Here is a 227,007-nt window from a genome sequence, read left to right as displayed (position 1 = left end):
GCTGGCGTCGGTGACCGAGGTGGCGGTGCTGGCCACCCTGGTCTGGGCGGCGGTGCCCGTCATCAGCACCCCGGTGCTGCCGCTGACCGTTACCACCGTCGGCCCGGAAAGTGGGCCCACCGAGGACGTACGCGGGCACGTGGTCACCACCGACGACGTCAACATGGTGATCCTTCAGGAACGGGGTGGCGTCCGGTACGTCCCGGTCGGTCTGGTCCGCGCTCAGGTGCTCTGCCCGAGTGAGGAGGAGCTGCCCCGCCACCAACTGCGCATTCACGACTTCCACGTCGAGGATTCCCTGTTGGAGGGCATGGGTCGTCGGGTCCGCCCGGTCCACCGCATCGACGCCGCCTGCCGCACCCCGGCCTGAGTGCAGGCGGCGTGGCCCGCGCGTGATCGACTCGGGTTTCAGGAAGTTGCGGGGTCGCTGGCCCTTGGACCCCCCGGATTCAAGAAAACCGAGTCGATCTTGCGGCAGGCTGGCGGGTAGGCCGGCCTCAGTAGGACTTGTCCTGGCCCAGGACGTGTTGGGCCACGAAGTTGAGGATCATCTCGCGGCTGACCGGGGCGATCCGGCCGGCCCGGACCGCGCCGAGCAGGGTCGCCACCCCGTACTCGGTGGTCATGCCGGCCCCGCCGAGCACCTGGACGGCGGTGTCCACGGCCAGCGCGGCGGCCTCCCCGGCCGCGTACTTGGCCATGTTGCCGGCCACCCCGGCCTCCAGGTCGCGGCCGGCGTCGTACAGGGTGGCCGCCTTCTGGATCATGAGGCGGGCCAGCTCCACCTGCACCGCCGCGTGTGCCAGCGGATGCGAGACCCCCTGATGCGATCCGATGCTCCGGCCACCCCAGACCTTGCGGGTGGCGGTGTACTCGCTGGCCCGCTCGATGGCGTACCGGCCGGTGCCGGCGCCCATCGCGGCCACCGTGATCCGCTCCGGGTTGAGCCCGGCGAACAGCGCCGGCAGCCCGGCGTCCAGCGACTCACCGAGCAGCGCGTCGGCGGGCACCCGCACGTCGTCCAGGTAGAGCAGGAACTGGTTCTCCGGAGACACGATCTCCATGTCCAGCTTGGACCGGGTCAGCCCGGCCGCGTCGGTCGGCACCAGGAACAGCGCCGGCTTCAGCCTCTGCGGAGACGTCTCCGCTGAGCCGGCAGCGCCGTCGTCGACGGCGACGCGGGCCACCACCAGCACGTGACCGGCCTCGTCGACTCCGGAGATGTAGCACTTGCGGCCGTTCAGCAGCCAGCCGTCGCCGTCGCGGCGAGCCACAGTGCCGAGCCGGTGGAAGTTGGAACCGGCCTCCGGCTCGGTGATCGCGAAGACGATCTTCTGGGAGCCGTCGGCGAGGCCCGGCAGGTGCCGCTTGCGCTGCTCCTCGGTGCCGTGCCGGCTGAGGACGGTCGCCGCGATGGCGGGGGAGACCACCAGCAGCAGCAACGGGCAACCCGCCGCCGCCAGTTCCTCGCAGACGATGGCCAGCTCGGTGATGCCGCCGCCCCCGCCGCCGTACTCGGTGGGGATGTTGACCCCCAGGTAGCCGAGCCGCCCGGCCTCCGCCCAGAGTTCGGTGGTGTGTTCGCCGGCCCTCGCCTTCTCGACGAAGTAACCGTGGCCGTAGCGGCGACCCAACGCCCGCACGGCGTCGCGCAGTTGGTCCTGCTCGGGGGTGAGGTCGAAGGTCATCGGGCGTCCTCCTCTTCGATAACTGCCAGGACGGCGCCCGTCTGCACCTGACCGCCGGTCGGCACCGGCAGCTCGGCGACCACGCCGTCGATCGGGGCGAGCACGGGATGTTCCAGCTTCATCGCTTCCAGGGTGAGCAGCGGATCGCCGGCGGTGACCCGCTGGCCGACCTGGACGTGTACCCGGGTCACCGCGCCGGGCAGCGGCGCGAGCAGCGACCCGGCCGCCACCGCCGCGGTGGGCAGCGGGAGACGCGGCAGCTCGGCCAGGCTCACCGCCCCGTCCGGGCCGTCCACGAAGACAGCCGACCCCACCCGGTGTACGCGGTACCCGCGGCGAACCCCGTCGACGTCGAGCACCACCAGGTCCGGGGTGGCCTCGACCAGCGCCACGGTGGGCGCTGTCGGCCGCTCGGCGGAGCCGTCGGCGGCTGACGTGCTGGACCAGTCGGCGAGCCGGCCGGTCCGGTCCAGCCGGTAGCGGATCTCGATCTCGTCGTCGTCCGGCCCGGTGAACCGGCTGACCTGCGGGACTGCTGGAACGTTGCGCCAACCGGAGGGGAGCCCGCCCAGCACCGATGCTGTCGCCCGGCGGTGCGCGGCGCCCGCCAGCGCGGCGGCGAGGGCGGTGAGTGGGACCTGGTCGGCGGGGAGGAGCGGTGCGAAGACCTCCGGGTGCCTGTCCAGGAAACCGGTGTCGATCTGCGCCGCCGCGAACTCCGGGCTGCGCAGCACCCGGACCAGCAGATCGCGGTTGGTGGCCACCCCGTGCAACTCGGCCCGAGCCAGGGCACCCGCCAGGGCCCGGGCTGCCTCGGTCCGGGTCGGTGCCACGGCGATCAGCTTGGCGAGCAGTGAGTCGTAGTGCACCCCCACCACCGAGCCCGCCACCACGCCGGAGTCGAGCCGCAGGCCCGCCCGTTGGATCCAGCCGAACTCGCGATCCACCCCCGGCACGTCAAAGCGGTGCAGGGTGCCCGTGGCGGGCCGCCAGCCCTGCGCCGGCTCCTCGGCGCACAGCCGTACCTCGATCGCGTAGCCGCGCTTGGCCGGGAAGTGGTGATGTGCGGGCAGCGGTGCGCCCTCGGCCACCAGCAGCTGCATCCGGACCAGGTCCAGCCCCGCCGGAGTGACCAACTCGGTGACGGGGTGCTCCACCTGGAGCCGGGTGTTCATCTCCAGAAAGAAGAACTCGCCGGTCGGTGCCAGCAGGAACTCGACAGTGCCGGCCCCCACGTAGTCGACCGCCCGCCCGGCAGCCATGGCCGTCTCGTGCAGCCGATCATGCAGCCCCGGCGGGAGATCACCCGGTGCCTCCTCGATGATTTTCTGGTGTCGGCGCTGGATCGAGCACTCCCGGACGCCGAGCACCTGCACGGTGCCGTGGGTATCACCGAAGATCTGCACCTCGACGTGCCGGCCGCGCTCGACGTACCGCTCGATGAAGACCGTGCCGTCGCCGAACGCGGCAGCCGCCTCGCGGCGCGCGGAGGCGACCGCCTCGGCCAGGTCGTCGGCGGTCCGGACGATCCGCATGCCCCGGCCACCGCCGCCGGCGGACGCCTTCACCAGCACCGGAAAGTCGGTGACGCCGTCGGTGTCGGTCCAGCTCGGCAGCATGGGCACACCCGCCTCGGCGAGCAGTGCCTTCGCCGCCAGTTTGTCGCCCATGGCGGCGATCACCTTGGCCGGCGGCCCGACCCAGGTCAGGCCGGCGTCGGTCACCGCCGCCGCGAACTCGGCGTTCTCGGCGAGGAACCCGTAGCCGGGGTGGACGGCGTCCGCGCCGCTGCGGCGGGCCGCGTCCAGGATCAGGTCGACCCGCAGGTACGTCTCGGCCGGCGTCGCACCGGGCAACCGGACCGCCTGGTCGGCCTCGGCCACGAACGGCGCGTCGGCGTCAGCGTCGGAGTGCACGGCGACGGTCTCCACGCCCATGGCGCGGCAGGTGGCAAAGACCCGGCGGGCGATCTCGCCCCGGTTGGCCACCAGCAGTCGATTGATCATGTCAGCCCCTCAGTGCCGGAAGACGCCGAAACCGTCGGCGCCCTTCACCGGTCCGTTGTGGATCGCCGAGAGGCAGAGCCCGAGGACGGTCCGAGTGTCCCGAGGGTCGATCACCCCGTCGTCGTAGAGCCGGCCGGAGAGGAAGAGCGCCCCGGACTGCGACTCGATCTGCTGCTCGACCATCATCCGCATCGCCGCGTCGGAGTCCTCGTCGTAGTCGCGCCCCCGGGCGGCAGCCGCCTGCCGGGCCACTATCGACAGCACCCCCGCCAGCTGCGCCGGGCCCATCACCGCCGACTTCGCGTTCGGCCAGGTGAACAGGAACCTCGGCTCGTACGCCCGCCCGCACATGCCGTAGTTGCCGGCCCCGTACGAGGCGCCCAGGTTCACCGTCAGGTGCGGCACCGTCGAGTTCGACACCGCATTGATCATGAGGGCGCCGTGCTTGATGATGCCGCGCTGCTCGTACTCGGTGCCGACCATGTAGCCGGTGGTGTTCTGCAAGAAGATCAACGGGGTGTCCGAGGCGTTCGCGAGCTGGATGAACTGGGCCGCCTTCTGCGCCTCCGCGCTGAACAGCACCCCTCGGGCGTTGGCCAGCACCCCCACCGGATACCCGTGCAGCTCACCCCAACCGGTGACCAGCGCGTCCCCGTACGCCGGCTTGAACTCGTCGAAGTCGCTGCCGTCGAGGATCCGGGCCAACACCTCCCGGGGGTCGAACGGCACCTTCAGGTCGGCGCTGGTGATGCCGAGCAGCTCCTCCGGGTCGTACTTCGGAGGCTGCGGCACCGCCGACCGCGGCGACGGGCCCTGCTTGCGCCAGTTCAACCGGCGGATGCACTGCCGGGCCAGCCGAATGCCGTCCCGCTCGTCGGCAGCCAGGTAGTCGGCCAGCCCGGACGTGCCGGCGTGCATCGTCGCGCCACCCAGCGACTCGTCGTCGGTGACCTCACCGGTCGCCATCTTCACCAGCGGCGGACCGGCCACATAGACCTGCGACCGGTCCCGAATCATGATCACGTGGTCCGACATCCCCGGCACGTACGCGCCACCGGCCGTGGCGTTGCCGAAGACCACGCTGACAGTGGGGATGCCGGCCGCCGAGAGCCGGGTGAGGTCACGGAACACCCGACCACCGGGGATGAAGATCTCCGCCTGGGTGGGCAGGTCCGCCCCGGCCGACTCGACCAGGTTGACCATGGGCAGCCGGTTGGCCAGGGCGATCTCGCCGGCCCGCCGGGTCTTCGCCAGCGACCACGGGTTGACCGCGCCGCCGCGTACCGTCGGGTCGTTGGCGACGATCAGGCACTCCACGCCCTCGACCACCCCGATACCGGTGACCACGCTGGCCCCGACCGGGAAGTCCGAGCCGTACGCGGCGACCGGCGACAACTCCAGGAAGGGGCTGTCGGCGTCCACCAGCAGCTCGATCCGCTCCCGGGGGAGCAGCTTGCCGCGGGCGTGATGCCGGGTCACGTACTTCTCGCCGCCACCCGCCCGCGCCTGATCCAGCGCGGCGTCCAACTCGCCCAGCCGCTCCAGCAACGCCGCCCGGTTCGCCAGGTACGCGGGCGCGGACGGGTCGACCGAGCTGTCCAGGGTGGTCACCGTGCCTCCTTCGTTCGCGACTGCGGGGCTCGCAAACCCGGCTCACTCCTCGCGCTCACAGACCCATGCCTTTCGCGATGATCTCGTTCATGATCTCGGTGGTGCCGCCGCCGATGCCGAGGATCCGCGCGTCGCGGTAGTGCCGCTCCACCTCGGCGTCGCGCAGGTAGCCGAAACCGCCGTGCAGCTGCAACGCCTGGTCGACGACGTGGTCGCAGGCGGCCACCGCCACGTTCTTCGCCATCGCCACCTCGGTCACCACCGGCTAGCCGGCCGCGACCCGAGCCGCCACCCCGTGCACGTACGACCGGGCCGCCTCGGCCCGCGTGTGCATCTCGGCCAACCGGTGTCGGACCAGCTGCCGGCTGGCCAGCGGACGCCCGAAGGTCTCCCGGTCCCGGCACCAGCGCACCGCCAGCTCGACACAGCGCTGCGCTGTCGCGTACGCCTGGGTCGCCAGCGAGAGGCGTTCCGCCGCGAAGTGCTGCATGATCGCCAGAAAGCCGGTGTTCTCCGCGCCGATCCGGTTGGCGACCGGCACCCGTACGTCAGCGAAGGACAGTTCGGCGGTGTCCGAGCAGTGCCAGCCCAACTTCTCCAACCGGCGGCCCACTGTGAACCCGGGCGACCCCTTGTCGATGACCAGCAGGGTGAGCTCACCGCTGCCGGGAAAGTCGGTACACACAGCGGTGGTCACGAAGTCGGCCCGGTGGCCGCTGGTGATGTAGGTCTTCGACCCGTTCACCACGTAGTGGTCGCCGTCGCGGCGGGCGGTGGTGCGGATGCCGGCCACGTCCGAACCGCCGTCCGGCTCGGTGATGGCCAGCGCGCCGATCATCGTGCCGGCCAGGGTGGGCCGGACGTACCGCTCGATCAGGCTGTCGTCGGCCGGGGACGCGCTGCCGCCGAGTCGACCGCCCAACGAGCCACCGGTGCGTGCACCGGCCGCCGCGACCATGTGCGGCAACGCGATCCCGTGCGTGAACAGGGCCGCCACCAGCCCGGACGAGCCACCGGCGCGGATCAGCTCCTCGGTCACGATGATCGAATCGAGCAGATCACCGCCGCTGCCACCGACCGACTCCGGGAAGCCGATGCCGAGCAGGCCGAGCTTCGCGGCGGTGCCGTGCAACGCCCTGGGCACCTCGCCGGCCCGCTCCCAGTCGTCCAGGTGTGGCAACACCTCCCGGGTCACGAACGAACGGGTCAGCTCGCGCAGTTGCCGCCGCTCCGGCGTGTCCACGATGCTCACGACGCCTCCGTCGACAGGTCGGCCGGCAGGTCGACGATCCGGGCGCGCAGCAGCTCGCCGAGGGCCTTGGCCTGCGGGTCGAACCGGGTGGACGCGGCCACCCCGGCGCCGAGCAGGCCCTCGATCACGAAGTTGACCGCACACAGGTTCGGCAACTCGTAACGCCGCACGGTCAGCGGCGCGGTCTCCGGCAGCAGCTCGGCCAGGCGCTCGACTGTCAGCCAGGTCCGCAGCCACGCGTACCCGGCGTCGGTTCGCGCCCAGACGCCGAGGTTGGCGTCGCCGCCCTTGTCCCCGGAGCGCGCGCCGACCACCTCGCCGAGGGCCCCGCGCCGGGTCGGCCCGGCGGCCGCCGGGCCGCCACCAGGGGTGGTCTCGTCCGGCGAGGTGGAGGCGGTGCGGATCGGCGGGGCGATCGGCACCCGCTCGCCACCGGGCAGCACCGCGACGTGCGCCACCGCGTCCTGCGGCACCGCGTCGGCGGTGAAGACGCCGTACGGCGTCGCGTCGCCGGGCAGTGTGGTCACCGTGCAGCCCGGGTACGAGGCCAGGGCCAACTCCACGGCAGCGGCCGAGAAGGCCCGGCCGGCCCGCGCCTTGTCGCCGTCACGCAGGTGTACGTGCAGCAGGGCGCTGGCCGCCTCGGTGTCGGCGGCGTCCTCGTGGTCGGTCCGAGCCAGCACGAACTCCAGCCCGTCCTTGCCGACCGCCTCCTCGATCTGCCCACGGACCAACGTCGCCTTCGCCTCGATGTGCAGACCGCAGAGGACGAACGTCATCGAGTTGCGGAAGCCGCCGAGGTTGTTGACGCCCACCTTGAGCGTCGCCGGCGGCGGTGTGCCCCGGACGCCGGAGACCCGGACCTGGTCCGGCCCGTCGGGGCGCAGCGTCACCGTGTCCAGCCGGGTGACCACGTCCGGCCCGAGGTACGCGGGCCCGCCGATCTCGTAGAGCAGTTGGGCGGTGACCGTCTCCACGGTGACCGCGCCGCCGGTGCCCGGATGCTTGGTGAGCACCGATGAGCCGTCGGGGTACACCTCGGCGATCGGGAATCCGGGCCGGTGCCCGCCGTCGGGCAGTTCGGTGAAGAAGCTGAAGTTGCCGCCGGTGACCTGGGCGCCGCACTCGACGAGGTGCCCCGCCACAGTGGCCCCGGCCAGCTCGTCGAGGTCGTCGCGGCCCCACCCGTACCGGGCGATGGCCGGGCCGACCACCAGCGACGCGTCGGTGACCCGGCCAGTGACCACCACGTCCGCGCCGCCGTCGAGGCACGCGGCGATCCCGAACGCGCCGAGGTAGGCGTTAGCGCTCAACGCGTCCGGCCGCTGGATCGCGTCGCCCTCGACGTACCCGATTCGGGCCGGCAGGCCGAGCCGGGTGGCGAGCTTCTCGATGGCGGTGGCCAGGCCGGCCGGGTTCAACCCGCCGGCGTTGGTCACGATCCGCACCCCTCGGTCGAGGGCGGTGCCGAGGCAGGTCTCCAGTTGCCGCAGGAACGTCTTCGCGTAGCCCAGGTCGGGGTCGCGGAGGCGGTCCCGGGCCAGGATCAGCATGGTCAACTCGGCCAGATAGTCGCCGGTCAGCACGTCCAGCTCACCGCCGTCGAGCATCTCCCGCCAGGCGGTGAACCGGTCGCCGTAGAAGCCGGAGGCGTTGCCGATGCGGATCATGCCGGTATCCCGTCCCGACCGGCCGGCTGCCGGCCGTCACCCGGCGGCCCGGCGAAGGCCTGCGCCACGTCGAGCCACTCGTCGGCGACCGGCCCGGTGGCGACCAGAGCGAGGTCCGCGCGGTGCCGGCGCTGGGTGACCAGCTGGCAGAAGTCCCGGGCCGGGCCGGTGACCCGGTCGGTGGCATCCGCCGGGCCCCAGCTCCACGTGTCGCCGCCCGGCCCGACCAGCTCGACCCGGACCGGCGCCGTCGGTGCCTCCCGGCCGTGCGCGGCGAAGCCGTGCCCGAGGGTACGCACGCCCAGGTGCGCCACGTGCCGAAGCCGGTCGCTGTCGGGGCGGACCACGCCGAGGGCGTCGGCCACGTCCGCGCCGTGCGCCCAGGTCTCCATGATCCGGGCGGTGGCCATCGACGTGGCCGACATCCGGGTGCCGTACCAGGGCAGTTTGCCGCCGGCCGGAACGGCGGCCAGTGCGTCGACGAGCGCGGTTCGCCCGGCTCGCCAACGGGCCAGCAGTTCGGCCGGCGGGGCGAGGAACTCCTCTGCACCCGCGTCCACCATCCGCGTCACGTCCGGCGCGCCGGTCACCGTCGCGTAGAACGCCTCGGGATCGGTCGCGGCCAACAGCGCGACGTGGTCGGTCCAGGCGAGGTGGGCGATCTGATGTCCGACGCTCCAGCCCGGCGCGGGGGTCGGCTTCGCCCAGTCGGCGGCGGGCAGTGGCGCCACCAGGGCGTCCAACTGGGCGGACTCGTCGGCCAGGTCGGTGAGCAGGTCGCTGAGGTCGACCATGGTGCCTCCGGTCGGTGGGGGCCGATGCGGCCGGCGGTCAGGGCGTGAGCAGGGTGGCGAGCTGGCGCTTCCAGGTGGTCAACAGGGCGGTACGGCGGGCGGAGTCGTCGCTGAGCAGGTTGGCCACCCCGAGCCCACGGAGCAGATCGAGCGTGGCCTGCACCGCCTCGCGGACACCGGATCGACGCTCGTCGACACCGAGCAGGGCCACGGTGAGCCGGTGCATCTCCCGGCCGACCGTCGCCTCCAGCGGCACCAGGGCGTCCCGGAGCTCCCGATCGGTGCGGGCGGCAACCCAGAGCTCGAGTGCGGCCACGAACAGCGGTCCGGTGAACGCCAGGGCGAGCAGGTCGACGACCCGGTCCAACCGCTGTGGACCAGCCGGCAGCGCCTCGGCCTCGGTGCGCAGCTCGTCGGCCCGCCGCTCGGCCAGATGGGCCACGGCGGCCGTCACCAGAGCGGCCTTCGTCGGGTAGTGGTGCAGCTGAGCCCCACGGGACACGCCGGCCCGGGCCGCGACGACAGTGGTGGTGGTGCCGGACCAGCCGTGCTCGATCAGGCAGTCGACGGTCGCCTCCAGCAGGCGGGTCTGGGTGGCGCGGCTGCGCTCCTGCTGGGGGACACGCGTCGATGCGGGGGGCACGGGGACAGCCTGCGGCCTACGAAACAAACAGTCAAGACTGACTTTTTTGGGCCGGTGCCGGCCTCAGCGGCCGTCGCGGGGGCCGAAGGCGGTCAACGCGTCGACGTCGCTGTGCTGGGAGCGTAGGTACTCGTCGGCCCAGGCGGCGGCGTCGGGGAAGGTCGACTCCGCGGCCACCCGGGCGCAGGCCGCGTCCACGTCGAAGGCGGTGCGGCGCAGCTGGACACCCGGCCCGAGTAGCGCCCACCACGCTCCCGCGCCCCCGTACGGCATGCCGATGCTGCCCGGATTGACCACCAGACGCCTGTCGACCAGCCGGGTGAAGGGCATGTGCGTGTGGCCGCAGACCACCGTGGCGACCTCGGTGGGAAGACCGTCGAACACCTCCGCCCAGCGCGTCAGCCGGGAGTCGACGAGCACGACCTCCTCGTCATCGCGGGGGGTCGCGTGGCAGAACAGTGTCCGGCCGAGACCGTCGATCTCCAACGTCGCCGTCGCCGGCAAGGCGGCGAGCCGGGCCACCTGGTCGTCGCGCAGCTGCCCGGCGGCCCAGTTCGAGACCTCGATCGACGCCGGCCTGCCGGCCCGGGCCTCGACCAGCTCGCGGTCGGCATTGCCGCCGACCCAGCACACCCGGTCGCCCAGGCTGGCGAGCACGTCCAGCACCTCGACCGGCTGCGGGCCCGCGGCGATGTCACCGGTGAGCACGATCAGATCGGCGGCGGCGACATCCGGTTCAGCCAGTACGGCCTCCAGCGCCGGCAGGACGCCATGGATGTCGGACAGCACTGCAACACCGTTCACCATGGCCCCACCCTCACCGCCGGCACCGCCGGAAGGCCAGCGATTGTGCGCCAGGCAGATGACAACGTCCCCGCCTACCGTCGGTGACGGCAGGCGGGGACGTCGGGTGCTGCTCAGACGCGGGCGCGGCGGGCCAGGCGCTCCGGGTCCAGGATGATGATGCTCTTGCCGTCAAGCCTCAGCCAGCCGCGCGAGGCGAAGTCGGCCAGCGCCTTGTTGACGGTCTCCCGGGAGGCGCCGACGAGCTGGGCGATCTCCTCCTGGGTGAGGTCGTGCGTCACCCGCAGAACCCCGCCGTCGCGGGTGCCGAAGCGGCCCGCCATCTGGAGCAGGTTCTTGGCGACCCGACCCGGCACGTCCGTGAAGATCAGGTCGGCCAGCGAGTCGTTGGTCCGACGCAGTCGCCGGGCGAGCACCCGGAGCAACTGCTCGGCGATCTCCGGGCGGTTGTTGAGCCACGGCCGCAGCGCCTGCTTACGCAGCCGCACCAGCCGGGTGTCGGTCACCGCGGTGGCGGTCGCCGTACGCGGACCCGGGTCGAAGAGCGACAGCTCACCGACCATGTCCGACGGCCCCATCACCGCGATCAGGTTCTGTCGGCCGTCCGCGGCGCGGCGACCAACCTTGATCTTCCCGGACAGCAGGATGTAGAGGCTGTCACCGGGCTCGCCCTCATTGAAGACGATCTCGCCCTTGCGGACCTCGATCGTCTCCATCTCCTTGGCGAGCGCCTCGGCAGCTTCCGGGTCAACACCCTGGAAGATCCCGCTGCGGGCCAGTACCTCGTCCATTGCGCACCTCCGGTTGCGCGTGCCGTCCGTCGGCCGGGGCCGCCGTCCGCTGATCCCCTCGCGCGCCGCCAAGTCTAGGCGCACGTGAGCACGAATCAGAGGTCGCCCCTGGAATCTTGATCGGTGGGCGTAACCTGCCCGACGTGCTGAGCGACCCGACTCTGACCAGCCGCGCCGAGGACGGGCGGAACGTACCGCTGCTCGTCTGGCGCGCGGACGTGCCCCTGCGGGCGATCAGCAGTGGCCCGATGGGCGGTGGCATCGGGCTTCGGCAGTGGGTGCTGAACGCGACCGTACCGATGTCGTACGACCGGGAGGATCCGGCGGCGCACCTGGCCTCGCTCGCCGCCGAGCTGGCCCTCGACGGGCCCGGGATCGGCCTGCTGACCGGCGTCGATGTGACAGACGTGGTGGCGCGGACCGACACCGGAGTGCGGGCCTGGGCGACGGTCGGGCTCGGCACGCCGGTGCCCGCGGCCGCGCCGACGCCGACCGCGCTCGCCCACCGCGTCGGCACTGTCAACATCGTGGTGTACGTGCCGGCCCGGCTCGCCGACTCGGCACTTGTCAACGCGGTGGCCACCGCTACCGAGGCGAAGACCCAGGCGATCACCGAGCTGGGAGTGCCGGGGACCGGCACGCCCACCGACGCGGTCACAGTGCTCTGCCCGGTGGACGGGCCGGAGGCCGCCTACGGTGGACCGCGCTCCACCTGGGGCGCCCCGCTCGCCCGAGCGGTGCACGCGGCGGTCCTCGCCGGTGGCGCCCGACCGGTCGTGCCGTGGTCTGAGCAGCTCAGGAGCGCAAATTCCAACCGATCGGCTATCGTCGGCGGATTTAACGGCCGGTAGGGTCTCGGGCGATGTATGCTCCCGCCCCCCTCGCGTCCCGCCCGCGTCGCCGCGTCGCCCTTGGCCTCGCGGCGCTGCTGGCCGCCCTCCTCGTGGCCGGCTGCGCCGACTCCGCTGGCGAGGCACCCGTCTGGCAGCCCGGCGCGGGAGGTGGTGGCACCGGCGCACCGGTCTCCACGGCCGGCCCGAAGGCCACCGGGCCAGCATCCTCCGGTCAGGGCGGCGCGATCTCGCTCTCCGCCACCGGCGACATCATCATGGGCAACGCCCCCAATCGGCTGCCCGCCGCCGGTGGCAAGGGCTTCTTCAACTCGGTCACCCAGGCACTCAAAGCCGACCTGGTGATGGGCAACCTGGAGGAGCCGCTGACTGTCGACACCGGCACCGGCAAGTGCGGGGCCAACTCCACCCGCTGCTTCCAGTTCCGCGCCCCGCCGGAGTACGCCGCGCACCTGCGCGACGCCGGCTTCGACGTGCTCAACCAGGCGAACAACCACGGGTACGACTACGGGCCCAAGGGCTACGAGAACACCCAGAAGGCACTGAAGAAGTACGACCTGGAGCACACCGGCGCACCGAACGAGATCACCGTGGTCGAGGTCAAGGGCGTCAAGGTCGCCGTCGCCGGCTTCTCGTCGTACGTCTGGTCCAACAGCCTCGTCGACATCGCCAAGGCGAAGGCGGTGGTCGCCAAGGCCGCCACCATGGCCGACCTGGTCGTGGTGCAGGTGCACATGGGTGGCGAGGGTGTCGACAAGACCCGGGTGAAGCCGGGCACCGAGATGTTCCTCGGCGAAAACCGGGGCGACCCGGTGAAGTTCTCGCACGCCATGATCGACGCCGGCGCCGACCTGATCGTCGGGCACGGCCCGCACGTGCTGCGCGGGATGGAGTTCTACCAGGGGCGTCTGATCGCGTACAGCCTTGGCAACTTCGCCGGCGGCGGCAACTCGCTGAGCAACGACGGTCGACTCGGCTGGGGCGGGGTGCTGAAGGTGTCGCTCAAGCCGGACGGCGGGTGGGCCGGCGGCTCGTTCACCTCCACCTACATGAACTCCGCCGGCAAGCCGACGCTGGACCCGGACGACCGGGGCCTTGGCCTGGTCACCGAGTTGAGCCGCGCCGACTTCCCGAAGGGTGGCGCTCGGCTCGACGGGCAGGGGAAGATCTCGCCGCCGACCGCCGGCTGACCCGCGCAGGACCGTCCGGGGTGCGACGTAGGCTGACCGTCGTGACCAGTAGCCCTCCCGGTGCCAGCGAGACCGATCTCGGGCGCAAACGCCGTGCCCGCAAGATCGGCCGGGTGCTGGCCGAGACGCATCCCGACGCGCACTGTGAGCTGGACCATTCCAACGCTCTGGAGCTGGCCGTCGCCACGATCCTCTCCGCCCAGTGCACGGACAAGAAGGTCAACGAGGTCACCCCGAAGCTCTTCGCCCGTTACCCGAGCGCAGCCGCGTACGCCGGCGCCGACCGGGGCGAGATGGAGGAGCTGATCCGGCCGACCGGCTTCTACCGCAACAAGACCGACTCGCTGCTCAAGCTCGGTCAGGCCCTCCTCGACCGCTATGACGGCACGGTCCCGGGCCGGCTCATCGACCTGGTGACGCTCCCCGGCATCGGCCGCAAGACCGCGAACGTGATCCTCGGCAACGCCTTCGACGTCCCGGGCATCACCGTCGACACGCACTTCCAGCGGCTGGTCCACAGGTGGCGGCTGACCACCGAGACCGACCCCGTCAAGATCGAGCACACGATCGGCGCGCTGTACGAGAAGCGCGACTGGACGATGCTGTCGCACCGGATCATCTTCCACGGGCGACGGGTCTGCCACGCCCGCAAGCCGGCCTGCGGCGCGTGCACCCTCGCGAAGCTCTGCCCTTCGTACGGCACCGGCCCGACCGAGCCGGCGGCCGCCGCCAAGCTGCTCAAGGGCCCCCGGGCGCGCGACCTCGCGGTTGCCGCCGGGGTCGACCCGGAGCTGGTGCCGGCGCAGGCGATCACGGCGGAGGTGCCGTGAACCGCCGCCTCGCCCTCGCCGTCCTGCCGCTGCTGCTGGCCGTCACCGGTTGCACCAGCGGCGCGGCCGACGACGAGCCAGCGCCCCGGCGGGCCGCAGCTGAACGTCCGTCCCCGTTCCGGGACTGCACCGCACTGAGCGCGGCGCCCACGGCGGCGTCCCCCGGCTCCGGCGCGGCTACCCCGGTGTCGCCGGGCTCGGCGACTCCTGCGTCGCCCGGCTCCGGCACGGCGACCCCCGGCACGTCCGGCCCGACGCGGCCCGCTGGCAAGTCGGCGTTGCCGGAGCTGACGCTCTCCTGCTTCACAGGTGGCGCCCCCGTCGTCATGCGGGAGGTGGCCGGGCCGGCGGTGATCAACGTGTGGGCTTCCTGGTGCCCGCCGTGCCGCAAGGAGTTGCCCGCCTTCCAACGCCTCAGCGAGCGGGCCGCCGGTCAGCTCCAGGTGATCGGCGTCAACAGCCGGGACAGCCGCAGCGGTGCCCAGTCCATCGGTGAGGACTTCGGCGTCCGGTTCCCGATGCTCGTGGACCAGGGCGAGGCGCTGCAGCGCGAGTTGAAGCGCAACGCCATTCCGCTGACCCTCTTCGTCGCCGCCGACGGTCAGGTCCGGCACATCGACGCCAGCGGGGCTCTCGACGACGACAAGCTCGCCAAGCTGGTCCGCCAGCACCTCGGCCTGGCGGTGCCGGCGTGACCCGTCGGCCACCCGAGTGGATCGAGCCGTTGCTGACCCGGCTGGGCACCGCCCGCGCCGAGGACTTCACCCGGCTGACCACCCCGGCCGAGGGCGGTCGGGAGAGCGCCGTGCTGGTGCTGCTCGGCGAGCAGCCCGGCGCGGGTCCCGACGTGCTGGTCCTGCAACGTGCCGCCACCCTGCGCAACCACGCCGGTCAGCCGGCCTTTCCCGGGGGCGCGGCCGACCCGGAGGACGCCGACGTCCGCGCCACCGCCCTGCGCGAGGCGAACGAGGAGGTGGGCCTCGACCCGGCCAGCGCGACAGTGCTGGCCGAGCTGCCGAAACTGTGGATCCCGGTCAGCGACTTCGTGGTCACGCCGGTGCTCGCGTGGTGGCACGACCCGCACCCGGTGCACCCCCGGGAGCCGGCCGAGGTGGCACACGTCGCCCGCCTGCCGGTCAGCGAGCTGGTCGACCCGGCCAACCGGCTGCGGGTCCGCCACCCGAGCGGCTGGATCGGGCCGGCGTTCTCCGCGCGCGGGATGCTCGTCTGGGGCTTCACCGCCGGGGTGCTCGCCACCCTGCTCGAGATGGGCGGCTGGGCCCGTCCGTGGTCGCCCGGCCGGGTGATGGAGCTCCCGCCGACCGGGGCGACACCGGCCCCGTCGGCCGGCACCGACGAGGCTGACGAGAACGCCCTGCGCTGACCGCACGGTCACCATCCGCAAGCGATGGTCATCGGGTGGGCACACTGCCCGTACGCTTGACCCGTGTCCGTCGTGGATCTCGTCCTGCTGCTGCTCATGCTCGTGTTCGCGATCAGCGGATACCGCCAGGGTTTCGTCATCGGCGTCACGTCGTTGTCCGGCTTCTTCCTGGGTCTGCTGCTGGGTCTCCAGCTCGGGCCGCTGTTCGCCAGGCAGTTCGTGGACGCCGGCACCCGTGTGCTGATCTCGCTGGTGGCCATCTTCGGGCTGGCCGTGGTCGGGCAGGCACTCGCCGGTTGGCTCGGCTCGCACCTGCGCAAGACGATCACCAGCGACGTGGGCAAACGGGTCGACGACGTCGGTGGGGCGTTCGTGTCGCTGTTCGCGGTGCTCCTGCTCGCCTGGCTGGTCGCCGTGCCGCTCGGCTCGTCCTCGGTGCCGTGGCTCGCCGCATCGGTCCGCAACAGCGCATTGATCACGGTGGTCAACCAGGTCCTGCCGGAGCGCGCCCACCAGTTGTCCACGGCGTTGGAGGACACCGTCGACACCGACGGGTTCCCGGACGTCTTCGGTGACCTCGCTCCCACCCGGGCCCGGCAGGTCGAGCCGCCGGACCCGGCTCTGGCCGGCTCGCAGGTGGTGGTCAACGGGCGGCAGTCGGTCGTCAAGGTGCTCGGCTCCGCGCCCAGTTGCTCACGCCGCATCGAGGGTTCCGGGTTCGTGTACGCCGACGACCGGGTGATGACCAACGCGCACGTGGTGGCCGGCACCCGCTCGGTCGCCGTGGAGTTGGGCGGTGAGCGGTACGACGGCAAGGTGGTGGTCTACGACCCGAAACGGGACCTGGCGGTGCTGCTCGTGCCCGGGCTGCCCGGCCCGTCCCTGCGGTTCGCCGCCGGCAACGCGGGCAGCGGCTCCGACGCCATCGTGCTCGGCTTCCCACTCGACGGCCCCTACAACGCGCAGTCGGCGCGGGTCCGCGACGTCGACCGGATCAACGGTCCGGACATCTACGCTTCCGCGAAGGTGACCCGGGAGGTCTACACGATCCGGGCGTTGGTCCGCAGCGGCAACTCTGGAGGTCCGCTGCTCTCCGCAAACGGCCTGGTGCTCGGCGTGATCTTCGCGGCGGCGTCCGATGACCCGAACACCGGCTTCGCCGTGACGGCGGCCGAGGCCCGCCCGGTGGCGTTGGCCGGGGCCGAACGTAACCGGCAGGTCGACACCGGCGAGTGCACCTGAGCGTCGCCGCGGGGTCAGCTCAGGTCTGAGCCGGCAGAGCGCGACGCCGGGTGGTCGGCAACTTCGCCCGGCCCCACCGCAGCCCCCGGTCCAGCATGGCACGGGCCATGATCGCGACGCACGTGCCGCCGTTGACGAAGGACGCCACCACGTCGCTCGGGTGGTGCATCCCCCGGTACATCCGGGTCAGCGCCACGCCCAGCGGCACCATCAGCAGCAGCGTCCACCAGGCGACCTTCGCCCCGGTGCTCCGTGCGCGCAGCGCCATCAGCACGGCGATGCCGACGTAGAGCGCCACCGCCGCCGAGGTGTGCCCGGACGGAAAGCTCGACGTCGGTGGCGAGACGTCCATGTGTTCCACAGCCGGCCGCCGCCGGTCGATCGCAAGCGTGGTCAGCAGGAACACCAGCGCCTGGGCGGTCACCGCAGCGCACAGGAACAGCGGCTCGCGCCAGCGCTTCAGCCAGAGCCGCAGCGCCAACGCCACCAGCACGGTGACCACGACGATCATCTGGGTGCTGGCCAGCGTGCTGAACACCAGCGAGACGTTGTTCCAGTCACCGGTGCGGTCGGCGGCCAGTTCCCGGTTCACCGCGTCCTCCACGGTGAATGGCCAGCTTCGGGCGAACACCCGGGTGACCAGCACCCCGAGCAGCACCATGAGCCCGAGCAGGAGGGACACCGGCAGCAGCACCCGCCGGACGATCTGGACCACGGTGTCGGACATGGGTGGGCCAGTACCCGGCCGGCCTCGTCGTCACTCCTCAGGCAGCCCCCGGGTGCCGCTCGACTTCGGGAGCGACGCCGTCGCGGGTCGGCCGGACCGGCCGCAGACCGGTGTGTGCCCGCCAACTGGTGAACGCGGCGGTGGTGGCCGCGACCACCGCCACACCGAGCAGCCATCCGCCCACCACGTCGCTGGTGAAGTGCACGCCGAGCGCCACCCTGCTCAGCCCGGTCACCACGGTGAGCAGCACCGCCGCGACCCAGAGCGCGGCTCGGGCCGCCCCCCGCCCGGCGTACGGAAGGAGCACCAACAGCAGCACCCCGGCGGCCAGGGTGGCGTTCAGGGCGTGCCCGGAGGGGAACGAGTAGCCGGCGGCCCTTGCCACCGGGTCCAGCAACTCCGGCCGGTCCCGGCCGACCAGCAACTTGAGCAGCGGACCGATCAACCCGCCGACGACAATTGTGGTGGCCGCCCAGAGGGCCAGGCGGCGGGCGCCCCGGCGCAGCAGCCAGACCACCAGGAGCAGGGCGACCGCGCGCAGCGGCATCGGTGCGAACACCTCGGTCCAGACCCGCATCAGCGCGACCCAGGCCGGGTGGTCCTGCGCGTAGCCGTGCAGCGCGTCGGTGACCGTCGTGTCCAGCCGGTGCAGCGGGGCCCAGGCACCGAGCACCAGCAGGGTGAGCAGCGCGAACGGCACCAGCACCAGGAACGCCGCCGCCGCGGCCAGAGTGAGTCGCAGCCCCAGCGCGTGGTCCGGGTCGAATCTGCGTCGCCGCCAGGACGGCTGGCCGGTGCGGGTGAGGGTGGGCGGCCGGTGCGTACTCATGGGTCCGTTCTACCCGGCCGGGCGGTCGGTCAGGCCTGCCGGGCGGTCGCGATCAACGGTTCCGCTGGCGCAGCCGGCGGACCACCAGGGCCGCACCGCCGACCAGCGCGACGAGAAGTACGACAGTGGTCCACACCTGCTCCGGCGCGGACGTGTCCTGGCCGCCGGCCGCCCGAGCCGTCCACCGGCTGTGCTGACCGGATGCGGCGAAACCGAGTGGATCGCTACCGGCACCGGCCACCGGACCGTCGTCGACCGAGCCGGGCGCCGGACCGAAACCGGTGACGCCCGGCGACGTCTGGTCGTCCAGCGGATTGGTGGTCACCGGCGGGACCTGAGCGGTCAACGCGGCCACCGGGTCGACCACCCCGTACCCGAAGCGGTCGTCCCGCCCGGTCGGGCCCAGGTCCCGGGCGGTGGCCAACAACCGGTTGACCACCTCACCCGCTGGCATCTGCGGATAGCGGGACCGGACCAGCGCGGCGGTCGCGGCCACCAGTGGCGCGGCGAAGCTGGTGCCCTGCACCCGCCAGTACCCACCCGGAGGCTTGGCGCCGACCAGCCCGCTGGCGGGAGCGGTGAGGACCGTCGCCCGGCCGGTGATCGAGCCGGACCACAGGTTGTCGCTGCCGCGTTCGAGACCGGACACCGCGATCACACCCGGCTCACGAGCCGGATACCAGACCTTGGTGCTGGTGGAGGTGGCCAGGTTGCCGGTGCAGGCCACCACCACCACGTCCCGGACGAACGCGTAGTCCAGGGCGGCGGCCAGGGCCGGGCTGTCACCGCTGCCGCCCAGCGACAGGTTGATCACGCGGGCGCCGTTGTCGACAGCCCAACGGACCCCCTGGGCGACGATCAGCGCGTCGTCGTAACGGTTCTCCTCGTCCAGCACGCGGACCGGCAGGATCCGAGCGTCCGGTGCCAGGCCGACCACGCCCCGCTTGTCGTCGCTGCGTCCGGCGATCAGGCCGGCGACAGTGGTGCCGTGACCCACCGGATCCGGGCCCGGCGCACCGCCGGGGCCGACCAGGTCCTTGCCGGGCAGCACCTGCCCGACCAGGTCGGGATGGTTGCCGTCCACTCCGGAGTCGACCACCGCCACTGTCACGCCCCGGCCGGTCGAACTGCGCCACGCCGTCTCGGCCTGCAACTCGTCGAGCTGCCACTGCTCGTCGCGGACCTGGTCGGTGCGGGCGATGGCGTCACCGGGGGCGAACGCCATCGGCGCGCCGGCGAGCTGTCCACCGTGTGTGGGCGCGGCGACGGGCACGGCCGCCGCCGCCGGGGCCACGACGGCAAGCGCCGCGGCCACGCCGAGCAGCGCCCGGCCGGTCGCTCGTCGGGCCGCTGACGGACCGCTGTACCGCACCCCAGTCACATCCCCAGCCATTCATCCCGACGGAACCATGACGATCGGAGATTACCGGTTTCCCTACCCGTCACGGGAAGAACCGGCGAGTCAGGTCATTGCGGCGGCAGTTGCGCCAACTGAACAAGGCGTACGCCCTCCCGTCGGGTGACCAACCGGCCACGCCCCGGCGGCAGCGGTCCGGGCCGCACCGGCCCGACGAGTGCGCCCTCCTCGGGGCTGCCCGCCATCACCAGACCGGCGGTGGACAGCTCCCGCAGGCGCTGCACGATCGGCTCGTACTGTGCGCGGCTCGCCCCACCGGACCGGCGGGCCAACACCAGGTGCAACCCGATGTCCCGGGCGTGCGGCAGATGTTCCTCCAGTGCACGCAACGGGTTCGCCGGCCCCGCCGCCACCAGGTCGTAGTCGTCCACAAGCACGAACAGCTCCGGCCCGGACCACCAGGACCGGTCCCGCAGTTGCTGCGGGGTGACCTCCGGCCCGGGGGCTCGCCGCTCCAGGTAACCGGCGGCCGACTCGATCAGGTCGGCGGTGTGTGCCGCCGCGGTGCCGTACCCGATCAGGTGTGGCGTCTCGATGGCGCCGAGCAGGCTGCGCCGGTAGTCGACGAGGATCACCCGGGCCTGCTCCGGAGTGAACCGGGTGATGATCGACGTGGCCAGCGCGCGCAGGAACGACGACTTGCCGCACTCCGAATCCCCGAAGACCACGAAGTGTGGCTCGGTGGCGAAGTCGAGCAGCACCGGGCGCAGGTCCGCCTCCGCGATCCCGATCGGCAGCCGCAGCCCGGTCGTCGAGGTGAGGTCCAGATCGGCGTACGGCAGCACCGGCGGGAGCAGCCGCACCCGCGGCGCCGGAGCACCCGCCCACCCGTCGGTGGCCCTCTTGACCAGGTCGGCGGTGTCCCCGGTGGCGCTACCGAGCTCGGGCAGCGCGGTGAGGAAGTGCAGGCCCTCCGCGGTCACCCCTCGGCCGGAGCGCTCCGGCACGTTCGCGGCCGCACGCCGGGCCACCAGCGAGTCGGCCGGGTCACCGAGGCGCAACTCCAGCCGGGAACCGAACAGGTCCCGGATCGCCGGGCGGAAATCCAGCCAGCGCAGCGCGGTGGCGACCACGTGCAGCCCGTACGACAGACCCCGGGTGGCCAGGTCGGTGACGAGTGGCTCCAGGTCGTCGTACTCGCCGCGGATGGTGCTCCACCCGTCGATCACCAGGAACACGTCGCCGTACGGGTCGGCGCCCGGCTGACCAACCGTCCTCGCTGCCGCTCGGCGCTGCCGGTACGCGGCCATCGACTCCACGCCCAACTCGGCGAAGCGGCGCTCCCGGTCGACCAGCAGGGTGGTCATCTCGCCGACGGTGCGTCGTACGGCCGTCGGGTCGGCTCGGCCGGTCACCCCGCCCACGTGCGGAAGGTCGCGCAGCGCGGCCAGCCCGCCGCCGCCGAAGTCGAGGCAGTAGACCTGCACCTCGGCCGGTGTGTGGGTGAGCGCCAGCGCGCAGATCAGCGTGCGCAGGGCGGTGGACTTGCCGCTCTGCGGCGCACCGACCACCGCGACGTGCCCGGCAGCGCCGTCCAGGGTCAGCCAGAGCAGGTCCCGGCGCTGCTCCAACGGTTTGTCCACCACCGCCACCGGTACTCCGAGCGCGCCGTGCAGCTCCGGGTTGCCCACTGTGAGCCCGCGATTCGGGTGCACCTCGACCGGGCCGAGCAGCTCGTCCAGGGCCGGCGGCTGACCGAGCGGCGGAAGCCAGACCTGGTGCGCCGGCGGGCCCTGCCCGACGAGCCGGTCCACCAGCAGGTCGAGCAGCGTCCTGCTGCCCTCATCCTCCGCCACGACAGGCGCGACCGGGGCTGCCGGCTCGGGCACCGGTACGACGTGGGTGGTGAAGGTGAGCAGCCGCGCGCCCCCCTCGGCGGCGCCGCCGCCCGGCGTGGCCCGACGGCGGACGGCACCGGAGACGTACGCCGCCTTGAACCGGGCCAGTGGGTCGGTGCCGGCGCGCAGGTAGCCGTGGCCCGGCGAGCGGGGCAGCTCGTGCGCGTCCGCCACGCCGAGCACCGTCCGGGACTCCAGGGCCGAGAAGGTGCGCAACCCGATCCGGTACGAGAGGTGGGTGTCCAACCCGCGGAGCCGACCCTCCTCTAGGCGCTGGCTGGCGAGCAACAGGTGCACACCGAGCGACCGGCCCAACCGGCCGATCTGCACGAACAGGTCGATGAAGTCGGGCTTTGCGGAGAGCAGTTCCGAGAATTCGTCGCAGATCAGCAGCAACGACGGCAGCGGAGCCAACGGGCTGCCGGCCGCCCGGGCCCGCTCGTAGTCGCGCACGCTTGCGAAGTTGCCGGCGCGCCGCAGCAACTCCTGCCGGCGGACCAGCTCCCCGTTGATCGCGTCCACCATCCGGTCGACCAGCGGCAACGCGTCGGCCAGGTTGGTGATCACGGCCGCGGTGTGCGGCAGCCGGTCGAAGGAGGCGAAGGTGGCGCCACCCTTGAAGTCGACGAGCACGAAGTTGAGCTGCTCGGAGCTGTGCGTGGCGGCGAGCCCCAGCACCAGCGTGCGCAGCAGCTCGGACTTGCCGGAGCCGGTCGCCCCGATGAGCAGGCCGTGCGGGCCCATGCCGTCCTGGGCGGATTCCTTGAGGTCCAGCTCGATGGCGCCGCCGTCCGCGCCCACCCCGATCGGCACCCGCAACCGGTCCCGTGCCGAGCGCGGCAGCCAGCCCTGTTCCGCGGTGAAGCTCTCCGGGTCACCGAGACCGAGCAGCTCGGGCAGGCCCAGGTCGGCCTGGAGCGGGGCGTCCGGCCCGCGGGCCGCGCCGGCCAGGCGCAGCGGCGCCAACCGTCGGGCGACCGCCTCGGCGTCGGCAAGGTCCAACTGGTCGGCGGTGCCCACCTCGGCGTGCCCGTCGGACGACCAGGAGTGCAGCCGCCGGCCGTGCAGCTCCAGCAGCAGCGCGTACCGGTCCAGCAGTCGGGGCGGCGGGGTGTCCAGGTCCAGCACGGTGACGGCGTCGATGCCGCCGTCGCCGGTCAGGTCACTGGCACCGGTCAGGTCGCCGCCGTCGAGGACCACCACCACGTGTGGACCGTCGGTGGCCGGGCCGGCCGGGCTGAACCGGGACCGGGTGGCCAGCACGTCGGCCAGCAGCGACTCCAACTCGGCGGCGGAGCTGGTGACCAGCCGTACCGGACCGAGCGCGTCGGTGCGGCTGGGATGGTGGGCGTGTGGGAGCCACTTCACCCACTCCCAGCAGGCACGGCGCTCCGGCCCGGCGCAGACCGCGACGAGCAACTCGTCGGGGGCGTGGAAGACCGCCAACTGGGTCAGGACGGCCCGGACCAGCGCCTGCGCCGCCGGGTCGCCGGTGGGTGGCCCGCCGGTGGTCGGGGTGGCCGTCCGGCCGCGACCGGCGGGTCGCACGTGCACCCGGGCGAAGCTGCGCAGCGACAGCGCCACCGGCAGGTCCGGCACCACGGAGTACGCGTCCAGGAAGCGGCGTAGCGCGCCGGCGGTCATCGGCTCAAGCTCTTCGAGTGGCCGGGTGACCGGTGGGACGAGGGGGGTGGCCAGGGTCTGCGGCCCGACGGCGACCCGCACCACAGCGAAATCCGGGTCGGCGGGGCGCCGCTCCCAGACCCGATGGCTGTCCACTGTCGACCACAGTCGGCCCGGATCCGGGTGCCGGTAGAAGAGCCCGGCCCGCTGCTGCCCGGCGGTGCGTCGGACCCGCCGCCGCAGCGTGGCCAGATGGCGCAGGTACTCCCTGCGGGCGGCCATCATCTCGGACTTCTTCGGGGTGCCGGAGGCGCTGCCCCAGGACGTCACCAGCATCGCCAACGAGGAGAGCCCGAACATGCCGCCCACCACGTACGAGTAGGCGCCACCGCCCCGGCCGAACATCATCGCCATCGCTACCGTGCCGCCGAGCATGGGCAGCAGCATGAGCATCTGTTGCCACCGTCCGCCGGTCACCGCTGGGATCTCCGGCGGTGCCTCGACCGACAGCTCACCGGCGGGAATCTCCGGTGCTGGTCGGCGCGGTGGGCGCTTGATGACGACGGTGGACACTCGGCCTCCTGACAGCGCTGGGTAACCCGAGCCTGGCTCATGGTAGGTAAAGTCCTGTCGTCCGCGCAGCCTCCGATCCCCCTCGATATGGAGACCAGTCGATGACTACCGGGCTGGCACGCGTCACCATCAGCGCGCCGCAACGACGGGTGGACGTCGCCCTGCCGGAGCAGGTGCCCCTGGCCGAGCTGCTGCCCGACGTGCTCCGGCACGCCGGTGTCGGGCTGGCCGACGACGGCGAGCAGCACGGCGGTTGGGTGCTCCGCCGCACCGACGGGGCGTTGCTGGTGACCGCACAGGCGCTGCTGCCGCAGGGGGTCCGCGACGGTGAGGTGCTGCACCTCGTGCCGGCCCGCGCGCACTGGCCCGAGTTGGAGTACGACGACGTCATCGAGGCGATCGCCGACGGTGCCCGCCGCCGGGGCGGCGCCTGGTCGCCCACCGCCACCCGGGCAGCCGGGCTTGCCGGTGCCGCCGTACCGCTCGCTGTCGGACTGCTCGCGCTGCTCGCCGGCGGCCCGACGCACCGGGCCGGTTGGCTGGCGGCCGTCGCTGTGGCGCTGGTGCTCACCGTGGCTGGCACGGTGGCCTCCCGCGCCAACGGCGACGGCACCGCCGGGGCGACGCTCGGTGGCTACGCGCTGCCCTACGCGTTCACCGCCGGCGCCCTGGCCGTCGGCTCCGGCGACCCGGTCGGGCCGGTCGGGCCGGCGCGCTGGGTGGGCGCCCCCGAACTGCTGGCCGGCTCGGTCGCGCTGCTGCTGGTGGCGTTGATCGGTTTCCTGGGGGTGGCCAGCCGGCTGCGGGTCTTCGTGGCCGGTGTCACTGTCGGTCTGATCGGCGCGGGGGCCGCGCTCGGTGGGCTGCTGATGACCACTGCCGGTACGGCGGCGGTGCTGCTCAGCGCACTGGTCTTCGCGGTCGGCGTGATCCCGCTGCTGGCCATCCGGCTCGGCAAGCTGCCCCTGGCGCCGATCACCCTGCCGGCCTCGACCCCGGCGGCGGAGCCCGAGCGGGTCCGTGACCTGCCGGACCGCGGCCGGGTGCACACCGCGGTGATCCGCACCGAGGAGATGCTCACCGGGATGCTGATCGGCCACGCCCTGCTGGTGGTGGCCACCGCGGTCGTCCTCGTGGTCGCCGGTGGCACGGCCGGTCGGGTGCTGGTGGCGGTCACCTCGGCGGTGCTGCTGCTGCGGTCCCGGCTGTTCGTGGCGCTGCGACACCGGGTGCCGACGGTGCTCGCCGGGCTGGCCGGCTACGCGGTGCTGGGCGCGGTACTGGTCGGTCGGGCCGACGGGACCGGGCGGTTGGTGCTGGTCCTCGGCGGGGCGGCGCTGGCCCTGGTGGCGGTCGCCAGCGGCACCGGGTACGCACGCCGGCCGGTCTCGCCGTACCTCGGGAGGATCGCGGACCTCACCGATACGGCCCTGGTGGTCGCCGTGGTGCCGATCGCCTGCGCGGTGCTCGACCTGTACGACCGGGCCCGAGGGTTGCTCGGTTGAGCGACCCTCGGGCCCGGTGCGTCAGCTGTCGTCAGTGGGCGGATTCGCCGCGCGCCTCGGCGTCCCTGGCCCGCTGGTAGGAGGCGTGGATCTCGGCCTCGGCCTCGGTGCGGCCGACCCAGGTCGCGCCCTCCACCGACTTGCCGGGCTCCAGGTCCTTGTAAACCTCGAAGAAGTGCTGGATCTCCAGGCGGTCGAACTCGCCCAGGTGGTGGATGTCGCGCAGGTGCTCCTGGCGGGGGTCCTCGTAGGGCACGCAGAGGACCTTGTCGTCCCCGCCCTTCTCGTCGGTCATCCGGAACATGCCGATGGTGCGGCAGCGGATCAGGCAGCCCGGGAAGGTCGGCTCGGGGACCAGCACGAGGGCGTCCAGCGGGTCGCCGTCCTCGCCCAGGGTGCCCTCGATGAACCCGTAGTCGGCCGGGTACTGGGTGGAGGTGAAGAGGGTGCGGTCCAACCGGATCCGGCCGGTCTTGTGGTCCACCTCGTACTTGTTCCGGTGACCTTTGGGGATCTCAACCGTCACGTCGAAATCCATCTGCACGCTCCCTCGTCTGCCCACGCTGGCTAACGGAACCAATGGCGGCCCTCCGGACAGGTGAATCCCCACCCGCCGACTCCGGCCGCCGCATAGTCTTCGGACCGAAGTAGTGTCACCCAAGCCGTTTTTCGCTGGGGGAGGAGGGGGTCGTGGGGAGGGAAGATTCACACTACCGCCCGGACGGGGGCTCCGCGCACGGTACCGGACGATCCGGCTCCGGCAGTGCCAAGGGGCGGGTCCCGGTGCCGGAGGCGCACCTTCCACGGGCTCCCGAACCAGCGCCCGCGACACCGGAGACGGTGCCTGAGCGGCCCCCGCCGCTGCCCTGGCGCCCGCCGGCCGGGTCGGCGTCGCCCACTCCGAACACCGGTCACTTCCCGGTAGCCGGCGGCGAGCGGCCGGTGAGTGGCCCGCCGCGCGGCAGCGCCAGCGTCCCGGTCAGCCCCGCGCCGGTCAGCCCGTCGTTCGGTCCCGGGTCGGGGGCCCCCGGCCCCGGCGAGGCCCCCCCGTTGGGTCCGCCGATCTCCGCGTTGCCGGCGCCCGCCGGCGCCGCACCGGCACCCGCACCCGCACCTGCGCCGCCGCGCCGCCGGAGGGGGCTGCCGGTGCTGCTGGCCGCCGTGCTCGTGCTGGTGCTGGCCACTGTGGGAGTCGTGATCACCCGTCCCGGCCCGGTCGCCGGGTGGCTGGGCGACGAGGCCGGGTCCGGGCCGAACGCGGCAGGCGCGACTGCGGAACCCGCCCCGTCGGAGGTGCTGGCCGGCCCGGATTCGAACGCCCCGGTGCCCACCCCGGACGGGGTCCGCGCCGTGCTCGATCCACTGGTCGGCGTCGCCGCCCTGGGCGACCGGGTGAACGTCTCGGTCGCCGACGTGATCACCGGTCAGACGCTGTTCGCCAAGGGGGCGGACGACGGCACCGTCCCGGCCTCGGTGACCAAGCTGGCGACCGCGGTGACCGTGCTGGCCGCCCGAGGGCCCGGCTACCGGATTCCCACCCGTGCGGTGGCCGGCGCGAAGGCCGGCGAGGTGGTGATCGTCGGTGGCGGCGACCCGACCCTCGCGATCGACAAGAAGGGTTACTACCCGGGTGCGGCGCGCCTCGACGAACTGGCCGCCCAGGTGCGTACCGCGCTCGGCGGCACGACCCCGACAAGTGTCACGGTCGACGGCTCGGTCTACTCCGGCCCGGTCTACGGCCCCGGCTGGGACGACGACATCCCCACCGGTGGGTCGGGCGGCGCGGTGACCGCGTTGATGACCGACGGGGCGCGTACGGACCCGGGCGTCGCACACGGCTCCGCCCCGCGGTTCGCCGAGCCGGACCTGGCCGCCGGCAAGGCGTTCGCCCGGTTGCTCGGGGTGCCGGGTGAGGCCGTGAAGCGGGGCACGGCCCCACCCCAGTCGGCGGCCGGTGCCAGCCCGGCGCCGGGTACCGAGCTGGGTGTGGTGCAGTCTCCGCCGCTGATCCGGCTCGTCGACGTCATGATCAGCGAGAGCGACAACCTGGTGGCTGAGGCGCTCGCTCGGCAGGTCGCGTTGGCCCGCAATGAGCCTGCCTCGTTCGACGGGGGCGCTGCCGCCATGGACGCCGAGGTGACCGAGTTGGGACTGCCCGCCGACGAGATCAGCGTCTCCGACGGCAGTGGCCTGTCCCGTCGTAACCGGATCAGCCCGTCGCTGCTGACCGATCTGATCCGGTTGGCCGCCAGCCCGGACCATCCGGAGTTGGCCGGTGTCTTCGGTGGTCTGCCGGTGGGCGGGTGGTCCGGGACGCTGAACGAGCGCTACCGCAACACCGCGGGCACCGCCGCGGGCGCGGGCAGCGTCCGGGCCAAGACCGGCACCCTGACCGGCGTGCACTCCATCGCGGGCCTGGTCACCACCGCCGATGGTCGGCTGTTGACCTTCGCGGTGCTCACCGACAAGGTGCCGGGTGACCGGGAGACCGCCCAGCCGGCGCTGGACCGGATCACCGCCGCGCTGGCCGGCTGCGGCTGCGGCTGACCGTCGCCGGTCCGGGGTCGCACGGTCGCCATCGGTGTCGATCGAGGGCGCGAGCCCGGGCCGGGGTGTCGCGGCGCGGGTACGGTGGGTCCATGGCGCAGTTCGTGGACTGGGATCTGGCCGCCGCCACGGCGGGGGCGTTGAGCAAGTCTGGCCCCCGCGTGTCGTACGCCGAAGCCACCGACGTGGTCGGCGACCTGCGTCGGCTGACCGAGGAGGCGGCCGGGCACGTGGCCGACTACACGGGGTTGCGGGCGCAGGTGTCGCATCCGCCGGTCCGGGTGGTGGATCGCCGCGACTGGGCCGCGACAAACATCGCCGGGCTCCGCGAGGTGATCACTCCGCTGGTGAGTCGGCTCTCCGGCGACAAGCAGCCGGGCGCGTTGACCGAGGCGATCGGGTCCCGGCTGACCGGGGTGCAGGCCGGCACGGTGTTGGCCTACCTCTCCGGCCGGGTGCTCGGCCAGTACGAGGTCTTCTCGGCCGACCCGGGTCAGCTGCTGCTGGTCGCACCGAACATCGTCGAGGTGGAGCGGAAGCTCGGCGCCGACCCCCGGGATTTCCGGCTCTGGGTGTGCCTGCACGAGGTCACCCACCGCACCCAGTTCACGGCCGTGCCGTGGATGCGGGCCTACTTCCTCAGCGAGGTGCAGGCGTTCGTCGACGCCTCGTCCAGCGGGAGTGAGCACCTGGTCGAGCGGTTGCGGCGTGGAGTGGCCACGTTGTCCGACGCGGTCCGCGACCCGGAGAGTCGCACCAGCGTGCTGGACATCGTGCAGACTCCGGCGCAGCGGGCCGTACTCGACCGGCTCACCGCGTTGATGACCCTGCTGGAGGGGCACGCCGAGTTCGTGATGGACGGCGTCGGCCCGCAGGTGATCCCGAGCGTGGAGCGGATCCGGGCGTCCTTCAATCGACGCCGGGAGGCGGGCAACCCGCTGGAGAAGGCGATCCGCCGGCTGCTCGGGGTGGACGTCAAGATGCGCCAGTACGCCGAGGGGCGCAAGTTCGTGCACGGCGTGGTGGAACGCGTCGGCATGGAGGGCTTCAACTCGATCTTCAACTCGCCGCTGACCCTGCCTCGACTGTCGGAGTTGGGCGACCCGGACGCCTGGGTCGCCCGGGTGCACGGCCCGGCCGGCACCATCCCGGCCGCTGGCTGACCACCCGCCGGTGGCCGCGCTCGCTCCGCCGGTGGCCGTGATCCGGGTGGCGGTCCGCCGCGCCCTGACCGGTCTGTCGTCCGGCGGGCCGGTGCTGGTCGCCTGCTCCGGTGGTGCCGACTCGCTCGCGCTCGCGGCGGCCACCGTCTTCGTGGCACCTCGGCTGGGTCGCGCCGCGCTGCTCGTCACCGTCGATCACGGCTTGCAGGACGGTTCTGCGCAGCGGGCGGAGGCGGTGGCCGCCTGGGGGCGGGAGGTCGGGTTCGGCTCGGCGACTGTGGTCCGGGTGCAGGTCGCAGGGCGTCCCGGCGGGCCTGAGGCGGCCGCCCGCGAGGCCCGCTACCAGGCGCTGACCGAGGCGGCCCGGCAGCAGAACGCGGTCGCGGTGCTCACCGGGCACACCCGCGACGACCAGGCGGAGACGGTGCTGCTCGCGCTCGCCCGGGGCTCCGGCCCGCGAGGGCTGGCCGGGATGCCGGCCCGGCGGGATCTGGGCGGGGTGCCGCTGCTGCGCCCGCTGCTGGAGATCGGTCGGGAGCAGACGCGCGCCGCCTGCGCGGTGCTCGGGCTGAGCCCCTGGCAGGACCCGCACAACACCGACCCGTCGTACGCCCGGTCGAGAGTGCGGGCCGACCTGCTGCCGGCCCTGGTGCGGGCGCTCGGGCCCGGCGTGGTGGACAACCTCGCTCGTACCGCCCGGCTGGTGGCGGCCGACAACGCCGCGCTCGACGAGTTGGCGGGGACGGCGCTGGAGGCGGCCCGGTGTCCCGACGGGGGGTTGTCCGTACCGGCGCTGCTCGGCCTGGTCCCCGCCGTACGCGGCCGGGTGCTGCACTCCTGGGCCCGCGAGCTGGGCGCGCTGCCCGGCGCCCTGTCCCACCGGCACGTCGCCGCTCTGGACGCCCTGGTCACCGATTGGCACGGTCAGGGCCCGGCCGACCTGCCCGGCGGGGTCCGGGTGCTCCGCCGTGACGGTCGGCTGGCACCTGGCTGAAACTCTGGTCAGCCGCTGTGCGCCCGGTCCCGGAAGGTGGTCCGGTAGCTGTGCGGGGTGGCGCCGACCCGGCGGCTGAAGTGGTGGCGCAGCGCGGCGGCGTCGCCGAAGCCGGACTGGTCGGCGACCGCCTCCACGCTCAACGGGGTTTCCTCCAGCAGCCGTCGGGCGAGCAGCACCCGCTGGTTGGTGAGCCAGTCGTGCGGGGTGGTGCCGGTCTCGGCGCGGAACCGGCGGGCGAACGTGCGGGGCGCCATGCCGGCGCGGGCGGCCAACTCCTCCACGGTGATCGTCCGATCCAGGTGACCCATCAGCCACTCCAGCACCGGTTCGAGGGTGGGTGCCTCGGGCGCCTTCGGGATGGGCGCCTCGACGTACTGGGACTGGCCGCCGTCGCGGTGCGGCGGGACCACCATCCGCCGGGCCAGCCGGGTCGCGGTGGCCGAGCCGTGCTCCTGACGGATCAGGTGCAGGCAGGCGTCGATGCCGGCCGCCGTGCCGGCGCTGGTGAGCAGCCGGCCGTCCTGGACGTAGAGCGAGTTGCAGCGCACCCGGGCGCGTGGGTGACGGCGTTGCAGCTCGTCCACGTAGCGCCAGTGGGTCGTGCACTCGCGGTCGTCGAGCAGCCCGGCCTCACCGAGCAGGAAGGCCCCGGAGCAGACGCTGAACAGGTGCGCTCCACGGGCGTCGGCCCGGCGGAGCGCGTCGAGCACCGGGCCGGGGACGGTGGTGCCCTGGCTGTGCGCGGGGATGGCCACCAGGTCGGCCTCGTCGACCGGGCCGAGGTCGGCGTGAGGAGTCAGGTGGAAGCCGGACGAGGTACGCACCGGAGCGCCGTCCGGGCTGCACACCTGGAAGCGGTACGCGGGAAAACCGTCGGCCGTCCGGTCGGTGCCGAACACCTCGGCGAGTACGCCGAGCTCGAAGGGAGCGACCTGGTCGAGGGCGAGGACGGCAACTGACCGCAGCATGTGACGAGGGTAACCCGACAGGTGGCAGTAAATCGATGACCAATGGCATTCCTGCCACTGTCTGGTCGGTTCGAGTGGGCGCAGACTGGTCTCAGTCCGGTGCGCACCGGCGGCGAAACCGACAGCAATCATGCGAAAGCGAGCGCCGCCATGGAGTTCCTGGTCTTCCTCCTGTTCCTCGTCCTGCTCGTCGCCGCCTCGGCGACTGGCCTCACCGTCGACAGCCACGATTCGGCCGACTGGAAGCCCAGCGACGACGGCCGCCGCTGGCGGTCACGCACCAACTGATGTGATTGGCGTTATTTGTGCAGAAAATCCTTGGCGGGACCGCGCCAAAAGGTGCGGCCCCGCCGACGGAGGCCATCCGACGTACGGCAGGCTAGGAGTCATGGCTGACGGCTCCTGGTACGACGCCGACATCGACCACGTGATCATCTCCGAGGCGCAGATCCGCGAGAAGACGGCGGAGCTGGCCAAGCAGGTCTCCGCCGACTACGCCCACGTGGGCGACGGGCTGCTGCTGGTGTGCGTACTCAAGGGCGCGGTGATGTTCATGGCGGACTTCGCCCGGGCGCTGGGCCGCAACGGCCCGCCGGCGGAGCTCGACTTCATGGCGATCTCGTCCTACGGCCAGGGCACCACCTCCTCCGGGGTCGTCCGCATCCTCAAGGACCTGGACCGGGACATCGCCGGTCGGCACGTGGTCGTCGTCGAGGACATCGTCGACTCCGGGCTCACGCTCTCCTGGCTGCTGCGCTACCTCGAGTCGCGTTCGGCGGCGAGCGTCGAGGTGGTCGCCCTGTTCCGCAAGCCGGACGCGGTGAAGGTGCCGGTCCCGGTGAAGTACGTCGGCTTCGACATCCCCACCGAGTTCGTGGTCGGGTACGGCCTCGACTTCGGCGAGCGCTACCGGGAGCTGCCCTATGTCGGGGTGCTCAAGCCCGAGGTCTACGCCCGCTCCTGACGCCGGGCCCGACCCGTCGCGGGGGCCCGCTGGCCGGCATGAGCCCGACTCGCATCGGTATCCATCAAGCCGACGTTCAGCGCGCTCTCAGCTGATGCGGTTACCGTGTAACCCGGTGGCCCGGAGGTAACTCCGCGCTCGACCCCCTCGATCGCGTGACCGGGCGCTCGGGTGGCCGAGCCGGACTCCCCGCCACGCCGGCTTCCACCCGGACTCGCCGTACGTTGGTTGCGGGGCTGGTGGGCCTGCCCACGATGCGTGTCGTCGATGTCGAAGGCGCGCCGAGTGCGGGGGCTCGCAGGCTCACTGCTGGCGTACTCGGTCTTTTGATGGTGCACGACTGCGGGGCTCGCAAGCTCACTCCTCGCGCACACGGTGTACCGTCGAATGACCGCGGCGCGGCAGTTTTCGCGCCCCGGGGTCGAGGCCGGCCCGCACGGCGGCTCCGGCCGCCGCTCAGCGCGGCGACACCATCAGACGGTCAGGACGTCGATCAGGAGGATGCGGGCGCTCCGGCGCTCGACAACAGTATGGAACGTACGCGTTTCTTCCGCCGACCGGTGGTCTGGATCATCCTGGTCATCCTCGGCGCCGTTGTGCTCAGTCAGCTGTTCACCAGTGGTCCCAGCTACCACCGCGTGGACACTTCCGTTGCGCTCGACCAGCTGCACACCGCCAAGATCAACAAGGTGGTCTTCCAGGACAAGGAGCAGACGCTCCAGCTGGACCTGGCCCAGAAGACCAAGTTCGGCAAGACCGAGACCAACAAGATCGAGGCCCAGTTCCCGTACCAGGCTGGCGACCAGATCTGGAACGAGGTGCTGGACGCCAAGGCGGCCAACCGGGTCACCGGCCCGGCCGACGCCAAGGTCTCCTCGGACAGCATCTGGGTGAGCCTGCTGGTCAACCTGCTGCCGATCGCGCTGCTCGTCCTCCTGCTGCTGTTCTTCATGTCGCAGATGCAGGGCGGCGGCTCCCGGGTGCTCAACTTCGGCAAGTCCAAGGCCAAGATGATCACCAAGGACACTCCGAAGACGACCTTCGCGGACGTCGCGGGTGCCGAGGAGGCCGTCGAGGAGCTGTACGAGATCAAGGACTTTCTGCAGAACCCGGCGAAGTACCAGGCCCTGGGCGCCAAGATCCCGAAGGGCGTGCTGCTGTTCGGCCCGCCCGGCACCGGCAAGACCCTGCTGGCCCGCGCGGTCGCCGGCGAGGCCGGCGTGCCCTTCTACTCCATCTCCGGTTCCGACTTCGTGGAGATGTTCGTCGGTGTCGGCGCCAGCCGGGTCCGTGACCTGTTCGAACAGGCCAAGACGAACGCTCCGGCGATCGTCTTCGTCGACGAGATCGACGCCGTCGGCCGGCACCGTGGCGCCGGCATGGGTGGCGGTCACGACGAACGCGAGCAGACGCTCAACCAGCTCCTCGTCGAGATGGACGGCTTCGACACCAAGGGCGGGGTCATCCTGATCGCCGCCACCAACCGGCCGGACATCCTCGACCCGGCGCTGCTGCGCCCGGGCCGGTTCGACAGGCAGATCCCGGTGGACGCCCCCGACATGGAAGGCCGCAAGGCCATCCTGCGGGTGCACGCCAAGGGCAAGCCGTTCACCCCCGACGTCGACCTCGACGCGGTGGCGCGACGCACCCCGGGCTTCAGTGGCGCCGACCTGGCCAACGTGATCAACGAGTCGGCCCTGCTCACCGCCCGCAAGGAGCAGCGTGCGATTTCCAACGACTCGCTGGAAGAGTCGATCGACCGGGTGGTCGCTGGTCCGCAGCGACGCACCCGAGTGATGAGCGACAACGAAAAGAAGATCACCGCGTACCACGAGGGTGGCCACGCGTTGGTCGCCTGGGCGCTGCCGCACGCCGCGCCGGTGCACAAGGTGACGATCCTGTCCCGTGGCCGCTCGCTGGGCCACACCCTGGTGCTCCCGACCGAAGACAAGTACACCCAGACGCGCGCCGAGATGATCGACACCCTGGCGTACGCGCTGGGCGGTCGCGCCGCCGAGGAACTTGTCTTCCACGAGCCCACCACCGGTGCTGGCAACGACATCGAGAAGGCCACCCAACTGGCCCGCGCGATGATCACCCAGTACGGCATGAGCTCGAAGCTCGGCGCGATCAAGTACGGCACCAGCGGGGACGAGCCGTTCCTCGGCCGCAACATGGGCCACGAGCGGGACTACTCGGACTCGGTGGCCGCCGAGATCGACGGCGAGATGCGGGCACTTGTCGAGCTGGCGCACGACGAGGCCTGGGAGATCCTGGTGGAATACCGGGACGTCCTGGACAACATCGTGCTCGAGCTGATGGAGAAGGAAACCCTCTCCACCGCCGACATGGCACGGATCTGCTCCCGGGTGGTCAAGCGCCCGCCGCTGGCGCCGTACAACGGCTTCGGCAAGCGGCAGCCCTCCACCGAGCCGCCCGTGCTCACCCCCGCGGAGAAGGACAAGCTCAAGGCGCAGGCCGAGGCTGACGGCGCGCAGGCGTCGGTCGGCGGCGGCGCGCCGTCGAACAACTCGGACGGCACGCACTGAGCAACGACCCGACGGCCAGCTCCCCACACCGGGAGCTGGCCGTCTCCGCGACCGAACCCGACGGCGACGACGAGCTGGACTATGTGGCCGCGCGGCTGATCAGCGGCAAGCTGACCGGCCGCCCCGTCGAGGATGCGGTGGACCTCGGCCGGATCGAGAAGGCCGTCCGCGAGATCCTGATCGCGGTCGGCGAGGACCCGGACCGCGACGGGCTCCAGCAGACCCCGGCCCGGGTCGCCCGCGCGTACGCCGAACTCTTCGCCGGCCTGCGGGTCGACCCGGGCCAGGTGCTCAGCACCACCTTCGAGGCCAACCACGAAGAGCTGGTCATCGTCCGGGACATCGACGTGATGAGCCTCTGTGAGCACCACCTGCTGCCCTTCCGGGGCAGCGCGCACATCGGCTACATCCCGGGCCCCGACGGGCGGATCACCGGCCTGTCCAAGCTGGCCCGACTCGTCGAGGTCTTCGCCCGTCGGCCGCAGGTGCAGGAACGGCTCACCTCGCAGGTCGCCGACCTGCTGATGAGCAAGCTCGCACCACGCGGCGTCGTGGTCGTGCTCGAATGCGAGCACATGTGCATGGCGATGCGCGGCATCCAGAAATCCGGCGCCAAGACCATCACCTCTGCCGTACGCGGCATCCTGCAGACCGACTCCAAGTCGCGGGCCGAGGCGATGGCGCTGATCATCCCCCGCTGACACCCCGACACATCACGGCCGGCCGACCGCTCCGGGGACGGCCGGCCGTTGCGTTTCCGCAGGTTGTCTGTCAGCCAGCGAGCAGGGCCAACAGCAGGCCGGCCGTGGCCAGCACCGCCGGCACCAGGCACACCAACGCGCCGAAACGCACCGTACGGTCCAGCCTCTCGGTGGGGCTGACCCGGAACAACCGCCCGATGCCGATCCAGCCGGCGACGAACGCGACCGCCGGCATCGGCAGCCCGCAGATCAACGCCGCCACGGTGGCCGGTCCCACCCCCGTCGCCAGCAGAACCGCAACCTGGATCAGTGGCACCAGCAGCGCCAACGGGCCGTACACCAGGAGGTTGCGCGCCCGCGCCGGCCACGACCCGGGCCGGATCCGGCGGCGCGCCGCCAGCGCCGCGTCCGCCGCCTCGGCCCAACCACGCGCGGCCAGCAGCGCCGCCAGCACCGCCGCCGGGCCACCCGCCATCGACCGGGCCGCCTCGGTCAGCTCCGGCGGTGACGGCACCAGGGAGATCGCCGGTACGCCCAACTCACGCAGCCGCTCCTGCTGACTCGCCAGCCCGGTACGGACCACGGTCAACTCCTCCCGGGCGGCCTCCGCCGACCGGGCCTGCTCACCGGCGGCGGCAGCCGCACTACGACGTACCCCATCCAACTGGCGGGCGACCGCAAGGTACTCCACCCAGGCCGTGCCGGGCTCGACCGCCGGCGGCGTGGCCGCCCCGGTCCCCACGGCAGCCCGCTGCCGTCCCGGCCCGGTCACCGTCGCGCTCGGACTCACCTCGACACCCTTCACGCTCGCCACCCGATCAGCCGGCCTCGTCGGCGAACGGGACCAGGACGGTGCCCCGCTCGTCCGGGCCGTCCCAGAGCACCGCCCGGTCGGGGCGCGTCTGCCACTCGACCGGTCGACCGAAAACCGCTGTGAGCTGCGCGACCGGCACGTCCAGCACGGCCACCGCCGCAAGCTTGTCGACGTCGCCCGCCGGCTCGAACAACGCGGCGAACGGCGGCACGGCACGCCACCAGCCCAGCAGATGTCTCCCCGCTGGAGGCCCGTCCCGCAGGAGCGACCGCAACCGGTCCACCGGCAGCTCCCGAGGACCCGGCCGGTCCAGCCCGAAGACCACCAGGTACGTCGGCAGTTCGTCGGCCGTGTCCGCGAGCAGCGTCGGCAGATCCACCAACTCGGCCGGATGCCGGGTCGCCAACTCGGCCGTCAACGCCTCCGCCAGCGCCCGGGAACCCGGGTCCGGTGCCGCCACCAGGAAGCGGGCGCTGCCCGGCGCGTGGTGAGCCGACGTGCTCCGGGCGGCCGTCGCCAACAACCCGCCCGCCGCGGCGTCCGAGCCCAACACCGCGAGGTTGCGCCCGGCCGCCGGCCCCAACGGCACGGCGACCGTCGAACGGGCCACGTCCACCGCACGGCCCAGCAGGGCGGCCGGCCCGTGCGCCTGCCCCGCCAGGGCCGCCCGGTGGCGCGGATCATTGCCCAGCAGCGGCCGGGCGTAACCCGCGAAGACCACCGGCGGCACCGACCCGGCCGGCCGGGCCGCCCACAACTCGTGCCGCAGCCGCTCCACGACCTCCGGATGATCCAGCGGATCCGGGTGACGGATCAACCGTTCATGACCCCGGATCGCACCCCGAGGGCCGCCGAGCCCCCCGGCCGTGTTCACCACCGCGTTGCCCACCGGCAGACCGGCCGCCGAATCGTTCGTCGGCTCCAACACCGGACTGCCACCCGGCAGCGCCACGCGCACCGGAAACTGCCCGAGCACCGAGTCGCGATGACCAGCATCCGCACGGGTGCTCAGCCCCAACTCGCCCGCGCCCGCCAAAACCAGGTGCACGCCGTACGCCCGACCGGCCCGGGCCAGCCCGTCCAGCTGGGCGGCCACCTCGGCGGCCAGCCGGTCCCGCTCGGCGAAGAGCAGCGGCACATTGTCCAACACACAGACGATCCGCGGCAGCGGCTGGTGCTGACGCAACTCAGCGAAGCGCTGCCCCCCGGCCCGGGCACCCGCCTCCGTTCGGCGCTGAACCTCGGCGGTCAACTGGTCCAACAGATCCCGGACGTACTCCCGGTCGGCGGCCATCGCGGCCGCGCGCACCTGCGGAACCCACGACCGGTCCCGTTCGGTCTGCAAAAACTCCACGAAGGACTCGCCGTCGCCGAGATCCGCCAGGTAGAACGCCAGGTCATCCGGGCCGTACCGGGCCGCCAGACCGAGCAGCGCGGTGGTCAGGAACGCCGCGCGGCCAGCTGCGGACCGGCCATTCACCAGCCAGTGCGGGGTCAACTCGGTGAAACCCAGCGGCACCGGCCGGCCTCCGGCATCGCCGACGGTCGTGGTCAACCCGTCGGCGGAATCCGACTCCCACAGTCGCTCGCCCGTCGGCGGCAGCAGAGCACCCAACGCCAACCGGGAACCCGCCTCCACCTGCTCGGCGAGCCGCCGACACACCGCGTCGACCAGCTCGGCCGGTGGATCCGACTCGACGAAGACCGGCGAGTTCAAACCGCCCGGCGGATCGGCGCCCGGCCCGGCGAACGACGCCCCCGGCGGGTCACCCAGCAGCGCGTACGCATTACGCAGCGCCAACGGCGTGGCGTGCGGCAGCGGCGCCCGGGCCGAATACGGGCCGGCGGGAGGCCAACCCGCCACCACCAGGTGCAGCCCAGCGGCCGGCCCCTGCTCGGCCAACGTCTCGATGCGGGCCAGACCGCTCGGACCCGTCGACTCCGGTAGCGCGGCCACCACCAGCAACAACGTCCGATCGTGACGGCGCCGCCCGCTCGCCCCCGGCGCGACCCACTGCTCCGCCTCGGTCAGCACCGCCCGCAGACCCGCCACGTCCACCGCCGGCGGCGGCAACAGACCAGCATCAGCGAGCGCCCCGAACGGCGTCAGCACCGCACCGGTGGCATCCACCGCGCGAACCAACAGGGCACCCGCCGGTGCCGCACCCAACAACCGCAGGAGTACGGCCCGGAGCAACCCGGCCACCCGCGGCTCCCGCGCGTCAGCGTCCACACTGAGGTGACCGGTGCCGACAAGTGGCACCAACGCGGGGAAACGAGCATCGTCCAACGGTGCCGCGGTGCCGACCCGAACGAACTGCGGCGGGCCATCACCCGCCGGCGAGTCCACGGTGAGTGAGTCCAATGCCGCGCCGGCCCAACCCGGAGCCAGTACGGCCGCAGCCGTCCGCAACCGGTCGGCCACCTCGTACTGACGGCGCTGATCGGCCGGAGCCGGCCGCGTCTCGTCCAGGATCCCGGCAGCAGCGGTCGCGACCGCCGCCGCCCGACGATGCAGGGCTGCGGCGCGGTTCGTACGAGCCTTCGGACCGGCCACCGCGTCCACCCCCTCTACCCGAGGTTGGCAACCCCTCCCCAAGCAGAGACGGTATCCCAGCCGAGGGCGCACCTCCGGGAGGTGCCTCGGCGCTGCGCCGGTGTTGTCGTGGATCTCACCGGTGGGGAGGGGTCCGTCACGATCCGCTTGATCTGAGGCATTGGCTCCGGAGCGTCCAGCCGATAACTTCAGGAGGTGGAATCAGTGCAGCCCCCCGCCGGTTCCCAGGTCTCCCGCGTACCGGCCCAGCGGACACCGTCCGAGCAGCTGCCGCCCGCCCCGGCGCCGCCGACACCGCAGCCGCCACGCCGCCGGATGCGGACGGTGCTGACTGTCGTCGCTGGCGTACTCGCCCTGCTCCTCCTCGGCGGGGTCGCAACGGCCTATGTGTGGTACACCCGCGCCTCAACCCCGGACCGCAGCACACCAGACGTCGCGGTGATCAATTACCTTCAGGCGACGCTCGTTTCCCGCGAACCGAACCGAGCGAAGTTGTTTACCTGCGATGGTGCTGTCCCCTCGGTCGATGGGTTTGCTGCGGACGTTGCCGGACGGGAGCAGGAGCTGGGCGTCTCTTTCTCGATCAACATCGAAGACGTCGTCGTTACAGAGACTGTCGGTACCGATGCCACTGTGATCGCTGTCATTCGGCAGAGCGCCGCAATTGACGGCGTTCATCAGAGCTTGGCAGACACGTGGCAGTTCGATTTGAACAACCGGGACGGTTGGCGTGTATGTGCTGGCGCCAGAATTAGTTGACTCTCACTCAATCCACAACAGATGGACTGGCACTTCCAGGGTGGTGGGTGACTGGCCGCGCCAGGCCCAGCGGTACCACTCCACCTCGGGTGTGATTCGCACGCAGATGTCCCCTTCGGCGCCCGAGTAGGTTTCCGTGACGGCTCGAAGGTCACGGTGCTCCAGGCCGCCCTCGACGTGGACCACTCGCCGGCCGGTGACCGCGTCCGCTTCGAAGACCGGTGTGGGGGGCCGGTGTGCCGGGCCGTCCAGCGAGACCAACCGGATGCCGGTGTCCCGGGTGCCGTCCATCCCCGGTCGGCTGCCGACGGTCTCCACCCAGACCCGCTCGACCGGCACCAACGGCGCGAACACCTCGACCTGGTCAGCTTCGGCCCGGTACCACTCGTGCTCGGGGATCACCGGCACGTAGGTCCGGGCGCTCTGCATCACCCGGTCGTCCGCGCGCAGGTCGCCGCGCCAACCCATCCCGGGCAGGCCGACCAGCACCCGTCGCCCGCGTAGCTCGACCCGCTCGGTCGCGGGGACGATTGCCAGCGGTCTCGGTGGTTGCGGTGCCCAGTCGGGCTGGTCGGCGAACGGGTCAGGTAATGGTCCGGTCATACCCGTGGTGGCCTCACTCAGCGGCGCGCAGCGGAGCACCCCGCTCGCGCATGAACGGGACCGGGTTCACCGCGCCGGACGCGTTGCGGTTGTTTTGCAGGTGCACCTCGAAATGCAGATGCGGACCGGAGGAGTTGCCACTGCTGCCGACCTTGCCGATCACCTGACCGGCCGTCACGGTCTGATCCTTCTTGACGAAGGGCTGGACCACCATGTGGCAGTACCGGGTGATGTAGCCACCGGCGTGCAGCAGGTCGACGAACCAGCCGCAGCCCCCCTTGCCCGGGAACCCGTCCACGTTGCAGTCCTGTCGGCCACGGTGGTCCTCGTCGCAGGTCGAAACCAACACCCGACCGGTCGCTGCCGCGCGGATCTCGGTGCCCTTGGCCGCGCCTATGTCGACTCCGTCGTGGCCGGGTCGGCTGGTGGTGCGGAAACCGGAGCCGACTCTGCCGGGGATCGGCGCGGTCCAGCCGGAGGCGGCGATCTGGCCGCGCTCGGCCGCGTTGCACACCGCCTTGCCGTTGATCTCGACGGTGCGGGCCGCGCCCCCGGCCAGCGCGTCCACGATCCGGCTGGCTACCTCTTCGTGTTTGGCGTACGCGTCCGGGTATGCGCTGACCTGCACCCGCTGCGCGACCACTGTCAGCGGTCGGCGTTGCCAGCTCCCAACCTTGACGAGCTTCTCGTAGAACTTGCGCGCCGCGTACGCGGGGTTCAGCCGCTCGGCGACAGTGCCCCACCCCGGCCGCTGCTGGAACAGGCCGAGCGAGTCGTGGTCCGCGCCGACGCCCTCGTGCGGCAGGGCCAGGGACTCGGGTACGCCGCTGTTCGCCAGGTTGCGTAGGGCGGACTCCTGCATCGCGGTGGCGAGGGCGACCACCCAGCCGCGGGAGGGCACGCCCATGTCCTGACCGACCTTGATGATGATCGCGGCATTGCGGATCTGGGTGTCGCCGTACTCGGTGAACCGCGGCAGCTTGCCCGCGATGTTCACCGCGCGGACCGGCCCGCACTCCCTGCCTGCCAAAACATCGCCGTTCTCGGCGTCGCCGCCGAGCCCGGTGAGGAAGAACGCCGCGGTGCCGCCGGTACAGCAGAGCAGGAGCAGCATTCCGGTGAGCACCGCGGCGACCACACCGAGCCGGAGGGGCCCGCGGCGGGTCTTGGCGCCATCAACGTCGTTCATGGCCGCTCCCAGTCCAGAACGTCGACCAGCCAACCATCGTCGGAGGTGACCAGCTCCAACCGGAGCCCGCCAGTATCAAGGGGGAGTAGCAGTTCGACGAACGTCTCGGTCCGCTCTCGCATCGTTGGCGGACCGGTGACCTTCTCGGCGGGCACGCTCTCGGGCTCGGCGCCGGCCAACTTCTCTGTCAGCGCCGGTGTTGAGAGTGGCCGTAGGCCAGCCTGCCACTCTTCGCTGGTCATTCCGGGACGGCCCAGCCAGGCCTTGGCGAAGCGGTCGGCGGTCTGCTCGGGCGTGCGGGCGCCGGGCGACGTGACGGGTGCCGGCGGGGCCGAGCTGTTGAGTAGACCGTCGTTGCCGGCCGTCGGGTCCACTGTGATGATCGGCCCATCCGGGCGGCTACTCAAACCATCCGCTGAATCGGTCGGCGTGGAGATCAGTCGGGCCGCGCCGAGCACGCCGACGACCACCACCCCGATCACCAGCGCAACGCCCAGCCGGGACCGCAGCGCCCGGGTGAAAAGAAATTCCAGCGCCCGTCGCATGACCGTCACCTCGCCTCTGAGCGCACCCGAGGTCCGGTGCGATCCGGTGCCCGCTCCGTGGAGCCCGGGCGGTAGACCACGAACGACGGGTTCTCAGCCGGTACATCCGGCTCGGTCCAGGTCGCCGGCTGTCGGCGTCGGGGCTGCGGGGCGACCGGGCGACTCCGACCTTTGCCCTCCTCCGCCGGCGTCTCGTCGGGCCGTTCTCGACCGTCCGGGCGCGCGGCGTCGGCGCGTCGACCCTCGGCCCCAGCGGTCGGCACCGGGTCCTCGCGCCGCGCCTCCGGACGTAGCCGGGTCTGCGTTGCGTCGGGCGACAGTCGGCGTCCGCCCACCGGCTCGGCGGTGCCGCCTGGCTCGGCCACGTCCAGCCGAGCGGCGGTCCGCATGTCGCGGAAGAACCGGCGGTGCCAGGATCCGGCCGAACTGACCGCTTCGCTGCTGTCCTTGCCGCCGAGTTGGGTGATCCGCCGGTACGGCCGCAGCAGCAGCCATCCGACGACCCCGCAGAGCCAGACCAGCACCACCTGGAGCCAACCCGGCATGGTTGAGGTATTCATGATCAGGTCGACGGCGAACAGGTAGATGGCGGCCCCGGTGCCGAAGATGGCGATGTTGAACAGCGCGGCGACCACCGCGTTCGCCAGCCGCCGCAGACCTGCGCTGGCCGGCCGCAGTAGACCGATGGTGCCCAGGATGGGTGCCGCGATCACCGCCCACCGAAAGATCAGGAAACCCAGCAGGACCAGTAGCGACGCGGTCAGGTCGAACATCGCAAACAGTAGGGCCGCGAGCACGGCGATGAACCCTGCGCCGATCCGGTCCATATCGCGTACACCTTGAAGGTATTCGTACGCCTCTGGATCTTCGGTCTTGATCTGCTGCGCCACCCGGGCCCACTGCTGCTGCTTGGCCTTGATCGTCGCGTCTCGGGCCGCCGAGCTGGCGCGCATCGACTTGGCCTCACCCCACGTCAGAGATTTTGCATCGTAAAGTGCGGGGCCGTATTTGAGCGCGGTCTCGCTCTCTGCTGAACCTAGTACGCCCCGGAGCCAGTTCCGGTAGAGCATTGTCTCGGTAGCGGTGTCGCTGGCTCGGACGGCAGGGGCTCGCAGGTCCTTGCATCGGGCAGGATCGATGCAACGCCCCGGGTCCGGTTCCTTCGCCTGCGGCCCGACGGCGTCATGCACCACTCCGAGGCTGGTGACAAGTGCACCGTCGGCGATGTTCGCTGACTTGACCGGCCAAGCGGCCAGTGCCGTGACCGCGACCATCACCAGCAGTGCCCAGCCCGCGGTGGTCATCGCGTTGCTCATGTCTGACTGGCGGGACCGCCAAAGTAGGTAAAGTCCCACCACGCACAGGGTGACGATGCCGAAGACACTGAACACCTTCTGGTACACGGCCTTGGTCGCCTGCTCGACAAGCGGGTCAGCCCAACCCCACATCGAACCGGGGTCCCAGGCGCGCTCTCTGAGCGCATTTGATGCGCCGATGATCGCCGTGGCGGCCATGAACTCGCCATTGGCGATCGTCGTGGTGAACTTGTAGTCCGGATGGAGCACACTCGAGGCGCAACCACCGACGTCGTAGGTGATGTAGCTATAACCCCCGTAGCCATAAAGGCTGTACCGACCAGTTACTCCATTCGCTGCCTCGGTTGGAGGCGCGGCGGCGAACCAGCCGGCGAGCCCGGAGTCCGGCGTACTCGGTGTCGGTGCGTTGCGGCAACTGACCTGGTCGTCGGCGACCGCTTCCAGCTTCCCCACGCAGGCGCGAAAGTCGGCCTGCCATTCGGGGGTCGTGCAAAGGTCGGCGCGGGCCTGGGCGGGGGCGGGCGGTGCGGCGGCTGCGGCCTCGGCGCCGATCAGCGGCCAGGTGAGGGTGGCCCCGGCCAGTACGCCAAGGGCGAGCAGGAACGACACGGTCCTGGCCCGGACCGCAGGGACTGGGTCACGGGACTCTGCCTCGGCTCGACCGAGAACCCTGACCCAGGCCCTAGCCATGTCACGCCTCCAGATCCGGCAGGGGGATGCTCGGCAGGACTCCGGCCGCTGCGGCGATCGCGGCGGGCGTCGTGTCGAGGTGGTCCAGCAGTCCTTCGACGTACGACACGTCGACGCGGACCTTCTGCACGCGGCCGTCGACGTCGCGCATCACGAACTCGCGGAAGCCGAGGCGGGAGGCCGAGTTGGTGTCGGCGGCGGAGAGCGAGGCGAGTGTGGCCTCGTACCCGTCGTTCACCGGCACTCGCAGCAGCCGCAGGGCTTCGGAGGCGATCTCGGCGTCCTCGGCGATGCGGCCGACGAAGACGGTGGAGACGAGATTCTGCACGTCGAGGCCGAGGATGTCGCGGGGGTTCTGGGAGGCGACCAGCGCGGCCAGGTTCCACTTGCGGGAGTCGCGGGCGAGCCGGACCAGGAATGACCGTCCGGACCGCCAGCCCTCCATGAAGTGCGCCTCGTCGAGGCCGACGAGCTTGCGGGACGACATCGAGCCGCCGTAGCAGCGCCGCACTGCGAGCCGGTGCGCGGTGTGCAGCATCGGCAGGGCGAGCGCCTCCTCGGCCGACCAGTACTCCCGTTCGATCTTGAGGTCGGGCAGCCGTAGCCCGGCCATGGTGATCACGGTGAGTGCCGCGTCGGCGCCGAGCAGACCTTCCGGTGGTCGGCCGAAGAAGAGCATGGCCAGTGGCATCTCGGCGGTGTCCAGCAGGAGGTTGGCCAACTCCTTGCCTGCGTCGTCGTCGAGCCGCCCGAGGCAGCTCACCACGTCGTCCAGGGTGGAGGTCTCCTCGGCGGGAACCTGGCGGACGGCGTGCCGGAAGAGGGTGGCGGTCGACGCCTCCCTGGCCACCTGCGGCGGGACGAGCATCATGCAGATGTCCTGGACCAGCATCCGCCGCTCGGCTCGTGCGTTGGAGACCGCGATCTCGAACTCCCGGTCGCCGGCGGCTCCGGTGCCGAACTCGCTGCGCAGCGGCGTCGGGATGAGCGAGTAGGGCGCCAGGGTGCCGTGCTCCGAGCCGGTCAGGTTCAACACCCGGGAGTACGGCCGCAGTTCGGGCATCGCGCAGAGGCGGGCCAGCGGCCCGGACGGGTCGAGCAGGGTCACCTGGACACCTCGGCGGGCAGCCAGGTAGCCGAGGGCGCCGAGCAGGGTCGACTTGCCACCGCCCGGTTCGGCGACGAAGACCGCGAGCCCGGAGCGTTCCCGGACCTCCATGGGGAAGTGCAGGTCGAGGAAGACCGGGCGGCGGCAGGTGCCGGCGGTCCGGCCGATCAGGTCGCCCCGCCGGTCGCCCACGTTCGAGGCGGCCTGGGGGAGCGCGGCGGCCAGCAGCGGCACCGGCATGCGCCGGACGTAGCCGGTGTTGGCGATCGGCTCGCCCGGGATGAACTCGCGGGCCAGCCAGTCCTGGTTCTTCGGGTGCTGCAGCGAGATGCGCAGCTCCCGGGAATAGAGCTGGATGAGCCGGCGGGCCCGCTCCAGGCATTCCTCTCTGGTCCGTCCGCCGACCGCGATCCGGTGCCAGCCGTGCGCACGGGCCGAGTCGACGGGCAGTCCGGTGGTCATCTCGTCGCCGATCACCAGGGCGCGCTTGGCGAGTCGTTCCAGCTCCGGGGGCGCGTCGATGCCGTGCTCGGCGTAGTCGAGTTGTTGCGAGCGGATCATCCGCAGGCGGTGTTCGAGATTGCGGAAGGAGTCGCCGGAGCCGAGGATGTCGACGCGGGTGGAGATTTCCATCGGCCAGGGCAGCCGCTCGTGGAAGTGCAGCCACGGCTCGTGCCGTTCCGGGATCTCCAGCGGCTCCATCCGGCCGACGGCGAGCACGGCCACGTGCCGTTCCTCGCCGGTCATCCGGTTGACCAGCTTGACCGTCGAGCCGTACGGGGTGCGGTAGCGCTCGACCTGCTCGGTCATGGCGAGCAGGTCGCCGCGCTCCCAACGCCCGTCGGTGACCGGGGAGAGGGTGCTCGGCGGCGACATGCACAGCGCCACCGAGCGGTAGAGCAGCCACTCCAGCTCCTGGGCGGTGACCCGCCGGCCGCGCATGCCGAACGCGCCGAGCACCTCGTCGAACTGCTCCACGGTGCGGCCCAGCTTGCGGCGTTCGCCATCGGCGGTGCCCCGGCCGAAGGTGCGCAGCAGCCGCTCGGTGAGCGAGTCGCCGAGGGAACGGCGGGCGAAGGTGACACCCAGGTAGGTCTGCCCCTCCGCGTGGTTGACCGCCATCAGGTGCCGTTGGGCGGCGACCAGGTGATCGGCCCAGCCGGTGGTGCCGGGTACGTCGGGCAGCGGCGCCGAGGTGTGCGTGTCGATCGTGCGCGCCCACTCGTCGGCGGGGAACGGCCGGGTGGTGCGGCGCAGGTGCAGTCGGAAGCCGGCCAGGCCGGCGTACTGCTCGGAGATCGCCGACAGCAGCGCCTCGCGTTCGGCGTCCGGCCGGAACGCCCAGCGGACCTCGGGCAGCCAGTACCAGGCGGTGACGGTGTTCGGTGTGAAGGTCAGGTGACCGGCGATCTCGGTGATGGCCAACTCGACGGACGGATCCCGATCCCCGAATTTGATCTTCGGAGCGCGAACCCGGGTCGGCTTGACCGGTCGGTCTGATCGGCTCGCGGCGCGCTGGCGGGACGGGGCGATTTCCCTGCCGGTGGGCTCGGTGCCGGTGCCCCTGGGCCGGTCCGGGTCGGTGGCCCGGCGCGCCGTGCGCTCCAGAGCTGGCCGGTCCGCGGCGGTGATGCCGGCCGGCTGCTCGATCGGTGCCGTGGGCCGGGCCGGTTGGGCCGCTGGTGCTGCAGTTGGTCGGCTGCTCGGCAGGGTGCCGGCTGCCCGGCCGGCGGGGCCGGTGGTCGCCGCCGGGCCACGGCCGGTGGACGCCTCGGGCTCGTCCGGCGGACGCAGCATCGGTCGTCGGTCGCCGGCCTGATGCGGCACCCGGGACTCGCTGGTCGGGTGGCCACCGCCGTGCCGCGGCTCGACGGGTCGGCCACCTCTGCCCGGCTGGTCGGCGGGCGTCCACGGGGGCTCCAGTTCGGGAACCGCGCGGGCTGGTGCCGGGCTGGCGGTGGGGGGCGGCTGATGCGGGATCGCCGGCTGCTCGCGGGTGCTCGGGCCGGCCGTGACGGCTCGTGCCGTGCCGGGCCGCCCACTGCCGCCGAAGAGGTCCAGGAAGGGGGAGTCGATGTCGGCGTTCTCGCCGGCCGACACGGCGGTGGGCTCGGCGGGCGGCGTCCGGCGGGGGACCGGTCGGGGCGCCTGGAACACACCGACGGCACCGTGGCCGGGCGACGTCACAAGGGCAGGGTCGAGGGCGACCTCGTCCTCGTCCTCGGTGTAGTCGAATGAGTGCGCACGGTGACCGGTCGGCGCGCCTGGGCGGCCGGCCGGGGAACCCGGCGTGGAAGAGCGGCTCATGCGACCGCCTCAGCGACCGTCGGCAGGCCCCTGCCCGCGTCCTGCGACGGACCGTTCGACGTACGTCCGGTCATGCCAGCTCCTCCCGAATCCTGATCCGGCTGCCGACCAGGCGCGGATCGCGCTGCTCGACCGCCGGCTCCCGGGTACGCCGCCAGTCGGTGAGCGCGGTGCGGATGACCACCCGCGCCGGCCGATCGGGGTCGACGTGCCGGAAGATGAACGACGTGGTCACGATGGCGAGCGCGATCTCCCAGGCTGGGAAGAGCTCGACCGTCAACGTGAACAGCCAGTGGATGAACATGTAGAGGGGGACCAGCAGCATGAAGAGCCCGTACTGGGCGTAGGGCAGGTGGACCGGAAGGGTGTAGCCGGGCGGCCCGAGGTAGACCAGGCGGGCCCGGTAGATGTCGTCGTCGGTGCGCAGCCGCATCTGGTGAACGCGCCTATTCGAAGATCAGGTCGATCAGGTAATCACCGACGAAGAAGAGTGTTGCCGCGCCGGCGATGAAGGCGAGCCCGACGATGGCGATCGCAGAACTGGTCAGCACCTTGGAGATCTCGCCCCGGCTGGCACGGCCGATGAAGATGACGCCCAGGACGGCGAGCAGGATCGGCGCGATCTTGCTGGCGAAGAAGGTGACGACACTGTTGGTGTCGATCCCCTTCGGGGCCGGCTCCGCGAGCGGAGTCGACGCCAGGGTGGAGAGCGCGTGGGCGACGCCTGACGACGCCGTCTCCATGAGCTCGAAGGCGATCACTGGAACCTCCCCATAGCGCGGCCGGCGGTGCCGCGGCGGTGCAATAGGCAAGCCTGGCGGGAAAAGTGCTCCACAGGGCATGGCGTTCTTGACCCTGTGTTCGTTACTCACCACGGAGGGTGGCGAGGTTTGGGCGGTTTTCCCCCGCTTCGGCCCTCCCTCCAAGCTTCGCCATCTCGATGCTGGCCAATTCCAAAGCGTACGGGCCGCCCCGGATTGCGACAAGCCGCGAAGGGGCTGCCCGTTACTGCCCGGATGACCGATCGTACACCTGTTCTAACCGGCACGTCAGGGGCGGTGGTGCGGGGCCGACCCGGGTTGCTGGGGGCCGCTGCCGCGACCGGTACCGTCTAGTCGTGACCGATCTGGTGCGGGCTTCGGGCCCGGTGGTGATGGGCGTCCTCAACGTCACACCGGATTCCTTCTCCGACGGCGGACGGTACGCCGACCTGGACGCGGCCGTCGGACACGGCGTCCGTCTGCGCGACGCCGGTGCGCACCTGGTCGACATCGGCGGCGAGTCGACCCGTCCAGGCGCCGAGCGGATCGACGCCGCGACCGAGGCGGAGCGGGTGTTGCCGGTCATCCGCGAGCTCACCGCCGCCGGCGTGACGGTCAGCATCGACACCAGCCGTGCCCGGGTGGCGGAGGCCGCTCTGGCCGCCGGCGCGGCGGTGGTCAACGACGTCTCCGGTGGCCTGGCCGACGCGGACATGGCCCGCGTGGTCCGCGACGCGCACTGCCCGTGGGTGCTGATGCACTGGCGCGGGCACTCCCGGGCGATGCGCGAGCTGGCCACCTACACCGACGTGGTGGCCGAGGTCCGGGCCGAGTTGGCCCAACGGATCGACGCGGCGCTGGCCACCGGGGTGGCCGCCGACCGCCTCATCGTCGACCCCGGGCTCGGCTTCGCCAAGACGGCCGCGCACAACTGGGAGCTCAGCGCCCGCCTGCCGGAGCTGCTGGATCTCGGCTACCCACTGCTGTTCGGGGCCAGCCGCAAGTCGTACCTCGGCGGGTTGCTCGCCGGTCTGGACGGCACGCCGCGACCGACCGCCCAGCGGGAGGCGGCCACCGTGGCCACCAGCGTGCTGGCGGTCGCCGCCGGCGCCTGGGGCGTACGCGTGCACGACGTGCAGGCCACCGCCGACGCGCTCGCCGTCTGGGCCGCGACCGGCAGCCCGCGCCTGGCCGTGCCGCAGGACAGAAATCGAGCGCACCACGATCACGAGCATGAGGTACGGCGATGACGACGGACCGGATCCAGCTGACCGGCCTGCGGGCGCGCGGTCGACACGGGGTGTACGACTTCGAACGCGTACAGGGGCAGGACTTCGTTGTCGACGCCGTCCTGGAGTTGGATCTCGGCCCGGCCGCCGCCAGCGACGACGTCGCCGCCACGGTGCACTACGGCGAACTGGCCGAACGCCTGGTCGCTGTGGTGACCGGCGAGCCGGTCAACCTGATCGAGACCCTCGCCGACCGGCTCCTCGCGGTCTGCCTGGCCGACGAACGGGTCGACGCCGCGACGATCACCGTGCACAAACCGGAGGCTCCGGTGCCGCACACCTTCACCGACGTGGCAGTCACCATGACCCGGACGCGTACGCGGTGACCCGGGCCGTCCTCTCGCTCGGCAGCAACCTGGGCGACCGCCTGGCGCACCTGCGCACGGCCGTCGCCACCCTCGGCGACGCGGTGCTCGTGCTCTCCGGGGTGTACGAGACTCCACCGTGGGGCGACACCGACCAGCCGGCGTACCTCAACGCGGTGGTGCTCGCCCAGGACGAGAGCGCGACCCCGCGCGACTGGCTGGAGCGGGCCCGCGACGCGGAGCGCGCGGCCGGCCGGGTCCGTGACCCGCAGCGGCGGTTCGGGCCGCGCACCCTCGACGTGGACGTGATCGCCGTCTGGGGCGACGACGACGAGCCGGTGCTCAGCGACGACCCGGAGTTGACCCTGCCGCACCCCCGGGCGCACCTACGCGCCTTCGTGCTGCGTCCGTGGATCGACATCCAGCCGTACGGTCGGCTGCCCGGTCACGGCTGGCTGACCGACCTGCTGACCAGCGGCCCCGCGGCGGACGAGGCGTTGGAACTGCGTCCCCGGCCGGAGTTGGCGTTAGAGTCGACGGCATGACCGAGCGGAACCAGCCGGCATGACGCAGGCGAAGCCCCCACCCCGCGGGTCGGGCCCGGACGGGTCCCGGATGGGCCCCACCCGGATCTCGACGCTGGTCGTGGCCGGGCTGGCCGCGGCGGCGGTGTCCTGGCTGCTGATCAGCACCCTCTACTACAGCGGCATCCCCCGTCTTCCCTGGCTGCCGGTGGTGACGCTGGCCGGGCTCGCCGTGCTGGAGGCGTACGCCGCGATCAACACCCGGGGTCGGATCGAGCGCAAGCCCGGCCGGGACCCGGTCAACCCGCTGATGGTTGCCCGCTTCGTGGCGCTGGCCAAGGCGTCGGCCCTGGCCGCGGCGATCTTCGCGGGCTTCTACGCGGGGCTCACCGGCTGGCTCTTCGTGGAGACCACCCGCGCCGCCCTGGACGATCGACCCGCCGCCGGTGGTGGCCTGCTCGCCGCACTGGCGCTGGTCGGTGCCGCGCTCTGGCTGGAGCGCTCCTGCCGGGTGCCGGAACGCCCGGACGACGAGCGCGAGCAGGACCCACGGGAGAGCCGCCCCGGCCAGCGCTGAGCAGGGGGTTACGCCCGGCTGCGGGCGCGGGTACGGTGCCTGCGATCGGAGAGCAAGGGCCGCCCGGGGTCCGTCCGCGCGCCGGACTGGGACGGTCGGGCACTGGGGAGGCGGCGTCATGGGGTACGAAGAAGCGGACCGGGACCGGTCGGCCGAACCCTCGTCGGGGGTGCCGGCCGCCGTACTGCAGAACGTCTTCGACGACCCCACCCAGGGCGAGCCCGGCCGGGACCGGATCGGCGTGCACCTGGGGTGGGAGCTGCTGCTGCTGGCCGGGCTGGCTGTCGTGAGCTGGCTGCTCTGGCAGGAGGATCCGGGTGCCGTGCGCGACGACAACCTGCGCACGCTGCTGATCGACGCGGTCGGGTTGGGGTTGCTCGCCCTGGCCGCCGGGCTGAGCCTGCGTGCGGCAGCACCGAACCTGGCCGTCGGGCCGATCGCGGTCGCGGCCGCCCTGCACTACGCCGAGCAGGGTGATCGGGGCCTGCCGGCGTCGATCGGCCCGGCCGTGGCGGTCGCCGCGGTGGGCGGGCTCGTGCTGGCGCTGGCCGTGGTGGCGCTGCACGTGCCGGGCTGGGCCGCCAGCCTGGCCGGCGCCGCCGCGGTGGTGGTGTACATCGAACGTCGTTCGGCCCCGGTGCTGGTGCAGGGCGACTACGACCCCACCAGCAGCGCCGGTTACCTCTTCGCCGGCTTCGCGGCGGTGGCCGTCCTCGGCGGGCTGTTCGGCGCGGTCCGGGCGATCCGCCGGCTCGTCGGCCGGTACCGACCGATCGCCGATCCGGCCCGTCGGCGGGGCGCGGTGGCCGGCGCGGTGACCGCCGTCGCGCTCGTCGTCTCCACGGTGCTGGCCGCTCTCGCCGGCGTGCTGCTCGCCGCCAACGATCCTGGGCCGGTGGCGCCCACCTCGGGGCTGGACTGGACGGTGCTGGCGATCGGCGTGGCCCTGCTCGCCGGCACCAGCGCGTACGGTCGCCGGGGCGGCGTGTTCGGCACGTTGCTGGCGGTCGGCCTGGTCACCGTCTTCCAGGTGTACGCGCCGGAGCGCGGGTGGACGCTGAGCAACTGGGTTGTCGGCGGGGCGGCGCTCGGCGTCGGGCTGCTGGCCACCCGGCTGGTCGAGACGCTCGGGCGGCCCCGGCCGGGCAGCTCCGAGCGGCCCGAGCCGGTCAGCGACGGCACGATCAGCTCGGGCTGGACGATGCCGCAGCCGCAGTCCGTCGACAACTGGCCTCCCACGCTGCCGACCCAGGCCGCGCCCCAACCTGTCGACCCGTGGCGGGATCCGCGGTGGGAGGACAGCCCGCGGCGGTGGGACACCGACCAGCGGTGAGCCGCGTCGCGTCCGCCGAGCCGGAGCTGATCTCGACCGTTAGGCTCGGCGACATGACCGACACACCTGCCGCCACCCCGGGCGGAACCTCGTTCGAGGAGCTTGACGCGCTGTCCACCGAGGAGCTGCGGGAGCGGGCGTTCGCCCGGGCCCGGGAGCGTCGGGACGTGGGCTTCTACTGGTCGGTGCTGCGCCACCTGCCGAACGCGGACGAGGCCACGGTGCTGGACGGCGCACCCAACTCGATCGGCCCGACGATCGACGAGGCCAACGCGCTGTGGCGGGAGTTGACCGGTCACGGCTACGAGGAGGCGGCGCCGCTGCTGCGGGCCGCCTTCATCGACTACCTGATGAAGCACTGAGCCGCTCGGGGCGGCCCAGGTCGGCCCGAGCCACCGGTTCGGGGCCTGGGCCTGGGCGGATCGCGTCGCTCATCCACCGCTCCGGCCCGGTCAGCCGTTACGGCACGGCCGCCGGCACCGGCGCGCTCGCCGTGTTGCTGCTGGTCGGCATCTGCGGCAGCCCGGCGTACACCCGCTGGGCCGGCACCCTGAACGACCCGGAGTCGGCCGGCGCCTTCTACGGCCGCCTGCTCGCCTGGCCGGCCTGGCGGCTGGACGCGGACGGGCAGGCCGGGGGGTTGTTCGCCGCCGACCTGCGGGCCGTGCTACTGGTGGTTCTCGCGGTGGCCCTGCTCTACCTGCTGCCCGCCGCCCAGGTCGCCCGGGTGCCCGGCCCGGTCAGCCAGTTCTTCTCCGGCTGGGCCGCTTACGTGCTGGCCGGCGGGTTGGCCGCCGTGCTGGCGGCGCTGCTCGGCCCGGCACCGTCGCTGCTGGGGGCCCTGCAGGACGCCAGCACCGGTGCCGGTTACGGCTTCCTCACCGGGTGGATCATCGGCATCGCCAGCCTCGGCGGTCGCGCCTGACCCGCCCGGGGCGGGGCCGGGCGTGGCGGTCGCGCCTGACTCGACCGGGCCTGGTCAGCTGGCCGGGCGGCCGAGGTCGAGGAGTCGCTGTCGGGTCAGCGCGCCCACCGGCCGGCCGGCGTCGGTCACCAGGAGCCGGTCCCGGCCCGAGGTGAGCAGGACCGCCAACGCGTCGTACGCGGAGCCGTCCACGGCGACGGTGGGCAGGTCCGGTGCGGCGTTCTCGGGCACCGGCTCCAGCGCCTCCCGGTCGATCGGGGTGACCGCCAGCCGGCGGATGCCCCGGTCGGCGCCGACGAACTCGCGTACGAACGGAGTGGCGGGTGCGCCGAGCAGTGCGGCCGGCGTGTCGTACTGCTCCAGGTGCCCGCCTGCGGAGAGCACCGCGATCCGGTCACCGAGCCGGACCGCCTCGTCGAGGTCGTGGGTGACCAGCACGATCGTCTTGCGCACCTCGGCCTGCAGGCGCAGGAACTCCTCCTGGAGGCGGGCCCGGACGATCGGGTCGACGGCCGAGAACGGCTCGTCCATCAGCAGCACCACCGGGTCGGCGGCGAGCGCGCGGGCCACCCCGACCCGCTGCCGCTGGCCTCCCGACAGCTCGTGCGGGTAGCGACCGCCGAACTCGGCCGGGTCCAGCCCGACCAGGTCGAGCAGCTCGTCGACCCGGGCCCGGGTCTGGCCCTTGGGCCAGCGGAGCAGGCCCGGCACTGTGGCCACGTTGGTCCGCACCGTCTGGTGTGGAAAGAGGCCGACGTTCTGGATCACGTAGCCGATTCGACGGCGTAGTCGTACCGGGTCGGCGTCGGTGACGTCCTCGTCGCCGAGCGTGATGCGGCCGGCGGTCGGTTCGATCAGGCGGTTGATCATCCGCAGCACTGTCGACTTGCCGCAGCCGGACGGGCCGATCAGCACCACCAGCTCGCCGGCCCGGACCTCCAGGCTGAGGTCCCGGACCGCCTCGGTGCCGTTCGGGTAGCGCTTCTGGATGCCCTGCAGGGAGATCGACGCCGCGCGAGGGGATTGGGCCACGCTGGCAGCCTCCGGGGTAACGTCCACGTATGTCCTTCCGCCTGAGCTACCGGGCCGACCCGGGTAACCCCTGGTTCTCCTGGCAGTACGTGCGGGACAACTCTGACACGATCCTCGCCGCGGTGCGCGAACACGCCTCCCTCACCGGGCGAGCGGTGTTGATCGCGGTGCTGATCGCCCTGCCGTTGTCCGTGCTGGCGTACTGGGTCCGTCCGCTCGCCGGTCCGATCCTCGCCGTCAGCGGGGTGGTCTACACCATCCCGTCGTTGGCGCTCTTCGCGTTCATCGCCCCCTACCTGGGCACCGGGGCGACCACCGTGCTGGTCGGGCTGGTCCTCTACGCGCTGCTGCTGATCGTGCGCAACGTGGTGGCCGGCCTCAACCAGGTTCCCCCGGAGGTTCGCGAGGCCGCCGAGGGCATGGGTTACGGCCGGTGGAGGCGCCTGTTCCGGATCGACCTGCCGCTGGCGCTGCCGGGCATCGTGACCGGCGTACGGCTGGCGACCGTCTCGACGGTGGCGTTGGTCACTGTCGGGGTGCTGGTCGGGCACGGCGGGCTCGGGCAATTGATCTTCGCGGGCTTCCAGAACAACCTCTACAAGGCCGAGATCATGACCGCCGCGCTGCTCTGCGTGGCACTCGCGGTCGTGCTCGACCTGCTGCTCATCCTGGTCGCCCGACTGGTGACCCCCTGGTCCGGTCGGAGGGCACGGTGACCGTCGCGGCGAACCCGGTCGGCCAGGCGATCACCTGGATCAACGACCCACTGAACTGGACCAACCCGGGCGGCATGCTGGACCGGCTCGGTGAGCACCTGACGATCTCGGCCCTGGCGGTGGCGCTCGGCTGCCTGGTGGCCTGGCCGCTCGGGCTCTGGCTGGGGCACCTCGGCCGAGGCGGCGGCCTCGTCGTGCTGATCTCCAACGCCACCCTCGCCATCCCCACCCTGGCGCTGCTGACCATCCTGCCGGTGGTCTTCGCCAGCGGCTTCGGGAAGACGCCAGTGGTGGTGGCTCTGGCCGTCTTCGCCGTGCCGCCGCTGCTGGCCAACGCGTACACCGGTGTGCGGCAGGTGGACCCGGAGGCCCGCGACGCGGCGCGCGGAATGGGTCTGTCCGGCGGGCAACTGCTGCGTCGGGTGGAGCTGCCGCTCGCGGTGCCCTATCTGGCGGCCGGCTTTCGCACCGCGGCGGTTCAGGTGATCGCGACCGCGGCGCTGGCGTCCTTCGTCAACGGCGGCGGCCTCGGCCAGATCATCCGGACCGGCTTCGGTATCGGTATCGCGGCTGGCGGCGGCCAGATCGTCGCCGGCGGTGTGCTGGTGGCCGGGCTCGCGCTGCTGGCCGAGGTGGTCCTCGGCGGCGTCGAAAGGCTTGTCACCCCCAAACCGCTGCGGCGCGGACAGCAGCGCCTGGGCCGGCCCCGGGCCGCCGACGCCACCGGCAGCGCCTGACCCGTCCGGGTGAGTCCGGGTCGACCTGGCGACCCGCTCCCGTCCAATCGGTGACGATGGGGTGACGAAGTCCATCCCAAGTTGTCGGTCGGGTGCGGAGCATGTTGGGTGGACATTCGCGGGCGACCGACAGTCAGGATCGCCCGTCGGACACGCGGCCGGCCCGGGACGGGCCGCGCCGGGACACGGAAGGCGGGCACATGCGCGCACGTACACGTCTGGCGATCGGGGCCGTCAGCGCCGTCGCCGGGGCAGCGCTCCTCACCGGCTGCGGTGACGCCGGCTCGTCCGGCACCGACGCACCCGCAACCAGCGCCTCCGGCGCCGGCTGCGCCCCGGTGGCCGGGCAGCAGCTCATCGCTCTGCAGGACGACAAGAAGCTGCAGAACTCCGACAACGTCATTCCGGCGGTCAACAGCAAGGCGGCCAATCCTCAGCTGATCGCCGCACTGGACAAGGTCTCCGCCACGCTCGACACCCCGAAGTTGATCCAGCTCAACAAGGCGGTGAACGAGGACCGCAAGACCCCCAAGGTCGCGGCCGAGGAGTTCGCCAGTGCGAACAACCTCACCGCGGGCATCGCCAAGGGCCCTGGTGGCAACATCACAGTTGGTGCCGGCAACTTCGCCGAGAGTCAGATTCTGGGCGAGCTGTACCGGATCGTGCTGACCTCGGCCGGCTACCAGGTCAAGGTGCAGCAGATCGGCAACCGGGAGCTCTACGCGCCGGCCCTGGAAAAGGGCGAGATCCAGGTCGTCCCGGAGTACGCGGCGACCATGGCCGAGTTCCTCAACACCAAGGCCAACGGCCAGAACGCGCAGCCGGTCTCCTCGCCGGACATCAACACGACGGTGACCGCGCTCAAGGCCGAGGGCGACAAGGTCGGCCTCACCTTCGGCACCCCGGCCGCCGCGCAGGACCAGAACGCCTTCGCGGTGACCAAGGCCTTCGCCGACAAGTACGGCGTGCGGACCCTCTCCGAGTTGGCGGCGAAGTGCTCCGGCAGCGCCACTGTGCTGGGTGGCCCGCCGGAGTGCGAGCAGCGTCCGTTCTGCAAGCCGGGCCTGGAGAAGACGTACGGGCTGTCGGTCGGCAAGTTCTCCTCGCTGGACCAGGGCGGGCCGCTGACCAAGAGCGGGCTGCGCGACGGTTCGATCAGTGTGGGCCTGATCTTCTCCTCGGATGGCGCCTTCGCCACCAGCTGAGCCCTTTTTGCACGAGCTGAGGACGCCCCCGACCCCACCAGGCGGGGGCGTCCGCGCGTCCCGGGGACCCCGTTCCCTCCGATGGTTATCGTGGGTAGGCTGCACATCCATGCCAGCCCCGGCCACCTCTGACGCCCGGCGTCAACCATCGCTGCTGACCATGCTCTTCTGGGCGGGCGTCGCTCTCGCGCCGGTGGCGGCGCTGATCCTGCTGGTGGCCGACGGCAACGGGCCGCTGCGCTTCGCCGCGGTGCTCGCCATTCTCGCGGTGGTGCTGATCGGCCTCTCCATCGCGCTGCGCCCCGACGGCGAGGGCGACGCGGTGCGCACCGACGAGCTGCAGGACGAGATCGAGGAGCTGCGCCGGGAGCTGCGTAGCGAGATTGTGGCCGCCGCCCAGCGCGGTAACCAGGCTCTCGACCAGGCGCAACGGGCCCAGGAGGGGATCGCCGCGGTACGCCGCCGCCTCGACGCCAGCGGTGCCGCCCTCGCCGGCGTCGCCCCCGCTGTCGAGCCGGCGGGCGCCGGGCGGGCACGGGTGGCGGCTCCCGTCGAGCCGCCGGTGGACGACGCGCCGGTGGCCCGTAGCCGGGTCCAGGGTGACGCGCCGCCCGGCCGTGCCCGGGTGTCCGGCCCCGACGACGCGCCCCGGTGGGGGCGCACCGAGCACCCGGACGACGACGAACCGGCGTACGCGCGGGAGGCCCCCGAGCCGCCGGCCGCCGGGATGTACGGCGGGGAACGGCCGGCCGCCACCGCGTACGGCTCAGCCCGCCCCCGGGAACACGACCGCCCCGAGTCGGCGCACCGTCCGGGTGGCGTGGTCCGACACACCGAGACCGTGCACGTCACCACCCGACACACAGTGGTGGACGGCGGCCCGGCCGAGCCCGCCGGGCGCTACGGCGGCGGGTACGCCGGTCAGTGGACCCCACCCGCGCAGGAGTGGACCCGGGGCGGCGACGCGAACGAGCGCCCCCGCGCGGCCGGGCGAGCGAGGAGCGAGCCGGAGGAGCGCCCCGGAGCCGGGTACGGCGACGAGCCGGGTTGGACGGGCCGCCGCGACGGGTACGCCCAGCCCGACGAGCCTGCCCCGGCGGCCCGGTCGCACCGCATCCCGGAGCGGCCGGCGGCGGAGTCCTGGGACAGCCCGGACGATCGGGGCTGGTCGGAGCAGCGCGACCGGACGGGCGCCGCCGCACCGCAGCCCGGGCCGCCGCTGCGGGCCGACGACACCGGCGAGTACTGGTCGCAGCTGCGGGCCGGTGACCGGTGGGCCGCCGTCCGCGACGACGAGAACGGCCGCGAGCTGCGGGTGGGCGAACGCCGGGCCGAGGTGCACGCCGACGCCACCGGCACCGAGTACCGGATGGCCGACCGCTGGGCCGCCGTCCGCCACGAGGAGCCGCGCCGCCACGAGGACGCCAGCCGCTACGAGGACACCGGCCGGTACGAGGACGCCGGCCGCTACGAGGAGCGGGAGTCGTACCCCCGGGACGAGCCGGCGCGCCGCCACGACCGCGACGGTGGCCGGCGGGCCGAGCCGGGACGGCCCGCGCTGCCGGTGGGCGGCGTGCCGGTGCCGGACGAGTGGCGCCCGCCGCGCCAACGCGGCCACCAGGCGGAACCCGCGCCGGAGCGGACCGGCCGGCGGCGGGTCGACGAGCGCTACGGATACCCGCCCCAGGACGACGTGCCGCGTGCCGGCGGCACGCCACCCGCTGACCGCTGGCGGTGACCGGTCAGGCGGCTCGGCTCATTTGTCGATGTCGCCGACCACGAAGAACATCGAGCCGAGGATCGCGATCAGATCCGGGACCAGGCAGCCGGGGAGCAGGGTGGCCAACGCCTGCACGTTCGCGTACGAGGCGGTGCGCAGCTTCAACCGCCACGGCGTCTTCTCGCCCCGGGACACCAGGTAGTAGCCGTTGATGCCGAGCGGGTTCTCCGTCCAGGCGTACGTGTGCCCCTCCGGCGCCTTGAGCACCTTCGGTAGCCGCGTGTTGATCGGCCCGGTCAGCTGGTCCACCCGGTCGAGGCACTGCTCGGCGAGGTCCAGCGACGCGTACACCTGGTCGAGCAGCACCTCGAAACGGGCGTGGCAGTCGCCGGCGGTCTTGGTCACCACCGGCACGTCCAGCTCGTCGTAGGCCAGGTAGGGGTCGTCGCGGCGCAGGTCCAGGTCGAGCCCGGAGGCCCGGGCCACCGGCCCGGACGCGCCGAACGCGGCGGCGTCCGCGGCGGACAGCACGCCCACGCCGACGGTGCGGGCCAGGAAGATCTCGTTACGCCGGATCAGGTGGTCAAGGTCGGGCATGCGGCGGCGTACCTCACCGATCGCCGCGCGGGCCCGCCCGGTCCACCCGTACGGCACCTCCTCCTTGAGGCCACCCACCCGGTTGAACATGTAGTGGATCCGGCCGCCGGAGACCTCCTCCATCACCGCCTGGATGGTCTCGCGTTCCCGGAAGGCGTAGAAGATCGGCGTGATCGCCCCGATCTCCAACGGGTACGAGCCGAGGAACATCAGGTGGTTGAGCACCCGGTTCAGCTCCGCGAGGGCCATCCGCAGCCAGGTGGCCCGCTCCGGCACCTCCATGCCCATCAGGCGTTCCACAGCGAGCACCACACCCAGCTCGTTGGAGAACGCGGAGAGCCAGTCGTGCCGGTTCGCCAGCACGATGATCTGCCGGTAGTCGCGTACCTCGAAGAGCTTCTCCGCGCCCCGGTGCATGTAACCGACGATCGGTTCGCAGGCGACCACCCGCTCGCCGTCGAGCACCAGCTTCAACCGCAGCACACCGTGGGTGGAGGGGTGCTGCGGGCCGATGTTCAGCACCATGTCGGTGCCGAGCTGCTGATCCCCGGTGCCGGCGATCAGCCCGGCCCCGGTGCCGACGGTCAGTTCACGGAGGGCCCCGGCGTCGGTGGTCATGCCCGTCATCGTGCCACGGCCGGCCCGAGCGGGATGCCGACCGGCTGGCGCAACCACAAGTGCCCGCCGAGCCCGGCCGGGTCGGTCAGCTCGGCCACCGCCGACGCGGCGGCCAGCGCCCGCACGTAGCCGACCGGGTCGGTGCCGGCCAGGCTGAGCGGCGGTCGCCCGCCGTCGGCCCCGAGCGCCCGCAGCGCCTCCCGCTGCAGGACCAGTGAGTACGCGCACCGGGCGACCGCCGCGCCGGCGGAGGCGACCGAGTCCATGGCCACGTGGGCGGTCACGTCACTCGACCCGTCCGGCACCGGAGGCACCTGCCGCCCACCCCGATACCCGGTCAACGTCCCGTCGACCGGCCGACTCTCTCTCAGGTGCCCGTAGTCGACGGCGACCGCGAGCCCTCGGCTGATCTGTCGGACCGCGTTCGCCCAGGCTTCGTCTCTCGTCCGTCCGATTTCTGCCCGGAAACCCGACTCGCTTCCGCTTGTCGCGTCGGTGGAGGTTGAACCACCAGTCAGGTCGCTGTCCACGCTGGCCGGGCTCGCGGGACTGGGCCACCACGTCGTCAGCCAGTCGAGGTCGGCGGGGGTGACCGGCCCGCCAATCGTCTCCACACCGCTGTCGGGGTCGACCAGCACATATCGCCAGCCGTCGCCGGTGTGCACCGTCACGTCGAGTGGGACGTTGTCCAACCATTCGGTAGCGATCAACAGTCCGTTGATCTCGTCGGGGCTTTCGGCCGTCCAGTTGATCTCTTCCGGCAGGTTCTCAGGACGGTCGGCGTACTCGACAGCTGTGAAGCGGACCCGTTCCGCGAGCGACAGACGATCGGCGACCAACGACGGCTCGTCCGGCGACCGACGGTCGGAGGCCGTGGAAGTCAGGGTTTCCGGGGAGCCCGACCACGAAGGGTTCCGGCCTGACCGCCCGGAGTGGGCGGGCTCCCCGGAAACCCCGACCGCGCCCCCGACGGCGGGTGCCGCATCGACGAGCCTGAGCAGGCTGTGCAGGAGCTCCCCTCGCCCCGCCCCGACATCGACCACGTCGAGCCGTGGCGGATGGCCGAGGGCCGAGTCCACTTCCGCGACAAGGCGCAGCAGTGCGCCGGCGAACGCGGGGGAGGCGTGCACGCTGGTCCGGAAGTGGGCGGCCGGCCCGCTGCCGGTCACGAAGAAGCCGTCCGGCCCGTAGAGGGCCTGGCTCATCGCGTCTCGCCACGGGATCGACATCAGCCCACTCCGGGTGCAGGAGGTGTCACCGTGTCGACCCTACGGCCACCCGATGGTGCGACGACTTCCATCCCCACCGGGTCGGCCTCGTGGTTCAGGCCGAGAAGTAGTGCCCTTCGTGCAGGTCGGCGATCAGGCCGGGGTGGGTCGGGGTCCAGCCCAGCAGTTCGCGGGTGATGGCGGACGAGGTCGGGTTGTCCAACTGCACGAACGACCCGAGGAAGCCGAAGTGGTCGTTGGCCTCGGCAGGGCTGATGCTCCGGACCGGGATGCCGAGGTTGTCGCCGATGGCAGCCGCGATCTGCTGGAAGGGGACGCCTTCGTCGGCGGCGCCGTGCAGGCGCGTGCCGGCCGGGGCCTTTTCGAGGGCGAGTCGGTAGAGCACGGCCGCGTCGAGTGTGTGGACGGCCGGCCACCGGTTGGCGCCGTCGCCGACGTAGGCGGAGTACCCCTTGCGCCGGGCCGCGGCGATGATGGCGCTGATGAAGCCGTAGCGGTCGAGGGAACTGTGCACCGTCGGCGCGAGCCGGACGATGGAGGAGCGCACGCCGCGGGTGGCGAGGTCGGCGACGAAGTTCTCCGCGTCGATCCGGTAGCCACCGCTCGGGAAGGTGTCGCGTTCGGTGCCGGGGCGGCCGACGATGCCGCCCATCACGAGCATTGCCGTCCCGCCGGTGCCGACCAGGGGCTTGCCGGAGCCGGCCAGGCCGTCGGCGAGTGCCGTGAGGGCGTCCAGGTCAGTCTTGGCGGCGCCGGCCAGGTCGCCGTTGACCATGAGGTCGTGGCGGAACGCCAGGTGGATCACTCCTTCGGCGGCGGCCGCCTCGTCCCGAAGCAGGTCGAGGTCGGACAGGTCGCCCCGGTGTGCCTGAGCGCCGAGCTTCTCGATGGCGGCGGCGGACGTGTCGGAGCGGGCGAGGCCGACGACCTCGTGCCCGGCGGAGAGCAGTTCCGGGACGACTGCGGAGCCGAGATGGCCGGAGGCGCCTGTGACGAATACGCGCATTGGGGTTCCTTCGTGAGTGCCGATGTCACCTTGCGACATGACCGTACCTCGCGTGATGTCACACCGCGACATGCGCACGGATTTAATGTCGCAATGTGACGTCGGATACCATCGCCGCATGGCCCGCTGGCAACCGGACGCACGCGGCCGCCTGGAGGCGGCCGCCTTCGAGTTGTTCCGCGAGCGCGGCTTCGAACAGACCACTGTCGCCGACATCGCCGCCCGTGCCGGCCTCGACAAACGCACCTTCTACCGGCTCTTCGGCGACAAACGCGAGGCGCTCTTCAGCGGCAGCGGGCACCTGGAGGAGGTCCTGGTCCGGGAGGTGACCGAGACCGACGCTGGCCCCTTCGAGGCGGTCGTCGCCGCCTTCCGCCGGGTGGCGGAAGAGATCTTCGCGGACCGTCTCGAACTGGTCCGAGCGCGGCAGACAGTCATCGACAGCAGCCCGGAGCTGCAGGAGCGTGAACTGCGCAAGACGGGCTCACTGGTGGCCGCGGTCACCGCCGCCCTGCGTGCCAGGGGCCTCGACGAGACCACGGCCACCCTGGCCACCGAGTCGGGTGCCACTGTCTTCCGGGTCGCGTACGCCCGCTGGGTCGCGCCCGACAGCGACGCCTCGCTCAGCGACCTGATCGCCGAGGTGGCCGCCGAGCTACGCGCCATCACGTCGGCCCTGCCTGAAACGCCCTGACGAGCCTTCTCGTCGGTGGTGAAGGTTTTCACACATGCTTGTCCCGGTTCGGCAGGCCGGGCGCATACTTGCGATCGACCGGTACCCCTTCTCGAGGACTGGATCGTCGTCATGAGCGCACCGTTGCGCCCGCGTCCGGCCGCCCCGCACGGGCCCGCCGCCTCGTGGGATCGCGCCGTTCCCGGCGCCCGCGCCACCTCCCGTCTGCTCACCGTCGGTGTCGTTGGCGCCGGTCGGGTCGGCGCCGTGCTGGGTGCCGCGCTCGCCGCCGCCGGGCACCGGGTGACCGCCGTCTCCGGCAGCTCCGGAGCCAGCCGCGCCCGCCTCGCCCTGCTGCTGCCCGAGGTGCCCCGCCGCCCGGTCGCCGCCGTGGCCCACGCCGCCGCTGACCTGCTGCTGATCGCGGTACCGGACGACCGGCTGGCCGCTGTGGTGACCGACCTCGCGCAGCGGGGCGCGCTGCATCCGGGCCAGATCGTCGCCCACACCTCCGGAGCCCACGGCCTGGCCGTACTGGCGCCGGCCGTCGCGGCCGGCGCCCGGGCGCTCGCCCTGCACCCCGCGATGACCTTCACCGGTACGCCAGACGACCTGGCCCGGCTGGACGGCATCTCGTACGGGGTGACCGCCCCGGCGGAGTTGCGCCCGCTGGCTGCCCGGCTGGTCGCCGACCTCGGTGGCGTGCCCGAGTGGGTCGCCGAGTCGGATCGCCCGCTCTACCACGCCGCGCTGGCCCACGGCGCGAACCACCTGGTGACACTTGTCAACGAGGCCACCGACCGGTTGCGGGACGCCGGGGTCTCCCGGCCGGAGAAGGTGCTCGCCCCGCTGCTGCGGGCCGCCCTGGAGAATGCGCTGCGGCTCGGCGACGACGCGTTGACCGGCCCCGTCTCCCGTGGCGACGCGGGCACCGTGCAGCGACACCTGGCCCGGTTGGCGGCCACCGCGCCGGAGTCCGTCCCCGCGTACCTGGCGCTGGCCCGTCGTACCGCCGACCGGGCGATCGCTGCCGGCCGGCTGCGGCCGGTGGACGCACAGTCGCTGCTCGGCGTACTGGCCGACAGCGGTCGGGAGGTGGCCGCATGACCCGGTTGGTGCACACGCGCGCCGAGTTGGCCGAGGCCCGGGCCGGGCTGAAGGGCACCGTCGGGGTGGTGATGACCATGGGCGCGCTGCACTCCGGGCACGAGACGTTGCTGCGCGCGGCCCGGGAACAGGCCGACCACGTGCTGGTGACGATCTTCGTGAACCCGCTGCAGTTCGGGCCGAACGAGGACTTCGACCGCTACCCGCGCACCCTCGACGCCGACCTGGAGGTGTGCCGGCGGGCCGGCGCCGATCTGGTCTTCGCCCCGTCGGTGGCGGACATGTACCCGGACGGGCAGCCCCGCGTACGCCTGGACCCGGGCCCGCTCGGCGCCGAGCTGGAGGGGGCGAGCCGCCCCGGCTTCTTCCACGGCGTACTCACAGTGGTGTTGAAGCTGCTCCAGCTCACCCGGCCGGACCTGGCGTTCTTCGGCGAGAAGGACTACCAGCAGCTCACCCTGGTCCGGCGGATGGCACGTGACCTGGACGTGCCGGTCGAGGTGGTCGGCGTGCCGACCGTCCGGGAGCCGGACGGGCTGGCGCTGTCCAGCCGCAACCGTTACCTGAGCGAGCCGGAACGGGCCGCCGCGCTGAGTCTGTCCGCCGCACTGCGGGCCGGGGCGCGGGCCGCCGACGACGGCCTGGACGCGGGGGCGGTGCTGACCGCCGCGCACGCCGCGTTCGGCGCCGGTACGCCCGGTGCCCGCCTCGACTACCTGGTGCTCACCGATCCCGAGTTGGAACCGGGGCCGGTGTCCGGGCCGGCCCGGCTGGTCATCGCCGCCTGGGTGGGCGCCACCCGGTTGATCGACAACGCGGCGATCCACCTCGCCCCGCGCCCCTGATCCGGCCGCACCTCCCTCCACCAATCCCGCGAAAGGCCACCCCGATGTTGCGGACCATGCTCAAGTCGAAGATCCACCGGGCCACTGTTACCCAGGCCGACCTGCACTACGTCGGTTCGGTGACGGTGGACGAGGATCTGCTCGACGCCGCCGACCTGCTCCCCGGCGAGCAGGTGGCGATCGTGGACATCACCAATGGCGCCCGGCTGGAGACGTACGTGATCCCGGGCGAGCGGGGCAGCGGCGTGATCGGCATCAACGGCGCCGCCGCGCACCTGGTGCACCCCGGTGACCTGGTCATCCTGATCTCGTACGGGCAGATGGACGACGCGGAGGCCCGGTCCTACCGGCCACGGGTGGTGCACGTCGACGCCGACAACCGGGTGATCGAGTTGGGTGCCGACCCGGCTGCGGCGGCGCCCGGCACGGCCGGGAACCCGGTGCCCAGCCCGCTGGCCGTGTCCGGAGTCTGATCCCGCGCACCACGATTCCGGTCTGTCACCAGAAGGTCATATCCAGTTACCCTGAGCGCGCTGGCGGAAGCCGGTCGGTGGCTGGGGGAGGCCGCGATGAGCCGTGCCATGACGACCCTGTTCGCCGCTGCCGTGACGGCGGTGCTGCTGGTGGGCTGTGCCGGGTCCGGCGGCCTGGACGGTGATCTGACCGACGACTGGGCCGCGCTGCCGGCACCGTCGGCGTTCACCCCGGCCGCCGGTGTGTGTCACGCCGCCGACTTCACCGATCTGGTCAGCCTGGCCAGCTACGAGCCGGTGGACTGCGCCGGGCCGCACCGACTGGAAACGGTGCACGTCGGGGCGTTCCCGGCCGAGCGGACGACCGCTCCGGCGGGCGGTTCGCCGGAGCTGCGGGGCGCGTTCGCCGAGTGCGACACCCGGGCGACCGGCTACGTGGGTGACGACTGGCGGGCGGGCCGGCTGCGGCTGTCCGTGGCGCTGCCCACCGTGCCGGGCTGGGCGGCTGGTTCCCGGTGGTTCCGCTGTGACCTCACCGAGTTGACCACGGTCGAGGCGGCGGCCATCGTGGTGGTCCGGTCAGGCAGCCTGCGGGACGCGTTGAAGGGGTCCACCGGGCTGCGCCTCGGTTGCCAGCAGACCCGCGGTGGCGCCGGCCGGGGCGTGCAGACGCTGACCCCGGTGGAGTGCGGCAGACAGCACGACGCCGAGTTCGTCGGGGTGTGGCGCGCACCGGACCGGGCGTACCCGACCCGGGATGCCGACTGGGTGCCGCTCTACACGGGTTGTCGCAGTGTCCTCGCCCGGTACGTGGGCGTTCCGGACGACGCCGAGCTGCGCGTCCGCAGCGGGGTGGTGGTCCGACCGCCGGGGGCGGGGCGCTGGAAGGTCGGTGATCGGGGCGTCCGCTGCTATCTGTGGCTCAGCCACCGTACGGTGGCCGCCTCGCTGAAGGGCGCGGGCCCGGCTGGCCTGCCGGTCCGGACGAAGTGACCACCGCCTGACGGTCGGCGCGGCGCGGCGGGCGCCGGACGGGGTCGCCCAAAACACTCGTCCCGCCCCCGCCGCCCCGGGCGAGGATGGTTCGGGTTGACTGGAGGGATGGACCTCCCGACCGTCGACCTGCCTGCCCTGCCCGCGCTGCTGGCCGCGCCCGCGCCCGGCTGGGTGGAGACCACCGATGTGATCGTGGTGGGTTCCGGCGTGGCCGGGTTGACCGCAGCGCTGCACCTGCGGGAGGCGGGTCTGCACGTCACGGTGGTTACCAAGGTCAACATTGACGACGGCTCGACCCGGTGGGCACAGGGCGGTATCGCCGCCGTCCTCGACCCGGCCGACACCCCGGCGGCGCATGCCCGGGACACCGAGGTCGCCGGGGTGGGGCTGTGCGACCCGGCGGCGGTCCGGGTGCTGGTCGAGGAGGGCCCGACCCGACTCCGTGAGCTGATCCGGATCGGCGCCGAGTTCGATCGTCACGCGGACGGCTCGCTGATGCTCACCCGCGAGGGCGGGCACCGAGCGGACCGGATCGTGCACGCCGGCGGGGACGCCACAGGTGCCGAGGTGCAGCGGGCCCTGCACGCCGCTGTGCAACGCGACCCGTGGATCCGGCTGGTCGAGCACGCCCTCGTGCTGGATCTGCTGCGCGCCCCCGGTGACGGCCCGGACGGGCTCGGCCCGGCCTGCGGGATCACCCTGCACGTGCTGGGTGAGGGCAGCGAGGACGGCGTCGGCGCGCTGCTGGCCCGTGCGGTGGTGCTCGCCACCGGCGGCATGGGGCAGGTCTTCTCGGCCACCACCAACCCTGCGGTCTCCACCGGGGACGGGGTGGCGCTGGCGTTGCGGGCCGGCGCGGCGGTGACCGACGTGGAGTTCGTCCAGTTCCACCCGACCGCCCTGATCACCCCGCCCGGCGCGGGGGTGCCCGGTGCCGGGCACGCGCAGCAGCCGCTGGTCTCGGAGGCGCTGCGCGGCGAGGGCGCGTACCTGGTGGACGCGGACGGTAAACGGTTCATGGTGGGCCAGCACGAGTTGGCCGAGCTGGCACCCCGGGACGTGGTGGCCAAGGGCATCCACCGGGTGCTGCTGGCCACCGGCGCGGACCACGTCTTCCTCGACGCACGGCACCTGGGCGGTGACTTCCTGGCCGGTCGGTTCCCCACCATCGTGGCGTCCTGCCTGGCGATCGGCGTGGACCCGGCGACCGACCTGATCCCGGTGGCGCCGGCCGCCCACTACGCCTCCGGCGGGGTCCGGACCGATCTGCGCGGCCGAACCTCCATCCCCGGCCTCTACGCCTGCGGCGAGGTGGCCTGCACGGGCGTGCACGGCGCGAACCGGCTGGCCAGCAATTCACTGCTGGAGGGTCTGGTCTTCTCCCGGCGGATCGCCGAGGACATCGCGGCCGGCCTGCCCGAGCAGGCCCAGCCGGCGGACACCGGCGCCTGGCGTGGCGGTACGGGCTGGGTGCTGCCGGCCGAGGTGACGCCGACCCTGCAACGGGCGATGACCAGGGGGGCCGGGGTGCTCCGGTCCGCGGCGACGCTGGCCGGGACGGGCGGGACGTTGACCGAGCTGGGCGCGGCCCGGGGCCGACCGCGGACCGCCGACTGGGAGGCGACGAACCTGCTCACCGTGGCGTCGACGCTGGTTGCCGCCGCGTACGCCCGCGGTGAGACCCGGGGTTGCCACTGGCGGGAGGACTTCCCGACGGCCGACGAACGGTGGCTGGGCCATCTGGTCGGGTCGATCGGGGTGCAGGGCCGGGTGACGCAGCAATGGGAGGACAAGTCATGATCGAGTCGACGCGGGCGGCGTTGCGGGCGGCCGGGCTGGATCCGGCGTTGGTGCAGCAGGTGATCGAGGGCGCGCTGGTCGAGGATCTGGGCCCGGACTTCCTGGACGTCACAAGCGTGGCCACCATTCCGGCAAAGCAGACCGACACCGCCGACCTGGTGGCCCGCGCGGACGGGGTGTTGGCCGGGATGGCGGTGGCCGCCGCGGTGTTCGAGCTGGTGGGCGAGGTGACGGGCTTCGGTCGTACCGTCGAGGTGTCGGTGCTGGCCCGCGACGGCGAGCGGGTGGCCCGCGGTGACGTGCTGGCGACGGTGACCGGCCCGACCCGGCTGCTGCTGACGGCCGAGCGGACGGCGCTCAACCTGCTCTGCCGGATGTCCGGGGTGGCCACCCACACCCGCGCCTGGGCGGACGCGCTGGCCGGCACGAAGGCGACGGTGCTGGACACCCGCAAGACGACGCCGGGCCTGCGGGGGCTGGAGAAGTACGCGGTGCGGGCCGGCGGTGGCACCAACAAGCGGATGGGCCTCTACGACGTCGCCATGATCAAGGACAACCACAAGCTGGCGGCCGGGGGCATCACGGCGGCCTACCGGCGGGTCCGGGAGGCGTTCCCGGAGGTGCCGGTGCAGGTGGAGGTGACCACCGTCGACGAGGCGGTGGAGGCGGTGGAGGCCGGGGCGGACTTCCTGCTCTGCGACAACATGACGCCGGAGGTGCTGGCCGAGGCGGTGGCCGCGGTGGGGGACCGGGCGGAGCTGGAGGCCACCGGTGGGCTGACCCTCGAGGTGGCCGGACGGTACGCGGCGACCGGCGTGGACTTCCTCTCGGTGGGCGCGTTGACCCACTCGTCGCCGATCCTGGACATCGCGCTGGACCTGCGCACCGAGTAGTTGTCTAGGCTGCGTGCGTGCTGCTCTGCATCGACATCGGAAACACCAACACCGTGCTGGCGACCTTCGACGGCGACAAGCTGGTGCACTCCTGGCGGATCAAGACCGATGCCCGGTCGACGGCGGACGAGCTGGGCCTGATGTTCCGGGGTCTGCTCGCCGCGGACAACGTCGAGATCACCGGTGTGGCCGCCTGCTCGACGGTGCCGGCCGCGCTGCGGTCGCTGCGCACCATGCTCAGTCGTTACTACGCCGACCTGCCGAGCGTCGTGGTCGAGCCGGGGGTGCGGACCGGGGTGCAGTTGGCGATCGACAACCCGAAGGAGGTCGGCGCCGACCGGGTGGTGAACACGCTGGCCGCGTACACCCTCTACGGCGGCCCGTCGATCGTGGTGGATTTCGGCACCACCACCAACTTCGACGTGATCAGCGAGCGCGGTGAGTTCCTCGGCGGCGCGTTCGCCCCGGGCATCGAGATCTCCTTCGACGCGCTGGCCGCACGGGCCGCGCAGCTGCGCAAGGTCGAGGCCACCAAGCCCCGCTCGGTGATCGGCAAGAACACCGTGGAGTGTCTCCAGGCCGGCCTGTACTTCGGCTTCGCCGGGCAGGTGGACCGGATCGTCGAGCGGATGACCGAGGAGTTGGGCGAGGTGCGGGCGGTGATCGCCACCGGTGGCCTCGCCTCCCTGGTGATCAACGAGTGTCGCAGCATCACCCACCACGAGCCGATGATCACGCTGATCGGCCTGCGGATGGTCTACGAACGCAACCTGTGAGACCCCGGCGGCGTCAGCGCCGCCGGGCGCGCAGCACAAGCGTCCGGTACGGCAGCTCGACGGTGTCCCGGCCGGCCAGCGCGGGGTGGGTGGTCAGGAGTCCGGTCAGCTCCCGCTCGACCCGCTGCTGATCCTCGTTGGCGGCGGTGAGCCAGTACGAGCGGGTGCGGACCATGCCGAGCAGCTCCTCCGGCGTGAGCCTGGTGCGGTGCGTGAACTCGCGCTGCTCGATGGTGTCGAACGCGGGGCCGAAGTCGGGGTACTCGCCGACGACCAGGCGGGCCGACTTGTCCCCGAAGTGGGCGATGCGACCCAGCTCGGCCACCCAGTCGACGCTGTCGTCCCGGATGTTCCAGATCGGGGCGAAGGTGCCCCCGGGGCGGAGCACCCGGGCGATCTCGGCGTGCGCGGGCTCCCGGTCGAACCAGTGGTACGCCGTCCCGACCAGCACCGCGTCCACCGTCGAGTCGGGCAGGGGCAGGGCTTCGGCGCTGCCCGCCAGCGCCGTCGTGCCCGGGGTGCTGGCGGCGAGCTGCGTCCGCATCCCCGGATCGGGCTCGACAGGTACGACCTCGTGATCCAGGGCCAGCACAGCTCGGGTCAGGATGCCGGTGCCCGCCGCGAGATCGACCACCCGGGCCTCGCTGAGCCCGTCGAGTGCCCAGCGGACCGCAGCCTCGGGATAACGTGGTCGAAACCGGTCGTAGTCACTCGCCGCGGCACCGAACGACAGGGCATGAGTGTGATCGACCATGACGGGCAGGTTATCCCGTAACAGCCTCCGGACCGCTTGAGTACGCTCGGGCCTGACCCCCTGTATCTCCGTGACGAGGAAGCGTGCCGTGAGCGAGCAGAACCCCGTGCCAGTGGACCCCGCCGACGACCTTCCCGAGCAGATGAAGGTCCGCCGGGAGAAGCGGGACCGGATGCTCGCCGAGGGCGTCGAGCCCTACCCGGTCGGCTTCCCCCGCACCACCACCCTGGCGCAGGTCCGGGCGGCCTACGCCGACCTGCCGACCGACACCGCGACCGGCGACCAGGTCGCTGTCACCGGCCGGGTGATCTTCGTACGCAACACGGGCAAGCTCTGCTTCGCGACCTTGCGGGACGGCGACGGCACCGAGTTGCAGGCGATGCTCTCCCTGGACCGGGTCGGGCCGGAGCGACTGGAGGCGTGGAAGCGCCTCGTCGATCTCGGCGACCACGTCGGCGTCACCGGTGAGGTGATCACCAGCCGTCGGGGTGAGCTGTCGGTGTTGGCCCAGCAGTGGGAGATGACCGCCAAGGCGCTGCGGCCGTTGCCAGTGGCCCACAAGCCCCTCTCCGAGGAGGCGCGTGTCCGGCAGCGTTACGTGGACCTGATTGTCCGGCCCCAGGCGCGGGAGATGGTGCGCACCCGTGCCGCCGCCGTACGCAGTCTGCGCGATTCACTGCACGGGCAGGGCTTCATCGAGGTGGAAACGCCGATGTTGCAACTGCTGCATGGTGGCGCGGCGGCTCGACCGTTCGTGACCCACAGCAATGCGTTGAACACCGATCTGTATCTGCGAATCGCTCCGGAACTGTTTCTCAAGCGCGCTGTGGTCGGCGGCGTCGACCGTGTCTTCGAGATCAACCGTAACTTCCGTAATGAGGGTGTCGACTCTTCGCACTCGCCGGAGTTCGCGATGCTGGAGACGTACCAGGCGTACGGCGACTACGACACGATGGCCGAGTTGACCCGCAATCTCGTGCAACAGGCGGCGATCGCGGTGAGCGGCTCGACTGTGGTGACCCACGCCGACGGGCGCGAGTTCGACCTGGGCGGTGAGTGGCGGTCCGTGACGTTGTTCGGTGTGCTTTCCGAAGCGCTGGGCGAGGAGGTCACGGTCCGCACCGAACGGGCCCGCCTGGTGGAGTACGCGGACAAGGTGGGATTGGCTGTGGACCCGAAGTGGGGCCCGGGCAAGCTGGCTGAGGAGTTGTTCGAGGAACTGGTCGTTCCCGGCCTGGAGGCGCCCACCTTCGTACGGGACTACCCGGAGGAGACGAGCCCGCTCACCCGGGCCCACCGCAGCGAGCCGGGGCTGGCCGAGAAGTGGGACCTCTACGTCCTCGGCTTCGAGCTGGGCACCGCGTACTCCGAGCTGGTCGACCCGATCGTGCAGCGGGAGCGGCTGGTCGCCCAGGCGCAGTTGGCCGCCCGAGGTGACGACGAGGCGATGCGTCTCGACGAGGACTTTCTTCGGGCGATGGAGTATGGAATGCCGCCGGCCGGCGGTATGGGAATGGGAATCGACCGGCTGTTGATGGCCCTGACCGGCCTCGGAATTCGGGAAACGATCCTCTTCCCGTTGGTCCGCCAGGAGTAGTCCCGCCCGGCTCACGCCGAGCCGTAACCGGGTCCTATTGACGCGACGAGCGGCGCGCGGGTTATTGTGCTCTCGTTAGCAGGAGCACCCTGCTCGAAAGGAATGTGGGACGTGGCCAAGCAGATCATTCACAAGCTGGTCGATGACCTGGACGGCGGGGACGCGGACGAGACCGTCAAGTTCGCCCTCGACGGCGTTCAGTACGAGATCGACCTCTCGAGCGCCAACGCCGCTAAATTGCGCGATGCATTTGCCTCGTACGTGGGTGCCGGCACCAAGGTCGGCCGGGGCGGCGTGGTGATCGGTGGGCGGGCTGCCCGCGGTCGGGGTGGCGCGACCGCCGATCGGGAACAGAACAAGGCGATCCGGGAGTGGGCCAAGAAGGCCGGCAAGGACATCTCGGACCGGGGTCGTATCCCGCAGGAGATCGTGGACGAGTTCCACGCGAAGCGCTGATCCGTCAGCAACCTGGTGGCCAGCCGCCACCGCAGGCGACACCGACGCCGGGCCGGAGGAGTTCTCCGGGCCGGCGTCGCCGTATCCGCTGCGGGCAGGCCCCGCCGTTGCGGCCAGCGCCTTTATGTCCGTTCCGGAGCGTTGTGCCCGTTTCGGCTCGGCTTCGTGCCTCCGTTCTGCCGGCGTCGTCGTGCCCGTTCCAGGCCGGGAAGCATTCCGGGCAGACCGACGTTGTCCACAACCAGTGGACCAGCTGTCCACAGCCTGTGGACAACCTCCCCCAGGGGCGGGCGCGGCGCTCGTAGCGAACGCCGGTCCACCCCTCCGGAGCCTCCGGGAAGCCTTCCGGACCCCGGATCGGGCTTCGGTGGAGCCAGTCGGATTTCGCTCTGCGCGTAGCGACAGGGCTACCGGAACACCTCCTGAGCGCGGACGGTTGTCCAAAACGACGTGGAACCGACCCAGACCAGAGACACACGACCTCAGCTGAGTCGGTCAGCGACGATAGAGTAAGGAGGCACGGACGCCCGTCCTGGACGTTCGTGCACCGGCCCCGCCAAGATCTTGACCATCAAGGCGCACGGCACGTGAGGAGCACGAGGGCATGTTCGAGCGGTTCACCGACCGAGCGCGACGGGTTGTCGTCCTGGCCCAAGAAGAGGCCCGGATGCTCAACCACAACTACATCGGTACGGAACACATCCTGCTGGGCCTGATCCACGAAGGTGAAGGCGTCGCGGCAAAGGCCCTGGAGAGCCTCGGCATCTCCCTGGAGGGCGTCCGTCAGCAGGTCGAGGAGATCATCGGCCAGGGCCAGCAGGCGCCGAGCGGGCACATTCCGTTCACGCCGCGGGCCAAGAAGGTGCTGGAGCTGTCGCTGCGCGAGGCGCTGCAGCTCGGCCACAACTACATCGGCACTGAGCACATCCTGCTCGGGCTGATCCGTGAGGGCGAGGGCGTTGCCGCCCAGGTGCTGGTCAAGCTCGGCGCCGACCTCAACCGGGTCCGCCAGCAGGTGATCCAGCTGCTTTCCGGCTACCAGGGCAAGGAGCCTGCCGCGGCGGGCGCCGCGCCGGGTGAGGCCGCGCCGTCGACCAGCCTGGTGCTGGACCAGTTCGGCCGCAACCTGACTCAGGCCGCTCGTGAGGGCAAGCTCGACCCGGTCATCGGGCGCGAGAAGGAAATCGAGCGGGTCATGCAGGTGCTCTCCCGCCGTACCAAGAACAACCCGGTCCTGATCGGTGAGCCCGGCGTCGGTAAGACCGCCGTGGTGGAGGGCCTGTCCCAAAAGATCATCAAGGGCGAGGTGCCCGAGACTCTGAAGGACAAGCAGCTCTACACGCTCGACCTGGGCGCGCTCGTCGCCGGTTCCCGCTACCGCGGTGACTTCGAGGAGCGCCTCAAGAAGGTCCTCAAGGAGATCCGCACCCGCGGCGACATCATCCTGTTCATCGACGAGATCCACACCCTGGTGGGTGCGGGTGCCGCCGAGGGCGCGATCGACGCCGCGAGCATCCTCAAGCCGATGCTGGCCCGTGGTGAGCTGCAGACCATCGGTGCCACCACGCTCGACGAATACCGCAAGCACCTGGAGAAGGACGCCGCTCTCGAGCGCCGCTTCCAGCCGATCCAGGTGGGTGAGCCGTCGCTGGCCCACACCATCGAGATCCTCAAGGGCCTGCGTGACCGCTACGAGGCTCACCACCGCGTCTCGATCACGGATGCCGCTCTCGTGGCCGCCGCGACCCTGGCCGACCGGTACATCTCCGACCGCTTCCTGCCGGACAAGGCGATCGACCTGATCGACGAGGCCGGTGCGCGAATGCGGATCCGTCGGATGACCGCGCCGCCAGACCTGCGTGACTTCGACGAGCGCATCGCCCAGGTGCGTCGTGACAAGGAGTCGGCGATCGATGCGCAGGACTTCGAGCGCGCCGCGCAGCTGCGCGACAAGGAGAAGCAGCTCCTCGGGCAGAAGGCTCAGCGGGAGAAGGAGTGGAAGGCCGGTGACCTGGACGTCGTCAGCGAGGTTGACGACGAGCAGATCGCCGAGGTGCTCGGCAACTGGACCGGCATCCCGGTCTACAAGCTGACCGAGGAGGAGACCTCGCGCCTGCTGCGCATGGAGGACGAGCTGCACAAGCGCGTCATCGGCCAGGAGGACGCGGTCAAGGCGGTCTCGAAGGCGATCCGGCGTACCCGGGCCGGCCTGAAGGACCCGAAGCGCCCGTCGGGCTCGTTCATCTTCGCCGGCCCGTCCGGTGTCGGTAAGACCGAGCTGTCCAAGGCGCTCGCCGAGTTCCTCTTCGGCAGCGAGGACGCCCTCATCCAGCTGGACATGTCCGAGTTCCACGACCGTTACACGGTGTCGCGGCTCGTGGGTGCCCCTCCCGGCTACGTCGGCTACGACGAGGGCGGGCAGCTGACCGAGAAGGTGCGGCGTCGGCCGTTCTCGGTGGTCCTCTTCGACGAGATCGAGAAGGCTCACCCGGACGTGTTCAACACGCTCCTGCAGATCCTCGAAGACGGTCGGCTCACCGACGGTCAGGGTCGGATCGTGGACTTCAAGAACACGGTCATCATCCTGACCACCAACCTGGGCACCCGTGACGTCGCCAAGGCGGTGTCGCTGGGCTTCCAGCAGTCGGAGGACTCCGAGTCCAACTACGACCGGATGAAGCAGAAGGTCAACGACGAGCTCAAGCAGCACTTCCGGCCTGAGTTCCTCAACCGGATCGACGACACCATCGTCTTCCACCAGCTGCGCCAGACCGAGATCCTCTCGATCGTGGACATCATGATCCAGCGGATCGAGGGCCAGCTGCGTAACAAGGACATGGGTCTGGAGCTGACCGACAACGCCAAGAAGTACCTGGCCGCGAAGGGCTTCGACCCGGTGCTCGGTGCCCGTCCGCTTCGTCGCACGATTCAGCGCGACATCGAGGACAACCTCTCCGAGCGGATCCTGTTCAACGAGCTGACCCCGGGTCAGATCGTCGTGGTCGACTGCGAAGGCGACCCGGACGACATCGACAAGTCCAAGCTCGTCTTCCGGGGCTCGGACAAGCCGGTTGAAGTTCCGGACGCCGTCCCGGCCGACCTCGGTGGCACCGCCGCTGGCACCGCCGCCGCAGGCGTGGACGAGTAAACAGAACCAGCAAGGGGCGGGGCCCCGGTGGCGCAAGCCACCGGGGCCCCGCCTTTCTGCGTCACCCGAACAGCAGCACCCGCCGCGCACCCGGGCCGCAAGATCGCGCAACATCCTGGATGTAGTGGCATCCGGGGCGGCCGACACCACTACATCCAGGATCGAGCACGATCTTGCGGTGGGGACCGGCCGATGCTCGAATGGGCGGTGGTCAGGTGGTGAGGTCGGCGGTTGGGCGGGACGGCCCGTCACCCACCAGGCGGAAGAAGTCAGCGCCGGCCGATTCGACCAGCCCGTCCTGCACCAGGCCGGCGAGGGCGCGGGCGCGTTGCACGTCGTCGGCCCAGACCTGGTCCAGCCGCTGGTGCGGGACCGGCCCGGTGCTGTCCCGGAGCACTCCGAGCAACAGGCCGCGTACCTGCCGGTCGGTGCCCGCGTACCGCTGCGGTCGGCGGGTCGGCCCCGCCGGCGCCTCCTGGCCAGACGTCCGCCATGCGCAGACCGACTCGACGGGGCAGGCGGTGCAGCGCGGTGACCGGGCTGTGCAGATCACCGCGCCCAGTTCCATGAACGCGGCGCTGGCCAACGCCGCTGCGGCCGGTTCCAGTGGAAGCAGCTCCTCGGTGGCGACCAGGTCGGCTGGTCGGGTGACCGGACCGGCGTCCGGTTCGCCGGCCACCGCCCGGCACACCACCCGGCGTACGTTCGTGTCGACCACCGGGTGCCGCTGCCCGTACGCGAAGGCGGCCACCGCCCGTGCCGTGTAGGTGCCGACTCCGGGCAACGCCAGCAGTTGCTCCAGCCGGTCCGGCACCTGGCCGCCGTGCCGGTCGACGATCGCGACCGCGCACTCGCGCAACCGGACCGCCCGACGGGGGTAGCCGAGGCGTCCCCACATCCGGATCGCCTCGGCTGGGGTGTCCGCCGCCAACGCGGCCGGCTCCGGCCAGCGGGCCAGCCAGGCATGCCAGGCCGGCACCACCCGGACCACAGGTGTCTGCTGGAGCATGACCTCGCTGACCAGGATGGCCCACGGGGTGACGCCGGGCTCGCGCCACGGCAGGTCACGGGCGTGTTGCTGGAACCAGCGGCTGACCACTGTGGCGAAGTCGGGTTGAGTCATGGCGTCGTCGATGATGCCACGCCCGGCGTTCCCGTTTGATGGGCGGCTCGGGCGGGGTGCCACCTCGTCGTTCGGCGGACGGGGGAGAATGCCCGGATGAACGAGCTCGCGATCACCGTCATCGGTCGGGACCGGCCGGGCATCGTGGCCGACGTCGCGGAGGTGCTGGCCCGGCTGGGCGCGAACCTCACCGACAGCACGATGACGCGGCTGCGGGGGCATTTCGCGATGACCCTCATCTGCACCGGCCCGGCCGCCGCCGAGGTCGAGGCCGCACTGGCGTCGCTGGCCGCCGAGGGTCAGCTGCTGGCCACGGTACGCGCGGTCACCCCCGACGGCGATGTGCCTCCGGCGGGTGAGCCGTACGTGATGGCGGTGCACGGTTCCGACCGGATGGGGATCGTCGCGGCGATGACGCGGGTGCTTGTGGATGCCGGCGGGAACGTCACCGACCTGAGTACCCGGTTGACAGGTGCGCTCTACGTGGTCCTGGCGGAGGTCGAGTTGCCGGCCGGTGTGGCGGACACTCTGATCGACCGGCTGCACCGGACGGCTGCCGAGCTGGGCGTGGAGGTCACCCTCCGGCCGGCGGACCCGGATTTGTTGTGACCGGCGAGGAGCGCGGGCCGGAGCTCGGCCTGGGGGGCTGGACACCGGAGTCGCTGGACGTGCCGGGCGAGGTGCGGGCGGTGGTGTCCGCCCCGCATCCGGTGTTGAGTCGGGCGGCGGACGAGGTCGATCCCACCGCCGACGAGACGGTCCAGTTGGCGGCCGACCTGGTGGCCACGATGAAGGTCTCGCCGGGCTGTGTCGGGCTGGCCGCACCGCAGGTCGGGGTGGGCGCTCGGGTCTTCGCCGTGGACGTGACCGGGCACCCGAAGGCGGTGACCGTGCACGGCACGTTCGTGTTGTGCAACGCGCGGGTGGTGGAGGCGACGCGGTGGAAGCCGGGCCGGGAGGGCTGCATGTCGGTGCCGGACCTGACCGGGGACGTGAAGCGGGCCAGCCGGCTGGTGGTGGAGGGTGACCTGCCGGGCAGCGGCGAGCCGGTCCGACTGGTGACCGACGGCTTCGAGGCTCGGGCGTTGCAGCACGAGATCGACCACTGCGCGGGGCTACTCTTCCTGGACCGGGTGGCCGGTGCGCATGCGGTCTACCAGCGCAAGGTCTACCTGTGACCGGCGCGCCGTTTGTCCTCAGTGGAGGATTGGGCGTACCCCTCGAATCGGTTTCGGCGCGTCGCGGCGCACTGCCGGGTACGGCGCGGCTACGGTGGAGGGCATCATGCGTCTGACGGTCGGCCCCCTGCCACCCGCCGTGTACTGGCGGCGTCGCGCCGTCGTACTCGGAGCGGGGTTTCTGTTCCTGATGGTCCTGCTCTACTCCTGCACCGGTTCGGATCGTTCCGGCGGCCAGAAGCCGACGGCGGGAGGTTCCCCGTCGGCGACGTCCGCCGCGACGTCTGGTCCCGGCGGGCCGGTGCTGACACCGCAGACCGGTGCCCCGTCATCGTCGGCGTCCGCTGATTCGGGTGCGACGAATCCGAGCCCGGCGATCACCAGCAACACACCGCCACTGGGCGCGGCGGCCGGTTCGGAGGACGACGGCACCTGCACCGACGACGAGATCAGCGTGGTCTCGTCGGCGAGCCCGACCTCGGTGCAGCGAGGTGCTGTGGTCGAGCTGCAACTGAAGATCAAGAACACGTCGAACCGGACGTGCAGTCGCAACGTCGGCGCCGACCTCCAGGAGATCTTCATCAAGTCCGGCGCCGAGAAGGTCTGGTCGTCGGACACCTGCGGCAAGGTCCAGGGCTCGGACCCGCAGTCCTTCACGCCGGGCTTCGTGCGCTCCTACCAGGTGCCGTGGAACGGGCGGGACACCAGCCGCTGCGACGGTGCGCTGGCCGCCGGGCCGTTCGCGCCGGCCGGGTCGTACCAGGTGTTCGCCCGGGTCGGCACGAAGCTCAGCGACCCGGTGAAGCTCACCGTCACCGGCTGAGCCGGGTCAGACGTAGCGCTCCAGGATGGACGCCTCGGCGAGCCGGGACAGCCCTTCACGGACGCCACGGGCCCGAGCGTCACCGACCCCTTCGACGGCTTGCAGGTCCTCCACTGTTGCCCCGAGCAGCCGCTGGAGGCTGCCGAAGTGCAGCACCAGGCGGTCGACCACCGCCACCGGCAGTCGGGGCACCTTGGCCAGCAGCCGGAAGCCGCGCGGGCTGACCGCGGCGTCGAGCGCGTCGGACGCGGCCGGGTAGCCGATCGCCTTGGCCACCGACACCAGGTCGATCAGCTCGGTGGCACCGAGCAGGTCCAGCTCGACGAGAGCCTCGTCCAGGGTGCGTGACTTGCGGCCGACGGGGAGGTAGTCCCGGATGACCAGGGTGCGGTCGGCGTCCACGCCAGCCATCAGCTCGTCGAGTTGCAGGGCGAGCAGGCGACCGTCGGTGCCCAGCTCCACCACGTAGCCGGCGATCTCGTCGGCAATCCGGCGAACCATCTCCAGCCGCTGCACCACGGCCACCGCGTCCCGCACGGTGACCAGATCCTCGATCTCCAGGGCGGAGAGCGTGCCGGAGACCTCGTCCAGCCGGAGCTTGTAGCGCTCCAGGGTGGCGAGCGCCTGGTTGGCCCGGGAGAGGATGGCCGCCGAGTCGTCGAGCACGTGCCGTTGGCCGTTGACGTAGAGGCTGATGATCCGCATGGACTGGCTGACCGAGATGACCGGATAGCCGGTCTGCCGGGCCACCCGCTCGGCGGTGCGGTGCCGTGTGCCGGACTCTTCCGTCGGGATGGACGGGTCGGGCATCAGGTGCACGGCCGCCCGGACGATCCTGGTGCCGTCGCTGGAGAGCACGACGGCGCCGTCCATCTTGCACAGCTCGCGCACCCGGGTCGCGGAGAACTCCACGTCCAGCGGGAAGCCGCCGGTGCACAGGCCTTCGACGACCTTGTCGTAGCCGAGCACGATGAGCGCGCCCGTGCGGCCGCGCAGGATGCGCTCCAGACCATCGCGCAAGGCGGTGCCCGGGGCCATCAGGGCGAGGTTGGCCCGCAGCGGATCCCCGGCGCTCCCGGCGGCTCCCGCCGTCACGCTCACGCTGATCGGGCGGGCGGGCGAGCCCACGGCGCCGGTGCGGGCCTGGGGCGGCGCGCCGGCTGGCTTGGTGGTATCGCGGTCGATCGGCACGGGCACAGTCTACGGACTGCCGTGCGGTGGGTGCTGTCGTGGTTACTGTGATGTGTCACGATGCCGCCCTTGTCCACGTTTCCCGCTTGCACCGTGCTGTCCGGTTTCGCCGCCCTCGTCGGCACGGTGGGTCACTCGGCGGACGCACGGGCCGCATGGTGCAGGGCCGAACGGACGTCGGTGACCTCGGTCACCCGCATCTGCTCGGGACCGGCGCCGGTGCTGGCCGGGCCGCAGCCGGGCGGCACCAGGGCCACCTTGAACCCCAGCCGGGCCGCCTCGGCCAGCCGGCGCGGCACCGCCCCGACCCGACGCACCTCACCGGTCAGCCCCACCTCGCCGATCGCCACCAGGTGTGGCGCGATCGCCAGGTTGAGCCCGCCGGACGCGACCGCCAGCGCCACCGCCAGGTCGGCTGCCGGCTCCACCACCCGGATCCCGCCGACGGTGGCCGCGAAGACCTCCCGATCGTGCAGGGTCAGCCGCTCGGTGCGCCGTTGCAGCACCGCGAGCACCATCGCCAGTCGCGCCGAGTCGAGACCGGAGACGGTGCGTCGGGGAGAGCCCGCCACTGTCGCGCCGATCAGCGCCTGCACCTCGGTGACCAGAGCCCGCCGCCCCTCCATCGCCACCGTCACGCAGGTGCCCGGGACCGGCTCCGCGTAGCGGGTCAGGAACAACCCGGACGGGTCGGCCAGGCTGCTGATGCCGCCCTCGTGCATCTCGAAGCAGCCCACCTCGTCGGCAGCGCCGAACCTGTTCTTCACACCGCGCACCAGGCGCAGCGACGAGTGCTTGTCGCCCTCGAAGTGCAGCACCACGTCGACCAGGTGCTCCAGCACCCGAGGCCCGGCCACCTGGCCGTCCTTGGTGACGTGCCCGACCAGCACTGTGGCGATGCCCCGCTCCTTGGCGACCGAGACCAGCGCTGCGGTGACCGCGCGGACCTGGGTCACCCCGCCGGGCACCCCCTCGGTGCCGGTGGTCGAGATGGTCTGCACCGAGTCGAGCACCAACAGGCCCGGCTTGACCGCGTCGAGGTGACCGAGCACCGAGGCCAGGTCGCTCTCCGCAGCGAGGTAGAGCTGCTCGTGCAGGGTGCCCATCCGCTCGGCGCGCAGGCGCACCTGACTGACCGACTCTTCGCCACTGACCACCAGCGAAGGGCTCCCGGCGCCGACCGCCCACTGCTGCGCCACATCGAGCAGGAGGGTCGACTTGCCCACGCCGGGCTCGCCGGCGAGCAACACCACGGCACCCGGGACCAGGCCGCCGCCGAGCACCCGGTCGAGCTCGCTCACCCCGGTGGGACGGGCGCGGGCCGGAGCGGCGCTGATGGTGGCGATCGGTCGGGCCGGCTCGGACGGCATCCGGGAGCTGACCACCCGACCGGAGACGGTCGGGCCGGTCACCGTGTTCTCGACCACCGCCCCCCACTCGCCGCACTCCGGGCAGCGCCCCACCCACTTGGGTGGCTGGTGCCCGCAGGCGTCGCACTGGTAGGCCGGACGCGGATCGCGGGCGGCGGACCGACCACGGGGGGCACCGGCCGTGCCGCCACGCGGAGGAGTCGATCGGGAGGTTGTCACATCAGGACGCTAGCCGCCGCGTACGACGAAAACACCCCGGCGTGGTGGTCACCACGCCGGGGCGTTTGTCGATGTGCGGGTCGGGTCACTCGTGGGTCGTGCCGCCCTCGTTGCCCTCGTAGCCGCCCTCGCGCTCGATGATCGGCGACGGAGGGGCCGCCGGGGTGAGCGGCACCGCTACCGGCGCCTGGCCGGTGACCGTGTTGCCGTTGCCGAAGTCGAAGGTCACGACGACGTTCTGGCCGGAGCGCAGCGCCTCGGTCAGGCCGATCAGCCGGAGCTGGGTGGTGGCCTCGGAGTTGAACTGGACGTAGCTCAACGGCGCCAGCTCGATCCGGGCCGGCTGGCCGGGAGCAGAGGGGCTGGCCGAACCGGACGCCCGCGCCGACTCCGGGGCGGACGGGGTGGCCGAGGACGACCCGGTCTCGGACGGCGTCACCGACGGGCTCGGCGATTCGGAGGTCGAGTTGGACGGGCTGGCCGAACCGGACGGCGACGGGCTCAGGGAGGCGGACTCCGAGGCGGACGGCGACGGGCTCGCCGAGCCGCCGCTGATCACCACCTCGCGGGCGCTCTCCGTGGTGACGGTGACCGTCACCGTCTCCTTGGAGTCGTTGTAGATCACCGCGCCGAGCCCCGCGTCCTGCCCGGCCTTGTAACCCTCGGTGCCCGGGAAGTCCACCAGCAGGCCGCGCACGGAGAAGGAACCGTTGCTGGTCGTGAGGCTGACGCCCTGGACCGACGCCTCCTTGGTGGCGGTCTCGGCGATCTGACCGGTGCCGCATCCGGAAGCCAGCAGACTGGCCGCCGCAATCCCGGACAGCAACAGGGCCGCCCGCCGGGATCCCCTGATCGAGCGCGTCACGTCGGTCCTCCTCGTCACAATCCCCACCCGGGCCGTACGCCGGGCACGGTGGCCATACCCGCGCAGACCGCGCTCCAGGGTAGTTGGGGCTGATCGAGGCCCGCACGCGGACCCGGCAATGCCACCTGCCCGGGTGGGCGTTCACACCACCCGACCGCTCGCCACCAGCAGAACCACGTCGATGAGGGCCACCAGCATCACCGCCCGGAAGGCCGCCACCGGCCGCCGGCCGGCCCGGCTCGCCGAGCGCCCGGCGTACCAGCTCAGTGGCGGCACCACGGCGGCAGTGCCGACCGCCGCCCAGCCGATCGCCGACGGCGGCCCGGGTGGTCCGAGGACCAGGGTCGCGGTCGCCGCGAGGAGGAGACCCGCGGCGGCCACCCGGCTGCCGGCGGCACCCAGCCGGTGGGGCAGGCCGCGCACGCCGGTGCGGGCGTCGTCGGCCAGGTCGGGTAGCACGTTGGCGAAGTGCGCGCCGGCGCCCAGGCAGGCCGCGGCCGTCACCAGCCAGACCGGCGGGGTCGGCTGGCCGGGCAGCGCCAGCACCACGAAGGCCGGCAGCGCGCCGAACGACACTGCGTAGGGCAGCACCGAAAAGGCGGTGGCCTTGAGCGGCCAGTCGTAGAGCAGGGCGGAGACCAGGGCGAGCGTCAACCAGAACGCCGCAGTCGGGTTCGTGGTCAGCGCCAGCAGCGGGCAGGCCACCGCGGCCACTGCGGCGGCCCAGGCCGTGACGCGTCGACCGACCGCCCCACTGGCGACCGGTTTGTCGGTACGCCCCACAGTGGCGTCCCGCTCGGCGTCCAGCGCGTCGTTGGTCCAGCCGACGGCGAGCTGGCTGGCCAGCACGGCGAGCACCACCGAGACGATTCCGGTCGGCCGGTGGCCCACCCCCCAGGCCAGCAGACCGGCCACCGTGGTCACCGCCGCGGCCGGTTCCGGATGGCTCGCTCTGACCAGCCCTAACACCCTCGACGACATAAGGGAAGTCTGGTCGTTACCGAGCAGTCGTGCCACGCTCGGTTCCATGCGAGACGTGGCTGCGGCCGGGGCGTCCACCGGCCCGAGGGTGCTGCCGCGAAACGATCCGCGTCAGTACGACGATCTGGCCGGTGAGTGGTGGCGGCCGGATGGCGCGTTCGCGATGCTGCACTGGCTGGCGGAGGCGCGTGCCGCGCTGGTGCCGCCGGCCACCCGTCCGGACGCGTTGCTCGTCGACCTGGGCTGCGGCGCCGGCCTGCTCGCGCCGCACCTGGCCGGCAAGGGCTACCGCCACGTCGGGGTGGATCTGACCCGCTCAGCGCTCGTCCAGGCGGCCGAGCACGGGGTGCGGGTGGTCCAGGGTGACGCGACCGCGGTCCCGCTGCCCGACGGCTGCGCCGACGTGGTCTCGGCGGGCGAGTTGTTGGAGCACGTGCCGGCCTGGCCGCGCGCGGTGGCCGAGGCGTGTCGGCTGCTGCGCCCCGGTGGCGTGCTGGTGCTGGACACCCTCAACGACACGGCGCTGGCCCGGCTCGTCGCGGTCCGGATCGCCGAGCGGCTGCCGACGGTGCCGCGCGGCATCCACGATCCACTGTTGTTCGTGGACGCGCGGGCGCTGGTGGCCGAGTGCGCCCGACACGGTGTCGACCTGCGGCTGCGGGGCATCCGTCCGCAGGTCGGCGGGGTGCTCGCCTGGCTGCTGCGCCGCGCCCGCGCGGGCCGGACGCCCGGCGCGGTGCCCGCCGGCCGTGCGCCGCGCATCGTGCCGACCCGGTCCACCGCCGTGCTCTACCAGGGCCGGGGGGTCCGCAAAGGATAGTCGGGCCGCGGCGGGGTATGGAACGCCAAGGAGGGGACGAGATGACGGTGCACGCGCTTGAGGCAGCACGCCGGTTGGCACCTCGGTTCGCCGCGCGGGCGGCCGAACACGACCGGGACGGTTCCTTCCCCGTGGACGACTTCGCCGACCTGCGCGAGGCCGGCCTGTTCGGGCTGATGGTGCCCCGGGCGCTCGGCGGCCTGGGCGCCACCTTCGCCGAGTACGCCGCGGTGGCCACTGAGCTTGCCCGGGGCAACGGCGCGACCGCTCTGGTGTTCAACATGCACGCCTCGGTGACCGGGGCGCTGGGCGCGGTCACCGAGGAGTTGGCCGAGGCGCTGGGCGTACCGGACGAGGCGCTGGCTGCCCGGGACCGGCTGCTCACCGCGGCGGCGCAGGGCTCCTGGTACGCGGTCGCGATGAGCGAGCGAGGCGCGGGCGCGCGGCTGTCCCAGCTGACCACCTCGTACGCGCCGATCGACGGCGGCTGGCAGCTCAAGGGCAGCAAGACCTTCTGCTCCGGTGCCGGGCACGCGGACGGCTACCTGGTGGCGGCGCGCAGCGCGGCCGACCAGTCGGTGGTCTCCCAGTTCCTGGTGCCGGCCGGCGACGGGCTGACCGTGGAGCCGACCTGGGATTCGCTCGGCATGCGCGCCACCTCCTCCCACGATCTGCACCTGGACGTCAGCGTGCCCGCCGACCGGCTGCTCGGTGGGGTGGAGGGGCTGGCGCTGGTGGTGGCCCAACTGATGCCGCACTGGCTGGTGGCCAGCTACGCGGCCGTCTACGTGGGGGTGGCCCGCGCGGCGATCGACGCGGCGGCCGAGCACCTCAACGCCCGCAACCTGGCCGGTCTGCCGGCGGTGCGGGCCCGGCTGGGTCGGGCGGACGCGGCGACGGCCGCCGCGCAGCTGGTGGTGGCGGAGGCGGCCCGCCGGGTGGACGAGGCGCCCGGTGACGAGGAGACCAACCGCTGGGTGTGGCGGGCGAAGCTGTTGGCCGGCACCACGGCCGCCGAGGTGGCGGCGTCGGTGCTGGAGGCGGCGGGCACCTCGGCCACCCGCCGTGGTCATCCGTTGGAGCGGCTCTACCGCGACGCCCGCTGCGGCTCACTGCACCCGGCGACGTCGGATGTCTGCGCCGACTGGCTCGGCATCGCCGCGCTGGGCGGCGACCCGGACCGTGACGGATCGGCACCACGTTGGTGAGCCCGCCGCGTCGGGCTTGCACGCAAGAACGACCAGCCGAGGTGGCTGGTGGGACGGCCAGGGGGAGGACAGCATCTGACGAGAGGTGGGGATCGTGTCCGTACCAGTGATCGCGGGGCTCGGGACAGCACAGCCGCCGTCTGCTTCGCAGGACGATTTGTGGGAGGGCTTCTTCTCCCGGCACTTCTCCGGCACCACCCGGTCGTTGGCCCAGCGAATCTTCGCCAACTCCGGGGTGACCCGGCGGCAGGCTGCGGTCAACCCGCTGCTGGAGGACGTCTCGGACTGGCCGACCGAGCGCCGGATGCGCCGCTATCAGGTGGAGGCGCTGCCGCTGGGCAAGGAGGCGGTGGGTCGCGCGTTGACCGCGGCCGGGCTGAGCGCCAGTGACATCGGGCTGTTCATCGTCTGCTCCTGCACCGGGTACGCCACCCCGGGGCTGGACATCCTGCTCGCCCGGGACCTGGGCATGGCCGCTGACACCCAGCGGATGTTCATCGGTCACATGGGTTGTTACGCGGCACTGCCGGGGCTCGGCGCGGCGAGTGACTTCGTCGCCGCCCGGGGGCGTCCGGCGTTGCTGCTCTGCGCGGAGCTGACCAGCCTGCACATCCAGCCGTCCAGCGCCCGGGTGGACACCCAGCAGATCGTCTCCCATGCGCTCTTCTCGGACGCCGCGGTCGCCGCCGTGGTCGTGCCGGGGGGTCGGGGGTACGCGCTACGGGAGGTCACGGCCGTCACCGACACCTCGACCGCCGACCACATGACCTGGGACGTCACCGACGCGGGGTTCCGGATGGGGTTGTCGCCGAAGGTGCCGCAGGTGCTGTCGCGGCACGTCCGCGGGCTTGTCGACGAGCTGTTGGCCCGGCACGGCCTCGCCCGCTCCGAGGTGGACGGTTGGGCTGTGCACCCGGGCGGGCCGCGGATCCTCAACGTGGTCGAGCGGGAGTTGGAGTTGCCCCCGCTGGGGCTGGCGGCGTCCCGGGCGACGCTGGACGAGCACGGCAACTGCTCGTCGCCGACCGTCCTGCTGATCCTGGACCGGTTGGGCCGGGCGACCCCGACGGCTCGGCGCATCGTCATGCTGGCCTTCGGCCCCGGCCTCACCCTGTACGCCGCTCTGCTGGATCGACAGGACTGAGCCTCCGGCCGGTACGCTCACGGGGTGGACGTGACATCGGACGACCGGCTGCGCTCGGTGGTCCTGTTCGGCGCGGCGGTGGCCGTCCTGGTCGTCGGTGCCTGGTGGTGGCGTGCCGCCGCGCCCGCGTCGACGGCCGGGACGGCTGGTCCTTCGGCGGTGGTGCCATCGGCCGGGCCGAGTGTCAGCACCCCGATTGAACGTTTCATCTTGCCGGAGGAGCCTGACGAGCGGGTGACGATACGGATGGACCCCAACACCGGCGAGGTCCTCCGGGTGCGTAGCGGCTCGCGGGTGGTGCTCGACCCGGCGACGGGCTCGATCACCGACATCGAGGGCGATCCCGCGGTGCTCTTTCCCGCGGGTGACCTGCCCTCGTTCCAGGAGACGATCTGGCGGGAGGAGCGGGAGCTCGCTCCCGGTCAGGGGCTGACCCGCCAGGCCGGCGACGACGGCGGCGGCCGCTACCTGCTCCAGTACCGGTGCACCCGGCCCGGTACGATGGCGGTGACGAGCACCGGGGCCGAGATCGTCGGCCAGCCGCGCATCGACTGCGACGGCACTGTCGCCAATGCCGAGGTGCTGCCCGGTGGCGGGCCGTTCCGGGTGTCCCTGTCGGCCGTCGACCGGCCCATCGACATCCAGGCGCAGCTCGTCGCGCTGCCCCGCTAGGGCGTGTGTCAGGCGGCCAGGGCGCTGAGATCGTTCCGGTAGGACTCGATCGTGCCCAGGTCGGGCAGCACCCGGGTCACAGTGCCGGCCCGGTCGACCAGCAGGGCGGTCGCGGCGCCGGGGCGGGCCGGCTGGCCCAGGAACGAACGCAGACCTCCGGCGGGGTCGGCCAGGGCGCGAGCCTGCCGCTCGATGGTGGGCCTGGCCGGTGCCGTCCGCCCGCCGGTGACGGTGACCACGGAGACGCCGGCGGGGGCGGCCTCCAGGGCGTCGGTGACCCGGTCCGGGCAGGGGCAGCCGTCCAACAAAATGATCATGGCGGGTAGCAGGCCGCGCAATGGCACTGGTGTGTCGTCCGCGTCGACCAGGTCCAGTGCGGGCAGCGCCCGACCAGTGAGGGCAGCGGGTGGCGAGTAGGGGGCCGGGGTCGGCCGGTCGGCGCCGCGGTTGGCGCGCGGCCAGGTGACCGCCAGCAGGCCGGCCAGCGTGGTGAGGACCGCCACCAGCAGGACCACCAGCGGTAGGCCCAGGGCCCGGTAGCCGCCCGGGAGGCCACTGGACCGGCGCAGCTCACGGCGGACCTGAGCGGCCTCGGCGGCCAGCGCGGAGGCGTCGTCGGGAACCACCACGCGGCCCCATTCGGGCGGTAGGCCGGGCAGGCCGTCGGCTGGCCCGTGACCCTCTGCGTCCGGCTTGCCCATCGGACCTCCTGGAAGCGTCTCGAGAGCGGAGTGCGGCTCGGTCTCCAGGGTCGCGCACCAGGGGCTCCTCCCGCTACATCTGGGCGCGGTCCTGCTGGCCGGGCTACCATGGAGGAGCGCATAGCCCTTGATCTCGACGTTCTGTTCACCCGTACCGGGCAGTCATTTGTCCGTTACGGAGCGTGTTCGAACCATCGGTTTGACCGCCTGTCAAGCTGAAGCAAGACCTCTCACAGGGCCCCTGAGCTGCGCCAACGGTCAGGACATCGGAGAGACATCAGTGCCTGACCGTGTTACCCTAGACACAGCGAAAGGGGTTTCGAACCTATGGTTTTCAGTGTCGGCGAGACCGTTGTTTACCCCCACCACGGGGCCGCACTCATCGAGGCAATCGAGACTCGGGTCATCAAGGGCGAGCCTAAGAAATACCTCGTCCTGAGGGTCGCGCAGGGTGACCTGACGGTCCGGGTGCCCGCCGAGAATGCCGAGATCGTGGGCGTGCGTGAGGTGGTCGGCGAAGAGGGCCTCGGTAAGGTCTTCGACGTTCTCCGGGCTCCGCACACCGAGGAGCCGACCAACTGGTCGCGGCGTTACAAGGCCAATCTGGAAAAGCTGGCTTCCGGCAACCCGCTGAAGGTCGCCGAGGTCGTGCGTGACCTGTGGCGCCGGGAGCGGGAGCGGGGCCTCTCTGCAGGCGAGAAGCGGATGCTCGCCAAGGCCCGCGACATTCTCGTCGGCGAGGTCGCGCTGGCCGAGAAGAGCACCAAGGACGAGGCGGAGACGCTGCTCGACAAGGTCCTCACCGAGGCCTAGTCCGCACAGCATCGTCGTACCCACTTCGTAGTGAAGAAACCACCGAGGACCGCGACGTGACCGCGCAGCTCAATCCGCGCGGTGACGTCGCGGTCCTCGTGCCTGCGGCGGGTGCCGGCGTCCGGCTCGGCCCCGGCCGACCCAAGGCGCTGCGCCTGCTCGCCGGTGAGCCGCTGTTGGTGCACGCCGTGCGTCGACTGGCCGCCGCGCCGTCGGTGCACACCATCGTGGTGGCCGCGCCGGTCGCCGAGGTGCAGGCAGTCCGCGAGCTGTTGGCCCCGGTCGCACCGGTGATCGTGGTGCCCGGCGGTGCGGAACGACAGGCGTCGGTGGCCGCCGCGCTGGCCGCGGTGCCCGCCGGCCCGACGATCGTGCTGGTGCACGATGCCGCTCGGGCGCTCACCCCGCCGGAGCTTGTCGAATCCGTCGCGGCGGCGGTCCGTGGCGGATGTGACGCGGTGATTCCGGTCCTGCCGGTCGTCGACACAATCAAGGAAGTCGGCGCCGACGAGGTGGTGCTCGGCACCGTCGACCGGTCCGCCCTGCGCGCGGTGCAGACCCCGCAGGGTTTCCGTCGGGCCGTGCTCAGCGCCGCGCACGCCGCCGCCGGTGACCCCCTCACCGACGACGCCGGGCTGGTTGAGAAGCAGGGCGTCAGGGTGACCTGCGTGCCCGGCTCGGAGTACGCAGTGAAAATCACCCGGCCGTTCGACCTGGCTCTGGCCGAGCATCTGCTTACGGCCGGCGGCTGACGCGTACCCTCTGATCATGATCGTTCCCCGGGTGGCCATCGGCACCGACGTGCACGCGTTCGAGCCGGGCCGGCCCTGCTGGGTGGCCGGGCTGTTCTGGCCCGACCAGGACGGTCTCGCCGGGCACTCGGACGCCGACGTGGCCGCGCACGCCGCCTGCAACGCGCTGCTCTCCGCAGCCGGTCTCGGTGATCTCGGTTCCGCCTTCGGGGTGGGCCAGCCGGAGTGGGCCGGCGCGTCCGGGGTGGCGCTGCTGACCGAGACGGCCCGTCGGGTGCGGGCCGCCGGCCTGGAGATCGGCAACGTGTCCGTGCAGGTCATCGGCAACCGTCCCAAGATCGGCCGGCGTCGTGCGGAGGCGCAGGAGGTCCTCTCCGCTGCGGTCGGCGCCCCGGTCACCCTCTCGGCGGCGACCACCGACGGGCTCGGCTTCGCCGGCCGTGAGGAAGGGTTGGCCGGGGTCGCTGTGGCCCTGGTGTACGACGCGCCGGCCGCCTAAGCTCGCCGCGATGTCCAGCGACCCCGCCCCCGACCAGTCCGCCGCCGACGGCTACGTCCAGCGGGCCCAACTCCTCGCCGAACTCGGCCGCTACGACGAGGCGGCCGGGGAGCTGGCCTACGGGTTGGCCCTCCAACCGGATGACGTCGACGCGCTCACCATGCTGGCCCGGGTGCACCTGGCCGCCGACCGCCCGGCCGAGGCACTCACCGCCGCCGACACGGCCGTGGCCGCCGCACCGGAGGCCCTGCCCCCGCTGGTGGCCAGGGGCATGGCCCTGGCCGACCTGGAGCGCTACAGCGAGTCGGCGGCCACCGCCGACCGGATCCTCGCCCTCGGCCCGACCGACGCGTACGCCCAGCGGAGCGCGGCGGCGATCCTGGCCGGCGCCCGCAACGGTCAGCCGGCGCTGAACGCGGCCTGGCGCGGTGTCGAGTTGGCCCCACAGGAGCCGCAGGCGCACCTGGTGCTCAGCCTGGTCGCCGCCCGCCTGGACCTGTTCGACCTGGCCGAGCGGGCCTACCGGGAGGCCCTGCGGCTCGACCCGCGGATCGCCGAGGCCGGCCACGACACGGGTGTCATGCGGCTGGAGCAGCGCCGTTGGTCGGAGGCGTTGGAACACGTCGCGGAGGCGGTGACGGTCAGCCCGAGCCGGATCGACTCGCCACGGACCCTCGCCTACGGGCTGCACCGTCTGGTGCTCTACGGCGCGGGCTGGTCGCTGGTGGCGGCGGTGCTGGTCGCGTTCGCGGCGTCGGCGAACGACGGGTTCTCCCGCATCGTGGCGGTGCTCGCCGCGCTCACCGGCGGGGTCGTCGTCTGGCAGCTCGCGGCCCGGCTGCCGGGGCTGACCCGGACGGTCCTGCCCGCCCTGCTGCACTCGGACCGCGCGATGGCCCTGGCCATCTACGCGGTGGCCGCCGCGCCACTGCTGTTGCTGATGTACGCAGTGGTCGGCTCCCCGTGGCCCCTGGTGCTGGCCATCGCCGTCACTGCGGTAGCCGAGTTCGCCATCTTCACCAGAACCGCCATCCGCTAGGGCGCGTTTCATAAGGGCGGGCCGCCGCGGGCCGGCCATTTCTTATGAAACAGGCGCTAGCCGCGACGCGCCCACGTCCAGGCGTACCCCTCGTCTTCGCAGGCGCTGGCGGCATCGCAGAGATCCAGTGGACGGAAGGTGTCGACCATGACGGCCAGTTCGTCGAAGTAGTCCGCGCCGATGGAACGCTCGGCGGCACCCGGCTGGGGGCCGTGGGTGAAACCGGACGGGTGCAGCGAGATCGAGCCCTGCTCGATGCCGGAGCCGCGGCGCGCCTCGTAGTTGCCCCCGGTGTAGAAGAGCATCTCGTCGGAGTCGACGTTGTGGTGGTTGTACGGCACCGGAATCGACTGCGGGTGGTAGTCGACCTTGCGGGGCACGAACGAGCAGATGACGAAGTTGGGCCCTTGGAAGGTCTGGTGCACCGGCGGGGGCTGGTGGATGCGGCCGGTGATCGGCTCGAAGTCGTGGATGGAGAACGCCCACGGGTAGAGGTGCCCGTCCCAGCCGACCACGTCGAACGGGTGCTGGGCGTAGACGTAGCGGGTCCAACCGCGCCGGTGCCGGACCAGCACCTCGACCTCCTCGCCGTCGACGAGCAGCGGGGCGTCGGGGCCGCGGACGTCCCGTTCGCAGTACGGCGAGTGCTCCAGGAACTGGCCGCGTACGGAGAGGTAGCGCTTGGGTGGGCCGATGTGCCCGGAGGCCTCGACGGCGAGCAGCCGGACGGGCTGGTCGCCGGTGGGCACCAGCCGGTGGATGGTCGAGGTGGGGATGACGATGTAGTCGCCGGCGACCGCGTCCAGCACCCCGAACGGGGACTCGACCCGCAGGTTGCCCGACTCGACGTAGAGGCAGTGGTCGCCGGTGGCGTCGCGGAACAGTGGCGAGGGCCGGTCGGCGAGGACGTAGCCGATCCGTACGTCGTCGTTGGCGAGCAGGTACTGCCGGCCGAGGATGGGGTCGGAGCCGCCGGTGTCCAGTTTGTGGGTGCGCAGGTGCCGGGGCTTGAGCGGCAGGTTCGGTGCCCGGGTGAACGTGGGCGGGGCGAACTCGTCGGCGGCCAGGATCGCGGTGGGCGCGTGCCGGTGGTAGAGCAGGGACGAGTCGGAGGAGAAGCCCTCCTGGCCCATCAGCTCCTCGGCGTAGAGGCTGCCGTCGGGCTGCCGGAACTGGGTGTGGCGCTTGCGCGGCACCTCGCCGACGCTGCGGTAATACGGCATCTCGCCTCCCGATATGTCCCGTTCACCGGCCGAAGGCGTCCGATAATCGGACGCTGTTGTCCGTTCCTCGTAGCGTCCCGTACATTCTTGTTCCGTGTCAACGCAGGTGCCCGCACTCCTCAACGGCCTGGTGGACGACGCCGCCGTCTTCCCGCCAGGCAGCGCCGCGCTGCCCGACGCCCTCGCCGCCCACCGCCAGCACCGCGCCGCCTGGTACGCCGACCTGGTCGGCCCACTGCTGATCCCCGCCTCGGCGGTGGTCGCCGGTGAGCTGAGCGGCCTCGTCGACCCGGGCGAAGGCCTGGTGGTCGGCGTGATCGGTGACAACGGGATCGGGAACCTGCCGTCCGTGCTGTCGTTCCTCACCCCGTACGGCGTCACCGCGCGCCAGGTCGAGGTGGCTGTCGCCAAGCGCGGCGAGGACCCGCTGCCCGGCATCGCCGAGTTGCTGCGGTTGACCGACGCGCTACCGGGCGTGGAGGGCGTCTACGCCGAGCTGCCACTGACCTTCGGGCTGATGGGCGCGCTGGACGCGCTCGTCGCCGCGCGGGCCGACGGGGTGCCGATCGCGGCCAAGTTCCGCACCGGCGGCCTGGCCGCCGAACTCTTCCCCACCCCGACCGAGTTGGCCACGGTGATCTGCGCCTGCCGGGACCGGGGCCTGCCGTTCAAGCTCACCGCCGGGCTGCACCAGGCGATCCGACACCTCGACCCGGAGACCGGGTTCACCCACCATGGCTACGCCAACGTGCTGGCCGCCACCCTGGCCGCCGCCGACGGTGACGGGGTGCGCTCGGTCGCCGAGCTGCTGACCATGGTCGACCCGCGCCCCCTGGTGGAGCGCGCGACGGCACGGCTGGACGCGCCGCGCCCCCTGTGGGTGGGTTTCGGCTCGTGCAGCATCCTGGAACCACTTACCGATCTGATCCGGCTTGGGCTGGTGAACGGGGGCTACGACGCATGACCTGGGTGACCGGCGCCGACGGTTCGCCGTACGGGGTGACGAACCTGCCGTACGGGGTGTTCCGGCAAAACGAGGGTCCGTCGCGGATCGGCGTACGGATCGGATCCTGGGTCCTCGACCTCGCGGCCGCGGAGGCGGCCGAGCTGGTGCTGGCCGCCGGCACGCTGTGCCGGCCGGTGCTCAACGACTTCATGGCGCTGGGTCGTCCGCAGTGGACGACGGTGCGCCAGCGGATCGTCGAGCTGCTGACCGACCCGGCGCACCGGCCGGCGGTCGAACCGCTCCTGGTGCCCCTGGCCGACGTGGAGCTGCTGCTTCCGTTCGAGGTGGCCGACTACGTCGACTTCTACTCCTCGGAGCACCACGCCTCGAACGTCGGGCAGATCTTCCGCCCCGGTCAGCCGCCACTGCTGCCCAACTGGAAGCACCTGCCGATCGGCTACCACGGCCGGGCCGGCACCGTCGTCGTCTCCGGCACGCCGGTGACCCGGCCGACCGGGCAGCGAGCCTCCGCCGAGGGCCCGGTCACCGGCCCGTCGGTACGCCTCGACATCGAGGCCGAGGTCGGGTTCGTGGTGGGAGTACCCAGCGCGCTGGGTGACCGGGTCCCGGTGGACGACTTCGCCGAGCACGTCTTCGGGGTGGTGCTGGTCAACGACTGGTCGGCCCGGGACATCCAGGCCTGGGAGTACCAGCCGCTCGGCCCGTTCCTGGGCAAGTCGTTCGCCACCTCGGTCTCGGCCTGGGTGACGCCGCTGGACGCGCTCGCCGACGCATTCGTGCCGGCCCCCGACCAGGACCCGCCGGTGGTCGACTACCTGCGGGACGTGCCGCACCTGGGCCTGGACCTCCGCCTGGCGGTCGAGTGGAACGGCGACCAGGTCAGCGAGCCCCCGTTCGCCACCATGTACTGGACTCCCGCGCAGCAGTTGGCGCACCTCACCGTCAACGGCGCTTCGCTGCGTACCGGCGACCTGTACGCCTCCGGCACCGTCTCCGGCACGGACCGAGGACAGGTCGGGTCCTTCCTGGAACTGACCTGGGGCGGGGCCGAGCCGGTCAAGGTGGGCAACGAGAGCCGCACCTTCCTCGACGACGGCGACACGGTGACCATCACCGCCACCGCGCCCGGCCCGGACGGCACCACCATCGCCCTCGGTGAGGTATCCGGCACGGTTCGTCCGGCCCGCTGAGCGGGCACCCGCCATCCGTCTCGTGCACGGGACCCCTGATCGCACCGGCTGTGCGATCACCGGCCCTGGTTGATCCGTTGATCGTCCGGATTCCGTTGCTACACCGCGCAATCCGAGCCGGGCTCTGCCCGGGAACAGCGGTGAGGCATCCCGACGCACACGGAGGTAACGACGATGCACGATCTTGCGGGCGCGGTCTGGCGTACCAGCAGCCGCTCAAACGACCAGGGGCTCTGCGTGGAGGTGGCGGACAACCTGGTCGATGTCCATGGTCTGGTCGGAGTCCGCGACTCCAAGGACCAGGCCGGTCCCACACTCGCGGTCAGCCCGCCGGGGTGGACAGCGTTCATCGGCGCGATCCGGGCCGGTCGCTTCGATCGCTGACCGGCGCTTCGGCACCGGTCGACGACGACCGGTGCCGAGGCGACCGACCGATCGGACAGCGTGGCCTCCGGGAGGTGGAAATTCCGTCCCGGGGGCCCCGTCCGGCCCTCACTCCGCGTACCGTCGGGGACACGGGAGGGTGGAATGTCGACGGTGGCGATTACCGGAATCATCGAGGCGCACGCTGTCGACGTCTGGCGTCTGCTGACCGACCTGCCCGGCCGCGCGGCCCGGCTGACCGCAGCCGGCCCGATCGAAGTGCTCACGCCCGGTCAGTTCGGGCCGGGCACCTCCTGGCGCGAGGAGCGGGTCCAGCCCGGCGGCGGCACGCTGACCGAGGAGTTCCTCGTGGTGGAGGCGCTCGCGCCGCAGCGACTGGTGCTGTGTTCCTCAGGTGCCGGTGCCGACTACCGCATCACCTGGAGTCTGCGACCGGTCCGCCGCCGCCGTAAGGGATGCACGGCGATCACCGTCACGCAGGAGGCGGTGCCGACCGCTCCGTACGGCCGGGTGGTGGCGCTGCTGCTCGGCGGGCTGGCCGCGCGGGCGGTCGAGGCGGCGCTCTGGCGTGATCTCGCTGATCTGGCCGTCGCGGCCGGTGCCCCCGGCTCCGTCGAAGCCGCCTGAGCACCAGCCGGTCCCCCCTTGCCGTGACCTGACCGGGGTCCGAACCTCTCCGCTGGGTAGGGTGCCGGGCGGAGGTGCGGCATGAGGTTCCCGAGAGGCCGGCGACTGCTGGTGATCGCGGTCGCGGCGCTGCTCGCGACGGCGGCCGTCGCGGTCATCGTCCACCGGGTCCTCGCGCCGGCAGAGGTCAGCACTGTGGCGCGGGGCGACTATCCGCCCCCGGCCCAACCGGCTGCCGGAGTGATCGGTCGGTTGCCGGTCGCCCCGTTGATCGTCGACGGCAGACTGCGGGTGTACGCCGCACACCGCCAGGTCTACGCCGACCGGCCGGTCAACGGGCGGTACCGGACCAGCCCGTACTGGTCGTACCGGCGGTGGCCGGCGGAGCTGACCGGGGTGGTGGCCAGCGGCAGCACTGTGGTCAGCCGCTGGTCGGACGGGCAACTTGTCGCACTCGACGCCCGGACCGGCGGGGTGCTCTGGCGAACCGACGGCCCGAAGCCCGCCGAGAGCACGCCGTTGGTGCGGCGCACCGGGGCGGCGACCGTCTGGGACGCGCCCGGGATCCAACTCACCGACCTCCCGGACGGGCGGGTCGTGCTGGTGGTGACCGGGGACGCCCAGGCGCGTGGGGTCGAGCTGGGCGGCGGTCGGGAGCTGTGGCGGGTCGAGCTGCCGGGCAGGTGCCGCAGCGATGTCGGCACCACTGCCGCCGGGCAGTTGATCGGTCTGGACACCTGCGCCGGGGCGGCCACTGTCGAGTTCCGGGACGCGGCGACGGGCGTGGTACGGGAGCGTTGGCGACCGCCGGGCGGCCCGGACGCGTTTGTGGTGACGCCGCTCGGCTGTCGTACCGGCCGGTCGGACTGTCTGGGGTTGCGGACCGCCGGGCCGGGCGACGAGGGCGGTCGGGGTTGGCTGTTGGGTGCCGGACCGCCGGTCGCCGCCCCGGCGCTGGACCTGGCCGGCGCCGTGCTGGTCGGTGAGCAGTCCGTTGCCGTGCTCGACGGGGTCGTGGTGGGTCGATCGGCGCGTACGGGCACCGAGCTGTGGCGGTCTGCGGGCCTGGGCGCGGCCCGGGTGCTGGCCGCGCAGCCTGGCCGGGTGCACCTGTTGACCGAGGCGAACGATCTGGTGACGCTGGATCCGGTGACCGGAAGGCAGTTGTCCCGCTTCGCGCTCAATGTTGGCTCGGACGGGACCGGCTGGGCGCCCGGGGCGGTGACCGCCGAGGACGGGTTCGTCGCGGTCGAGCGGCTCCGCAAGCCGGTCGACCCGACCGGCGATGATCGGCGCTATTACTACACCGGCGAGGCAGTGATTCTGGCCGCCACCTGATCGTGGCGTCTTCGACCCCGGAACACCGAACCGCGCATTCACCTTTGTCGTAAAAGGGTGCGTTTTTCACGGTTCAGGTTTCCGGTGGAAGGGGTCGGCGCATGGCCAGGACAGCAGCCAACTACCTCGTGGGTGGCGCGCTCGCCGCCACCGCGAGCCTGGCGTTGGCGGTGTCGCCGGTGCTGGCCGCCGACCCCGCCGCGGCGCGTGGGTTCAGCGCCGCCCGGGCCGAACCGTCGTTTGTGCCCCACCTTCCGAAGTAACCGGTTGTCGGACAAACCGCCCACTGTTCACTGTTGAGGTGATGGCCGCCTGGTCCGGGGCGGCGCCGATGGCCTGGCGCTCAGGCCAGGGCGGCCTCGGCCGAAGCCAGGAACGCGTCGTTCTCGGCCGGGGTGCCGATGGTGACCCGAACCCCGTCGCCAGCGAAGGGCCGCACGATCACACCGCGCGCCTCGCACGCCTTGCCGAACGCCACAGCCCGCTCGCCCAGCGGCAGCCAGACGAAGTTGGCCTGGCTCGTCGGCACCTCGGGCACGAACTTACGCAGCGCCTCGGTGACCCGGTCCCGCTCGGCGACGACCAGAGCGCAGCGGCGCTCCATCTCCGTCACCTGGGTCAGCGCGGCGAGCGCCCCGGCCTGGGCCGCCGTACTGCTGGAGAACGGGGTCGCCACCTTACGGATGGCAGCGGCCACCACCGGCTGGGCAACCAACCAGCCCATTCGCAGCCCGGCGAGGCCCCACGCCTTCGACAGCGTGCGCAGCACCGCCACATTGGGCCGGTCCAGGTAGTCGAGACCGTCCGGCACCTCCGGGTCGGTGACGAACTCCCGGTACGCCTCGTCGATCACCACCAGCACGTCGTCCGGCACCGCGTCGAGGAACCGGTCCAACTCGGCCCGGCGCACCGCCGTACCCGTGGGGTTGTTCGGGTTGCAGACGAAGATTACCCGGGTCCGGTCGGTCACCGCCGCGGCCATCGCCGCCAGGTCGTGCCCGTGCCCGGCGTCGTTGGGCACTCGCACGCTTGTCGCGCCGCTGGTCGCCACGATGATCGGGTACGCCTCGAACGACCGCCACGCGTAGAGCACCTCGTCACCGGGCAAGCAGGTCGCCCGCACCAGGTGTTCGGCGAGCGCCACCGAACCGCAGCCGGTGGCGATCCGGTCCGCGTCCACCCCGTACCGCTGGGCCAGCGCGTCCCGCAGCGCGACCACGCCCATGTCCGGGTAGCGGTGCGAGGTGGTGATCGCCTCGGTGACCGCCTCCACCACGCCGGGCAGCGGCCCGTACGGCACCTCGTTGCTGGCCAACTTGATGGCCTCCGGCAGGCCCAGCTCGCGGGCCAGGTCGGCGGGGCTGCGCCCCGGCACGTAGCTGGGCAGCGCGTCCAGGTCGACGCGAGTCAGCCGCAGCGCCGGTTGGTGACGTCCGGAGTCGGTCATGGGGTGTCTCCCGGGGGCTGGTTGCGGTCGTTCGAGGGTGCGGAATCGGTGCGGTAGGGGACCTCGACGACCACCGTCTGCGCGCGCTTGTCGTGCAGCGCCTGACGCAGTGGGTGGTCGAAGAGGGGAGAGAGAGCATCGACCAGTTGCAGCACCAGGCCGAGCCCGACGCAGTACCAGAGCAGAGTTGGCAGGCCCAGCGTGCTCCACCGGCTCAGCGCCCGGCGGACGCCCAGCGGTTGGTCGGCGGCCATCGGCACCGCGCGGATCCGCATCAACCGCTTGCCGATGGTCTGCCCACCGGAGGCCATTGTCGGCACCTCGTACGCCAGCCAGAGCGCGGTGGCGATCAGCAGGATCGCCACCAGCAGAGACCCGGCCTGCTCGCCGGGCATCGGCAGGCCCTCGGCGGAGGTGTCGCCGCGGGCCGCGCGGCGGAAGACCTCCTCCCAGTACGGTGCCCACTCCTGCGCCCAGCGCCAGACGAACCAGCCGTTGACGACCACGTTCAGTGCGAAGACGAGACCGAAGTCGATCAGCCGGGCGACGAACCTCCGGCCGTAGCCGGCCAGCCTGAGGCCGTGCGGTCGCGGCTCGGGCGGTCGTCCTGGCCAGCCGGGGTGACCAGCCGGAGGCGCCCAGCCGGGAGGGCTGCCCGGAGGCGCCCAACCGGGCGGGCCGCCCTGCGGACCCCACCCGGGCGCTCCGGTCTGCGGTCCCCAACCCGGGCCGTGGCCCGGTTGCGGGCCGTACCCGGGGGGTGAGCCCTGCTGTGGCGACCAGCCCGGCGCGCCGGTCGCCGAGTCGGGGGTCGTCGACGCCGCGGGCGCGGCGGGGGTGACCGGCGCGGGCGGCGGCTCGGCCGGCGGCGGGCCGTCCGGCGGGGTGGCGTCGACGGGAATGGGCGCACCGAGCCAGCCCTCGCCGTCCCAGTAACGCCGGGTCTCGGTGTCGGCGGGGTCGACGTACCAGCCAGGTTGAACGCTCACGCCGTCGCTCCGCTTCGCTCACTCACGGGGACACCTTAACGACGACTGTTCCCGAGAACCCGGCATGGCGGCACTGCGGGGCGTACCGGTGGGGGTGTGGGCCGGGTTGCGGCGCGACGCCGCCGGTGGTGGGTCGGGGCCCACCCACCGGCGGCGTCGGGTACGACGAAGGTTGCGTCACGCTCGCAAGTGTTACAGGTTGCCGCGGGCTTCCTGCTCCCGCTCGATCGCCTGGAAGAGCGCCTTGAAGTTGCCCTTGCCGAAGCCCAGCGAGCCGTGCCGCTCGATCAGCTCGAAGAAGACCGTGGGGCGGTCCTGCACCGGCTTGGTGAAGATCTGGAGCAGGTAGCCGTCCTCGTCCCGGTCGACCAGGATCTTGCGGGCCTTCAGCTCCTCGATCGGCACCCGCACGTTGCCGATGCGGGCGCGCAGCTCCGGGTCCTCGTAGTACGAGTCCGGGGTGTCCAGGAACTCCACACCGGCCGCGCGCATCGCGTCCACGCTGGCCAGGATGTCGTTGGTGGCGACGGCGATGTGCTGGGCGCCCGGGCCCTGGTAGAACTCCAGGTACTCGTCGATCTGGGACTTCTTGCGGGCAATCGCCGGCTCGTTGAGCGGGAACTTCACCTTGCGGGTGCCGTTCGCCACGACCTTGCTCATCAGCGCCGAGTAGTCGGTGGCGATGTCGTCGCCGATGAACTCCGCCATGTTGGAGAAGCCCATGACCCGCTTGTAGAACTCGACCCACTCGTCCATCCGGCCCAGCTCCACGTTGCCGACCACGTGGTCGACGGCCTGGAAGAAGCGCTTCGGCTGGATGCCGGCGTCGATCATCGGCTGCCGGTCCACGATCGCGCCGCGGGCTACGAAGCCGGGCAGGAACGGGCCGGTGTAGCGGGACCGGTCGACCAGGGTGTGCCGGGTGTCGCCGTACGCGGCGATGGCGGCCATCCGGACGGTGCCGTGCTCGTCGGTCACCTCGTGCGGCTCGACGACGCTGGCGGCGCCCTGCGCGATGGCGTGCGCGTACGCGGCGTCCACGTCCGGGACCTCCAGCGCGATGTCGCTGATCCCGTCGCTGTGCCGGGCCACGTGCTCGGCGCCCTCGGCGTCCGGGCGCACCGCGCCGGTCAGCACGAACCGGGCCGAGCCGCTGGTCAGCACGTACTGGGCGTGGTCCCGGTAGCCCTGCTCGGGGCCGCGGTACGCCACGCAGGTCATGCCGAAGGCGGTGGAGTAGTAGTGGGCGGCCTGCTTGGCGTTGCCGACCAGGAAGTGCACGTGGTCGAGGCCCCGGACCGGGAACGGGTCGTGGCTGATGTCGTGGTCGACAGCGCCGACGAGCCGGTCGACGTCGACGTCCTCGGTCGACTGGGGTCGGTCGATCGCCTGGGTCATGGTGGGCTCCCTCGCGTACCGGCCGGCCTTGTGGGCCGCCGTGGTCGGTTCTTGTGGCGAGGATCGCTGCCCCGGCGTGGAGTGGGCAACTGTTGCCAGAAATGCTGGTCAGGTTGCGCATTCGGTATGGTCATCACTCATGAATGGTGAGCAGAATGTACAGCTCGACGTGCTCGACGTGCGCTTGATCGAACTGCTCGCCGAGGAGCCGCGGATCGGGGTGTTGGAGTGCTCCCGGCGGCTCGGGGTGGCTCGGGGCACCGTGCAGGCGAGGCTGGACAAGCTCGTCGAGCGGCGGGTCATCAAGGGCTTCGGCCCCGAGATCGCGCCGGCCGCCATCGGGTTCGGGGTGACCAGCTTCGTCACCCTGGAGATCAGTCAGCGGCACGGCCACGACCCGGTCACCGCTCACCTCGCCGCCATCCCCGAGGTGCTGGAGGCGCACACCATCACCGGCTCCAGCGACCTGCTCTGCCGGATCGTGGCCCGCTCCAACACCGACCTGCAACGGGTCATCGACCAGATCGTCTCGTCCGCCGGCATCACCCGGGCCTCGACGATCATCGCGCTGGCCGAGCAGATCCCCTACCGCACGCTGCCGTTGGTGCGCAGCGCTGTCCGGGCCGAGGGAAGGGCGCTGTAACACCTCCGAGCCCAGAAAGCGCGGCGACACGGCGGCGCGAGCGTACGGAAGATCCGTGATCGTGGCTACGGTGTGCGGGTGGCGAAGGGGAGCGTGCGCGGTGGGCTGCTGCTCGGCCTCGCCGTGGTCGTCGCGCTCGCCGCGACCGGCGTGTGGAACCCGTTCCCCGGCCTCTGGGACTGGGTGGACCGCAGCGAACCCATCTCCGAGCCGGACGTGGTCTGGCAGCAACGGGTCGGCGGCACCCCGCGCAGCGTGACCATCGCCGGCGACGCCGTCGTGGTCGAGCAGCGCACCCGGGTCGAGGCCCGCAGCCTGGCCACCGGCGCCCAGCTCTGGGAGCGCAAGGCGGACTGGGCGGCGGTCGCCGGCGGCGACCGCGACCCGGTCGTGGCCGTGGGCAAGCTCCTGGTCAAGGGGTACGAGCTGCTCGACCCGACGACCGGCGTGACCCGGCGACGTGACGATGACGCGGTGGCCGTCTGGACGTACCGCAACCTGCTCCTCGACGCCCGGTGCACGGACGCCACCGACTGCACCCTGAGCGCCTGGGACCCGCGCGGCACCGCGCCGCTCTGGACGGCCTTCCTGCCCGGGGTGCACAGCGGACTGCTCGCCGACAACCCCGGTCTGCGGGGCACCCGCCGGCTCACCGCCACCCGGATCGACGACGGCGTCGCCGGGGCGGAGGCCGCGCCACCGCTGCTGGGCTTCCCGGTCGACGGTCGGGTCCACGTGGTCGACACCGCCACCGGGCGGGTGTTGCAGAACGTCGAGCCCGGCCGGGACGAGCGGCTCTCCGTTGTGGGCGGTCGGCTGCTGCGGATCACCGCCCGATCCCAGGACGGCACCTGTTACTTCGCCATCTCCGCCCGGGACTCGGCGACCGGGCAGGAGGCGTGGCAGCGGGCCGGCATCAACCTGCGCACCGCGGACTCCGCCGGCTGCGTGCAACGCGAGGACCCGCAGGGCGCGCGGAACGTCATTATCGGCGTCGCCCCGGACGGCCGCGAGGCGGTCATCGACGGGTACGACGGACGGCTGCTCTGGGTCGGTGAGTCGGGCACCAAGCTGATCGCTGTGGACGACCGTTCGGCGGTGTTCCGGGCCGCCGACAAGCGCTCGGTCATCGCCCGTGAGCTGGGCACCGAGAAGGTGCTCTGGACGCGACAGGCCAGCGGCAAGGCCGGGGCCGCGCTCACCCCGTACGCGGTGGTGGTGGCCGACGAGAAGCCTTCCCGGCTGGCGGCACTGGACCCGCGTACCGGTCGGGAGCTGGCCGTCCTGCGCACCTCGGCGAACGCCCTCGCGGTCGGGTCGCAAGGCATGATCATCGGCGAGGGGCGAGAGATCGGGTACGTCCGCTTCGGCGCGTCCGGGAACTCGCCCGCCCGACCGCCCGGCGACGGTGGGAACCCCGGGCCGGGCAGCACCGGCCCCGGCGGGCCGAACAACGGCGACTGCGGGCCGAAGGGCGAACTCTGCCCCGACCCGGGCGGCGGTAAGGACGGCTGAGCGGGCGGTGCACCTGATGTTCGGGCCCGGCACGCCCGGTGGATGAGAGCGGCGTCCCAGCACCCGCCCGGCGGGTGGGAGTGATCGACCGGTCTGCCCTAGGCTTGCCGCTCATGAGCAGTGCCGCCGCATTCTCGTACGCCCCTCTGCTGCCGACCGGCCCGGACCAGACGGACTACCGCCTGGTCACCGACGAGGGCGTGGACGTCGTACACGGCCCGGGAGGCCGCCGGTTCCTCACCGTGGAGCCGTCCGCGCTCACCGCGCTGACCGCCGAGGCGATGCACGACATCGCGCACTTCCTGCGCCCCGCGCACCTGGCGCAGCTCCGGGCGATCATCGACGACCCGGCCGCCTCGCCGAACGACAGGTTCGTCGCGCTGGACCTGCTGCGCAACGCCAACATCGCCGCCGGCGGTGTCCTGCCCATGTGCCAGGACACCGGCACCGCCATCGTGATGGGCAAACGCGGCCGGCACGTGCTGACCGACGGTGCCGACGCGGAGGCCATCTCCCGGGGCGTCTACCAGGCGTACACCAAGCTGAACCTGCGCTACTCCCAGCTCGCCCCGCTGACCATGTGGGACGAGCGGAACACCGGCAGCAACCTGCCCGCCCAGGTGGACCTGTACGCCGAGGACCCGGACGGGCACCCCGACGCGTACAAGTTCCTGTTCATGGCCAAGGGTGGTGGCTCGGCCAACAAGTCGTACCTCTACCAGGAGACGAAGGCGCTGCTCAACCCCACCCGGATGATGCAGTTCCTGGAGGAGAAGCTGCGGCTGATCGGCACCGCCGCCTGCCCGCCGTACCACCTGGCCGTCGTCATCGGCGGCACCTCCGCCGAGTACGCGCTGAAGACCGCGAAGTACGCCAGCGCCAAGTACCTCGACGCGCTGCCCACCTCGGGTTCGATGAGCGCGCACGGCTTCCGGGACCTGGAGCTGGAGGCGGAGGTGCTGGAGCTGACCCGCAACTTCGGCATCGGCGCGCAGTTCGGTGGACGGTACTTCTGCCACGACGTGCGGGTGGTCCGGTTGCCCCGGCACGGCGCGTCCTGCCCGGTGGCGATCGCCGTCTCCTGCTCGGCGGACCGCCAGGCCGTCGCCAAGATCACCCCGTCGGGCGTGTGGCTGGAGCGCCTCGAAACCGACCCGGCGCGGTTCCTGCCCGACGTCACCGACGAATCGCTCGACGCCGAGCTGGTCGTCCGGGTCGACCTGAACCGGCCGATGGACGAGATCCGCGCCGAGCTGTCGAAGTACCCGGTGAAGACGCGCCTCTCGCTCTCCGGGCCGCTGGTGGTCGCCCGGGACATCGCACACGCCAAGATCGCCGAGCGGTTGGACGCCGGTGAGCCGATGCCGCAGTACCTGCGTGACCACGCGGTCTACTACGCCGGCCCGGCGAAGACCCCCGAGGGGTACGCGTCCGGCTCGTTCGGCCCGACCACGGCCGGGCGGATGGACGCGTACGTGGAGAAGTTCCAGGCCGCCGGCGGCTCGCAGGTGATGCTGGCCAAGGGCAACCGGTCGGGTCAGGTGACCCGCTCCTGCCAGCAGCACGGTGGCTTCTACCTCGGCTCGATCGGCGGCCCGGCAGCCCGCCTCGCACAGGACTGCATCAAGCACGTCGAGGTGCTCGAATACGCGGAGCTGGGCATGGAGGCGGTCTGGAAGATCGAGGTGGAGGACTTCCCCGCCTTCATCGTGGTCGACGACAAGGGCAACGACTTCTTCGCCGAGGTCACCAAGCCGGTGCTCACCGTCGGCCGCCGCTGACCCGACAGGCACGCGAACGGGCGCCGGGCGAATCCGCCCGGCGCCCGTCCTGTCGTCCGTGCTCTGCCGACATCGGTACGCCCGCCCCGCTGGGGTGGGACGGGCGCACCGCCCCCGTCGGATGCCGTCACCGACAACCCGGATTGAGTCTGCTGCGCACCGCTGTCGATCCGCTCTCAGATCACTATCGCCTGACCGAGGCGATCTGTTACCGCCGGACTACTCTGCTGGAAGTTGCACCACTGAAGCGGGAGAGTAGATGCGGTTCGGGATCCTGGGGCCCCTGCGGGTGGGCGGTGGCGAGTCCACTGTCACCGCGGGACGCGACCGGATCGTGCTCGCCATGCTGCTGTTGCGCTTCGGCCGTCTGGTGACGGTCGAGGAGCTGATCGACGCGGTATGGGAGGAAGATCCGCCAGCCACCGCCCGCGCCCAGCTGCAGACCTGCGTGTCGCGGTTGCGCCGCCGGTTCACCGAACTCGGGCTGGCGCCGGAGCTCATCGTCACCGATCCGGCGGGGTACGGCGTGCGTACCGGCCCAGACGACCTGGACGCCGAGGTCTTTGCCCGGCGTGTGGAGGCGGCCCGAGCCGCCGCCACAGCGGGTCGGCTGGTCGACGCCCGGGCCGAATTCCGCGCCGCCTTGGCGTTGTGGCGCGGGCCGGCGCTCGGCGGAATCCCGAGCCGGAGTGTCCGCCGGCGTGCGCAGGCACTCGACGAGCAGCGCCTCACCGCGCTGGAGGAGTGCGTCGACGTCGAACTGCGCCTTGGTCGGGCAGCCGAGCTGATCGAGGAACTGGCGGAGAGCGTCGACCGGCATCCGTTGCGGGAGCGCCTGCGAGGTCAACTCATGCTGGCGCTGTCCTCGGTCGGTCGCCAGGCCGACGCGCTCGCGGTCTACCGGGAGGGTCGGCGGTTCTACGCCGACGAGCTGGGCATCGAACCGGGCGCCGAGTTGCAGGAGCTGCACCAGCGGGTGCTCGCCGGTGATCTGGCCCTGGCCGGCCGGAAAGCGCTGTCGATCGCTCCGGTGCGCTCGTTGCCCCGGGCGATCGGTGACTTCACGGGCCGGCAGCAGACACTGGCCCGCCTGGTCAAGGAGGTGGCAGCCGGTGCCCGGATCCAGCTCATCGACGGCATGGCGGGCAGCGGCAAGACCACCCTCGCTGTGCATCTCGCCACCGCTCTGGCAGACGACTACCCGGACGCTCAGCTCTACATCGACCTGCACGGGCACAGCGAGCGCACTCCGTTGACACCGGCTGCGGCGGTGGCCACGCTGCTGCGGCAACTCGGTGTGCCCGACGAGCGCGTACCCGGAAACCAGGACGACCGGCTGGCGCTCTGGCGCACCGAGCTGTCCGGCCGGCGGGCCCTGCTGGTGTTGGACAACGCGGCAACAGCCGACCAGGTGACACCACTGCTGCCCAACGGCTCGCAGTGCCTGATCCTGATCACCAGCCGCCGCCGGCTGGTGGGGGTGGACGAGGGTCGGCCGTCGTCGCTTCCCGTGCTCGACACCGACGAGGGCGTCGAGCTGCTGGGGAGGGTGGTCGGCATGAACCGGGTGGCGGCCGAGCCGGAGGCAGCGATCGAGGTGGTCCGACGCTGCGGTCACCTGCCGCTGGCCATCCGGCTGGCCGGTGCCCGACTGGCGCACCGACCCCGCTGGCGGATCGCCGACTTGGCCGAGCGGCTGAGCACCCGACCGGATCCGTTGGCCGAGTTCGAAGCGGGCGATCGGTCCGTCGGTCGCGCCTTCAACCTGTCGTACGCCCAGGTGTCGCCGTTGGCGCAGCGCGCGTTCCGGCTGCTGGGTCTGCACCCGGGCGTACGGTTCGACAATCTGGTCGCCGCCGTACTGGCCGAACTGCCGCTGCCCGAGACCCAGGACCTGCTGGACGAGTTGGTCGACGCGCACCTGGTGGAGGAGACGGAGCCGGGCCGGTACCGGTTGCACGACCTGGTCCGGGAGTACGCGCGGACGTTGGTCGCCGAGCCGGAACGGGCCAGCGAGCGTCGCGACGCCATCGAGCGTCTGCTCGATCATCACCTGCACGTCGCCGTGGCGATCGCCCGCAAGAGGGAGCTTTCCTCAATCCACTCGCTGTTCGTGGTGACGGCGCCGATCCGGGCAGACCTGGTCACGATCGTCGCCGAGCAGAGTCGAGCCTGGCTCGACGAGAACCTTGCCCTGTGGCCCGCCCTGGTCCGGTCGGCGGAGACCGAGGGGTTTCTCCAGCACTGCTGGCAGCTGGCGAGGGCCGGCTGGCACGCCCAGTTCGAGAGCGGCCGGCTGGACGAGTTGATCGAGACGCACTCCGCAGGACTGCGCGCCGCCGAGGAGTTGGGCGACGACCGTGCGGTGGCGACCATCCTCAACTATCTCGCCTCGGCCCACTACCGGTTGGGTGACTTTCCCGAGTCGGTTCGGTTGATGGAGAGGTCGCTGAAGCTCTTCCGCCCCCTCGGTCTGCGCCGCGAGTTCCGCAACACCCTCGGCAACCTGGGCACCTCGTACGCCGCCAACTACCAGTTCCGCCAGGCCCGGGAGAGCTACGACGCCGCACGGGCGTTGGCGACACGGATGCGCGACACGGCAGGGCTGGCGAACGAACTCAACAACCTGACGATGACCCTGCTGCTCTGGGGGCGGCACGACGAGGCGCTGCGCACCGCCCGACTGCATCTGGGCATCGCCCGCGAGGTCGGCGATCCGCGCCGGATCGGCAACGCCCTCGGGCACCTCGGAATGATCCGGCATCGGATGGGTGACATCGTGCCGGCGGAGCGGTTGCTGCGGGTGGCGTTGCGCATCAAGCGAGAGGTCGGAGCCCGGTTTGGCGAGGGTGAGGTGTTGAACGAGATCGGGATGATGGAACGTGAGGCCGGCCGTCCTCAACGGGCCGCCGACCTGCACCGCGCCGCACTGGTCGCGATGACCGAGGCGGGGGACCGCATCGCCCAGTGCGGCTCGCGTAACCTGCTGGCCCGAGCCATCCTGGATCAAGGGGACGCGACAAGTGCACTCGACCTGCATCGTCGGGTGCTCGTCGACGCCACCGGGCTGAGTTCCCCACACGAGCAGGGCCGGGCGCTGGAGGGCATCGCCCGCTGTTTGCTGTCGATCGACCCGGCGGCGGCGCGGGCGCACCTGACCCGGGCGCTGGCGCTGTTCCGGCAGATCGATTCGCCGGAGCAGCACGAGGTGGAACGGCTGCTCGCCGAGTTGGGCTGACGGATCATCTGCGAGTCGGCCACGGGCGCGGCAGGATGGTACGCGTGACGACTCCAGAGGCGACCGGTTACCGCATCGAACGCGACTCGATGGGCGAGGTGGAGGTGCCCGCCGAGGCGCTGTGGCGGGCGCAGACCCAGCGCGCGGTGCAGAATTTCCCGATCTCCGGCCGAGGTCTCGAACCGGCTCAGATCAAGGCCCTCGCCCAGATCAAGGGCGCGGCGGCCGAGGTCAACGGCGAGTTGGGTGTCATCGACGCCAACGTGGCCGCCGCCATCACAGCCGCCGCCGCGCACGTGGCCGACGGTGGCTACGACGACCAGTTCCCGGTGGACGTGTTCCAGACCGGCTCGGGCACGTCGTCGAACATGAACACCAACGAGGTGATCGCCACCCTGGCGAGCCGTGAGCTGGGCTCACCGGTACACCCGAACGATCACGTCAACGCCTCCCAGTCGAGCAACGACGTCTTCCCGTCCTCGATCCACCTGGCGGCCACCCAGTTCATCGTGGAGGATCTGCTGCCGTCGCTGGCGCACCTGGCGGCCGCCTTGGAGGCCAAGGCGGCGGAGTTCGAGACGGTGGTCAAGGCCGGTCGTACGCACCTGATGGACGCCACTCCGGTCACCCTCGGTCAGGAGTTCGGCGGGTACGCCACCCAGGTCCGCTACGGGATCGAACGGCTGGAGGGCGCGCTGCCCCGACTGGCCGAGCTGCCGTTGGGCGGCACCGCCGTGGGCACCGGGATCAACACCCCGCTCGGCTTCGCCGCCGCCGTGATCGACAAGCTGCGCGAGTCGACCGGGTTGCCGCTGAGCGAGGCGCGTAACCACTTCGAGGCGCAGGGCGCCCGGGACGCGTTGGTGGAGACCTCGGGGCAGCTGCGTACCGTGGCGATCGGCCTGTACAAGATCGCCAACGACATCCGCTGGATGGGTTCCGGCCCCCGCGCCGGCCTGCGTGAGCTGCGCATCCCCGACCTCCAGCCCGGCTCCTCGATCATGCCGGGCAAGGTCAACCCGGTGGTCGCCGAGGCGATGCGACAGGTCTGCGCCCAGGTGATCGGCAACGACGCGGCGGTCGGGTTCGCCGGCTCGCAGGGCGACTTCGAGCTGAACGTGATGCTCCCCGTGATGGGCCGCAACCTGTTGGAGTCGATCCGGCTGCTCTCCGCGGTCAGCCGGCTCTTCGCCGACCGGCTGGTGGCCGGCCTGGTCGCGGACGCCGAGGTCTGCCTGGCGTACGCCGAGGGCTCACCGTCGATCGTCACGCCACTCAACCGCTACCTGGGGTACGACGAGGCCGCGTCCATCGCCAAGGAGGCGCTGGCCAAGCAGACCTCGATCCGCGAGGTGGTGATCTCCCGGGGTCACGTCGACTCCGGCAAGCTCACCGAGACCCAACTCGACGAGACGTTGGACCTGCTCCGGATGACCCACCCCTGATCCGGACCGCCCCGCTCAGCGCAGGTGTCGCGGTCTCGCCCAGCCGAGGAAGCGGGTGAAGAGCGCCGCGGGGTCCGGGCCGTCGTGCGGGTTGAGCCGATACAGGTCGGCGGCCGCCTCGTGCAGGACCGTGCACAGGTAGACGCTCAACCCGATCCGATCGTTCGCGTACTCCTGACGGAGAGTGAGTCGGGCGACTGGACATGGCCAGGGCGCGGCACAGACCCGGCAGAGCCAGAGCGGGCGCAGCGGCAGGTGCGGTCGTCGGGGTGTGGTCGCGCGGTCGGGCAGGGTGGTCCTGGACATGGCGTTGCGGTCCTTTCGAGCTGACTCGCTTGTGGCATCACCCCGCGCCCTCCGCACCTTCTGCGTCTCCGCGCCCCGTGCCCCCGCGCCCCGTGCCCCCGCGCCGCCCCCGCGCGCCGTGCCCCCGCGTTCTCGCTTCCTGCGTCGCGCGCGCCCCGGAGGCGGCACTCCGGCGGCGACGGCGCGTCAAGATCGTGCTCGATCCTGGATGTAGTGGTTTCCGCACGTCAGGACCCCACTACTTCCACGATCGAGCACGATCTTGGGCGGTCGGTCGGGTTGGGTGGGGGTGGGACCGCCCGGCACGGGGGAGCGGGCGGTCCCGTGCGGCGCCGCCGGGCCCGGGGGACGGGGAGCGGTGCCGCGCTTCACAGTCTGGTGATCGGACGACTACGGTCGGAAGGGTTCGGCCCACCTGTCGTAGCTGCCCTGTTCCGGGCCGCGCCGGCTCTGTTGGTCGGCTGGAGTTGATCGTCGGCGGGTTGGAGAGTGGCTGGGCATGGCCGATGGACAGATGACGGCGGCGGCGTTCCTGATCGCGGAGCTGCGCCGGGCGCGGGTCCGGCGCGGCTGGAGTCAGGACGAGCTGGCCAAGGCGGTGAACTACTCGGCGTCGATGGTCAGCGCCGTCGAGCTGGGCCAGCAGGTGCCCACCACCAAGTACCTGGAACTCGTCGACCGCGCCCTGGACACCGGCGGCCTCTTCGGCCGGATGTCCACCGAACTGGTCAGCCTGGACCGGGCCCAGCCCTGGCTACGCGGCTGGCAGGCGATCTTCGAGCAGGCGCGCACGGTCCGGTGGTACGAGCCTCGCTACGTGCCAGGGCTGTTCCAGACCGAGGACTACGCCCGTGCGGTCTTCGAGGCGGGCGGCCTGCTCGCTACCGAGGAGGTCGACCGGCGACTGACCGACCGGATGAGCCGCCAAGAGGTTCTGCACAGCGAGCGGTCGCCACACGTCGTTGCGGTACTGGACGAGGCGGTGCTGCGACGGCGGGTGGGCGGGCGGAAGGTGATGCGCGACCAGACGCTGCACCTGGTACGCATCGCCACCGAGCACCCTCGGGTCCGGCTGCATGTGGTGCCGCGATCCGCCGAGGAGTATCCGGGTCTCGGCGGGCAGTTCGCGCTCGCCGCCCTGCCCGACGGCACGGAGGTGGCCTACCTGGACTGTCAGGTTCGCGGCCAGGAGTTGGACCAGCCGAAGGATCTGTTGCGGTTGCAGCGGGTCTGGGAAGCTACCTTGGGTGAGGCCCTGCCCCCGCAGGCGTCCATCGAGTTGATGAACGAGGTGGCCGAGTCGTGGAGCTGAGCGGAGCTGAGTGGCGCAAGAGCAGCCGCAGCAACCAGGACGCCAACTGCGTCGAGGTGGCTACGAATCTGGGGAGCGTGGTCGGGGTGCGAGACAGCAAGGACTCGGACGGTCCCGTGCTCGTTGTCGACGCGTACTCCTGGCGGCTCTTCGTGGCCGCGCCTCCGCGCTGACGCGACCGCCTCGCCCGCGACGGCGGTCGGGTTTTCCCCGCAGATCTGGGGCGGCCCGGGTAAACGGCTCGACGGGGTGGCGGGGCAGCGGGATGATCCGGCTGTGGGTGACGATGCGGCGGGTGTGCCGGCGGGGACCGAGCGGTTGCGGTTGCGGCGGCTGACCACGGCCGACGTGGACGCGCTGGTCGAGCTGGACAGCGACCCCGAGGTGATGCGTTTCCTCACCGGTGGCGTCGCGACCCCGCTGGCCGCCGTGCGTGACGAGCACTTGCCGAGGCTGCTGGCCCAGTACGACAGGCATCCCGGGTTGGGTCGGTGGGCGGCGCACGATCGGGAGTCCGGCGAGTTCGTGGGCTGGTTCGCGCTGGACCCGTCGGAGGACGGCACCGAGGCCGAGTTGGGCTACCGGCTGCGCCGCTCGACGTGGGGGCGAGGGCTGGCCACCGAGGGATCGCGGGCGCTGGTCCGGTACGCCTTCGACACCCTCGGGGTGCGTCGGGTCTGGGCCGAGACGATGGCTGTCAACGAACGCTCCCGGCGGGTGATGGTGAAGGCCGGGCTGCACTACGTGCGGACCTTCCACCTCCAGTGGGACGACCCCATCCCGGGTACCGAGCAGGGCGAGGTGGAGTACGAGGTGCGGGCCGAGGAGTGGGCGACAGTCGGTCAGGAACGGCCGGCGGCCCGGCGGGCGCGGTAGGCGGTCACCGCCGCGCGGTTGCCGCAGCCGGCCTCGCAGAACCGCCGGGACCGGTTGCGGGACAGGTCGACGACCACGTTGTCGCAGTCCGGGTATTCGCAGATCCGCAGCCGGCTCAGTTCGCCGGTACGGACCAGGTCGGCCATCGCCATGGCGGCCTCCACCGCGATCCGGGTGGCCAGCGGCGCGTCGCGGGGCACGGCGTGCAGGTGGTACGGCTCGTCGTCGTGCTCGATGAGCTGGGGCAGCGCCCTGTGTTCCAGCAGCAGGCCGTTGACCACCGCGACGATCTCAGGTGGCTCGGCGTACCAGATGCGGCGCAGTTGGGGCCGCAGGTCTCGAACCGCCCGCAGTTCGGCGTCGGTGTGCTCGTGCCGGCCGCTGTAGGAGTAGCGGACGAAGAACGCGTCCAGCGCCGCGACGTCGGGCAGTAACTCGCCGTCCCGGCCCGCGGTGTTGACCAGCGCCGCGGCGGCGATCAGCGAACACTCGGTGTCATGAGCGAATAGCAACTTGACTCCTGTCATGGCTTCCGCCTAGCGTCATCAGCACAAGGATAGTTTGCTCATGACACGGTGCCCATCCCGAGGAGCGCGACATGCACTCACGACCTGCTGCCGGCGTCGGGTTGGCGCTGCTCTCCGCAGTCACCTTCGCCACCTCCGGAACCTTCGCGCGGTCGCTCATCGAGGCCGGCTGGTCGGCCGAGTCCGCGGTGATCGCCCGCGTCGGCGTGGCCGCCCTGGTGCTGGCGATCCCCGCCCTGCTGTCGCTGCGGGGCAAATGGGACGTGCTGCGGAGCAACGCCACCGCCATCGGGCTGTTCGGGCTCCTCGGAGTGGCGCTGGCCCAGGTGTGCTTCTTCAACGCCGTGCGCTACCTGCCGGTCGGTGTCGCGCTGCTGCTGGAATACCTGGGCATCATCCTCGTCGTGGTCTGGATGTGGCTGCGGCACGGGCAGCCGCCCCGCCGACTCACCGTCGCCGGGTCGGTGGCCGCGCTGGCCGGGCTGGCGTTCGTACTCGACCTCGCCGGCACCGCCGACTTCCACCCGGTAGGCGTGCTCTGGGGGCTGGGCGCGGCGTTCGGCCTGGCCGGGTACTTCGTGCTCGCCGGCCGGGTCGACCCCCGACTACCCTCGGTCGCCATGGCCAGCGGCGGAATGGCGGTCGGCGCCGCCGTGCTGCTCCTCATCGGGCTGACCGGCCTGCTGCCACTGCACGCCACCTTCGGCGAGGTCACCTTCGCCGGGCAGCCCACCAGCTGGTTGGTGCCCATCGCCGGGCTCTCGCTGGTGGCCGCCGTCATCGCCTACCTCGCCGGTATCGCCGGCACCCGGATCCTCGGCCCCCGCCTGTCGTCGTTCGTCGGACTGACCGAGGTGCTCTTCGCGGTGCTGATCGCCTGGATCTTCCTGAACGAGCTGCCCACCGGCTGGCAGTTGTTCGGCGGCGTGCTGATCGTCGCCGGCGTCTCCCTGGTACGCCTCGACGAGCTGCGAGCGACGCCCGCGCCGGTCACGCCGGTCACGCCCGAGCCCGAACTGGCACTCGACGGTCGGTGAGGGTGTGGCGGTCGGTGTACTGCCTGATGGTCGGCGCTAGTCAGCGGGCGGTGGCTTCGGCGGGCGGTGGGTTTCGTGGGCGGTGAGAGAGTGGCGTTGTGCTGACCACTGTGGTGTTCGATGCTGACGAGACCCTGTTGGACCTGCGTCCCGCAGTGACTGGCGGGCTGGTGGCTGTCCTCGACGAGATGCGGCGGCGCACCCCGGTGGCGGCCGGGGTGACGCTCGCCGAGCTGGAGTCGGACTGGGACGTCGTCTTCGGCGAGCTGACGGCCGCCCCGGTGATGGAGATCCGGCGCGCCGCGCTGGCCCGGTCGCTGAGCCGCGCCGCGCTGGCCGACCACCTGGACGAGATCGCGGACCTCTTCTTCGCCCGCCGGTTCGCCCTCACCCGACCGTTCCCGGACGTACCGCCAGCGCTGGCCACGCTGCGCGGCCAGTACACGCTGGGCTTCGCCACCAACGGCAACAGCCGCGCCGAACGATGCGGGCTCACCGGCGAGTTCGCCTTCGAGCTGTACGCGCACGAGAACGGCCTGCCCAAGAAGCCGGCCCCAGAGTTCTACGCAGCCGTGGTCGAGGCGGCCGGCGTGCCAGCCCGGCAGATCGTGTACGTCGGTGACTCCTGGGAGCACGACGTGGTGGCACCTCAGCGGGCCGGCCTGCGATCGGTGTGGCTGAACCGGCTCGGCCTGCCGCGCCCACCCGGCTGCACGCCCGACGCCGAAGTCTCCAGCATGGCCGATCTGCCGGCCGCGCTGGCGGGATTCACGGCCATAACGGGCGCTCAACTGGCGTAATCCCGAATGGTGTTGTGTGATGGCTGCCACGTCCCTCAACGAGAGGATCCGATGTGGTGAGCAAGCGCTTCACCGCCCGTACGGTCGCGACCGCGGCAGTGCTGGCACTTACGGCTACGGGGTTGGGTGTGCCGGCCAACGCCGCGCCGAGCGACTCCCGCACCTTCACCGTCGTCGCCGAGGATGGCGTCGCCGCCGACACGGCCGTCGCCGCGATCCAGGCAGCTGGCGGCACTGTGGTGTCGCGGTCCGACGAGGTCGGCATGTTCCAGGTCAGCAGCGACCGGGCCGACTTCGCAGCCAGGGCGACCGCCGCGCCGACGCTGATCGGCGCCGCCGAGCAGAAGGCCATTGGCCGCAAGCCGAAGCTGGACCGGGTTGAGCAGGAGACCCTGACGGCGGCGTCGGCGGGGGCCGCAGCCCGACGCGGTGCCAAGATGGACCCGCTCGACGAAAAGCTGTGGGGCTTGGAGATGATCCAGGCCGACAAGGCCCGCAAGATCGAGCCGGGCGACCGCCGGGTGACCGTCGGCGTGCTGGACACCGGCGTCGACGCCAGCAACCCGGACATCGCGCCAAACTTCAACTGGTCGCTGTCGCGCAACTTCGCGCCCGACCTGACCGACGTGGACGGCCCCTGCGAGGTGTCGAGCTGCCTCGACCCCGTCGGTACCGACGACGGCGGGCACGGCACCCACGTGGCCGGCACCATCGGCGCCGCAGCCAACGGCTTCGGCCTCTCCGGCGTCGCCCCGAACGTATCGCTGGTCGAACTCAAGGGTGGCCAGGACTCCGGCTACTTCTTCCTCGACCCGGTGGTCAACGCCCTGGTCTACGCCGGCCGGTCCGGAATCGACGTGGTCAACATGTCGTTCTACGTCGACCCGTGGCTCTACAACTGCTCCGCCAACCCGGCCGACTCGCCCGAGGACCAGGCCGAGCAGCGGGCCATCATCAAAGCGATGAAGCGGGCGCTGATCTTCGCGCACAACAAGGGCGTCACCCTCGTCGGTGCGCTCGGCAACAACAACGAGGACCTGGGCGCACCGCGTACCGACGTCACGAGCCCCGACTACGGCGCCGCCCCGTACCCCCGCCCGATCGACAACGAGAGCTGCTGGGACCTGCCCACCGAGGGCCCGCACGTGATCGGCGTGTCGTCGGTCGGCCCGTCCGGCAAGAAGTCGGACTTCTCCAACTACGGCACCGAGCAGATTTCGGTCGCCGCGCCCGGTGGATTCGCGCGGGACGGCTTCGGGACCCCGACGTACAACACCCCTGGTAACCGGATCCTCTCCAGCTACCCGCTGAAGGTGCTCCAGGAGGAGCCCATCTCCGTCACCATCCCGGACCCCAAGGTGGACGCGGACGGCAACATCGATCCGCGCGTCGCCACGAGCGTGTTCAAGCAGTGCAAGGCCAACGGCGAGTGCGGGTACTACACGTACCTGCAGGGCACCTCGATGGCGTCCCCGCACGCCGCCGGTGTCGCCGCGCTGATCGTCAGCCGGTACGGCAAGCCGCAGGGCCGGGGTGGCTTCGGCATGTCGCCGGACCTGGTCGAGCAGCACCTTTACCGCACGGCGGCCGAGCACGCGTGCCCGGAGCCGCGCCTCCAGCAGTACCGCAACGAGGGCCGGGACGAGACCTACGACGCGTACTGCGCCGGTGGGGTCAACTTCAACGGCTTCTACGGCTACGGGATCGTCGACGCCTACGCGGCGGTGAAGACCCCGCTCAAGCCGAACGCCCGCCCGTAGCGCACATCGCACTGCGGTGGCCCAACCGCCACCGTCCCCGGGGCCCGGTCGACACTTCGTCGACCGGGCCTTGCGGTTGTCCGGGCCTTGCGGTTGTGCGGGCCTTGCGGTTGTGCGGGCCTGCGGTTGTGCGGGCCTGCGGTCACTCGGCCCTGCGGTCGCTCGGGCCTGCCGTCACTCGGCCCTGCGGTTGCTCAGCCCTGCCGTCACCCGGGCCTGTTGTCACCGGCCGTCGCCCGGCGCCGGTCATGATCGACTCGGTTTCCTTGAAGGCGCGGCGTTGGTGGCTGAAGGATGGCGCGGTTTCCAGGAACCCGAGTTGATCCTGGTCATGTTGATCCTGGTCATCAGGACGATCCCTGTCGCCAGCCGCGGCTGACCAGGGCGCCGCGCACCTCTCTCAGCACCGCCGGGAACTCGCCGTGCAGCCGTCGACTGGTCACGTGCAGGACCAACCAACCCGCGGCGACCAGCTGATTCAGCCGACGGCGGTCGCGGTGCAGCTGCTCTGCGTCGGAGTGCCACTTCCCGTCGTACTCGACCGCCACCCGATATTGCGGCCAGGCCAGATCAGGGTGCAGAACAATGCCGGTGGGCAGGCGTACCGGATGTTGAACCGCTGGGCGCGGCATCCCGCCCAGCACCAACCGCACGCGTAGATGGGACTCCGGCGGAGACTCGGCTCCGCCGTCGGCCAGGTCGAAGACCCAGCGCGCTCGTCGCCCACCGGGTCGGTCAGCATTGCGGGCAGCCAATGCTGTCAGGGTGTCGCGTTCGGCCAGCCCCTGCCCGAGCAGCGAGTCGACGATCGCGACCGCCCGGACCGGGTCGAGCCACACAGCCGTCTCCCAGGCGGCCCGCCCCGGGTCGGACCGCGGGATCGGGAGGTCCCGCTCCCTGGACCTGTTCGGGCTGGCCGCCGCCCACCCATCGCCCCGACCCGCCACCACCAAGCCCCGTGCTCCGACGGGCACGGCGGTCGGGCGCGACAGTTGCCGTGTTGGGCGTGGTGACATTCCGGCGGCAGGTGGGCGGTTCACTCCCGTAGGTCGCGCTGCATCACGTGGACGTCCAGCGCTCGACGGTCGCCCTGCGGCTGGCGGCCGGTCTGCGTCTGGCATTCGCCCTGCGGCGGGCGATCGTCCCGCGTCGGGCAATCGCCCTGCGGCGGGCGGTTGGCCTGCGTCCGGCATTCGCCCTGCGGCTGGCGATCGGTCTGCGTCTGGCATTCGTCCCGCCCCGGGCGGTCGTTCTGCCCCGGGCGGTTGGCCTGCGTCCGGCATTCGCCCTGCGGCTGGCGATCGGTCTGCGTCTGGCATTCGTCCCGCCCCGGGCGGTCGTTCTCCCCCGGGCGGTCGTCCTGCGTCTGGAGGTCGGATTGCGGCCGATTGATGTCCTGAGGTCGGCGGACGGCTCGCGTCCGGTGGCCGGCGCGCGTCCGATGGTGGTCTTGTGCCTGCCGGTCGTCGTGTGGTTGGCGCGGCCAGCTCAGACGTCTCGCTCGCCGGGAGCGGGGTGATGGCGTTGACGTGCACGCGGAGGCCGCGCTGTGGGCCGATCCGCAGCGGTCGAGGCACGAGGACGTGCACATCGTCGGTGAAGCTCGCGGCATGTTGGACGCCGTGCAGGTAGGCGGCCGACGGGCCGCCGACCACCACTCCGGGCGGTAGCCGGAGGAGTGCGGCGCGACACGCGAGGGCATGGTCTCGGTCCAGCCGCGAATCGGCGTAGATGTCGTGGCGCAACCGCACCCAGGCGGAGTTGCGCAGCTGATGTTCGGTGAGCAGGCCGTCCCGGACAGCGTCGGAGCCGCGGAAGACCTGCCAGGCCAGGGCATCGGGGCGATGCGGACGTAGGGGCATGCCGAGCAGCCTGCCGACCACCGATCGGCCATCGAAACCCCTGTGGACAACCCGGCCCGCGCGTGCCGCCGGACCTGTGGACAACCACGAATCCGCCTGCCGATCGTGCTATGGCACTGGCCGGGACGGCCGGCCAATCAGGCATCGGGACCGCTGGTGGGCGGTGATCGACTCGCGTTCCCGGAAGTCGGGCGGTCACCGGCTTCGGGACACCGCGACTTCCGTGAACCCGAGTTGATCAAGCCGCAGAGGCCGGGCACGTGCGGCGGTGAGGGGGCGGGGTCAGCTGAGGGCGGTGCTGATGGCTCGGGCGGCGGCCAGCACCTGGGGGCCGATGGTGTCGACTTGCAGTGGGGCGAGCGCGACCACGCCGACGCTGGCCTCCAAGCCGGGTACGCCGAGCACCGGTGCGGCCACCCCGTACGCCCCGGCCTGCAACTCTCCACTGCTACTCACCGGCTCTGCCACCCCGGCTCGGCCGGCCAGGATCGCCCGGCCTGCCGCTCCCCGGTCCAGTGGATGCCGTGCCCCGGCGCGGTACGCGACGTGGAACGACGTCCAGCTCGGCTCCACCACGGCCAGGGCGACGCCCTCTCCACCTTCGACGACTGTCAGATGCGCGGTCGCGCCGGCCTGTTCGGCGAGGCGACGTAGCGCGGGCAGCGCGCCCTCGGCGAGCAGCGGCTGGGCGCGTCGGGCCAGGTGCAGCAACCCGGCTCCGAGGCGCAGCCGACCGTCTCCGTCGCGGCGCAGCATGCCGTGGCCGGTCAGCGCGCTGACCAGCCGGTAGACGGCGGCCCGGCCGACGCCGAGTCGATTCGCGGCCTCCGTGACGGTCAGACCGCCGGGGGCGTCGGCGACCAGGTGCAGCAGCCGCAACCCCCGGTCCAGCGTCTGCGAGGTCTCCCCGCTCCGCCCAGCAACCGCGTCGGCCGGTCTCATGCCAGCGTCGGCCGGTGTGAAGGCCGCGTCATCCGGCCCGGAGGCCGGTGCGAAGGCCGCGTCGCCCGGCCCGGAGGCCGCGTCGTCCGGTCCGGAGGCCCGCCCGGAGGCGCGTCCGAAGGCCGCGTCGCCCGGCCCGGAGGCCCGCCCGGAGGCGCGCCCAAAGTCCGCGTCGCCTGGCCCGGAGGCCCGCCCGGAGGCCGTGTCGTGCGGCCCGGAGGCCCGCCCAAATTCCGGGTCGGGCAGTCCGAAGGTCGGGCCGGTGGGGCTGGTTGGCGGGTCACCGGAGCCACCGGATCGTGCGGTCGCATCCACGCCTGGCAGCGTACGACCCGGCACCGGCGGACCCGGACAGGCACGGACAGCTACCCTTGTACGGTGACGCTACGCCTGTATGACACCGCCACCCGATCGGTGCGGGACTTCGTCCCGCGGGAAGCCGGCAAGGTGGGGGTCTACCTGTGTGGTCTCACCCTCCAGGCCCCGCCGCACATCGGCCATCTTCGCTCCGGCGTCAACTATGACGTCCTGCGCCGCTGGCTGTTGGCCGCCGGCTACGAGGTCACCTTCATTCGCAATCTGACCGACATCGACGACAAGATCCTGGTTAAGGCGGGCGAGCAGGGTCGACCGTTCTGGTCGATCGCGTACGCCAACGAGTTGCTGCTCGCCGAGTCGTACCGGTCGTTGAACGTGCTGGCGCCCACCTATGAGCCGCGCGCCACGGGGCACATCCCCGAGATGCATGAGCTGATCACGAAGTTGATCGCCGACGGCCACGCGTACCCGGCGAGTGACGGTTCCGGCGACGTCTACTTCGACGTGGCGTCCTGGCCGGCGTACGGGTCGCTGTCGGGTCAGTCTCCGGACGCCATGCAGTCGGCCGGGGACGCCCCGGATCGGGGTAAGCGGGACCCGCGCGACTTCGCGCTGTGGAAGGGTGCCAAACCGGACGAGCCGGCGGACGCCTACTGGCCCTCGCCGTGGGGGCTGGGCCGTCCGGGCTGGCACATCGAGTGCTCGGCGATGTGCTGGCGTTATCTCGGGCCGGAGTTCGACATTCACGGCGGTGGCCTGGATCTGACGTTCCCGCACCACGAGAACGAGATCGCCCAGTCCCAGGCGGCCGGGTTGCCGTTCGCCCGCTACTGGGTGCACCACGGTCTGCTGAGCATCGGCGGGGCCAAGATGGGCAAGTCCGCCGGTAACGCGCTGGGCCTGGCGTACGTGGACTCGCTCGGGGTGCGGCCGGTGGAGTTGCGCTACTACTACGCTGCCGCGCACTACCGCTCGGTGATCGACTACTCGGAGGATTCGCTGCGGGACGCGTCCACCGCGTACCGGCGGATCGAAGGGTTCGTGCAGCGGGCCGCCGAGCGGGTCGGTGCTGGGCAGCTCGGCGAGTTGCCCGCCGGTTTCGTCGCGGCGATGGACGACGACCTCAACACGTCCGCCGCGTTGGCCGTGCTGCAACAGCACATTCGGGACGGCAACACCGCGCTGAGCGTCGGCGACGATGTGACCGTCCGCACCACGCTGGCCGTGGTGCGGGCAATGCTGGATATTCTCGGGATCGACCCCCTCGACCCGGCCTGGACCGGTGGCGGCCCATCGGACGATCTTCGTGCGGTGGTGGACTCCCTGATCGCGCTGGCCCTGGAGCAGCGTGCGCAGGCGCGGGGCCGCAAGGACTGGGCCGCCGCGGATGCGGTGCGTGACCAGCTCAAGCTGGCCGGCGTGGTGGTCGAGGACACCCCCCAGGGCCCCCGTTGGACTATTGGAGAGCAGGACTGATGGCCGGCAACTCGCAGCGCCGTGGCCGGCGACTGACGTCGAAGGCAGGCGCCCCCAAGGGCACCGGCGGCAAGAACAAGGACTCGTTGGCCGGGCGGGGTCGCACCCTGCCCGCGGACGAGCGGCCCTGGCACAAGGGCTACTCGGGCACCGAGAAGCTGCCCCAGCGCACCGCCTGGAAGCAGGACAAGGAGCGCCGCGCGGCGGCCGAGGAGGGGCGCGCCCCCAAGATCGGTCAGCCTGGCAGCAAGGACACCACCTGGGGCCGGGGCGGCGGTCGGGGCGTACCTGTCGGTCGGGGTGCCAGCGGCGGGCGGGGCGGCAAGCCCACCGGGCGGTCCGGCCCCCGGGTCACGCCGGGGCGCAAGTCCAACCCGTCCAAGGACACGCCGGAGCTGCTGGTCGGGCGTAACCCGGTGCTGGAGGCGTTGCGCGCCAACGTGCCGGCGACGGCGCTCTACACCGCGCAGGGCATCGACATGGACGACCGGGTCAACGAGATCATCCGGACCGCCGCCGACCGGGGCATCGCCAACCTGGAGATCAGCCGCGCCGAGCTGGACCGGATGACCGGCGGGGTGCTGCACCAGGGCGTGGGCCTGCAGGTGCCCCCCTTCGCGTACCAGCCGTTCGAGGACATGGTCGCCGCTGCCCTGGAGCAGCAGGCTCCGCTGCTGGTCGCGCTGGACGGTGTCACCGACCCGCGCAACCTGGGCGCCGTGATCCGGTCGGCTGCCGCGTTCGGCGCGCAGGGTGTCTTCGTACCCGAGCGTCGTGCCGCCGGGATCACCGCGACCGCCTGGCGGACCAGCGCCGGCGCGGCCGCGCGGGTGCCCGTGGCGCAGGTGACGAACCTGACCCGGTCGCTGAAGGCGTGCCGCGACGCCGGCTTCATGGTCGTCGGCCTGGATGCCGACGGCGACACCGACCTCTACAACCTGGAGGCCGCTGTCGGTCCGCTGGTGGTGGTGGTCGGTTCCGAGGGGCGTGGTCTTTCCCGCCTGGTCGGGGAGACCTGCGACCTGACGGTCAGCATCCCGATGATCTCCGAGGTCGAGTCGCTCAACGCCAGCGTGGCCGCGGCGGTCGCCCTGGCCGAGGTCGCCCGTCGGCGCTCCGTCGAGCTGTAACGCACGTCCACGAAGGCCCTCTCCCGCCGAGCGCGGGAGGGGGCCTTCGTGGTCAGATCTGACGGGTCCACGCGACGAAGAGCAACGCCCCGGCAACCGCCATCAGCAGCACGGTCGGAAGCAACCAGAGCGAGCCCCGCTCGCCGTCCAGGCGTCGGGTCAGCCGCTGGTGCACGGCGGCGATGCCGATCAGGGCGGCCAGCCCGGCGGCGGCCATCGGCAGGCCGACCAGGAAGTGCGCCAGCCACGCGCCGGCCCGGGTCGGGCCACCCCAGGAATTGTCGTACGGCCCCGGGTCCACCACCCCGTAGAGCACGCCGCGCAGCACCATCAGCAGTTGAACGCCGAGTGGCAGCAGGGCCACGGCACCCACGAGCAGGCTGAGCAGCGCGTGGCCGAGCACCGCGACCGTGCCGGGCCGTCGGCCGGGCACCGCGGTCGGTGGCATTCCGAGCAATCCGGTACGCAGGGCACGCCAGCGTGCGACGGCGGCACCGGCCCCGCCCAGCGGGGCGGTCACCAGCGCGAGTACGGCGACCGGGACCAGCGTCGCGCAGTAGGCGAGGCTGCGGCCGGCCAGGCGGGCGATCCGGTGCGTCCGACGACGGGCGGTCGGGTGGGCGGTGACGATGGCGGACACGGCGTCTCCTCGGGTTCGGAATGCCGTGACGGTACGAACGTCATCGCCCGTGCCGAATCACCCCACAGAGCCATCCCCGCGCTGGCTCCACAGGGTGACAACCCCCGCCGGTACGACGAAGGGGCGGCCCGCCGAAGCGGACCACCCCTGTCGGTTGCGTTACGTCAGATCCGGCTGCCCGTGGAGGCGTGGAAGACGTGGCTGCGACCGGCGACCGGCTTGACGAACACGGTGTCACCCATGTTCGGCATGTTGCGCCGGTCGGTGCGGACGACGAAGCGCTCCGAGTTGCCACCCAGCGCGGCGTGGCCGTAGACGTTGGCGTCCGAGCCGAGGTCCTCGACCAGCTCGACCACGACCGGCATGCCGCCCTCGGTCGGGCTGACCAGCTCGCAGTCCTCCGGACGGAAGCCCACGGTGACCTTGCCGTCGCCACCCTCTGCGCGGGCCGCCTCGACCTGCTCGCGGGTCAGCGGGATCTGCAGCTCGGCGAACTCGGCGCCCCGCTCGTTCAGCGGAACGGTCTTGATGTTCATGGCGGGAGAGCCCATGAAGCCGGCGACGAACACGTTGGCGGGGGTGTCGTATAGCGCCCGCGGGGTGTCCACCTGCTGCAGGACACCGTCGAGCAGCACCGCGACCCGGTGACCCATGGTCATGGCCTCGACCTGATCGTGCGTGACGTAGACAGTGGTGACGCCCAGCTTGGCCTGCAGCGACGCGATCTGGGTACGGGTCTGCACGCGGAGCTTGGCGTCGAGGTTCGACAGCGGCTCGTCCATGAGGAAGACCTGCGGCTCGCGGACGATCGCCCGGCCCATCGCGACACGCTGACGCTGACCACCGGAGAGCGCCTTCGGCTTACGGCTGAGGTATTCCTCCAGCTGGAGCAGCCCGGCCGCCTCCTTGACCCGCCGGTCGATCTCCGACTTGGAGGTCTTGCGCAGCTTCAGGGCGAACGCCATGTTCTCGTACACCGTCATGTGCGGGTAGAGGGCGTAGTTCTGGAAGACCATCGCGATGTCACGGGCCTTCGGGGGAAGGTGGGTGACGTCACGCTGGTCGATGTAGATCGAACCGGCGTCCACGTCCTCCAGGCCGGCGAGCATCCGCAGGCTGGTGGACTTACCGCAACCGGAGGGGCCGACCAGGACGAGGAACTCGCCGTCGCCGATCTCGAGGTCCAGCTCGTTGACGGCGGGACGCTCTTGGCCCGGGTAGACCCGGGACGCCTTGGAATAGGTGACCGTAGCCATGGTGAAGCGCTTCCTTTCACCGGCAGGAACGTGCCGGACGATCCGAGTGAAGGAGCAACCGGCACGTGTCCGTGCCGGTCAGCGGACGGCGGCCCGGTCGCGGGGGGCGCCAGGTCGTCGTCCGTGTCAGTGAACCGTAAACGCGTTTACCCGTGCTGCCAAGGCGGGGGGCCGTCGAACCCACCAGGCGGGCTACGCATTCCGGTCACTCGGGCACGGTCATACATCAATCGACGCAGTGTGAAACGCGTCTGCGTCGGGATGTTGACGATTCCCGTGGTCGGGAGGCCTCGCGATCGGGATTACCGGACGTCAGTCGCTATGCTGACCTCGACGCACGCGCCCCTGTAGCTCAGCTGGCCAGAGCACTCGCCTTGTAAGCGAGATGTCGCCGGTTCGATCCCGGCCGGGGGCTCCAATTTCACAAGGCGCACGGCTTGACGGATGGCATGTAGGGAAAAGCGCTCAACGAGACTCAGGACGCAGGGGTCAGCTGAGGCCGTCGGATGAACTGTCGATCGCGGGCGGCGACCGAAGCCGTTGGGCTGGCCGCTCGGAGGATGACGTCGAGGACCAGGTCCGGATCCGCTACGTAGGCGCCGCTGGCCCATGCGGCGTTTGCCTCGATCACGGCCCAGGAGCCGTCGACAAGTCCTACGTCCACGACGATGGCGGAGGGCAGCGTGTGCCCGTAGCCGGCGACGAGGTCGGTGCCGAAGGCCGAGCCCACGCGCGCCGAGAAACCGGTCCAGGCCACCACCGCCGTGCCGTCGCCGACGCCCGACGTCCGCGCCGAGTTGGTCGCGGGACTCCAGCGGTCGCAGGGGGTTGCGCACCGGTACGCGGTGCGCGGCGGCCTGCCCGAAGGGCAGAAGGTCGCCGGCACGGGCGCCTTCGACCCGAAGAAGCGCCGTTTCCAGAGCACGGTCTCGGTCACCGGCGGGAAAGACCCGTCGGCGGGAAGCCGGATCGTGATCGGCACAGACAGTTACGTACGGCCGTCGGACGAGAAGGACTGGGTGCACGTCGATCTGAAGCGAGTGAAGCCCGACAATATCTTCCTGCGCTTCGACTGGGCCGACCCGACCGGTCTGAAGGCGTTCACCTCGTCGATCGTCTCGGTGGACCGCGTCGACCCGCACACCTACACCGGCCGTTTCGACCCGAACGGCAAGGACGCCACTGCGTTCCTTCCCGTGGGTGCGCCGAGCATCGTCTCGATCGGCACACGCCTGTCGCCGTTCACGATCACCACCGACGACCAGGGCTGGGTCACCTCGATCAAGGTGGAGCTGAGCCCCAGCAAGGGCCCGAAACTGACGATGACCACCACCATGAACGATCACGGGAAGCCCTTGAAGATCAACGCGCCGAAAGGTGCTGGTGAGGCCGCCGACTTCTATTACTGCAAGTGACAGTCCAGCCGTACCCGATCGGTGTCACTCCTGGCGCACGGTGCCCCACAGCCGTGGGTGGCGGTGGTGGTCGCGGGATGCCCCGAGCCGAGCGGCGGGTTGGTCGACCGGGCGACGGAGTTCCTGGCGGTAGCCTGGGGCCGGGCGGTGAGCGGAGCGAGACCGGGGGGTCGATGAGTCGCGCTGTGGAGGAGTCGAACCGGGCGATGCTGCGCGCCCGGGACGCGATGGACCGGGCGTACGCCGAGCCGCTGGACATTCCCGCGTTGGCCCGGATCGCGCACGTCTCGGAGGCGCACTTCATCCGTACCTTCCGGGCCACCTTCGGTGAGACCCCGCACCGCTACCTGCAACGTCGCCGGGTGGAGCGGGCGATGGCGTTGTTGGTGGAGACCGAACGGGACGTAACGGATATTTGCTACGCCGTCGGCTTCGGCAGCCTGGGTACGTTCAGCCGGACGTTCCGGCAGATCGTCGGGGAGTCGCCCTCGGATTTCCGGCGGCAACGCGTTGCGCCGGCCAACGTGCCGTCGTGCTTCACCAAAGCCTGGACCCGACCCAGCAGTTTTGGATAAGCAGCAGGTCACGGCCTACCTCTAGCGTCATGGGCATGACAATGAACGCGATCAGCCGCTCCCAGATATACGTCCTCGACCAGGACGCCGCGCTTGACTTCTACGTCAACAAGCTCGGCATGGAGGTCAACACGGACCAGGACCTCGGCTTCATGCGGTGGTTGACGGTCAACCTGCCCGGTGACCCGGAGCGGGAGATCCTGTTGGAGAAGCCGGGCCCGCCCGCGCTGGACCCGGCCACCGCCGAGCAGGTCCGGGAGCTGCTCACCAAGGGTGCCCTCGGTGGGTACCTCTTCATGACCACCGACGACGCCCGCAAGACGCACGAGGATCTTGTGGCGAAGGGCGTCGAGATCACCGACGAGCCGACCGAGCGCCCGTACGGGATCGACTTCGGCATCCGTGACCCGTTCGGCAACCGGATCCGCATCGGCCAGATGTTCCACCGGGCGTAGGCGGCGGGCGACGAGCCAGGCCGCGGCGTCTCCGGTGGTACGACCGGCCGCTGTTGGTCGGGAGCGTCTGCTGCTGATCGGCGGGGTGCTCGCCGGCCCGATCTTCGTCGCCTCGGCGATCGTGCAGGCGGCGACGCGGGACGTTCGGCCTGGCGGTGACGGCCAGCTGGCTGTGGGTGTCGGTCACCTTCGCGCGGGCGGCGTCCGCTCGGGCCGACTGAGCCGACGGCCGCAGGACAGCACCGGGAGGTGCGGGTGGAACCCGTACCTCCCGGTGTGTTGGGGTGGGGCCATGGCGACCCGATTGCTGTACCTGACCCGCCACGCCGAGCAGGATCTGTCCGAGCTGAGTGGGCCAGATGCCGGCGAACCGGATACCGGCCTGTCGGAGCGCGGCCGGCGGCAGGCCACCCTGCTGGGCGAACGACTGCGAGCCCGCCGGTTCGCCGCCCTTCATCACGGGCCGCTGCGCCGGGCCGCGCAGACCGCCGAGCTGATCGCCAAGTCGCTGCCCGAGGTTCCGGTGTACGAGACGGAGTTGGCCGGCGACCACCTCCCACACGACACGGACCCGGCTGGCCTGCCGCCCGCGTACGCCGAATTTCTGACCCAGTTCTCGGCGGCCGAGCGGGTCGACGGGCCGCGAGTGACGGCGGACGCGGTACGGCGGTTCGCCGGCCCGGTCGGCGAGGGGCCTGCCGGCGGTGAGCCGGTCCGCGAACTGGTCGTGACGCACAGCTACCTGATCGCCTGGCTGGTGCGGCATGCCCTCGACGCGCCGGAGTGGCGGTGGCTGGGCTTGAACTCGCACAACGCCGGGCTGACCGTGATCCGGTACAGCGCGGCCGGCCCGCCGAGTCTGATCGCCGTCAACGATGTGGCGCACCTGCCGCCGGAGCTGCGGGGCACCGGCCTGCCCCCCGACTATCTGACGTAGGTCTCGGTGGCCCGCAGCAGCAGCTTGACCACCGACTGGGTGGCCGGCGGCGGGGTCCCGTCGTCCGGGCAGGTGGTGTATCCGGTGTCGTTGCTGGCCACGGTGAGGCGGTAGTGCATCACGTCCGAGCAGCGGGTCGCGGTGGTCGGCTGTCGCGCCTCGGTGGCGAGCCGGGGGTCGGCGGCCAACCCCGCGAGGGTGCCCTGGTCGGCAGGGGTGAGCCGGCCGTTGCGCCGACTGCCGGCCCGATCCGTCACGGTCCACTGGCCGTCCGGCTCGACGACGATGGACTCACCGCGCCCGGCGAAGCCACCGGAGATTCGCAACGTCACTCGGGGGGCCACACCGTTGGCCCCGGCGCTGACGGTGGGTGCGGTGGTCGGCTGCGAGGTGCCGGTGGCCGGGGCAGTCGGGCCGGCAGCGGTGCTCGCCGAGGGCTGGGTCGAGGTGGTGGTGGGGGCTCGGTCGACGCTGGTGCAACTGGTCAGCAGCGCGGCCAGGAGCGCGACAGTGACGACGGTCGTCGATGCGGGTCTCATCCCCGTCGGACGTACGACCCCGACCATCGGTTCCCCCGGCACGAACCACACCCGACCGCCCACGCCATCTGATCCAGGCTGTTTCCAGCGGTGCGCGTACGCCGGGCGGAGTCGGCAGAGGCGGCCGGCGGGCCGCGCCGCGACGACATCTCCTGGGCTGCCCGGCAATCCTCGGGCGCGCGCCGTTATGGGCGCCGCACCGGTGTGCCGCCGATCGGCCATTGGCGGCGACCGCACGAGCGGCGCGGGAAGGGAGCGGATGTGTCCGACGCGGAGTTGACAGTCGAGGTGACCGGGCCGGTCGTCACCGTTGTCATCAGCAACCCGGCCCGGCGCAACGCGATGACCGCAGCCATGTGGCGTCAGCTTCCCGAACTGCTCGACCGGCTGGAGCCCGACCCGGCCGTACGGGCGTTGGTGCTCACCGGGGCGGGCGACGCGTTCTGCGCGGGCGCCGACCTCGGTGACCTGGCCGAGCTGCTCGACGCCGGTGACGCCAGCATCGCGGTGGCCGCCGAGGAACGGCTGGCCCGGTTCGCCAAGCCGACAATCGCCGCCATCCGAGGCGCCTGCGTCGGGGGTGGGGCTCAGCTCGCGGTCGCCTGCGACCTGCGAATCGCCACGGACGACGCCCGTTTCGGCGTACCGCCGGCCCGGCTCGGGCTGGTCTATCCGGCACCGACGACGCGCCGGCTGGCCCGACTGGTCGGCCCGTCCGCCGCCAAGCATCTGCTGTTCACTGCCGAGCTGATCGACGCCGAGCGGGCCCTGCGGATCGGCCTGGTCGACGAGGTGCTGCCGGCCGACCGGCTCGCCGCACGGGTGGACGAACTGACCGCGACGATCGCCCAGCGGTCGCCGCTGAGCATCGCCGCCGCCAAGGAGATCATCGACGATCGGGCCGAGCCGGCACGGATCGCCTGGTGGCACCGGAAGGTGGTGACCACCGGCGAGGCCCGGGAAGGGGTCGCGGCGATCACCGAACGGCGTACGCCCCGCTTCGCCTGGCGACCACCGACCGACGACTGACCTCAAACGCTGCTGCGCGATCATTCGGAGCTGACCGGCTGGCGTCGCACCCATTGCGATATTTCGATCCCGGGTACCCGGTTCTCACGCCGGTACGGCAGGCTGTCCGTCGTGCAGCGTGATCAGTTGCTTGCGGGCCGCTACCGGCTCCTGGAACGCCTCGGCAGTGGCGGCATGTCGGCGGTGCACCGGGCGTACGACGAGGTGCTCGAACGGGACGTGGCGGTGAAGGTGCTGGTCGCCTCGGACACCAACGCCCGACAGCGGATCCGGGGCGAGGCCAAGGCCGCCGCCCGACTGTCGCATCCGCACGTCACTGGCGTCTACGACTACGGCGAGTCGACATTGGACGGCGCCCAGGTCCCGTTCGTGGTGATGGAGTTGCTCGGCGGGCACACCCTCGAACATCGGTTGGTGGTCGGGCCGTTGCCGCCACGCGCCGGTCTGCGGGTGTGCGCCGAGGTGGCCTCGGCGCTCGCCGCCGCGCACGACCAGGGGTTGGTGCACCGCGACATCAAGCCGGGCAACGTGATGCTCACGCCTACCGGCGCGAAGGTGCTCGACTTCGGCATCGCGGCAGCCGCCGGCGCCCCGGAGATCGACTTCGAGGGGCGGCTGCTGGGCACACCGGCGTACCTGGCGCCGGAGCGGTTGCAGGCCGGCGAGGTGCTGCCGGCCAGCGACGTCTACGCCCTCGGCCTGCTGCTCTATCGGGTGCTCACCGGCCGGCTGCCCTGGCCCGCCGAGGCGCAGACCGCGATGCTCCGCGCGCACACCCACGTCGAGCCGGACCAACTGCCCCAGATCGATGGCGTGCCGCCCGAGGTGCACCGGCTCTACGGCTGGTGCCTGGCCGGCGACCCGGCCGACCGGCCGCCGGCCGCCGACGCGGCCCGCATCCTGCTCGCCGCCGCCAGCGGAGCCACGCCCGAGGGCGCCGCCGTCGCCGCCGAACCGGCGACAAACGTCGCCGAGCCGACCAGCACCGAGCCGACCGGCAAGGGCCCGACCGGCACCGGGCCGACCGGCAAGGGCCCGACCGGCACCGGGCCGACTGGCAAGGGCCCGACCGGCACCGGGCCGACTGGCAAGGGCCCGACCGGCACCGGGCCAATCGGCAAGGGCTCGACCGGCGTCAGGCCGGCCGGCGGTTCGGCGGCGCCGATGACGCGCGGGCCGTGGCGTCGGGGGCGGGCCATTCTGACGGTCGGCGGTGCAGTGATCGCTGCGGTGGCGTTGGCCGGGTCGCTCGGCGACTTCGGCAATCGTCGTCCGGGGCAGAGCGCCGCGCCGACCGGCAGTGGTCCGGGCACCACCACGGTGGGGATGCCCCGCGCCGAGGAGCCGACCGACGGGCTCGGCGCCGAACCGTCCGCCGTGTCGCCGACCAGGAACACCGCGCCCGCTACCCGGAGCGGCCCCGCGACCGGTCCGGGCGGGACAGCGGCCCCGGGCCCAACGCCCACCACCGTGGGCCCGACCCCGACCTGGGCCACGCCGACCCCCACCAGCGGCGCCGGCGTACCCGTTGACGCGCGCGGCGGAACGGTCACCGTTCGCTGCGTGGGGAATTCGGTCGAGGTGGTCGAGGTGGTGCTCGCGCCCGATTTTCGGGTCGAGGCGTACGACCCGGGGCCGGCGAGGCAGATCGTTGTCGAGTTGACCTCCACGGCGTACCGCAGCGAGATCCGGGTGCAGTGCCCCAATGGCCAACTGAAGTCGAAGGTCAAGGAAGGCACCGCCTGATCGGGGGCCGGCGGGTGCCGCGCCCGGGACGTACCCGGGACGCGGCCCCCCGTTCCCGCCGGCCGGTCCGTCACCGCCCGGCCAGCGCACCCCAGCCCGGGTTCACCGGCTCCCGGCGTAGCGGCATGCCCGCCTCCGCTGGCGTCCGGTCACCCTTGCGCTGGTTGCAGGCGTAGCAGGCGGCGGTGGTGTTCCGCCAGGTGTTCCGGCCGCCGCGCGAGCGGGGCAGGATGTGGTCGATGGTGGAGGCCGGGCCCCCGCAGTACGCGCAGCACCTGTCGTCGCGGCGCAGCACACCGGCGCGCGACCAGGCCGGCCCGGAGTTGAACCTCCACCGGGTGACCACGAAGCGGACCAGCCGCACCACCCGGGGCATCGGGAAGACCCCGATCACCCGGTCTGGCTCGGCCTCGTGGATCTCGGCGACCCGACGGCAGAGCATGCGGACGGCGTGTTGGACGGTGACCCGGTGCAGCGGGCCGAGGTCGGCGTTGATGACGAGAACGGCGTCCACCGGAATCTCCTTCCGTGCTGATGACGAACAAGGCGACGACGAACAAGGCGAACGATGGACGGACAGCAAGAAGCCGCCCGGTCCGGCTGTCGGACGGGGCGGCTCAGCGCGTACGGCTACGCGTCAGTCGGGCCAGCCCGCCCGGGGACCTTCCGCTCGGTAACCGTCACCGAGCAGCGTCGACGGCACGGTGGTGACGTGCGACATCGTCATGAGCTGCTCCCGCGGTGGTGGTTGACCTTGCGCGCTCACGGTAGGTCGACGCGGGAGGTACCGGCAACGTATTTCGATCGGCCCGTCTCCTCGGGACGCCGCTGGCGGCGGGTGCGGGGTGTTGCTTTCGCGGCGGCCTGGGCGGTGGTCAGCGGCCGGTTCAGCCGCAGGGCCATCCGGGCCGTGAGTTCGCTGTCCAACAGGGGACGGTTGACCTCACCGGCGACCGCCAGCGCGGGCCCGGAGACCGACCGCCAGATCGCGGCCAGTCCGGCGCCGAGACCCACCAGGGCGACTGTGGCCCGAGTGGTCGGTGAGCCGGCGGCCGCGGCGGCACTCACCCCGACCACAGCGAAGAGCACCAACAGCAGGGGTACGAGCACCGGCCAGAAGATGCCTCGCGCCGCCTGCGCCACCAGCCGCCGGTCCCGGATGATCAGATTCCTGGCGATCACCGCGTAGTCCTCCTCGTCGAGCAGGTCACGCGGGTGCAGACCGCCGGTGAGCACGTCGCGCCAGAGGTCACCCTGGCCGCGCAGCGCCCGGCTCAGGGCGGCGGGCGTCGGCTCGGTCGGGTCCCCGTGGCCGGCCCGGTCGACAGCGCTCGCCCAGGTGGCCAGTGACCGGCGCACCACCGCGGCCGAGTAGGGCGGCAGCACGCTGGCCAGTTCGTCCAACCACCTGCTGATCTGGACCTGCCGGCCGCCGAACTGGCGCAGCAACTGTGTGACGTCGCCGGCTCGGACGGTGTCGGCCACTGATCGGCCCAGCCGGTAGGCGAGCCCGACCCGGTGGTTGGCGGCCATCGCCCAGCGCAGCACCTCCACGTTGAGGTCGTCGAGGGCGAGCAGCAGCGGCACCGGGTCGGCGGGGTCGGGCTGACCCAGGTCGGGCAGCAGGGCACGGGCCGCCGACGTGTCGGGCACCGGCCCGGTGTGCCGGGTGAGGTCGGCGATCTGGGCCAGGGCGACGTCCACCCCGTCGAGGTACATCCGCATCCGCCGGTGGGCGGACATCTCGGTGAGGTTGGAGAGTTTGGCCGGCGGTACGGCCGGGCGGGCCTCGACGAAGGCGCGCGGCTCCGCGTGCTGCCCGTGGTGGTAGGCGTCCGCCATCCACCAACCCAGCCGGAGCGCGGTGACGATGCAGGCGCGCTCGTCGCGGGTCAGCGGGTACGCGTCGTCGCGGCCGATCTCGTCGATCGACGAGCCGTCCTCGGCTCCGGCGTGGTGCAGTGGTGACATCTCCCGCTGCCCTCCCGCCCGGCCGATCGACGGTTGATCATTCGAGCGTACGGCAGCGAATCGGGGCTTATGTGGTGTTTTGTCGATTCAGCCTGCCGGCCAGCAGCCCGCGCGGTCGGATCGAGCGCACCGGCTCTGCCGCGCCACCCTCGGCGCGCAGGATGTGGTTCGCGGCGATGATCCCGGTCGCGGCCGAGCGTTCCATCAACGCGCTCGGGAAGTCCGTGGCGATGCCGTCGCCGGCCAGGTAGAGGCCGTCCGCGTCGGTGCGTACCCCCGGTCGCCAGGCGTGGCTGCCCGGCGTGAACGCCGGCGCCTGCGCCTCCACCCGGGCCCGCAGCTCGCGGACCCGCAGGTCGCCGGCCTCCGGCCAGAGCGCGACAAGCTCGCGGCGCATCCGCTCGGCCAGTTCCTCGGCCGGCACGCCGGGTTCGCAGGCGTACGCGTGCAGCTCGATGACCGACCCGCCGGTCTGCTGCGCCCAGCGCCGCGGCTCGTCCTCCAAGCGGTGGTAGAGCGTCACCGAGTCCAGAGTGGGCTGGCGGGAGACGCCGCTGAACACCGCCCGTTCGGCGGCCACGTCCCCGTCACACCAGTAGCGCGCCACCGCGTACGGCGGGCCGGGGGTGCCGAAGGCAGGCATCCGTGCGGCCAGCTCGGGGGCCTGCTCGGCCAGGTCCGGGGAGGCGGCGACCAGCGCCGCGAGCGCCGGCGGGTCGACGGCGAGCACGACGTGGCCCGCCGGGTGGCTGCCGCCGTCGGTGGTCGTCACCAGCCAACCCTCGGCGTCGCGGTGCACCCCGGTGGCGGCGCAACCGGTCAGGACCCGGCCGCCGTGCTTCTCCACGTGCCGGGTCAGCGGCTCCCAGATCGCCGTGGCGTAGTCCTCGTCCGGGCAGTCGAAGGCCAACCCCTCCGGGTTGCCGAGCAGGTAGAAGTGGAACTGGGCGACCATCTCGGCCGCCGACATCTCCGCCTCGTGGTTGAAGAACGAGTGCGAGAAGACTTCGAACAGCATCGCCCGCGCCCGGTCCGGCAGCCGCAGCGACGCCAGCAGCTCGTCGGCTGTGGCGTCGTCCAGTTCGGCGTAGGTGCGCACCGGGTCGTAGCTGAGCAGCGGCAGCGCCGCGTCCCGGTCCATCAGTCGCAGGTCGGCCAGGCGCAGGCTGGGGCTGCGCAGCAGCAGCGCGAGCAGGTTCGCCGGCGGCGCGGGCGGCAACTTGCCGAACTCCTCGGTCGGCCACTGCTCGCTGAGAATCGGGTAGCCCGGAATGGGCTTGAGGAAGCCCAGGTCACTGTCGATCCGGCGGAGGATGGAACGCCAGTTGTAGTACTGCCGGAAGAACGCGTGGAAGCCGTGCTCGTTCTGCTGGCTGCCGTCGGCGAGGGCCTCCGGCCAGGCGCCCAGTCGACCGCCGAGCGTCGGTGCCGCCTCCAGCACCGTGACCGCCACACCCCGTTCGGCAAGCACCACCGCCGCCGACATGCCGGCGATGCCGCCACCAACCACCAGCGCCGTGGTCGATCGCGGCACCCGGTCGGCGCCACCACCGCCCGGGTCCACCTGATGCTGCCGTACGCCGATCAGCCGACCTACCACTTGGGACAGCGCCATGGGCCCAGTCTGCCCCACCTGCGGCTTAGCCGTCCGGTAAGCAACGGCGGGGGCGGTCGGAGCCGGGCCAGACGTACTCCAGATCCGCTGGCACGTCGTCGCCGAACAGCGGGCGGTAGTGCGCCGGGTCCTTACGCAGCAGCGACGAACGGTGGCTCAGGTGCAGGTCGTCGCGGCCCAGCCACGGTGGCAGCTCACCGGCTCGGGCCAACTCGTCCTGGGTCCGTATCACGCCGGCCCCGCAGGCGGCGGCGAGGTCGACGGTCATCGTGGTGGCGCAGGTGTCGGCCCGCCCCGGCTCGGTCCAGACCGCACACATGTCCAGCCCGTAGCGGACGAGCGCCTCCTCGTACCCGGCCCACATCTTCACGGCCGGGTGGTTGCGCCAGCCGTACCCGGGTCGGGTGAGCCCGCGCAGCACCTGGATGGCCTCCACCCGCTGCTTGCCCAGCCGCTTCTGGTCCAGCGCGCGGGCGCTGGCCAGAAAGCCCGGGTACGGGAGGAACGTCTGCATGTCGGTGCTCTACCCGTCGCCGGAGCGGACATACCTGGTCACGGGATGATCCGGACGGGGTCGCCCACCATGGCCGTGCTGATTACGATCCGGGCATGGCGGAGCCGTGGCGGGACCGGGCGCGACGGGCGGTCGAGTGGAACTGGCGGCTGCGATCCGTCGGTGACCCGCGCCCGCACTACGTGATCTGCGGAAAGGACGCGCTCGCCTACTACGTGGCCCGGGCGATGCTCGAATCCGAACTGCCGGCGGGTGGAGCCCGGGTGACAGTAGTGGTGCCCGAGCGTTACCGCAGCAACGGGCCGGACGTGGCCGGGCTGCGCGGGGTCCGGGTGGTCCGCTCGGACCGGCTGGACGTGGCCACCTTCGAAGCCGCCGGCCTGGCCGGCGCGACCGGGCTGGCCCTGCTGCACCAGGACGACGTCGGCAACCTGCACGCCGCGCTCTGCGCCCAGGCTGTCGACCAGCGGGTCCGCCAGGTGCTGCGGATGTTCAACGGCACCCTCGCCGACGGCGTACGCAAGCTGCTTAAGGCCCCGGTCGAGGTGCTCTCCGACGCCGAGATGGCCGCGCCGGCCTTCGTGGCCGCCGCGCTCAACGAGGTCGACCCCAGTTCCTTCCAACATCGGGACAAGACACTGCGGGTGGCACGGCGGGCCGACGTACGTCCGCAGGACGTGGTGTGCGCGTTGGCGCACCTCAGCGAGGCGCAGGGGGTGGAGTTGCTGCCCGCCGATCAGGCCGGCGCCGACCTGGTGCTCGCCGAGGCGACCGGCCAGCCACCGGGCACCGAGGTCGCCGCCCGCCGGCTGGTCCGCGCGCGTCGGCGGCGCCGCCCGGTCGCGGTGGTGATGGGCGCGGTCCGCGGCTTCGCCACCCGCAAGATCGGCATCGCGGTGATGGTGGTGCTCGCGCTGATCGCGGTGCTGGGGGCGCTGATCTCCCGCGCCGAGGACGTCTCTCCGCTGGAGGCGCTGTACCTGACGCTCGTAACCACGCTCAGCGGCGCCGACCCGGACACCACAAAGGCGGCGGACGCGCAGATCATGCAGGTGGTGCTCAACCTGGCCGGGTTGGCGCTGATCCCACTGATCACCGCAGTGGTGGTGGACGGCATCGTCAACGCCCGGCTGGCCCTGCACACCGGCCGCCTGCAACCCGCGCGCGTCGGGCACGTCGTGGTGATCGGCCTGGGCAACGTCGGCACGCGGGTGATGGCGCAGCTGCGCGAGTACGACGTCGAGGTGGTGGCCATCGACAAGACCGCGGAGCCGCGCGGCGCGGCCCTGGCCCGCCAACTGGAGGTGCCGCTGATCGTCGGCGACGCCGCGTTGCCGGAGACGCTTGTCGCCGCCTCGGTGGCCGACTGCCAGGCGCTGGTGGTGGCGTCCACCGACGACGTGGCCAACCTGGAGGCGGCGCTCGCCGCCCGCGATCTCCGTGCCGACCTGCGCGTGGTGCTTCGCCTCTTCGACGGTGACTTCGCCGAACGGGTGGAGGAGACCTTCGCGCTCGGGGTGTCCCGGTCGGTCTCCTACCTGGCCGCCCCGGCATTCATCGGGGCGCTCACCGAACGTGCCGTGATCAGCACCATCCCGGTCGACAGGCACGCGCTGCCGGTCGCCGAGGTGCCGGTCGCCCCCGGCTCCGAGCTGGACGGTCGACCGCTGGACGTGGTCAACCGGGACGGGCAGGTCCGGTTGATCGCGCGTACCCCGGCCGGCGGCGCCAGGACGATCTGGTGGAAGGACCTCGACCCCCGGCAGGTGATCTTCGCCGGTGACCGGTTGACAGTTGTCGCCCGGCGGCGCGGATTGGACTGGCTGACCCGGCAGTGCGCCCCGCCGGCCCACCAGGCCCCGGTCCCTCGGCCGGCCGGGTCGGTCCACGGTGGGGTGCACGCCCCGGCGGCCGCAGCTCCCTCGGTGCCGGGCCAGACAGGCTCACTGAGCGGCGTGGCACCCCCCGGCGGGGAAGCGCCCTCGACAACCAACGGCGGCCCGGTTGACGAACGTGAGCTGACCCGCCGGCATGACGGGACCGGCGAGGTGAGCTGACGGCAACCGGCGCGGCCGGAATCGGTAGGCGTTGAGCGACAATCCATGGCATGCGTTTCCGCATCCTGGGGCCGACCCAGGTGGTGCTGGCCGACGGGCGAGAGGTCCCCGTGGGCGGTCCGCGGCTGCGCGCGTTGCTGGCGCTCCTCCTGCTCGACGCGGGCCGGGTGGTCTCCGCCGAGCGCCTGATCGACGGCCTGTACGGGGAGCATCCGCCCCGGGGCGCGGCCAACGCGCTCCAGTCCCAGGTGTCGCGGCTGCGCCAGGCATTGCCGGTCGGGCACGACCCGGTCGAGTTCCACCCGGCCGGCTACCGCCTCGCCGTGGATCCCGAGGATGTCGACGCGTACCGGTTCGAGCGGCTCGCCGAGGCGGGTCGCCGCGCGCTCGTCGACGGCGACTGGCCCCGGGCGTCGGCGGTATTGCGCGAGGCGCTGGAGCTGTGGCGTGGTTCCGCTCTGGCCGATGCCATCGGCCCTGCCGGCGCTCCCGTGCAGGCGGCCCGGTTGGACGAGCTGCGGCTGGCCGCGATCGAGGATCGGGTCGAGGCCGATCTGGCGTTGGGCGCGTCCGTGGCGCTGGTCGCGGAGCTGCGGGAACTGGTCGTCGCGCATCCGTTGCGGGAGCGCCCGCGGGGCCAGCTCCTGCGCGCCCTGGCCGCGCTGGGTCGGCCGGCGGAGGCGCTGGCCGAGTTCGAGGACGCCCGGCGCACCCTGGCCGAGCAGTTGGGCGCCGACCCTTCGGCGGAGCTGGCCGCGATCCACCTGGCGGTGCTGCGTGGTGAGGAACGCCTGTCGGCCGAGCCGGCGCTGCCGAGCCAGCTCACCACGTTCGTCGGGCGGGAGGACGAGCTCAAGCGTGTCGGTGACCTGCTCGGCGAGCGTCGGCTCGTCACCCTCACCGGCCCCGGGGGAGCGGGCAAGACGCGCCTGGCGATCGAGGCTGCGGGCCGGGTCGACGGGGAGGTCCGTTTCGTCGAGCTGGCCGGGTTGGCCGACGGTTCGGACGTACCGCAGGCGGTGCTGAGCGCGCTCGGCCTGCGTGACGCGGGCCTGCGCGCCCCGGCCGAGCCCGGTTGGCAGACTACCGATCGGCTGGTCGAGGCGCTGGCCGAGCGGCGGCTGCTGCTGGTGCTCGACAACTGCGAGCACGTCCTCGTCGACGCGGCCCGACTGGCGTCCCGGTTGTTGAGCGCGTGCCCGGCGATGCGCGTCCTGGCCACCAGTCGGGAGCCGCTCGGGCTGGCCGGCGAGGCGCTGTGCCTGCTGTCCGGGCTCACCCTGCCACCGCTCGGCGCGTCCGCGCTGGACGCCGACGAGTACCCGGCGGTCGGCCTCTTCGTCCAGCGGGCCGTCGACGTCGCGCCCGACTTCAGCGTCACGCCGGTCAACGTCGAGATGGTGTTGCGGATCTGCCGCAGCCTGGACGGCCTGCCGTTGGCGATCGAGTTGGCCGCCGCGCGACTGCGGGCGCTGTCCGTCGCCGAGGTGGCCGCCCGTCTCGACGACCGGTTCCGGCTGCTGTCGACGGGTAACCGGGCCGTGTCGCCGCGACACCGCACCCTCCGGGCCGTGGTCGAGTGGAGCTGGGATCTGCTCGACGACGCCGAACGGGATGTGGCCCGACGGCTGACCGTCTTCGCTGGTGGGGCCACGCTGGAGGCGGCCGGGCGGGTCTGCGGCCTGCCCACCGCCGAGTTCGTCGACGCGCTCACCGGTCTGGTCGACAAGTCCTTCGTGGAGATGACCGGCGGCCGGTACCGGATGCTCGAAACGGTGCGGGCCTTCTGCGCCGAGCGTCTCGCCGAGGCCGGTGAGGTCGACCAGCTTCGCCGCGCGCACACGGCGTACTTCCTGGAGTTCGCCTGGACCGCAAGCGACCACCTCCGGTGCGCGGAGCAGCTGCACTGGTTGCGACGGCTCGACGCGGAGCGGGACAACCTGCACGCGGCGTTGCGCCGGGCCACCGCGGCCGGTGACGCCTCCGATGCGGCGGCGATGGTCGCGGCCCTGTCGTTCTACTGGTGGCTGCGCGGCATGCGCGGGGAAGGGGCGCGGCTCGCCGCGGACGTCCTTGAGCTGCTCGGCACCGAGGCGCCGCCGGGGCTGGCTGAGGAGTTCGCCCTCTGCGTCTACAACGCCTCGCTCGCGGGCTCGGGCTACCTGCCGTCTGTCGGGACGCAGTCGTCGGTGATCCGCAGTCTCGACCGGCCGCCGCGACAGCCGTTCCTGCTGTACCTGTCGGGGATCTCGACCGGGCCGCCGTCCGGTGGTGCCGAGGATGTCGACGAGCTGATGGGGGAGCTGCGACGGCTGGTCGGCCCGGACGTGTGGATCAACGCGCTCGGCGCGATGGGCAGCGGCTCGGCGCTGATGTGGAGCGGCCAGTGGGACCGGGCCAGGACCGCGCTGGCCACCGCGCTCGACGGCTTCCGTAGCACCGGGGACCGGTGGGGCGCCATGATCACCCTCGGTGCGCTCGGGGAACTGGCTGCCTGGCAGGGTGATCCGGAGGCGGCGGGCGCCCACATGGATGAGGCCATGGGACTGGTCGAGGCGCTCGGCTCGGCCGTCGACCAGTCCGACATGCTGCGTACCCGGGGTGAGATAAGGCTGCGCGCCGGTGACCTCGCGGCGGCGCACGACGACTTCGCCGGTGCGCTGCTCCTCGCGCAGCGCAGCGGCGCGCCCGAGTTCGTGGCCAGCGCCCGACTCGGCCTCGCCCAGGTGGCCCGACTGCGCGGTGAGCTGGCCGAGGCGAGGCGGTTCTGCGAGGAGGCGCTGGCCGGTGGGCTCACCGGCTGGTACGTCGGCGAGGCCGCCCGCGCCGAGATCCTCCTCGCCCTTGCCGAGATCACCGAGGCGGAGCAGGCCGGTGCGTCGCCGTCAGCGGACGGTGCGTGATCCGTCAGCGCCCGACCGCACCGTGGGGGCATGACGACATTCGAGGTGGTCGCCGAGGGTCTGGGCAAGCGGTACGGCCCGACCCGCGCGCTCGACACGTTCGACCTGACAGTGCCGGCCGGCACGGTCCACGGACTGCTGGGACCGAACGGCGCGGGCAAGACGACTGCCGTACGGATCCTCACCACGCTGCTGCGCTTCGACACGGGACAGGCCACAGTGGCCGGGTACGACGTGCTGCGCCAGCCGGACGAGGTGCGCGCCCGGATCGGGCTGACCGGGCAGTACGCCGCGGTCGACGAGATCCTCAGCGGTCGACAGAACCTGGAGCTGTTCGGCCGGCTGTTCCGGCTCGACCGACGGGAGGCCCGCCGTCGCGCCGGTGAACTGCTCGAACGGTTCGGGCTCGACGAGGCGGCGAGCCGGTCCGCCGGTGAGTACTCGGGTGGGATGCGCCGCCGACTGGACCTCGCCGCCAGCCTGATCCGCACGCCGCGTGTGCTCTTCCTGGACGAGCCGACGACCGGCCTGGACCCGCGCAGTCGCAACCAGGTGTGGGACCTGGTCCGTGGTCTCGTCGCGGAGGGGACGACTGTGCTGCTCACCACGCAGTACCTGGAGGAGGCCGATCAGCTGGCCGACCGGATCTCGGTGATCGACTCCGGTCGGGTGGTGGCCGAGGGTTCGCCGGACCAGTTGAAGGCGATGACCGGTGGTGACCGGATCGAGGTGGTGGTCCGCGACGCGGCCGAGTTGAGCCACGCTGGCCGCGTCGTCGCGGCGATCTGCGGCGCGGAGCCCGAACTCGACCCGGAGGTCCGCCGGCTCAGCGTGCCGGTGGTCGATCGCGTCGCCGGCCTGGTCGACGTGGTCCGCGGCCTGGACGACGCCGGGATCGCCGTCGAGGACGTCGGCCTGCGGCGCGCGACGTTGGACGAGGCGTTTCTCCACCTGACCGGGCACCGGCCGGATGAGGCCCGGGAACCAGTGGCCGCCGGACGGAAGGCGGACGTGGCATGACCACTGTGATCGCCGACGGTTGGACGATGACCAGGCGGAACATGATCCACGTGGTCCGCGCGCCGGAGGAGCTGATCCTCTACTTCTCGCTGCCGATCATGTTCGTGCTGGTCTTCGGGTACGTGTTCGGAAGCGGCATGCAGGTGTCCGGTGGTGGCAACTACCGCGAGTTCCTGCTGCCGGGGGTCTTCGTGATGACGATGCTGTACGGGCTGGGGGCGACCGCGACCGGCGTGGCGCTGGACCTCAGCCGGGGTGTGGTCGACCGGTTCCGGTCGATGCCGATGGCCCGGTCCGCCCTGATGACCGGTCGCAGCGCCGCCGACCTGCTGCGCGCCCTGCTGGAGATGTCCACCCTGCTGATCTGTGGGCTGCTCGTCGGGTGGCAGTGGCGGCAGGGCGTCGGTAAGGCGCTGCTCGCCGTCGGGCTCCTCCTGCTGCTGCGAATCGCCATCACCTGGGTCGGCATATACCTGGCGCTGCTGGTCCGCAACCCGGAGACGGTCGGCGTGATCGTCTTTCCGGCGGCGTTTCCGTTCACCGCGATCTCCAACGTGTTCGTGTCTCCCGAGCTGATGCCGTCGGTCATCGGGACGATCTCGGAGTGGAATCCGTTGTCGGCGACCGTCGCGGCGATCCGCGAACTGTTCGGCAACCCGGGGCTGGGTGGCGACTCCTGGCCGGCGGAGCACGCGATGCTGTTGGCGGTGCTGTGGCCGGTGCTGCTGATCGCGACGTTTGCTCCGCTCGCGGTGCGCCGCTACCAGCGGTTGAGTCGCTGACTCCGGCCGGCTGCCCGGGTCAGCGGCGGGCCCGCAGGGCGTAGAAGGCGGCGCCGACGGCGAGGACACCGAAGCCGGCGAGAACGCTGCCCAGCGGCAGGTTGACCGCCAGCAGCAGACAACCGGCCAGCCCCAGACCGGCGAGCACCCGGACCGGCAAGCGCCGGTCCGGGTCCCGGCCCAGGGTGAGCGCCGCCGCGTTGGTGATCGCGTAGTAGACGAGCACCGTGCAGCTCGAGAAACCGATGGCGTGGCGTACGTCGCCGAGCAGCACCACCACGATCACCACGGCGGCGACCGCCAACTCGGCCCGGTGCGGCACCTGGTGCACCGGGTGCACCGCGGCCAGCGCGCCGGGCAGGTCACGGCGGCGGGCCATCGCGAGGGTGGTCCGGCCGACGCCGGCGACCAGGGACAGCAGCACCCCGACGACGGCGATTGTGGCACCGGCGCGGACCACCCACGCCAGGCCGGGCAGCCCGGCGGCGGTCACCACGTCGACAAGGGGCGCGTCGGAAGCGGCCAGCCGGTCGCCGCCGAGCACGCCGAGGGCGACCACGGCCAGCACCAGGTAGATCGCGAGCACCACGCCGAGCGCCAGCGGCACCGCACGCGGGATGGTCCGCTGCGGATCGCGGACCTCCTCGCCGAGCGTGGCGATCCGGGCGTACCCGGCGAAGGCGAAGAACAGCAACCCGGCAGCGGTGAGCACACCCCGTGCCGAGCCGCCGGGCTCGCCGAGCCGGTCCAGGTGCACCGGCCCGCCCAGCAGGCCGACGACAGTGACGAGGGCCAGCACCGCGAGCACCAGCGCGACCAACGCCCTGGTCACCGTGGCGGTCTTGCCGATGCCGCGCAGGTTCACAGCGGTCACCGCGAGCACGGCGGCGACGGCGACCAGCCGGCTCTGGCCCGGCCAGAGGTACGCCCCGATCGTCAACGCCATCGCCGCGCAGCTCGCCGTCTTGCCGACCACGAAGCCCCAGCCGGCCAGGAAACCGGCGAACGGCCCGAGGCGCTCCCGGCCGTAGACGTAGGTGCCGCCGGACTCCGGGTAACGGGCCGCGAGCCGCGCCGAACTGGTCGCGTTGCAGAAGGCGACGAAGCCGGCCAGCACCAGCGCGGGCAGCAGGCCGGCGCCGCCGGCCGCCGCCACCGCCGGGCCGAAGACCACGAAGACGCCCGCGCCGAGCATCGAGCCCAACCCGATGACAACCGCATCGGGTACGCCCAGTCGCCGCGCCAGTTGGTTCACGAACCGAAACTCTAGGGGTACGAGGTGAACGGCCGGTCCCATTCCCGTAGCCGGCCGGGGAGCGGCAGATCGTCCCAGGGCACCCGGTGCAGCAGCCGGTCCAGGAACAGCCCCAGCAACAGCCCGGCCACCGAGTCGGTCAGCCAGTGCCAGCCGAGGTAGGTGGTGGTGGTGAGGACGACCAGCGGCGGCACGACGCGGATCACGGTGACGAGCCGGGCCGGTAAGTGCCGGCCGAAGCTGCGGGCCAGCGGGGCGAGCAGCAATGCGATGACGCCGTACCAGACGATGGCGTTGGCGACGTGCCCCGACGGGTAGGACTGGGCGAACCGGACCGGCAGGTCGTCGTGGAAGAGCGGCAGGGTCTGCTCGGGCGACAGGAACGGCTCCTTGACGCTGGCGCTCGGCGCCGCCCGCGCGGTCCAGACCTTGAGCGGACCGATCGTCAAGTAGGTCAGCACGAAGCCGACCACCGGCGGCAGGATCGGCCGCACCGACCGCAGCCGGACGGCCAGCAGCACGCCCAACCCGGCGGCGATCAAGGTCAGTGGGGTGCCCTGGCCGAGCAGGTTGAGCACCCGGGCCACCCAGTAGGCGACCGTCGGCCGGTGCCCGTCGGCCCAGTCGGCGACCGCCCGGTCCAGCCCGAAGAGCTGATCGGCGGCGAGCGCGACCGTCAACCCGACCAGACCGACCAGTAGAAGCGCGTCGAACCACCAGCCGGCCGGGCGGACGGGCCGTAGCCGCAGGTCACGTCGTACCGCTGTGGGTTTGAGCACGCGACCACGCTACCGGCCCGGCGCGAGGCCCGGGTGTGCGGCGCTGTGGGCCCAACCACGATCAGGGGCGGATGCGGGGGCGACCAGTCATGCTTGTGCCCGTGCGGATCACGTCTGCCCTCGTGGACCCGGCGCTGCTCGACCTGCCGTGGTCGACACCGCTGGAGGAGTGGCCTGCCCAACACCTGGTCGCGCTGCCGCAGGGCATCTCCCGGCACATCGTCCGGTTCGTCCGGTTGGGCGACTACGTGTACGCCTTCAAGGAGACCCGCGAGCGGATCGCCGAGCGGGAGTACGACCTGCTCCGGGCCCTGGAGCGGATCGACTTTCCGTCGGTCGAGGCGGTGGCGGTGGTCGCCGACCGGCAGACCGAGGACGGGGAGCCGCTCGAATCGGTGCTGATCACCCGGCACCTGCAGTTCTCGCTGCCGTACCGGGCGCTCTTCTCGCACACCCTTCGGCCGGAGACGATGAGCCGGCTGCTCGACGCGCTCGCCGCCCTGATCGTGCGGATGCACCTGACCGGTTTCTTCTGGGGTGACTGCTCGCTGTCGAACACGCTGTTCCGGCGGGACGCGGGCGCCTTCGCCGCCTACCTGGTGGACGCGGAGACGGGTGCCCTGCACAACTCGCTCTCCAACGGTCAGCGCGGCGAGGACCTGGAGATCGCCCGGGTGAACATCTTCGGTGAGGCGCTGGACCTGCAGGCCGCCGGCCTGCTGCACGAGTCCATCGACCCGGAGGTGGTCTGCGAGGAGGTCGTGCAGCGCTACGAGCGGCTCTGGCACGAGATCACCTATGAGCAGGCGATCGAGCGGGAAGCCCGGCACGACATCGAGGGCCGCATCCGCCGCCTCAACGAGCTGGGCTTCGACGTCGCCGAGGTGGCCATGTCGTCCATCGACGGTGGGCGTTTCCTGGTCCGGCCGAAGGTCGTCGACGCCGGCTACCACACCCGGCGGCTGCTGCGGCTGACCGGGCTGGACGCCGAGGAGAACCAGGCGCGCAAGCTGCTCAACGACCTGGACGCCTATCGCGCGGAGAGCGACCTGATCGACGAGCAGCAGGCCGCCCACCGCTGGCTCACCGAGGTCTTCGAGCCGGTGGTTCGGGCCGTCCCCACGCATCTGCGCCGCAAGCTGGAGCCGCAGGAGCTCTTCGCCCAGATCATCGAGCACAAGTGGTTGCTCTCCGAGCAGGCCGGCCGGGACGTCGGGATGCGCCACGCGGTTCAGTCGTATCTGTCCGATGTGCTGGTGCACCGCCCCGACGAGCAGGCCGTCCTCGGCGTGGAAGTCGACAGCCTGAGCTAGGGCCCAGCCTGGTTTCTGGGCGTCACTCCACCCAGGAGCCTCCGCGCAGCACCCGCACCACGTTGAGGTCGTCGTCCAACACCACCAGGTCGGCGCGCAGACCCACCTGGAGGGCCCCGACCCGGTCGCCCAGGCCGATGGCCCGCGCCGGGGTGGTGGCGACCATCCGGGCGGCGTCGGCGATCGGGATTCCAGCGTTCACGGCGTGCCGCAGCGCGGCGTCCATGGTGAGCGTGCTGCCGGCGATCGCGCCGTCGCGGGCGAGCCGGGCCACCCCGCCGGCGACTGTGACGGCCTGGCCGCCCAGCTCGTACTCGCCGTCTGGCATTCCGGCGGCGGCCATCGCGTCGGTGATGAGCGCGGCGCGGTCCGGGCCGGCGGTCGCCGTGACGAAGGTCAGCATGCCGTCGTGCAGGTGCACCCCGTCGGCGACCAGCTCGCAGATCACTGTGGGCGCGTCGAGCAGGGCCACCACCGGCCCGGGCTCGCGGTGATGCACCGGCCGCATCCCGTTGAACAGGTGGGTGCCGACACTGGCGCCGGCGGCGACCGCCGCGCGGGTCTGCTCGTACGTGGCGTCGGTGTGGCCCACCGCCGCCACCACCCGCTGCGCGGTGAGCAGCTTGATCGCCTCCAGTGCGCCGTCGCGCTCCGGGGCGAGGGTGACCATCCGGACGGCGCCCCGGCCCAGCTCGATCAGCTCGGCCAGCTCGTCGGTCGACGGGTCACGCAGGTACTCCGGGTTCTGCGCGCCGCAGCGGGCGGTCGACAGGTACGGCCCCTCGAAGTGGACCCCCGCCAACACACCCTCGTCGACCAACGGGGCGAACGCCTCGGTGGCCGAACGCATCAGCGAAAAGGGTGCGCTGACCAGGCTGGCCAGCAGGGTCGTGGTGCCGTGCGAGAGGTGGAAGTCGGCCGCCGCGCGGGCCTCGTCGGCGTCACCTGTGGTGAAGGTGTGGCCGCCACCGCCGTGGGTGTGCATGTCGACGAAGCCGGGCAGGATCCAGTGCCCGTCGCGCACCGACGGGTACTCGGCCACCGCGGTGATCCGGTCGCCGTCCCACTCGACGCAGCCCTGTCGGACGACTCCGGTCGGGGTCACCACTCGGCCGTTCACCCGTACGGTCATCGCTTCTCCTGAAGGTCACGGACACCCACGGCGTCCAGGGCGAGCAGGGCGGCACCGAGGCAACCAGCCTCGTCGCCCAGGGCTGCCGCGACCAGCTGCGGCTCCCGGTGGAAGGTCATTCTTTCGTGCAGCGCCGCCCGCAGCGGGGTCAGCAGCCGGTCCCCGGCCTGGGCCAGGCCGCCGCCGAGCACGATCGTCGCCACGTCGAACAGCGCCTGCCCGCTGGCGAGGCCATCAGCGAGCGCCTCGATCGCCTCCTGCCAGACCTTGCCGGCGAGCGGTTCGCCGGCCGCGGCCCGTTCGGCCACCTCGGCCGCGGTCACCGGGGCGTCGGCGGTCTCGCCGGCGAGTTCGGCGTAGCGGCGGCCGATCGCGGCGGCTGACGCCACCGCCTCCAGACAGCCGGGACGGCCGCAGCCGCAGCGCGGGCCGTCGGGCCGGACCAGGATGTGGCCGATCTCCCCGGCGGCGCCGTGGGCCCCCACCGCGGCCGTGCCGTCGACGACGTGCGCGGCGGCGATGCCGGTGCCGATCGCCACGAACAGCACGTGTCCGGTGCCGCGTCCGGCGCCGAGCCGGGCCTCGGCGAGACCACCGACACGCACGTCGTGGCCGAGCGCCGCAGGCAGGCCGAGCCGCGTCACCGTCAGGTCCCGCAGGGGTACGTTACGGAAGCCCACGTTCGCCGACCAGACCGCTACTCCGCGCGCCTCGTCCACCACCCCGGGCACGGCGATGCCGACCGCGATCGGGGTGAGCCCGTCGGCGCGGGCCTTGTCGGCCAGCCCGTCGGCCACGTCCAGGATGGTGCCGACCACGGCGGCCGGGCCGCGCGCGGCGTCGGTGGCGTGCCGCTCGGTGCGCACCACGACGCCGTCCGGTCGGACCAGGGCGCACTTCATGCCGGTGCCGCCGACATCCAACGCAACGACCACCCGGTCATCGGTCATGGCGCGAGAACCACGGACCGGGTCAGGTGTCGGGGCGCGTCCGGGTCGAGTTCCCGGCTGGTGGCCAGCGCGACCGCGAAGCGCTGCGCCAGGATCAGGTCGGCCATCGGGTCGACCGGGGTACGGCCGGCGGACCAGCTGCCCAGCACCGTGCGCCAACCGTGCGTGCGGCTGTGCACGAAGGCCGCGCCGGTGGCGGCCACGTCCTCGGGCAGCCCGTCGGGCAGCTCACCGAACGCCCAGACCAGACGCCCCGGCGCGGCGACCGAGATGGGGCCGTGCCGGTAGTCCATCGCCGGGTACGCCTCGGCCCAGAAGGTGGCCGCCTCGCGGCACTTCAGCGCCGCTTCCTGGGCCAGCCCGATCGTCCACCCCCGACCGAGGAAGGTGGCCTGCTCGATGGTGGTCGGGTCGATCGGCAGCGGGGACCGCACCGCCACCTCGGCGTCGGCGGCGAGCGCGGTCACCGGGTCGCCGAGCTGGGCCCGGAGCAGGGCCAACGCGGTGGTCGCGAATCGGGTCTGCACCACCGACCGTTCGTCGGCGAAGGGCATGGCCACGGTGGCGGCGGCCAGCTCGACCGCTGGTGACGTGGGGTCACCGACGATGACTGTGGTGGGTGTCTGCCCGCGCAGCGCGGCGAGCAGTTCCAGCACCTCGGTGGTGGTGCCGGAACGGGTGATCGCGATCAGCCGGTCGTAGCGGCGGCCGGCGGGGAACTCGGACGCCTGGAACGCGTCGGTCTCACCCTGGCCGGCCTGCTCGCGGCGGGCCGCGTACGCCATCGCCATGAACCACGACGTGCCGCAACCGACGACGGCGACCCGCTCCCCGGGGCGCGGCAGGTCACCGCGGACCACCTCGGCCAGCCTGGCCGCCTCCCGCCAGCAGTCGGGTTGGCTCGCGATCTCCGCGTCCACGTACGCCATGGGAAACTCCTCGCAGGGCCGATCGGTGCGCAATACGGCTCGTTAGACCCGCATTTCGCGCGTTATTCTGCGCGAACGCGGGTGACCATGGCAACCGACCAGTCGATCGCGCAGGTCAGTCTTTTGCGCCAGCCTAGTTTCGCGCACTAGTGTGCACGCAATCAATCACCGTCCGTGCAGTTGCTGGGAGGGCCCCCGCAGTGGACCGGTACGCCAGATGGAACGCCCTGCTCGAAATGCTGACCGACAACGGCCGGGTCAGCGTGGAGGCGGCAGCCGAGCGGCTGGACGTCTCCCAGGCCACCATCCGGCGTGACTTCGACCAGCTCGCGCAACAGCAGATGATCACGCGGACCCGGGGCGGCGCGGTCGCCAACGGCGTGTCGTACGACCTGCCACTGCGCTACAAGACGGCCAAGCACTCGGCCGAGAAGCAGCGGATCGGGGCGGCCGCCGCAGCGCTCGTCACGCCCGGCACCGTGGTCGGCCTGAACGGCGGCACCACGAGCACCGAGGTCGCGCGGGCTCTCGCCGTGCGGCCGGATCTGAACACCAGCGCCGAGGGCGCCCAGCTCACAGTGGTGACCAACGCGCTGAACATCGCCAACGAGCTGCTGGTCCGATCCCGGATGAAGGTGGTGGTGGCCGGCGGCGTGGTGCGCCCGAAGTCGTTCGAGCTGGTCGGCCCGCTGGGCGGGGCGTTGCTGCGCGAGGTCACCCTTGACGTCGCCCTGCTCGGGGTGGACGCGATCGACCCGCAGCTCGGCGCTGCCGCCCACCACGAGGGGGAGGCGGCGATGAACAACCTGATGGTGGCCCGCGCCAAGCGCGTGGTGATCATTGCGGACTCGTCCAAGTTGGGGGCTCACGCCTTCGCCCGGATCTGCCCTGTCGAGCGGGTGGAGACGCTGGTGACCGACTCCGGTGCCGCGCCGGAGGTGGTGGACGCGTTCCGCGCCGCTGGCGTACAGGTCGTCTGCGCCTGAGCGGTCACGCTCTGTCGATGAATTAGCCCGATCGGCGCGTCGATGCATACCGCGTATTGCGCGCGCCTGCATACCGCGTATGGTGTCGGCTGTCACGCCCACCCATCGGGGGAGGTGCAGCTTGCCAGCTGTCCTGGAGATCGAAGGTCTACGTAAGACGTACAAGAGTCGTCGACGCGGCACCCGCAACGCGCTCGACGGCTTCGACATGCGGGTCGACGCGGGGCAGGTGCACGGCTTCCTCGGTCCCAACGGGTCCGGCAAGACCACCACGCTGCGTACCCTGCTCGGCCTGATCCGACCCGACGGCGGCCGGATGGCGCTGCTCGGGCACGAGGTCCCCGACGCGCTGCCCGCTGTCGCCGGCCAGGTCGGCGCGATCGTGGAGAGCCCGCAGTTCTTCCCGCACTTCACGGCCCGGGACACGCTGTCCCTGCTGGCCGGGGCGGGCGAGGTGCCCGCCGTCCGGGTCGACGAGGTGTTGGAACTCGTCGGGCTGCGCGACCGGGCAGGCGAGCGGGTCAAGACGTACTCGCTGGGAATGAAGCAGCGGCTCGCCGTGGCCTCGGCCCTGCTGAAGAACCCGAAGCTGCTCATCCTCGACGAGCCGGCCAACGGCCTCGACCCGGGTGGCATCCGGGAGATGCGCACGCTGATGCGTACCCTCGCCGAGTCCGGAATGACAGTGGTGCTGTCCAGCCACATCCTCGGTGAGATCCAGCTGATCTGCGACTCGGTCACCATCATCTCGCTGGGCCGGCGGGTCGCCTTCGGCCCCGTCGACGAGGTCCTCGCGCAGCACTCGTCCGGTGCGGTCCGGATCCGGCTGGAGGCGGTCAGCGACCTGCCGGTGGCCACCGAGGTGCTCACCGAGGCGGGCATCCGGGTGACAGCTCAGCCCGACCACCTGATGTTGGCCGGCGTCGACAAGCCGGCGGCGGTGACGCGGCTGCTCGCCGAAAAGAACCTCTACGTCAGCGAGTTGGCGCCGATCGCCGTCGATCTGGAGAGCGTCTTCCTCGAACTGACCGCCACCGCGCCGGTCCCCGGTCAGCACCGGCAGGTAGACGAGTCCATGAAGGTTGGCGGGACGGGTCAGCCCGGCCCCGCCGGGGGAGGGTGGGGCGCGTGAGCCTCTTTCGTACGGAGCTGCGCCGGCTTGCCAAGCGGCGCTTCACCCGCTACTCGACGCTGCTCGGCCTGCTGGTGCTGGTCGCGGTGGTGGTCGGGGTGTTCTTCACCAATCAGAAGATCGACGCCGGTCAGCTCGCCCAGGCGGAGCGTCAGGCCGACCAGCAGTACCAGGAGCAGGTGCGCTGGAGCGAGCAGGAGCGCACGGCGTGCGAGCAGGCCAAGACGGCCGGCACGGCGACCGACGGCCGCTACCCGGACGACTGCTCGGTGATTACCGCCCCGTCCCGGGACCAGATCGAGGCGAGTTGGTTCCTGCCCTCGACGTTCGACTTCAAGGAGACGTTCGACGAGACGCTGATCCCGTTCGCGGCGATCCTCGCCCTGGTCGGGTTCGTCGTCGGCGCGTCCTTCGTCGGTGCCGAGTGGAGCACCGGCGGGATGATGAACCTGCTGCTCTGGCGGCCGAAGCGGCTCACCGTGCTGCTCACCAAGCTGGCCGCGCTGCTCACCGGCATCCTGGCGGTGACGCTTCCGGCCGCGGTGCTGTGGTTCGCCGGGTTCTGGGGTGTCGCCACATTCCGGGGCAGCACCGAGAAAATGACCTCCGGGGTCTGGCAGTCGTTCCTGCTGACAGGTGTGCGGGGAGTGGTGCTGGTGTTGGTGCTCACCACCATCGGCTTCGCCCTCGCCTCCTTGGGTCGGCACACAGCGATGGCCCTCGGTGGCGTGGTGGCGGTGATGGTGGTCGGCCAGTTCGGCCTGGGCATCCTGCTGGAGATGGCAAGCGTGCGGTTCGCCGAGGCATGGCTGCTGCCCACGTACATCCTGGCCTGGATGACGAAGACGGTCACCCTCCAGGACTGGAACTCGTGCAACGCGACCTACTACGGAGAGTGCGAGCCGGCGAAGATGGACATCACCTGGCAGCAGTCCTCCGTCCTGCTCTCGGTCTCGGTGGTGGTGATCCTCGGGGCGGCGCTCTGGACGATGCGTCGCCGCGACATCACCTGACCTGACCGAAGTGACGCGGCGCGGCTGGCCCGGCCGTCGGGGTTCCCGGCGGTACGGACCGGCCGCGCCGCTTGCTGCGTCCCTGGTCGCCGCTGGCTAGGCTGAGCGACATGTCCGCCGACACCACCCCGGCCGCCCCCGAGCCGTCCATCGACGCTCGTCCGGGTGAGGCCGCGGGTGCTGCCGGGCCGACCGTCCCGAATCCCCGACCGGCGCCGCCCATCGAGACCGACGAGTCGACGTCGCCGGCGGACGAGGCGGCGCAGCCCGCCGATCCCGCGCCGGGGCTGACCGAGCGGGAGCGGGCCATCCTCGCCTTCGAGCAGCAGTGGTGGCGGCACGCCGGCGCCAAGGAGCAGGCCGTCCGGGACACCTTCGGGATCTCGTCGACCCGGTACTACCAACTGCTCAACGGTCTGCTCGACAATCCGGCCGCCCTCGCCGCCGACCCCGTGCTGATCAGCCGCCTCCGCCGGTTGCGCTCGTCGCGCGCCCGTAACCGCCGCCGCTGACCTGGATTCCGCGATCTCGCACTTTCTGTAGCTGTCTCGTGGCTTTCGCACGTCTTTGTCGGGACACAAAGTGCGAGACCGCCGCGTCGGGCGTCGGCCAGCCGGCCCAGCCGCATGGCGGCTGACCAGGCGGGTAGGCGGGAGGCGTTCCGGGGTCGCACGCGACCTCGGACCCAGGAAGGGAGCGGGGTATGACGGCAACGAACCAGAGCGGCACAGGACAGCAGGCCCGCCAGGAGGCTTCGCGAGTCGGCCAGCAGGCCACGCAGGCCGGGGGTCAGGTCGCCCACGCCGCCGCTGAGCAGGGCGGGCAGGTGGCCGCAGAGGCGCGGCGACAGGCCCAGCAGTTGACCGGCCAGGCCACTGGGCAGCTTCGAGAGCAGGCTCAGTCGCAGCAGCGGCGGGCCGCCGAGGGCCTGCGCGACCTGGGTCAGAACCTCAGTTCGATGGCCGAACGGGACGGCGATTCCGGGCTGGCCGGTCAAGTGGTACGCAAGGCGGCCGACGCCGCCCAGCAGGCCGCCGGTTGGCTCGACGAGCGAGAACCCGGCCAGGTGCTCGACGAGGTACGCACGTACGCGCGGCACCATCCGGCGACGTTCCTCGCGGGCGCGACGGTGGCCGGGCTGCTCGTCGGGCGGCTCACCCGTGGTCTGACCGCGCCGGCCTCCGGCAACGGTCACGGTGGCAGAGCGTCAGGTGCTCCGTCACCCGCACAGGGCGCACCGGCGGACGCCGGTGAGCAACCGTACACGGGGACGGCACGGGCGCAGAACGTCTCGCCCACCGGTGAACCGGCGCGGGACCTGCCCGGCGGGGTGGCACCGTGAGCGCCCCGGAGAAGGAACGAACCCAGGCCTCGGTAGGCGAGCTGCTGGGCGACGTGACCCGGGACATGTCCACCCTGGTGCGCAAGGAGATCGAGCTGGCCAAGGCCGAGCTCCGCGAGGAGGCCAGTCAGGCGGGCAAGGCCGGCGGTATGTTCGGCGGCGCCGGGCTGGCCGGGTTCCTGGCGGTGCTCTTCGTGTCGTACGCCCTCTGGTGGGGGTTGTCGAACACGATGGACCAGGGGTGGGCGGCGCTGATCGTCGCGATCCTCTGGGCTGCCGTGGCCGGGGGTCTCTTCATCAACGCCCGGACCCAGCTGAAGCGGGCACGTGCGGTTCTGCCCCGGACGAAACAGACTGCCCGGGAGTTTCCGGACGCCCTGCGGGGTCGGTGAACGAGTCGGGAGGGAACAGGTCATGTCCAGTAATCCGGACCAGATCCGGCGGGAGATCGAAACCACCCGCAACGAGTTGAGCAATGACGTCGATGCGCTGACCGACAAGGTCAACCCGCGTCGGATCGCCGGTGACCGCGTCGGGCAGGCCCGCGGCGCGTTCACCCGAGCGAAGGAGAAGGTGATGGGCAGTTCGAGTCACATGGGGCAAGAGGCTGGCCAGCGGATGTCGCACATGGCCGGCTCGGTGCGCGACGAGACCCGTTCGCTCGGGCACCAGTCTCGGGAGGCAATGGGCTCACTCGGGCACCAGTCTCGGGAGGCAATGGGCTCGGTGCGGGACGAGGCGCGCTCACTCGGGCAGCACTCGCGCGAGCAGGCTCAGGGCAATCCGATGGCCGCCGGCCTGGTCGCCTTCGGCGTCGGTCTGCTGGCCGCCTCGCTGATCCCGCCGAGCGGGCGTGAGCGGCAACTCGCCGGCCGAGCGCGGGGCATGGTGACTGAGCACTCTGGTCAGCTGCGTGAGCAGGCGAGCCAGGTTGGCCACCAGATGCAGGACAACCTGCGGGAGCCTGCGCAGCAGGCGGCGCAATCGGTCCGGTCCACCGCCCAGCAGGGCGTGTCGGCGGTACGCGACCAGGGCCGTTCGGCCGCCGGTCAGGTGCAGGGAGAGACGCATGCGGCCGTCGACGACCTTCGACAGCGCTGACCCGATCGGTGCGCCGGGGCCGGTGCCGGTGATGCGGGTACGCTCCGCGTCCGCGCCGGCCCCGGGCCGGCCGGTCAACGAGGACCTGGTCTTCCGGTTCGGCCCGCTGGTAGGTGTCCTGGACGGCGCGACGGTTCCGGACGGCTTCGACACCGGCTGCGTGCACGGACCCGAGTGGTACGTCCGGCACCTGGCCGCCCGGATCGGCGTCGCCGAGGCGGTACGCCCGGCCGCCCGGCTGACCAGCAACCTGGCCGCGGCTATCCTCGCCGTACGCGCCGACCACGGCGGCCAGTGCGACCTCGACCATCCGGGTACCCCGTCCAGCACTGTCTGCCTGCTGCGGGACTGCGGCGACCAGGTGGACTACCTGGTGCTCTGCGACAGCCCTCTGGTCCTCGACACCGGGGGGCAGGTCAGCGTAGTCACCGACAACCGGCTGGACGCGGCGATGGCGGAGCTGCGGGAGACAGTGGCCATCGTGCCGGGCGGCGCGGCGGACCCGGTTACCCGGTTCCGGCACGCCGTGAGCGTCCAGCGGGAGCGGATGAACCGCACCCACGGCTACTGGGTGGCGGCCTCCGACCCGGACGCGGCGTTCCACGCGGTCACCGGGACCGCGCCCCGGCGCGGTCCGGGGGCGCTACGACGGGCGGCGCTGCTCAGCGACGGCGCGTCCAGCGCGGTGGAGCAGTTCGGGCTGACCGACTGGGCCGGTCTGCTGGACCTGCTGAGCGCCGACGGTCCGGGCGCGTTGCTCGACCGGGTGCGGGACGCCGAGCGCGACCATCCCGATCGGCTGCGTCGGCACAAGTCCACCGACGACGCGTCGGTGGTGTTCTGCGAGTTCGAGTCGACCGTTTGAGCGTTCGCCACCCGTCCGGGTGACGACAGAGCGTGATGTGAAACACCCGAGCCGCCCGACCGGCCGGTACCGCTGACCGGACCGCCAGTGGATGGCCAATGGGGTGGACTTCGGCCGATGAGGGCGGCAGACTGCGGCACGTGGCGGGTGCGGTCCGGCTGGAGCCGGTGGACGAACGGAACTTGGAGCCGTTGCTCTCCGTAGCGGCGGCGGAGGCGGAACCCGGAGATGTCATGCCTCCGGTCGAGGCGCCCGCCGGCTGGTCACTCGCCCGCCGAGAGGCATTCCGAGAGTTCCACCGGGCGAGCTTCGGTGGGCTGGACGGCCCGACCCGTTCCCAGATGTACGCCATCCTCGTCGGTGGCGAGGTGATGGGCATGGTGCGGATGACGCGCTGTGACGAGCCCGGCACTGTGGAGGCCGGGATGTGGCTCGGCCGTTCGGCACGGGGGCAGGGGATCGGCGCGGCCGCCCTGCGGGAGCTGCTGAACGCCGCCGCTCGGGCGGGCATGCGGGCGGTGGTCGCCGAGACGACCCCGGACAACATCGGTGCGGTCTCGGTCCTGCAGAAGTGCGGCGCGAAACTGCGCGAGGACGGCGGCAAGGTGCGTGCCGAAATCTGCCTGGATTCGACTCCACCCGCTCTTTGAGGGCGGCTCTTACATTTCGGCTTCTCTGGCGTTATCCCTGCTCGTGACCGAACTGAAGTCCGTTTTGGGGGCTTCGGTGTCGCCTTTCCCAATGCATTCCTCCCAGCGTCGACGGACATTGTCGTAGCGGTTTCGGAGTAATGCCGACGGGTACTGCCCGCCGGGTCCGCAAATACGGACGTCAGATCGAGGGCACGGTTCGCGCTGTTCCCGGTGGCCCTTCTTTGGCCCTCTCGGCAGACGTCCGGACCACCGGGGAGCAAGGGAGACCTGATGAAGACCGGAACACGAATCGGGCTGGCGGTGGGCTTCGGCTATCTGCTTGGCCGCCGCCGCAAGCTGCGTACCGCGCTCACCCTGGCTGCGGCGGTCGCCGCCGGCCGGGCCAGCCGGGACCCCGGCGGTCTGCTGAAGCGGGGCACCGACGCGCTGCACTCCTCCCCCCAAATGAGCAACCTGGGCCGGCTCGGCGGCCCGCTGATCAACGCCGGCCGCGCAGCCGCGACCGCTGCGGCCGGCAGCAGTGTCGACGCGCTCACCGGGCGACTGCGCGGCTCCGCCGACGCGCTGCGCCGCCGTTCCGGCAACGACAGCGACGCGGGCAGCCAGGGCGGATCGGGGAACCAGAGCACTGGCAGCCAGAACGGCACCGACGACAACGGCCCTCGCGGCGACGGTGACCGCGGCGCGACCAACGACCGCGGCGATGCGGCGGCCCAGCAGCGGCGGGGGCGGTAAGCATGGCGGCGAACACCAACCCGGCAGGGCTCGGCGACAAGCTGCGCGGCCAGTTGGCCGACGAGGTGCGCAACCTGGCCGGGGCGATCGGTGATCGCGCGATGAGCGTGGTGACCGAGCGGATCACCGGTGCGACCGGCCGGCTCAGCGAGTACGCGCGTCAGGGTGGCGGACCCGGTCTGATCGCCGCCGCCACGGGTGCGCAGAAGTTGGTCGAGGGCGGCTCACCGGTGAAGGCGATGGTTCATGCCGGTGTGGCCGGCGGTAAGGAGAAGGTGATGTCTGCTCTCGGCCGTGCGAGCGGAAAGGGCGGCAAGGGCGGCGGGAAGAAGAAGGTCACCAACATCGTCGAGACGATCGAGGTCGGTGTGCCGGTACGGGCCGCGTACAACCAGTGGACTCAATTCGGCGACTTCCCCAGCTTCATGAAGAAGGTCGAGAACGTCGACACCGACTCGGACGAGAAGTTGACCTGGAAGGCACAGGTCCTCTGGTCGCACCGGACGTGGGAGTCGACCATCATCCGCCAAGTGCCGGACAAGCTCATCCACTGGCGGTCCAAGGCCGAGAAGGGCTCGGTCGACGGCACCGTCAGCTTCCACGAGATCACCCCCGACCTGACCCGCATCCTCGTGGTGCTGGAGTACCACCCGCAGGGCCTCTTCGAGCACACCGGCAACCTGTGGCGCGCTCAAGGTCGCCGGGTGCGGCTGGAGTTGAAGCACTTCGTCCGGCACGTGATGACCGAGGTGGCGCTCGATCCGGACCAGGTCGAGGGCTGGCGCGGCGAGATCCGCGATTCCCAGGTGGTCAAGGACCACGAAACCGGCCTGCGGGAGGAACAGGAGCAGCGCGAGCGAGGTGGTGGCGAGGAGCAGCGCGGTGGAGCACCGGCCGGGCCCGAGGACCAGGAGTACGACGAGGAGGAGCCGCGCCGCCGGCCGGGTGGGCGACTGCGCCAGCGACCGCCCCGGCGCCCGGTCGAACCCGAGTACGACGATGAGTACGAGGCCGACGAGGACGGCTACGACGAGGGCTACGCGGACGAGCCCGACGAGGAGCCGCCGCCACCCCGCCGCCGCGTACCCGAGCGGGCCCGGCGAGCCCAGCCCCGCGAGGAGCCGCAACGGCCTCGGCCGCCCGTCCGACGTGGACCGGAGCCACCGCGCCGACCAGTGGTGCGCCGTCGCCGGAAGGAGGACGAGTGACGCTGGTACCCGGCGATGACGCCGTCGGCGGCGCCCTGGAACGGGTGGGTTCCGCCGGCGGGCTGGCCGACGTCGTGGAGACCGTGCTCGACAAGGGCGTGGTGATCGACGCGCAGGTGGCTGTCGGAGTCGTCGGCATCCCCCTGGTGGAGATCAATGCCCGGGTGGTGGTGGCGAGCATCGAGACCTACCTACGGTTCGCCGAGGCGGTCGACCGGCTGGGCATCGCACCGGACGAGGGTGAAGGGCTGTCCGGTCTCCTCGGTGGTGTCACCGGCGCCGTCCGGGATGTCACCGACTCGGTCGGTGGTGTCGCCGGCAGTGCGCGCGACCTGGGGAGGAGCTGAGATGGGCGACGAGACCGGACTGTTCGTCTACGGGTTGGTGCCCGCCGACGTGGAGGCGACGCCCGACGCCGCCGGTGTCGGCGACTCCTCCGGCGAGGTGACGGTGATCCGGCACGGGGACGTCGGTGCCCTGGTCAGCCCGGTGCCGCTGGACGCGCCGCTCGGCCGGTCGACGGACCTGCGGGCGTACCAGGACCTGCTGGACGGCACGGCGGCGGTGGCGCCGGTGCTGCCGGTGCGGTTCGGCACAGTGGTCACCGGCCCGGACGCGGTGCTCGACCTGCTCCGACCGCACCACGACCGTTTCGCCGCCGCGCTGGCCGAGTTCGAGGGCAGGGTGCAGTACGTCGTACACGGGCGCTTCGACGAGCGGACGTTGCTGCGCGGCATCCTCGACGAGAACCCGACGGCCGCCAGGCTCGCCGAGCAGATACGTGGTCGGCCCGAGGCGGCGAGCCGTGAGCCGCGCATCCGGCTCGGCGAGGTCATCAGCCAGGCGGTGGAGCTGCGCCGCGAGGCGGAGAACCGGCGGATGCTCGACGCCATCGCCGAGTTCGTGGTCTCCACCCAACTGCGCCCGCCCAGCCACGAGATGGATGCGACCCATGCGGCCCTGCTGGTGCAGAGCGACCACGAAGACGCCCTGGTGAACGCCCTGGAGGAGTACGCGCAGGATCGCCGGGGCCTGCTGCGGTTGCGGCTGCTCGGACCCCTGGCCCCGTACGACTTCGTCGGCGCCCACCAGTTGGCGGGCTGACCCGTGGACCTGCTCTGGGCGCTGCTGACCCTGCCGTACGCGCCGGTGCGGGGTCTGACGGCGGTGGTCGGGGTGGTCGCCCGCGAAGCCGAGTCGCGGCAGCGCAACCCGGTCAACGTCCGGCGCGAGCTGGAGGAGTTGGACGCCGCGGTGGCGGCCGGCGAGCTCAGCGCCGAGGAACGCGACCACGCTGAGCAGCGGGTGCTGGACCGACTCACCGGGGGCGCGGACCGGACCGGCGAGCGACCTCGCCCGGCGCGGCGCCCCGGCACCCGAGGAAGGAGTGCGCCATGACCGACGCCGCCCCGGCGCGACGGCGTGACCCGGCCGCCGAGGGTTACCCCGACGACGAGTACGTGGAGCCGGTGTCGGCGGCCGAGGCGGCCCGGGCCGGGCTGCGGCAACTGGTCGAGCTGACCGGCCGCGAGCCGTCCGTCACCACCTCCCTGGAGGCCACCCAGGACGGCTGGCTCGTCGGGGTGGAGGTCGTGGAGACCCGCCGCATCCCCAGCTCGACCGACCTGCTCGGTCTGTACGAGGTGGAGTTGGACATCGAGGGGAGCCTGCTCGGCTATCGCCGGGTGCGGCGCTACCAGCGCGGAAAGGATGAGGTGGGCTGAGATGACAGCTGCGCAGCCGCCGGTGGTGCAGAACTCCGGCCAGGTCCTGCCCGCCGGCCACGAGCCTGCCAACCTGGGCGACATCCTGGAACGGGTGCTCGACCGGGGCATCGTCATCGCCGGCGACATCCGGGTCAGCCTGCTCGACATCGAACTGCTGACGCTGAAGCTGCGGCTGGTCATCGCGTCGGTCGACACCGCACGCCAGATCGGCATCGACTGGTGGGAGCACGACCCGTGGCTCAGCTCGCGTGCCCGCCCCCCGGTGGAGCCGGGGCCGCGTGACCCGGAGGAGGTCGAGGCGGAGCGGCGGCCCCGAGTGGAGGCCCGGGCACGACGCCGCGACGCCGAACTGGAGGAGTGGGATGGTTGAGGTGACCGTCGACCTGCCCACCGGGGCCGCCGGTGCATGGCTGCACGGTGTGGTGCAGGACGCCGACCCGGCGACGCTGGCGACGATCGTCGGCATGGACGGCGGCCCGGTCCGTGCGGTGTCCGCCGCCGGACTTGTCGCCGTGGTCAGCGCCGCACCGCTGGACGAGTACGGCGAGGAACCACTCCGCCGCAACCTGGAGGACCTGGTCTGGCTGGAGCGGGTCGCCCGAGCGCACCACGCGGTGGTCGAGGCGCTGGCGCGGCGCGGGCCGGTGGTGCCGGCCCGGCTCGCCACCGTGCACACGGACGACGGGCGGGTGGCCGGCTCTCTCGCCGCCAGCCGTGCCGAACTCGTCGCCGCTCTGGACCGGCTGACCGGGCGGGGTGAGTGGGGCGTCAAGGGCTTCCTGGTGCCGGGAGCGGCCACGGTCGCCGCCGGGACGGCCGGGGCCGGCGGGGTGGGGACGGCGTACCTGCGGCGTCGCCGTGCCCAGTTGACGGCCCGGGAGGAACGTCAACAGGTGGCGAGCGCCGCCGCGGACGCGGTGCACAGCGCCCTGTGCGAGCTGGCCGTGGCAGGTCGACGGCACGCTCCGCAGGACCGGCGACTCTCCGGGGTGACCGCCCCGATGGTGCTCAACGGGGCGTACCTGGTCGACGTCGCGGCGCTGCCCCGCTTCAGCGAGCTGGTCGGCACGTTGGGCCGTCGGCATCCGGGACTCCACCTGGAGCTGACCGGCCCGTGGCCGGCCTACTCCTTCGTCGCGGACCGGCCGGAGCCCGCGCTCACCGCACGGGATGCGGGGTGACCACCGCGCTCGCGCCGAACAGCGCCGACGACCCGTTCGCCTACCGGCCGGTCGCCCTGGTGGACCTGCTCGACCGGGTCCTCGCCACCGGCGTGGTGATCAGCGGGGACATCACACTGGCCATCGCCGACGTGGACCTGGTCCGGATCTCGCTGCGTGCGCTTGTCGCGTCGGTCGGCGCGCTGACCCATGCGGAGGACGGCGGATGACCGGGCGGGACGAGGCGACGGAGTTGGCCGCCGCGCTGGGCTCGGAGTTGTGGCAGCCGCCACGGGTCACTCCACTGGACCGCCGGATCGCCGTGGACCGGGACTCGGTCGAGCGTGGGCTGGCGAGCCTGGTGCTGACCGTCGTGGAGCTGCTGCGGCAGCTGATGGAGCGGCAGGCACTGCGCCGGGTGGACCTTGGTGACCTCACCGAGGAGCAGGTGGAGCGCATCGGGGTGACGCTGATGGCCCTGGAGGAGCAGATGGTCGGCCTGCGCGAACACTTCGGGCTGGCCCCGGAGGACCTGAACCTGGACCTCGGGCCGCTCGGTCCGCTTCTCCCCACTGACTGACCCGAGCCGGCCGGCGGCGACCCGGGAGGGGCCGCCGCAGACCGCCTGGATCAGGCCGGCAACCGGACGATGTCGTAGTCGGTGCTCGGCGTCGACTCCACGTCGAACCGGCCGTTCACCACGTACAACGCCGAGCCGAGCAGGTCGCCGGTGGCCGGCGAACGCAGCTGCGGGCCGGTGATCTCCCGCTGCACCACCCCGGCGGTGTACCCGGCGTTCATCCGGACCACCGCGACGACGTTGGTCAGGTTCCGGATCACGTAGAGGATGTGTCCGCGCAGCACCAGCCCGTCGGCGCGTTCCACCGAGTAGCCGCCGAGGTCGACGAGCCGGCTGCCGCCGGTACGCGGGTCGACGCGCACGAGCTGGCCGGTCAGCATCTGCGCGACCAGCAGATCACCGTCCGGCAGTGCCACGATCCCGTTGTGGTAGACGTCCGGAGTGGCGGCCGGACCGCTGAGCTGCAGCACCCGGAAGGCGGTTGGGGCCGGAAGGCGACCACCCGGGCCCAGGGGCACCACGTACAGCACCTGCCGCCCGGAGTCGGTGAAGTAGACCGCTCGCTGGGTGATCACCAGGTCGTTGACGTAGCTGCCCGGGACGTCGGTGAACTGGTAGTGGGCCAGCTTGCTGCCGGTGTCGGCGTCGTACACGCTCGCGCCGCCGCCGGAGAAGTCGGCGGTCCAGAGCCGGCCCTGCGGGTCGAGCTTGAGGCCCGCCTTGTCGGTGCCGGGTGTGCCCGGGATCAGCACCGAGCCACGGCCGCTACGTAAGTCACCCCGCCAGACAGCACCATCCAAGATGGACCCGACAAACACTGTGGTGCCCCGGCCGATCGTCAACCCTTCCGGGGTGAACCCGTTCGGCAGCGCGATCCGGGCGGGGAACGGCCTGGCCGAGTGAGCCGTCGCCGGTGCGCCGACCGAGACCAGGGTCGCCGCCGCCACGAGCGGAACGAGGAGAAGGGAAAGCAGCTTGCGCAAGGAAACACCACCTGACGTCGCAGTGGATGACTCCACTGAGGAATGTGACGTACTAGGAACGTCCCGGGCGCGGCGAAAGGTTGTCCTGGTCTGATCACTCCCGGCCGGCGGCGTACGCGGACAGCCAGGCGACCTGGGCCGGGTCCAGCGACGGGCGTACCCGGGCCCGTGCCGTCGACACGTGCTCGGCGGTGACAGTGGCGGCGGCTAGCGACTCCCGCATCGCGGCCAACGCCGCCTCACGGACCAGCGCCGCGCAGTCCGCGGCGGAGAAGCCGGTCAGCTCGTCGCCGAGAGCGGACAGGTCGACGTCCGGCGCCAACGGCACCTGCCGGGACGCGGCCCGCAGGATCTCCGCACGGGCTGGCCCGTCCGGCGGCGGCACGTAGACCAGCCGCTCCAGCCGGCCCGGCCGCAGCAGCGCCGGGTCGACGAGGTCCGGGCGGTTCGTCGCGCCGACCACCACCACGTTGCGCAGCGTCTCGATTCCGTCCAGCTCGGTGAGCAGGGCGGCTACCACCCGGTCGGTGGTGCCACCGTCGGTGGCCTGGCCACGGACCGGCGCCAGCGCGTCCACCTCGTCCAGGAAGATCAGGGTGGGGGCCGCCTCCCGGGCCCGACGGAACAGCTCGCGGACCGCGCGTTCGCTCTCACCCACCCACTTGGAGAGCAGTTCCGCGCCCTTCACCGACAGCACGTTGGCCCGTCCCGACCCGGCCAGCGCGGTGACCAGGTAGGTCTTGCCGCAGCCCGGTGGCCCGTAGAGCAGCACGCCGCGCGGCGGCTGCACGCCGAGCCGGGCGAAGGTGTCCGGGTAGGTCAGCGGCCACAGCACCGACTCGGTAAGCGTCTGCTTGACCTCGTCCAGGCCACCCACGTCGTCCAGGGTCACCGAGGCCAGATCCAGCGTGGACGCCGCCATCGTGGTGGGCCGGACCACCTCCCGGGCGGCGGTGAAGTCGGCCATCGACACCGTCGGCGTCTCGGCGGACTTCTGTCGCAGCGCGGCGCGTACCCCGGCCTCCCGGACCAGCGCGGCCAGGTCCGCCGCGACGAACCCGGGGGTACGCGCGGCCACGTCGTCCAGCCGGACGTCGTCGGCCAACGGCACCTGCCGGGTCAGCACAGTGAGCTGTTCGCGGCGCAACGCCTGATCCGGGAGCGGGACGCTGATCCGCAGCGACAGCAGGTCGGGGGCGCGCAGCGTGGGGTCGACCGCCTCCGGTCGGCCGGTGGTGCAGACAACGGCGACGCCGGCGCGGATGCTCTCCACGAGGACCTGACGGAACACCGTCGCCACCGGGCCGGCGTCGTCCGCGGGAGCGAGCGCCTCGACGTCGGTGACAAGCAGTACCGCCGGCGCGCCGGCTCGGGCCGCCGTCGCCGCGGCGCGCAACCGCTCGGCGGCGGCCTGACTGGCCAGCGCGGTCACCTCCGGCGCCCAGAGCGGGTGAACGCGGGCACCTACCCGGGCGGCCACGGCCCGGACCAGCGCCGCCTTCCCGGAGCCCGCCGGGCCGACGAGCAACACCCCCAACGAGATGGTGGTGCCGAGCCGGCCCAGCACCTCCCGGTGGTGGAAGCCGAGGTCCAGCAACTCGGTCAGCTCCTCGGCCTGGGCCCGCAGCCCGGGCAGCTCGTCCACGTCGGGCGCGTCCTCGACCGGAACCGCGTCGGCGTTCGTACCCGGCCAGGCCGGCGCGGTGCCGACCGGGGCGGGCCCGCCGTGGGTGCTCGCGCCATGCTCCCAGGCGACCGACGTGCCCATGGTGACCAGCGCGCCGGCCGCCGGCTCGACGGTGACCACGCTGAGCAGGGTGCTGGTCCAGGCGAAGCCGACGGTGTTGGCGAGGCTGCTTCGCGCCGCCTCGACCAGGCTGCGGACCGAGGCGTCCGGCAGCACGTCCTGCGGCAGCAGCGACACGTCATCCCCGGCGGTGAGCACCTTGCCCAGCAGGGCGAGCCGGAGCATCTCCGGGCTGACCGCCGCGACGACGCCCACCGGCCCGGCCAGGACCACCCGGCTCGCCGGGACCAACGGCACCGGGCTCACCCGCACCTGACCGCCGTCGTGCAGACCGAGGTTGCCCAACGTCAGGTCGTCGGCGTACAGCAGGGCGCTGCTCGCGCCCGGCCCGGCCGCCGCCGCGATTCCGGCCGTCTCCCGGCGGCCGGCGAGGCGGACCGGGTCGCCGGGGCGCAGCCCCAGCGCGGTCAGCGCCTCCGGGTGCAGGCGCACGACGCCCCGCCGGGCGTCCAGCGCCGCCGGCCGCAGGCTCGCCGTCAAGGTCAGGTCGGGTTGCGCCACTGCCCGACCGTAGCCGCCGACGGCCAGCCCTGCCGGTCAGCGCCGCGGATCCAGCTCATCCAACAACGTCGGGTCGCTTCGGATCAGCTCGGCCAACCGGGCCGCCGGGTCCGGGGTCAAACCGTCCGGACCGGGCGCCCAGGCCGGCACCGTCCGGCCGGAGAGCGGCCAGGCCGGCGGGGGTTCCACCGGGGTCGGCGGGGGCACCGGTCCGACCGTGACGGCCGGCCCGTCCCAGGAGACCCGCATCGGGTACGTCCGCCCGGCGTGCTCCACCTGCACGGTCACCGCCAGCCCGGGGTAGGCCCCGACGACCTGGCGGACCGCCTCGGCCACCTCCTCGACCGGGCCCCATCCGGCCACGTCGCTCGCCGTCTCCACCCCCGCGTGTCGCGGGTCGTGCCGGCCCGAGCGGGCGTTGCGGGTGTCGCCACCGAGGCCGGACCGGCTCGACGGTGCGGTGGCGTCGTCGCGGTCGGCGGCCCGACGGCGCGACGCCTCCTCACGTCGGGCCAGCCGTGCCAGCGTCTCGTCCAGGTCGCCCCTCACCAGATCACCTCTTCCCGCCACGGCCGGAGCTGGTCGGCTCAGGCCCTCCTGTCCCGGGTAGCCCGGTCCAGCGCGCGGTCCAGGACGACCAGTAGGGCGTCCCGCACCGAGAGCCGGTCGCGGGCATCGAATTGCACCAGGGGTACATGATCGCCGATCGCGAGCGCCCAGCGGATCTCGCCAAGCTCCAGGGCCAGCCGCCCGTCGAAGGCGTTGACCCCGACGACGAACGGCAGCCCGGCCCGCTCGAAGAAGTCGATGGCCGGGAAACAGTCGTCCAGCCGTGCGCTGTCCACCACCACCAGGGCGCCGAGCGCTCCCCGGGCCAGGTCGTCCCACATGAAGCCGAACCGGGTCTGCCCCGGCGTGCCGAACAGGTAGAGCTTCAGGCTGCGGTCGATTGTCACGCAACCGAAATCCATCGCCACAGTGGTGGTGGTCTTGGCGGATCGGGCACCCGGGTCGTCCACGCCGATCCCGGCGGTGGTCATCTCGGCCTCGGTGGTCAGGGGCGCGATCTCGGAGATCGCACCCACTGTGGTGGTCTTGCCCACCCCGAACCCACCGGCCACCAGGATCTTGACCGGAATCGGCGGTGCGGACGGCTTACCGGCCGGAGGAGGCACCGACGCTGTGCCGGACGAGGGCCGGTACGGCGGCGGTGCGGACGGCGGTGCGGACGGCGGTGCGGACGGTGGTGGCCCGGCCCGCCCGACTATCGGCCCGGTGCCCGAGGACATGCCGTAACGGGCGGCGGCGCTGTTCGCGGCGACCCCGCCGAGCGGGGCGACCGGCCATTCAGGAGATCGCACGGAGTCCATCAATCACTCGCAGGATGAGATCGGGGTCGACAGCGTCGTCGGTGTCGGTGACGTGCACGTCCAGGTGCCCGGCGGCGCGTAGATCGCCGACCAGGACCCGGGTCACGCCGAAGTGCAGTCGGGCGCGGGCCGAGATCTCGGCCACCGAGATCGGCTCCGCACAGAGCGCGATGATCGTCTGGAGTTCCGGTGCCAGCAGGGCGCCGGGTGAGGCGGCCCACCAGCCGCTGTCCATGCGAGCGGTCACCTGGGTCTCCAGCCCGATCGCCGGGTCGGCGCCCGCCACCCGCCCGGCCGTGAGCACGAACGGACGGGGACCTGCCGGCTGGCCCCCGTCCGGCTCCGGCTCCGGCAGGGCCGGTGTCGCCGCCGCGCCGTCCCCGGTCGGGGGAGGCGTGCGCAGGTACGGGCGGATCCGAACCCTCGGTTCCGGATCCGGATCCTCGCCGGCGACGTCGGGGGTCACTGCTGAACGGCGTTCTTCAATTCGACGATCAGTCGCGGGGTCAGGGCGCCACCGGCCCGCCCGGCGAAGAGCGTCATCTCGTACGCGACGGTGCCCAGGTTCGCCGAACGGTCGGCGACCACACCGAGCACGGAACCGCTGCTGATCGCGCTGATCAGCAGGTAGCCGTCGGCCATGTCGACGATCACCCGGTTCAGGCCGCCGAGCGCGTACCAACTGGCGGCCCCACCGGCGAGGCTTGTCATTCCGGAGACGACGGCGGCCAACCGCTCCGCGTTGGACCGGTCCTTGATCGCCGACATGGCCATCAGCAGCCCGTCCGAGGAGACCGCGATCGCCTCCAGGACCCCGGCCGTGCTGGAGGTGAAGGAGTCCAGCAACCAGTTGAACGTACGGGCCTCCGGGCTGAGGTCCCCATTGGCGGTGGGCTGACTCTGGTCGACGTTTTCGTGCAGGAAGGGGCTGGTCACCGTGATGATCCTTCTTCGTTCCGGTGGTCGGGGCTGACTTCGCGGAGAGCGCGGGCGACGCCCGCCTCGAACTCGCTGACGAGGTCGCGGACCTCGGCCGGGTCACCGAGGTGGGTGCTCGGCGGTTGGCAGGCCGGGGTGGCGGTGAGGTTCGCCCCCGGTACCCGTCGGCTCAGCCGGGGCCGCTCCGGTGCGGCATCGGTCGAGCCGCCGCCATGCGGCACCGTGGGTCCGGCGCCTCCCGGTGTGCTGGGCAGGTCGACTGTCGTGTCCGGGTCCACCACGGCCGTGCCGGCGCTGGCCGACGGGTCGCTGGCCGCCCGCGTCGAGGCGGCGTCGAGGCCCGGTGCCACCTGCAACTCGGCGCGGCGTACCCCGGCCTGGAAGGCCTCGACAAGTGCGCGGGCGGCGGCGGGGTCCGCGCCGGTGGCGTCCACCGGTCGGGTCGTCGCGGCGGTGGCGTGCAGAGTGGCCCCGGGCACCCGCTGCCGCACCCGTGGCCCGGCCGGCTTGCCCGCCGGTTCCGGGCTCGGGGGTTCGGGTGCGGCCGGCTCCGGCTGGCCTTGACCGAACGCGTTCCAGGACGGGCCGGCGTCGAGGCTGCGGGTGGCCCGGCTGAGGAGGTCCGAGTCGAAGCGGGCCGGCACGGTGACGGCCACCGCACGGGGCTGCACGTCCTGCTCGGGGTCGAGCGTCGGCGTACGCCGATCCCGGGCGGGCACCGCGGCGCGGGCCACGGCGGCCCCGGCACGGTCGGCGCGGCGCAGCACCAGCGACGCCGACGGGATCTCCAGCTGTGCGGTCACCCCGCCGCCGCCGGTGGCGGCCAGGGCAACCTGCCAGCCGTGCCGACGGGCCAACCGGCCCACCACGAAGAGACCGAGCACCTCGGTCGGGGCCAGGTCGAGCCGTTCCCGGCGGGTGAACCGTGCGTTCTCCTCGGCCAGCCGTTGCTCGCTCATGCCGATGCCGTGGTCCACCACTGTGATCCGCGCGCCGAGGCCCGACGTCTCGGCGGCCACCAGCACCCGGGTGTGCGGCGGCGAGAAGACTGTGGCGTTCTCCATCAGCTCGGCCAGCGCCAGGACGAGGTCACCGACGACCGCCGGCGCGGCCGAGACGCCCGCCGGCACCTGCACCTCCACCCGGGTGTAGTCCTCGATCTCGCCGAGCGCCAACCGGACCACGTCGGCCAGCGGCACCGGCGCGGTGTGCGCGTCGGCCCCGGCCGAACCGGAGAGCACCACGAGGCTGCCGGCGTTGCGTCGCAACCGGCTGGAGATGTGGTCGAGGCGGTACAGGTGCTCCAGCCGTCCGGGGTCGGCCTCCTGCTGCTCCAGCCGGTCGATCAGCGCGATCTGTCGACCCACCAGGTTCTGGGTACGCCGTCCGACGTGGCCGAACATCTGCGCCACGTTGCGCCGGCCGGCCACCTGCCGCTCGACCAGCTGCGCCGCCGTGTTCTGCACCCGGTCGAAGGCCCGCGCCAGGTCGCCGATCTCGTCTTTGGCGCGGATGTCCACCGGCTCCAGCCGGACCGCTTGAGGTTTCTCCGACTCGTCGTCGGTGACGCGGACCAGCTCCGCCTCGGCGACCCGGGCGACCCGGTCGGCCGAACGGGTGAGTCGGGTCAGCGGCCGGGCCACCGTCCGCGCCACCGCCACGCTGAGCAGCACCACAAGCGTCAGGATCAACACCGCCACGGCGCCGACCAGGTACGCGGCAGTCAGCGCGCGGCGCTGCTCGGCCGTCACCTCGGCGAGCACGTCGGCGACGAGCTTCTTCTCGACGAACTGACCGAGCCGGATCATTGTGCGAACGGCCGGGAAGAGCGCCTCCAGCGGCACGTCGCGGACCGCGGCGGCCGGATCCCGGGCGCTTCTGACCAGGAAGTCGGGGCTGGTACGCGCGGCCACGGCGGCGTCGTTGAGCTGGGCCACCGTGAGCTGCTCGGGCGTGATCAGGCTGCGGAAGCGCGAGTTGTCGACCATGAGGGCGGCGATGCACGCCACGTACCCGGCGGTGGTGTCCGGGGTGCCGATCGCCTTGACCAGCAGGCTCAGGGTGGCGCAGGCGCCCAGACCCTCGTCGGCGCGGAGCAGCCCGTCGAGGGCGAGCACCTGCCGGCCCGGCAACGTGTCGGTGTCCACCCCGACCACCAGCCGCAGTGACTCGATGATCCCCTTGTTGACCGGGCCGAACGCGTCCATCACCTGACCCGGGTTGGCGGCCTTTGCCAGCACTGCCGTCCGCAGGTCGATGAGGCTGGACACGCCGTCGAGGGCGCGGTCGACCTGGTCGGTCAGCGCGTCGCTCCGCGCCGCCCGGAGGTCGGCCACCCGGTCGTCCACGTCGGCGGACTTGCGGACCAGCTCACTGCGTTCGACCCGGCCGAGCAGGAAGCCGACGGAGAGGATGCGTTCCTGTTGGAGGTCCTGGACCAGGCTGCCGACCCGGCTGGCGAGCCGGACCCGTTCGGCGGTGTCGCCGGCCCGCTGTGCTGCGGCGACCCGGTCGAGCATCACCGGCACGGCCAGGCCGATCATGCTGAGCAGCGGAATCACCACGAGCAGCGCGAGCTTGCCGCGGATCCGGAGCCTACCGAGCAGCATCAAATGCCCCCCACTGTGCGGTCTCCGGGTCACGGGCCGAACCGGCCGGTTGCAACGCGCGTGGCTCGTCGGCCGGTTGCCAGGGGTCGCGGTGCGGTGGGGTGTCCGGGCCCTCCGCGTGGGTGGCGGCCAGGGCGGCCCGACGCCGTGCCCGGTGACCGGCGGCAACCAGCAACGCGGCGAGCCAGCTCAGCAACAGACCGGCGGCGAGCGCCGCCCCGACTGTCAGCCAGCGGTCCCGGTTGAGCCGGTCGATGCGCTCGACCAGCAGCCCGTCCAGCTCGTTGAGGATGACCGGTTGAAGTTGGCGGGCCGAGCGGTGCGAGTTGAGCGCGGCGGCACTCAACTGGCCCGGGTTGACCACGCCGGTGTCCTTGCCCGGCAGGGAGTACGCGGCAAGTGCCTCCACCGAACGCTGGTAGGTGTCCAACGGGGTCAGCACGTTTGCGCCGAGGTCGGTGCTCTCCGAACCGTCCACGGCCGAGCGCAGGTTGTCGACGAGGTCGGCGGCGGGTGTCAGGGCGGACACCCGCAGGCCGGTCAGCTCCATCAGGCCGCGCGGTTGGTCGGCGGCCGGCCGGCGGGCGACAAGCGCGCCCAGGTCGGCGACCCGGCCGGCGGCGACCACCGCTTCGGGCAGTTCCTGGCCGACGCTGTCCTGCAGGAAGAACGAGTCGGCCTCGGGGTCGCGGACCAGCCCGGAGCTCTCCCGGACCTTCCGGTGCAGGGCCAGCAGCAGGTCGGAGGCCTCGCTGTAGGCGGTGTAGGCGGCCTCGGGGTCGGCGGCGCTCGGGCCGCGCAGCGCCTCCAGCTTGGCTCGTACGCCGGCCCAGCGTTCCTGGCTGAGCAGTTCCCCGCCGATGCGGGCGTCGACCGCGGCGGCGTTCTCGACAGCCCTGTTCAACGCCTCCCGGGCGACGGGGCGGCCGTTGACCGCGTTGGACTGGGCCTCCACGAGGGCGTCGGTGACCGCCGCCAGAGCGGTGAGGTACTGCACGCCGAGCCGTTCCCGGGCGGCAAGGTCCCGGTCGGCGGTGATCTGCCGCCAGTTCGACGTGACGAGCAGGCCCAACGGTGCCAACAGTGCTCCGATGAGCAGCAGGGGCAGCAGTCGGCCCAGCGTGGACGGCCGTCGACGGGCCCGCGGCGCGGGGACTGTCATGTATGTCTCCTCCGGCGTGGGGCGCGGATGGGGCGGCGTCGAGCTAGCCGACAAGTCCCGTCCACCGGACCGGAAAACTAATCGAACCCCCGACTGGTCAGACCTCACTCAGCGAGTCAGGTTCGCGTCACTTCGAGCCATGTCACCATTTGTCCGCGTTGCCGGCACGCTCTGTGTCAGCTGTGGGCGTGACATGGAGGGATCGAGGTGGATATCCGCGAAAGATCGGAATTCACGGAATCCGAAGTCAACTCACTGGGCCGCGCTGGACGTTGCGCGCTCGCACCCCTCCCGACACCGATCGGGGCAACCGGACGGACGTACGGCGGATCTCAGCCAACGCTCAGGCTGCGAGCCGTACCGTGTGCCGCATGACATCGCCGTCGCCGGCCGCGTGGTTCCGGCGTGCCCTGCCCACCCGCCGCCGCGCGATCGCCGCCGCGGTGGTCGTCGTGCTGTTGGCCGCCGCCGTGACCTGGGCGGTGTGGCCGCAGGGATCGGGCGTACGCACCGAGAGCGCGATGCTCACCGTCCGCTCCGGACCGTCCGGCGACCAACCGGTGAACCTGGACACCACCTTCTACCTGCCGGACGACGCCTCGTCCGGTCGGAAGGTGCCGGCGGTGCTGTTGGCGCACGGGTTCGGCGGCACGAAGGAGTCGGTGCGTTCCGACGCGGAGGAGTTCGCCGGGCGCGGCTACGCGGTGCTCACCTGGACCGCGCGGGGTTTCGGCCGCAGCGGCGGTGAGATCCACCTGGACAACCCGGACTACGAGGTGCGCGACGCCCAGCGGCTGCTGGACTGGCTGGCCGCCCGGCCGGAGGTGCGCACCAACGCCGCCGGTGATCCGCAGGTCGGTGTGGTCGGCGGCTCGTACGGCGGTGGGTTGGCGTTGCTGCTGGCGGCCCAGGACAGGCGGGTCGACGCGATCGTGCCCATGATCACCTGGAACGACCTGTCCCGCGCGTTCCTGCCGGAGAGCACCGGCGGAGCGCCGACCGAGGGCGTGTTCAAGAAGGGTTGGGCCGGCCTCTTCTTCGGCGGTGGCGGCAACGTGGGCTCCGGCCCGGCCGGGCTGTCCGGCGGGACCGCCGCCCAGCCGCAGGGCGCACCGGCGTTGGCCGGCCCGCCCAGCCCCGGGCCGGGCGCCGGCCCGGGCACCGGCCCCGGGGGTGCCCCGGCCGGTGCCGCCGACCCGTCCTGTGGCCGGTTCGCCGCCGATGTGTGCGCCGCGTACCTGCGGATCGCCACCACCGGCCAGGCCGACCAGGCCGCCGTGGACCTGCTGCGCCGCTCCAGCCCGGCGGGGGTGCTGGACCGGATCAAGGCCCCCACCCTGCTGGTGCAGGGCGAGGCGGACACCCTGTTTCCGCTCGGCGAGGCGGACGCGAACGCGCGCGGCATCGCCGCCGCCGGCACCCCGGTTCGGGTCGCCTGGTTCACCGGCGGGCACGACGGTGGCAGCGGACCTCGCTCGGACTCCGACCGGGTGAAGTTCCTTACCGTCCAGTGGCTCGACCACTACGTCAAGGGCGAGGGCGACGCGCCCGGCGACGACTTCACCTGGTCGCGGATCGCCGGGTTCGACGCGCTCGACCGGGGTCTCGTCGCCACCGGCTTCCGCCGCGCCGACTACCCGGGCCTGACCGGCAACGCCCGCCGGGAGGTGACGGTCACCGGTCCGGCGCAGCCCATCGCCAACCCGCCGAACGGCAACCCCGCCGCGATCTCCTCGATCCCGTTCGCGGGCGGGCTCGCCTCGCTGTTGGACGGGGTGGCCGGCGATGTGCCCGGCCAGCACGCCCGGTTCGAGTCGGCCCCGCTCACCGAGGCGGTCGACGTGGCCGGTGCGCCCACAGTCACAGTGCGGGCCGCGTCACCGACCGGCGAGGCGGTGCTCTTCGTCAAGCTCTACGACGTCGACAAGGACGGCGCGGCCACCCTGCCGAACGGCCTGGTCGCCCCGATCCGGCTCACCGGCCTGCCGCAGCAGGTGCAGGACGCCCGTCCGGTCACCGTGACGCTGCCCGGGATCGTCCGCCGGGTCGAGGCCGGGCACCGGCTGCGACTGGTGGTGGCCACCTCCGACCAGGCGTACACCACGCCCGCCGAGCCGACCGTCTACACGGTGGCCGCGGACGGCGCGGTCAGCCTGCCCACTGTCGACGGCGAGCCGATCCCCACCGCGGCGACCATCTGGCGCTGGGTGCTCGCCGGCCTGCTCGCCGCCATCGTGATCGGGCTCGTCGTGGTCGTCGCCGTGGTCCGCCGCCGGCACCGCCGCCAGGACCGGTCGGTGCATCCGGAGTACGCGGACACCCCGCTGGCCGTGCGCTCGCTGCGCAAGGAGTACGCGGACGGCTTCGTCGCGGTGTCGAACGTGGACTTCGAGGTGCACCCCGGTCAGGTGGTGGGCCTGCTCGGGCCCAACGGTGCCGGCAAGACCACCACCCTGCGGGTGCTGATGGGGCTGACCCAGCCGACCGCCGGGGAGATCTACGTCTTCGGCCGTCGGCTGGTGCCCGGCTCGCCGGTGCTGTCCCGGATCGGGGCGCTGGTGGAGGGGCCGGGCTTCCTGCCGCACCTGTCGGGTCTGGACAACCTGAAGGCGTACTGGCGGGCGACCGGACGGCCGTGGGAGGACGCGCAGTTCGACGCGGCGTTGGAGATCGCCGGGCTGGGTGACTCCGTGCACCGGAGGATCAAGAACTACAGCCACGGGATGCGCCAACGTCTGGCGATCGCCCAGGCCATGCTCGGCCTCCCCGAACTGCTGGTGTTGGACGAGCCGACCGACGGGCTCGACCCGCCGCAGATCGCCGAGATGCGTCGGGTGCTCCAGCGGTACGCCACGGACGGCCGGGCGGTGCTGGTCTCCAGCCACCTGCTGGCTGAGGTGGAGCAGACCTGCACGCACGCGGTGGTGGTGAACAAGGGCCGGATCGTGGCGGCCGGGCCGGTGGAGGAGATCGTGGGCGAGTCGCCGAGCGTGCTCTTCGACGTCACCGACCCGGTGGCCGCGCGAGCGGTGCTGGACCGGCTGCACGGGGTCACTGTGCTGCCGGAAAGCGACGGCCAACTGGTGGTCGACACCAACGGCACGGCGCGGAGCGAGGTGGTGGCGGAGCTGGTGCGCGCCGGCATCGGGGTGGACCGGGTGGTGCCTCGGCGGCGCCTGGAGGACGCGTTCCTCGCCCTGGTGGGCGAGAACTCTCGGGGAAGCGGTGACCGGTGATGGCTGGATCTTCCGTCGAGGCGCCGTTGGGCGTCACCGACCCGGCCGGTGCGGCCCGGGGCTACCGACCCTCGGCCACCATGCCGTTCGGGGCGGAGTTCCGTCGGCAGGCGTCCCGGCGGCGGACCCAGTTGGCGCTCGGGTTCATGGTGTTGCTGCCGCTGATCATCCTGATCGCGTTCCAGTTCAACTCCGGTGGCGACGACGACAACGGCAACAACGAGTTCGCCAGCCTGGTCGACCTGGCCACCTCCGGTGGGCTCAACTTCACCCTGTTCTCGATCTTCGTGTCGGCGTCGTTCCTGCTGGTGGTGGTCGTCGCGCTGTTCTGCGGCGACACGGTGGCCAGCGAGGCGAGCTGGGGCAGCCTGCGGTATCTGCTGGCGATCCCGGTGCCCCGGGCGCGATTGCTGACGGTGAAACTGGTGGTCGCGCTCGCGTACTCGGGACTGGCCCTGCTGCTGTTGGCCGGCACCGCGTTGCTGGCCGGCACCCTGCGCTACGGCTGGTCGCCGCTGCGCAGCACTGTCGCCGCCGAGCTGGAACCCACCGAGGGGCTGCTCCGGTTGCTGGCCGTGCTGGGCTACCTGGCGGTGGTGCTGCTGGCGGTGGCCGGCCTGGCGTTCCTGCTGTCGGTGATCACGGATGCCGCGCTGGGCGCTGTCGGTGGCGCGGTGCTGCTGTGGATCCTGTCCAGCATCCTGGACCAGATCACCGCCCTGGGCGCGCTGCGCGACTTCCTGCCCACCCACTTCAGCACCGCCTGGTTGGGTCTGCTGTCGACTCCGGTGCAGACCGACGACGTGGTGCGCGGCTGCATCTCGGCGATCAGCTACGCGACGCTGTTCTGGGGGTTGGCGTTCTGGCGCTTCACCCGCAAGGACATCACGTCGTAGCGGATCGGGTCAGAGCCGGCCGTCGGGTGGGCCCACCGACGACGGCACCGCGCTCGGCGCCGGCGGCGGGGCCGGCCGGGACGGGACCGGCGTGGACGGGTCGGCCTTCTTCCAGGCGCTGACACCGATCCGGCCGGTGTTGCCGAGATCGATCGGCCCGTCCGGGTCGACCTCTTCGGCCGGCTGCCCGGCGGCCGGCGCCACAGTCAGGAACTCGCCGTTGGTGGCCACCACTGTCGAGTCGGTGACCAGGTTGCGCCAGAGCACCACGGCGGTGGCCCGCTCCCCGGCGGCGAGGGTGACCTGCCGGGGTGGTTGGTCGAAGCCGGAGGTGATCTCCTTGGCGCCGTTGACCACCCGCAGCATGACCGGCTCGCGCTGCTCGTCGAACACGTGCAGCACGGGGTACCCGTTGAGCTGGTAGGGGCGCTCGCCACAGTTGACCAGCTCCAGGCCGAGGGCGCGCAGGCCCATCGCGGCGTCCCCGCCGGTCGACCGGATCCGTACGCCGGTGGCTGGGCATTCCGCAGGCGGCTGGGTGCTCGTGGTCGGGCCCGCCTCCGCCCTCGCCGCAGGGGGCGGCTGGCTCGGGTCTCCGGACTGGCCTCGATGGTCACGATCGCAGCCGCCAAGCACGAGAGCCATCGCGACCGTCGCGCTGATGCGTCGGCGTGCTGCCGTGTCGCGGGAGATCATCCGTTGATCCTCGCCCACCTGGGCAGCACACCGCCGCCCGGCCCCGGCCTCGCCGGTTCGCACCGCGCTGCCACCCGGACGGGCGCGGGTGGGGCGGGGTCAGGCCGGCGGGCGCTGGGTGAGGACCGCGTCCAGGAGGCCGGGGTAGAGCTCGTTCAACTCGTCGCGGCGGAGCCGGACCAGTCGGCTGGTCCCGGCGGCGCGGGTCCGGGTCAGGCCCGCCTCGCGCAGCACCTTGAGGTGGTGGCTGCGGGTCGCCTTGGAGACGCCGAAGTCGAAGCTGCCGCAGGCGGCCTCGCCGCCCTCGGCGAGCGCCCGGACGATCTGTAGCCGCACGTCGTCGGCGAGTGCGGCCAGCACGCTGGTGACCGGTACGGCGGTCAGGTCGGGTTCGTGCGGCTCCATGTGACCAGTGTAACCCTTGTTCGACAATAATCGAACAACACCCTATGGTCGATGTCGTTGGTTCGACGATACTCGAACATTGGAGTTGCCGATGCGATCCCGCGCCACCGCGTACCCACTGATCGCCGCGCTGGGCTGGGGCGTGATGTTCCCGATCCTGGCCAGCGCGCTCAACCGGGTCGACCCGCTCAACCTGACCACCGCGCGCTACCTGCTGGCCGCCGTCGTCCTGGTCGCCATCCTGCTGCTCCGCGAAGGTGCCGGCGCGCTGCGGCACGGTGGCCGGGCGCTGGAGGTGGTGGTGCTCGGCGTGGTCGGCTTCGCGGGCTTCAACCTGCTCACCAACCTGGCGCTCGAACACGCCGCCCCGCAGCAGATCGCCCTCTTCGTGGCCACCACTCCGGTGATCACCCAGCTCGTTCGGTGGGCCCGCGACGGCGTACGCCCGAAGCCGCTCCTGCTGGCCCTGTCCCTGGTGGCGCTCCTCGGCGTCGGCCTGGTGATCACGCGCGGGAGCCTGGCCGGGCTCGGCCAGTTCGGCCTCGGCGGGCTGATGATGATCGGCGCGGTGCTGGGCTGGGGCATCTACACCCACGGTGCCAGCCGGTTCGGCGAGTGGTCCCCGCTGCGCTTCACCACGCTGACCGCGCTCGCCGGCACGGCCGCCATGCTCGCCCTGAGCATCGGCGCCGACGCCGTCGGCTGGCAGCACGCGCCGTCCGCCGCCGACCTCGTCGCGGTCGCGCCGCAGCTGGCGTACGCCGTCCTGGTGGGTGCCGTGATCGCGGTCCTGGCCTGGAACACCGGCGTGCAGCGACTCGGCGCCGCCAACGCCGCACTGTTCATGAACCTGGTCCCGGTGACCACCTTCGCGGTGCAGATCGCCCGCGGCTACCGGCCGGAGCCCGTCGAACTGGTCGGGGCCGCCATCACGATCGCCGCCCTGATCGCCGCGAACCTCGCCGCCCGGCCCCGGACCGCGTCGCTGCCCAGGCCGAGCGCGGTGACGGACCCGGTCGCGGTGACCGACCCGGCGGCGGTGACCGCCCGCTGACCCATTCCCTGGGATTGGCAGTGGAGGCTGCGGCCGGCTTTGCCTAGACTCGACGGCACAACTGAATACCTCATCCAGAGGGGCTGAGGGATACGGCCCGACGACGCCCCGGCAACCACCCCGCGCGCTCACCGCTGAGCGACCCGCGGGGCAGGTGCCAATTCCGTCCCCGCCGCACCGTGCGATGCGGGGAAAGATGAGAGGAATCTCGACATGACGTCGACGCTCGTCACCTCCGGCATTGACACCTCTGCCAGCCCCGCCCGCGCCCTGGTCTGCCGTGCCTGCTCGGCCCGCTACCCGCTCGCCGCGCAGCACGCCTGTTACGAGTGTTTCGGCCCGCTGGAAGTCGACTACGACACCGCCGCGCTGGCCACCGTCACCCGCGAGCAGATCGAGGCCGGCCCGAACAACATCTGGCGGTACGCAGCCCTGCTCCCCGCCGGTCAGGACCCGGCCAGCCGGGTCACCCTCGACCCGGGGCTGACCCCACTGGTGGCGGCACCGCACCTCGCCGCCGAGCTGGGCATCACCGCGCCGCTCTGGGTCAAGGACGACAGCGCCAACCCCACCCACTCGTTCAAGGACCGGGTCGTCTCGGTGGCGCTCACCGCCGCCAAGGCGCTCGGCTTCACCCGGTTCGCCTGCGCGTCGACCGGCAACCTGGCCAACTCGGTGGCCGCCCACGCCGCCCGAGCCGGGGTGCCCTCGGTGGTCTTCATCCCCAGCGACCTGGAGCAGGGCAAGGTCATCACCACTGCCGTCTACGGCGGCGAGCTGGTCGCCATCGACGGCTCGTACGACGACGTCAACCGGCTCTGCGGCGAGCTGGTGGAGACCGACGAATTCGAGGACACCGCGTTCGTCAACGTGAACGTCCGGCCGTACTACGCGGAGGGCTCCAAGACCCTCGGCTACGAGGTGGCCGAGCAGCTCGGTTGGCGGATCCCGGCGCAGGTGGTCATTCCGATGGCCAGCGGCGAGCTGCTCACCAAGATTGACAAGGCGTTCTCCGAGCTGGTGGAGATCGGCCTGGTCGAGGCGCCGGCCGGCGGCTGGAAGGTCTTCGGCGCGCAGTCCGCCGGCTGCAACCCGATCGCCACCGCGTTGCACGCCGAGACCGACACGATCATCCCGGTCAAGCCGACGGGCATCGCCAAGTCGCTGAACATCGGCGACCCGGCGGCCGGCCTCTACGCCCTGGAGGCGGTCCGCCGCACCGGCGGCTGGATGGAGTACGTCGACGACGACGAGATCCGTGCGGGCATCCGCGACCTGGCCCGTACCACAGGGGTCTTCGCCGAAACCGCGGGTGGGGTGACAGTGGCCGTGCTGCGCAAGCTGGTCGAGTCCGGTCGGCTCGACCCGACCGCCGAGACCGTCGTGTTCAACACCGGCGAGGGCCTGAAGACCATCGACGCGGTGGCCGGTCAGGTCGGTCCGACCCACCACATCAAGCCCTCGCTGCGCGCCGCCCGCGACGCCGGCCTCCTCGGCTGACCTCGGAGGCCGAGTGGATCAGCCAGTAACTGGGTTTTCGCTGTGAGTGTGGAAAACCCGCCGCTACGGACTTGACGGCAGGAACCGGACGGCGCAAGATGCTCCGTGCGGGAGGGCATTTCGCCGAAGACTTTTGAAGTTCTTGCGACCCAACGCCGGAGGCGTTGTGCGAGTGTCCCTCCCGACCACGTTCGATCGGGCCAGCGATTAATTCGCTGGCCCGATCGCTTTTCCGGGGGCACCCTCAGCGGCATGAGCATCACGATCTCGTCGTTCGACGGCGCCGACCGCACGTCGGTCGACGAGGCGTACCGGATCGGGGCGGCCGCCAACGACGCCGATCTGCCGGACTTCCCGCCCTCCTGCCGGCGCCGCTTCGACGCGCTGTTCCACACCCCGATGCCGGGCACCCGGTCGCTCTGGGCGCTGGCCCGACTCGACGGCGTGCCAGCCGGCTACCTCCAACTGGACCTGCCGCAGCTCGACAACACCGACAACGCCACCGCCGAGGTGCTGGTGCATCCCGAGCTGCGGCGCCGGGGAGTCGGCCGGGCCCTGCACGAGTACGGGGTACGCCTGCTCCGCGAGCACGGCCGCAAGCGGGTCGTGGCGATGGCCGTCTCCGCGCTGCCCGGCGGGCCGGCCCGAAGCGTGGCGGGCGACGCGTTCGCCGCCGCGACCGGAGCCCAGCCCGCCCTCGCCGAGGTGCGTCGCCGGCTCCACGTCGGCGAGATCGACCGGGTAGCGCTGCGGGTGGCGCTCGCCGAGGCCCGACCGCGAGCCGAGGGCTATCAGTCGGTCTGCTGGCAGGGGGCGACCCCACCGGAGTACGTCGCCGACATCGCCTACCTCGACGGCCGGCTGCTGATGGACGCGCCCATGGGCGACGTGCAGTGGGAGCCGGAGCAGGTGGACGCCGAACGCATCCGCGGCAACGAACGGGCGCTGGACGCCCGGGGCCGGCGGCGTTACCACCTCGGGATGCGGCACGAGGCGTCCGGCCGGCTGGTCGCCTGGACGCTGCTGGACGTGGGCGCCTCCGCCGACTGGCACGCGTACCAGCAGATCACCATCGTCGACCCGGCCCACCGTGGGCACCGGCTCGGCCTCATCGCCAAGGCGGAGAACCTGCACCACCTGCTCAGCCACGAACCGGCGGTACAGGTGATCGACACCTGGAACGCGGCGAGCAACACCTACATGGTGGCGATCAACGAACAGCTCGGCTTCCGCCCGGTGGACTCCTGGACCGACTGGCAGCTCACCCTCTGACCCGGCCGTTCACCAGTCCGTCCGTTCCAAGCGCCCGACCAGCTCACGGACTGCGGCGTGGAAGTCGTCGTCCGGAGTGAACCCGTGGCCCTGCACCGGTGGGGGCACGGTGTCGGTCGGTGGGATGAGCAGTCCCTCCGGATCCCGTACCCGACGGTCGACCCGGGCGGCCGGGTCGTCGGGTCCGTCGACGAACGGGACGAACACCGGTCCGCCCACCGCGTCGGTGTACCGCCACAGGTTGATCCACCGCCAGGCCAACCGGCTGCCGACCTCGCGCAACATCTCGTCGCTGACGTACGCCGGGAAGATCCGCCGGTAGCGGTTTCCGAGCGGGGAGCCGTAGGTGAGCAGGGCTACCCGCCGGCGGCAGTGGTCGGGGAGTTGAAGGACCGTCGCCGCCGCGAGCACGCTGCCGTGACTCTGCCCGGACAGCACCACAGCGTTCCCGTCGGCGGTGAGCTGCCCGATCCGACGGGTCAGCTCGGGGACCGCCCGCTCGACGTAGCACGGCGGGGCGAGCGGATGCGCGGCACGCGGCCAGAAGGTGGCCAGCTCCCAGAGCACCCCGACCAGCCGGATTGCGCCGGATCGGTAGGCGACCAGCCCCAGCACGGCGAGGACCGTGGCGAACAGTCCGATCAGCAGGGCACCCAGGTCGGTCACGAAGATCACCGGACGGGCCAGTGGTTCGCCGCCGAGTCGCAGCGCGAGCGCACCCGGGCCGGGACCGATCACCGAGAGCCCGGCCGCCGCCAGGGTGAGCAGCGCCAACACCACGTACGCGGTGGCCAGCAGCGGCCCGAGTCGATTCGTGAGTCCGGCACGCATGATCGCGTCGCGGACGGCCCGGACCCGTTCCGGGGCCGCCCGGGAGGCCTCCGGATAGTCCCGCCGGACCAGTTCCTCGGCCTCCCGGCGGCGACGACCCCGGCCGATCCGCGGCCCGAGCACTGCCGTCACGACCACCAGGAGCACGGCGAGGGAGAAGCCGAGGGTGGCCCAGCGGAAGGCGATCGGCGGCGACAGGGGTGGCGCACCAGGCGGCAGCGGCCGTGCCGGCGTCGGGCTGGAACCACGGTCCAGATACTCGGCGAGCCCGTAGGTCAGGCCCGAGTCGTAGGCGACGCCCAACCCGATCGCGACGGTTATCAGCACCGGCGCGCCCAGCCCGGCCAGCAGGAAGAGGGGCCGGGGGAGAGAGCGGCGCTGCACGACGACCACCAGGCCGAGCATCGCGAGCAGGACCACCTGCCCGGCAAACAGCCCGGCGACCGTCATCCCGTAACCCGGCAACGTTCCCTCGGCCGTCCACGGCGGCCGGGGCAGCAACGCGTACCCCAGGGTCAGCGCGGTGAGCGCGACGGCCACCCAGCGGATCGTCCGCGAACTCCACTGGTCCTGCTGTCCGCGCCGCTCAATCGCCGGCCGGCAGAGCAGCACCACCGCGCCGGCGAGCAGCACCACGACCGCGGCCAGCAGCAGCCAGCCGGGCACTGTGGCGTCGTGCGGCGTCAGAGGAAGCAGCAGACTGAGGTCGAGCGTGCCCAGCGCCACCGCGACGTGGACCGACCGCAAGCGGCGCAGCAGCGAGCGGGTGTCCCAGAAGGCGGGCGCGTCGAGCCGGTCCGCACCCACCCCGGGAGCGCTGTCGCTGTCCTCGGGGAGCTGCCAGGTCCGGGCACCGAGCCGCCAGATCAGGACGATCGCGATGATCGGCAGTGCGGCCAGCAGCGCGAGCCGCTGACCTGGCGGGACGCCGCCCAGCCAGGAGATCTCCCGACGCCCCTCCAGACACCTCGGGTAGGCCGCACACTGCCAGGCGATCAGGTCGAGGGACACCCCGACGGCGGAGAGCACGTACATCGCGGTCATCGTCGCGGCCAGCAGTCGGCACAGCGCCCGCGCGGCACGGCCGCCGCCACCGGTGACCGGCAGCGTCCAGACCGCGATGTTGCTGAGCATGAACGGCAGGAGCAGGACCAGGGAGAACGTCCGGGTGGCGGTGCCGCCGGTCAGCCGGCTCCAGCGGTACGCCTCAAGCGTCACCCCGTCGCGGTCCGCGGGGGCACCGTAGCCGGGCCGCGGCCGGTAGAAGCCGGCGTTGTCGTCTCCGGCGACCCGCGCGACGATCGGTCGGTCGAGGATCGCCTCGGGCCCCTTGTCGGCGACCCCGTGCACCCGGATCTCGGTGATCCTCACCCGCCGCCCTCCTCTGGCCGGCTTCCCTGGCCGAGGCCCGCGGTTACCCGCTGCCGCAGCGCGCAACCCCGCGGCCATCGGCGCTTCTGCTCCCGAACCCGACTGCGGCATGATTGCGGGCATGACGGAGACCCCGCATCCCCTGTACGACAGGCACGCCGACACCCTCAACCGTGCGCTGACCGCGATCACGGAGCGGGGCTACTGGTCCGCCTATCCCGAATCCCCCAGCCCCCGGGTGTACGGCGAAACCGCCGCCGCCGACGGTAAGGCCGCCTTCGAGGCGTACCTCGGTGGTGACTTTCCGCTCGACCAGCCCGGAAGCGGCGAACGGGTCGCCACCGAGACGAGCCCGTTCGGGGTGGAGTTGGCGGTGCGCTACCCGCACGCCGGCCCCGGCGAGCTGGTCAGCGCCGCCTCCGCCGCGCTGCCGGCGTGGCGCGACGCCGGCCCGCAGGCCCGGGTTGGCGTCTGCCTGGAGATCCTCGACCGGCTGCACAAGCACATCTTCGAGCTGGCCAACGCCGTGCAGTTCACCAGCGGGCAGGCGTTCGTGATGGCCTTCCAGGCCGGTGGCGCGCACGCGCTGGACCGGGCGCTGGAAGCGCTGGCGTACGCGTACGCCGAGATGACCCGACACCCGGGCACGGCGGGCTGGGAGAAGGCCGCCGGCAAGGGTGACCCGCTGCGGATGACCAAGACGTTCCACGTGGTGCCGCGTGGGGTGGCGCTGGTGATCGGCTGCAACACCTTCCCGACCTGGAACTCGTACCCCGGGCTGTTCGCCTCGCTGGTCACCGGCAACCCGGTGATCGTCAAGCCGCACCCGCGCGCGGTGCTGCCGCTGGCCATCACCGTGAAGTACGCCCGGGAGGTGCTCGCCGAGGCTGGGTTCGACCCGAACCTGATCATGCTGGCGGCCGAGGCGCCCGGTGAGAAACTCGCCAGCGACCTGGCCCTGCACCGCTCCGTCAAGATCGTCGACTTCACCGGCTCCACCGAGTACGGCGACTGGCTGGAGACGCACGCCCGGCAGGCATCGGTCTACACCGAGAAGGCCGGCCTCAACACCGTCGTCATCGACTCCACCGACGACTTCGCCGGCATGTGCCGCAACCTCGGTTTCACGCTGACCCTCTACAGCGGGCAGATGTGCACCACCTCGCAGAACATCCTCATCCCGGCCGGAGGCATCGAGACCGACCAGGGGCACAAGAGCTTCGACGAGGTGGCCGGCGGGATCGCCGCCGCCGTTGGCAAGCTCACCGCCGACCCGGCCCGGGGCGTGGAACTGACCGGCGCCATCGTCAACGACGGCGTGCTGGAGCGGCTGGCCGAGGTGACAAAGGTCGGCGAGCCGGTGCTGGAGTCGCGGGCCGTGGCCCACCCGGCGTACGCCGACGCGGTGGTGCGTACCCCGACGATCGTCAAGTTGGGCGCGGACGACGCGGAGACGTACGGCCGGGAGTGGTTCGGGCCGATCTCGTTCGCCATCGCGACCCACTCCACAGCGCACAGCCTGGAGCTGCTGCGCCGGACGGTCGGCGAGAAGGGTGCGCTCACGGCCGGGGTCTACTCCACCGACGAGGCGGTGCTGGACGCCACCGAGGCGATCGCTGTCGAGGTCGGGGTGCACCTGTCCTGCAACCTCACCGGCGGTGTCTTCGTCAACCAGTCGGCTGCGTTCTCCGACTTCCACGGCAGCGGCGCCAACGCGGCGGCCAACTCGGCCCTGACGGACGGGGCGTACGTGGCCAACCGGTTCCGGATCGTGCAGTCGCGGCGGCACGTCTGAGTGTGGTTGCGGCCGGGGGTTTCCGGGGCTGTCCCGGCCCTTGCGGTTGGGGTTTCCGGGGCAGCCCGCCCCGCTCCGGGCGGTCAGGCTTGATCCCTGCGCGGGTCGGGCTGCCCCGGAAACCCCTGCGTGGGCACGGGTGTCGCCTACGCGTCCGGCTTTAGAGGCATCTCCGTGGTCTTGCCCTGGGAAGGGTTCTTCTTATGCGGGTCGGCGCATTTGCAGCTCGGTGAGGGCTGGGATGGTGGGGTGGGGGACCCGTACGCCGGTGTCCTTGAAGCCCAGGCGCTGGTAGGCGCGGTAGGCGCGGTCGTTGCCGACCACCACTTCCAGCAGCAACTCCGGTCGGCCACAGGCTCGGGACCAGGCGGCCACCCCGTCGATCAGCTCGCCGAGCAGTCCACTGCCGCGCCAGGTCGGTGTGACGTACACGGCGTAGATCACGGTCAGCCCGGCTTCGTTCGGGGCGGTGGTGCCACCGGCGTGCCCGACCAGCCGGCCGCCCGGGTCGGCGATGAACTGCGCGTTGCTGGAACCGGCCGAGGTGTACGCGACTCGGGCCGCGTACTCGTTGTGCGGTCGGGCCGCCGCGTCCGCCAGGGTCTCCAGGAAGGCCAACGGCGCGTCGGCCAGCATCTCCAGGCGCAGCGCCCGCATCCGCGCGGCGTCCTCCGGTCGGACCCGGCGGATCTCCGCGAGCCGCGGGGCCGGCGAGCCCATGTCGGTGGTCATGTCCGCATGCCTACCACAGCTGATTTTCGCGAGCTGTGCCCGATCGCCGTCACGGCTGGGGCACCTCGCGGCCCCTCGCCCATTCGTAATGACGGACGCGAATCCGGTGGAGCGGCGACCCGGGCCGATCAGTGCGGTCGGGACGCCCCGAAGTGTGTCCGATTTGCGGCCGTGCGTGGCCGTCACTGCTCGTGTAACGTGCGATTTCGATCACCTGTTCAATGGCGGTCATCGATCGCTGAGTCGGTGGTCGGGGCGCCCGGCCGCGCCGTGCGCCGGGTCAGGCAAGACCGCGCAGAGTGAGGGAAGTGCACCGTGGCACAGGGCACCGTGAAGTGGTTCAACGCCGAGAAGGGCTACGGCTTCATCGCCGTCGACGGCGGTCAGGACGTGTTCGTCCACTTCTCCGCCATCGAAATGGACGGTTACAAGGCGTTGGACGACGGTCAGCGGGTCGAGTTCGAGGTCGCCCAGGGCCAAAAGGGCCCACAGGCGGAGCACGTACGCGTCATCGGCTGAGCTTCCTGGCCGATCGGCCCGTGAGTCGGGGCTGCGGCAGGGGCGCCCAGCCGGGAAGATCGTGAACCGTTCCAGCCGATGCCGAGGAGCGTTCATGACCGACCAGCCGCCCCCGCCCACTCCGTCCCCCGGGTCGGGGGAGCCGGACCCATCCTCGCCCGCCGGCAGCCCCGGCCAGTTCGGTCCGCCGCCCGGCTGGGGGCCAGGCGCACCCCCGGCTGGCCAGGCTGGTCCGCCGCCTGGCTGGGGGTCGGGCGCGCCCCCGGCTGGCCAGGCTGGTCCGCCGCCCGGTTGGGATGCCGCGCAGGGTGCCTGGGGTGCGGCCCCGCCGCCGCAGGGCTGGGTGTTTCCGCCCACCGGGGGTTACCCGCCCGGGTCGGGTCCCTACGGCGGGCAGCCGTGGTATCCGGGACCGCCGGTTGGCTGGTACCCGCCGGGTTACGGGTTCGACCCGAACGACGCCCTGGTCACGCCGCCCGGTGCGGGCATCGGCGGCTGGTTCAACAGGTGCGGGGGAGCGCTGCGTCGGGGCTGGCGGCAGTTGGTGCCGATCATGCTGCTCACCCAGGTGCTGCCGGCGGCGGTGCTCTCGGTGATCGCTCTCGGGGTGGACCCGTCGGCGAAGTGGGCCGCCCAGGCCGAGAGCGCTCCTGCCGCACTGCCGGACAACTTCGCCGCCGAGTTGGGGAGCCTCCTTCTCGTGCTGATCGGCGGCAGCCTGTTGGTGGGCGTGGTGCAGGCCGTCGGGTGGGCCTCGGGCAGCTGGGTGATCACCCGGCAGGCCGCCGGCCAACCGGCCAGCCTTGAGGCGGCGCTGCGCTACGGCCTTCGTCGGGCGCTCGGGCTGTGGGGCTGGACACTGTTGGTCAGTCTGCTCATCGGCGTCGGTGTCTGTTTCTGCGTGCTGCCGGGTGTCTACCTGGCCTTCGCGCTGAGCATGGCCGGCCCGGTATATCTCTTCGAACGCCACAACCCGATCGGTCGTTCGTTCCGGATGTTCCACGACCGGCTCGGTCTGCTGCTCGGTCGGGTGGCCCTGGTCGCCCTGGCGGTGATCGTCGTGAGTGTGGTCTCCAGCTCCCTGGAGGGGGTGGGCACCTCCGCGTTCGGTACGGATCCGTTCGCGTCGCCGGGTACCGCGGCCGGGGCGGTGGTGGTGATCGGGATCACCGCCGTGCTGGCCCTGCCGGCCCACCTCGCCCAGATGATCGGTCTGCTGGTGACGTACGCCGAGCAGCGCGCCCATGAGGCGCCGGTGAACACCGCTGGACTGGCCGCGGAACTCGGCTGAGCGGCGGCATCGTGCTTGCACTCGGCAGGGGAGAGTGCTAAACAAGTCATTGGCACTCGCATACCGTGAGTGCCAATGGTCGGGACGGTGGGGCCAGGTTGCACCGGCGTGGAGACGCCGGGGCGGCACATGGCCGGTCGTCGCGGGCTATCCGGCCCGGCCGAAGGACGTCGTCGTCGCCAGGTGGCGACGTCCCAAGGTGCGTACACCAGGCGGCCCATCCGGGGCACACATCTCGGGTGGCCCGTGAGTGTCCAGGAGGACAACGCCGTATGGCCAAGATGATCGCGTTCGACGAAGAGGCGCGCCGCGGCCTCGAGCGGGGCATGAACCAGCTCGCCGACGCCGTAAAGGTGACCCTCGGCCCCAAGGGCCGCAACGTCGTGCTCGAGAAGAAGTGGGGTGCCCCCACCATCACCAACGATGGTGTGAGCATCGCCAAGGAGATCGAGCTCGAGGACCCGTACGAGAAGATCGGCGCTGAGCTGGTCAAGGAGGTCGCCAAGAAGACCGACGACGTTGCCGGTGACGGCACGACGACGGCGACCGTCCTGGCCCAGGCCCTGGTTCGCGAGGGCCTGCGCAACGTGGCCGCTGGCGCCAACCCGATGGCCCTGAAGCGGGGCATCGAGGCTGCGGTCGCGAGCGTCTCGGAGGAGCTGTCCAAGCTCGCCAAGGACGTCGAGACCAAGGAGCAGATCGCCTCCACCGCCTCCATCTCCGCTGGCGACAGCACCGTCGGCGAGATCATCGCCGAGGCGATGGACAAGGTCGGCAAGGAAGGCGTCATCACCGTCGAGGAGAGCAACACCTTCGGGCTGGAGCTGGAGCTCACCGAGGGTATGCGCTTCGACAAGGGCTACATCTCGGCCTACTTCATGACCGACCCGGAGCGTATGGAGGCCGTCTTCGACGACCCGTACATCCTGATCGCCAACAGCAAGATCTCGTCGGTGAAGGACCTGCTCCCGATCCTGGAGAAGGTCATGCAGTCGGGCAAGCCGCTGCTGATCATCGCCGAGGACCTGGAGGGCGAGGCCCTCGCCACCCTGGTGGTCAACAAGGTCCGTGGCACCTTCAAGTCGGTCGCCGTCAAGGCGCCGGGCTTCGGTGACCGCCGCAAGGCCATGCTGACCGACATCGCCATCCTCGCCGGTGGCCAGGTCATCAGCGAGGAGGTCGGCCTCAAGCTCGACGCCGCCAGCCTCGACATGCTGGGCCGCGCCCGCAAGGTCGTGGTGACCAAGGACGAGACCACCATCGTCGACGGTGCCGGTGACGCCGAGCAGATCCAGGGCCGGGTCAACCAGATCCGGGCCGAGATCGACAAGAGCGACTCCGACTACGACCGGGAGAAGCTGCAGGAGCGGCTGGCCAAGCTGGCCGGCGGCGTTGCGGTCATCAAGGTCGGCGCGGCCACCGAGGTCGAGCTCAAGGAGCGCAAGCACCGCATCGAGGACGCCGTTCGCAACGCGAAGGCCGCCGTCGAGGAGGGCATCGTCCCGGGTGGTGGCGTCGCGCTGGTGCAGGCCGGCAAGACCGCCTTCGACAAGCTCGACCTGGTCGGCGACGAGGCGACCGGTGCGAACATCGTCAAGGTCGCGCTGGACGCCCCGCTGCGGCAGATCGCCGTCAACGCCGGCCTTGAGGGCGGCGTCGTGGTGGAGAAGGTCCGTAACCTCGAAGCGGGTCACGGTCTCAACGCCGCCAACGGCGAGTACGTCGACCTGCTGGCCGCGGGCATCATCGACCCGGCCAAGGTGACGCGCTCGGCGCTGCAGAACGCCGCCTCCATCGCGGCGCTCTTCCTCACCACCGAGGCTGTTGTCGCGGACAAGCCGGAGAAGACCCCGGCTGCCCCGGCTGGCCCGGGTGGCGGGGACATGGACTTCTGAGTCCAGTTCTTACCCCGAACGGGGCGGACCGCGTCAGCGGTCCGCCCCGTTCGTCGTCAGGTCGGTAGTGAGCGCTGGTTGCGCCGTTTCTGTGCCCGGTTGTACGGCGGAAGCAGTTGGATCGGAGCGTCCACCATCTCCTGCGGCTCTTCGGTCGCCGACGACTCGCCGTCGGTGGTCATCTCGGCCAGTTGTTCGGCGTCGCCGTAGTCGAGCCGGTCGAACGGCAGTTGGCCGGGGAGTTCACCCACCGGCTTCCAGGTGATCGGCGGGCCGTCCTCGGTCTGGTTGTCATCCGCGGTCATGGCTGCCTCCTCTACGGAAACGGTAGGGGGCGACGATGGCCGATGCGGGCGAATGGATCTATGTCCTGTTTGCCCCGGTTATGCCGTCGGTAGGGTTCGCCGGTACAGGAAGAAGACCCGCTCGATCCGCGCGCCCGAGCTGCCCGAATAGAACGGCACCGGCCCCACCCAGCCGATCTGGGCCTGGTCCAGCCCCGCGACCCGCTGGTCGCGCAGGCAGCGCCGCAGCAGCACCCCGCCGATGCCCGAACCCTCCGCGGCCGGCGCGGTCCCCATCGGCCCGAACCAACTCGGTCGGGACGACCCGTACGCGGCGAAGCCGAGCACCTCGCCGTCCCGCTCCGCCAGGTGGCACCCGGCGTCGGCCCGCCCCACCGACCCGGCCAACTCGCCGTCCCAGGTGCCGCCGAAGGTGGACCTGGCGAACGCCGTCAGCGCCGGCAGATCCGCCGGCTCCGCCCGGCGTACGGTGACGCCCTGGTCGGCCAGCCGCCGCTCCGCTGCCTCGGTTGACCGCAGTGCCGGCGACCCGTCGTAGGACAGGTCCGCTGTCATGTTCCAGGCGGTCCGGTCCTGCTGGTAGCCGAGCGCGAGGGCGGCGCAGACCGCCGGCGTGTAGCGGACGTCGATGCCCGGCCATGCGTAGTACGGCGGGTGTCCGGCCAGCAGCACCTCGGTCGCCCCGTGCTCGGCGAGCACCCGCTCGGCGCGCTGGAGCAGTGCCCGGCCGACGCCCCGACGCCGCTGATCGGTCAGGACCGCGACCAGGTCCACGTGCCCGATCCGCGGCTCGGTCGACGACACCGAGCAGATCAGCACCCCGACCAGGTCCGCACCCCGGTACGCGCCCAGCCCGACCACCCGCCGGTCGGCGGTGGCCCGGGGCCAGAGCACGTCCACGACGGAAGCCGCCTCGGCGGCGTCCTCGGGCAGGTCGAGAGCCTGCTGGCAGAGCTGTACGACGCTGGGGACCAGGTCGGTGGTCAGCTCGGTGACGGTGATCTCGGCGTCCATGGTCGCCGACCCTAGATCACCCGGGTGGAGAGGCGCACCTCCGGCTCAGCGTTTCAGGAAGGAAACCTGCTTATTGTTGGGCGACGCGAACGGCGGCGAAGGCGTCGACCTGGCCGGCGCCCGTGACGTTCGACGGAGCACCACAGGCGTCGGAGGGGCTGTCGGAGCGGTAGGTGGGCGTCGCCGCCGTGGCGGTGTCCCGGAGGATCTGCCGGGTCCGGTTCACGTCGCCGACCAGCGCCGGGTTGGCCGACCACATCAGCGCGACCACCCCGGCCACCTGCGGGGTCGCCATCGACGTGCCGTCCAGCGCGGCGTACGTGCCGCCCGGCATGGCCGACACCACGCCCACCCCCGGTGCCAGCACGTCCGGCTTGACCGAGCTTCCCGGCACCGGGCCGCGCGAGGAGAACTCGGCGACCCGCCGCTGGGCGTCCACAGCGCCCACTGTCAGCACGTCCGCGTACGGGGCCGGCGGGTCGTCGATCGACGCGCACCACGGGCCGGTGTTGCCGGCCGCAGCGACCACGAAGATCCCGGCGGCGTCCAGGGCTGCTGTGGCCGGCCGCAGGACCCGCTGGTCACAACCCTCGATGGGCGGGCAGCCCCACGAGTTGGTCAGCACCTGCGGGGCGCGCTCCGGCCGGCCGTCGGTGAACGGGTCGCCGCCGGTCGGAAAGGGCGCCAACATGAACTGGAGACAGTCCAGGTAGTGCCCGGGGCTGCCGAGGTTGCGGTCCAGGTTGACGCAGCCCACCCACTGCGCGTCCGGTGCCACCCCGATGCCGTCCCGCCCGACCGCGCTGCCCACCGTGTGAGTGCCGTGCCCGCCCTGGTCGGTCGGGTTCCGGGTGTCGTCCCACGGGTCGTACCAGGAGTCGTCGCCGCCACGGAACCCGCCTCGTAGTGCCGGATGGGTGCCGTCCACCCCCGAGTCGGAGCTGCCGATCACGATGCCCGCGCCGGTGACCCGGAGTTGGGACCACACCCGGTCGGCGCCGATCTGGCGGATGTTCCACTCCGGGCCGGTGGGCCTGGGCGCGCTGCCCCGGTTCTGCCCGGCCGGGGCCGGCAGCGGGCGTAGGCGCTGGCTGACCAGCACCCGGGCCACCTCCGGTCGGCTGGCGAGCCAGGCCCGCACCGCCGGGCCGCCGTCCACCTGGACCGCGTTGACCAGGTAGTACGACACCGGGTCGAGGCGCAACCGGGTCAACCCCCGCAGCAGGTCGCGCTGGCTCTGCTCGGCGGTCGTCACCAGCCGCCGGTAGACCTCCGCCGCGCGGGCGTCCCGCCCGGTCTGACCCGGCGCGCCGGCCGGGAGATCAGTCAGGTCGGCCTGCGCGCGCAGCACCACGAACAGCCGCTCGCCGTACAGGCCCGGCTGGCCGGGGCCGAGGTCGACCACGCCGAACGCCACCAGCAGGACCACGGCCGCCACCGCGGCGACCCGCCTGCTCGGGGTGCGTGCCGTCGGCCGGGCGAACAGCACCGCGTACCCGATGGCGACCAGGACCGCGACGGCGAGCCCGACGCCGGCGGCGGCCGCCACCCAGAACGGGACGTCCCGGGTGCCGACCAGCAGCAGGGTGATCTCTTCCGGGTCGGTGAAGGCCAGCGGGCCGAGCGCGGCCAGGCCCACGAGCCAGCCGGTCGCGGTTCGGCCGGCCCGGGCGGCCTCGGCCGGGTCGGCGCTGGGCCGCCAGGTCGCGGCCCAGAGCGCGGCCAGCGCGAAACCCACCGGGGGCAGGGTCAGCAGCGCGGGCAGTTGCGTGCCGGGCTGGCCGGCCCCGGCCGCGAGCAGCAGCAGCGTCACCCCGGCGACCAGGCCGCCGACCAGCACCAGTCGAGCCGGCCGGGGCGGTCGCCCGAGCGCGAACGAGGACCAGAAGGAGGCACCCAGCAGAGTCGCGGCCAGCACCCCGAGCGCGGCGGCCGCCAGCAGCGCGAGCGCGGTCTCCAGGAGGCCGCCGAGCGCGCCCAACCACGCCCACGGCAACAGCAGCGCCACCCCGGCGGCGACCGCGAGCAGCGGCACCGGGCCGGGCAACCCCCGCCGCCGCCCGACCAGCTGCGGACCCTCGCCGGCCGTCGCAGCGGCGCCGACGTTCGACCCCGGGCTGGCGACGGCGCCGGCTTGGGCGGCGTCACCGCTCGACCCCGGGCTGGCGACGGCGCCGGCTTGGGCGGCGTCACCGCTCGACCAGAAGTTGCCGACGGCCTCGGCTCGGGCGGCGTCGGCGTTCAGGGCCGCACCACCGGTGCCGTCGGCGGCCGTCGACGCGGTGGCGTCGGGCGCGGTGCCGACATTCGAACGGGACGATCGTCGCGTCGACCAGCGCACGGCGAGCGCGCTGAGCAGCGCCGCGGCGGCCAGCGCGGCGAGGTACGCCTCGTGGTGCACCGGCGGCACGAGCCGGAGCAGGGTGAGCAACCCGAGGGCCAGTGCCCCGATCAGCCAGGCCCGCCCGGTGGCCCGGACCGCGGCCGACCGGGGTAGCACGGCCAGCAGAAGGGCGGGTGTGCCCACCAGCACGACGGTGGCCAGGCCGAGCAGCGGCCAGAGCCACCCGATCCGGTCCCGCCCGAAGCCCAGCAGCACCTGATCGGTGAGCCAGCCACCGGTCTGGGTGCCAACGGTGACCGCGACCGTCCAGCAGCCGACCAGCACGGCAGCGACGATCGGCCATGGGGAATTGTGGGTGCTGACTCCGGGGTGCCCAGGCTGACCTTGCATTCCGAGAACCTTACGACCATGGTGAACGGTTTCGAACCGACTGCCTCATCGAAGAGCCGAGGAGATCTTGGACAGTTTCCGTTAGTGGGGCGGAACTCGAAACGGACGTTTGCCGGCCGTTGATCAGATCGAGCGGCTCGCGTCGACGGCAACGAGACGTCATCGTCGGCGAGACGTGAAGGTCGCCCCGGGGCGGGCGGCGAATGTCGACGCGGTGGCACGGCGGTTACGGTGGACGGGTGCGCGACCCCAATATCTCCCGATCCGTCGCCGGTCAGCTCTCACCGGTCCGCCGTGCCTCCGACCTGCGTCGACTGCGTGCTGAGCGCTTCGACGTGCTGGTCATCGGCGGTGGGGTGACCGGCGCCGGTGCCGCCCTGGACGCGGCGTCCCGGGGCCTGAAGGTGGCGCTGGTCGAGGCGCGCGACCTTGCCGCCGGCACCTCCAGCCGGTCCAGCAAACTCATCCACGGTGGCCTGCGCTACCTGGAGCAGTTGGAGTTCCACCTGGTCCACGAGGCGCTCACCGAGCGCGGCCTGCTGGCCACCCGGCTCGCGCCGCACCTGGTACGCCCGGTGCCGATCATGGTGCCGCTGCCGGCCGGACGCGGCCTGCGGGACCTCCCGGCCCGGGTCTTCCGCCGCTCGTACTACGGCGCCGGGGTGGCCGCCTACGACGCCTTCGCCGGGGTCTTCGGCGGTGGCCGCGGCATGCCCCTGCACCGGCACCTGACCCGGGAAGGCGCCCGGCGGATCTTCCCTAGTCTGCGGGCCGACGCGCTCGCCGGTGCGATCCGCTACTACGACGGGCAGGTCGACGACGCCCGGCTGGTGGTCACCCTGGCCCGCACCGCGGCCAGCCTCGGCGCCACCGTGGTGAGCAGTGCCCGCGCCGTCGGGCTGATCCGGCAGGCGCGCGAGGTGACCGGCGTCCGCGTCCGGGACCTGGAGGCTCCGCCGGGTTCGCCGGACGCGGAGTTCGAGGTGCAGGCCCGCACCGTCATCGCCGCCACCGGCGTGTGGAGCGACGACATGTCCCGAATGCTCAACGACGTGGGCCTGCGGCCCGGCATCCGGGTGCGCGCCTCCAAGGGTGTGCACCTGGTGGTGCCCCGCTCGGCGATCACCGGCGAGACGGGGCTCATCCTGCGTACGGCGAGTTCGGTGCTCTTCGTCATCCCGTGGGGTGGGCACTGGATCATCGGCACCACTGACACCGACTGGCGGCTGGACCGTTCCCACCCGGCCGCCTCGGCCCGCGACATCGACTACCTCCTCCAACAGGTCAACACCGTGCTGGACCGGCCGCTGACCACCGCCGACATCGAGGGGGTGTACGCCGGGCTGCGGCCGCTGCTGGCCGGCGAGGCCGACTCCACCTCGAAGCTCTCCCGTGAGCACGCGGTCTTCGAGCCGATGCTCGGGCTGCTGCTGGTCGCCGGCGGCAAATACACGACGTACCGGGTGATGGCGTCCGACGTGGTCGACCGGGCCGCTCGCCGGCTCGGTGGCGCCCGCTCGTCGCGCACCGCCGACCTGCCGCTGCTCGGCGCCGACGGGTACCCGGCGATGTGGCGGGACCGGGCCGACCTGGCTCGCCGGCACGGCGTGCCGGTGGGCGTGGTGGAACACCTGCTGGAGCGGTACGGCACCCTCACCCTGGACCTGCTGGCGCTTGTCGACGCCGATCCACTGCTGGCGTCCCCGCTGGCCGGTGCCCCGGAGTATCTGGCGGCGGAGGTCGCCTACGCGGCGCGGGCCGAGGGCGCGCTGCACCTGGAGGACGTGCTGACCCGGCGGACCCGGATCTCGTTCGAGACCAGCCACCGGGGGTTGGAGTCGGCGGAGCACACCGCCGAGCTGATGGGCGCGGTGCTCGGTTGGGACGCGGCCACCCGGGTTCGCGAGGTCGAGCACTACCGCGCCCGGGTGGAGGCGGAGCGGCAGTCCCAGTTGATGCCGGACGACGCGGCGGCGGACGCGGCCCGGCTCGGCGCTCCGGACGTCCGGGGTTACGCGGCCGACCGGGGTGGCGACGACGATCAGGCGAAGCTGCGCCCGTCCGCTCGATGACGAATTGCGACGTTACCGATGGGTAACCATCGATACCGGCCCGGATGGTGGTTTCGGACGCTACCTACGGTGGGGTAGGTTTCCGCGCGTGCTACCCCGCGCGCGCCCTCGCCTGCTCGTACCCCTGCTCGCCGTCGCGCTCGCCGGCGGCCTGACCGGCTGCTCGCTCTTCGACGGGGACAAGCCGAGCACCCCGGTGGCGCAACCGACAGCCGGCACGGCGGGAGGCGGGTCGGCGCCGGAGATCCCCACCACGGTCGCCGCCGGTCAGGTCAGCCTGCTCCAGCGGCTCGGCGAGGACGGGCCGATGCGCACCCTGAGCGTCGAGCGGAACGGCGCGTGGCAGTGCGTCGACTGCGCCGGTGACGGCGTGACCTCCCGGGGCACCCTCGCCCCGGAGTTGACCGAACGCCTCCAGGTGCTGCTCGCCAACCCGGCGCTGGCCGACGAGACCGATCAGGCCCGGCGGTACCGGACCACCTGCATCGACGCGCTGACGTCCAGCCTCATCACCTCGGCCGGGCTGATCACCTCACAGGACTGCCCAGGTGAGGAGCTCACCCCGGTCGCCGGGGAGATCCTGCTGCTGCTCACCCAGGCGACCCCTGCCGAGGTCAAGGGCTGACCGCAGCCGGTCAGAGCACCTTGCCCGGGTTGAGCAGGCCGGCCGGGTCGAGCGCCGACTTGATCGCCAGATGCACCCGGACACCGACCGGCCCGATCTCCCGGGCCAGCCAGTCCCGCTTGAGCAGCCCCACCCCGTGCTCGCCCGTGCAGGTGCCGCCCAGGTCCAGGCCGAGCCGCATGATCTCGTCGAAAGCCCGCCGGCCCCGCTCCACGCTCGCCGGGTCGGCCCGGTCGACCACGATGTTCGGGTGCATGTTGCCGTCCCCGGCGTGCCCCACCACGCCGATCGGCACCGCGCACTCGGCCGCGATCCGGGCCACCCCGTCCAGGAGCGCGGCCAGCGAGCCGCGCGGCACCGCCACATCGTCGATCACCAGCCCGCCGTTGCCGCCCGGGTAGGCGTCCGCAGCGAACTTCTCCATCGCCGGGTGGGCCAGCCGGCGAGCCTGTAGCAGCGCCGCCGCCTCCACCGCGTCGGTGGCCGCGTAGACCTCGTCGGCGCCGACGGCCTCGCACACCTCGGCCAGCATCGCCAGGTCGTCCGCCGCCCGGGCGCCGGTGTCCGCGGCGGCCAGCAACAGGGCCTGCGCGTCGGTCCGCAACCCCATCGGCTGGTACGCCTCGATCGCCCGCAGGTGCGTCTGGTCCAGCAACTCCAGCAGGCTGGGGGTGAGCCCGCGCGCCGCGATCTCGGCCACCGCCGCGCCGGCCGCGGCGGTGGAGGGAAAGACCGCCACCAGGGTCAGCGACTCGGCCGGTGCGGGCCGCAGCGCCACGGTCACCTCGGTGATCACGCCGAGGGTGCCCTCCGAACCCACGAACAGCCGGGTCAGGTCATAGCCGGCCACCCCCTTGGCCGTACGCCGCCCGGTGCGCAGCACCTCGCCGGAGGCGAGCACCACCTCCAGGCCGAGCACGTACTCGGTGGTCACGCCGTACTTCACGCAGCACATGCCGCCCGCGTTGGTGGCCACGTTGCCGCCGATGGTGGACGACTCCCAGGAGCCGGGGTCCGGGGGGTACCAGAGGCCGTGCGCGGCCACCGCCTTGGCCAGCGCCGCGTTGACCACCCCCGGTTGGACCACAGCGATCCGGCTCACCGGGTCGATCTCCCGGATCTCGTTCATCGCGACCGTGCTGAGCACCACCGCGCCGTCCACCGCGTTCGCCGCGCCGGCCAGCCCGGTCCGCGCGCCCTGCGGCACCACTGGTACGCCGTACCGCGCCGCCGCCTGGACCACGGCGACCACCTGCTCGGTGTCGCGCGGGCGGGTCACCACAAGCGGCACGCCGGCGGCGCACAGGTCGGCCTCGTCCCGCTGGTGCATGCGCAGCAGGTCCGGGTCGGTGAGCACGGCGTCGTCACCGAGCGCGGCGCGCAGGTCGTCGAGGAGCGCGGTGGGGGCCATGCAGCCGAGGCTAGGTCGCCGACCGGCGATCATCAACATGATCGACTGCGCGGGATAACTTGGGCACCATGCTCTACCTGGACCGGCCGGCCTGGCCGTGGCGCGGTCGGCTCTGGTCGCACCTGATCAGTGACGTCTCGTACGCCGAGCTGCACGCCTTCGCCGAGGCGCTCGGCGCGCCCCGGCGTGGCTTCGACAGGGACCACTACGACATTCCGGCCGACCGGTTCGCGGCGGCGGTGTGGCTCGGTGCCCAGGTGGTGCCGAGCCGGGAGCTGGTCCGGTTGCTCCGCGCCGCCGGCCTGCGTCGCCCGAAGCACCTGGTCAGCCCGCGTCCTCCGGTGCCCCGGTGAGGGCGGCCAGTTCGCGGCGGACATTGTCCCGGGCGGGCTCTTCCCATCGACTCGCCAGCGGTGGCGAGCGGAACAGCGCGGGCAGCGCCAGCAGGCCGGTCAACACGGCGGCCCGCCCGGCCCGGAAGGCCGGCTCCGGCACATGGGCGTACTCCCGGCGGATCGCCGCCGCGTAACGCTCGTAGCGGGCCGGCGGCGCGGCCAGCACGGCCAGGTCCGCGTCGCAGAGCAGCGCGCCGTCCCGGTCTCCCGATGCCACGGCGTGCCCGGCGGTGAGCAGCACCAGCCGACGCACCTCGGCCACCATGGGCGCCGGCACCCCGAGCCCGGTGAGCACGCCCTCGGCCAGTGCGGCGCTGTCCCGCTCGTTGGCGTCGCCACCGGCCCGAGGGTCGTAGACCGCGTCGTGGAACCAGGCCGCCAGCCGCACCAGATCGGCCCGCCCGGCCAGCTCGGCGTGCTGGTCCACCAGATCGAGCACCGCCGTCAGGTGGGCCAACGTGTGGTAGTGCCGGTGCGGCTCCCGCCACCGGACGACCAACTCCTCACCGGCCCGGGTCGTGTCCGGATCGGGCCTCGCGCCAGCATCCCGGGCCGCGGCCCGCCACCGGTCCAGCAGATCAACCACCGCCCGAGTCTGCCGCATTCGGCCGCGACGCGCGGGACGAGAGGATTCAGCGAGCCCGCCACGGGTAGTCGCGCCCATGGCCGTGGCCCGGGACAAGCGACCTCCGGTGGTGCGACGCACCGCGCTGCGCGAAGGGTTGGTGGACATCGACGGCGCGCGGATCGCCGAGGCCACGGAGCAGCTGCGCCATCGCAGCCGGGCCACCCTGCACGACCGGCTGCACCGGGTACGGATGGCCGGCGGGCTCGCCGTGCAGGCCGGGCTGGCGGCCGGGCTGGCGTACTTCGTCTCGCACCGGCTGCTCGGCAACCCACAACCGGTCTTCGCGCCGATCTCCGCTGTCGGCACCCTGGCCGCGTCTGTCGGCCAGCGGTTCCGCCGGACCATCGAGTTGATCGTCGGGGTGGGGGTCGGGGTGGCCGTCGGCGACCTCCTGATCTACCTGCTCGGCACCGGGGCGTGGCAGCTCGGCCTGGTGGTCACTGTGGCGATCCTGCTCACCATCTTCGCCGGGGCGAGCGTGGCCATCGTCATCCAGGCGGCGGCCACCGCGGTGCTGATCGTGACCCTGAGCCCGTCGACCCAGAATCTGGAGATCCCGCGCTTCGTCGACGCGTTCCTCGGCGGTGGGATCGCGCTGCTGGTCACGGCGGTGCTGCTGCCACTGAACCCGCTGCGAGTGATCAACCGGGCCGCCCGACCCGCCCTGGACCTGCTCGCCGCCCAGCTCGACGCCACAGCTGACGGGCTGCGCAAGCGGGACCGCGCCACCATCCAGGGCGCCCTGGAGAAGCTGCGCAACAACAAGGAGGAACTGGCCACGCTGGCCGAGGCGATCGAGGGGGCGAAGGAGACCGCCACCCTCTCCCCGGCCCGCTGGCACCGCCGCGACGAACTGACCCACTACGCGGAGGCGGCCGACCCGATCGACCGGGCGATGCGCAACAGCGGCACGCTGATCCGCCGGTCCGTCACGCTTGTCGAGGACGAGGAACCGGTGCCCGATCCGATGCCGGACGCGATCGGCCACCTCGCCGAGTCGGTCCGGCTGCTCAAGCACGAGTTCGCCGCCGGTGAGGAGCCGGAGAAGGCCCGGGAACGGTCACTGCGGGCGGTCAGCGAGGCCGGCCGGGCGTACGGCGACGGGGTCGGTTTCTCCGGCAGCGTGGTGATCGCCCAGGTCCGCACCACCGCGAGCGACCTGCTGGTCGCCTCGGGGATCGAGCAGGAGGAGGCGAACCGGTGGATCCGCACCGCCTTCGGCGAGCAGGAGCGCCCGGTCGGTGAGCCCGCCGAGCCCGGCGAGACACCGAAGCCACCCACCGCCCCGCCGGTCGGCTGAGCGCCGGCCACCCTCGGCCCTCAGCCCAACTCGGCCAGCGCCGCGAGCAGCCGGTCCACCTGGGCGGCCGTGCTGCCCAGGCCGATGCTGGCGCGCAACGCGGTGGGCGGCAGGTCCCGCCGGCCGGTACGCCCCGCCGCCTCGCTGAGCAGACGCCGGGCCAGCGGGTGGGCACAGAACAACCCGTCCCGTACGCCGATGTGGTGCTCGGCGGCCAGCCGCGCGGCCACGTCGGCGGAGTCCCGACCGGCGACCACGAACGAGACGATGCCGACCCGGGGCGCGTCCGGGCCGAAGGTGCGCAGCTCGACGACGTGCGGCAGGGCGGCGAGGCCGGTGCGCAGCCGGGCCAGCAGGGCCTGCTCGTGGTCGGCCAGCGCAACCTGGTCCGCCTCGTCGAGCGCCGCGCACACCGCCGCCAGCGCAACAGCGCCGAGCAGGTTCGGGGTGCCGCCCTCGTGTCGGGCCGGACCGGTCGCCCAGGTCACGTCGTGGGTGGCCGGCCCGACGTGGCTGGTGGCCCCACCGCCGGCCAGGTACGGCGGGGCGGCGTCGAGCCAGTCCGCCCGGCCGATCAGCACGCCCGCGCCGAACGGCGCGTACAGCTTGTGGCCGGACACGGCCAGATAGTCGACGTCGAGCGCGAGCAGGTCGACAGGGGCGTGCGGGGCGAGCTGCGCGGCGTCGAGAACGATCCGGGCACCGTGTCGATGGGCCACCCGTGCCAGTTCGGCGACTGGCCACCGCTCGCCTGTCACGTTGCTCGCGCCGGTCACCGCTACCAGCACCGGCAGCGCCGGGCTGCTGCCCCGGCGCAGCTCGACGAGGGCGGCGGCGAGATCGCGTACCGCCCCGTCGGGGTCGGCGGGCACCGGCAGTCGCACCGACCCGCGCGGCCAGGGCAGCAGGTTGGCATGGTGCTCGGAGGCGAACGTGACAACCGTCGTGCCTGCCGGCACGGCCCGCGCCAGCAGGTTGAGCGCGTCAGTCGTGTTGCGGGTGAAGATCACGTGATCGTCGGCGCGGGCGCCGAAGAAGTCGCCGATCGTCTGCCGGGCCTGCTCGTACGCGAGGGTGCACCGCCGCGACAGCGCTCCCGCTCCGCGATGCACGCTCGCGTACCAGGGCAGCAGCTCGGCCACGGCGTCGGCTGCGGCCCGCGCGCACGGCGCACTGGCCGCGTAGTCCAGGTTGATCTCCCCTGGCACGCCGAGGACGTCGAGCGGCCCGGACGGCGCCGACGGCACTGTGGGCAGCGAGGGGACGAGAGTGACGGACACGCCGGAACCTCCGGGGTCAGGGACCCCGGGTGCGGCATCGGGACGGGGTCCGCGCTTGCCCAGCACACCGATCGGGCTGGGCCCGGTCATCACCCGGGGCACCCCACCGCGAACTCGACGAGGGTTGCCGGCCAGCAAGCCGGGGCTTGACGCTGGCGCTCGTGACCTGCAGGCAGCATAGCGGCTGCCGATGCGGCCGAACCAGCCGGCGGCGGATGGCTACGCTGACCGCATGGCCGACACCCCGCCCGGTTCACCGCTGCCGCCGTCGCCCGCCGTCCCGGCCGCGCCCGCCGCCCCGCCCGTGGGTGAGACGCCCCGGATGCCGCTGCGCCGGCTGGGCTGGCGGCGGTTCCTGGCGCTGGCCGGGGTGGTGCTGTTCATCGCGGCGTGCGCGGTGTTCATGGTCTTCACGCTCGGCCAGTCGCTCGGTGCGCAGGCCCTGCTGATCGGGGTGGTCGCGGCCATCCTGCCGGTGCCGGTGCTGGTCGCCTGCTTCCTCTGGCTGGACCGGTACGAGCCCGAGCCGCTGAAGTATCTGATCTTCTGCTTCGCCTGGGGGGCGTTCGTCTCGACCGCCGCCTCGCTCACGGTGAACGACTTCGCGGCGAACCGCTTCGCCGACTGGGGCCTGCCGTCCGCGCTCACCGGGGTGCTGGTGGCGCCGTTCATCGAAGAGCTGACCAAGGCGCTGGGCCCGATTTTGCTGCTGGTGTTCCGGCGCCGCGAGTGGTCCGGGATCACCGACGGCCTGGTCTACTGCGGGCTCGCCGCGGTCGGCTTCGCGATGGTGGAGAACATCCTCTACCTGGGCGGGTTGGGGTACGCCTCCGGCGCCGACCGCTACGGCCCGGCCACCGGCATCCAGCAGGTCATCGCGATCTTCATCCTGCGGATCCTGCTGTTCGGGTTCGCCCATCCCCTTTTCACCTCGATGACGGGCGTGGGACTGGGAATCGCCTCCCGGACGGCCGACCGGCGCATCCGGGTGCTCGCCCCGATCGCCGGTCTGCTGCTGGCGATGATGCTGCACGGCACGTGGAACCTGCTGCCCACGCTTACCCAGGCCACCGGCGAGGCCGTGATCATGCTGTACGGCTTCCTGGGCCTCATGGTGCCGGTCTTCTTCGGCACCGTCGGGCTGGCGCTGTGGCTGCGCGCCTGGGAGGGGAGGCTCACCGAGCGGGTGCTGCCCGACTACGTTCGCGCCGGCTGGCTCAGCCCGCCCGAGGTGGCGGCGCTGAGCAGTCTCGGCCGGCGGCACGCCGCCCGCAGTTGGGCGCGGCGGGTGGCCGGCGACGCCGGGGTGCGGGCGATGCGGGGTTACCAGTCCGCTGCCACCCGGCTGGCCCTGCTGCGCGACGGGGCGCTGCGCGGCTTGGACCGCAAGCCCGCCGACCAGGAGCGGACCGTCCGCGAGGAGCGGGAGCTGCTGGACGCGATCACCGCGTACCGGTCGTTCTTCGTGGGTCGGGACCCGCAGGCCCCGGCGGGGGTCTGGGACGGCAGCCGCTACCACCTGCGCTTCCCGGACGGTACGCAGCGCCCGGTGGACGCGCCGGACGAGCCGGTGGTGCCGATCCCGGTGGTGCTTGCTCCCGCTCCGGCCCCGGTGGGGTACGCCCCGCCCGGCTGGCCCGGCCCGCGATCGGCGCCGCACTGGCCGCCGACGCACCCCTGACGGCCGCACCCCTGACGGCTGCGGGCTGACGGGCTGACGGGCAGGTCAGCAGAGCGGCTCAGGTCATCAGCGAGGTGAGGAAGTCACCGAGGCCCTGGAACATCGCGATCAGCCCGGCTCCGATCGCCCGGAACATCTGCGCGGCGCCGTCCGGCCGAAAGGCCATGAAGTAGATCAGGAACGCGACACTGCCCCAGGTCAACAGCTTCTTCACGAATACCGGCATCGTCCCTCCCCAGGGCCACGGTCGCCGGATGGCTTCCCGTCGTGCGGCCGGGCAAACGGTGCGCGACGGGGCCTGGTGGCCGGGGGAGGTGCGTCAGAGGTAGAGGCCGGTCGAGTCGTTCTCGATCCGCTCGGCGGCCACGGCGTGCACGTCCCGCTCCCGGAGCAGCACGTAACCGCGGCCGTGCAGCTCGACCTCGGAGCGGTCGTCCGGGTCGAAGAGCACCCGGTCGCCGGAGACGATGGCGCGGACGTTCGGCCCCACCCCGACCGCTGTGGCCCAGGCGAGGCGCTTGCCGACAGCGGCGGTCGCCGGAATGACGATGCCAGCGGTGGAGCGGCGTTCGCCCTCGCTGCCCTCCATCCGCACCAGCACGCGGTCGTGCAGCAGGCGGATCGGCAGGCCGGCGTCGAGATCGTTGTCGGCGGTCACGCCGCAGACGCTACCGTGTGGCCCGACGGCGGCCGGCCGGTGGTTACGCCGGAGATGGTCGGGGCATTGTGTGGCGGAACCGCCCTACGGTGTGGGGAACGGACGTATGCTGTCCGACCTGTCGCCGTGGGCGGGCCGGGTTTTCTGCCAGGAGGTGCGCTTGAGCCGCTTCGAGCGGGTACGCGGGCGGCTTCGCCGCGCCTACCAGTCACGACAGGAGTCGGCGCGCGCCGACGAGGGTGCCTCGAGTGACGCGCTGGACGACGCGTCGGAGGCGGCCCGGGTGGCGTCGCCGGCCGTGCCGGGGCCGACCGCGCCGCCCAGCGCCGCTGTCTATGGCGCGGAACCTCCGGCGGACCTGCACAGCTCCACCTCCAGTCGGGACGACGCCGACGTTCCGCACGGGCTGCGGATCGCCGCCGCGTGGTGTTGGCGACTGATCGTGATCGGCGTGGTGGCCTGGGCCCTGCTGCGGATCGTCGGCACGGTCAAGATCGTGATCATTCCGCTGGCCATCGCGCTGCTGCTGTCCGCGCTGCTCGCCCCGGCGGTGGGCTGGCTGCTGCGGGCCCGGTTCCCCCGGTCGCTGGCGACGGCGGTTGTCCTGGTCGGCGGCCTGGCCGCGGTGATCGGCACGCTGACGCTTGTGGTCAACGAGTTCATCCGCGGTGTGCCCGAGCTGAGCGAGAAGTCGTCCGAGGGCGTCCGGCAGATCCAGAACTGGCTGAAGACGGGCCCGCTGCACCTCTCCGACACCCAGCTCGATCGCTACATCGACGAGGCGCAGGCCTGGATCAACAACAACACCTCAAGGTTCACCAGCGGTGCGTTGAGCACCGCCGCGACGCTGGCCGAGGTGCTGACCGGCACGTTGCTGGTCCTGTTCGCGACGTTCTTCTTCCTGCGTGACGGCAACCGGATCTGGCGTTTCCTGGTCCGGCTGCTGCCGGTGGCCGCCCGGTGGAAGGTCGACGACGCGGGCCGCGCCTCCTGGCAGACGCTTGTCGCCTACGTCCGGGCGACCGTGCTGGTCGCCTTCATCGACGCGGTCGGCATCGGCATCTTCCTGGTCGTCTTCGACATCCCGTTCGCCTTCCCGCTGGCCGCGCTGGTCTTCCTCGGCGCGTTCATCCCGATCGTCGGTGCGGCGCTCTCCGGTGGCGTGGCGGTGCTGGTGGCCCTCGTCGACAGCGGCCCGGTCACCGCGTTGATCATCCTCGGCGCGGTGATCGGCGTGCAGCAGATCGAGGGGCACGTGCTGCAACCGCTGATCATGGGCCGGGCGGTCGCCCTCCACCCGCTCGCGGTGATCATCGGTATCGCCGCCGGTGTCGTACTCGCCGGCATCACCGGCGCGCTGGTCTCCGTGCCGCTCATCGCGGTGCTGAACACCGCGGTCCGCCGGCTTGCCGCCCGCAGGGTCCCGGACACCCCACCCGACGCCGTGGTGGTCGCCGCCCAAGCCCCCTAGACCCTCGCGCGCCCGGCGCCTGGGCCACGCGTCCCACCGCCCGCTAGATCACGCACGATCCTGGAAAGAGTGGCCTCCCGCCAGCGGGAGACCACTCTTTCCTTGTTGTAGCGCGATCTTGACCGGCCCACTGCGGCACGGCGCGGGTCAGGACTTGGCCAGGCGTTCCAGGGCGCCCCGGGCCACCTCGGGACGGGTCGTGTACCAGAACGGGGGCAGCGAGCGGCGCAGGAACGGCCCGTAGCCACGGGCCGTTTCCAGCCGCGAGTCGAGCACCGCGACCACGCCCTTGTCGCCGGTCGCCCGGATCAGCCGGCCCACGCCCTGCGCCAGCCTCACCGCCGCGATCGGCACGCTCACCGCCGCGAAGCCGGAGCCGCCGCCTGCGTCCACGGCAGCCGCGCGGGCAGCCGCCAGCGGCTCGTCCGGGCGAGGGAACGGCAGCCGGTCGATGACGACGAGTTGGCAGGCGTCACCCGGCACATCCACCCCCTGCCAGAGCGACATCACCCCGAACAGGCAGCTGGCGCGCTCCTCGCGGAAGCGACGCACCAGCAACGGCAGCGCCTCCTCACCCTGGAGCAACACCGGCAGGTCGGTCCGCGCGCGCAGCAGCTCCGCCGCCTGCTGCGCGGCCCGCCGGGAGGAAAAAAGCCCCAGGGTACGACCACCGAGCGCCTCGACCAGCCCGAGCAGTTCCTCTCCGGCAGCCTCGGGCAGCCCGGACACGCTGGGGCGGGGGAGGTGCGCGGCGACGTACAGGATGCCCTGCCGGGCGTAGTCGAACGGCGAACCGACGTCGAGTGACCGCCACCCGGGGCCCTCGGTGGCCGGTACGACGGCGTTCGGGGTGACGTCGCCAGCGAGGCGACGGCCTGGCGTCTCGGCGGCCGGCCGGCCCGGGCCGGTGCGGGCCGCCAGCGCGGCGGCGGCGGGGGTCGGCGGGGCGGGCGGTGGCGCGTCCAGCCCGAGGGCGCGGGCGACAGTGTCGAACCGGCCGCCCAACGCCAGGGTCGCCGAGGTGGCCACGACGGTGCGTTCGTCGTACAGGTGGGTGGCGAGGGTGCCGGCCACCGACAGTGGCGCGACCACAAGCGCCCGGCGGCTGCCGCTGTCGTTCTTCTCCACCCAGGCCACGTCGTGGTCGCCCTCCTCCAGGAGCCGCTGCGCGGTGGTGGAGAGCTCGTCCAGGGCGGCCTTGGCCTGCTGCTTGCGGACCGGGTCGGGGTCGTCGGACTTGATGTCGCCGATCGCGTCCAGGGCGGAACGGGTCGCCGCGTCGAGCAGCGTGCACGCCTCCCGCAGTGGCGTCGGCAACCCCGAGGTGATCCGCCCGGCCGGAGCCTCGGCCAGGCCGACCGCCAGGGCGTCACCGGCGGCGGTGAGCGCCTCGGCGGTCTCCGGGCGCAGCAGCGTACGGGCTCGCCGGGTGGTCCGGTCGATCAGCTCCGGCACCAGCTCCGCCTGCGCCGCGGAGGAGACCCGGTCGGCCAGCTCGTGCGCCTCGTCGACGATGAGCAGCTTGTGTGGCGGCACGATGTGTCGGTCGGCGAGCATGTCGACAGCGAGCAGGCTGTGGTTGGTCACCACGATGTCGGCCTCCCGGGCGCGGGCCCGCGACGCCTCGGCGAAGCACTCCTGCCCGAACGGGCAACGGGTCGCGCCGACGCACTCGCGGGCCGGCATCGACACCAGCCGCCAGGCCTGGTCGTCGACGCCCGGGTCCAGCTCGTCCCGGTCGCCGGTGGCGGTCTTCTCGGCCCAGTCACGCAGCCGCTCGACCTGCTTGCCCAACCGGCCCGCCTCACCGAGCCACTTCGTCCCGCCGCCGGGCCGTGCCGCGGGGGCGTCGAAGAGGGTGTCCTCCGGCTCCTCCTCGGTGGAGTTGTCCAGCCGGGCCAGGCAGAGATAGTGGTGGCGGCCCTTGAGCACGGCGAAGGTGGGCCGACGGCCGAGCACCGGCTCGACCGCGTCGGCGAGCCGGGGCAGGTCGTGGTCGACCAGCTGGGACTGCAACGCCAGGGTGGCCGTGGAGACCACCACCGGGCCGTCCACAGTGAGCGCCGGCGCGAGGTAGGCCAGCGACTTGCCGGTGCCGGTGCCCGCCTGCACGAGCAGATGCTCGCCGTCGGCCACGCATTCCTCGATCGCCGTGGTCATCTGCAACTGGCCGGGGCGTTCCGCCCCGCCGGGCACCGCGCCGACCGCCGCCGCCAGCAGCTCGGTGCCACTGGGCCGGGCACCCCGCCGCCGGCCCTTGGCACGGGCCGACGGGGTGGCGGAACCGGTGGCGGTGCGGGGCGGAGTCACCGTGCGACGGTACCCGGCGCCGCCGACACCGGCCGCGCCCATCCGCCGCGTGGCGCGACGCCGACCGGGCCGGGTGTTGCGGGCGACGCCATCCGGTTACGGCCGCGCTACGACGCGTGGGCAGTATCGGTTAGGGTGCGAATCATGCCGAGCGACATGGTCCGCGTGATCTACCGCAAGTACGACGGCAGCGCCCACCGCGACTACCCGGCCCGCCGGCTCACCGAGGACGATCTCGGCATCTGGCTCGGCGTGCCCGAGGGCACCGAGTCCGTCTACCACGGCCGGCCCTCGGTGGAGAAGATCCCGTTCGTGCTGCTGGTGCCACATCGCGCCTGGTGGACGGCCATGTTCAACCCCCCGCCCCGCACCAGCGAGGTCTACTGCGACATCGCCACCCCCGCCCGCTGGGAGTCCGACGACATCGTCCACCTGATCGACCTGGATCTGGACGTCGTCCGGCGTCGGGCCACCGGCCTGGTGGAGCTGCTCGACGAGGATGAGTTCGCCGAGCACCGGGCCCGGTTCGGCTACCCGGACGACGTGGTGGCCGAGGCCGAGGCCGCCGCTCAGCGGCTGTTCGGGGCGCTGGGCGACGGCACCGAGCCGTTCGCCACCGCGTACCGCAAGTGGTTGGCCCTGGTGGTCTGAGCCCGGTCGGGCCGGCTCACCAGCGTGGTGGCCAGCCGTCATCGGCGTCCAGCGGCGGCAGGTCGGTCAACTTCTCCGGGTTGAGCTGGTTGTAGACGGCGGTGATCCGGCCCTGGTTTACCGCGAACGCGGTGACCAGGCGGATCGGCCGTCCGTCGCTGTGTGTCGTCTCCAGTTGGAGGCCGAGCGCGCCGTCGACGAGCACGGGCCGGGCCAGCACCCGGTCGGCGTACCGGCCGGTCCGGCCGAACAGGCCGAGCGTGAGGCGAGCCACGGCGTCCGCGCCGAGCACCGGCCGACGGGCTGCCGGGAAGTGGCCGCCCGAGTCGCCGACGAAGACCACGTCCGGCGCGAGCACCTTCAGGAGCTGGTCCAGCTCGCCGGACTCGGTGGCGGCGACGAACGCCTTGAGCACCCGACGCTGCTCGGCGGGGTCGGCGGTGTGCCGGGGCACGTCCGGCGCGGTGATCGCCCGTCGGGCCCGGGTGGCGAGCTGTCGGGCGGCCACCTCGGTGGTGCCGAGCACCCCCGCGACCCGGGCGAACGGCAGCGCGAACACGTCGTGCAGCACCAGGGCCACCCGTTGCTCCGGCGTGAGCCGCTCCAGCACCACCAGCAGCGCCGTGCCGACCTGGTCGGTGCGGACCGCCCGCTCCGCCGGGTCGGGCGCGTAGCCGTCGGCCGGCGGTCGGCCGCCCAGCTGGCTCACCACCGGCTCCGGCAGCCACTGCCCGGGGTACGCCTCCCGGCGGACCCGTGCCGAGCGGAGCACGTCGAGGCAGATCCGGGCGCAGGTCGTGGTCAGCCACGCGGACAGGTCACGGATCTCGGCGCGGGCCGCGGGGTCGGCCAGCGCCCCGGCGTAGCGCAGCCAGGTCTCCTGCACCGCGTCCTCCGCCTCGCTGCGGCTGCCCAGCATCCGGTGGGCCACCGCGAGCAGTCGGCCCCGCTCGGCCTCGAACTCCGTCGCCAGTTCCCGCACGACCCACCACCCCTTCCGGTCGGCGTCCCCGGCCTACATCCTCCCGCCAGGCGGTTCCGCCGGCAGCCCCGTCACGGCCGTGGGGGCCTGGTGCCTCTGGCGGAGGGAGGTCGGGGCAGGCACCCCGCGGGCCAGGTCGGGGGCGGCTCTCGGCGGGCGGAATGGCGGTGGGTGGGTGATGATCCGTGCATGAGCGAACCCCAGCAAGGGCGGATCGTGGCACCGGACGGCGGCTCCGTGCGGGACCTGCTGCGGGTCACCGCGCCGGTGGATCTCAGCGCGATCGACCCTCGGTCCATGCCCGGTCTGCCAGAGCTCGCGGGCCGTGGCGAGCACCGCAAGACCTGGGCTCGGGAGCAGGTGGAGCTGGTCGGCGAGGAGCTGGGCCGGCAGCAGGAGATGCTCTTCGCGATGGCCAAGACCGGGTCGGAGCGGCCGGCGCGCCGGGTGCTGTTGGTGCTCCAGGCCATGGACTGCGGCGGTAAGGACGGCACGATCAAGCGGGTGGCCGGCGCGATGAACCCGCTGGGCCTGCACATCCGCTCGTTCGGGCCGCCGACCCGCCAGGAACTGCGGCACGACTTCCTCTGGCGGATTCGCCGGGAGCTGCCACCGCCGGGGTACGTGGGGATGTTCAACCGTTCGCACTACGAGGACGTGTTGATCGCGCGGGTCGGCTCGCTGGTGCCGGAGACCACCTGGCGAGCCCGCTATGACGAGATCAACTCGTTCGAGCGGGAGTTGACCGAGGGCGACGTCACCCTGATCAAGGTGATGCTGCACATCTCGTACGACGAGCAGGGCAAGCGCCTGCTGGACCGGCTCACCGACCCGCGCAAGCACTGGAAGTACAACCCCTCCGACATCGAGTCGCGGGGGCACTGGGACGACTACCAGGCCGCGTACGCCGAGGCCCTGAGCCGGTGCGGCACGGACGCCGCGCCCTGGTTCGTGGTGCCGGCGGACCGCAAGTGGTACCGGGACTGGGCAGTGGCCCACCTGCTACGTGAGACGTTCGACACGCTCGATCTGGGGTATCCGGCTGCCGATTTCGACGTGGCGCGGGAGCGGGAGCGCCTGTTGGCTGGGGGAGCGGGTGCGGGTGGGGCAGCCGAGATGAACGGCAGGTGAACGAGCGGTGAATGGTGCCTGGCCAGGGGTGGGCCGGCGAATTCCCGGTTCTGCCGTTTCCTAGCATTCACCGAGCGGGCGCTCTCGGGCGCCGCCACCCTTCCACCGACGCGACGAGGTCTGTGCTGTGAAGTTTTCCTTCCGCCCCACCGAGGGCGCCTTCTACGAGCTCTTCACCAGGGCCGCGCAGAACCTGGTCCGGGGCACCGCGCTGCTCAACGAGCTGGCCCTGCCCGGCGTGGACGTGCAGTCCGTCAGCGAGCGGCTGACCGAGGTCGAGCACGACAGCGACCAGATCACCCACGACCTGTACAAGAAGATCAACTCAACCTTCATCACCCCGTTCGACCGGGAGGACATCTACCGGCTCGGCTCGCTGCTGGACGACGTGATGGACCACCTGGAAGCCGTCGGCGACCTGCTCTACCTGTACGGGCTGACCGAGCTTCCGGCGCTGCCCCGTGAGCTGCACGAGATGGTCAACGTGCTCGACCAGCAGGCCAAGCTGACCGCCGACGCGATGCCCCGGCTGAAGTCGATGAAGGATCTCGAGGACTACTGGATCGAGTGCAACCGGCTGGAGAACGAGGGCGACCGGATCAACCGGCAGCTGCTCGTCCGGCTCTTCTCCGGTGAGTACGACGCGTTGACGGTGCTGAAGATGAAGGAGGTCGCCGACGAGCTGGAGGCCGCCTGCGACGCCTTCGAGCACGTGGCCAACACCGTCGAGACCATCGCCGTCAAGGAGTCCTGAGCCGGTGTCCCCTGAACTCATCGCCGTGTTGGCGGTGATCGCGGTGGCCCTGGCGTTCGACTACACCAACGGCTTCCACGACGCCGCCAACGCGATCGCAACAAGCGTCTCCACCCGGGCGCTGACACCCCGGATCGCCCTCGGGCTCGCCGCGGTCGGCAACTTCGTCGGCGCCCACTTCGGCGCCGGCGTGGCCAAGACCGTCGGCGACGGTCTGGTCACCCTCCCCACCGGGGTGAACAGCCTCGGCGTGGTCTTCGCCGGGGTGCTCGGGGCGATCGCCTGGAACCTGATCACCTGGTACTTCGGTCTGCCCTCGTCGTCCTCGCACGCGCTCTTCGGCGGTCTGGTCGGCGCGACGCTGCTCTCCACCGGCGGCATCGTGCAGTGGGGCAACATCGGCGAGAAGGTGCTGCTGCCGATGGTGCTGTCGCCGATCGTCGGCCTCACCCTTGGCTACCTGTTGATGCTGGCCATCCTCTGGCTGTTCCGGAAGGGGCAGCCGGGCAAGCTCAACCGGGGCTTCCGCTGGGCGCAGACCGCCTCGGCGGCTGCCATGTCGGTCGGTCACGGCATGCAGGACGCTGCCAAGACCATGGGCATCGTGGTGCTGGCGCTCTACACGGGTGGTTTCCAGGAGAGCAAGACGCACATCCCCGGCTGGGTGTTCTGGACCTCGGCGACGATGCTGGCCCTCGGCACGTACGCCGGTGGCTGGCGGATCATCCGCACCCTCGGTCGCAAGATCATCGACCTGGGGCCGCCGGAGGGCTTCGCCGCCGAGACCGTCGCCAGCGCGGTGCTCTACTTCAACGCCCTGGTGCTCAAGGCGCCGATCTCCACCACCCACACCATCACCTCGGCGATCATGGGTGTGGGCGCGACCAAGCGACTGTCCGCGGTTCGCTGGAACGTGGCCGGCAACATCGTGCTCGCCTGGATCATCACGTTCCCGGCCGCCGCACTGATCGCGTGCGTCACGTACCTGCTGGTCCGGCCCCTCTTCGGCTGAGTTCCCGGAAGGGCCCCCGGTCACCGTCTCGCGGTGGCCGGGGGCCCTTCCGCCGTTCAGACGTAGCGCACGCCGATCTGCTCGCGGACCGTGTCCAGCAAGGTCATCACCTCAAGCGTCGTGGCATGCGGCACCACAGGGCTCTCGGTCAGCCCGGCGGCGAGGCAGCGCTGCACCTCGATCGCCTCGTACTGGTAGCCGTTGCCGGCCCCGTCGGCGACGATCGTCTCCGGCTCCGCGCCGGCCCGGTGCACCGTCACCGAACCCGGCCGGAAGAACGGCTCCGGCAGGTCGATCCGACCCGTGGTGCCCGTTATCGAGGCCGTCTGCCCGCTCAACCCGACCATGCCGCAGCTCAGAGTTGCCAGGGCTCCGGTGTCATAGCCGAACAGCATGCCGGTGTTCTCGTCCGTCCCCTCTGGGCCGAGCTGCGCCCAGGACCGGATGTGCTGCGGCACCCCGAGCAGCAGGTGGGCCAGGCTGATCGGGTAGATCCCCAGGTCGAGCAGGGCGCCCCCGCCCAGCGCCGCGTTGCGCATCCGGTGCTCCGGCGGGAACGGCCCGGCCACCGCGAAATCAGCCCGGACACCCGTCACCGTGCCGATCGCCCCGTCCTCGATCAGCTCGACCACCCGCAGGATCATCGGATTCAGCCGCATCCACATCGCCTCCATCAGGAAGACCCCGGCGGCGCGGGCGGTGTCCACCAACTCGGTGCTGGTGGCCAGGTCGAGGGTGAACGGCTTCTCCAACAGCACCGCGCGCCCAGCGGTGAGGCAGGTCATCGCCGCCTCGTAGTGCGCCGAGTGCGGGGTCGCCACATAGATCGCGTCCACCTCCGGGTCGGCGGCCAGCTCCACCCAGGAGCCGTAGGCGCGCTTCGCGCCGTACGTGTCGGCGAAGCGCTGCGCGCTCTCCGCGGCGCGGGAACCGACCGCAACCAACTCGGCGTCCGGCACCAGCCGGAGATCTTCGGCGAAACGGCTGGCGATGTGGCCGGTGGCCAGGATGCCCCAACGAGTCATGCCGGAACGCTAGCCGAGCCAAGTGAACCGCCCGCTGCCCGGCCTGCTGCTGCCTGCCGCGCACTGCCCCGGCTGGCGTTGTCCGGCTGGCGTTGCCCGGCCGTGTGCCTGTGCCCTGCGCCCGCGCCCGACCGGCACCCGCGCATCGGGCCGTTCACCCCGACGAGCGGTATACCTCTGAGGCATATTTATGTTCTGGAGGTATACCGCTGAAGACGTCGACAGGTCCCGACCGAGTCGGCCGCTTCGTGGCTTGGCGCGCGGCCGGCAATCGCGCTGGCGGGAACTAGGCTCGCGGCATGACGATCGACAGTGACGGCTTCGCCGCCCCGGCCGCCCTGGTCGAGCACGCCCGCCGGTTCCAGGCCGAGGGTGGCACCCCGGCGACGCCGCGGGTCGCGGCCACCGTGTTGCTGCTGCGTCCGACCGACGCCGACTTCGAGGTGTACGTCATCCGCCGGGTCGCCGCGATGACCTTCGGCGGGATGTACGCCTTCCCCGGAGGCGGGGTGGACCGTTCCGACTCGGAGACGCACCTGGACTGGGCCGGCCCGACGCCGGACGAGTGGGCGGACCGGCTCGGAGTGGCTCCTGAGGCCGCGCAGGCGGTGGTCTGCGCCGCCGCGCGCGAGGTCTTCGAGGAGGCCGGCGTGCTGCTCGCCGGCCCGAACCGGGAGACAGTGGTGGGTGACGTCAGCAGCGACGACTGGGAGGCGGCCCGGCAGGACCTGGAGGGGCGCCGGCTGGGCTTCGCGGCGCTGCTCGCCGACCGTCAGCTCACCCTTCGGTCGGACCTGCTGCTGCCCTGGAGCCGGTGGATCACGCCCGAGTTCGAGCCGCGCCGCTTCGACACGTACTTCTTCATCGCCCTTCTGCCCGAGGGGCAGCGGACCCGCGACGTCTCCGGCGAGGCCGACCACACCCTGTGGATCCGGCCGGCGGACGCGCTGGCCCGCGCACGGGCCGGCGAGCTGCGCATGCTGCCACCGACCCTGGTCACGTTGGCCCAGGTGGCGGCGGCCGGCGACCTGGCCGGGGTGGCGCGCGCGGCGGCCGACCGGGACGCCGCCAGCCCGGTCACCCCGCGGCTGGACCTGCCCCCGGTTGGCGAACCCCGCTTCGTCCTGGGCTGACCCCCCCACAAGGCATCCACCACCACCGCAAGATCGTGCTCGATCCAGGAAGTAGTGGTGTGGTCGCGCGGAGGAGGCCACTGCTTCCATGTTCCAGCGCGATCTTGAGGGGGACGGGCGGCGAACCACGTTCGGGCCCGCAAAAGGGACGCCGGTCAGGTCGACCGACGCCCCTGGCGGACCGGGAAGCCAGCGGCTCAGCCGAAGCGGCCGGTGATGTAGTCCTCGGTCTTCTTCACGCTCGGGTTGCTGAAGATCTTCTGGGTGTTGTCGTACTCGATCAGCCGGCCCGGGTCGCCGGTCTTCTCGATCGAGAAGAAGGCGGTCCGGTCCGACACCCGCGCGGCCTGCTGCATGTTGTGCGTCACGATGATGATCGTGAACTTGTCCTTGAGCTGGAACATCAGGTCCTCGATCGCCAGCGTGGAGATCGGGTCCAGGGCGGAGCACGGCTCGTCCATCAGGACGACCTGCGGCTCGACCGCGATGGTCCGGGCGATGCAGAGTCGCTGCTGCTGACCGCCGGAGAGGCCCGCGCCGGGCTTGCCCAGCCGGTCCTTGACCTCGCCCCACAGGTTCGCGGCGCGCAGGGCCTTCTCGGCCGCGTCCTCCAGGATCGACTTCTTGCGGACCCCGTTGAGCTTCAGCCCGGCCACCACGTTCTCGAAGATGCTCATGGTGGGGAACGGGTTCGGCCGCTGGAAGACCATGCCGATGGTGCGCCGGACCGCTGTGACGTCCACGTCCCGGTCGTAGATGTCCTGGTCGTCGATGGTCAGGCTGCCCTCGACCCGGGCACCCGGCAGCACCTCGTGCATCCGGTTGATCGACCGCAGGAACGTCGACTTGCCGCACCCGGACGGCCCGATCAGGGCGGTGACCGTCTTCGGTTCGACAGTCAGGTTGATGTTCTCGATCGCCTTGAAGCCGCCGTAGTACGCGGTGACGTTCGAGGCTGAGACGCGCTTGGCCATGGTGGTACCTCCGGGGTTCATCGGCTGAGCCTGTTGCGACGGGCCAGCAGCTTCGCCGCGATCGTCAGGATGAGCACGAGGGCGACCAGGGTGAGTGCCGCGGTCCACGCCCGTGCCGGGGCGTACTTCGACGCGTCACCGGCCTGCTGGTAGACGAAGAGGGACAGCGACGACTGGTTGTTCTCGAAGGGGTTGGTGTTGATCGCCGCGCCACCGCCGGCGACCAGCAGCACCGGCGCGGTCTCGCCGGCCGCGCGGGCGATGGCGAGCATGACGCCGGTGACGATGCCGGGCAGCGCCGTCGGCAGCACCACCCGCAGGATCGTCTTCCACTTGGGTACGCCGAGCGCGTACGCGCCCTCGCGCAGTGGCGCCGGTACGAGGCGGAGCATCTCCTCGGTGGACCGGACGATGGTGGGCAGCATGAGCACGCTCAGCGCGAGCGCGGCGGCGAAGCCGGAGAAGCTGGGCCGACCGTCGTTGAACCACGGCGACACGATCAGCACCCAGAACGCCAGCACGAAGAGGCCGGAGACGATCGACGGGATGCCGGTCATCACGTCCACGAAGAACCGGATCGCGAAGGCGAACTTGCCCCGCCCGTACTCGACGATGTAGATCGCGCAGAGCACGCCGAGCGGAACGGTGATCAGGGTGGCGATGCCGACCTGCTCCAGCGTGCCGACGATCGCGTGGTACGCGCCGCCGTTGGCGTCCCGGGCCCCGATGTTGTTCATCGAGGTCTGGAAGAAGTTGACGTCCAGCCGGTCGGCGCCCTTGCTGACAAGCGTCCAGACCACCGACACGAGCGGCAGCACCGCCAGCACGAAGGCGGAGTGGATCAGCGCGCTCCAGGTGCGGTTGCGGGCCGATCGGCGCCCCTCGACCGCGTTGGCGGCGGCGAAGAGCCCGACCAGGTAGAGGATCGCGCCGAGGACGACCACGAGGACCGGGCCGCCGATGCCGGCGCCGTAGACGACCACTGCGGAGAGCGCCAGGGCCGCCACGGCGATGGCCGGGGCGGCGTACCGGGGCAGCCGCTTGGCCCGCAGCGAGTCGGGCTGGGCCGGCGGCCGGGTGCGGTGGGAGGTGGCGGTTGTGGTCATGCGGCCGACTCCGTGAACTCCCGGCGGCGGTAGATGATCGCCCGCGCCGTGATGTTGACGATCAGCGTGATGGCGAACAGCACCAGACCGGAGGCGATCAGCGCCCCGCGGCCGGTCTCGTTCGCCTCGCCGAACGCGTTGGCGATGTTGGCGGCGATGGTGTTGCCGCCGTTCTGGATCAGGTTGAACGAGATGCCGAAGGTGATGCCGAGGGTCAGCGCCAGGGCGATGGTCTCGCCGAGCGCCCGGCCGAGGCCGAGCATCATCGCGGCGATGATGCCGGGGCGGCCGTAGGGCAGCACCGCGGTGCGGAGCATCTCCCAGCGGGTGGCGCCCAGGGCGAGGGCGGCCTCCTCGTTCGCCGTCGGCGTCTGGAGGAACACCTCGCGGGAGAGCGAGGTGATGATCGGCAACACCATGATCGCGAGCACCAGGGCGCCCAGCATGACGGACGCCCCGAAGGGGCCGTCGCCGCCGAAGAGCGGGATCCAGCCGAAGTGCTGGTTCAGCCAGACCGAGAAGTCCCGGACGGGGCTGCTGAAGACGTCCCGTCCCCAGAGGCCGAAGACCACGCTCGGTACGGCGGCCAGCAGGTCGACCAGGAAGCCGAGCGCGGTGCCCAGCCGGCGCGGCGCGTAGTGCGACAGGTAGAGCGCGATGCCGAGCGCCACCGGCACCGCGATGAGCAGTGCCAGCGCCGAGCTGAGCACGGTGCCGAAGGCGAGCGCACCGATGCCGAACTTCGGCTGGGTTTCGTTGGGGGACCAGCCCTCGTAGGACCAGAAGTTCTCGGTGTTGGCGCGTAGGGCCGGCACCGCCTTGACGACCAGGAAGATCGCGATGGCGGCGATGATGACCAGAACGGCGGTGCCGGCGGCCAGGGTGAGACCGCGGAAGGCCCGCTCGGCGCCGAACTTACGGCTGCGCGGCAGCGCGCCGCCGCCGCCCAGCCCGGTGCCGCCCGGGGAACGGGTGCTGACTGGTGCCTCGGCCACACGCGCCGAGGCACCGGCGGGCCACTCGTGACTCTGGGTCACGCGCGTCCCGCCGGTGCCGGCGTCGGCCGAGCGGTGAGGGGTTTCACCCATCTGCTCGCTCGATTCGGGTTGCGGAGGTGTGGAATCGGGTCAGGAGAGGTTCTTGACCGCGGTCTCGACCTTGGTGCGGACCGTCTCCGGCAGTGGGGCGTAGCCCAGCTCGGTGAGGGAGGCCTGGCCCTCGGCGCTGGCGGCGTGGCCCAGCAGGCCCTTGACCAGCTTCAGCTTGTCGGCCGCGAGGCCCTTGCTGCAGACGATCTCGTACGTCGCCAGGACGATCGGGTAGGCCCCGGCCTCCTTGGTGTTGTAGTCGATCTTCAGCTTGAGGTCGTCGCCCTGACCTTCGACGGCAGCACCGGCGATGGTCTTGCCGGCGGCCTCGGCGGTCAGCGCGGCGAACTCGCCGTTGCCGTTGCCGATCTTCGACATCTTCAGACCGGCGTTCTCGGCGAACGACCACTCCATGTAGCCGATGGAGCCGTCCGCGCCCTTGACCTTGCTGGCCACGCCGTCCGAGCCCTTGGCGCCGGTGCCGCCCGGGGCCTTCCACGCCTTGGCGTTGCCCAGGGTCCAGTCGCTCTCAGCGGTCTTCGAGAGGTACTTGGTGAAGTTGTCGGTGGTGCCCGACTCGTCCGAACGGTGGACGGTCTGGATCGTGGTCGCCGGGAGCTTGGCGTCCGGGTTGTCGGCCTTGATGGTGGCGTCGTCCCACTTGGTGACCTTGCCGGCGAAGATCTTCGCCAGGGTGGCCGGCTTGAGCTGGAGGTTGTCCACGCCGCTGACGTTGTAGGCGACGGCCACCGGGCCGATCACCATCGGCAGGTGGATGGCCTTGCCGCCGACGCACTTGGCGTCCGCCTGCGGCTGCTCCTCCGGCTTGAGCGCGGAGTCGGAACCGGCGAAGTCGGCGGTCCCGGCGATGAACGCCTGGATGCCGGCGCCCGAGCCGGAAGCCTCGTAGTTGATCGTGGTGCCCTGGCACTTCTGCTGGTACGCCTTGATCCACTCGGCCATGGCGTTCTTCTGCGCCGACGAGCCCTGGGCGTTGAGCGTTCCGGTAGCGCAGTCGACCGCGGCGGCCGAGCCCGAAGCAGTCGCGCCGGAGGCGGGCTCGTTGTTGTCCGAGCCGCATGCACTGAGGCCGAGCGTCGCGGCAAGAGCGAGGCAGGCAATAGTGCCGTACCGCTGGAGCTTCACCTGAGGGGTTTCCCTTCGCGTCTGACTTGGCGCCCCGATCCCGGGGCCCGAGGACCGGCACTGACCGGCTGACACGAAAGTTAGAAGTGCCAGGTAGCCGGTTCGCCGGTCGCAAGTGAACGCAAGGTGAACACGTACGGCCCCCGAGGTGACCGCTTGCCGAGGGTGAGTTGTCCGTTGAGTGAACCCGGGTACACCTGTCGGAAGTATGGGTATATTTCCGGTTCGTCGTTATGCCGCCGACGCCCTGCCGTTACCCACCGGTGACCCGGTCGGAGCGACGGCCGACGGTCAGCCCAGGTGGTAGTTGATGTGCGCGGACCAGCGGGCGAAGCCCAACCGCTCGTAGAGCGCGACCGCCCCGGTGTTCGAGTCGTCCACATAGAGCATCACCCGGTCGAGGCCACGCTTGTCCCGCAGGTGGGCCAGTCCGGCGGTGGTCAGGGCCCGGCCGAGCCCGCCGCCGTGCGCGGTCGGCTCCACCCCCAGGACGTACACCTCGCCGATCCGGGCCGACCCCGGCCGCTCGTGCACCTTGGTCCAGTGGAAACCGAGCAGCCGGCCGGTCGCGGTCTCCTCGGCGAGCAGAAAGCCCGCCGGGTCGAACCACGGCTCGGCGAGGCGGACCCGCAGGTCGTCCGACGTCCACCGGCCCTGTTCCGGGTGCTCGGCGAAGGCCCGGGCGTTGAGGGTCAGCCAGGCTGCGTCGTCCTCCCCCTGTCGGAACGCACGCAGCGTCACCCCGTCGGGCAGGCGCGGCTCACCCAGCGGGGCGGCCAACGGCCGGCGCAGCTGCCAGAGCACCCGGGCGCGGGTGAAGCCGAGGTCGACGGCGAGCGCCGCGGCCGAGGGGTGGTCGCCGTGCGCCCACGCCCGCAGCGGCCCGGTGGCCGAGGCGAGTACGCCCCGGGCGAGCGCCCGACCAGTGCCCCGTCGCCGGTACGCGGGGTGCACCACCAGCTCGACCCCGATCCCGCCGACCGGGTCGGTGGTGTCCAGGTGCGCGTACCCGGTGAGGGCGCCGTCGTCGGCGCGGGCGATCAGGTGTACGGCGGGGGCGTGGGGGTCGCGCAGCCGGAGCAGGACGTGTTCGTCGAGCGGGTCGGCTCCGTCCGTGTCACCCGCGGCGCTGACGAGGGCCAGTACGTCGGCGATCTCCGCCGACGCCAGTCGCTCGCTCCGGGTCACCTGGTCGCTGGTCGGCTCCGCGCTGCTCATTCCGCCACCGTATCCGTTGCGTGTCGTGACGCCCGGAGCGTCGCCGTAAAGCCGCGGCTCACGTCGGGTCGGTGGGGAGTGCCTCCAACTCGAACCGGGCGGTCAGGTCGGGCAGGATCCGGCGCAGCGCCTCCACCGTGCCCTCGCGGTTCCCACCGGCGTCGTGCAGCAGCACCACCGAGCCCGGCTCGGCCTGGCTCACCACCGTCGCGGTGATCTTGCCAGCGCCGGGCAGGTCCCAGTCCGACGGATCCACCGACCAGTGTAGCGGGGTCATGCCGAGCTGCCGCGCCACCGACACCACCGGGTACGTCCAGGCCCCGCCCGGCTGGCGGTACCAGACGATCGGGGCGTTCGGCACCGCCGCCCGGATCGCCGCGTTGGTGCGCAGGAGGTCGGAGCGGATCGCGTCGGCCGATCGGGCGCCCAGCCCGACGTCGTGTTGCCAGGAGTGGTTGCACAGGGTGTGCCCGCCGTCCACGATCGACTGGATCAGTTCGGGGTGGTTCTGCGCGTTCTCGCCGACCACGCAGAACGTGGCGCGCACGTCGTATTCGCGCAGCAGGGCGAGGACCTGCGGGGTGTAGCGCGGGTCCGGCCCGTCGTCGAAGGTCAGCGCGAGCCGCGGGGTGCCGGTGGTCGCGTGCGCGCCGAACAGGTTGTCGCCTCCGGAGTCCCGTCCGGACCCGTCCTGGCCGGCCTCGGCTGGGCCGGTTCCGGCCGGGCTGGCGCTGTTGCTCGGGCCTGCGCCCGGCCCGCCACCGCTGGGCTGGTCGGCGTAGTGCGGCCCGTCGGCGCTCGTGGTGACCCCGGTGGAGTGCCGAGGGGCCTGGTCGGGGACGAGGCTGCGGCCCAGGACGTACGCGGAGCCGAGCAGCCCCACCACCACTAGTGTCACGATCCCCGCGGCCCGCGCGGTGGAGCTGCCCCGCGTCACGACTTCCGCCCGACCTGCCGGTCACGCCGGCCCGTCGCCCCCGTGGTCAGTGCGCGCACCGTCGCCCCTTTCTCCGACAAACCCGGCAGTCAGAATAGAGCCGCCAAGCTGCGCAAAAAGGGCATATGGGAAATCGTCCGGTGCGTTCCTCCGCTCAGACCGGCAGGGGCGCGTGCTCCGCCTCGGGAAGCGACCGCGACGGCGGCACGACGAACTTGTAGCCGACCTGGCGGACGGTGCCGATCATCGACTCGTACTCCGAGCCGAGCTTGGCGCGCAGTCGCCGGACGTGCACGTCCACGGTGCGGGTGCCGCCGAAGTAGTCGTAGCCCCAGACCTCGCGCAGGAGCTGATCCCGGGTGAACACCCGGCCCGGGTGCTGGGCCAGGAACTTCAGCAGCTCGAACTCCTTGTAGGTGAGGTCGAGCGGGCGCCCCTTGAGCTTGGCCGCGTAGGTGTCCGGGTCGATGGTCAGCTCGCCGGCCCGGATCGAGCCACCCGCACCAGCGGTCGCGTTGCTGAGCCGGCCCACCGCCAGCCGTAGCCGTGCCTCGACCTCGGCCGGGCCCGCCGAGGCGAGGATGACGTCGTCGACGCCCCAGTCGGCGTTGAGCGCGATCAGACCGGCCTCGGTCACCACCGCGACCAGCGGCACGCCGAGCCCGGTGGCGTGCAACATCCGGCAGGTCGCCCGGGCCTCGCTCAACTCCGATCGAGCGTCCACCATCACCGCGTCGGGGCTGGGGCCCGCGACCAGGGTGCGAACGTCGCGCGGCGCGGTACGGACCGAGTGTGGCAGCAGGTCGAGTGCCGGCAGCACAGCCGACGGTTCACCTGCGCGCGCGGTCACCAGCAGCAGGATCTCCACGATCACCTCCGTCCCGGCGGCGCGAGGCCGCACGCGACCAGTCGCACTCATCAGGGAGTGCGCTGAGAAATTGCGTGGTCCCGGCGTCGCTGACGGGCGGGTAACGCGTTGAGCCTAACCGATCGCCTCGGCCACGCCGTCAGGCCGTTTCCCGTTTGTCTATCTTGCCCCTGATCGTGGCCCGGATTTTAACGTCGCTGAAACCCGTGACCACCGCGTCGGGCCGTCGGTCTGGCACGATCGGGTCGTGTTTCCCTCCACCTCGCCCGAGGCCGGCCGCGAATCGTGGCCCGCAGGGCCCCAACCGGGCCCGGCCGCCGCAGCGACGCGCGGCCAACCGCCCGCGCCGCGTACCGGTCCGGCCACCACCGATGGCGACCGCCGCGAACGGGGTGGGCCTCGCCGTGCCCGTCGCGCTGGCGAGCCGGCCCGCCGATCCGAAGACGAGATCGACGAGCCGGAAGAGGAGGTCATCCCCCCGGTCGCGGTGCACCGTCAGCTGGCGCTGACCATCGCCGGCTTCGCCGCGCTGCTCGGTGTCGGCCTGGTGCTCGGCGCGCAGACGTCAGGCCCCGGCCACCGGCTGCCGTTCGCCTTCATCATCTTCGGCGTCCAACTGCTGTTCGTGCTCGCCTGGACGATGGCCATGCGTCCGCCCGCGTTGCTGGTGGTCGCCGGGATCAGCGCCACCGTCGCGGCGCTCGCCGACATCGCCGCGGTGCAGACCGACGTCGCCGGCCTGGCGCCGCTGGGTTACCTGGCCGCTGGCGGGTTCCTCGCCGCGGTGCTCGGCCAACTGGTTCGCCGGGTGGACCGGGTTCGGGTCACCGACTCGCTCGGCGCCACCCTGCTCATCGTGGTCGGGGTGGTGGCCTTCGGCACCCTGATCGTGCTCAGTCGGATCCCGGCCGGCACCCAGGCGATCACCGTCTGCCTGACCGCGAGCGGGGTCGCGCTCACCGTCGCCCGGCTCACCGACGCCGTGCTCCCGTGGCCCCGGCTCGCCCCGCAGGTGCCCCGGGGCGCCGCCGGCGTGGTGGCCGGCGCGATGGTCGGCACGCTGACCAGCGCCCTCCTCGGCAGCTACCTGGTGGCCCCGTTCACGCCGACCCGGGCCGCCGTGATCGGCCTGGTCGCGGCGGTCACCGCCGTCCTCGCCGACCTCGCGGTGGGGTACGCGGAGGCGGGCCGGTTGATGGCCGGCGAACCGCCCACCATGTGGGTGGCCCGGCACATGCAGGGCCCGCTCGGCGGCTTCGCCCTGGCGGCGCCCGCCGCGTACGCCATGTGCATGCTCTTCCTCTGAGTCACGGTTGAGCGCGGAGGCGGTCGGGTACCTACGGGTGCGCCGCCCTGCGGCGTGGGTATGAACGACCCGTCGCGGCGCGACGGGCGGAGACAGGAGGCGGCGTGGCGCAGGACTATCCGGCGAACGAGGCGCGACCCCGACGGCGTGGCCGCAAGCTGCTCATCGGGCTGTTCGTTCTGCTCCTGCTGCTGGCGGGGTTGCTGGTGGTCGCCGACCGGGTCGCGGTCGGGGTCGCCGAGCGGATGATCGGCGACCGCGTGCGCCAGGAGATCGCCAAGCAGGGCGCGCAATCCGCCGCACCCGAGGTGGAGGTCGGCGGAACGCCGTTCCTCACCCAGGTGCTGGATGGCCGTTACCAGCGGATCACCATCAATCTGCGGGACGTGCAGGCCTCGGTCGAGGGCGACGCCGTCCGGCTCCCGGTGCTCGATGTGACCGCTCGCAACGTTCGGGCCTCGCTGGACACCCTGCGCACCGGCCAGGGTGACGTCGTGGCGGACACCGTCAACGGCGCCGGCACGATCAGCTACGAGAGTCTGGCCGCGCTGCTGAACCGCCCGGGTCTCACCCTCGGTGAGCAGAACGGCAAGCTCACCGTCAAGGCCCCCGCCGACATCCTCGGTCAGAAACTCACCATCAGCGGCACCGCCGACGTCACCGTCGCCGACAACGGCGCGGTCGCCCTGCGGTTCAACGACCTGGACGCCGCGGGTCTGCCGAACCTGCCGCTGGCCCGGGCTTTCCTGAGCAACTACGCCAAGAGCATCTCCATCGACGTGCCCCTCCCGGAGCTGCCGTTCCAGCTCGCTGTCCGGGAGGTCCGTCCACTGCCGGAAGGACTGGCGGTCACCGCCGACGCCAAGAACGTGCCGATCAACTCCGTCAACTGACGCCGGAAGCGTGGTGGGACGCCGAAATCCTCGGCGGCCCCGTCGATTCCCGGATGGTGGTCGGCTGAGTGGCAGCTCGGTCACTGGCTGGTAGGCTCCCTGGCCATGGGGACCCACCTCACCAAACGGCGCGCGGTCGACCTGTGCCGCGTGGCCACCTGCCTGTGTCGCCCCGTCATCTGACGGCGGGGCTGTCTCCGGCCGCCTGACGGCGGCCACCGGCACAGGGTTCTCGCACCCTCCGGTTATCCCACCGAACGCCCGGCAGCGGCGCCGTCGCACGATCCCGTGATCCCGTCCTTCCGCTGGGTCCCGCGCGTGGTGCGACAGTTGCATCCATCGATTCGCGCGCGTTGGCTCACCATCCATCCTCACCAGGGAGTGATTCGATGAGTCGCGACACCGCACTCGTTTCGGCCGAGTGGGCCGAGAAGAACCTCGACGCCCCGGGCGTCGTCTTCGTCGAGGTCGACGAGGACACCTCGGCCTACGACACCGGCCACATCGCCGGCGCCATCAAGATTGACTGGAAGACCGACCTGCAGGACCAGGTCCGCCGGGACTTCGTCAACAAGACGCAGTTCGAGGCGCTGCTCTCCGAGCGGGGCATCAGCAACGACGACACCGTCATCCTGTACGGCGGCAACAACAACTGGTTCGCGGCGTACGCCTACTGGTACTTCAAGCTCTACGGCCACCGCGACGTGAAGCTGCTCGACGGCGGCCGCAAGAAGTGGGAGCTGGACGCCCGCCCGCTCGTCACCGACGCGGTGTCCCGCCCGGCGACGCAGTACGTCGCGCAGGAGCCGGACACTTCCATCCGGGCCTTCCGCGACGAGGTCGTCGCCGCGATCGGCACCAAGAACCTGGTCGACGTGCGCAGCCCCGACGAGTTCGCCGGTCGCCTGCTGGCCCCCGCCCACCTGCCGCAGGAGCAGGCGCAGCGGGCCGGCCACATCCCCACCGCGATCAGCGTGCCGTGGTCCAAGGCGGCCAACGAGGACGGCACCTTCCGGTCCGACGACGAGCTGCGCAAGATCTACGGTGACGCGGGGCTCGACGACGGCAAGGAGACCATCGCGTACTGCCGGATCGGTGAGCGCTCGTCGCACACCTGGTTCGTGCTCCAGGAGCTGCTGGGTCACCGCAACGTCAAGAACTACGACGGTTCCTGGACCGAGTACGGCTCGCTGGTCGGTGTGCCGGTCGCGCTCGGCGACGAACCCGGGGAGGCCTGATCATGACTCTTCCCACCGCCGCGGGTTGCGCCGCACCTGACCAGGCCGCGCCGCTGCCGGCCAGCCTGGACCTGGAGAAGGAAACCGTCATCACCGGCATCGTCCGTTCCGCCGAGGCCGAGCCGGTGCCGGGCGCGTACGTCCGGCTGCTCGACTCGACCGGTGAGTTCACCGCCGAGGTGGTCACCTCAGCCGCCGGGCAGTTCCGGTTCTTCGCCGCGCCGGGTGCCTGGACGCTGCGGGCGTTGTCCCGGCACGGCAACGGCGACACCGCGGTCACTGCCGGCCGGGGTGTCAACGAGGTTGCCGTCACCGTTGCCTGACCCACTGCTCTGATCGACCGGGGCCGGTCACCCTCCTGGGTGGCTGGCCCCGGTCGTGTGCTCACCGAATGACGGGTGGCGTGGGCGGCAGCCCGTCATTCCAGATGTTCGGGTCCTCGGTGGCGAGGCGTTGCCGTACCTCGGCCTGCGGGGGCGGCGAGTTCGACCAGGTGCTGTCGAGGTCGCGGTGGAGCGCTGACACCCGGTCTTCCAGGACTCCGATGGTCTCGTACAGCCGGATCCGCTCGCTCTCCGTCATCGCCCTCAGTTCGCCGAGCTCACGGAGGTGCCGACTTGCTCTGTTCTCGGCGTCGTCGCGCTCCTGTACGAGTGAGCGCTGCCGGGCGAGGAGGTCTTCGTTCTCCTGGACCAGCCGGTCGATCCGGGCGTCGATCCGCTCGCCCTCTGCACGTTGCCGGTTGACGTCCTCCTGCATCCGCTCGGTGATCTTCTCAACGCTGACGATCAGTGCGCGGCGGTCCGCCTCGACCTCGTCGGTGCGCTTCTCGAACTCGGCGCTCAGCGACGTGATGCTGTCCTGGAGTTCGGTGATCTTCTGGCGGTGGTTGGCCAGCTCGCGTTGCGCCTGGTCGCGCTCCCGTTCCAGGAGCGCGGCGCGGCTCTGTTCGTCACCAGCGTCCTGGGACGAGGTCAGAACGCCGCGCACCACTTCGCCGGCCACGATGATCCGGCCGCAGTAGCCGGGCGGCGGCGAGCCTCGACCCGTCAGCCAGTGCCCGGCGAGTAGTTCCAGGCGCTCCTCGTGCTCTGTGCTGGGCACGCAGATCTCGACGACCCGGTGCAGCAGCCCCCAGGAGACCTTGCTGTGTCGACCCAACTGGTCGAGGGCCTTCTTGTAGCCGAAAGGCGCGCCGGTGGGCCCGGTCTCGACCTGGTCCCAGAACGCCCTGAATGCCCCGTGCTCTCTTCCGTGCCAGTCCTGGATCAGTAGCCGGGTCAGGCGCTGCACCTCATCCACGTCGCCATTCTTCTGGACCAATATCCCATCCGCATCGCGGGGGTACGACCTGCGCCCGACGACCGGGAGGCCCACGCTCCGGCAAGAGTGCAAAGAGGACATTCGGCGGCTCCGAAAAGCACCGGCGGGCGATCCGACATGTCGGACCACGAGGTGTGATCCGAGCCACATCGCCGCCTTCCCGGGGCGGATTTTCGGGCCTGGCGAAAGTGGTCCTGGGCAGGTGAAGAGGGCGTTCCCGCAACCGGCCTGATCAATTTCGACACCGCCGGAATGCGCGCACCCCGGAAAGCTTCTGGGGAAATATCCGAAATTGGGCGGCTCTGCTGTCATCGGCCGCGTGGGGTGCCACCTGGGCAGTCCACGGTGTCGGGTACGCCGACGCTTCGGACCTCGGTGAAATCGGAGGTGGCGTGGTGAGCATCGCTGACCTTGCCGCTCGGCAGGAGACTCTGGTGGCGATGATCGTTCTGGTCGTGCTCTTCGGCTGGGGGTGGTTCACCCTGCGGCGTCGAAGTGCTGCGGATCTGGCCGAGCTGCGCTCGGTCGGCGCGGACTCGGCGCCGCAGGGGCTCTACCAGCTTCTCGCCTGGGCGCTGGCCACCGACGGGCGTACGGCTCGGCTGGTCGTCCTGCTGCTGGTCGTGCTTCTGCTCGTCACCCTCAATGACGCGCTGGCGCGGGCCGTCGAGGCGCTTTTCGCGACGCTCTGAAGGAGGTGGTGGCCGCCGACCCGTCCGGGTCGGCGGCCACTGTCGTCCCGGCCGGACGGGTCTCCAAATCCATCGGCATGCGTCACTATCTACGGGTGACGGTCAGGGGTGAGGGTGGCGGGTCCGGCGAAGAGGTTCCGATCGTCGTCTGCGTGGGCACGGACCTGTCGACGCGGAAGCGGGTGCTGAGCCAACTCGACGGGCGCGCCCCGGTGCTCAGCTGCGCCGACCTGACCGAGCTACGGGAGCTGCTGTCGTCGCCGACGGGCCCGGCGCCGGTCAATCCGACAGTCCTTCCGCTCACCGAGGCGCGGGGCCTGGTGGAGTGGGGTGAGCTGGTCGTCGACCGGGCCGGGCGCCAGGTCACCTGGCGCGGCGACCCGCTCCCGCTGACCCCCACCGAACGAGAGCTGCTCACCCTTCTCATCGGCCCGCCGCTGGTGGTGTGGAGCTACGAACGGCTGTGCGTTTCCGCGCTGGGCGGCGCGGACACCGCGACGTTGCAATCCACCGTCAGACGGCTTCGTCGCAGGCTGCGGTGCCTGCCGGGCGGGCCGCAGGTGCACACCGTGCGAGGGGTCGGCTATCGACTCGACCCGCCGCCCCGGCTGCACGACCACTGACCCGCAGTCACCCCGCCCTGCCGAGCGCCTCCGCCGCCGGCCGGGCGGCGGGCGCGTGACACCATGGCCGGGTGAGCGGTGCTGTCCAGACGGGTTGGGCTTCTTCGGCCGGCCCCGCCGCGCCGGCACCGGCCCGGTCGCGGCGGCGTTGGCTGCTGGCCGTGACCGTGGCCTGGGCCGTGTTGCTGGCCGGGATCACCTGGATGTCGGTGCGGGACGACCCGCCGACAGTGCGCGAACAGCGTTCCCTCGATCAGGCCGGCCCGGTGGTCGACCGGGCGGTCGGCGAGCTGGTCCGCGCGGCCGGTGCGGCCGGTCTGCTGGAGTTGAGCCCGGCGCGGATCGCGTCCGGCTGCCGGGTCACCCCGTTCGCCGACGGGGCGAGGCTGCGGCGCGAGGTCGGGGTGCTGGCGGCCACCGGCGACGAGCGGGCCGTGCTGGCCGGCATCGCCGAGCGGCTGCCGGCGAGCTGGCGGGCCGGGGTGGGGCCCGGGGTGGACGGCCCCGAGCTGCGCGCCGACGCCGGAGAATTCGTGGCCGTCCAGGGGCGGCCGACAGTCGACGGCCGGGTGCGACTGGTCGTCGACACCGGTTGCCGGCCGGTCGGCACCGGTTACCAGCCGGCCCCGGCTGCCGCTGCCGGCCCGGAGACGGCCGCGCTCACCGCCGCGTCGCGGGCACTCGACCGGCCGGGCGACGCCGCGTCGGAGCTGGTCACCGCGCCCTGCCCGGGCGGCGGGGTCGCCCGTACCGCGTGGTCCGCGAACGGTCCCGGCCCGGCGGCCTCCACGGCCGCGCTCGCCCCGCTGGCCGGCAACGCCCCACTGCTGGATCAGCCCCCGGTGTACGCGTACCGCACCGGTGCCGTCACGGTGCTGGCCGAGATCAGCCCGGACGCCACCCGACTGGCCGCCACCGTCGGTTGCCCGGGCTGAGCCGGGCGGCCCGCTCGGGTCAGCCGGCGCCCGGCTGGTCCTCCGGGCCACGGCTCCGCCCCAACGCGTCGACCATGCCCCACCGGCCGGGGATGTCCAGCAGCTCGACGCGGCCCATCCCCGGTGGCACGGCCGGGTCGATGATCAGGTGCTCGCCCTGCGGCTCCAACCCCAGCATCACCCGCAGCAGCAGCAGCGGGGTCCCTGTCGACCAGGCCTGCGGGCTGCACGCGGTCGGGTACTCCACCGGGTAGTCGGTGAGGTCCCGGGCGTAGCCGGCGAACGCCTCCGGCAGCCGACCCTCGAAGTAGCGGGACGCCGCCAGCATCGTGTCGCAGAGCAAGCCGGCCTCCTCCCGGAAGCCGTACCGCCACAACCCCCACGCGATGATCGAGTTGTCGAACGGCCAGACCGTGCCCACGTGATAGCCGATCGGGTTGTACCGGCCCTCGTCCGTGGCGAGCGTCCGGACCCCCCAGCCGGAGAACAGCCGCGGCCCGAGGAGGTGCTCGACCACCTTGCCGGCGCGCGACTCGTCCACGATGCCGCTCCACAGCAGGTGCCCGATGTTCGACGTCAGCGCGTCCACCTGCCGGCCGTCGGCGTCCAGGGCGAGCGCGTAGTGCTCGCGCTCCGGGATCCAGAAGTCGCGGTCGAACCGCCGTTTGAGATCGGCCGCCTGCCGCTCCAACTCGTCGGCGAACTCCGGGTCGTTCCAGAACTTCCGGGCCAGCCGGGCGGCCCGGACCTTCGCGTCGTACGCGTAGCCCTGCAACTCGCAGGTGGCCCGGGGGAAGCCGGGCAGCTGACCGTCGGCGTACGAGATGGCGTCCCAGGAGTCCTTCCAGCACTGGTTCTGCAGGCCCGTTTCCGGGTTGCGGGTCTGGTACCAGAGGTAGCCGGTGCCGAGCAGGTCACCGTAGCTGTCGATCCACTGCAACGCCGCGCGGACGTGCGGCTCCAGCTTGCGGACGAGAGCGGCGTCACCGGTCCACAGCTCGTACTCGTCGAGCAGGATGATGAACAGCGGCGTCGAGTCGGCCGACCCGTAGTACGGCGAGTGTGGCTGCTCCTCGAAGCCGGCGGTCTCCCCGTACCGCAGCTCGTGCAGGATCTTGCCGGGTTCCTCGTCGCGGAAGTCGTCCACCCGGTGACCCTGTAGCCCGGCCAGCATCAGGATGGTCGGCGGGACCAGCTCCGGCAGGAACGGCAGCACCTGCAACGAGGTGATGATGCTGTCCCGACCGAAGAGGGTCATGAACCAGGGCAGCCCCGCGGCGATCAGCCGCACGCCCAGGGCGATCGACTCGTAGCGCAGCGCGGCCAGGTCGTTGAGGCTGCGCCGGTACGCCCCGGCCAGCGGCTCGCAGTCGCAGCCGAGCTTCGGCGCCCTGTCGATCAGCTCCTGCTGCTCGGCCCGGATGGCGTCCGCGCTGCGGCTGCCGCCGTACGGGAGGGTGGCCCGGATGTCCTCGCCCCGGGCCCCGAAGACGACGCTGGACACGTGCAGCCGGGTGGACCATCTGCCGTTGCGAGCTATCCGGATCCGGAAGGTCATCCCGGTGTCGTCGACCTGTGCCGGCTCGGTGGTGCTGACCACCGTCTCCCGGTGGAACGCGTCCCGCCGGTAGGTCAGCCGCAGCTCGTTCTCGGCGACCGTGATGGTGGTCCGGCCCCGTTTCTGCCGGGAATTCTTGATCTCGAACAGGTCGGCGAAGTCGGCCCCGACCTCGATCCGGAGGGTGCACTCGACCTCCGCGCCGAGGTGGTTCAGCACGGTCAGTTCCTCCTCGAAGCTACCCACGATCGCCCGGCTGCGGATCACCGACGCCTTGGCGTCCAGG

Annotated in this window: 213 protein-coding genes, 1 tRNA gene, 2 pseudogenes and 2 riboswitches (2 of these 218 running past the window's edge); of the genes and pseudogenes, 128 read left to right on the top strand and 88 right to left on the bottom strand. The window is 72.1% G+C overall.

Translation table 11 applies throughout. The features are described from left to right. Positions 1-370 carry the end of a hypothetical protein gene (locus ABZU74_RS07870; protein WP_355419614.1) on the top strand. Its footprint begins 839 nt before the window's first position, so the window shows 370 of its 1,209 coding nt (coding positions 840-1,209); its start codon lies off the left edge, out of view; it ends in the stop codon at positions 368-370. Between the two features lie 127 nt (positions 371-497). Here ABZU74_RS07870 and ABZU74_RS07865 read toward each other — a convergent pair whose 3' ends face one another. The 9 genes and pseudogenes from ABZU74_RS07865 to ABZU74_RS07825 all read right to left on the bottom strand — a co-directional run bounded on the left by ABZU74_RS07865 (position 498) and on the right by ABZU74_RS07825 (position 11,259). Continuing rightward, positions 498-1,688: an acyl-CoA dehydrogenase gene (locus tag ABZU74_RS07865; RefSeq protein WP_355419613.1), complete on the bottom strand. Its 1,191-nt coding sequence runs from the start codon at positions 1,686-1,688 to the stop codon at positions 498-500. Further along, positions 1,685-3,694: a biotin carboxylase N-terminal domain-containing protein gene (locus tag ABZU74_RS07860; RefSeq protein WP_355419611.1), complete on the bottom strand. Its 2,010-nt coding sequence runs from the start codon at positions 3,692-3,694 to the stop codon at positions 1,685-1,687. The genes ABZU74_RS07865 and ABZU74_RS07860 overlap by 4 nt, the downstream gene beginning before the upstream one ends. 9 nt (positions 3,695-3,703) lie before the next feature. Continuing rightward, positions 3,704-5,305, bottom strand: coding sequence for a carboxyl transferase domain-containing protein (locus ABZU74_RS07855; protein ID WP_355419609.1), 1,602 nt, complete (start codon positions 5,303-5,305; stop codon positions 3,704-3,706). 55 nt (positions 5,306-5,360) lie between these two features. Next, a pseudogene (locus tag ABZU74_RS07850) lies at positions 5,361-6,557 on the bottom strand (acyl-CoA dehydrogenase family protein). After that, positions 6,554-8,227, bottom strand: a complete 1,674-nt coding sequence (locus ABZU74_RS07845) for an acyclic terpene utilization AtuA family protein (RefSeq protein ID WP_355419607.1) — start codon at positions 8,225-8,227, stop codon at positions 6,554-6,556. Before ABZU74_RS07845 ends, ABZU74_RS07850 begins: the two are co-directional and overlap by 4 nt. Continuing rightward, positions 8,224-9,021, bottom strand: a complete 798-nt coding sequence (locus ABZU74_RS07840) for a TIGR03084 family metal-binding protein (protein ID WP_355419605.1) — start codon at positions 9,019-9,021, stop codon at positions 8,224-8,226. Before ABZU74_RS07840 ends, ABZU74_RS07845 begins: the two co-directional genes overlap by 4 nt. 37 nt (positions 9,022-9,058) lie before the next feature. After that, on the bottom strand, positions 9,059-9,664 hold the full coding sequence (locus tag ABZU74_RS07835; RefSeq protein ID WP_355419603.1) for a TetR/AcrR family transcriptional regulator: 606 nt from the start codon (positions 9,662-9,664) through the stop codon (positions 9,059-9,061). 63 nt (positions 9,665-9,727) lie between these two features. Continuing rightward, complete coding sequence (locus tag ABZU74_RS07830; RefSeq protein ID WP_355419601.1) at positions 9,728-10,471, bottom strand: metallophosphoesterase family protein; 744 nt, start codon at positions 10,469-10,471, stop codon at positions 9,728-9,730. Between the two features lie 110 nt (positions 10,472-10,581). Then, entirely contained in the window at positions 10,582-11,259 is a 678-nt protein-coding gene (locus tag ABZU74_RS07825) for a Crp/Fnr family transcriptional regulator (RefSeq protein ID WP_007466162.1), read from the bottom strand. Positions 11,260-11,402: 143 nt separating this feature from the next. On the opposite strand from ABZU74_RS07825, the gene ABZU74_RS07820 reads away from it, so the two are divergent. The 6 genes from ABZU74_RS07820 (at position 11,403) to ABZU74_RS07795 (ending at position 16,756) form a co-directional block, all read left to right on the top strand. Beyond that, positions 11,403-12,110 (top strand): adenosylcobinamide amidohydrolase, encoded by a 708-nt coding sequence (locus ABZU74_RS07820; protein WP_355419599.1) that lies wholly within the window; start codon positions 11,403-11,405, stop codon positions 12,108-12,110. Positions 12,111-12,121: 11 nt separating this feature from the next. Continuing rightward, positions 12,122-13,300 (top strand): CapA family protein, encoded by a 1,179-nt coding sequence (locus tag ABZU74_RS07815; protein WP_355419597.1) that lies wholly within the window; start codon positions 12,122-12,124, stop codon positions 13,298-13,300. Positions 13,301-13,341: 41 nt separating this feature from the next. After that, a complete protein-coding gene (nth, locus tag ABZU74_RS07810) occupies positions 13,342-14,130 on the top strand; it encodes an endonuclease III (RefSeq protein ID WP_355419595.1) in 789 nt (262 codons plus the stop codon). Continuing rightward, complete coding sequence (locus ABZU74_RS07805; protein WP_355419593.1) at positions 14,127-14,825, top strand: redoxin family protein; 699 nt, start codon at positions 14,127-14,129, stop codon at positions 14,823-14,825. The genes nth and ABZU74_RS07805 overlap by 4 nt, the downstream gene beginning before the upstream one ends. Continuing rightward, entirely contained in the window at positions 14,822-15,514 is a 693-nt protein-coding gene (locus tag ABZU74_RS07800) for a CoA pyrophosphatase (RefSeq protein ID WP_355419591.1), read from the top strand. Before ABZU74_RS07805 ends, ABZU74_RS07800 begins: the two co-directional genes overlap by 4 nt. Before the next feature lie 63 nt (positions 15,515-15,577). Then, on the top strand, positions 15,578-16,756 hold the full coding sequence (locus ABZU74_RS07795) for a MarP family serine protease (protein WP_355419589.1): 1,179 nt from the start codon (positions 15,578-15,580) through the stop codon (positions 16,754-16,756). 19 nt (positions 16,757-16,775) lie between these two features. Here the strand turns inward: ABZU74_RS07795 and ABZU74_RS07790 are convergent, their stop codons facing one another. The 4 genes from ABZU74_RS07790 to eccCa all read right to left on the bottom strand — a co-directional run bounded on the left by ABZU74_RS07790 (position 16,776) and on the right by eccCa (position 23,763). Beyond that, positions 16,776-17,483 (bottom strand): phosphatase PAP2 family protein, encoded by a 708-nt coding sequence (locus ABZU74_RS07790; RefSeq protein ID WP_355419587.1) that lies wholly within the window; start codon positions 17,481-17,483, stop codon positions 16,776-16,778. 37 nt (positions 17,484-17,520) lie between these two features. After that, positions 17,521-18,312 carry a phosphatase PAP2 family protein gene (locus ABZU74_RS07785; protein ID WP_355419585.1) on the bottom strand — a complete coding sequence of 264 codons (792 nt, stop codon included), beginning with the start codon at positions 18,310-18,312 and terminating at the stop codon, positions 17,521-17,523. A gap of 52 nt (positions 18,313-18,364) precedes the next feature. Further along, positions 18,365-19,705: a type VII secretion-associated serine protease mycosin gene (gene mycP / locus ABZU74_RS07780; RefSeq protein ID WP_355419583.1), complete on the bottom strand. Its 1,341-nt coding sequence runs from the start codon at positions 19,703-19,705 to the stop codon at positions 18,365-18,367. Between the two features lie 74 nt (positions 19,706-19,779). After that, positions 19,780-23,763 (bottom strand): type VII secretion protein EccCa, encoded by a 3,984-nt coding sequence (eccCa, locus tag ABZU74_RS07775; RefSeq protein ID WP_355419581.1) that lies wholly within the window; start codon positions 23,761-23,763, stop codon positions 19,780-19,782. A gap of 101 nt (positions 23,764-23,864) precedes the next feature. On the opposite strand from eccCa, the gene eccD reads away from it, so the two are divergent. Further along, positions 23,865-25,268, top strand: coding sequence for a type VII secretion integral membrane protein EccD (gene eccD, locus ABZU74_RS07770; protein ID WP_355419579.1), 1,404 nt, complete (start codon positions 23,865-23,867; stop codon positions 25,266-25,268). Between the two features lie 31 nt (positions 25,269-25,299). Here the strand turns inward: eccD and ABZU74_RS07765 are convergent, their stop codons facing one another. Then, complete coding sequence (locus ABZU74_RS07765) at positions 25,300-25,806, bottom strand: inorganic diphosphatase (RefSeq protein WP_109816465.1); 507 nt, start codon at positions 25,804-25,806, stop codon at positions 25,300-25,302. Positions 25,807-26,339: 533 nt separating this feature from the next. On the opposite strand from ABZU74_RS07765, the gene dacB reads away from it, so the two are divergent. From dacB to tilS, 3 genes are all read left to right on the top strand, one after another. Further along, positions 26,340-27,815: a D-alanyl-D-alanine carboxypeptidase/D-alanyl-D-alanine-endopeptidase gene (gene dacB / locus ABZU74_RS07760; RefSeq protein WP_355419763.1), complete on the top strand. Its 1,476-nt coding sequence runs from the start codon at positions 26,340-26,342 to the stop codon at positions 27,813-27,815. A gap of 92 nt (positions 27,816-27,907) precedes the next feature. Then, the gene (locus tag ABZU74_RS07755) at positions 27,908-28,978 is read left to right on the top strand and encodes a zinc-dependent metalloprotease (protein ID WP_196920120.1); all 1,071 of its coding nucleotides are present in this window, start codon (positions 27,908-27,910) and stop codon (positions 28,976-28,978) included. A gap of 10 nt (positions 28,979-28,988) precedes the next feature. Continuing rightward, positions 28,989-29,972, top strand: a complete 984-nt coding sequence (gene tilS, locus ABZU74_RS07750) for a tRNA lysidine(34) synthetase TilS (RefSeq protein WP_355419577.1) — start codon at positions 28,989-28,991, stop codon at positions 29,970-29,972. Positions 29,973-29,980: 8 nt separating this feature from the next. Here the strand turns inward: tilS and ABZU74_RS07745 are convergent, their stop codons facing one another. After that, on the bottom strand, positions 29,981-30,943 hold the full coding sequence (locus ABZU74_RS07745) for a helix-turn-helix domain-containing protein (RefSeq protein ID WP_203121473.1): 963 nt from the start codon (positions 30,941-30,943) through the stop codon (positions 29,981-29,983). A gap of 99 nt (positions 30,944-31,042) precedes the next feature. On the opposite strand from ABZU74_RS07745, the gene ABZU74_RS07740 reads away from it, so the two are divergent. The 4 genes from ABZU74_RS07740 (at position 31,043) to folE (ending at position 35,157) form a co-directional block, all read left to right on the top strand. After that, positions 31,043-31,231, top strand: a complete 189-nt coding sequence (locus ABZU74_RS07740; RefSeq protein WP_355419778.1) for a hypothetical protein — start codon at positions 31,043-31,045, stop codon at positions 31,229-31,231. Between the two features lie 100 nt (positions 31,232-31,331). Beyond that, positions 31,332-31,907 (top strand): hypoxanthine phosphoribosyltransferase, encoded by a 576-nt coding sequence (gene hpt, locus ABZU74_RS07735; RefSeq protein ID WP_030328005.1) that lies wholly within the window; start codon positions 31,332-31,334, stop codon positions 31,905-31,907. Between the two features lie 530 nt (positions 31,908-32,437). Continuing rightward, positions 32,438-34,456: an ATP-dependent zinc metalloprotease FtsH gene (gene ftsH / locus ABZU74_RS07730; RefSeq protein ID WP_355419574.1), complete on the top strand. Its 2,019-nt coding sequence runs from the start codon at positions 32,438-32,440 to the stop codon at positions 34,454-34,456. A gap of 35 nt (positions 34,457-34,491) precedes the next feature. After that, positions 34,492-35,157 carry a GTP cyclohydrolase I FolE gene (folE, locus tag ABZU74_RS07725; RefSeq protein ID WP_355419761.1) on the top strand — a complete coding sequence of 222 codons (666 nt, stop codon included), beginning with the start codon at positions 34,492-34,494 and terminating at the stop codon, positions 35,155-35,157. Positions 35,158-35,227: 70 nt separating this feature from the next. Here the strand turns inward: folE and ABZU74_RS07720 are convergent, their stop codons facing one another. Beyond that, positions 35,228-35,899 carry a hypothetical protein gene (locus tag ABZU74_RS07720; RefSeq protein WP_355419759.1) on the bottom strand — a complete coding sequence of 224 codons (672 nt, stop codon included), beginning with the start codon at positions 35,897-35,899 and terminating at the stop codon, positions 35,228-35,230. 76 nt (positions 35,900-35,975) lie between these two features. Continuing rightward, the gene (locus tag ABZU74_RS07715) at positions 35,976-38,537 is read right to left on the bottom strand and encodes an FtsK/SpoIIIE domain-containing protein (RefSeq protein WP_355419572.1); all 2,562 of its coding nucleotides are present in this window, start codon (positions 38,535-38,537) and stop codon (positions 35,976-35,978) included. Between the two features lie 306 nt (positions 38,538-38,843). Here ABZU74_RS07715 and ABZU74_RS07710 point away from each other — a divergent pair, with 306 nt between their 5' ends. After that, entirely contained in the window at positions 38,844-39,287 is a 444-nt protein-coding gene (locus tag ABZU74_RS07710) for a hypothetical protein (protein ID WP_355419570.1), read from the top strand. 3 nt (positions 39,288-39,290) lie between these two features. Here ABZU74_RS07710 and ABZU74_RS07705 read toward each other — a convergent pair whose 3' ends face one another. From ABZU74_RS07705 to ABZU74_RS07675, 7 genes are all read right to left on the bottom strand, one after another. Then, the gene (locus tag ABZU74_RS07705) at positions 39,291-39,890 is read right to left on the bottom strand and encodes a hypothetical protein (RefSeq protein ID WP_355419568.1); all 600 of its coding nucleotides are present in this window, start codon (positions 39,888-39,890) and stop codon (positions 39,291-39,293) included. 13 nt (positions 39,891-39,903) lie between these two features. Next, on the bottom strand, positions 39,904-41,079 hold the full coding sequence (locus ABZU74_RS07700) for a M23 family metallopeptidase (RefSeq protein ID WP_355419566.1): 1,176 nt from the start codon (positions 41,077-41,079) through the stop codon (positions 39,904-39,906). Then, positions 41,076-41,633, bottom strand: a complete 558-nt coding sequence (locus tag ABZU74_RS07695; RefSeq protein WP_355419564.1) for a hypothetical protein — start codon at positions 41,631-41,633, stop codon at positions 41,076-41,078. The genes ABZU74_RS07700 and ABZU74_RS07695 overlap by 4 nt, the downstream gene beginning before the upstream one ends. Next, on the bottom strand, positions 41,630-43,630 hold the full coding sequence (locus ABZU74_RS07690; RefSeq protein WP_355419562.1) for an MFS transporter: 2,001 nt from the start codon (positions 43,628-43,630) through the stop codon (positions 41,630-41,632). The genes ABZU74_RS07695 and ABZU74_RS07690 overlap by 4 nt, the downstream gene beginning before the upstream one ends. A gap of 1 nt (position 43,631) precedes the next feature. After that, a complete protein-coding gene (locus ABZU74_RS07685) occupies positions 43,632-47,045 on the bottom strand; it encodes an ATP-binding protein (RefSeq protein WP_355419560.1) in 3,414 nt (1,137 codons plus the stop codon). Between the two features lie 70 nt (positions 47,046-47,115). Beyond that, complete coding sequence (locus ABZU74_RS07680; RefSeq protein ID WP_053654782.1) at positions 47,116-47,478, bottom strand: hypothetical protein; 363 nt, start codon at positions 47,476-47,478, stop codon at positions 47,116-47,118. A 13-nt stretch (positions 47,479-47,491) separates the two neighbouring features. After that, positions 47,492-47,806: a hypothetical protein gene (locus tag ABZU74_RS07675; RefSeq protein ID WP_074315118.1), complete on the bottom strand. Its 315-nt coding sequence runs from the start codon at positions 47,804-47,806 to the stop codon at positions 47,492-47,494. A gap of 356 nt (positions 47,807-48,162) precedes the next feature. Between ABZU74_RS07675 and folP the strand changes: the two genes are divergently transcribed. From folP to ABZU74_RS07640, 7 genes are all read left to right on the top strand, one after another. After that, the gene (gene folP / locus ABZU74_RS07670; protein WP_355419558.1) at positions 48,163-49,056 is read left to right on the top strand and encodes a dihydropteroate synthase; all 894 of its coding nucleotides are present in this window, start codon (positions 48,163-48,165) and stop codon (positions 49,054-49,056) included. Then, positions 49,053-49,421, top strand: coding sequence for a dihydroneopterin aldolase (gene folB, locus ABZU74_RS07665; RefSeq protein ID WP_355419556.1), 369 nt, complete (start codon positions 49,053-49,055; stop codon positions 49,419-49,421). The genes folP and folB overlap by 4 nt, the downstream gene beginning before the upstream one ends. Next, positions 49,418-49,945 (top strand): 2-amino-4-hydroxy-6-hydroxymethyldihydropteridine diphosphokinase, encoded by a 528-nt coding sequence (gene folK, locus ABZU74_RS07660; RefSeq protein ID WP_355419554.1) that lies wholly within the window; start codon positions 49,418-49,420, stop codon positions 49,943-49,945. The genes folB and folK overlap by 4 nt, the downstream gene beginning before the upstream one ends. Positions 49,946-49,964: 19 nt before the next feature. Beyond that, positions 49,965-50,501, top strand: coding sequence for a DUF3180 domain-containing protein (locus ABZU74_RS07655; protein ID WP_355419552.1), 537 nt, complete (start codon positions 49,965-49,967; stop codon positions 50,499-50,501). A 118-nt stretch (positions 50,502-50,619) separates the two neighbouring features. Further along, positions 50,620-51,834: an ABC transporter permease gene (locus tag ABZU74_RS07650; protein WP_355419550.1), complete on the top strand. Its 1,215-nt coding sequence runs from the start codon at positions 50,620-50,622 to the stop codon at positions 51,832-51,834. 53 nt (positions 51,835-51,887) lie between these two features. Then, positions 51,888-52,196: a hypothetical protein gene (locus ABZU74_RS07645; RefSeq protein ID WP_355419548.1), complete on the top strand. Its 309-nt coding sequence runs from the start codon at positions 51,888-51,890 to the stop codon at positions 52,194-52,196. Positions 52,197-52,327: 131 nt separating this feature from the next. Continuing rightward, on the top strand, positions 52,328-52,759 hold the full coding sequence (locus tag ABZU74_RS07640) for a hypothetical protein (RefSeq protein ID WP_355419546.1): 432 nt from the start codon (positions 52,328-52,330) through the stop codon (positions 52,757-52,759). Positions 52,760-52,813: 54 nt separating this feature from the next. Here the strand turns inward: ABZU74_RS07640 and ABZU74_RS07635 are convergent, their stop codons facing one another. After that, positions 52,814-53,818 (bottom strand): ABC transporter ATP-binding protein, encoded by a 1,005-nt coding sequence (locus ABZU74_RS07635; protein ID WP_355419544.1) that lies wholly within the window; start codon positions 53,816-53,818, stop codon positions 52,814-52,816. A gap of 2 nt (positions 53,819-53,820) precedes the next feature. Here ABZU74_RS07635 and ABZU74_RS07630 point away from each other — a divergent pair, with 2 nt between their 5' ends. The 4 genes from ABZU74_RS07630 to ABZU74_RS07615 all read left to right on the top strand — a co-directional run bounded on the left by ABZU74_RS07630 (position 53,821) and on the right by ABZU74_RS07615 (position 58,187). Further along, positions 53,821-54,507 carry an ABC transporter permease gene (locus ABZU74_RS07630; RefSeq protein ID WP_355419542.1) on the top strand — a complete coding sequence of 229 codons (687 nt, stop codon included), beginning with the start codon at positions 53,821-53,823 and terminating at the stop codon, positions 54,505-54,507. Next, complete coding sequence (locus tag ABZU74_RS07625) at positions 54,504-55,244, top strand: ABC transporter permease (RefSeq protein ID WP_355419540.1); 741 nt, start codon at positions 54,504-54,506, stop codon at positions 55,242-55,244. Before ABZU74_RS07630 ends, ABZU74_RS07625 begins: the two co-directional genes overlap by 4 nt. A 200-nt stretch (positions 55,245-55,444) precedes the next feature. Next, positions 55,445-56,449 (top strand): glycine betaine ABC transporter substrate-binding protein, encoded by a 1,005-nt coding sequence (locus ABZU74_RS07620; RefSeq protein ID WP_355419538.1) that lies wholly within the window; start codon positions 55,445-55,447, stop codon positions 56,447-56,449. Between the two features lie 109 nt (positions 56,450-56,558). Continuing rightward, the gene (locus ABZU74_RS07615; protein WP_355419536.1) at positions 56,559-58,187 is read left to right on the top strand and encodes a hypothetical protein; all 1,629 of its coding nucleotides are present in this window, start codon (positions 56,559-56,561) and stop codon (positions 58,185-58,187) included. A gap of 18 nt (positions 58,188-58,205) precedes the next feature. Here the strand turns inward: ABZU74_RS07615 and ABZU74_RS07610 are convergent, their stop codons facing one another. The 3 genes from ABZU74_RS07610 to ABZU74_RS07600 form a co-directional block, all read right to left on the bottom strand. Beyond that, positions 58,206-59,393: an NADH-quinone oxidoreductase subunit D gene (locus ABZU74_RS07610; protein WP_355419534.1), complete on the bottom strand. Its 1,188-nt coding sequence runs from the start codon at positions 59,391-59,393 to the stop codon at positions 58,206-58,208. Beyond that, positions 59,390-60,613, bottom strand: a complete 1,224-nt coding sequence (locus tag ABZU74_RS07605) for an SAM-dependent methyltransferase (RefSeq protein ID WP_355419532.1) — start codon at positions 60,611-60,613, stop codon at positions 59,390-59,392. The genes ABZU74_RS07610 and ABZU74_RS07605 overlap by 4 nt, the downstream gene beginning before the upstream one ends. Positions 60,614-60,707: 94 nt before the next feature. After that, a complete protein-coding gene (locus ABZU74_RS07600) occupies positions 60,708-61,619 on the bottom strand; it encodes an SDR family oxidoreductase (protein WP_355419530.1) in 912 nt (303 codons plus the stop codon). 118 nt (positions 61,620-61,737) lie between these two features. Here ABZU74_RS07600 and ABZU74_RS07595 point away from each other — a divergent pair, with 118 nt between their 5' ends. From ABZU74_RS07595 to ABZU74_RS07560, 8 genes are all read left to right on the top strand, one after another. Next, positions 61,738-62,313 carry a TetR family transcriptional regulator gene (locus ABZU74_RS07595; RefSeq protein ID WP_355419528.1) on the top strand — a complete coding sequence of 192 codons (576 nt, stop codon included), beginning with the start codon at positions 61,738-61,740 and terminating at the stop codon, positions 62,311-62,313. Between the two features lie 111 nt (positions 62,314-62,424). Continuing rightward, complete coding sequence (locus ABZU74_RS07590; RefSeq protein ID WP_355419526.1) at positions 62,425-63,399, top strand: Rossmann-like and DUF2520 domain-containing protein; 975 nt, start codon at positions 62,425-62,427, stop codon at positions 63,397-63,399. After that, positions 63,396-64,244: a pantoate--beta-alanine ligase gene (panC, locus tag ABZU74_RS07585; RefSeq protein WP_355419524.1), complete on the top strand. Its 849-nt coding sequence runs from the start codon at positions 63,396-63,398 to the stop codon at positions 64,242-64,244. The genes ABZU74_RS07590 and panC overlap by 4 nt, the downstream gene beginning before the upstream one ends. Before the next feature lie 44 nt (positions 64,245-64,288). After that, positions 64,289-64,717, top strand: coding sequence for an aspartate 1-decarboxylase (panD, locus tag ABZU74_RS07580; protein ID WP_030327945.1), 429 nt, complete (start codon positions 64,289-64,291; stop codon positions 64,715-64,717). 96 nt (positions 64,718-64,813) lie between these two features. After that, positions 64,814-65,710, top strand: coding sequence for a septum formation family protein (locus tag ABZU74_RS07575; RefSeq protein ID WP_355419521.1), 897 nt, complete (start codon positions 64,814-64,816; stop codon positions 65,708-65,710). A 108-nt stretch (positions 65,711-65,818) separates the two neighbouring features. After that, positions 65,819-67,513 (top strand): L-aspartate oxidase, encoded by a 1,695-nt coding sequence (locus ABZU74_RS07570; RefSeq protein ID WP_355419519.1) that lies wholly within the window; start codon positions 65,819-65,821, stop codon positions 67,511-67,513. Continuing rightward, complete coding sequence (gene nadC / locus ABZU74_RS07565; protein ID WP_355419517.1) at positions 67,510-68,406, top strand: carboxylating nicotinate-nucleotide diphosphorylase; 897 nt, start codon at positions 67,510-67,512, stop codon at positions 68,404-68,406. Before ABZU74_RS07570 ends, nadC begins: the two co-directional genes overlap by 4 nt. Positions 68,407-68,423: 17 nt before the next feature. Continuing rightward, on the top strand, positions 68,424-69,182 hold the full coding sequence (locus ABZU74_RS07560; RefSeq protein ID WP_355419515.1) for a type III pantothenate kinase: 759 nt from the start codon (positions 68,424-68,426) through the stop codon (positions 69,180-69,182). 13 nt (positions 69,183-69,195) lie between these two features. Here the strand turns inward: ABZU74_RS07560 and ABZU74_RS07555 are convergent, their stop codons facing one another. After that, a complete protein-coding gene (locus ABZU74_RS07555) occupies positions 69,196-69,936 on the bottom strand; it encodes a class I SAM-dependent methyltransferase (protein ID WP_355419513.1) in 741 nt (246 codons plus the stop codon). A gap of 88 nt (positions 69,937-70,024) precedes the next feature. Between ABZU74_RS07555 and lysS the strand changes: the two genes are divergently transcribed. From lysS to ABZU74_RS07540, 3 genes are all read left to right on the top strand, one after another. After that, positions 70,025-71,533: a lysine--tRNA ligase gene (lysS, locus tag ABZU74_RS07550; RefSeq protein ID WP_355419511.1), complete on the top strand. Its 1,509-nt coding sequence runs from the start codon at positions 70,025-70,027 to the stop codon at positions 71,531-71,533. A gap of 111 nt (positions 71,534-71,644) precedes the next feature. Beyond that, on the top strand, positions 71,645-71,989 hold the full coding sequence (locus tag ABZU74_RS07545; RefSeq protein WP_036392792.1) for an Lsr2 family protein: 345 nt from the start codon (positions 71,645-71,647) through the stop codon (positions 71,987-71,989). Between the two features lie 604 nt (positions 71,990-72,593). Beyond that, positions 72,594-75,137, top strand: coding sequence for an ATP-dependent Clp protease ATP-binding subunit (locus tag ABZU74_RS07540; RefSeq protein ID WP_030327930.1), 2,544 nt, complete (start codon positions 72,594-72,596; stop codon positions 75,135-75,137). Between the two features lie 211 nt (positions 75,138-75,348). Here the strand turns inward: ABZU74_RS07540 and ABZU74_RS07535 are convergent, their stop codons facing one another. Continuing rightward, the gene (locus ABZU74_RS07535) at positions 75,349-76,260 is read right to left on the bottom strand and encodes an A/G-specific adenine glycosylase (RefSeq protein WP_355419508.1); all 912 of its coding nucleotides are present in this window, start codon (positions 76,258-76,260) and stop codon (positions 75,349-75,351) included. 96 nt (positions 76,261-76,356) lie between these two features. On the opposite strand from ABZU74_RS07535, the gene ABZU74_RS07530 reads away from it, so the two are divergent. From ABZU74_RS07530 to ABZU74_RS07520, 3 genes are all read left to right on the top strand, one after another. After that, on the top strand, positions 76,357-76,869 hold the full coding sequence (locus ABZU74_RS07530; RefSeq protein ID WP_355419506.1) for an ACT domain-containing protein: 513 nt from the start codon (positions 76,357-76,359) through the stop codon (positions 76,867-76,869). Next, the gene (locus tag ABZU74_RS07525) at positions 76,866-77,438 is read left to right on the top strand and encodes a peptide deformylase (RefSeq protein WP_355419504.1); all 573 of its coding nucleotides are present in this window, start codon (positions 76,866-76,868) and stop codon (positions 77,436-77,438) included. Before ABZU74_RS07530 ends, ABZU74_RS07525 begins: the two co-directional genes overlap by 4 nt. Before the next feature lie 106 nt (positions 77,439-77,544). Further along, on the top strand, positions 77,545-78,261 hold the full coding sequence (locus tag ABZU74_RS07520) for a hypothetical protein (protein WP_355419502.1): 717 nt from the start codon (positions 77,545-77,547) through the stop codon (positions 78,259-78,261). 6 nt (positions 78,262-78,267) lie between these two features. Here the strand turns inward: ABZU74_RS07520 and disA are convergent, their stop codons facing one another. The 4 genes from disA to ABZU74_RS07500 form a co-directional block, all read right to left on the bottom strand. Next, the gene (disA, locus tag ABZU74_RS07515) at positions 78,268-79,452 is read right to left on the bottom strand and encodes a DNA integrity scanning diadenylate cyclase DisA (protein WP_030327921.1); all 1,185 of its coding nucleotides are present in this window, start codon (positions 79,450-79,452) and stop codon (positions 78,268-78,270) included. A 131-nt stretch (positions 79,453-79,583) separates the two neighbouring features. Continuing rightward, on the bottom strand, positions 79,584-81,041 hold the full coding sequence (gene radA / locus ABZU74_RS07510) for a DNA repair protein RadA (RefSeq protein ID WP_355419500.1): 1,458 nt from the start codon (positions 81,039-81,041) through the stop codon (positions 79,584-79,586). Positions 81,042-81,126: 85 nt separating this feature from the next. Beyond that, the gene (locus tag ABZU74_RS07505; RefSeq protein ID WP_355419498.1) at positions 81,127-81,906 is read right to left on the bottom strand and encodes a hypothetical protein; all 780 of its coding nucleotides are present in this window, start codon (positions 81,904-81,906) and stop codon (positions 81,127-81,129) included. Positions 81,907-82,047: 141 nt separating this feature from the next. Next, positions 82,048-82,887 (bottom strand): UbiA family prenyltransferase, encoded by an 840-nt coding sequence (locus ABZU74_RS07500; protein WP_355419757.1) that lies wholly within the window; start codon positions 82,885-82,887, stop codon positions 82,048-82,050. A gap of 46 nt (positions 82,888-82,933) precedes the next feature. On the opposite strand from ABZU74_RS07500, the gene ABZU74_RS07495 reads away from it, so the two are divergent. The 4 genes from ABZU74_RS07495 to ABZU74_RS07480 all read left to right on the top strand — a co-directional run bounded on the left by ABZU74_RS07495 (position 82,934) and on the right by ABZU74_RS07480 (position 86,731). After that, positions 82,934-83,707, top strand: coding sequence for a methyltransferase domain-containing protein (locus ABZU74_RS07495; RefSeq protein ID WP_355419496.1), 774 nt, complete (start codon positions 82,934-82,936; stop codon positions 83,705-83,707). Between the two features lie 41 nt (positions 83,708-83,748). Then, positions 83,749-84,915, top strand: a complete 1,167-nt coding sequence (locus ABZU74_RS07490) for an acyl-CoA dehydrogenase family protein (RefSeq protein WP_355419494.1) — start codon at positions 83,749-83,751, stop codon at positions 84,913-84,915. 94 nt (positions 84,916-85,009) lie between these two features. Further along, positions 85,010-86,059: a type III polyketide synthase gene (locus tag ABZU74_RS07485; RefSeq protein ID WP_355419492.1), complete on the top strand. Its 1,050-nt coding sequence runs from the start codon at positions 85,010-85,012 to the stop codon at positions 86,057-86,059. Positions 86,060-86,083: 24 nt separating this feature from the next. Continuing rightward, positions 86,084-86,731, top strand: a complete 648-nt coding sequence (locus ABZU74_RS07480) for a hypothetical protein (protein WP_355419490.1) — start codon at positions 86,084-86,086, stop codon at positions 86,729-86,731. Positions 86,732-86,739: 8 nt separating this feature from the next. Here ABZU74_RS07480 and ABZU74_RS07475 read toward each other — a convergent pair whose 3' ends face one another. After that, on the bottom strand, positions 86,740-87,432 hold the full coding sequence (locus ABZU74_RS07475) for a hypothetical protein (RefSeq protein WP_355419488.1): 693 nt from the start codon (positions 87,430-87,432) through the stop codon (positions 86,740-86,742). Positions 87,433-87,759: 327 nt separating this feature from the next. On the opposite strand from ABZU74_RS07475, the gene ABZU74_RS07470 reads away from it, so the two are divergent. Genes ABZU74_RS07470 through ABZU74_RS07455 form a run of 4 tightly spaced genes read left to right on the top strand, consistent with a single transcriptional unit; the run spans position 87,760 to position 90,535 of the window. Then, positions 87,760-88,245, top strand: coding sequence for a CarD family transcriptional regulator (locus tag ABZU74_RS07470; protein ID WP_203148040.1), 486 nt, complete (start codon positions 87,760-87,762; stop codon positions 88,243-88,245). A gap of 56 nt (positions 88,246-88,301) precedes the next feature. Then, the gene (ispD, locus tag ABZU74_RS07465) at positions 88,302-88,997 is read left to right on the top strand and encodes a 2-C-methyl-D-erythritol 4-phosphate cytidylyltransferase (RefSeq protein ID WP_355419486.1); all 696 of its coding nucleotides are present in this window, start codon (positions 88,302-88,304) and stop codon (positions 88,995-88,997) included. 13 nt (positions 88,998-89,010) lie between these two features. Beyond that, the gene (ispF, locus tag ABZU74_RS07460; RefSeq protein WP_355419755.1) at positions 89,011-89,496 is read left to right on the top strand and encodes a 2-C-methyl-D-erythritol 2,4-cyclodiphosphate synthase; all 486 of its coding nucleotides are present in this window, start codon (positions 89,011-89,013) and stop codon (positions 89,494-89,496) included. 10 nt (positions 89,497-89,506) lie between these two features. Then, on the top strand, positions 89,507-90,535 hold the full coding sequence (locus ABZU74_RS07455; RefSeq protein WP_355419484.1) for a tetratricopeptide repeat protein: 1,029 nt from the start codon (positions 89,507-89,509) through the stop codon (positions 90,533-90,535). Positions 90,536-90,591: 56 nt separating this feature from the next. Here the strand turns inward: ABZU74_RS07455 and ABZU74_RS07450 are convergent, their stop codons facing one another. Then, the gene (locus ABZU74_RS07450) at positions 90,592-91,758 is read right to left on the bottom strand and encodes a homogentisate 1,2-dioxygenase domain-containing protein (protein WP_355419482.1); all 1,167 of its coding nucleotides are present in this window, start codon (positions 91,756-91,758) and stop codon (positions 90,592-90,594) included. A 94-nt stretch (positions 91,759-91,852) separates the two neighbouring features. Here ABZU74_RS07450 and ABZU74_RS07445 point away from each other — a divergent pair, with 94 nt between their 5' ends. The 6 genes from ABZU74_RS07445 to ABZU74_RS07420 all read left to right on the top strand — a co-directional run bounded on the left by ABZU74_RS07445 (position 91,853) and on the right by ABZU74_RS07420 (position 96,527). Next, positions 91,853-92,722 carry a hypothetical protein gene (locus ABZU74_RS07445; RefSeq protein WP_355419480.1) on the top strand — a complete coding sequence of 290 codons (870 nt, stop codon included), beginning with the start codon at positions 91,853-91,855 and terminating at the stop codon, positions 92,720-92,722. Continuing rightward, positions 92,719-93,915 (top strand): fumarylacetoacetase, encoded by a 1,197-nt coding sequence (gene fahA, locus ABZU74_RS07440; RefSeq protein WP_355419478.1) that lies wholly within the window; start codon positions 92,719-92,721, stop codon positions 93,913-93,915. Before ABZU74_RS07445 ends, fahA begins: the two co-directional genes overlap by 4 nt. A gap of 174 nt (positions 93,916-94,089) precedes the next feature. Beyond that, the gene (locus ABZU74_RS07435; protein ID WP_355419476.1) at positions 94,090-94,299 is read left to right on the top strand and encodes a DUF397 domain-containing protein; all 210 of its coding nucleotides are present in this window, start codon (positions 94,090-94,092) and stop codon (positions 94,297-94,299) included. A gap of 144 nt (positions 94,300-94,443) precedes the next feature. Beyond that, positions 94,444-94,926 (top strand): SRPBCC family protein, encoded by a 483-nt coding sequence (locus ABZU74_RS07430; protein ID WP_355419474.1) that lies wholly within the window; start codon positions 94,444-94,446, stop codon positions 94,924-94,926. An 81-nt stretch (positions 94,927-95,007) separates the two neighbouring features. Beyond that, positions 95,008-96,264, top strand: a complete 1,257-nt coding sequence (locus tag ABZU74_RS07425; RefSeq protein WP_355419472.1) for a PQQ-binding-like beta-propeller repeat protein — start codon at positions 95,008-95,010, stop codon at positions 96,262-96,264. Between the two features lie 101 nt (positions 96,265-96,365). Further along, complete coding sequence (locus ABZU74_RS07420; protein ID WP_355419470.1) at positions 96,366-96,527, top strand: hypothetical protein; 162 nt, start codon at positions 96,366-96,368, stop codon at positions 96,525-96,527. A gap of 80 nt (positions 96,528-96,607) precedes the next feature. On the opposite strand, the gene hisC is transcribed toward ABZU74_RS07420, so the two are convergent. The 3 genes from hisC to hppD all read right to left on the bottom strand — a co-directional run bounded on the left by hisC (position 96,608) and on the right by hppD (position 100,098). Further along, positions 96,608-97,711: a histidinol-phosphate transaminase gene (gene hisC, locus ABZU74_RS07415; RefSeq protein WP_355419468.1), complete on the bottom strand. Its 1,104-nt coding sequence runs from the start codon at positions 97,709-97,711 to the stop codon at positions 96,608-96,610. Next, complete coding sequence (locus ABZU74_RS07410) at positions 97,708-98,700, bottom strand: RDD family protein (protein WP_355419466.1); 993 nt, start codon at positions 98,698-98,700, stop codon at positions 97,708-97,710. The genes hisC and ABZU74_RS07410 overlap by 4 nt, the downstream gene beginning before the upstream one ends. Positions 98,701-98,892: 192 nt before the next feature. Beyond that, positions 98,893-100,098 carry a 4-hydroxyphenylpyruvate dioxygenase gene (gene hppD / locus ABZU74_RS07405; protein WP_355419464.1) on the bottom strand — a complete coding sequence of 402 codons (1,206 nt, stop codon included), beginning with the start codon at positions 100,096-100,098 and terminating at the stop codon, positions 98,893-98,895. A 139-nt stretch (positions 100,099-100,237) separates the two neighbouring features. Here hppD and ABZU74_RS07400 point away from each other — a divergent pair, with 139 nt between their 5' ends. The 5 genes from ABZU74_RS07400 (at position 100,238) to ABZU74_RS07380 (ending at position 108,720) form a co-directional block, all read left to right on the top strand. After that, on the top strand, positions 100,238-100,741 hold the full coding sequence (locus ABZU74_RS07400; RefSeq protein ID WP_355419462.1) for an Lrp/AsnC family transcriptional regulator: 504 nt from the start codon (positions 100,238-100,240) through the stop codon (positions 100,739-100,741). Between the two features lie 105 nt (positions 100,742-100,846). Beyond that, a complete protein-coding gene (locus ABZU74_RS07395) occupies positions 100,847-102,256 on the top strand; it encodes a PQQ-binding-like beta-propeller repeat protein (RefSeq protein ID WP_355419753.1) in 1,410 nt (469 codons plus the stop codon). A 113-nt stretch (positions 102,257-102,369) separates the two neighbouring features. Beyond that, positions 102,370-104,037 (top strand): fumarate hydratase, encoded by a 1,668-nt coding sequence (locus ABZU74_RS07390; RefSeq protein WP_355419460.1) that lies wholly within the window; start codon positions 102,370-102,372, stop codon positions 104,035-104,037. A 259-nt stretch (positions 104,038-104,296) separates the two neighbouring features. Further along, positions 104,297-107,275 (top strand): BTAD domain-containing putative transcriptional regulator, encoded by a 2,979-nt coding sequence (locus tag ABZU74_RS07385; protein WP_355419458.1) that lies wholly within the window; start codon positions 104,297-104,299, stop codon positions 107,273-107,275. A gap of 35 nt (positions 107,276-107,310) precedes the next feature. Continuing rightward, positions 107,311-108,720: a class II fumarate hydratase gene (locus tag ABZU74_RS07380; protein WP_355419456.1), complete on the top strand. Its 1,410-nt coding sequence runs from the start codon at positions 107,311-107,313 to the stop codon at positions 108,718-108,720. 15 nt (positions 108,721-108,735) lie between these two features. Here ABZU74_RS07380 and ABZU74_RS07375 read toward each other — a convergent pair whose 3' ends face one another. Next, positions 108,736-109,026, bottom strand: a complete 291-nt coding sequence (locus ABZU74_RS07375) for a hypothetical protein (protein ID WP_355419454.1) — start codon at positions 109,024-109,026, stop codon at positions 108,736-108,738. 499 nt (positions 109,027-109,525) lie between these two features. On the opposite strand from ABZU74_RS07375, the gene ABZU74_RS07370 reads away from it, so the two are divergent. From ABZU74_RS07370 to ABZU74_RS07360, 3 genes are all read left to right on the top strand, one after another. Beyond that, positions 109,526-110,338, top strand: a complete 813-nt coding sequence (locus tag ABZU74_RS07370) for a helix-turn-helix transcriptional regulator (RefSeq protein ID WP_355419452.1) — start codon at positions 109,526-109,528, stop codon at positions 110,336-110,338. Continuing rightward, positions 110,329-110,511 (top strand): DUF397 domain-containing protein, encoded by a 183-nt coding sequence (locus tag ABZU74_RS07365; protein WP_355419450.1) that lies wholly within the window; start codon positions 110,329-110,331, stop codon positions 110,509-110,511. Before ABZU74_RS07370 ends, ABZU74_RS07365 begins: the two co-directional genes overlap by 10 nt. 103 nt (positions 110,512-110,614) lie before the next feature. Next, positions 110,615-111,214: a GNAT family N-acetyltransferase gene (locus ABZU74_RS07360; protein ID WP_355419448.1), complete on the top strand. Its 600-nt coding sequence runs from the start codon at positions 110,615-110,617 to the stop codon at positions 111,212-111,214. Here the strand turns inward: ABZU74_RS07360 and ABZU74_RS07355 are convergent. After that, on the bottom strand, positions 111,181-111,741 hold the full coding sequence (locus ABZU74_RS07355; protein WP_355419446.1) for a CGNR zinc finger domain-containing protein: 561 nt from the start codon (positions 111,739-111,741) through the stop codon (positions 111,181-111,183). The two genes, ABZU74_RS07360 and ABZU74_RS07355, sit on opposite strands and share 34 nt — an antisense overlap. A gap of 71 nt (positions 111,742-111,812) precedes the next feature. Between ABZU74_RS07355 and ABZU74_RS07350 the strand changes: the two genes are divergently transcribed. From ABZU74_RS07350 to ABZU74_RS07340, 3 genes are all read left to right on the top strand, one after another. Continuing rightward, positions 111,813-112,778, top strand: coding sequence for a DMT family transporter (locus tag ABZU74_RS07350; protein WP_355419444.1), 966 nt, complete (start codon positions 111,813-111,815; stop codon positions 112,776-112,778). Positions 112,779-112,876: 98 nt separating this feature from the next. Further along, a complete protein-coding gene (locus tag ABZU74_RS07345) occupies positions 112,877-113,578 on the top strand; it encodes an HAD family hydrolase (protein ID WP_355419442.1) in 702 nt (233 codons plus the stop codon). A gap of 56 nt (positions 113,579-113,634) precedes the next feature. Further along, complete coding sequence (locus ABZU74_RS07340) at positions 113,635-115,338, top strand: S8 family serine peptidase (RefSeq protein WP_355419440.1); 1,704 nt, start codon at positions 113,635-113,637, stop codon at positions 115,336-115,338. A 347-nt stretch (positions 115,339-115,685) separates the two neighbouring features. Here the strand turns inward: ABZU74_RS07340 and ABZU74_RS07335 are convergent, their stop codons facing one another. Beyond that, complete coding sequence (locus ABZU74_RS07335; RefSeq protein WP_355419438.1) at positions 115,686-116,177, bottom strand: DUF559 domain-containing protein; 492 nt, start codon at positions 116,175-116,177, stop codon at positions 115,686-115,688. 224 nt (positions 116,178-116,401) lie between these two features. Here ABZU74_RS07335 and ABZU74_RS07330 point away from each other — a divergent pair, with 224 nt between their 5' ends. Continuing rightward, positions 116,402-116,857: a hypothetical protein gene (locus tag ABZU74_RS07330; RefSeq protein ID WP_355419436.1), complete on the top strand. Its 456-nt coding sequence runs from the start codon at positions 116,402-116,404 to the stop codon at positions 116,855-116,857. Between the two features lie 625 nt (positions 116,858-117,482). Here ABZU74_RS07330 and ABZU74_RS07325 read toward each other — a convergent pair. After that, complete coding sequence (locus tag ABZU74_RS07325) at positions 117,483-118,142, bottom strand: helix-turn-helix domain-containing protein (RefSeq protein ID WP_355419751.1); 660 nt, start codon at positions 118,140-118,142, stop codon at positions 117,483-117,485. Positions 118,143-118,520: 378 nt separating this feature from the next. On the opposite strand from ABZU74_RS07325, the gene cysS reads away from it, so the two are divergent. Together cysS and rlmB are read left to right on the top strand one after the other, a co-directional pair. Further along, positions 118,521-119,936, top strand: coding sequence for a cysteine--tRNA ligase (gene cysS / locus ABZU74_RS07320; protein WP_355419434.1), 1,416 nt, complete (start codon positions 118,521-118,523; stop codon positions 119,934-119,936). Then, complete coding sequence (rlmB, locus tag ABZU74_RS07315) at positions 119,936-121,066, top strand: 23S rRNA (guanosine(2251)-2'-O)-methyltransferase RlmB (RefSeq protein ID WP_355419432.1); 1,131 nt, start codon at positions 119,936-119,938, stop codon at positions 121,064-121,066. Before cysS ends, rlmB begins: the two co-directional genes overlap by 1 nt. A 52-nt stretch (positions 121,067-121,118) precedes the next feature. Here the strand turns inward: rlmB and ABZU74_RS07310 are convergent, their stop codons facing one another. Both ABZU74_RS07310 and ugpC read right to left on the bottom strand, forming a co-directional pair. Continuing rightward, a complete protein-coding gene (locus ABZU74_RS07310) occupies positions 121,119-121,706 on the bottom strand; it encodes a hypothetical protein (RefSeq protein ID WP_355419430.1) in 588 nt (195 codons plus the stop codon). Between the two features lie 164 nt (positions 121,707-121,870). After that, positions 121,871-122,962 (bottom strand): sn-glycerol-3-phosphate ABC transporter ATP-binding protein UgpC, encoded by a 1,092-nt coding sequence (gene ugpC, locus ABZU74_RS07305; protein ID WP_355419428.1) that lies wholly within the window; start codon positions 122,960-122,962, stop codon positions 121,871-121,873. Between the two features lie 341 nt (positions 122,963-123,303). Between ugpC and ABZU74_RS07300 the strand changes: the two genes are divergently transcribed. Beyond that, positions 123,304-123,380, top strand: a tRNA-Thr gene (locus tag ABZU74_RS07300). A 57-nt stretch (positions 123,381-123,437) separates the two neighbouring features. Here the strand turns inward: ABZU74_RS07300 and ABZU74_RS07295 are convergent. Next, positions 123,438-123,692 (bottom strand): ATP-grasp domain-containing protein, encoded by a 255-nt coding sequence (locus ABZU74_RS07295; protein ID WP_355419426.1) that lies wholly within the window; start codon positions 123,690-123,692, stop codon positions 123,438-123,440. On the opposite strand from ABZU74_RS07295, the gene ABZU74_RS07290 reads away from it, so the two are divergent. The 4 genes from ABZU74_RS07290 (at position 123,673) to ABZU74_RS07275 (ending at position 126,344) form a co-directional block, all read left to right on the top strand. Further along, a complete protein-coding gene (locus ABZU74_RS07290) occupies positions 123,673-124,377 on the top strand; it encodes a hypothetical protein (RefSeq protein ID WP_355419422.1) in 705 nt (234 codons plus the stop codon). The two genes, ABZU74_RS07295 and ABZU74_RS07290, sit on opposite strands and share 20 nt — an antisense overlap. A gap of 173 nt (positions 124,378-124,550) precedes the next feature. Next, entirely contained in the window at positions 124,551-124,952 is a 402-nt protein-coding gene (locus ABZU74_RS07285) for an AraC family transcriptional regulator (RefSeq protein WP_355419420.1), read from the top strand. A gap of 35 nt (positions 124,953-124,987) precedes the next feature. Beyond that, entirely contained in the window at positions 124,988-125,407 is a 420-nt protein-coding gene (locus ABZU74_RS07280; RefSeq protein ID WP_355419418.1) for a VOC family protein, read from the top strand. A 292-nt stretch (positions 125,408-125,699) separates the two neighbouring features. After that, positions 125,700-126,344, top strand: a complete 645-nt coding sequence (locus tag ABZU74_RS07275; protein WP_355419416.1) for a histidine phosphatase family protein — start codon at positions 125,700-125,702, stop codon at positions 126,342-126,344. Here ABZU74_RS07275 and ABZU74_RS07270 read toward each other — a convergent pair. Then, positions 126,332-126,883, bottom strand: a complete 552-nt coding sequence (locus ABZU74_RS07270) for a hypothetical protein (protein ID WP_355419414.1) — start codon at positions 126,881-126,883, stop codon at positions 126,332-126,334. The two genes, ABZU74_RS07275 and ABZU74_RS07270, sit on opposite strands and share 13 nt — an antisense overlap. 261 nt (positions 126,884-127,144) lie before the next feature. On the opposite strand from ABZU74_RS07270, the gene ABZU74_RS07265 reads away from it, so the two are divergent. Together ABZU74_RS07265 and ABZU74_RS07260 are read left to right on the top strand one after the other, a co-directional pair. Then, the gene (locus ABZU74_RS07265; RefSeq protein ID WP_355419412.1) at positions 127,145-127,912 is read left to right on the top strand and encodes an enoyl-CoA hydratase/isomerase family protein; all 768 of its coding nucleotides are present in this window, start codon (positions 127,145-127,147) and stop codon (positions 127,910-127,912) included. Positions 127,913-128,023: 111 nt separating this feature from the next. Next, positions 128,024-129,658 carry a protein kinase gene (locus ABZU74_RS07260; RefSeq protein WP_355419410.1) on the top strand — a complete coding sequence of 545 codons (1,635 nt, stop codon included), beginning with the start codon at positions 128,024-128,026 and terminating at the stop codon, positions 129,656-129,658. A 70-nt stretch (positions 129,659-129,728) separates the two neighbouring features. Here ABZU74_RS07260 and ABZU74_RS07255 read toward each other — a convergent pair whose 3' ends face one another. The 4 genes from ABZU74_RS07255 to ABZU74_RS07240 all read right to left on the bottom strand — a co-directional run bounded on the left by ABZU74_RS07255 (position 129,729) and on the right by ABZU74_RS07240 (position 133,758). Then, complete coding sequence (locus tag ABZU74_RS07255; RefSeq protein ID WP_124818902.1) at positions 129,729-130,172, bottom strand: HNH endonuclease; 444 nt, start codon at positions 130,170-130,172, stop codon at positions 129,729-129,731. A 248-nt stretch (positions 130,173-130,420) separates the two neighbouring features. Further along, complete coding sequence (locus ABZU74_RS07250; RefSeq protein WP_355419408.1) at positions 130,421-131,629, bottom strand: hypothetical protein; 1,209 nt, start codon at positions 131,627-131,629, stop codon at positions 130,421-130,423. 67 nt (positions 131,630-131,696) lie between these two features. Then, positions 131,697-133,244 carry an FAD-dependent oxidoreductase gene (locus ABZU74_RS07245; RefSeq protein ID WP_355419406.1) on the bottom strand — a complete coding sequence of 516 codons (1,548 nt, stop codon included), beginning with the start codon at positions 133,242-133,244 and terminating at the stop codon, positions 131,697-131,699. A gap of 25 nt (positions 133,245-133,269) precedes the next feature. Next, positions 133,270-133,758 (bottom strand): MSMEG_6728 family protein, encoded by a 489-nt coding sequence (locus ABZU74_RS07240; RefSeq protein ID WP_355419404.1) that lies wholly within the window; start codon positions 133,756-133,758, stop codon positions 133,270-133,272. 95 nt (positions 133,759-133,853) lie between these two features. Here ABZU74_RS07240 and ABZU74_RS07235 point away from each other — a divergent pair, with 95 nt between their 5' ends. The 4 genes from ABZU74_RS07235 to ABZU74_RS07220 are packed head-to-tail and all read left to right on the top strand — an operon-like array spanning position 133,854 to position 140,520. Next, positions 133,854-135,815, top strand: a complete 1,962-nt coding sequence (locus ABZU74_RS07235; RefSeq protein ID WP_355419402.1) for an NAD-binding protein — start codon at positions 133,854-133,856, stop codon at positions 135,813-135,815. 50 nt (positions 135,816-135,865) lie between these two features. After that, positions 135,866-138,718, top strand: coding sequence for a BTAD domain-containing putative transcriptional regulator (locus ABZU74_RS07230; RefSeq protein ID WP_355419400.1), 2,853 nt, complete (start codon positions 135,866-135,868; stop codon positions 138,716-138,718). A 30-nt stretch (positions 138,719-138,748) separates the two neighbouring features. Further along, complete coding sequence (locus ABZU74_RS07225; protein ID WP_355419398.1) at positions 138,749-139,738, top strand: ATP-binding cassette domain-containing protein; 990 nt, start codon at positions 138,749-138,751, stop codon at positions 139,736-139,738. Next, on the top strand, positions 139,735-140,520 hold the full coding sequence (locus ABZU74_RS07220; protein WP_355419396.1) for an ABC transporter permease: 786 nt from the start codon (positions 139,735-139,737) through the stop codon (positions 140,518-140,520). Before ABZU74_RS07225 ends, ABZU74_RS07220 begins: the two co-directional genes overlap by 4 nt. A 19-nt stretch (positions 140,521-140,539) precedes the next feature. Here the strand turns inward: ABZU74_RS07220 and ABZU74_RS07215 are convergent, their stop codons facing one another. After that, positions 140,540-141,775, bottom strand: a complete 1,236-nt coding sequence (locus tag ABZU74_RS07215) for an APC family permease (protein WP_355419394.1) — start codon at positions 141,773-141,775, stop codon at positions 140,540-140,542. An 11-nt stretch (positions 141,776-141,786) separates the two neighbouring features. Continuing rightward, positions 141,787-142,524 (bottom strand): phosphatase PAP2 family protein, encoded by a 738-nt coding sequence (locus ABZU74_RS07210; protein ID WP_355419749.1) that lies wholly within the window; start codon positions 142,522-142,524, stop codon positions 141,787-141,789. A gap of 119 nt (positions 142,525-142,643) precedes the next feature. Between ABZU74_RS07210 and ABZU74_RS07205 the strand changes: the two genes are divergently transcribed. Continuing rightward, a complete protein-coding gene (locus tag ABZU74_RS07205) occupies positions 142,644-143,867 on the top strand; it encodes a DUF4032 domain-containing protein (RefSeq protein ID WP_355419392.1) in 1,224 nt (407 codons plus the stop codon). 22 nt (positions 143,868-143,889) lie between these two features. Here the strand turns inward: ABZU74_RS07205 and nagA are convergent, their stop codons facing one another. From nagA to ABZU74_RS07190, 3 genes are read right to left on the bottom strand one after another with little or no spacing between them, the layout of a single operon-like run. Continuing rightward, on the bottom strand, positions 143,890-144,999 hold the full coding sequence (gene nagA, locus ABZU74_RS07200) for an N-acetylglucosamine-6-phosphate deacetylase (RefSeq protein ID WP_355419390.1): 1,110 nt from the start codon (positions 144,997-144,999) through the stop codon (positions 143,890-143,892). Continuing rightward, positions 144,996-145,949, bottom strand: coding sequence for an ROK family protein (locus ABZU74_RS07195; RefSeq protein WP_355419388.1), 954 nt, complete (start codon positions 145,947-145,949; stop codon positions 144,996-144,998). Before ABZU74_RS07195 ends, nagA begins: the two co-directional genes overlap by 4 nt. Then, positions 145,946-146,878, bottom strand: coding sequence for a sugar isomerase (locus ABZU74_RS07190; RefSeq protein ID WP_355419386.1), 933 nt, complete (start codon positions 146,876-146,878; stop codon positions 145,946-145,948). The genes ABZU74_RS07195 and ABZU74_RS07190 overlap by 4 nt, the downstream gene beginning before the upstream one ends. A gap of 200 nt (positions 146,879-147,078) precedes the next feature. Here ABZU74_RS07190 and ABZU74_RS07185 point away from each other — a divergent pair, with 200 nt between their 5' ends. The 19 genes and pseudogenes from ABZU74_RS07185 (at position 147,079) to ABZU74_RS07095 (ending at position 159,380) form a co-directional block, all read left to right on the top strand. Next, positions 147,079-147,864 (top strand): DeoR/GlpR family DNA-binding transcription regulator, encoded by a 786-nt coding sequence (locus tag ABZU74_RS07185; protein WP_355419384.1) that lies wholly within the window; start codon positions 147,079-147,081, stop codon positions 147,862-147,864. A 121-nt stretch (positions 147,865-147,985) separates the two neighbouring features. Beyond that, a complete protein-coding gene (locus ABZU74_RS07180) occupies positions 147,986-148,996 on the top strand; it encodes an ATP-binding cassette domain-containing protein (RefSeq protein WP_355419382.1) in 1,011 nt (336 codons plus the stop codon). Then, positions 148,993-150,009 (top strand): ABC transporter permease subunit, encoded by a 1,017-nt coding sequence (locus ABZU74_RS07175; protein WP_355419380.1) that lies wholly within the window; start codon positions 148,993-148,995, stop codon positions 150,007-150,009. The genes ABZU74_RS07180 and ABZU74_RS07175 overlap by 4 nt, the downstream gene beginning before the upstream one ends. Before the next feature lie 110 nt (positions 150,010-150,119). Further along, positions 150,120-150,521, top strand: a complete 402-nt coding sequence (locus ABZU74_RS07170) for a DUF3263 domain-containing protein (RefSeq protein ID WP_355419378.1) — start codon at positions 150,120-150,122, stop codon at positions 150,519-150,521. A gap of 191 nt (positions 150,522-150,712) precedes the next feature. After that, positions 150,713-151,351, top strand: coding sequence for a hypothetical protein (locus tag ABZU74_RS07165; RefSeq protein WP_355419376.1), 639 nt, complete (start codon positions 150,713-150,715; stop codon positions 151,349-151,351). Beyond that, positions 151,348-151,743: a phage holin family protein gene (locus ABZU74_RS07160; protein WP_355419374.1), complete on the top strand. Its 396-nt coding sequence runs from the start codon at positions 151,348-151,350 to the stop codon at positions 151,741-151,743. Before ABZU74_RS07165 ends, ABZU74_RS07160 begins: the two co-directional genes overlap by 4 nt. A 22-nt stretch (positions 151,744-151,765) precedes the next feature. After that, entirely contained in the window at positions 151,766-152,452 is a 687-nt protein-coding gene (locus tag ABZU74_RS07155; RefSeq protein WP_355419372.1) for a DUF3618 domain-containing protein, read from the top strand. Beyond that, positions 152,421-153,317: a hypothetical protein gene (locus ABZU74_RS07150; protein ID WP_355419370.1), complete on the top strand. Its 897-nt coding sequence runs from the start codon at positions 152,421-152,423 to the stop codon at positions 153,315-153,317. Before ABZU74_RS07155 ends, ABZU74_RS07150 begins: the two co-directional genes overlap by 32 nt. Positions 153,318-153,457: 140 nt before the next feature. Beyond that, positions 153,458-153,967 carry a GNAT family N-acetyltransferase gene (locus ABZU74_RS07145; protein ID WP_355419368.1) on the top strand — a complete coding sequence of 170 codons (510 nt, stop codon included), beginning with the start codon at positions 153,458-153,460 and terminating at the stop codon, positions 153,965-153,967. Between the two features lie 273 nt (positions 153,968-154,240). Continuing rightward, positions 154,241-154,705 carry a hypothetical protein gene (locus ABZU74_RS07140; RefSeq protein ID WP_355419366.1) on the top strand — a complete coding sequence of 155 codons (465 nt, stop codon included), beginning with the start codon at positions 154,241-154,243 and terminating at the stop codon, positions 154,703-154,705. A gap of 2 nt (positions 154,706-154,707) precedes the next feature. Then, positions 154,708-155,913, top strand: coding sequence for an SRPBCC family protein (locus ABZU74_RS07135; protein ID WP_355419364.1), 1,206 nt, complete (start codon positions 154,708-154,710; stop codon positions 155,911-155,913). A gap of 2 nt (positions 155,914-155,915) precedes the next feature. Then, positions 155,916-156,125 (top strand): annotated as a pseudogene (gene gvpJ, locus ABZU74_RS07130) (gas vesicle protein GvpJ); the annotation flags it as partial. A gap of 136 nt (positions 156,126-156,261) precedes the next feature. Further along, positions 156,262-157,017 carry a GvpL/GvpF family gas vesicle protein gene (locus ABZU74_RS07125; RefSeq protein WP_355419362.1) on the top strand — a complete coding sequence of 252 codons (756 nt, stop codon included), beginning with the start codon at positions 156,262-156,264 and terminating at the stop codon, positions 157,015-157,017. A 3-nt stretch (positions 157,018-157,020) separates the two neighbouring features. Continuing rightward, on the top strand, positions 157,021-157,311 hold the full coding sequence (locus ABZU74_RS07120) for a gas vesicle protein GvpG (RefSeq protein ID WP_355419361.1): 291 nt from the start codon (positions 157,021-157,023) through the stop codon (positions 157,309-157,311). Beyond that, on the top strand, positions 157,308-157,637 hold the full coding sequence (locus ABZU74_RS07115) for a gas vesicle protein (protein ID WP_355419359.1): 330 nt from the start codon (positions 157,308-157,310) through the stop codon (positions 157,635-157,637). The genes ABZU74_RS07120 and ABZU74_RS07115 overlap by 4 nt, the downstream gene beginning before the upstream one ends. A 1-nt stretch (position 157,638) precedes the next feature. Beyond that, positions 157,639-158,010, top strand: a complete 372-nt coding sequence (locus tag ABZU74_RS07110) for a gas vesicle protein (protein ID WP_355419357.1) — start codon at positions 157,639-157,641, stop codon at positions 158,008-158,010. Further along, positions 158,003-158,821, top strand: a complete 819-nt coding sequence (locus ABZU74_RS07105) for a GvpL/GvpF family gas vesicle protein (protein WP_355419355.1) — start codon at positions 158,003-158,005, stop codon at positions 158,819-158,821. Before ABZU74_RS07110 ends, ABZU74_RS07105 begins: the two co-directional genes overlap by 8 nt. Further along, entirely contained in the window at positions 158,818-159,030 is a 213-nt protein-coding gene (locus ABZU74_RS07100) for a gas vesicle protein (protein ID WP_355419353.1), read from the top strand. Before ABZU74_RS07105 ends, ABZU74_RS07100 begins: the two co-directional genes overlap by 4 nt. After that, positions 159,027-159,380, top strand: coding sequence for a gas vesicle protein K (locus ABZU74_RS07095; RefSeq protein WP_355419351.1), 354 nt, complete (start codon positions 159,027-159,029; stop codon positions 159,378-159,380). Before ABZU74_RS07100 ends, ABZU74_RS07095 begins: the two co-directional genes overlap by 4 nt. 50 nt (positions 159,381-159,430) lie before the next feature. Here ABZU74_RS07095 and ABZU74_RS07090 read toward each other — a convergent pair whose 3' ends face one another. The 8 genes from ABZU74_RS07090 to ABZU74_RS07055 form a co-directional block, all read right to left on the bottom strand. Then, positions 159,431-160,363 carry a superoxide dismutase gene (locus ABZU74_RS07090; RefSeq protein ID WP_355419349.1) on the bottom strand — a complete coding sequence of 311 codons (933 nt, stop codon included), beginning with the start codon at positions 160,361-160,363 and terminating at the stop codon, positions 159,431-159,433. Positions 160,364-160,457: 94 nt separating this feature from the next. Next, on the bottom strand, positions 160,458-162,671 hold the full coding sequence (locus ABZU74_RS07085; RefSeq protein WP_355419347.1) for an AAA family ATPase: 2,214 nt from the start codon (positions 162,669-162,671) through the stop codon (positions 160,458-160,460). A gap of 36 nt (positions 162,672-162,707) precedes the next feature. After that, positions 162,708-163,220, bottom strand: coding sequence for a hypothetical protein (locus ABZU74_RS07080; protein WP_355419345.1), 513 nt, complete (start codon positions 163,218-163,220; stop codon positions 162,708-162,710). Positions 163,221-163,258: 38 nt separating this feature from the next. Next, complete coding sequence (locus tag ABZU74_RS07075) at positions 163,259-164,041, bottom strand: ATP/GTP-binding protein (RefSeq protein WP_355419343.1); 783 nt, start codon at positions 164,039-164,041, stop codon at positions 163,259-163,261. After that, positions 164,019-164,507, bottom strand: a complete 489-nt coding sequence (locus ABZU74_RS07070; protein WP_355419341.1) for a DUF742 domain-containing protein — start codon at positions 164,505-164,507, stop codon at positions 164,019-164,021. The genes ABZU74_RS07075 and ABZU74_RS07070 overlap by 23 nt, the downstream gene beginning before the upstream one ends. Then, positions 164,504-164,977 carry a roadblock/LC7 domain-containing protein gene (locus ABZU74_RS07065; protein WP_355419339.1) on the bottom strand — a complete coding sequence of 158 codons (474 nt, stop codon included), beginning with the start codon at positions 164,975-164,977 and terminating at the stop codon, positions 164,504-164,506. The genes ABZU74_RS07070 and ABZU74_RS07065 overlap by 4 nt, the downstream gene beginning before the upstream one ends. Next, positions 164,974-167,589: a sensor histidine kinase gene (locus ABZU74_RS07060; protein ID WP_355419337.1), complete on the bottom strand. Its 2,616-nt coding sequence runs from the start codon at positions 167,587-167,589 to the stop codon at positions 164,974-164,976. Before ABZU74_RS07060 ends, ABZU74_RS07065 begins: the two co-directional genes overlap by 4 nt. Beyond that, positions 167,576-168,751 carry a hypothetical protein gene (locus ABZU74_RS07055; RefSeq protein WP_355419335.1) on the bottom strand — a complete coding sequence of 392 codons (1,176 nt, stop codon included), beginning with the start codon at positions 168,749-168,751 and terminating at the stop codon, positions 167,576-167,578. The genes ABZU74_RS07060 and ABZU74_RS07055 overlap by 14 nt, the downstream gene beginning before the upstream one ends. A gap of 371 nt (positions 168,752-169,122) precedes the next feature. Between ABZU74_RS07055 and ABZU74_RS07050 the strand changes: the two genes are divergently transcribed. Beyond that, positions 169,123-171,987: an alpha/beta fold hydrolase gene (locus ABZU74_RS07050; RefSeq protein WP_355419333.1), complete on the top strand. Its 2,865-nt coding sequence runs from the start codon at positions 169,123-169,125 to the stop codon at positions 171,985-171,987. Next, entirely contained in the window at positions 171,987-172,883 is an 897-nt protein-coding gene (locus ABZU74_RS07045; protein WP_355419331.1) for an ABC transporter permease subunit, read from the top strand. The genes ABZU74_RS07050 and ABZU74_RS07045 overlap by 1 nt, the downstream gene beginning before the upstream one ends. A gap of 9 nt (positions 172,884-172,892) precedes the next feature. Here ABZU74_RS07045 and ABZU74_RS07040 read toward each other — a convergent pair whose 3' ends face one another. Further along, the gene (locus tag ABZU74_RS07040; RefSeq protein ID WP_355419329.1) at positions 172,893-173,579 is read right to left on the bottom strand and encodes a DUF4232 domain-containing protein; all 687 of its coding nucleotides are present in this window, start codon (positions 173,577-173,579) and stop codon (positions 172,893-172,895) included. Between the two features lie 99 nt (positions 173,580-173,678). Next, positions 173,679-173,984 carry a metalloregulator ArsR/SmtB family transcription factor gene (locus ABZU74_RS07035; RefSeq protein ID WP_355419327.1) on the bottom strand — a complete coding sequence of 102 codons (306 nt, stop codon included), beginning with the start codon at positions 173,982-173,984 and terminating at the stop codon, positions 173,679-173,681. A 91-nt stretch (positions 173,985-174,075) separates the two neighbouring features. On the opposite strand from ABZU74_RS07035, the gene ABZU74_RS07030 reads away from it, so the two are divergent. From ABZU74_RS07030 to ABZU74_RS07020, 3 genes are all read left to right on the top strand, one after another. Then, on the top strand, positions 174,076-175,038 hold the full coding sequence (locus ABZU74_RS07030) for a DMT family transporter (RefSeq protein WP_355419325.1): 963 nt from the start codon (positions 174,076-174,078) through the stop codon (positions 175,036-175,038). Positions 175,039-175,105: 67 nt separating this feature from the next. Further along, positions 175,106-175,241: riboswitch (SAM riboswitch) on the top strand. Positions 175,242-175,251: 10 nt separating this feature from the next. Next, complete coding sequence (gene thrC / locus ABZU74_RS07025) at positions 175,252-176,538, top strand: threonine synthase (protein ID WP_355419323.1); 1,287 nt, start codon at positions 175,252-175,254, stop codon at positions 176,536-176,538. A 252-nt stretch (positions 176,539-176,790) separates the two neighbouring features. Next, positions 176,791-177,810, top strand: coding sequence for a GNAT family N-acetyltransferase (locus ABZU74_RS07020; protein WP_355419321.1), 1,020 nt, complete (start codon positions 176,791-176,793; stop codon positions 177,808-177,810). A gap of 9 nt (positions 177,811-177,819) precedes the next feature. Here ABZU74_RS07020 and ABZU74_RS07015 read toward each other — a convergent pair whose 3' ends face one another. Continuing rightward, entirely contained in the window at positions 177,820-180,012 is a 2,193-nt protein-coding gene (locus ABZU74_RS07015) for a hypothetical protein (protein WP_355419319.1), read from the bottom strand. A gap of 121 nt (positions 180,013-180,133) precedes the next feature. Between ABZU74_RS07015 and paaN the strand changes: the two genes are divergently transcribed. Continuing rightward, positions 180,134-181,807 carry a phenylacetic acid degradation protein PaaN gene (gene paaN / locus ABZU74_RS07010; protein ID WP_355419317.1) on the top strand — a complete coding sequence of 558 codons (1,674 nt, stop codon included), beginning with the start codon at positions 180,134-180,136 and terminating at the stop codon, positions 181,805-181,807. A 201-nt stretch (positions 181,808-182,008) separates the two neighbouring features. Here paaN and ABZU74_RS07005 read toward each other — a convergent pair whose 3' ends face one another. After that, complete coding sequence (locus ABZU74_RS07005) at positions 182,009-182,539, bottom strand: GNAT family N-acetyltransferase (protein ID WP_355419315.1); 531 nt, start codon at positions 182,537-182,539, stop codon at positions 182,009-182,011. 315 nt (positions 182,540-182,854) lie between these two features. On the opposite strand from ABZU74_RS07005, the gene ABZU74_RS07000 reads away from it, so the two are divergent. From ABZU74_RS07000 to groL, 3 genes are all read left to right on the top strand, one after another. Next, positions 182,855-183,058 carry a cold-shock protein gene (locus ABZU74_RS07000; RefSeq protein WP_196920002.1) on the top strand — a complete coding sequence of 68 codons (204 nt, stop codon included), beginning with the start codon at positions 182,855-182,857 and terminating at the stop codon, positions 183,056-183,058. Between the two features lie 94 nt (positions 183,059-183,152). Next, positions 183,153-184,349, top strand: a complete 1,197-nt coding sequence (locus ABZU74_RS06995) for a hypothetical protein (protein ID WP_355419313.1) — start codon at positions 183,153-183,155, stop codon at positions 184,347-184,349. A gap of 272 nt (positions 184,350-184,621) precedes the next feature. Beyond that, complete coding sequence (gene groL, locus ABZU74_RS06990) at positions 184,622-186,244, top strand: chaperonin GroEL (RefSeq protein WP_030490078.1); 1,623 nt, start codon at positions 184,622-184,624, stop codon at positions 186,242-186,244. Positions 186,245-186,300: 56 nt separating this feature from the next. Here groL and ABZU74_RS06985 read toward each other — a convergent pair whose 3' ends face one another. The 3 genes from ABZU74_RS06985 to ABZU74_RS06975 all read right to left on the bottom strand — a co-directional run bounded on the left by ABZU74_RS06985 (position 186,301) and on the right by ABZU74_RS06975 (position 190,297). Continuing rightward, a complete protein-coding gene (locus ABZU74_RS06985; protein WP_355419311.1) occupies positions 186,301-186,549 on the bottom strand; it encodes a hypothetical protein in 249 nt (82 codons plus the stop codon). Positions 186,550-186,627: 78 nt separating this feature from the next. Beyond that, positions 186,628-187,563, bottom strand: coding sequence for a GNAT family N-acetyltransferase (locus ABZU74_RS06980; RefSeq protein WP_355419309.1), 936 nt, complete (start codon positions 187,561-187,563; stop codon positions 186,628-186,630). A gap of 70 nt (positions 187,564-187,633) precedes the next feature. Continuing rightward, positions 187,634-190,297 (bottom strand): S8 family serine peptidase, encoded by a 2,664-nt coding sequence (locus ABZU74_RS06975; protein ID WP_355419307.1) that lies wholly within the window; start codon positions 190,295-190,297, stop codon positions 187,634-187,636. A gap of 254 nt (positions 190,298-190,551) precedes the next feature. On the opposite strand from ABZU74_RS06975, the gene ABZU74_RS06970 reads away from it, so the two are divergent. Both ABZU74_RS06970 and ABZU74_RS06965 read left to right on the top strand, forming a co-directional pair. Beyond that, positions 190,552-192,369: a glycerol-3-phosphate dehydrogenase/oxidase gene (locus tag ABZU74_RS06970; RefSeq protein ID WP_355419747.1), complete on the top strand. Its 1,818-nt coding sequence runs from the start codon at positions 190,552-190,554 to the stop codon at positions 192,367-192,369. An 88-nt stretch (positions 192,370-192,457) separates the two neighbouring features. Further along, a complete protein-coding gene (locus tag ABZU74_RS06965; protein WP_355419305.1) occupies positions 192,458-192,994 on the top strand; it encodes a hypothetical protein in 537 nt (178 codons plus the stop codon). 10 nt (positions 192,995-193,004) lie between these two features. Here ABZU74_RS06965 and ABZU74_RS06960 read toward each other — a convergent pair whose 3' ends face one another. Beyond that, on the bottom strand, positions 193,005-194,405 hold the full coding sequence (locus tag ABZU74_RS06960) for an FAD-linked oxidase C-terminal domain-containing protein (protein WP_355419303.1): 1,401 nt from the start codon (positions 194,403-194,405) through the stop codon (positions 193,005-193,007). 68 nt (positions 194,406-194,473) lie between these two features. Here ABZU74_RS06960 and ABZU74_RS06955 point away from each other — a divergent pair, with 68 nt between their 5' ends. Further along, positions 194,474-194,758, top strand: a complete 285-nt coding sequence (locus ABZU74_RS06955) for a DUF4031 domain-containing protein (protein WP_355419301.1) — start codon at positions 194,474-194,476, stop codon at positions 194,756-194,758. On the opposite strand, the gene ABZU74_RS06950 is transcribed toward ABZU74_RS06955, so the two are convergent. Beyond that, positions 194,730-195,386 (bottom strand): metal-dependent phosphohydrolase, encoded by a 657-nt coding sequence (locus ABZU74_RS06950; protein ID WP_355419299.1) that lies wholly within the window; start codon positions 195,384-195,386, stop codon positions 194,730-194,732. The two genes, ABZU74_RS06955 and ABZU74_RS06950, sit on opposite strands and share 29 nt — an antisense overlap. Before the next feature lie 139 nt (positions 195,387-195,525). On the opposite strand from ABZU74_RS06950, the gene ABZU74_RS06945 reads away from it, so the two are divergent. After that, positions 195,526-196,728, top strand: a complete 1,203-nt coding sequence (locus ABZU74_RS06945; RefSeq protein ID WP_355419745.1) for an FUSC family protein — start codon at positions 195,526-195,528, stop codon at positions 196,726-196,728. A 20-nt stretch (positions 196,729-196,748) separates the two neighbouring features. Here the strand turns inward: ABZU74_RS06945 and ABZU74_RS06940 are convergent, their stop codons facing one another. Continuing rightward, positions 196,749-198,008: an aminotransferase class V-fold PLP-dependent enzyme gene (locus tag ABZU74_RS06940; RefSeq protein ID WP_355419297.1), complete on the bottom strand. Its 1,260-nt coding sequence runs from the start codon at positions 198,006-198,008 to the stop codon at positions 196,749-196,751. Positions 198,009-198,054: 46 nt separating this feature from the next. Further along, positions 198,055-198,175: riboswitch (SAM riboswitch) on the bottom strand. Positions 198,176-198,198: 23 nt separating this feature from the next. On the opposite strand from ABZU74_RS06940, the gene ABZU74_RS06935 reads away from it, so the two are divergent. Continuing rightward, complete coding sequence (locus tag ABZU74_RS06935; protein ID WP_355419295.1) at positions 198,199-199,689, top strand: PrsW family intramembrane metalloprotease; 1,491 nt, start codon at positions 198,199-198,201, stop codon at positions 199,687-199,689. 58 nt (positions 199,690-199,747) lie between these two features. Here the strand turns inward: ABZU74_RS06935 and ABZU74_RS06930 are convergent, their stop codons facing one another. Together ABZU74_RS06930 and ABZU74_RS06925 are read right to left on the bottom strand one after the other, a co-directional pair. After that, positions 199,748-199,915, bottom strand: a complete 168-nt coding sequence (locus tag ABZU74_RS06930) for a hypothetical protein (protein WP_355419293.1) — start codon at positions 199,913-199,915, stop codon at positions 199,748-199,750. A gap of 93 nt (positions 199,916-200,008) precedes the next feature. Further along, entirely contained in the window at positions 200,009-200,347 is a 339-nt protein-coding gene (locus ABZU74_RS06925) for a co-chaperone GroES (protein ID WP_030327790.1), read from the bottom strand. 106 nt (positions 200,348-200,453) lie between these two features. Between ABZU74_RS06925 and ABZU74_RS06920 the strand changes: the two genes are divergently transcribed. Further along, entirely contained in the window at positions 200,454-201,818 is a 1,365-nt protein-coding gene (locus ABZU74_RS06920; protein WP_355419291.1) for an AI-2E family transporter, read from the top strand. A gap of 147 nt (positions 201,819-201,965) precedes the next feature. On the opposite strand, the gene ABZU74_RS06915 is transcribed toward ABZU74_RS06920, so the two are convergent. After that, the gene (locus ABZU74_RS06915) at positions 201,966-204,170 is read right to left on the bottom strand and encodes an ATP-dependent DNA helicase (protein WP_355419289.1); all 2,205 of its coding nucleotides are present in this window, start codon (positions 204,168-204,170) and stop codon (positions 201,966-201,968) included. Positions 204,171-204,272: 102 nt separating this feature from the next. Between ABZU74_RS06915 and ABZU74_RS06910 the strand changes: the two genes are divergently transcribed. After that, positions 204,273-204,779: a DUF402 domain-containing protein gene (locus ABZU74_RS06910; RefSeq protein WP_355419287.1), complete on the top strand. Its 507-nt coding sequence runs from the start codon at positions 204,273-204,275 to the stop codon at positions 204,777-204,779. 16 nt (positions 204,780-204,795) lie between these two features. Here the strand turns inward: ABZU74_RS06910 and sigJ are convergent, their stop codons facing one another. Next, the gene (sigJ, locus tag ABZU74_RS06905; protein WP_355419285.1) at positions 204,796-205,761 is read right to left on the bottom strand and encodes an RNA polymerase sigma factor SigJ; all 966 of its coding nucleotides are present in this window, start codon (positions 205,759-205,761) and stop codon (positions 204,796-204,798) included. A gap of 189 nt (positions 205,762-205,950) precedes the next feature. Between sigJ and ABZU74_RS06900 the strand changes: the two genes are divergently transcribed. The 3 genes from ABZU74_RS06900 to ABZU74_RS06890 all read left to right on the top strand — a co-directional run bounded on the left by ABZU74_RS06900 (position 205,951) and on the right by ABZU74_RS06890 (position 208,658). Further along, a complete protein-coding gene (locus tag ABZU74_RS06900; protein ID WP_355419283.1) occupies positions 205,951-206,892 on the top strand; it encodes a PPK2 family polyphosphate kinase in 942 nt (313 codons plus the stop codon). Positions 206,893-207,019: 127 nt separating this feature from the next. After that, a complete protein-coding gene (locus ABZU74_RS06895; RefSeq protein ID WP_053655020.1) occupies positions 207,020-207,646 on the top strand; it encodes a DUF47 family protein in 627 nt (208 codons plus the stop codon). A gap of 4 nt (positions 207,647-207,650) precedes the next feature. Next, positions 207,651-208,658, top strand: coding sequence for an inorganic phosphate transporter (locus ABZU74_RS06890; RefSeq protein ID WP_091402868.1), 1,008 nt, complete (start codon positions 207,651-207,653; stop codon positions 208,656-208,658). Positions 208,659-208,714: 56 nt separating this feature from the next. Here the strand turns inward: ABZU74_RS06890 and ABZU74_RS06885 are convergent, their stop codons facing one another. Next, positions 208,715-209,683, bottom strand: coding sequence for a Gfo/Idh/MocA family oxidoreductase (locus ABZU74_RS06885; RefSeq protein ID WP_355419281.1), 969 nt, complete (start codon positions 209,681-209,683; stop codon positions 208,715-208,717). A 299-nt stretch (positions 209,684-209,982) separates the two neighbouring features. Between ABZU74_RS06885 and ABZU74_RS06880 the strand changes: the two genes are divergently transcribed. Continuing rightward, positions 209,983-210,816, top strand: coding sequence for an NUDIX hydrolase (locus ABZU74_RS06880; protein ID WP_355419279.1), 834 nt, complete (start codon positions 209,983-209,985; stop codon positions 210,814-210,816). Positions 210,817-211,013: 197 nt separating this feature from the next. Here ABZU74_RS06880 and pstB read toward each other — a convergent pair whose 3' ends face one another. The 7 genes from pstB to ABZU74_RS06845 all read right to left on the bottom strand — a co-directional run bounded on the left by pstB (position 211,014) and on the right by ABZU74_RS06845 (position 218,159). Next, complete coding sequence (pstB, locus tag ABZU74_RS06875) at positions 211,014-211,790, bottom strand: phosphate ABC transporter ATP-binding protein PstB (protein WP_112584183.1); 777 nt, start codon at positions 211,788-211,790, stop codon at positions 211,014-211,016. Between the two features lie 17 nt (positions 211,791-211,807). Beyond that, on the bottom strand, positions 211,808-212,896 hold the full coding sequence (pstA, locus tag ABZU74_RS06870; RefSeq protein ID WP_355419277.1) for a phosphate ABC transporter permease PstA: 1,089 nt from the start codon (positions 212,894-212,896) through the stop codon (positions 211,808-211,810). Next, on the bottom strand, positions 212,893-213,984 hold the full coding sequence (gene pstC / locus ABZU74_RS06865) for a phosphate ABC transporter permease subunit PstC (RefSeq protein WP_355419275.1): 1,092 nt from the start codon (positions 213,982-213,984) through the stop codon (positions 212,893-212,895). The genes pstA and pstC overlap by 4 nt, the downstream gene beginning before the upstream one ends. A 39-nt stretch (positions 213,985-214,023) precedes the next feature. Continuing rightward, positions 214,024-215,130, bottom strand: a complete 1,107-nt coding sequence (pstS, locus tag ABZU74_RS06860) for a phosphate ABC transporter substrate-binding protein PstS (RefSeq protein ID WP_355419273.1) — start codon at positions 215,128-215,130, stop codon at positions 214,024-214,026. Between the two features lie 291 nt (positions 215,131-215,421). Next, the gene (gene mshD / locus ABZU74_RS06855) at positions 215,422-216,348 is read right to left on the bottom strand and encodes a mycothiol synthase (protein WP_355419271.1); all 927 of its coding nucleotides are present in this window, start codon (positions 216,346-216,348) and stop codon (positions 215,422-215,424) included. 58 nt (positions 216,349-216,406) lie between these two features. Beyond that, positions 216,407-217,285 (bottom strand): polysaccharide deacetylase family protein, encoded by an 879-nt coding sequence (locus ABZU74_RS06850; protein ID WP_355419269.1) that lies wholly within the window; start codon positions 217,283-217,285, stop codon positions 216,407-216,409. A 154-nt stretch (positions 217,286-217,439) separates the two neighbouring features. Continuing rightward, positions 217,440-218,159 carry a response regulator transcription factor gene (locus ABZU74_RS06845; RefSeq protein WP_181518701.1) on the bottom strand — a complete coding sequence of 240 codons (720 nt, stop codon included), beginning with the start codon at positions 218,157-218,159 and terminating at the stop codon, positions 217,440-217,442. Between the two features lie 241 nt (positions 218,160-218,400). Here ABZU74_RS06845 and ABZU74_RS06840 point away from each other — a divergent pair, with 241 nt between their 5' ends. From ABZU74_RS06840 to ABZU74_RS06820, 5 genes are all read left to right on the top strand, one after another. Continuing rightward, entirely contained in the window at positions 218,401-219,459 is a 1,059-nt protein-coding gene (locus ABZU74_RS06840; RefSeq protein ID WP_355419267.1) for a hypothetical protein, read from the top strand. 104 nt (positions 219,460-219,563) lie between these two features. Then, entirely contained in the window at positions 219,564-220,352 is a 789-nt protein-coding gene (locus tag ABZU74_RS06835) for a DUF2993 domain-containing protein (protein WP_355419265.1), read from the top strand. A gap of 105 nt (positions 220,353-220,457) precedes the next feature. After that, positions 220,458-220,535: an Ms5788A family Cys-rich leader peptide gene (locus ABZU74_RS06830; protein ID WP_310503780.1), complete on the top strand. Its 78-nt coding sequence runs from the start codon at positions 220,458-220,460 to the stop codon at positions 220,533-220,535. Between the two features lie 206 nt (positions 220,536-220,741). After that, on the top strand, positions 220,742-221,590 hold the full coding sequence (locus tag ABZU74_RS06825) for a sulfurtransferase (RefSeq protein ID WP_238661998.1): 849 nt from the start codon (positions 220,742-220,744) through the stop codon (positions 221,588-221,590). Between the two features lie 2 nt (positions 221,591-221,592). Continuing rightward, positions 221,593-221,913: a DUF1416 domain-containing protein gene (locus tag ABZU74_RS06820; protein ID WP_355419263.1), complete on the top strand. Its 321-nt coding sequence runs from the start codon at positions 221,593-221,595 to the stop codon at positions 221,911-221,913. Positions 221,914-221,974: 61 nt separating this feature from the next. On the opposite strand, the gene ABZU74_RS06815 is transcribed toward ABZU74_RS06820, so the two are convergent. Further along, positions 221,975-222,892, bottom strand: coding sequence for a hypothetical protein (locus ABZU74_RS06815; RefSeq protein WP_355419261.1), 918 nt, complete (start codon positions 222,890-222,892; stop codon positions 221,975-221,977). A gap of 416 nt (positions 222,893-223,308) precedes the next feature. Between ABZU74_RS06815 and ABZU74_RS06810 the strand changes: the two genes are divergently transcribed. From ABZU74_RS06810 to ABZU74_RS06800, 3 genes are all read left to right on the top strand, one after another. After that, positions 223,309-223,605 carry a hypothetical protein gene (locus ABZU74_RS06810; RefSeq protein WP_355419259.1) on the top strand — a complete coding sequence of 99 codons (297 nt, stop codon included), beginning with the start codon at positions 223,309-223,311 and terminating at the stop codon, positions 223,603-223,605. 164 nt (positions 223,606-223,769) lie between these two features. Next, positions 223,770-224,228: a winged helix-turn-helix domain-containing protein gene (locus ABZU74_RS06805; protein WP_355419743.1), complete on the top strand. Its 459-nt coding sequence runs from the start codon at positions 223,770-223,772 to the stop codon at positions 224,226-224,228. Positions 224,229-224,395: 167 nt separating this feature from the next. Beyond that, positions 224,396-225,163 (top strand): hypothetical protein, encoded by a 768-nt coding sequence (locus ABZU74_RS06800; protein ID WP_355419741.1) that lies wholly within the window; start codon positions 224,396-224,398, stop codon positions 225,161-225,163. A gap of 19 nt (positions 225,164-225,182) precedes the next feature. Here the strand turns inward: ABZU74_RS06800 and ABZU74_RS06795 are convergent, their stop codons facing one another. Beyond that, positions 225,183-227,007, bottom strand: the 3' portion of a protein-coding gene (locus ABZU74_RS06795) for a glycogen debranching N-terminal domain-containing protein (RefSeq protein WP_355419257.1). 230 nt of this gene lie beyond the right edge of the window; only the last 1,825 of its 2,055 coding nucleotides appear in the window; its start codon lies beyond the right edge, outside the window — the gene reads right to left on this strand; it ends in the stop codon at positions 225,183-225,185.

The sequence above is a fragment of the Micromonospora sp. NPDC005171 genome (assembly GCF_040608575.1).
Taxonomy (GTDB): domain Bacteria; phylum Actinomycetota; class Actinomycetes; order Mycobacteriales; family Micromonosporaceae; genus Micromonospora.
Note: the sequence above shows the minus strand (reverse complement) of the source record. Positions and strands in the feature narration are given on the sequence as shown.

Bases quoted from the DNA above. Each gene is read 5' to 3' on its own strand.
- ABZU74_RS07865 (WP_355419613.1), bottom strand. From the start codon at position 1,688: ATGACCTTCGACCTCACCCCCGAGCAGGACCAACTGCGCGACGCCGTG.
- ABZU74_RS07860 (WP_355419611.1), bottom strand. From the start codon at position 3,694: ATGATCAATCGACTGCTGGTGGCCAACCGGGGCGAGATCGCCCGCCGG.
- ABZU74_RS07845 (WP_355419607.1), bottom strand. From the start codon at position 8,227: ATGATCCGCATCGGCAACGCCTCCGGCTTCTACGGCGACCGGTTCACC.
- ABZU74_RS07840 (WP_355419605.1), bottom strand. From the start codon at position 9,021: ATGGTCGACCTCAGCGACCTGCTCACCGACCTGGCCGACGAGTCCGCC.
- ABZU74_RS07830 (WP_355419601.1), bottom strand. From the start codon at position 10,471: ATGGTGAACGGTGTTGCAGTGCTGTCCGACATCCATGGCGTCCTGCCG.
- ABZU74_RS07825 (WP_007466162.1), bottom strand. From the start codon at position 11,259: ATGGACGAGGTACTGGCCCGCAGCGGGATCTTCCAGGGTGTTGACCCG.
- ABZU74_RS07815 (WP_355419597.1), top strand. From the start codon at position 12,122: ATGTATGCTCCCGCCCCCCTCGCGTCCCGCCCGCGTCGCCGCGTCGCC.
- ABZU74_RS07790 (WP_355419587.1), bottom strand. From the start codon at position 17,483: ATGTCCGACACCGTGGTCCAGATCGTCCGGCGGGTGCTGCTGCCGGTG.
- ABZU74_RS07785 (WP_355419585.1), bottom strand. From the start codon at position 18,312: ATGAGTACGCACCGGCCGCCCACCCTCACCCGCACCGGCCAGCCGTCC.
- mycP (WP_355419583.1), bottom strand. From the start codon at position 19,705: ATGGCTGGGGATGTGACTGGGGTGCGGTACAGCGGTCCGTCAGCGGCC.
- eccD (WP_355419579.1), top strand. From the start codon at position 23,865: ATGACTACCGGGCTGGCACGCGTCACCATCAGCGCGCCGCAACGACGG.
- ABZU74_RS07765 (WP_109816465.1), bottom strand. From the start codon at position 25,806: ATGGATTTCGACGTGACGGTTGAGATCCCCAAAGGTCACCGGAACAAG.
- ABZU74_RS07755 (WP_196920120.1), top strand. From the start codon at position 27,908: ATGGCGCAGTTCGTGGACTGGGATCTGGCCGCCGCCACGGCGGGGGCG.
- ABZU74_RS07745 (WP_203121473.1), bottom strand. From the start codon at position 30,943: ATGCTGCGGTCAGTTGCCGTCCTCGCCCTCGACCAGGTCGCTCCCTTC.
- hpt (WP_030328005.1), top strand. From the start codon at position 31,332: ATGGCTGACGGCTCCTGGTACGACGCCGACATCGACCACGTGATCATC.
- ftsH (WP_355419574.1), top strand. From the start codon at position 32,438: ATGGAACGTACGCGTTTCTTCCGCCGACCGGTGGTCTGGATCATCCTG.
- ABZU74_RS07710 (WP_355419570.1), top strand. From the start codon at position 38,844: ATGCGGACGGTGCTGACTGTCGTCGCTGGCGTACTCGCCCTGCTCCTC.
- ABZU74_RS07705 (WP_355419568.1), bottom strand. From the start codon at position 39,890: ATGACCGGACCATTACCTGACCCGTTCGCCGACCAGCCCGACTGGGCA.
- ABZU74_RS07700 (WP_355419566.1), bottom strand. From the start codon at position 41,079: ATGAACGACGTTGATGGCGCCAAGACCCGCCGCGGGCCCCTCCGGCTC.
- ABZU74_RS07690 (WP_355419562.1), bottom strand. From the start codon at position 43,630: ATGGCTAGGGCCTGGGTCAGGGTTCTCGGTCGAGCCGAGGCAGAGTCC.
- ABZU74_RS07685 (WP_355419560.1), bottom strand. From the start codon at position 47,045: ATGAGCCGCTCTTCCACGCCGGGTTCCCCGGCCGGCCGCCCAGGCGCG.
- ABZU74_RS07680 (WP_053654782.1), bottom strand. From the start codon at position 47,478: ATGCGGCTGCGCACCGACGACGACATCTACCGGGCCCGCCTGGTCTAC.
- folB (WP_355419556.1), top strand. From the start codon at position 49,053: ATGACGACGGACCGGATCCAGCTGACCGGCCTGCGGGCGCGCGGTCGA.
- ABZU74_RS07655 (WP_355419552.1), top strand. From the start codon at position 49,965: ATGACGCAGGCGAAGCCCCCACCCCGCGGGTCGGGCCCGGACGGGTCC.
- ABZU74_RS07650 (WP_355419550.1), top strand. From the start codon at position 50,620: ATGGGGTACGAAGAAGCGGACCGGGACCGGTCGGCCGAACCCTCGTCG.
- ABZU74_RS07645 (WP_355419548.1), top strand. From the start codon at position 51,888: ATGACCGACACACCTGCCGCCACCCCGGGCGGAACCTCGTTCGAGGAG.
- ABZU74_RS07630 (WP_355419542.1), top strand. From the start codon at position 53,821: ATGTCCTTCCGCCTGAGCTACCGGGCCGACCCGGGTAACCCCTGGTTC.
- ABZU74_RS07620 (WP_355419538.1), top strand. From the start codon at position 55,445: ATGCGCGCACGTACACGTCTGGCGATCGGGGCCGTCAGCGCCGTCGCC.
- ABZU74_RS07615 (WP_355419536.1), top strand. From the start codon at position 56,559: ATGCCAGCCCCGGCCACCTCTGACGCCCGGCGTCAACCATCGCTGCTG.
- ABZU74_RS07610 (WP_355419534.1), bottom strand. From the start codon at position 59,393: ATGACGGGCATGACCACCGACGCCGGGGCCCTCCGTGAACTGACCGTC.
- ABZU74_RS07605 (WP_355419532.1), bottom strand. From the start codon at position 60,613: ATGTCGATCCCGTGGCGAGACGCGATGAGCCAGGCCCTCTACGGGCCG.
- ABZU74_RS07600 (WP_355419530.1), bottom strand. From the start codon at position 61,619: ATGCGCGTATTCGTCACAGGCGCCTCCGGCCATCTCGGCTCCGCAGTC.
- ABZU74_RS07595 (WP_355419528.1), top strand. From the start codon at position 61,738: ATGGCCCGCTGGCAACCGGACGCACGCGGCCGCCTGGAGGCGGCCGCC.
- ABZU74_RS07590 (WP_355419526.1), top strand. From the start codon at position 62,425: ATGAGCGCACCGTTGCGCCCGCGTCCGGCCGCCCCGCACGGGCCCGCC.
- panC (WP_355419524.1), top strand. From the start codon at position 63,396: ATGACCCGGTTGGTGCACACGCGCGCCGAGTTGGCCGAGGCCCGGGCC.
- panD (WP_030327945.1), top strand. From the start codon at position 64,289: ATGTTGCGGACCATGCTCAAGTCGAAGATCCACCGGGCCACTGTTACC.
- ABZU74_RS07575 (WP_355419521.1), top strand. From the start codon at position 64,814: ATGAGCCGTGCCATGACGACCCTGTTCGCCGCTGCCGTGACGGCGGTG.
- ABZU74_RS07570 (WP_355419519.1), top strand. From the start codon at position 65,819: ATGGACCTCCCGACCGTCGACCTGCCTGCCCTGCCCGCGCTGCTGGCC.
- nadC (WP_355419517.1), top strand. From the start codon at position 67,510: ATGATCGAGTCGACGCGGGCGGCGTTGCGGGCGGCCGGGCTGGATCCG.
- ABZU74_RS07555 (WP_355419513.1), bottom strand. From the start codon at position 69,936: ATGGTCGATCACACTCATGCCCTGTCGTTCGGTGCCGCGGCGAGTGAC.
- ABZU74_RS07540 (WP_030327930.1), top strand. From the start codon at position 72,594: ATGTTCGAGCGGTTCACCGACCGAGCGCGACGGGTTGTCGTCCTGGCC.
- ABZU74_RS07535 (WP_355419508.1), bottom strand. From the start codon at position 76,260: ATGACTCAACCCGACTTCGCCACAGTGGTCAGCCGCTGGTTCCAGCAA.
- ABZU74_RS07530 (WP_355419506.1), top strand. From the start codon at position 76,357: ATGAACGAGCTCGCGATCACCGTCATCGGTCGGGACCGGCCGGGCATC.
- ABZU74_RS07520 (WP_355419502.1), top strand. From the start codon at position 77,545: ATGCGTCTGACGGTCGGCCCCCTGCCACCCGCCGTGTACTGGCGGCGT.
- ABZU74_RS07500 (WP_355419757.1), bottom strand. From the start codon at position 82,887: ATGTCGTCGAGGGTGTTAGGGCTGGTCAGAGCGAGCCATCCGGAACCG.
- ABZU74_RS07495 (WP_355419496.1), top strand. From the start codon at position 82,934: ATGCGAGACGTGGCTGCGGCCGGGGCGTCCACCGGCCCGAGGGTGCTG.
- ABZU74_RS07490 (WP_355419494.1), top strand. From the start codon at position 83,749: ATGACGGTGCACGCGCTTGAGGCAGCACGCCGGTTGGCACCTCGGTTC.
- ABZU74_RS07475 (WP_355419488.1), bottom strand. From the start codon at position 87,432: ATGGGCAAGCCGGACGCAGAGGGTCACGGGCCAGCCGACGGCCTGCCC.
- ABZU74_RS07470 (WP_203148040.1), top strand. From the start codon at position 87,760: ATGGTTTTCAGTGTCGGCGAGACCGTTGTTTACCCCCACCACGGGGCC.
- ABZU74_RS07455 (WP_355419484.1), top strand. From the start codon at position 89,507: ATGTCCAGCGACCCCGCCCCCGACCAGTCCGCCGCCGACGGCTACGTC.
- ABZU74_RS07450 (WP_355419482.1), bottom strand. From the start codon at position 91,758: ATGCCGTATTACCGCAGCGTCGGCGAGGTGCCGCGCAAGCGCCACACC.
- fahA (WP_355419478.1), top strand. From the start codon at position 92,719: ATGACCTGGGTGACCGGCGCCGACGGTTCGCCGTACGGGGTGACGAAC.
- ABZU74_RS07435 (WP_355419476.1), top strand. From the start codon at position 94,090: ATGCACGATCTTGCGGGCGCGGTCTGGCGTACCAGCAGCCGCTCAAAC.
- ABZU74_RS07430 (WP_355419474.1), top strand. From the start codon at position 94,444: ATGTCGACGGTGGCGATTACCGGAATCATCGAGGCGCACGCTGTCGAC.
- ABZU74_RS07425 (WP_355419472.1), top strand. From the start codon at position 95,008: ATGAGGTTCCCGAGAGGCCGGCGACTGCTGGTGATCGCGGTCGCGGCG.
- ABZU74_RS07420 (WP_355419470.1), top strand. From the start codon at position 96,366: ATGGCCAGGACAGCAGCCAACTACCTCGTGGGTGGCGCGCTCGCCGCC.
- hisC (WP_355419468.1), bottom strand. From the start codon at position 97,711: ATGACCGACTCCGGACGTCACCAACCGGCGCTGCGGCTGACTCGCGTC.
- hppD (WP_355419464.1), bottom strand. From the start codon at position 100,098: ATGACCCAGGCGATCGACCGACCCCAGTCGACCGAGGACGTCGACGTC.
- ABZU74_RS07400 (WP_355419462.1), top strand. From the start codon at position 100,238: ATGAATGGTGAGCAGAATGTACAGCTCGACGTGCTCGACGTGCGCTTG.
- ABZU74_RS07390 (WP_355419460.1), top strand. From the start codon at position 102,370: ATGAGCAGTGCCGCCGCATTCTCGTACGCCCCTCTGCTGCCGACCGGC.
- ABZU74_RS07385 (WP_355419458.1), top strand. From the start codon at position 104,297: ATGCGGTTCGGGATCCTGGGGCCCCTGCGGGTGGGCGGTGGCGAGTCC.
- ABZU74_RS07380 (WP_355419456.1), top strand. From the start codon at position 107,311: ATGGTACGCGTGACGACTCCAGAGGCGACCGGTTACCGCATCGAACGC.
- ABZU74_RS07375 (WP_355419454.1), bottom strand. From the start codon at position 109,026: ATGTCCAGGACCACCCTGCCCGACCGCGCGACCACACCCCGACGACCG.
- ABZU74_RS07370 (WP_355419452.1), top strand. From the start codon at position 109,526: ATGGCCGATGGACAGATGACGGCGGCGGCGTTCCTGATCGCGGAGCTG.
- ABZU74_RS07355 (WP_355419446.1), bottom strand. From the start codon at position 111,741: ATGACAGGAGTCAAGTTGCTATTCGCTCATGACACCGAGTGTTCGCTG.
- ABZU74_RS07350 (WP_355419444.1), top strand. From the start codon at position 111,813: ATGCACTCACGACCTGCTGCCGGCGTCGGGTTGGCGCTGCTCTCCGCA.
- ABZU74_RS07325 (WP_355419751.1), bottom strand. From the start codon at position 118,142: ATGAGACCGGCCGACGCGGTTGCTGGGCGGAGCGGGGAGACCTCGCAG.
- rlmB (WP_355419432.1), top strand. From the start codon at position 119,936: ATGGCCGGCAACTCGCAGCGCCGTGGCCGGCGACTGACGTCGAAGGCA.
- ugpC (WP_355419428.1), bottom strand. From the start codon at position 122,962: ATGGCTACGGTCACCTATTCCAAGGCGTCCCGGGTCTACCCGGGCCAA.
- ABZU74_RS07285 (WP_355419420.1), top strand. From the start codon at position 124,551: ATGAGTCGCGCTGTGGAGGAGTCGAACCGGGCGATGCTGCGCGCCCGG.
- ABZU74_RS07280 (WP_355419418.1), top strand. From the start codon at position 124,988: ATGACAATGAACGCGATCAGCCGCTCCCAGATATACGTCCTCGACCAG.
- ABZU74_RS07275 (WP_355419416.1), top strand. From the start codon at position 125,700: ATGGCGACCCGATTGCTGTACCTGACCCGCCACGCCGAGCAGGATCTG.
- ABZU74_RS07270 (WP_355419414.1), bottom strand. From the start codon at position 126,883: ATGAGACCCGCATCGACGACCGTCGTCACTGTCGCGCTCCTGGCCGCG.
- ABZU74_RS07250 (WP_355419408.1), bottom strand. From the start codon at position 131,629: ATGTCACCACTGCACCACGCCGGAGCCGAGGACGGCTCGTCGATCGAC.
- ABZU74_RS07245 (WP_355419406.1), bottom strand. From the start codon at position 133,244: ATGGCGCTGTCCCAAGTGGTAGGTCGGCTGATCGGCGTACGGCAGCAT.
- ABZU74_RS07240 (WP_355419404.1), bottom strand. From the start codon at position 133,758: ATGCAGACGTTCCTCCCGTACCCGGGCTTTCTGGCCAGCGCCCGCGCG.
- ABZU74_RS07235 (WP_355419402.1), top strand. From the start codon at position 133,854: ATGGCGGAGCCGTGGCGGGACCGGGCGCGACGGGCGGTCGAGTGGAAC.
- ABZU74_RS07230 (WP_355419400.1), top strand. From the start codon at position 135,866: ATGCGTTTCCGCATCCTGGGGCCGACCCAGGTGGTGCTGGCCGACGGG.
- ABZU74_RS07225 (WP_355419398.1), top strand. From the start codon at position 138,749: ATGACGACATTCGAGGTGGTCGCCGAGGGTCTGGGCAAGCGGTACGGC.
- ABZU74_RS07220 (WP_355419396.1), top strand. From the start codon at position 139,735: ATGACCACTGTGATCGCCGACGGTTGGACGATGACCAGGCGGAACATG.
- ABZU74_RS07205 (WP_355419392.1), top strand. From the start codon at position 142,644: ATGCTTGTGCCCGTGCGGATCACGTCTGCCCTCGTGGACCCGGCGCTG.
- nagA (WP_355419390.1), bottom strand. From the start codon at position 144,999: ATGACCGTACGGGTGAACGGCCGAGTGGTGACCCCGACCGGAGTCGTC.
- ABZU74_RS07195 (WP_355419388.1), bottom strand. From the start codon at position 145,949: ATGACCGATGACCGGGTGGTCGTTGCGTTGGATGTCGGCGGCACCGGC.
- ABZU74_RS07190 (WP_355419386.1), bottom strand. From the start codon at position 146,878: ATGGCGTACGTGGACGCGGAGATCGCGAGCCAACCCGACTGCTGGCGG.
- ABZU74_RS07170 (WP_355419378.1), top strand. From the start codon at position 150,120: ATGTCCGCCGACACCACCCCGGCCGCCCCCGAGCCGTCCATCGACGCT.
- ABZU74_RS07165 (WP_355419376.1), top strand. From the start codon at position 150,713: ATGACGGCAACGAACCAGAGCGGCACAGGACAGCAGGCCCGCCAGGAG.
- ABZU74_RS07155 (WP_355419372.1), top strand. From the start codon at position 151,766: ATGTCCAGTAATCCGGACCAGATCCGGCGGGAGATCGAAACCACCCGC.
- ABZU74_RS07150 (WP_355419370.1), top strand. From the start codon at position 152,421: ATGCGGCCGTCGACGACCTTCGACAGCGCTGACCCGATCGGTGCGCCG.
- ABZU74_RS07140 (WP_355419366.1), top strand. From the start codon at position 154,241: ATGAAGACCGGAACACGAATCGGGCTGGCGGTGGGCTTCGGCTATCTG.
- ABZU74_RS07135 (WP_355419364.1), top strand. From the start codon at position 154,708: ATGGCGGCGAACACCAACCCGGCAGGGCTCGGCGACAAGCTGCGCGGC.
- ABZU74_RS07125 (WP_355419362.1), top strand. From the start codon at position 156,262: ATGGGCGACGAGACCGGACTGTTCGTCTACGGGTTGGTGCCCGCCGAC.
- ABZU74_RS07115 (WP_355419359.1), top strand. From the start codon at position 157,308: ATGACCGACGCCGCCCCGGCGCGACGGCGTGACCCGGCCGCCGAGGGT.
- ABZU74_RS07110 (WP_355419357.1), top strand. From the start codon at position 157,639: ATGACAGCTGCGCAGCCGCCGGTGGTGCAGAACTCCGGCCAGGTCCTG.
- ABZU74_RS07105 (WP_355419355.1), top strand. From the start codon at position 158,003: ATGGTTGAGGTGACCGTCGACCTGCCCACCGGGGCCGCCGGTGCATGG.
- ABZU74_RS07095 (WP_355419351.1), top strand. From the start codon at position 159,027: ATGACCGGGCGGGACGAGGCGACGGAGTTGGCCGCCGCGCTGGGCTCG.
- ABZU74_RS07075 (WP_355419343.1), bottom strand. From the start codon at position 164,041: ATGGACTCCGTGCGATCTCCTGAATGGCCGGTCGCCCCGCTCGGCGGG.
- ABZU74_RS07060 (WP_355419337.1), bottom strand. From the start codon at position 167,589: ATGCTGCTCGGTAGGCTCCGGATCCGCGGCAAGCTCGCGCTGCTCGTG.
- ABZU74_RS07055 (WP_355419335.1), bottom strand. From the start codon at position 168,751: ATGACAGTCCCCGCGCCGCGGGCCCGTCGACGGCCGTCCACGCTGGGC.
- ABZU74_RS07050 (WP_355419333.1), top strand. From the start codon at position 169,123: ATGACATCGCCGTCGCCGGCCGCGTGGTTCCGGCGTGCCCTGCCCACC.
- ABZU74_RS07045 (WP_355419331.1), top strand. From the start codon at position 171,987: ATGGCTGGATCTTCCGTCGAGGCGCCGTTGGGCGTCACCGACCCGGCC.
- ABZU74_RS07040 (WP_355419329.1), bottom strand. From the start codon at position 173,579: ATGATCTCCCGCGACACGGCAGCACGCCGACGCATCAGCGCGACGGTC.
- ABZU74_RS07035 (WP_355419327.1), bottom strand. From the start codon at position 173,984: ATGGAGCCGCACGAACCCGACCTGACCGCCGTACCGGTCACCAGCGTG.
- ABZU74_RS07030 (WP_355419325.1), top strand. From the start codon at position 174,076: ATGCGATCCCGCGCCACCGCGTACCCACTGATCGCCGCGCTGGGCTGG.
- thrC (WP_355419323.1), top strand. From the start codon at position 175,252: ATGACGTCGACGCTCGTCACCTCCGGCATTGACACCTCTGCCAGCCCC.
- ABZU74_RS07020 (WP_355419321.1), top strand. From the start codon at position 176,791: ATGAGCATCACGATCTCGTCGTTCGACGGCGCCGACCGCACGTCGGTC.
- paaN (WP_355419317.1), top strand. From the start codon at position 180,134: ATGACGGAGACCCCGCATCCCCTGTACGACAGGCACGCCGACACCCTC.
- ABZU74_RS07005 (WP_355419315.1), bottom strand. From the start codon at position 182,539: ATGACCACCGACATGGGCTCGCCGGCCCCGCGGCTCGCGGAGATCCGC.
- ABZU74_RS06995 (WP_355419313.1), top strand. From the start codon at position 183,153: ATGACCGACCAGCCGCCCCCGCCCACTCCGTCCCCCGGGTCGGGGGAG.
- groL (WP_030490078.1), top strand. From the start codon at position 184,622: ATGGCCAAGATGATCGCGTTCGACGAAGAGGCGCGCCGCGGCCTCGAG.
- ABZU74_RS06985 (WP_355419311.1), bottom strand. From the start codon at position 186,549: ATGACCGCGGATGACAACCAGACCGAGGACGGCCCGCCGATCACCTGG.
- ABZU74_RS06980 (WP_355419309.1), bottom strand. From the start codon at position 187,563: ATGGACGCCGAGATCACCGTCACCGAGCTGACCACCGACCTGGTCCCC.
- ABZU74_RS06975 (WP_355419307.1), bottom strand. From the start codon at position 190,297: ATGCAAGGTCAGCCTGGGCACCCCGGAGTCAGCACCCACAATTCCCCA.
- ABZU74_RS06960 (WP_355419303.1), bottom strand. From the start codon at position 194,405: ATGGCCCCCACCGCGCTCCTCGACGACCTGCGCGCCGCGCTCGGTGAC.
- ABZU74_RS06955 (WP_355419301.1), top strand. From the start codon at position 194,474: ATGCTCTACCTGGACCGGCCGGCCTGGCCGTGGCGCGGTCGGCTCTGG.
- ABZU74_RS06935 (WP_355419295.1), top strand. From the start codon at position 198,199: ATGCGGCCGAACCAGCCGGCGGCGGATGGCTACGCTGACCGCATGGCC.
- ABZU74_RS06930 (WP_355419293.1), bottom strand. From the start codon at position 199,915: ATGCCGGTATTCGTGAAGAAGCTGTTGACCTGGGGCAGTGTCGCGTTC.
- ABZU74_RS06920 (WP_355419291.1), top strand. From the start codon at position 200,454: ATGCTGTCCGACCTGTCGCCGTGGGCGGGCCGGGTTTTCTGCCAGGAG.
- ABZU74_RS06915 (WP_355419289.1), bottom strand. From the start codon at position 204,170: ATGGGCGCGGCCGGTGTCGGCGGCGCCGGGTACCGTCGCACGGTGACT.
- ABZU74_RS06910 (WP_355419287.1), top strand. From the start codon at position 204,273: ATGCCGAGCGACATGGTCCGCGTGATCTACCGCAAGTACGACGGCAGC.
- ABZU74_RS06900 (WP_355419283.1), top strand. From the start codon at position 205,951: ATGAGCGAACCCCAGCAAGGGCGGATCGTGGCACCGGACGGCGGCTCC.
- ABZU74_RS06885 (WP_355419281.1), bottom strand. From the start codon at position 209,683: ATGACTCGTTGGGGCATCCTGGCCACCGGCCACATCGCCAGCCGTTTC.
- ABZU74_RS06880 (WP_355419279.1), top strand. From the start codon at position 209,983: ATGACGATCGACAGTGACGGCTTCGCCGCCCCGGCCGCCCTGGTCGAG.
- pstB (WP_112584183.1), bottom strand. From the start codon at position 211,790: ATGGCCAAGCGCGTCTCAGCCTCGAACGTCACCGCGTACTACGGCGGC.
- pstA (WP_355419277.1), bottom strand. From the start codon at position 212,896: ATGACCACAACCGCCACCTCCCACCGCACCCGGCCGCCGGCCCAGCCC.
- pstC (WP_355419275.1), bottom strand. From the start codon at position 213,984: ATGGGTGAAACCCCTCACCGCTCGGCCGACGCCGGCACCGGCGGGACG.
- mshD (WP_355419271.1), bottom strand. From the start codon at position 216,348: ATGAGCAGCGCGGAGCCGACCAGCGACCAGGTGACCCGGAGCGAGCGA.
- ABZU74_RS06830 (WP_310503780.1), top strand. From the start codon at position 220,458: ATGGGGACCCACCTCACCAAACGGCGCGCGGTCGACCTGTGCCGCGTG.
- ABZU74_RS06825 (WP_238661998.1), top strand. From the start codon at position 220,742: ATGAGTCGCGACACCGCACTCGTTTCGGCCGAGTGGGCCGAGAAGAAC.
- ABZU74_RS06820 (WP_355419263.1), top strand. From the start codon at position 221,593: ATGACTCTTCCCACCGCCGCGGGTTGCGCCGCACCTGACCAGGCCGCG.